Genomic DNA, 215,729 nt, shown 5'->3' with positions numbered 1-215,729 from the left:
AGCCCAGGCGGCCCTCGGTGCGCTCGCCCGGTGCCGCCTGGAGCTGGTCGCTCATCTCGGCTTCCAGAACCTGCTGGACCGCCTCGCGCACCAGCGTGCGCATCAGTTCCTCGTCTGTCCCCAAAAGCGCTCGCAGTGACGTGCGATCCGCAGTAGCCTGGCTCTTGTGAGTGGTCATGGTCTCGCCCTCCTTGAGGGGTTCCGGTGGTCGCTAACCAACCCGAATACCATGGCCGCTCACCTCCTGCCAGCTTCTGCACATAACTCAGCACACTACTGGCCGCTTTTGCGCGCGCACGGCGTTACGGCTCCCTTGTGCAGAATGACTGCACGGCGGTCACCGCGCCTTGTTCGCACGCAAAAGCGAATCGAGCGCGGACGCGCGATTCAATCAGCGTCTCCCTAGGGGTGGCTTACATGTTGCCTTCGATAAACAGGTAGGTCCGGTTCACGTTCGGGCGGTGCCAGTCATCGTAATGACGCAGATGCTTGAACTCTTCCAGATCCGCGAGTCGGTCCACCACCTCGCTCAGGGATTCCCAGTCTTCGATCCCCGCGCGCACTTCGCGCACCAGCAACTCAAGGTAATCACCGGTATCCTGGCGCGCCTCGGCCATATCCGTCGCGCGGCCATGACCCGGCACCACAATCTCCGGGTCAATGGACTCCAGGTGCCGGAAGGCCTCCAGCTTTTCCACCGGGTTGCTGAACGGATGAATCCCCAGCATGCGCTCGGTGTAGACGATATCGCCGGTAAAGACGACGTCCTCGCCCGGCAGATGGACCATGATGTCACCCGGGAAATGGGCATCCCCGGCATAGATCAGCTCGAAGTCCACGCCGCCCACGCTCAGGGTGTACTCATCGGCATCCACGGGGTTCGGTGCCGGAACCGGCTCGGTGCCCTCCATCGCCTCCTCACCCACGGAGTTGGCCAGCGAGGCGATTTGCCCCTCGCCCCGTTCGGCCTGGGTACTCGCGGTCCGCTGGAGTGCCACCAGTTCCGCGCCCTGCTCGTGGAAGTACCCGTTCCCCAGCCAGCGATGGTCCTGCGAGCCTACGGAGATCACGTGCGTGATCGGCTTGTCGGTCACGCCGGCAATCGCCTTTTCCATGCGCTGGGCTACCTTGTAGCTCGGGCCCGAATCGATCAGCACCACGCCCTCGTCCGTGACCACAAAACCGGTGTTGTTGGTGAACCCCAGATTGACCGGCGTGCGGTTCTCGAGCGAGCCATAGAAGTAGTAGACCCGGTCGGTCAGCTGGATCGGCTCCAGCACCTTTTCGATCGGTCGATCCAGCGGCTCGTCTTCCGCCTGCACCGCCATGGCGAGCCCCAGCAGACCCAGCGCGAGAAGTGCCGCCTGACCCTGGCGCAGAAGAATATTCAATGTCATGTAATTAACTCTCCTTGGGCCTGGCAGTGCACTCGGCGGACAGGCAAATCGATCCCGAAAGCCTTGAGACTGCAATCCCGCGCCTCTCGTTCCAAAGTCACAGCTTACCGCGCATCCGCATTACATGCGCACATGCAGATACGGTACCCGAATCAGCCCCTGCCGGCGTGCCGGCGCCGGGAGCGAACCGCGGTCACGCCCCAGCGCGCCAGGAGCGGAAACACACCCGTCGCGGCCAGGGACAGCAGCAGCACCGGCGAAAGCAGCCCGTCCAGCCCCTGCAGCTGCCCCAGCTGCGTACCGGCATTGGCGAAAACGGCCGTGGCCGGCAGCATCCCCACCAGCGACACCCAGCAATAGGTCCAGGTCCGGATCGGCAGGAGCCCCATCCCGGCATTCACCAGCAGGAACGGAAACACCGGAATCATCCGTAACGCGAAAAGATAGAACGCGCCCTCGCGGACGAAGCCTTCATTGATCCGCCCCAGCTGCCGGCCGTAACGCCGCTGCACCGCATCGCGCGCCAGCGCGCGGGCTGCCAGGAAGGTCAGCGTTGCGCCCAGCGTGGAGGCCAGTGACGACAGCAACGTCCCCCAGACCACCCCGAACAGGGCACCGCCCGCCAGGGTCATCACCACGATGCCCGGCACGGAAAACGCGGCGACCACCGCATACACCACAAAGAACAACACGGCCGTGGACAGGGGCCGTGCATCCCGCCACACCTCGATCTCCCCGCGTGCGGCCCTCAGGCTCTCGACGTCCAGCCCCGTCCCTACTCCAGCCAGCAGCCAGACGCCGACCAGAGCCGTCAGTGCGGCCAGCAGCCCCCAGTAGTAACGGTTCAAGCGCGGTTCCTCGCGTGCATCTCGGCGAAACCATGCGCGGCAAACCCGTACACTGCAAGGATGAGCACATCGCAACCGCATCCGTACGACGCGCTGAAGCCCGGGGTCATCCTCGACGCGGTCGAGACCACCGGTCTGCGCTGCGACGGGCGCCTGCTGGCCCTGAACAGCTACGAGAACCGGGTCTACCAGGTCGGCATCGAGGACGCCACGCCGGTAATCGCCAAGTTCTACCGGCCCGGGCGCTGGTCGCCGGATGCCATCCGCGAGGAACATGCCTTCAGCCAGGAACTCGCCGCGCGCGAGGTCCCGGTGGTTGCCCCGCTGGCGGACGACCGGGGCGAAACGCTGCAGGAACACGCGGGCTTCCTGTTCGCCGTCTACCCGCGCTGCGGTGGCCGCGCGCCGGATCTGGAGCAGCGCGAGACGCTGGTGCGCATTGGCCGCTTCATCGCGCGTATCCACGAGGTCGGGCGCGCCGACCGTTTTCGCGAGCGTCCGGTACTGGATCCCGTGCCACGTGGCGAGGAAGCGCGCCAGGCCGTGCTCGCCTCCGGCTATCTGCCACTGGAACTGGAATCGGTCTACCGCGACCTCAGCGCCGACCTGCTCCAGCGCATCCAGCGCACACTCGACAGCATTGGCCCGGTCCAGCAGCTGCGCCTGCATGGCGACACCCATCCCGGCAACATCCTGTGGACCGACGACGGGCCGCACTTCGTGGATCTGGACGATGCCTGCATCGGTCCGGCAATGCAGGATCTGTGGATGTTCCTGTCCGGCGAGCCTCCGGAGATGGCCTGGCAGATGCAGGCCCTGCTGGAGGGCTACGAGACCTTCGTGCCGCTGGATCGGCGCGAGCTTGGCCTGATCGCTCTGCTACGCACCCTGCGCATCCTGCGGCATGCCGCCTGGCTGGCCCGCCGCGCCGACGACCCGGCCTTCATCGATGGCTTCCCGGTCTTCTACACCCCGCGCTACTGGGAAGACCACATCCTCACCCTGCGCGAGCAGGCCGCCGCCCTCGACGAGCCCGCGCTCGAGCTGGGTTACTGAACCACCGGTCACGGCTTCACCGCAGATTCCGGATGAGCTCCAGAACCGAGTCGCGGCTGTCGTCCAGAGCCGTCAGCAGCGCCTCCTCCGCCTCGCGGGCCAATTCGTCGTCCCCGTGCAGGTGCCGCGCATGCTGCGCCCAGGTAGTGTGCAGATGGAGCCCATGCGCCGGCAGTGGATCCGGTAGGACGGAGGTCAGATCCCGTACGCTGGCCGCGCGGCCCCAGCCCCGTATCCAGGTTTCCGCATCGCCAATCCCGGCTGGCACATCGCTCTCGACCGGATGGAAATAACGCCGGTAAAGAACTACCTGCTGGAGTTCGTTGATCTCGCGCGTCAGTTCGAAGGACGCCTGGCGCCAGTTGCGGTGCAGTTCCGATGTCTCGTTGCGCCAGGTGTTGTAGCCGAGGGAGGAGATCGCGATCATCAGCGAGATCATGGCGACGCTGTGCCGGCGCAGTTGGGCCCGTATCCGGTGCCGCCGAGGAACCCGGAGGACATCAGCCCTCGGCACTCGACGCCCGACTCCGTCTACCAGATACCTGAACCAGCCCCTCAGCTTACCGCCCATTGACGCTCGCCTCACTGAAACCGGGGAAACACTGATCAATGTTTCCCAAAGGCTTTCTGTTTCAGTAACTAGCGTCTTTCACCGGCCTTTCCCATGCCCGGGAGTCCGGGTCTGCGGTGCCGGCGTCCAGTCCCTCTCCCTCAGCCGGAAACGCCTTCCGGCCGCGTCCCCACAATGGCGCCCAGGCCACGGTAGTGCTCCAGGAGCTGGCGGCCACTGGCGACCAGGTCATCGGTGACCTCCAGTTCGAAATCGCCAGCCACCCGACGGATCTGTTCGGCGCCCGTCGCCGGCGCCTCGAGCACACGCCACAGCAGGCGGGCACCGAGCGGATTCAGCTCGGCGAAGCGCACCCGCTCCTCGCCCGAGCGATAGGCCAGCAGATAGGTCGGGACCTCACCCGGCTGTTCCGGCTGGAACTCCGCCCCGATGCGATGCACCGGATACTCGTAGGCGAGCAGACGCGCGGTGGCGGAGAACACCGGGACCCCGGTCATCAGGTCGCCGGTGCGGTCGAGGTCCGCGGGGCAGACGTCTTCGGCGTAGACCAGCTCGGTCTCCACCCGCTCGTAATGGGCCAGTTCCGCCAGAAACGGCGGATCGCCGGGCTGCGCCGAACGCTCGTCCGCCAGGTAGCGCACGAACTCCGCCGCCAGTTGCGGGAAGTACGGCGTCTCGCTGCCATGATCACGGTAGAAATCGCGTACCAGCTGTTCCCATGCGGCGGCTTCCAGCAACCCGCGCAAGACCGGAAACCCCCTGGCCAGCAGGTTCGCCACGTTGTTGAAGAACAGCCGCCGGTAGATCTCCAGGCGCCGGCTCTCGATGCCTTCCGGCGCCGGGTAGCGTTCGGGGTCGCGCAGATGCCGCGCGAATGCCGCCTGGATCTGCTGGAAGTCGGTCTCAGGCATGCAGGATACGCTCTTCCTGCCCTGCCCGCGCCTGGAGCTGCATATCGCGGATGCGGTTGGTCTCCGCCAGGAGCTCCTCCAGCGGCGGGAAATTGAAATCACGCTCGAGCAGCGTCGGCACCGGGCCGATGCGCGCGTAGGTTTCGCCCAGCAGATCCCAGACATCGCTGCAGATCGGCTGGCCATGGGTATCGACGCGCAGATCCGGCGCCTCGGCCTCGTGCCCCGCGATATGCAGATAGCGCACCCGCTCCAGGGGCATCGCGTCGAGAAACTCGGTCGGCGCGTAGCCGTGGTTGATGCTGTTGACGACCACGTTGTTCACGTCCAGCAGCAGGTCGCAGTCGGCCTCCTCCAGCACCGCGCGAACAAACGTGATCTCGTCGAGTTCGGCCCCCACCGGGGTGTAATACGAGACGTTCTCCAGGGCCATCCGGCGCCCGAGGATGTCCTGTACCTGACGTACGCGGTCGGCCACGTAGTGCACCGCCGCCTCGGTAAACGGGATCGGCATCAGGTCATACAGATGCCCCTGGCCATCGCCACAGGCCGAGAGATGCTCGCTGTAATCCTCGATCCCGTGAGTATCCAGGAAGGTCCGCAGGTCCTGCAGGAAGGTTCGGTCCAGCGGGCGCGGCCCGCCGATGTCGAGGGACAGCCCGTGGCAGACAAAGGGCTGGGCCTCGGTATATTCGCGAAAGATGCGCCCCAGGCGTCCGCCCAGGTGCATCCAGTTCTCCGGCGCCGCCTCGAAGAAGCCCAGGCGTTCCGTCGCCTCCGGGGCCTCGGCCAGCGGGCCCAGAAGGGCCCGCCGCAAACCGAGCCCGGCACCGCTGACGCGGGCCGGGTTGACGGGCCTGACGCTCCTAGCCGCCACAGGTCCCCTCGCCACAGGCCCCTTCGGAATCCTTGTCGTCGCCGGATCCGCCGCAGGTGCCTTCGCCACAGCTACCTTCGCTGTCCTTGGGTTCTCCGGCACCGCCGCAGGTACCTTCTCCGCAGGCCCCTTCGGCCAGCATCAGCGGCGACTGGCCACCCTGCTGATAGCCGTGGTTCAGGTCGGCCGATGCGAACACCGGGCTGGTGGCCATGGCCATACCGATCGCCGCGCTGCCGACGGCCCCGGCGAGGGTCTTGGTGGAAAACAGATCGTTCTTCATGATTTCACTCCTCGTCTTGCGATTATGGACCCTTGGCTTATAGATCCTTGGGTTATAGACCCTTGAGCTATAGAACCCGGCCCCGTTCAGTAATGGCTGCTCGCACAGCTCTTGGTGTTATCCCCTGCTCATCATCCTCCGACGGATGTAGTAGTCGATGCTGACATAGCGCCCCGCCCCCCAGAAGAACAGGACCAGCAGCATCACGAAAAAGGTCGCGGCCATCTCGATCCCGTTGTTGACGATGGCAAAGTTCCCGGTCTCGGTCAGCCAGTTATAGTTGCCGTGTTCCTGCAGGATGGACTTGGCCCGGTCCAGGCGCATCTGCGCCTGCTCGATCCCGGAACAGTTGAACAGACACATCATCGGGTCGGAGATGCGCTGCCAGCCGTGTTCGAGATGCACGGTGACCGCCGCCACGACCATCGTGATCATCAGCGGGATGGAGAACCAGCGCGTGGCCAGCCCAAGCAGCAGCGCGATCGCGCCCAGCACCTCGGCATAGGCCGACAACAACACCATCAGATACGGGAACGGCATGCCCAGGCCCCAGTCCGCGTTGCCGAACCACATCACCACGCTTTCCTTCGGCAGCAGCCCGTCCAGCTTGTTGGTCCCCGCCATCCAGAAGATGGGGGCGAGGTAAAGCCGCAACAGCAAGGGCGCCAGGAAATCCGCGCCGCGCGTCCAGTCAAGCCAGCCCTGTATCCGTACCATCAAGTTTCCCGTCGCGCCCATGATGCCCTTCTCCATTTCGTCTGCTACTGGATGAAAGCCTAGACCGACCGCGTCGCCAGTACGCGGGGTCAGACGCCGGCGTTTATGTTCGAGCGTCCAGATCCCCCCTTATGACCACAAAACGGCGGAAACCCGGGGCGCAACGGTCTAAGGTGAATCCCAACCACAAGGGAAAAGGACGTTCAATGGATATCAGCCCCCACGAAGACGTGCTGTCGACGGTACTGGCGGCCTACAACCTGCGCGCGCGCATCGACACCAACCCGCGGCTGTGCGGGGAATGGCAGCTCAGCACCGCGGGTTCGGGGAATGCCAGCTTTCACCTGGTCGGCGAAGGCGGCTGCTATCTGCACATGGAGGATATGGCCCCGGTCTGGATGGAGGCCGGCGATCTGCTGTTGCTGCCCCACGACGACTGGCACCTGATGGCCAGCCGCGACACCGTGCCCGATCGGGACAACCACCTGACGCTGGTCGAGGGTGCGGATCCGCCGGACACCCCGGTCACCCAGCTCCTGTGCGGGCACTTCGAGTTCGATTCCGGCCGGCGCAACCCGATCCTGGCCGCTCTCCCCGACCACATCATCATCCGCCGTCGCGAATCGGGCGAACGCCTGGCGCATCTGGCGGATCTCATGAACATCGAACTCGCGGAGCGTTCCTCGGGCTACCGGCCGGTGCTGGATCGTCTGGCGGATACGCTGTTCGTGATGGCCGTGCGCCATCACATCTGCACCCAGCGCGAGCACTCGGAGGGATCCCTGATTGCGGCCCTGGCGGATGACCGCATCCGCCGCGCGCTGGATGCCCTGCACGCCCGGCCCGAGGCGAGCTGGACCCTGGAAGGCCTCGCCAGCGAGGCGGCCATGTCGCGCAGCAGCTTCGCCGAGCGCTTCCACACCCTGGTCGGGCAGACCCCCATCGACTACCTGACGCAGTGGCGCATGGTCCTGGCCGAGCGGCTGCTGCGCGATGGCCGCGAGTCGGTCGCCAGCGTGATGGACGCGGTGGGCTATACCTCGGAGGCGGCCTTTCGCAAGGCCTTCAAGCGGGTACACGGGTTCGGGCCGGGACGCCTCCGGCAACTGCTGCGCCGTCTGGGCTCCGGCCCGGCCTGAAGGCAGCCGTCAGAAGGTATTCGCGACGCTGGCCACGCCCGGTGCCCGCGAGCGGACCAGGCGTTCGACGACATTCTTGAGATCTAGCGTGGAACGCGGGCAGCCGACACAGGCTCCCTTCAACCGAACCCGCACGGTGCGCCCATCGAGTTCGACGAACTCGATATCGCCCCCGTCCTGCATCAGGATGCGCCGAGCCTCCTCGATCGCGGCGCGCACGGCGTCCTCGTCGATCGGACCGTCGGCGGGCACGTCCGCCGCCTCGCGCTGCGCATGGGTCTGGGCACGGTCCAGACGCAGCGCGAGTTCCGGGTCCAGCTCCTCGATCGCGTCGAGTTCCTCTTCACTGTAGACGTGATCGGGCTCGTCGCTCAGCAGATGCGAGACGTCCACCATCACCTGCGCATTGTCGGGTCCAGCCATGCTCGGGCCTCCGGGTACTCGGCTTTTGGCCAGTATAGCAACGCCCCGCTCCAGCCCAGCGCGAAGCCGCACCCGCCAGCCGGGATCCGCTTCCTCGCGCCCCGGAGGCCAGCGCAGGCGCATGCGCAAGCGGCGCAGGTCCTCGGGGTGCAACCGGCCCGCGTGCAGCCAGAGACGCCGGACCCGACCGGTCTCCGGGAGCCGGACCACCAGGATCACCATCCCGCGCAGCACCCGGGTATCGGGCAGGATCTCCACCCAGTCCACCCGCTCCTGGCGCAGTCCTTCGGCCGTGGCCAGCCACGTCGCGCCATCGGGTGTCTGGCCCAGCCAGTCCCAGGCCGGCGGCCGTGTCCGTCCTTGCCATACCCACCCGGCAACCGCCAGCCCGAACACGGGCATCAATGTCCACAACGGACTGTATGCGAGCACGTACCCCACGACCGCCAGCAGCAGAAGGATCTGGCCCGCGAGCGCGAGCCGGGGAAGAACCAGGTCAGGCCGAAGGTGCAGCCGCAGCGGCGGCGCGGATCGCCGGGACAAGCCGGGCTATCCCGTCGTCCACCGTGGTCTGGCGACCCATGACCACGTCCAGCAGCACATTGTCGGGGTAGTCGAGCAGGCGCTCGAAGGCATCGCGACCCTCCTGGTCCAGTTGCGCATATCCCTGCGCGAGAAACTGCCCGAGCAGCCAGTCGTTCTCCAGCATCCCGCGGCGGCAGCGCCAGCGAGTACGGCTGTCGGGTTCCATCACCAAAACGCCCGTCCAGCCCCCCCGTAGGAGCCTGCTTGCAGGCGAAGCCCCTGCCCGCGTCTGGCTTTGGCAGGGGCATTCGCCTGCAAGCAGGCTCCCACGGGGGCTAAACCACCTTTGGGCATCCATCCACTCACAGCGACTTTTTCAGCATGGTGCGGCGGATGTCGCTGATGGCCCGGCTCGGGTTCAGGCCCTTCGGGCAGACCTGCGTGCAGTTCATGATCGTGTGGCAGCGGTAGAGTTTCCAGGCATCGTCCAGCTCGGCCAGGCGGTGATCGGTGGCCTCGTCGCGGCTGTCCTGGATAAAACGCGCGGCCTGCAGCAATGCGGCCGGGCCGAGGAACTTGTCCGGATTCCACCAGTACGACGGACAGGCGGCGGAACAGCAGCCGCACAGGATGCATTCGTACAGACCATCCAGCTGGTCACGATCCTCCGGGCTCTGCTTGCGCTCGACCTCGGGCTCCGGGCTGTCGTTGACCAGCCAGGGCTCGGCCTTGCGGTACTGGTCCCAGAAGTTGCCCATGTCCACGATCAGGTCGCGGATCACCGGCATCCCCGGGAACGGGCGCAGCGTGACCGGCGCCTCCAGATCCGCCAGCGGCGTGATGCAAGCCAGACCGTTCATTCCGTTGATGTTCATGCCGTCGGAGCCGCAGACCCCGTGCTGACAGGAGCGGCGAAAGCCCAGGGAATCGTCCTGCTCCTTCAGCAACAGCAGCGCATCCAGCAGCATCATCCCCGGCTCGACCTGGTCGTCGGGCAGGGTGAAGCGCTGCATCTTCGGCAGCGTATCCGTCTCAGGATTGAAGCGGTAGATCGAGAATTCCATCCGTACCTTCCTTCAGCGCCTGCTGATGCGGTTCGCGGCGCGAACCGCATCCCGCAGAGCGTTGCATTCCCGACAGGCCATCAGTACACGCGCTCCTTCGGCGGGAACGAGGCCACGGTGTTCGGCTGGGTGCGCACCGGCTTGTAGTCGAGGCTGTCGTCCGCCAGCGAGTACAGGCTGTGCTTGAGCCAGTGCTGGTCGTCGCGCTCGGGGAAGTCGATGCGCGAATGTGCCCCGCGGCTCTCCTCGCGCCCCAGCGCGGAGCGGATGGTCGCGATCGCGCAGTCCATCAGGTTCTCCAGCTCCATCGCCTCCACCCGTGCGGTGTTGAAGGTGGCCGAGTGGTCCGCGATCACTGCATGGTTCAGGCGCTCGCGCAGCGCGCGGACCTTCTCCACCCCCTCGCGCATCACCTCGTCGCTGCGGAATACCGAGCAGTGGTCCTCCATCACCTTGCGCAGTTCGCGCTTGAGCGGTTCAACCTGCTCGGCGGAGCCGTCGCCCGGGTCCTTGCGATCCCAGCGCGTCAGTCGCGCCATCGCCTGTTCCACGGCCGTCTCGTCCAGCGGGCGGTGGTAGCGGTTCTCGGCCAGGTACTCGAGGATGTGGTTCGCCGCTGCGCGCCCGAACACCAGGATGTCCAGCAGCGAGTTACCGCCCAGGCGGTTGGCGCCATGCACCGAGACACAGGCGGCCTCCCCGGCCGCGTACAGCCCCGGCACCGGGTCCTCCGGGGTGTCCTTGACCGGCGCCACCACCTGGCCGAAGCGGTTGGTCGGGATCCCGCCCATGCTGTAGTGACAGGTCGGAAAGATCGGGATCGGCGCCTCGATCGGATCCACCCCGAGGAAGGTGATGCTCGTCTCGCGGATGCCCGGCAGACGCTGCATGATCGTGTCCGCGCCCAGATGGCGCAGATCCAGCAGCACATGGTCCGCGTTGCGCCCGCAGCCGCGGCCCTCGCGCACCTCGGTGGCGATGGAACGGCTGACCACGTCGCGCGAGGCCAGGTCCTTCGCCCGCGGGGCATAGCGCTCCATGAAGCGCTCGCCCTCGGAATTGATCAGGAATCCGCCCTCGCCGCGCGCGCCCTCGGTAATCAGCATGCCGCGCCCGGCGATCCCGGTCGGGTGGAACTGCACGAACTCCATGTCCTCCAGCGGCACGCCGGCGCGCAGGGCCATCGCCATGCCATCGCCGGTGTTGATCAGCGCGTTGGTGGTGGTACGGAACAACTGCCCTGCCCCGCCGGTGGCGATCAGCGTGGTCTTGGCCTCGATCACGATCGGCTCGCCGGTCAGGATCTCGAAGGCCAGTACACCGAACACGAAGCCCTGCGCGTCGCGCAGCAGGTCCACCGCGAAGTACTCGTCAAAAAAATGCGTGCGCGCGCGCAGGTTCTGCTGGTACAGCGAGTGCAGAATGGCGTGCCCGGTGCGGTCGGCCGCCGCACAGGTGCGCGCCGCCTGGTCCTGGCCGAAGTTCTGGCTCTGCCCGCCGAACGCGCGCTGGTAGATGTTGCCGTTGTCCAGGCGCGAGAACGGCACGCCGAAGTGGTCCAGCTCGTAGACCACCTTGGGCGCGGCGCGGCACATGTACTCGATCGCGTCCTGGTCACCCAGATAATCCGAGCCCTTCACGGTGTCGAACATGTGCCAGTGCCAGGAGTCCGGCAGCACGTTGGCCAGCGCGGCATTCACCCCGCCCTGCGCGGCGACCGTGTGCGAGCGCGTGGGAAACACCTTGGAGACCACCGCGACCTTGGCATCGCCGTTGGACAGCTGCAGTGCGGCACGCAGGCCCGCACCGCCAGCGCCGATGATCAGGGCGTCGAATTTGCGCCGTGCCACGTTCATGCCAGTCCCTTCATTCAAGCCCCGCTCGAATCAGAATGAAAAACGCCCACAGGCCCGTCAGGAGCAACCCGCCACCACCGAGCACGAACACCACGAGCCGCGAGCCGGGGGCGTGCACGTAGTCCATCACCACGTCGCGCAGGCCGATCCACGCATGCAGCCAGAGCAGCAACACGAACACCGCTGTCAGCAGCCCCACCACCGGGTGCCCCATCACCGCCAGCCACGCCGCATGGTCCGCCGGCGCAGCGAGCACGAAGAAACCCAGGGCGAGGATCACGTACACGCCCACATAGACCGCCGTGATGCGTTGCAGCAGCCAGGCGCGCTGTCCGCTCAACAGCTTCACAGCACCAACCCCAGCCACACCAGCGCGGTGGCCAGAAGACCGGCGTACAGGGCATCACGCGCCGTGCGCAGCGAGCCCTCGCGATCCTCGCCGATGCCGAATTCCATCAGCAGGTAGCGAATGCCGGCGAACAGGTGATGCAGCAGCCACCACAGACCCAGCGCCAGCGCCGCCAGGCCGAGCGGATGGTGGATGATCGCGATCACCTGTGCGAAGCCCGCGGGGCTGGCCAGGGAGCGATCCAGCAGCCAAAGCAGCACGGGAATCGACAGAATCAGGAAGACACCGGTAATCCGGTGCAGAATGGAGACCACGGCATTCAGCGGCAGTCGGATCTTGCGCAAATCCAGAAAGACGGGACGTCCCTGCCGAGTCATGCCACCCCCTTGAACAAAGATAAAGAATCCAGGGCTGACACCCTGTGAAAGGTTCGTCTACTATCGAGCCGCTTGGTTCAGCTTACCACCTCAATCCAGTGCAGCGCTGCCTTTCCGGGCGTCCCGGCCACCGATGGCGAATCGGTCCGGCGGCGCGCGGCGACGAGCACTGCCACAGGAGAATCCCGATGCGCGAAGACTGGAAACACCACTTGATCGACGCCGGCGCCGAGTTCGAGGAGGACGACCTCCTGCACTACGGCAACCCGGAGCGCGAGCGCCGTATGGCCGTCAACGGCGAGGTGATCTGCGACCTCTCCCACCGCGGTCTCCTGGAGGTGCGCGGCGATGACGCCACCGACTTCCTGCAGGGGCAGTTCGGCAATGACATCCATGCGGTGGACGCCCAGCACAGCCAGCTCTCCAGCTACTCCAGCCCCAAGGGGCGGGCCTATGCCGTGTTCCGCGTGCTGCGCACGACGGACGGCTACCTGCTCGAGATGCCGGCGGACCGGATCGAGCCGGTCGCCAAGCGCCTGCAGATGTTCGTGCTGCGCGCGAACGTGATCATCGAGCACGCCGGGGACTCCCGCATCCACTTCGGCTTTTCCGGACCGGATGCCGAGAAGGAGCTGACCAATGCTCTGGGCGTGTGTCCCGGCGCGCCGGAAGAGGTGGTCGAGAAGAATGGCGTTACCGTCGTCCGGGTACCCGGACTGCACCCGCGTTTCGAACTGTTCGGCGAGATTGACGCCATGCGCCGCGCCTGGGACAGCCTGAACGTCCACGCGGCCCCGGTGGGCCCGCGTGACTGGGCACTGCTGGACATCCTTGCCGGCGTCCCCACGGTGGTGGAGGAAACCACCGAGATGTTCGTCCCGCAGATGCTGAACCTGCACGCCCTCGGCGCGATCAGTTTCGAGAAAGGCTGCTACCCGGGGCAGGAGGTGGTGGCGCGCATGCACTACCTGGGCAAGCTCAAGCGGCGCATGTTCCGCCTGGCCATCCATACCCAGACCCCGCCGCAACCCGGCTCACCGGTCTTTCGCGCGGACGGCAAGCCGGAGCAGTCGGATGGCGAGATCGTCGCGGCCGAACTCCACCCGGACGGGCTCTATTCCGCCCTTGCGGTCGTGCAGGTGGCCACCGCGGAAGGCGAGCTGCGCTGGGGTGCCCCGGATGGTGCAACGGCCGAGGTGGTCGATCTCCCCTACGCCGTCCCGGAAGGAGCCTGACGCATGCGCTTCCTGTTCTTCTTTTTCGTCCTCATCCTGCTGGCGCTGTGGGCGGCCTTCTTCAGCCGCCCCAACAACCCCACGCTGTCCAACTGGCTCTACGTGCTGGCCGGGGTGCTGGCCATCCTGTTCCTGATCGGCTACCTCCGGCTCGACGGGGTCATATGAACCCGCTCCGGGCCGGCCCCGCCGGCCCGGTAGCGCTCAGGACGCCAGGCGGGCCCGGGGATCGACCACCGGCTTGCCCAGGTGCGTCTCCAGTTCGCGGGCCCGCCTTGCGTGGCGCCCCGACAGGGCAAAGCCCGCGAGCCGTCCGTCGGCGTGAAACTCCAGGTGGCGCCCGTCTCCATCGGCGCTGATCTCCACCCATTCCCCGGTATCCACCGGCGGCGGGCAGACATTCAACGGCAGGCTCCCCGTCTTCACCTGCACGACCCCGGCATCCGGTCGGTAGACCGTCGCCTCGCCCGACAGGGTCCGGGCCAGCGCCGCCGCCTGGCCACGCAGGGTCTCCACGTACGGGCGCAGCCGCCCCTCGAACTCGCAGCCATCGCCCAGGGCGAAGATCGCCGGATCGGTCGTGCGCAACAGCGCATCCACCTCGATCCCGCGGTCGCAGGACAGGCCCACGCGCTCCGCCAGGTCGCGCTGGGGCTCCAGGCCCAGCGCGGTGATCACCACCTCGGCCTCCAGTGTCGCTCCGTCATCCAGCAGGAGGCGCCGTGTTGCGTCCGTTACCGGTTCGATGCGCTCGACGGTGGCCTCGGTGTGCCACTGCACGCCATGATTCGCGAGTGCCTGCTGCAGGTCATCCCCCAGCGACCGGGGCAACAGCCCGGCCAGCGGCTGCGACGCACATTCGACGAGGTGCACGGGGTGGCCACCGGCCGCCAGGTCGTCCGCCAGTTCGCAGCCCACCAGACCTGCCCCGATGATGGCCACCCGGGTATGGGCAGGCGCGCCGCCACCGGCCACCAGCGCCCCGCGCAGGGCCCGATAGTCCTCCAGCGTGTTCACGGCCAGGGGGGGCTCGGCGCCGCCGGGGAACGCCATCCTGCGCGGCCGGGCGCCAGTGGCCAGCACCAGCTGGCCGTACGGCACACCCCCGCGCGCTGTGATAAGGCGCTGCTGCGCACGGTGAATATCCAGCACCCGCACGAAGGGCATCAGGTCGATCCCGAGCCGCGCCGCCCGCGCCGATCCGGTCTCTTCGACCAGGTCCTCGATCGCGGTGCCACGCGCGAAGGCGTTGGAGATCCGCGGCTTGGTGTAGTAATCGCCCGAATCGGCCGTCAGCAGGCGGATGGTCCGCCGCGGATCCCGCTCGCGCAGGGCCTCGGCCAGGGCCCAGCCGGCCATACCGCCACCGACGATCACCACCGCATCCGGGTCGGCCATACCGCTCCCGGCACTCCAGGCCATCGCGGCGGCGCCCGCGTCCGCCGTTTCGGCGCGCGGTTCCAGCGCGGTGAAGTCGGCCTTGGTCACGTTGCAGTCGGGGCAGTACCAGTCGTCGGGGATATCCTCGAAGCGGGTCCCCGGCGCCAGGCCGGAATCCGGATCGCCCTTGGCCTCGTCGTAGATATAGCCGCAGACCTTGCAGATATAGCGCTTGAATGCGTCGGTTTCGATACTCATCACGCGGCCTCCACGGCGTCGAGAATGGCCTGCAGTTTCGGGTCCAGTTCGGATCCGATGGCCTCCAGGTCGGGGTTGGCCCACGGCGCGAACACCTCCCGCGCGGAACGCGTGCTGATACGCAGGATGTCGCCATCACCGGACACATGGATACGCAACGGGATGTCGATGCCCGCAGGCTTGCAGGCCTCCCAGACACGCACCGCGTAGCTCGGGTGAAAGACCTCGAGGATCTGATCCGTCGGCACCTCGACCCCGATCTTCGCGGCATTGGCCTGACCATTGATATGCGAGACCAGCTTCAGGCCCTGGGCATCGATCGCCGCCTTCAGGGTGTCGACGGCCGCCTCGGGATCCATTCGGGTAGTGATTTCCAGCATGGCGATTCCTTGATTCGGCCCGGGGCCCGGGGGCCCCGACCGTGGGTGGTGGTTTCAGTGCGCGTGGATGCGCGCAAGCTCCTTGCGCAGGTGCTTGATGGCCGGTGTCACGATGGCCACAAAGTACGACTCGCGCAGCTTGCGCTGGGCCGCCGCATCCGCCTTGTATCCGCGCGCCCCGCAGTGCAGCAGGGCCGACTGCGACGCGCGCAGGGACAGCTCGGACCCGGTCAGGCGCATCTGCAGCACGTCCGCGAAGAACCGCTCGGATTCGTCGAACGGCGTCTCGGCCAGCGCATAACAGGCCGCGCGCCCGTCCTCCAGGGCCTCTTCCAGTTCGCCGACCTGGTCGTCGAGATAGCCGTTTACGTGCCCCAGGGTCTCGTTGGCCTCGCGCATCGTGCGCAGGCAGCCGTCGATGAGCCCCAGCCCCATGCCCATCTGCAGCAGCACGAAGCCCGGACGGATCCGGCGGATGTACTCGGGGAGCGAGTCGGCCAGCACGTGGGCATCGGGCACGAATACGCGGTCGAAGTGGCAACCGAAGGTGCGCGACCCCTCCAGGGCCGTGAACTCGGGGCAGGCCGTCAGGCTGAAGCCGGGGTCGGCGCAGTTGATCAGCGCCATCACCGGGCGCGGGTTCGCGTCGGTGGTCCGGAAGATCGCGCCGAAGTAGTGATCCTCGCCCAGGTTGGACACCCAGGGCAGCGACCCGGAGACCACATAGCCCCCGTCCACGCGTTCGGCGGAGAGTTTCAGGTCCTCGATGTTGGCGAACCATTTCATCGGGTTGGACAGCGCGGTGGCGCCCAGCGCCTCGGCATTGGCCAGCTTCGGCAGCGCCTCGCGCTTGAGTGTGTCCGAGCTGCTGTTCTCCACGTACCAGGCGCAGGCGTTCTGGCACCAGGCCACGAACCCGGTGGTCATGCATTCGGCCGAGATCACCTCGGTGGCGCGGATCGCGCTGGCAATGTCGGTGGTGCCACTGGCGTTCTGGCTGGCAAGATGGCGGTTGAAGGCGCCGAGGCGGCCAGCCTCGCGCAGAAAATCCTCGGGGTACAGGCCTTCGCGGTCGATACGGGCGGTCAGTGGCGCGAGGTCGCGTTCCACCAGCGCCTGCAGCGCGGCGTCGGCATCCGCCGGCCCTGCGGCCGGCGACACCCCCGTCACGTCTTGAGTGCGGGTTTCGAGCATTGGGTTTTACTCCCGTAAAGATCCAGTAACCGGTTCAGGCCAGCTCGACGCTGACGTTGACCGGGTTGCGCATGGTGTTGGCGACCGGCGACCAGAAGTCGGCATGCGCCACCAGGTCCTTGAGCTGCTCCTCGCTGGCATCGCCTTCCAGGTGCGCCTTCACGCGGATGTCGGAGAAACCGAGGTGCTTGTTGACGTCGGTGTCGCCCACGCCCCATACGGCGGTCACGTTGATATCCCCTTCCAGAGTGAGTTCGAGCTTGGTCAGCGTGATGCCGCGGTCGATCGCGTTGGCGTGCATGCCCACCGACAGGCAGGCGCCCAGGCTGGCGAGAACAGCCTCGGAGGGATTCGGCGCGGTGTCGTCACCGAGCAGGTGCGGCGGCTCGTCGATTACGTGGGCATCCAGATCGCGCACGTAGGTCAGGTTGCGGAACTTGCCCTCGCAGACCGTGGTGGCCTTCAGGGTCACGATGCTTTCGGGGTTGGCCTTGCCCTTGGCGGCCAGGCCGTTCAGGCCGTCCTGGTCGATCGGCTCCAGGCCGTTGACGGTCAGGGAGGTGGTGGCTTCGGCTACGGACATGGTGATACTCCTCGCAGTTGGGATTCGTGGTTCCCCGGCGTTCGACCGGGTCGCCCATCCCGGTGCAGAAGCCGTGCCAACATCGCGCACACCGCACCACAAGGCCGTTTTCGGGACGTCGCTCCGGAATCGCCCCGTCACCCGACGACCATTTCGTCCCCTTTGTCCACCCGGAATCGGCCGCTTTGTCCGGATTGTCCATTGCGCATGCCCCGCGCCGGATCGCCCCGGCTTGCCGGCGCACCCACCCTGCCTCCCGGTATTTCGCGTCAGCACGCCGTTTCGAACCCGCCAACGATGAAAATCCCGGGGATCAGGACGGGTTTGGCACGTCCCTTGTAAGGAACCTTCTGAACGCGCCGCCGAAGCGATCCGCCCGGCGGCTCATGAACGAAGGATCAAGAGGGAAACGCCATGGGCGCCGCCATCTCCATCGACTACATCACCCATCACTATCCCGGGCAGGAAGCCCCCACGCTGAAGGACATCCAGGTCAACGTCGCCCCCGGCGAGACCGTGGCCCTGATCGGCCAGAGTGGCTGCGGCAAGTCCACCCTGCTGCACATGCTCGCGGGGTTGCTGATGCCCAGCGATGGCTGCGTGCGCATCAACGGCCACCAGGTGATCAAGCCGAGTCCGCGCTGGAACATGATGTTTCAGAAGCCCTCGCTCTACCCCTGGATGACCGTGCGCAAGAACGCCTCGCTGGGCCTGATCTTCCAGGGCCGCAAGCGCGACATGCGCGAGCGCATCGACCAACTGCTGGAGACCGTCGGCCTGACCGACAAGGCCGAGGTCAACGTGCAGTCGCTCTCCGGCGGCCAGCAACAGCGTGTCGCCCTGGCGCGCAGCCTGGCCACCGACCCCGAGTTGCTGCTGCTCGATGAACCGTTCTCGGCTCTGGATGCCTTCACCCGGGTCGCCCTGCAGGACGAGGTCACCCGCCTGGCCCGCGAGCGCGGCATCTCCGTGGTGTTCGTCACCCACGACATCGAGGAGGCCGTGGCCATGGCCGACCGCGTGCTGGTCATGGGCTCCAACCCCGGCACGATCACCGCCGAGCTGAGCATCGAAATCGACCACCCCCGCGACCGCAACAGCCAGGCCTTCGTCGACCGCAAGGCCGAACTGATGGGCTACTTCGGAGCCACTCGAAGCCCCAGCACCGCTCCGGAAGCCGCCGAGTCCGAGACCGCTTCGCCTGACACGGAAGACGAAAGCCAGGCGACCGAACCGACCACATCCGAATCCCGGGCACGCGTACGCGCTGCCTGATCCACCGCCGCCACTGCCCGACCCTGACCGAGGAACCACCACCATGTGCAACTGCGACAATCACCATGACATCGACCGCGAGCTGGACAGCCTGCTGGACCGCAGCTTTTCCCGTCGCAACTTCCTGCGCACCGCCGCCGTCGGCGGCCTGGCCGGCACCGGGCTGGCCCTGCCCGGCTCGCTGTTCGGTGCCGAACCGGGCAGCCTGGAGGAACCCGAGGGCGTCGTCAGTGACTTCGACGGCGTCGTGCGTATCGGTTACATCCCGATCACCGATGCCGCCGCGCTGCTGGTCGCCCACTCCGAGGGCTATTTCGAGGACGAAGGCCTGGAGGTCGCCGACCCGACCCTGATCCGCGGCTGGTCGCCGCTGATCGAGTCCTTCGCCGCCAACCGTTTCAACCTGGTGCATCTGCTCAAGCCGATCCCGCTGTGGATGCGCTACCAGAACGACTTTCCGGTCAAGATCATGTCCTGGGCCCACACCAACGGCTCTGCCGTGGTCACCGGGCGCCACGTCGACGTGCAGTCGTTCTCCGACCTGGGCGGCAAGAGCGTGGCCGTCCCCTACTGGTATTCGATGCACAACGTGGTCATGCAGATGGCCTTGCGCGACGCCGGCCTGACGCCGGTGATCCGCGACCAGGGCTCGGCGCTGGAGGCGCACGAGGTCAATCTGATGATCATGCCGCCGCCGGACATGCCGCCGGCCCTCGCCGCGCGCTCCATCGATGCCTACATCGTCGCCGAGCCGTTCAACGCGGCCGGCGAGCTGCTGGCCCGCGGCAACGTGCTGCGCTTTACCGGCGATATCTGGAAGAACCATCCCTGCTGCGTGGTCTGCATGAACGAGCGCCTGACCGACCGCGAGCCGGAGTGGACGCAGAAGGTGATGAACGCCGTGGTCCGCGCCCAGGGCACCATCCAGGAGGACAAGAAGAGCATCGCCACAATGCTCTCGCGTGACGGCAAGGGCTACCTGCCTATGCCCGCCAACGTGGTGGAACGCGCGATGACGAACTACCACGACGACAGCACCTACGCCGACAGCGGCGCGATCCGTCACCCCGAATGGGAGAACGGCCGCATCGACTTCTCGCCCTGGCCCTACCCGTCCGCGACGAAAATGCTGGTGGGCGCGATGAACGAGACCCTGGTCGGTGGCGACACCACCTTCCTTGAAGGCCTGGACCCGGACTTCGTGAAGGATGATCTGGTGAACTACGACTTCGTGCGCAAGGCGATGGAGACCCACACCGCGTGGCAGGGTGCCCCGGGTGTGGACATGGATTCGCCGTTCGCCCGCGAGGAGGTGGTGGTCCTATGAACCGCGAAGCCACGCTCTCCGTCGACCCCACAACCGTGGAGCGGCTGATGCCGCTTCTGCGGTTCGCCGACCGCGCCCGCCGGGCACTGCAATACCCGGCACTGGGGATCGCCGGCCTGTTCGCCCTGTGGTACTGGGGCGGCTGGGCCATCGCCAACAACGAGGACACGATGGCCTTTGCCAGCTTCGCCCCCGGGCCGACGCTGGCGGCGTTCTGGGACCTTGTCGTCTCCGGCAACGTCTGGAAGCCGATCGAGTCCAGCCTGTACCGCGTGGGCTGGGGTCTGGCCTATGCGATCGCCATTGGCGTCCCGCTGGGGGTAATGATCGGCTACTTCCTGACCCTGAAGCAGGTCACCCATGTGCCGTTCCAGTTCCTGCGCATGATCTCGCCGCTGGCCTGGATGCCGATCGCGGTGCTGGCCTTCGCCACCTGGGACGCGGCCATCATCTTCCTGATCGCCATTGCCGCCGTCTGGCCCATCACCTATGCCACCGCGCACGGGGTACAGCGCATCGACCCGATGTGGCTGAAGGTGGGCAACAACCTGGGGGCCAACCCGTACCACACCCTGCGCTACATCGTGATGCCCGCGATCGCGCAGGATGTGTTTGCCGGGATCCGCCTGGCCGTGGGGGTCGCCTGGATCGTGCTGGTCCCGGCGGAATACCTCGGCGTCACCTCGGGGCTGGGCTACGCGATCAACGATGCCCGCGACACCCTGGAGTACGACAAACTGGCCGCCTTCGTGCTGGTGATCGGCATCATCGGCTACATGCTGGACGCCATCTGCGTGCGCCTGATCAAGCGCAGCAGCTACCACGCCGAGGGATAATCCCCACAAGCGGGACCCCATGGGCCCGGCCACCCCGGCCGGGCCTCTTTCCCTCACCCGGCAAGGCGCGTGCAAGCCAACGGTGCGCCGCCCCGCCCCATCACGAGGCACCAGCACCAAAACGGACCGCGCCGCTGCTGCGCCAGACCTGTACAAACCGCCTTGGGCGCACTGGCAGGGTTTCTGCATATCCCCACCCATGGCCTCGCAACACGCATCCGATTCGACCCCGCCCGACCTCGCCACGCGGGAGCAGGAGATCACCCTGCTGCTGGAGGTCGCCAAACTCATGGGCCGCTCCGGCGACCCGGACGCCGCGATCTACCGCATCCTCGGGATGATGTCGCAGCTGCTGGGCCTCAACCGCGGCCGTGTCCTGCTGCCGGACCCGAACAGCGGACAGCTGCGCATCCGCCACGCTTACGGCCTGACCGACGCCGAACGCGACCGCGGCAGCTACAGCCTCGGCGAGGGCGTGACCGGGCGCGTGATGAAGACCGGCCAGATCGCCCTGATCCAGGATATCGACAACGAGCCCGAATATCTCGCGCGCGCCATCGACCGCTCCACCCTGCCGCAGGAGACCGTCGCCTATATCGCCGTCCCCATCGTGCAGGACGAACACGCCATCGGCGTCCTCGGAGTGCATCGCCTGCGCCGCCGTTCGCGCCAGTTCCAGGACGACCTGAACCTGCTGCGCGTGGTCGCCAGCATGATCGGTCAGGTCCTGCGCATTCACCAGCTCATCGCCGAACGCACCGCCGAACTGGTGTCCGAGAATCGCTACCTGAAGAGCGCGCTGGACACCCAGGGCGGGCAGTACGGCATCCTCGGCGAGAGCCCGGCCCTGCGCCATGTCCTGAAGCAGGTCCACCGCATCGCGGACACCCAGGCCACCGTCCTCGTCACCGGGGCCTCCGGCACCGGGAAGGAGAAGATCGCGCGCATGATCCACCGGATCAGCCAGCGCAGCGCCAAACCGTTCATCTCCATCAACTGCGCCGCGATCCCGGCCGATCTGCTGGAATCCGAACTGTTCGGCCACGAAAAGGGCGCCTTCACCGGTGCCTCCAGCGCCAAGACCGGCAAGATCGCCCTGGCCGACGGCGGCACGCTGTTCCTGGACGAGATCGGCGACATGCCGGAGGCATTGCAATCGAAGATCCTGCGCGTGCTGCAGGAGCGCGTGGTCCAGCCGATCGGCGGTTCGCGCGATATCCCGGTGGACGTGCGCATCATCGCCGCGACCCACCAGAACCTGCAGGCCGCGGTGAATGCCGGGGAGTTCCGGCTCGACCTGTTCTACCGCCTGAACGTGATCCCGCTGCACATGCCGGCGCTGCGCGACCGCGCCAGCGACATCCGTCTGCTCACCCGTCATTTCCTCGACCGCTACACCCACCTGCACGGCTGGAACGTGGTCGTGGATGACGGCGTCCTGGAGCGCCTGGAGGCCTTCGACTGGCCGGGCAATATCCGGCAACTGGAGAACGTACTCGAGCGGGCCGTGCTGCTGTCCACCGACGGCCGCATCGGCACACCGCTGATTGACGAGATCCTCCACGAAGAGTCCCGCATCAGTCCGTTCGAGCGTGAACCCCTGGGCTCGCACGCCGAGCCCGCGCCGGCGCCCCCTTACGGCGCAGACTGCACCAGCGCGGTGCGCCCCTACCAGCGTGTGCACGCCTCCGAGGCAGAGCGCCTGGCGCGGGCGATCGAGCGGGCGCGCGGGAACAAGACCCGCGCCGCCCTGGAACTCGGGCTGACCCCGCGCCAGCTGCGCTACCGCCTGAAAAAGCTCGGCATCGAAACGACTTAGCGCCGCCCCCGGCGCCAATGGACGATTCGTCCGCATTGCCCGAAATGACGTCAAAGTGTCGGCCGGCCGTGGCACTGTGGGGGCCCCGGTGCAACCGTTTCCACCCGTTGGCATGGCACCTGCAAAGACTCTCGACATGCGCGGCAACGATGCCCGCATCGATTCGAGCCACGAGGAGAGCCGACCATGCCGACCAAGAGTCTTCACGATCCCTTTGACGCCAATGCCGACCTGCGCCATGGCTCCAGCTGCCGCCACGGCCATACCGGCCCCGGGAGCTGCAGTTGCTTCGACACCGCGTCCCCGGACCTGGAAGAAAAACTGGAGCAGCGCGCCACCCATGACCCCGTGCAGGCCGACGCCCACCAGACCGGCGAGGACCTGAGCGACGAGGGCATGATCGACCGCGCCGTGGAAAGCGCCATCGTCCGCGGCATGTTCGGCCACAACGAGATCAACCGTCGCCGCTTCCTGCAGATGCTGGGCGGCGGCACCGTGGCCGCGGCCCTGGGTTCCATCCTGCCGCTGGAGAAGGTGAAGGCCGCGATCAAGGACGGCGGGCCGCTGGAGAAGACCAAACTGCGCGTCGGCTTCGTGCCGATCACCTGCGCCACCCCGATCATCATGGCCCACCCGATGGGCTTCTACGAGCGCCACGGCCTCGACGTGGACGTGATCAAGACCGCCGGCTGGGCCGTCGCCCGCGACATGTCGCTGTCGGGTGAATACGACGCCTCGCACATGCTCTCGCCGATGCCGCTGTCCATGACGCTGGGCTCGGGCTCCTCGCGCGAGCACTACATCATGCCGGCGGTCGAGAACATCAACGGCCAGGCCATCACCCTGCACAACAAGCACAAGGACAAGCGTGACCCGAAGGACTGGAAGGGCTTCACCTTCGCCGTGCCCTTCGAGTACTCCATGCACAACTTCCTGCTGCGCTACCTGGTCGCCGAACACGGGCTGGACCCGGATCGCGATATCAGCATCCGCGTCGTCCCGCCGCCGGAGATGGTGGCCAACCTGCGCGCCGAGAACGTCGACGGCTACCTGGCCCCCGACCCCTTCAACCAGCGCGCGGTCTGGGACGGCATCGGCTTCATTCACATGCTGACCAAGGATATCTGGGACGGACACCCGTGCTGCGCCTTCGCCTGCTCCGCGGCCTGGGCCGACGAGCATCCCAACACGTTCGGGGCCCTGTTCCGCTCGCTGATCGAGGCCACGCAGTACAGCTCGGACATCAACAACCGCGCCGAGATCGCCGAGGCCATCTCCCCGCGCGCCTACCTCAACCAGCCGCAGTCGGTGGTGGAGCAGGTGCTCACCGGTCGCTACGCCGACGGCCTGGGCAACGTGCAGAACGACCCGCACCGGATCGACTTCGACCCCTTCCCCTGGCACTCGATGGCAACCTGGATCCTCACGCAGATGAAGCGCTGGGGGTACGTGGATCGAGACTTCGACTACAACCGCCTGGCCGAAGACGTCTTCCTGGCCAGCGAATGTGCCGAGGTGATGACCGAGCTGGGCTACGAGGCGCCCAGCGACACGTACAAGAACTTCGAGATCATGGGCAAGGTGTTCGACTACACCGACCCGGAAGGCTATCTCGACAGCTTCGAAATCCGCAGGAGCTAAGCCATGTTGAGCAATCTCAACTTCCGGGCGACCGTCCTGTCGCTGGTGATGCTCGTGGTCTTCCTGGGTGTGTGGCAGCTCGCCACCGCCCCGGAGGTCCTCGCGCCTCAGCAGGGCGAGCTGAGCGAATACGAACGTCTGACCGGTGGCGGTGCTCAGCAGAGTTCGGGCAGCGGCATCCCCGCCCCGACGCAGGTGTTCAGCCACGCCTTCAGCGAGCTGAGCAACCCGTTCTACGACGCGGGTCCGAACGACAAGGGCATCGGCATCCAGCTGGCCTACTCGATCTACCGCGTCCTGCTGGGCTTTGCGCTGGCCGCGCTGATCGCCATCCCGCTCGGCTTCGTGATCGGCATGTCGCCGCTGCTGAACAAGGCGTTCGATCCCTACATCCAGATCCTCAAGCCAATCTCGCCGCTGGCCTGGATGCCGCTCGCCCTGTTCGTGATCCGCGATTCGAACATCTCGGCGATCTTCGTGATCTTCATCTGTTCGATCTGGCCGATGCTGGTGAACACGGCCTACGGCGTCGCCTCGGTGCGCAATGACTGGCTGAACGTGGCCAAGACCCATGAGCTGTCCAAAGTGCGCACGGCATTCACCGTGATCCTGCCCGCCGCGGCCCCGACCATCCTGACCGGCATGCGCATCTCCATCGGCATTGCCTGGCTGGTCATCGTCGCCGCCGAGATGCTCGTGGGCGGTACCGGCATCGGCTACTACATCTGGAACGAGTGGAACAACCTCGATCTCGCCAGCGTGATCTTCGCGATCATCATGATCGGCATTGTCGGCTTCCTGCTGGATGCCTCCCTCGCCCAGGCCACCAAACTCGTGCGCTACGCCGACTGAGTCGGCGCAGCCCAACCAGGAGTACAACCATGAGCAAGGGATTCCTCGAAATCGAGAACCTGAGCCAGCGTTTCCCGCAACCCGATTCGAACGACCTCATGACGGTGTTCGAGGGGGTCGACCTGAACATCGAAAAGGGCGAATTCGTCTGCCTGATCGGTCACTCCGGCTGCGGCAAGTCCACCATCCTCAACGTGCTCGCCGGCCTGGCCACCCCCACCGACGGCAACGTGATCATGGACAACAAGGAGATCAAGGGCCCGAGCCTCGACCAGGGCGTGATCTTCCAGAACCACAGCCTGCTGCCCTGGCTGTCGGCCCGCGACAACGTGATGTTCGCGGTGCGCGCCCGCTGGCCGCACTGGAGCAAGGCCAAGCGCCGCGAACACGCGGAGAAGTATCTGCACATGGTGGGCCTGGATCATGCGATGGACCGCAAGCCCGCTCAGCTCTCCGGGGGCATGCGCCAGCGCGTGGGGATTGCCCGCGCCTTTGCCATCGAACCCAAACTGCTGCTGATGGACGAGCCGTTCGGGGCCCTGGACGCCCTGACCCGCGGCGTCATCCAGGAAGAACTCCTGAAGATCTGGTCGGAGACCCACCAGACCGTGTTCATGATCACCCACGACGTGGACGAGGCGATCCTGCTGGCCGACCGCGTGCTGCTGATGACCAACGGTCCGCATGCCCAGGTCGCCGAGTCGGTCAAGATCGACATCCCGCGCCCGCGGAAACGGGCCACCCTGCATCAGGAGGAGGCCTACTACCCGATCCGCAACCACCTGGTGGACTTCCTGGTTGACGGCGCCAAGGCGATGTCCGCGAAGGCTCAGGAGGCGGCCGCCCGCGGCGAAAATCCGCGCCACCGTCCGCGCATCGTCAACCCGGCCCGGCCCGAGGCCGATCCCGAACCCGGCCCGCGCATGGTCCGCGCGGTCTGAACCCTTCCCTCTATCCCTTTCAAGGAGCACACGATGAGTCTCAGCAAGAGCGCCATGACCACCACTATCCTCGAGGCGAAAGAGAACCGCGGCACCACCTGGGCCGCGATCGCCGAGGCCACCGGGTTGCACGAGGTCTATGTGACCTCCGCCTGCTACGGCATGAATCACCTGGAGAGCGACCAGGCCGACAAACTGGCCACTTTCCTGGGGCTTGGCCCGGAGGTCGCCCAGGCCCTGCAGGTCTTCCCGCACAAGGACTGGGACAAGACCATCCCGACCGACCCGGTGCTCTACCGCTTCTACGAGGCCATCAACGTCTACGGCGACACCATGAAGGCCCTGATCCACGAGAAGTTCGGCGACGGCATCATGAGCGCGATCGACTTCACCATGGACATCGACAAGGTCGAGGACCCCAAGGGCGACCGCGTCAAAATCACCTGGAACGGCAAGTTCCTGCCCTACAAGAGCTGGTAGTCGACCCCTCCGGTCACGCGGCGGCGACCTTGCTTGCCGCGTGATCGCCCCTCATCCACAGGCCGGTCAAAGACGGCCCTCCAGCCGGGAGCGTGTACGGCAAGTCCCTTCTCATAGTAGGCTCTTGCCGATGCGCCTCCGGTCCCCCCTCTTCCGTCTGCTGGCCCTGCTCTCCACGCTGTACGGCGCCGCGCCGGCGATGGCGGGAGATCATGACGGTGCCGAGGTGTACACCATTGGCGTGCTGGCCTTCCGCGATGCCGGCCAGACCGCCGCCCAGTGGCAGCCCACCGCCGACTACCTGAGCGCGCAGATCGACGCGGCCACGTTCCGCGTCCAGGCCCTGAACTACCCGGAGCTGAATCGGGCCGTCGCCGCGCGCGACATCGATTTCGTGCTCACCAACACCGGACATTACGTACGCCTGGAGGCCGAACAGGGCATTACCCGCCTGGCCACCCTGATCGCCGAGGAACAGGGCCAGCCTATCCGCCAGTTCGGCGGGACCATCCTGGTGCGTGACGACCGCGCGGAGCTTCAGTCCCTTGACGACCTGAGAGGCCAGCGACTGCTCGCCGTGGACGCGGACTCCCTGGGCGGCTGGCTGGCGGGCCACGAGGCGCTGCGTAACGCGGGCGTGGAGCCACAGGACGATCTCGCCGCCCTTGGATTCACCGGCATGCCACACCACCGCGTAATCGAGGGGCTGCTCGCCGGAGACGCCGATGCCGGCATCGTGCGCACCGGCGTACTGGAGGGCCAGCTCCGGGCCGGCACCCTCGCCCCGGGGACACTGCGCGTGCTGGGGGCCCGGGAGACCGCGGACTTCCCGTTCGCCCACTCCACCCGTCTGTATCCGGAATGGCCCTTCTCGCGCCTGGAACACACGCCGGATCCGCTGGCGGAGGCGGTGAGCATCGCCCTGCTGAGCCTGCCGTCCGACCATCCCGCGGTGCGCGCCGGCGGCTACCACGGCTGGTCGGCGCCGTTGTCCTATGCCTCGGTTCACACCCTGCTGGAAGAACTCGGCCGTCCGCCCTACGACCGTCCGGTGGTGGTCGACCTGCGCGCCTACTGGGAGGCCCGACCCGAGGTCCTGCTGGGGTTCCTGGCGGGCCTGTTGCTGCTGAGCGGCCTCGCCGCACTTTATTACCGGCGTCTCACCACCCGGCTGTCGCTGGAGGTCGAGCAGCGCCGGGCGGCCGAAGCGCGCCTGCGCACGCACGAGGCGGAACTGGCCTACCAGGCCGGACACGATCCGCTCACCGGCCTGCCCAACCGCACGCTGCTGCAGGAGTGCCTGCACGATGCCATGCAGCAGGCCCGCGAGGCGAACGGATGCCTGGCCATCCTGTTCGTCGATCTCGACCGCTTCAAGACCGTCAACGACAGCCTGGGTCACCGGGTCGGCGATGACCTGCTGCAAATCCTCGGCGAGCGCCTGAAGACGCGTTTCGAAGCGCGCACCATCGCGCGCATCGGCGGCGACGAGTTCGTTGTGATCATCGAAGACGCGGCCGATCACCGGGAACTCGAGGCGCGCGCCCGCCAGTTGCTGGCGCTGATCGCGGAACCCTTCGCCGTCGGGGGCTGGAGCGACCTCCAGGTGGGCGCAAGCATTGGCATCGCCCTGTATCCCGACGACGCCACCGAGGCCGGCGAACTGATCACCCAGGCCGACGCCGCGATGTACGAGGCCAAGGACGCGGGACGCAATACCTTCCGCTTCTACCGCACCGCCCTAACCGATGCGGCCAGCCAGCGCCTGGAGATCGAGAACCGCCTGCGCCGCGCGCTGGCACAGGGCGAACTGGAGGTGTACTACCAGCCCCAGATCCAGATGACATCCGGCGTGATCACCGGCATCGAGGCCCTCGTTCGCTGGCGCGACCCGGAACACGGCCTGGTCACGCCGGACGTGTTCATCCCACTGGCCGAGGAGACCGGGCTCATTGTGGATGTCGGCGCGTTCGTCCTGCGCGTGGCGTGTCGTCAGGTCGTTGACTGGGACCGGGCCGGACTGCCGCCGCTGGAGATCTCGGTCAACCTGTCGGCCCGCCAGGTCGCCGCACCGGGCCTGCTTCACCAGGTCCGACAGGTCCTGCAGGAAACCGGTCTCCCGGCCCGACGCCTGACCCTCGAGCTGACCGAAAGCACGCTGATGGAACAGGCCGAGACGACCCGCGGCACCCTGCAACAGCTCAAGCAACTGGGCGTGGCACTGGCCATCGACGATTTCGGCACGGGCTATTCGTCGCTGGCCTACCTGAAGGAATTCGCCATCGACATCCTGAAGATCGACCAGACCTTTGTGCGCGACCTGCCCGAGGATCGCAGCGACGCCGAGCTGGCCGTCACCATCATCGGCATGGCGCACAACCTCGGGCTGGATGTTCTCGCCGAGGGGGTGGAAAACGCCGCGCAACTCGGCTTTCTCGCCACCCAGGGCTGCGATGCCTGGCAGGGCTACCTGTGCAGCCGCCCCCTGCCGGCCGATGCCCTCGCCGCACTCGTGCGCCAGCACGCGCCCGAGCACTTCGCCCGCCGGACCGCACCGCGCAGACGAACATTGCCCCGGCGCCACGCGGGCCCATAACCCGCCCAAAAAGAAAAAGGCCTGCACGAGGCAGGCCTTTTTCAGGTGTTTGGTGGAGCGGAGGAGGATCGAACTCCCGACCTTCGCATTGCGAACGCGACGCTCTCCCAGCTGAGCTACCGCCCCAAACAGGACGCGCATTCTAGCAACTCCACCGGGTGGCGGGAAGACCCGTCGGTGCAACTTTCGTTTGCGCATATCGCCCGCGAAATCGCCTTTTCGAGCGACACGTCACGGAAGCCGGGGCTGGACTGGGTCTAGCATTGAGGCATGTCCGTCAGCCACCTCCAGCACCCAGGGAAACACGGATCCATGTACACGCTCGCGTCGGCACCCCAGGTTTTCCGAGACAAGGCGCGGTGCGCAGCCGGTAGAGGTTCTACCGGCCCGTTTTTGATGGATGCGGGCCGCAACGCAGGATCGGGGAATCTGGGGTGCCAACCCCGAAGGGGCTCGGCCGCCCGTTGTGATCAAAAACGGGCGCGCGCACGGCGTTGCGGCTCCCTTGTGCAGAATGACTGCACCGCAGTCACCGCGCCTTGTTCGCACGCAAAAGCGACTCGAGCGCGAGCGTGTACATGGATCCGTGTTTCCCTAGGGGCGTCCGGCCTCGGCTCGCACTCCCCCAATCCAGCCGCGGGACGGCCCGCCGCCGGCTGGATATACTACCCCGCATGAGCTTGACCGTTCGCATCCTGGGCGCCAGCGGCGGGATCGGCCCGGGCCGGCGCACCACGTCGATCCTTATCGATGACGATGTCCTGATCGATGCCGGCAGCGGCGTCGGGGACCTGAGCCTGGACGAACTCCGCCGCATTCGCCACGTGTTCCTGACCCACTCGCATCTGGATCACATCGCCTTCCTCCCGATGCTGGCGGACATGGTCTACAGCGCGGATGCCACGCCCATTCACGTCCACGGCCTGCCCGCCACGCTGAAGGCCCTGTGCGATCACGTGTTCAACTGGGTGATCTGGCCGGACTTCACCCGCCTGCCCCGCCCCGACCAGCCCCTGATCCGGCTGGAGACCGTGCAGCCAGGACAGAGCATCGCGGTGGATCAGCGCGAGATTTGCGTGCTGCCGGCGCGCCACACCGTTCCCGCGGTTGGCTACAGCGTCACCAACGACGACGGCGCAGCCTTTGCCTTCAGCGGCGACACCACCTCCTCGCACCAGCTCTGGCCGGCCCTGAACGCCCTGCCCAATCTCGACCTGCTGATGATCGAGACCGGCCTCCCGGACGAGATGGAGGGCATGGCCGACCTCGCCAAGCACTACACCCCGCAGCACCTGGGGGAGGATCTCGCCATGCTGGAGCATCGCCCGCGGATCGCCATCACCCACCTCAAGCCCGGCCATGAACAGGCCATCCGCCAGCAGCTGGCCCGCTCCCCTCACCACGACGGCATGATCTTCCTGCACGGCGACGAGCGCTTCGTACTCGGCACCTGAAGCATGGCACACAGTGCGCAGACACACGGGCCACGGCCCTTCGTGTCTGCACCACCCGATATCCGCAGGTTCACATGCCTGTAACATGGCTGTTATCTAATGCCGACCAGGCAATCACGAGACGGGGCCATGGCCACTCGAATTCTGCTGGTGGAGGATGACGTCGCAATCCGCGAAATGCTGCAGCTGCCGTTCCAGAAGGCAGGCTACGAGGTGCGCGAGGCCGGCGACGTGCGTAACGCCAAATCCCTCCTGCTGGAAGACCCGCCGGACCTGATCCTGCTGGACTGGATGCTGCCCGACATCAGCGGCATCGACTGGGCCCGCACCCTGAAGGCCAGCCCGGTCACCAAGGACATCCCGCTGATCATGCTGACCGCGCGCGGCGAGGAAGAGGACCGCGTGCGCGGCCTGGATGTCGGCGCCGACGACTACGTAACCAAACCGTTCTCGCCGCGCGAGCTGGTCGCGCGCATGAAGGCGGTGCTGCGACGCACCTCGCCCACTACCAGCGAGGAACCGGTCGAGATCGAGGGCCTGCGCCTGGATCCGGTCTCGCACCGCATCACCGGCAATGGCGAACCCATCAGCATGGGCCCCACGGAATACAACCTTCTGCACTTCTTCATGACCCACCAGGACCGCGTGTTCAGCCGCGAACAGCTTCTGGACAAGGTCTGGGGCACCAACGTGTACGTCGAGGAGCGCACGGTCGACGTACACATCCGCCGCCTGCGCAAGGCGCTGGCCGACACCGGCCATGATCACCTGGTGCAGACCGTGCGCGGTTCGGGGTACCGTTTCTCGCAACACCCCTGACCTTCGGCGGTCCCCGTGCAGCCCCGCAAGACCTGGCCCGACATCCTCATTACCAGCCTGCTGATCGCGCTGCCGATCCTGGCGCTTGGCTGGGCCACCGGCCAGTTCTGGCCCACGGTGGCCTTCCTGCTGGGCGCGGCCCTGGCCTGGAATATCGCCAACCTGCTGTGGCTGGAGACCTGGCTGCGCCGTGGCGGGCGCGCCGAGCCCCCCGATGTGCGTGGGCTCTGGGGCGTGATCTTCGATCAGCTCTACCGCCGCCGCAAACGCCACGAGAATCGGGTGCATCGGCTGCGCCAGCTCCTGGAACGCTACCGCGACTCGGCCCGCGCGATGCCCGACGCGGTCGTGGTCCTCAACGACGACCTGCGCATCGAGTGGATCAACGATATGGCTTGCCAGCTGCTCGGGCTCGAGTGGCCGCGCGACGAGGGCCAGCGCATCACCCACCTGCTGCGCCACCCGGAATTCCTCACCTTCATGGAACGCGCCCGCGAGTCGCTGGCGCGGGTCACCGTGCCGTCGCCGCTGGATGACGAGCGCCAGCTGGAGATGCGCATGCTCCCCTACGGCGATGCGCAGTACCTCCTCCTGGCGCGCGACACCACTCACCTGCACCGGCTGGAGGTGATGCGCCGCGACTTCATCGCGAATGTCTCGCACGAGCTGCGCACGCCGCTGACCGTGCTCTACGGCGTTACCGAGACACTGGAAGACGCACTGGAGGGCCAGCCGGAACTGACCCGCTCGGTGCAGATGCTGCGCGAACAGTCGGAACGCATGAAGCTGCTGGTGGACGACCTGCTACTGCTCTCGCGCCTGGAAACCGGCGAAACCACCGGCCCGCAGGACTGGTTCAACCCGCTACCGATGCTGCAGAAATTGACCGAGGAGGCGCGGCTGCTGTCGGGCACGGAGGCCCATCGGATCGCCCTTGACGCCGACCCCACGCTGGAATTTCGGGGGAATTCGGACGAGCTGCGTTCCGCCTGCGCGAACCTGATGTTCAATGCGGTCAAGTACACCCCCGGCGGGACCACAATCACCCTGAAATGGCGAGCCGATCCTGACGGTGCGCGCCTGATCGTCGACGACACCGGCCCCGGCATTGCCAGCCATCACCTCGGTCGGCTGACCGAACGCTTCTACCGGGTCGACGCCGGACGCACTCAGTCCCGCGGCGGCACCGGACTGGGGCTTGCCATCGTCAAGCACGTCCTTGCCCGCCACGACGGCCACCTCGCGATCGAGAGCCAGGTCGGCCAGGGCAGCCGCTTCACCTGCCTGTTCCCCCTGAGCCGCATTCGCCACGCCGAAGCCGCCGACCGATCCAGCCAGGAAGACCCGGCGGGGGCCTGACGAGCATCCACAAGGTTCCCGGTCCCGGGCCATCCGGACCGATTGCCGCGTCGCTGCGCTCCTCGCAATGACTGCTACAGCAACCCGTCATTGCGAGCGCAGCGAAGCAATCTACCGGGCATAGCCCGGGTCTGGCCGGACCCACATCCCCGATCGCCGCGCTGCCGCAGTAGCCCGCCACATGTCACACCGCTGTCATGTTGCCGTCACGCAACTGCAAGCAAGCCTCCCGATAATCCCGCATCAAGGACCGACCGATCGGCTCCGAACAAACCTCAAAGCAAGCACCAGGGAGTACACCCATGCTGTTCAAGCGCACGATTCTCGCCGCCGCCGCGGCCGCCGCCCTCGCCATCACCCCGGCGATGGCCGATGTCGACCCCAACCTGCCGGCCTATCAGGCAGTCAGCGGGATCTCCGGTAACCTGTCCAGCGAAGGCTCGGACACCCTGAACAACCTGATGGCGCTGTGGGCCGAGGAGTTCCAGGACTTCTACCCGAACGTCAACATCCAGATCCAGGGCGCCGGCACCTCCACCGCCCCGCCCGCCCTGACCGAAGGCACCGCAGACTTCGGCCCGATGTCCCGCCAGCCGCGCGACAGCGAGCAGGCCGCGTTCGAAGAGCGCCACGGCTACGAGATGACCCTGGTGCCGGTCGCCATCGACTCCATCGCGGTCTACGTCAACCGTGACAACCCGATCGAGGGCATGTCCATCGCCGACGTGGATGCGGTGTTCTCCTCGACTCGCCGCTGCGGCGGTGCCGAGGACATCACCCGCTGGGGCCAGCTGGGTCTGGAAGGCTCCTGGGCCAACCGCGACATCACCATCTACGGTCGTAACGCGGTCTCCGGTACCTACGGCTACTTCCGTCAGCACGCCCTGTGTGACGGCGACTTCAAGAACGCCGTGAACGAGCAGCCCGGTTCCGCCTCCGTGGTCCAGGGGGTCGCCGAGTCCCTGAACGGCATCGGCTACTCCGGCATCGGCTACCTGACCTCCGGCGTGCGCACCGTGCCGCTGGGCCAGAACCCCGGTGAATACTTCGAGCCGACCGGCGAGAACGCCGCCTCCGGTGACTACCCGCTGTCCCGCTTCCTGTACGTCGCGGTCAACAAGCACCCGGAAGACGGTCTCGCCCCGCGCCAGGCCGAGTTCCTGAAGATGGTGCTGTCCAAGGAAGGCCAGGAAGTGGTCGTGCGTGACGGCTTCGTGCCGCTGCCCGAGACCGTCGCCCAGCGCCAGCGCGAAGCCCTCGGCCTCGAATAGGACTGGCACAGGAGCCTGCCGGCAGGGATTCATCCCCATGGCCGCTCCAACGCGATCATCGGCCACGGCCGAGACCGCACAAGGCCCGGACACCGTCCGGGCCTTTTTTGTGCCGCCAACCCTTCCCATTGGCGTTCAAACGGCTGTCACGTAGCTGTCACCGTTCTGTCACGAAGCGCCCGTAGCATGCACGCCAACTCAAGCCTTCCGCCTGCCGACCCTCAGGGGAATCCCGAATGTCCGGACCTCATGCGATCTCCACCCTTGGCCGCTTCCAGCGCTGGCGCCGCGCCAAGGACACCTCGGCGCGCTACCTGATCGGCTTTTTCGGCGTGGCGGTGGTCGGCGCGCTGACCCTGATGTTCGTCTACCTGCTGAGCGAGACGCTGCCCATGTTCCTGGGCGCGGAGATCGAGGAACAGACCCAGTACAGCGCCCCCGGCGGCGCCGACACCGGGACGGTCCACCTCGCCGTGAACCGCCACCGGGAGATGGCCGTGCGCCTGACCGAGGATCGGCGGGCCATCTTCTTCCGCCCGGAAAGCGGCGAGATCGTGCAGGAGCAGTCCCTGCCGATCCCGGATGATGCCCGGGTCACCAGCTTCACCGCCGCCGAACCGCGCACCCGTCTGGTCGCGATTGGACTGGACAACGGTCAGGTCCTCGCCATCGAGTACGAATACAACGAACGCTTCACGCCCGAAGGCCGCGCCTATGATCCCGGCCTGGTCTACCCGCTGGGGGACGAGAGTTCCTCCCTGCTCGATGTCGATGGCGAAGGCCAGGCCATCGAGGTCGTCGGCATTCAGCGCGGCTCCAGCGGCGTCCGCGTCGCCGCGGCCACAGCCGATGGCCGCCTGCGTCTGGTGAACTTCGAGGAACGCACCTCGATGATGACCGGCGAGGTCGAAGTTCGCCGCTCCGCCCACGACCTGCCGTCCCTGCCGGATGGCGCCACCCCGTCGCGCATCCTGCTGGACATCACCGGGCGCAACATGCTGGTGGGTGACAATCAGGGCCGACTCCACTACTACGACATCTCCAACCCCCGCAGTGCCCAGCGTATCGATACCCGTCGCGTGGTCGAGGGCGAGGACGCCGAGGTCACCTCGCTGGAGTATCTGCTGGGTACGGTCTCGGTGATGGTTGGCGGGTCGGACGGCTCCGTGACGCAGTACATGCTGGTGCGCGACGACGACAACGTGAACCGGATTACCCGGGTACGCGAGTTTCCCCGTCACGCGGCTGCCGTGACCAATACCCAACCGGAATATATCCGCAAGGGCTTCGCCACCGCGGACGCCAGTGGCGCCCTGGCCATCCACTACCCCACCTCGCAGCGCACGCTGGTCCAGTATCAGGTCGGCACCAAGCCCCTGCATCGGGTCTACATGGACCCGCGCAACCGGCTCCTGGTCGCGATCGACACCGACGAGACCTGGACGCTGCACCGCCTGTCGAACCCGCACCCGGAGGTCTCGCTCCACGTGCTGTGGCAGAAGGTCTGGTACGAGGGCCGCTCCAGCGGTGACTACGTCTGGCAGTCGTCCTCCGCGACCGACGAGTTTGAACCCAAGTTCTCGCTGGTGCCATTGACCCTCGGAACGGTCAAGGCCGCCTTCTACGCCATGCTGTTCGCCACCCCGCTGGCGATCATGGGGGCGATCTACAGCGCCTACTTCATGTCCAGTCGCATGCGCAGCCTGACCAAGCCCAGCATCGAGTTGATGGAGGCCCTGCCGACCGTCATCCTCGGCTTCCTCGCCGGGCTCTGGCTGGCCCCGTACATCGAGTCCAACCTGCCAGCGGTGGCCAGCATCCTGATCCTGATGCCCCTGATGATGCTGGTGGTCGCCTTCGTCTGGACGCGGCTGCTGCCAGAAGGCGTGCGCCGCGTGATCCCGGCCGGCTGGGAGGCCGCGGTGCTGATCCCGGTGGTGGTCCTGGTGGGGTGGTTCTCCGCGTCGATGAGCCCGCTGATCGAGGTCTGGCTGTTCAACGGCGACGCCCGCCAGTGGCTGACCGACGCCGGCTACACCTACGACCAGCGCAACGCCCTGGTCATCGGTATCGCCATGGGCTTCGCGGTGATCCCGACCATCTACTCGATCTCCGAGGACGCGGTCTTCAACGTGCCCAAGCACCTGACCCAGGGCTCGCTGGCGCTGGGCGCAACGCCCTGGCAGACCGTGGTGCGCGTGGTGCTGCTGACCGCCAGCCCGGGGATCTTCTCCGCGGTGATGATCGGCTTCGGCCGCGCCGTGGGCGAGACCATGATCGTGCTGATGGCCACCGGCAACTCGCCGGTCGTGAACTTCAACATCTTCGAGGGCATGCGCACGCTCTCCGCCAACATCGCGGTGGAGATGCCCGAGACCGCGGTGGGTGGCACGCACTACCGCATCCTGTTCCTCGCCGCACTGGTGCTGTTCGCGCTGACCTTCTTCGTGAACACGGTCGCCGAGATCGTGCGCCAGCGCCTGCGCAACAAGTACAGCTCCCTCTAAACCGCACCGACGACAGGCTCCGATCCGATGAATAAATGGTTCAAAACGGGCACCCCCTGGATCTGGCTCAACGCGGGCGCCGTGGCGGTGTCGCTGACGATGGTCTTCGGGCTGATCCTGATGATCGCGGTCAACGGCCTGTCGTTCTTCTGGCCCTCGGACATCATCGAGTTCGAGTACCAGACCACCGAACAGAGCGAGCCCGTCCGGGTGATGGGCGAGCTTTCACGCTCCGAGACCATGACCGCCCAGGCCATGCGCGAGACCGGCTTCGATGTCCCGGAAGGCCAGGAGATCGTGGTCCGCCACCTGATCAAGCGCGGCAACCGCGACCTCGATTCGCGCGACTTCCGCTGGTACATCGAAGACTTCATGTCCGAGTGGGAACGACCGCGCGATGCCGTGGCCCTGGAGCGCCTGCAGTGGGGCAACTTCTACGGCTACATCCGCGAGTTCCGAGTGGACGACGAGGTGGTGGCCGAGGGCAGCGCGGCCCGCGAGGCCTTCGAGGCGCGCATCCCGGAAACCCGCTCCCTGGTGCAGCAGATCGAGCGCATCGAGCGCATCGAGATCGGCCGTATCAACCACGCGCTGGAACAGGTCCGCCTGGCCGAACGCGGCCTGGAGCGCGACACCGCGCTTTCCGACGCGGAACGTTCCGAACGCCATGAGGCACTCAAGGCCGAGCGCGAGGCACTGGATGCGGAGTACAGCGAGCTTGAGGCCGAGCGCAACCGCCTGCGCCAGGAGGTCGCCCGCTACGCGCTCACGCTGCAGACCGCCGATGGCCAGCGTTCCAGCATCAGCCTGTCCCAGATCGTGAACGCCTGGTGGCCGAACGACATGGGCACCGTGCAGAAGCTCGGCCACTACGTGGTCAACTTCTGGGACTTCATGACCGGCTTCCCGCGCGAGGCCAACACCGAGGGCGGCATCCTGCCGGCGATCTTCGGCACCGTGCTGATGGTGCTGCTGATGTCCATCGTGGTGACCCCGTTCGGCGTGCTGGCCGCCATCTACCTGCGCGAATACGCCAAGCAGGGGCCGCTGGTGCGCACTATCCGCATCTCGGTGAACAACCTCGCCGGGGTCCCCTCCATCGTGTTCGGCGTGTTTGGCCTGGGCTTCTTCGTCTACCTGATCGGCGGCAACATCGACCAGGTCTTCTTCCAGGACGCCCTGCCCTCGCCGACCTTCGGCTCGCCGGCGATCATCTGGGCCTCGCTGACCCTCGCCCTGCTGACCTTGCCCGTGGTGATCGTGTCCACCGAGGAAGGCCTGACCCGCATCGGCAGCAGCATTCGCCATGGCTCGCTGGCCCTCGGGGCCACCAAGGCCGAGACGCTATGGCGGTTGATCGTGCCGCTGTCCGCCCCGGCCATGATGACCGGCCTGATCCTGGCGGTGGCGCGCGCAGCCGGCGAGGTGGCCCCCCTGATGCTGGTTGGCGTGGTCAAGCTGGCGCCCAACCTCCCGGTGGACGGCAACTTCCCGTATCTCCACCTGGACCGCGCCTTCATGCACCTCGGTTACCACATCTACGACGTCGGCTTCAAAAGTCCGAATGTCGAGGCCGGCCGGCCACTGGTCTACGCGACCGCGCTGGTCCTGGTGCTGCTGATCATCGTGCTCAACCTCACGGCGATCTCCATCCGCAACCACCTGCGCGAAAAGTACCGCGCCGACAGCGACTGAGACGCGCCATGCACAACGTCTCTCTCAGGCACGGTCATTGCGAGGCCCCGCAGGGGCCGCGGCAACCTCGCGACGCAACCCCGACGTTCGCTCCAGTCGCCTGCGGCGTCCGTCACAGAGATCGCCACGGCCCTGCGCGCCTCCCCATGACGCCTGGCTTCTCCCGTCATTGCGAGGGTCCGCAGGACCCGTGGCACAAAAGCGCGAAGCGCGTTGAACGGCCGCAGGCCGGCCCGAAGGGCGAGCGCAGCGAGTTATCTCCCGACGCAACCCCGATGCCTGCCCCGGGCCGCGTCGGCGCCGACCACGCCGATCGCCACGCGCCTGCGGCGCTCGCGATGACGGTGCTTTTCCGGACCGCCGCCGCACGCTTCGTGCCGACGCGATGTGTCGAACCCTATTCCCCATGGAGTACCCGAAATGAGTGACACCCAGACCCACGCCGTGAACGTGGCCCAGAACAACCAGGCCCCGCGCGGCCTGAACCTCGACCGCGAGGACATCTGCCTGACCGCGGAGGACCTCAAGCTCTATTACGGCGAGGACCAGGCACTCAAGGGGATCGACATCCGCATCCCGAAGAACCGCATCACCGCGTTCATCGGACCGTCCGGCTGCGGCAAGTCCACGTTCCTGCGCTGCTTCAACCGCATGAACGACCTGATCGACGCAGCCCGCATCGAGGGCACCATCCGGCTCGACGGCGCGGACATCTACGACAAGACCGTGGACATCCCCGAGCTGCGCCGACGCGTCGGCATGGTGTTCCAGAAGCCGAACCCGTTCCCCAAGTCGATCTACGAGAACGTGGCCTACGGCCTGCGCCTGCAGGGGGTCAAGAACCGGCGCCGGCTGGACGAGGTTGTCGAGAAATCGCTCAAGCGCGCGGCGCTGTGGGACGAGGTCAAGGATCGCCTGCACGAGAACGCCTTCGGCCTGTCCGGCGGCCAGCAGCAGCGCCTGGTGATCGCCCGCGCCATCGCGATCGACCCCGAGGTTCTGCTGCTGGACGAGCCCTGCTCCGCGCTGGACCCGCTGGCCACGCTGAAGATCGAGGAGCTGATGATCGAGCTGAAGAAGGACTACACGCTGGTCATCGTCACCCACAACATGCAGCAGGCCGCGCGCGTATCCGACTACACCGCCTTCATGTATATGGGCGAGCTGATCGAATACGCTGACACCGACACCCTGTTCACCTCGCCCGCGAAAAAGCAGACCGAGGACTACATCACCGGCCGCTTCGGCTGACGTCGCGACCGCAAGGGGATACCACAATGGACAAGAGCTTCTTCAAACAGCACATCTCGCAGCAGTTCAACGCCGAGCTGGAGGACATCATCAAGCAGGTGATGGCCATGGGCGGCCTGGTCGAACAGCAGCTCGCCGATGCTGTCCACGCGATGGTCGAGGGGGATGTCGAACTCGCCGAAAAGGTGATGACCTCGGACTACCAGATCAACGCCAAGGAGGTCGAGATCGACGAGGAATGCACCCACATCCTCGCGCGGCGCCAGCCCACTGCCTCCGACCTGCGCCTGGTGATCGCGGTGATCAAGACCATCACCGACCTGGAACGCATGGGCGACGAGGCCGAGCGCGTCGGCCGCATGGGCCTGCACCTGCTGGACGCGGACCGCAACAGCGCCCCGATGGCGGACATCGCCAGCATGGGCGAACACGCCCGCGAGATGACGCGCGGCGCTCTCGATGCCTTTGCCCGTATGGATGTTGAACAGGCCGTGCGTGTGGCGCAGCAGGACATCCAGATCGACAGCCTGTACGAGATCATCACCCAGAAGCTGATGAAACAGATGACCGCCTCGCCCGATTCGGTCCCGCGCCTGATGGACATCATCTGGGCCACGCGCTCCCTGGAACGCATCGGCGACCGCGCCCGCAACATCTGCGAATACGTCGTCTACTTCGTCAAGGGCAAGGACGTGCGCCACACCAGCTACGACCAGATGGCCGAAGAGGCCACCGGCGACCGCCACTGAGCCAGGTCCCGTCGCACCCGGGACACGGTCGTTTGCGTCCCGGTCCGGTGCCCGCTTCAATGGGGGCATGCGCAGCTACAGCCTCCTCAAGTCGTTCGCGTCCCGCTCCGGGGGGCTTGTCGCTCTGTGCCTGTGCATCCTGAGCGCGATGCCGGCGCTGGCCGCGAGCCCGCTCGGCGCACCCGAAGCGGCGCCCGAGGGAGAACCCTCGGCCGCCGTACTCGAGCTGCTGGAGCGCGACGAACGCCCCGCCGGCGTGGTCTTCGAGATCATCGAGAATGACCGTGCGGCACTCGCCGCGCTGCTTCCCGAAATCCGCGCGAACATCGCCCGGCTGCGCGAAGACGACCCGGATTTCCCGGTGGCCATCGTCGCCCACGGCGCGGAGCAGTTCACCCTCACCCGCGGCGAGGCCGGCCAGCACCCCGGCCTGCACGCCGAGGTCGAGGCACTGGTGCGGGACGAAGACGTAGACGTCGCCGTCTGCGGCACCTTCGCGGACTGGCGCGGCATCGAGGCCGACGCCTTCGCCGACTTCGTGGAGGTCGCCGATCTGGCCCCGGATCGCCTCGACGACTACCGCGCGCTCGGCTTCGAGATCATCCGCCTGCGCCCCTCCCTGCTCGACGCCCCCGAACAGGACCCCTGGCAGTTCGACTTCGGCAATCCCTGACCTGCCGCTTGCAAGACCTTTTTCACCACGAAGGGCACGAAGGCACGAAGAAGGGCCAGGTCAAAGTCAAAGGCAGTTCACAGGAAGGCTGGAAGATGCGAAGGATGGATCGGCCAGAACCGGCCGGAACCCGGCAAACGCACCGGGCAACCCCCTGTGGGAGCGGGCTTGCCCGCGAAGCCCCCGCCCGCGCCCACTCAGCCACCGGCCTTCAAAACACCCCTCCCCGCCGGGCCCTGCCAGACCCATTACCCGATCCATATCTCTTCCAATCTTCCCCTCTTCCTGTAAATCGATTCTCCGCCCTTGACCCGCCCCTTCTTCGTGCCTTCGTGCGCTTCGTGGTGAATCCGCCCTTAAACCGCCCTTGCAACAGCATGACTAACACTCCGGCCGTCGGGATGCTGTAACGCCGTCGGGCTCCTGTGGCATGCTTTCCGCATGCGATTCCTGATCCGAACCTTCTTCCGCGGCGTACGCCTGATCCTGACCCCTTTCATGCTGATCGGGGAGCGCGTCTCGCGCCCGCGCGGCATCGAGCGCGACCCGGCCGAACAGGCCCGGGTCGACGAGCAAACCCGCCATCTGGCCCTCTATCACTTCCCGGCATGCCCGTTCTGCATCAAGGCCCGACGCGCGATGCAGCGGCTTTCGCTGGACATCGAACTGCGCAACGCCCAGGCCGCCGGGCCCTGGCGCGAGGAGCTGCAGAACGAGGGCGGGCGCCTTCAGGTACCCTGCCTGCGCATCGAGGAAGACGACCACTCGGTGCGCTGGCTGTACGAATCCGACGCGATCATCCGTTACCTGCGCGAGCGCTTCGATCCGCAACAGGCCGCGCCGGCCGCCGCCACCGACGCCCCGCCGCGTTCCTGACCCGGAGCGACAGCCGAAGACCATGTATCACTCCATCCGTCGTTCCCTGCTCGCGCTCCTGCTGACCCTGCCATTCGCGGCGGCCAGCGCCGCTTCGCCGATCTTTGACGCCCACCTGCACTACCGGCCGGCCGAGGCCGCGCACTTCGGCATTAGCGACGTCGCGCGTACCCTGGCCGCCAACCAGGTGCGCAGCGCCATCGTCATGGCCCCCGAAGACGATCTGATCCGCCGCCTCAAGGCCGGGTCCGATACGCGCATCGTGCCGTTCCTGGAGGTTTCGCAGCGGCTGGGCAAGAAGATGGACTGGATGCATGTCGAGGATCTCGGCGACCGCGTCGCCCGCATGCTCGATGAATCCAACGTGAAATGGCGCGGCCTGGGCGAGTTCCATATCCTGGCGGATGACCGCTTCGCCCCCGGTTTCGAGCAGCTGCTGGACCTGGCCGTGGCGCGCGACCTCACCATCATGATCCACGGCGACCCCGCCGTAATCGACCACGCCTACGCGACCCATCCCGAGGTCCGCATCCTCTGGGCCCATGCCGGCAGCTACGCGTACCCGCCGCTGGTGCAGGACTACCTCGAACGCCACCCGCGCATGAACATGGACCTGTCCATGCGCAACCCGCGCATCAATCCCGGCGGCCAGATCGACGACGCCTGGTTCGAGCTCTTCCTGGCCCACCCCGACCGCTTCATGATCGGCGTGGACACCTTCACGCGCACCCGCTGGGAACAGTACACGCGCCTAAAGGACGAGACCCGCGCCTGGCTGGAACAACTCCCCGAGGACGTCGCCCGCGCGATCGCCTTCGAAAACGGCGAACGGCTCTTCCCCGCTCCGTAAAGCCCTGGATTCACCACGAAGCGCACGAAGGCACGAAGAAAGGCCAGGACAAGGGCGGTTCACAGGAAGGCCGAAAGATTCGAAGGATGAATCGGCTAAAACCGCCCGGGGCCTGGCCGACGCCGTGACCCGTCCAGCCCGCCGGCCGAGCCCCCTGTGGGAGCGGGCTCGCCCGCGAAGCCCCCGCCCGCGTCCGCTCGAGCACCAGCCCTCCAACCAACCCTCCCCGTCAGACCGTGCCCGATCCATTACCCCATCAATCTCGCTTCCAATCTTCCCCGCTTCCTGTAGACCGGTTTTCGCCATCGAACCAGCCCTTCTTCGTGCCTTCGTGCACTTCGTGGTGAATCAAGCCGTTCAACCACACACGCATGAAAAAGCCCGCCACCCCAAAAGGATGGCGGGCTCGGCTCCCGGCAACTGATCGTGATCAGACCTTGAACTGACCCACGCGCTGCTGCTGCTCGGAGGCCAGCTTGGACAGCTCCTCGGACGCATTGCGGATCTGCTCCGAACCCGACGCGGTCTGATCCAGCACCTCGGTGATGTTGGCCACGTTGCGGTTGATCTCCTCGGCCACCGTGGACTGTTCCTCGGCGGCGCTGGCGATCTGCGTGTTCATGTCGCTGATGCGGGTGACGGATTGCGTAATCGCGACCAGCGACTCGCCGGCCAGGTTCACCTGCTCCACGCTCTCGTGGGCCTTGGCACGGCCGTCTTCCATCGCCTGCACCGCCTCGCGCGTGCCGGTCTGGACCCGCTCGATCATCTGCTGGATCTCGTGGGTCGAGTCCTGGGTGCGGCTGGCCAGCGTGCGCACCTCGTCCGCCACCACCGCGAAGCCGCGACCCTGCTCGCCGGCGCGGGCGGCCTCGATCGCCGCGTTCAGCGCCAGCAGGTTGGTCTGATCGGCAATGTCGCCGATCACCTCGAGGACCTTGTTGATCTCCTCGGCGTCCTGCGAAAGACGACTGACCACCTCGGCGGCGCTGTCCACCTGAGTGGACAGGCCATTGATCGCGGTGACCGTCTTCTGCACCACCTGCTGGCCGGCGTTCGCATCCTGATCGGTGGTCTGCGCGGCGGCGGCGGCGTCCGCCGCATTCCGGGCCACTTCCTGCACGGTGGCCGTCATCTCGTTCATCGCGGTGGCGACCTGGTCGGTCTCCGCCTTCTGGCGGCGGACCTGCTCGTTGGTCTCCTCGCTGGTCGCGGACAGCTCGTTGGCCGCGGCCGCTACCTGGTCGGAACCGGCCGCCACCTGCTGGATCAGCACCCGGATCTTCTCCACGAAGTTATTGAAAGCGATGGAGAGATCCCCCAGCTCGTTCTTGCCGGATACCTTCAGCTGACGCGTCAGGTCCCCTTCGCCACTAGCGATGTCGTTCAGCCGGTCCACGGTCTGGCACAACGGCCGCACGATGCTGCGCGTCAGGAACCAGGCCAGCAGCGCGCCCAGGACCACAGCAATCACGCCGACCATCACCACGGTACCTGTGGCATTGCGCGCCATGTCGACATAGGCACTGCGATCGACCATCAGCTCGAGGACGCCCACCGCGTCCCCGGAGAAGTCCATCACCGGCCGCGCGATCACCGCCATCGGCTTGCCCTGGTAGGTCACGTTGCGCACGTGTCGCTCGCCACCGAGCACCTCGCGCATCTCGGCGGCGCTGAAGGTGGCCTCGCCATCGATGGTGCCGCCAAAGCGGCTGAAACGTCCGTCGTCCCGCAGGTACAGCGCGACCGGCGCCCCCAGCTCCTCGGTAAACTGCTCGAAGAAGGGATCACCGAAGGACAGGCCAAACTCCACCGAGCCCACGTGCTCACCGTTATGGGCGATCGGCACGACACCTCGAATCCCGAGGCCCGCCACACCCTCTTCCAGACCGGAGATCGGCGCCTGGTTATTGTTGGTATCGACCACGGTCTGGCGGAAGCCGGACAGGTCGTCATCGAAGCGGTCCGGACGATGCACGCGCAGGAAGGACGTCGCCGGCGGCGTATGGAACTGGTACTGGCGCACCCCGTAGTCCGTGCTCAGCGACTCGAAGGTCGGCACGGTCATCGCAGCCAGCCGTTCGCGATCGCCCGTGGCCAATGCCTCCTGGATATCCGGGATGCGGGCGACCGTCTCGGCCATCGCCGTGGCTCGCGCCGCCTCCTGGTCCAGCCGATCCAGCAACTGTCCGGCCAGGTCGTTCAGCTCGCGCTGCTCGGCGCGGTCCGCCATCGTGCCCAGGGCGTTCATCACCACCACCAGCGTCAGCACCACGGCGAGCACGACCACGCCGATGATGCCCACCATGAGCCGCACGCCAATCCGGATATTGTCAAACATGTCTGCGCGTCCTTTCCTGCACCGGTCACGGCCGGCTTCAGAATCAAGATTCAGGTCAGTCGTCCTACCTAGCGGCGGCGAATCCTAAAACTTGAATACGAAGGTACTTTCTTCCCCACAGGTTCTCAGGGGACAAGATTGCTTCGGTGGGCCGCTTCCGAGCTCCGCGCTCAGACGGGCTACAACAACAGAATCTCGGCAAACGCGTAGACCACCAGGCTGATCAGCACCAGCGCCAGCACCGAGAGCAATGCCCCGCCACGCACCATGTCCAGCACCCGCAGCCGGTTGCTGGCGAACACGATGGCGTTGGGTGGCGTCGCCACCGGCAGCATGAAGGCCACCGATGCCGCAAACGCCACCGGCAGGGCCAACAGCAGTACGGGCACCTCCATGCTCAGCGCGAACGCGGTCACCAGCGGCAACAGCGTGGCCGCCGTGGCGGTATTGCTCGTCACATGACTCAGGGTCATGGTCAGGAGCGCCACCCCGGCCATGATCAGGATCAGCGGCCAGGCCTGGGCGATCACCAGGGCATCCGCCGCCAGCTCCGCCAGCCCGCTGGACTCGATCGCCGCACCCAGGCTCAAGCCCCCGCCTACCAGCAACAGCACGCCCCAGGGGAGCTCGCGCGTATTGTCCCAGCTCAGCAGCCGGCGCTGTTCGCGCGACCCCGACGGGACCAGGAACAGCAACCCGGCCCCGAGGATCGCGATGCCGGCATCGGTCAGCGAGATCGGTAGCCAGCCCTCGAGCAGCGGCCGTGTCAGCCAGGCCAGCGCAACCAGCAGAAACACCCCGGCCACCCGCTTTTCCGCGACCGACCAGGGGCCCACGGTCGCGCGCTGTTCGTCCAGCAGCGCGCGCAGACCGTTCAGCTCCACCCGGTGCACCGGAAACACCCAGCGAGTCAGCGACCACCACGCAAGGGCCAGCAGCACCGCCGCCAGCGGCAGCCCCAGGGTCATCCATTCCAGGAACCCGATCTCCATCCCGTGGCGATCCCCGAGGTACGCGGCCGTCAGGGCATTCGGCGGCGAACCGATGATGGTCGCCATGCCCCCGATGTTCGCGGCGAACGCGATGCCCAGCAGGAGCGCCAGGGCCGGGCGTCGCGATTCCATGTCCGGCCCCTGTGGAGACGCGCCGCGCTCGATCAGTCCAAGCACCGAGAGCGCGATCGGCAGCATCAGGGCCGCCGTCGCGGTATTGCTGACCCACATGGACAACCCCGCCGTGGCCAGCATGAAGGCCCCCACGAGCACATGCAGGCGATTGCCGGCGCGCGCCACGATCGCCAGCGCCATGCGCCGGTGGAGATCCCAGCGCTGCACGGCCAGGGCAATGGCGAAGCCGCCCATGAACAGGAAAATGATCGGATTCGCGTACGGCGCGGTGGCCTCGTCCATGGGCACGATGTCGAGCACCGGCAGGACCGCGATCGGCAGGAGCGCCGTCACCGGCAGCGGCAGGGCCTCGCTGATCCACCAGGTCGCCATGAACAGCGTCAGGCCCAGAACCCGCCAGGCCGCCGGATCGAACCCCGCCGGGGCCGGCACCAGCAGGAAGATGACGAAGATCGCCGGCCCCAGCAACAGACCGATGCGCCCGCGCCAGTTCACCGGAGGGGTCTTTTCCGGTTGGGTGTCGCGTTGCCCTGCCGTGTCCTCGGTCGCTGCCATGGGCCTCTTTCGTCGGTCAAACATCAGGGTATACGGCCCGGGCCAAAACCAACCCGTACCATCGGAAATTGCATCGTCCGGGCAACGTGACTATCGTTGTCCCGTTATGCGGCGTCCCCGTTTCGGGACGCTGCCACAGCAGTTTCTCACGACACTGTCCAAGGAGTCTTTCATGGCCTACGAACTGCCCGATCTGCCCTACGCCAAGAACGCGCTGGAGCCGCACATCTCCGCCGAGACGCTGGAATACCATCACGACAAGCACCACGCGACCTACGTGACCAAGCTGAACGGCCTGCTGCCGGGCTCCGAGTTCGAAAACGCCACGCTGGAAGACATCATCAAGAAGGCCCCGGCCGGCGGCATCTTCAACAACGGCGCCCAGGTCTGGAACCACACCTTCTACTTCAACTGCATGGCCCCGAACGCCGGCGGCGAGCCCTCGGGCAAGCTGGCCGATGCCATCAACAGCGCCTTCGGCTCTTTCGACGCCTTCAAGGAGAAGTTCAACGAGTCCGCCGTTGGCAACTTCGGCTCCGGCTGGACCTGGCTGGTGCAGAACAATGATGGCTCGGTGGAGATCGTCAACACCTCCAACGCCGCGAACCCGCTGCGCGACGGCAAGACCCCGCTGCTGACCTGCGACGTCTGGGAACACGCCTACTACATCGACTACCGCAACGCCCGCCCGAAGTACCTCGAGAACTTCTGGGCCGTGGTGAACTGGGACTTTGTGGCCCAGCAGATGAAGTAAAGTCCCAAGCGGACTAAACTAGGCGCCTTTGGCCGCATGACGCGGCCGCGCCTTTCATCGAGCCGGCGGCCCTCCGCCGGCTCTTTGGTTTCGGAGAACCCCATGAGCGACGCCCTGCAGAACACCTACAAGCGCCTGCCCGTTGCCTTCGAGCGCGGCGAAGGCGCCTGGCTGTGGGATACCGACGGCAAGCGCTATCTCGACGCCCTGTCCGGCATTGCCGTGTGCGGCCTCGGCCACGCCCACCCCAAGGTGGCCCAGGCCGTCTGCGACCAGGCCAGCACCCTGGTGCACACCTCCAACCTCTACCGCATCCCGCTGCAGGAACAGCTGGCGCGGCGCCTGTGCAAGCTGTCCGGCATGGATCGCGCCTTCTTCTGCAACTCGGGGGCCGAGGCCAACGAGGCGGCGATCAAGCTCGCCCGCCTGCATGGCCGTGCCCGCGGGATCGCCGAGCCGAAGATCGTGGTGATGGAGGGCAGCTTCCATGGCCGCACCATGGCCACCCTGTCCGCCACCGGCAACGCGAAGGTCCGGGCCGGATTCGAGCCGCTGGTATCGGGCTTTGTGCATGTGCCCCACGGCGACGCCGAGGCCGTCGAAGCCCTGGCGGCCGACCCGGACGTCGTCGCGATCCTGGTGGAGCCGGTCACCGGCGAGGGCGGCATCCATGTCCCGCCGCCCGGCTACCTGCGCCGCCTGCGCGAACTGGCCGACCAGCACGGCTGGCTGCTGATGCTGGACGAGATCCAGGCCGGCATCGGCCGTACCGGGCACTGGTTCGCCTTCCAGCACGAGGGCATCACCCCGGATGTGGTCAGCCTGGCCAAGGGTCTCGGCAACGGCATCCCCATTGGCGCCAATCTGGTGGCCGGTGCCGCCCGCGAGCTCTTCAGCCCGGGCATGCACGGCACCACGTTTGGCGGCAACCCGCTGGTGTGCCGGGCGGCGCTGGCCGTACTCGATGTGATGCAGGACGAGGCCCTGTGCGAACAGGCGTCCCGTCAGGGCGAGCTCCTGCTGAAACGGCTGCACGACCGCCTCGCGGACCATGCGGGCGTCGTCGCCGTGCGTGGCCGCGGTCTGATGATCGGGGTCGAACTGGACCGCCCGGCCGGCGAGCTGGTCATGGCGGCGCTGGAGCGGGGGCTGATCCTGAACGTGACCGCGGATCGGGTCATTCGCCTGTTGCCACCGCTGATCATCGACGACGACCAGGTGGAACAGATCGCCGTAACCGTAGCCGACCTGGTGGACGCGTTCCTGGCGTCACCCCAAGCCAACGAGGTCTCCGCATGAACCCACGCCACTACCTCTCGTTCCTGGATCTCTCCGGCGACGAAACCCGGGCCCTGCTGCAGCGCGCCATCGAGCTCAAGCAGCAACTGAAGGCCGGCGAGCACCACGACGACCTGCTGCGCGGCAAGACCCTCGGCATGATCTTCGAGAAGTCCTCCACCCGCACCCGCGTGTCGTTCGAAGTGGGCATGCAGCAGCTGGGCGGCAACGCCCTGTTCCTGTCCCCGCGCGACACCCAGCTGGGACGCGGCGAGCCGATCGAGGACACCGCCCGCGTGCTCTCGCGCATGGTCGACTGCGTGATGATCCGCACCTACGAACACGAAAAGATCGAGCTGTTCGCCAAGCACGCCACGGTGCCGGTGATCAACGGCCTGACCGATCTCGAGCATCCGGCCCAGCTGCTGGCCGACCTGCAGACCTACTTCGAGCATCGCGGCGACATCCGCGGCAAGCGCGTCGCCTGGATCGGCGACGGCAACAACATGTGCCACAGCTACATGTACGCCGCGCGCCTGCTGGGCTTCCAGCTGGTGGCCGCCTGCCCCGAGGGCTACGACCCGGAGCCCAGCGTGGTCGATACCACGCGCGAACACTTCGAGCTGACCCGCGATGCCCGCGCCGCCGCCGAGGGTGCGGATCTGGTCGTCACCGACGTCTGGGCCAGCATGGGGCAGGAACAGGAAAAGAGCGCCCGCCGCCGGGCCTTCTCCGGATTCTTCGTCGATGCCGACCTGATGCGGCTCGCCAACGACGACGCCCTGTTCATGCACTGTCTCCCCGCCCACCGCGAGGAAGAGGTCTCCACCGAGGTTTTGGAAGGCCCGCAAAGCGTCGTCTGGGACGAGGCCGAAAACCGCCTCCACGCCCAGAAGGCCCTGCTCGAATTCCTCATCACCCTTAACGCCGACCAGCGCACGTCGTAAGGGCGAAAAGCGTTAACAGGAAGATGGGAAGTTAGGAAGGGTTATTGGTGAGGTGGCATCCCCGGCGCGGCGGCTAGCATCGCGCGGTGGGCGAAATCTCGGCCCCCACAATCAAAACCTTCCTGTCTTCCCATCTTCCTGTGAAACGCCCTTGACCTGAACCTTCAGGCGAGCGCGCGGCGGCGGGCATGGATGCGCCGGCGGGTCTGCCAGCGGTAGACGACGCGCCAGCCGAGCAGGAAGGCCAGGATGGCCGCGTACAGCGCGACCTCGGCATAGTCGGCCCGCGCGAGCCACAGGAAATGCAGGATAGCCAGCACGCCGGCCACGTACACCCCGCGGTGCAGCCAGACCCACCCCTTCTTGAGCCAGCGCTGGGCACCATCGGTGGAGGTGACCGCCAGCGCCAGCAGGATCACCCAGGCGGCGAAACCGACCATCACGAACGGGCGCTCGGTCAGGTCGTAGAGCACCAGTTCCCAGTCGAAGAACAGGTCCACCCCCAGCCAGATCAGGGCGTGCGCGGTCACGTAACCGAACGCGACCAGCCCCAGCATCCGCCGCAACCGGGTGAGCCACGCCAGCCCGGTCATCTGCCGCAACGGGGTCACCGCCAACGCCACCAGCAGCGCGATCATCGCGTGCGTGCCGGATAGCTCCAGCAGCTTCTCGATCGGGTTCACACCCAACCCGCCGAACCAGCCAAGCGTACGCAAGCCGATCCACATGGCCGGCAGAAGCGCCACCAACAGGACGGCCCACCACACACCGGTGGGCGGACGGGACCGGGCTCGACGGGTTGTGGCGGTCATGCCCCCATCCCGTCAGAAGTGCTCGCGCAGGTCCATGCCCTCGTACAGCGACGCCACCTCGTCCCCGTAACCGTTGAACATCTCCGTGCGCCGGCGCCGGAACTCGCCGATGCGGCGCTCGGTGCGCTGCGACCAGCGCGGATGATCCACGTCCGGATTCACGTTGCTGTAAAAGCCGTACTCGTCAGGCTGCGCCTGGTTCCACAGGGTCGGTGGCTGGCCCTCGACGAAGCGGATGTGCTGAATGGACTTGATGCTCTTGAAGCCGTACTTCCACGGTACCACCAGCCGGATCGGCGCCCCGTTCTGGTTAGGCAGCACCTCGTCGTACAGACCTACCGCGAGGATGGTCAGCGGGTGCATCGCCTCGTCCAGGCGCAGGCCCTCGGTATAGGGCCACTGCAAACCACCGGAACTGGCCCGGCGCCGGGGCCGCTGCCCCCGCAGGTTTTCGGGGTCGTGAATACTCTCGAACGCCACGTAGCGCGCACCCCCGCGCGGCTGCGCCTGCTCGATGATGCGGTTCAACTCGAAGCCGATCCAGGGGATCACCATCGACCAGCCTTCCACACAGCGCATGCGATAGATGCGCTCCTCCAGCGACCAGGGGCTGATGAAGTCCTCCACCGCGTACTCACCCGGGTTGTCGCACAGCCCGTCCACCGTGATCGTCCAGGGATCGGTCTTCAGCTGATCGGCGTAGGTCTTCGGATCCCCCTTCCCCGGGCCCATCTCGAAGAAGTTGTTGTAACTGGTGATCTCGTCGTACGAGGTCTTCGACTCGTCGGTGGAGAAATCGCTCGGCTCGAACTCCAGCGGATACCCCCGCAGCGCGGCGGAGGCCGGCAGCGCCGCGCCCAGCCCACCGAGCGCCAGACCAGCGCCCAGCCCGATCCCCGTTCGCAGGAAATCGCGCCGCCGCGCGTAGACCTCCGGCGGGGTAATCTCGCTACGGGAACACTCGGAACGACGTCGGGTGCGGATCAGCATGGCCTGCCCTCGCAACTGTTCGGCGGCGACGGGAAACGCCGCCACTCGTGCACCATGGACCAGCAGCGTCCGCTCGAGTTCGGATCGCGTACTCCATAAGGGAAAACGAGGAACAATAAGAATTTTCTGCTTGCGGGCCGGCCGAAACGGTATATAAGGCTTTTCTGATACCGCAGTCCGGGGTGGCCCGGCCGGCTTGTCAGGAGACCCGACAATGGACCCGACGATCGATGATGCGGCCGATGGCGCCGACGAGATCGCCAGCCTGTTCGACACTCAGCTCGTGAACGACCGCGGCCCGGCGCGTCACGCCGCCCGCCGCACCCTGGAACGCCTGATGGAAGAACGCGCCCTGCGCGCCCATCTTAAGGACGACTTCGACCTCGACATCCCGCACGAGGCGATGGACTGGTAACCCCCGGGGTGGCCTCGCGCCACCCCCTCCTGCGAGCCGCCCTGTTGCACCACAGAGGGCACAGACGACACGGAGAGAGGCCGGGTCGAAAGCGATTAACAGGAAGATTGGAAGGTAGGAAGGGTTGTTGTGGGGCGCCCGGGCACCCCCAGCGCGCGAGGGCTGATCCTGCCTCCGACGCAGCACTGCCGGACCCAAAAAACCTTCCGATCTTCCAATCTTCCTGTGAAAGCTTTTCGCTTTTGACCTGGCTGTTCTCTGTGTCCTCTGTGCGCTCTGTGGTCGAAACGCCCTAGTCCTCGTACCCCGTCAGCTCCACAAAGCCTCGCCCGATCGCCTCTCCGTCCGGATCGAGGATATCCACGGCGCCCTCCCAGTAGCGGATCACGGTATCCATCTCCTGTTCGTCGCGGATGGCGCGCACGGTGAATTCGCGTGACGCCGAGCCGTCCGGCGTCGCGATGCGCATGGCCCACTCCACCGGATAGCGATTGCCGGAGGGCTGTGTGGCCCAGCGCCGGGGCTCCAGTTCGACCTGGTCGGGCTCCAGCAGCCGGTCGTCGCCATCCGCCGGCATCCAGCGGCCCTTGGACAGCGGATGCGGCTCGCCTCCCTCCTTGCGCAGCTGGTAGTACATGACGTCCAGCCCGTCGTCGAACTGCAACGCGAACCAGTCCCAGCCCACCTGATCCTCGGACAGCGCACTGGTGCTCCACTCGCGGTCCATCCAGGCCTGACCGGTCACCGCCAGGCGCCCGTGCTCCGCGCGCTCGACCTCCCCGCGCACCGCGATGCGTGGCATGGAGTAGTAGTAGGAGGCATTGCCCGGCTCCGGGCCCTTCTGGCTGAGCCCCGCCTCGCCCTGGAGCACCGGGCCACGCCGGGGCTCCAGTTCCAGCGCCAGCCGGTAGTCGTCCACGCTGAAGTCGAGCGTCCAGCGGTCCTGGTCCAGATCCGCGAGCTGCCAGTCCTCGGCCCAAACCCGTCCGACCGGATCGGACGCCCCCGCCAGCCCCGCCCCGTCGCGCACGAAGCGCTCCTCGGAGGCATGGTGCCCGGCCTCGCGGTCGATCACCGCCGTATGCGCCATCCAGATATCCGGGCTGGCCCAGGCCGAGTCGTGCCAGCGCGCATCCCCCGCCAGCTCCGGCGCCAGCCCGACGCGGAAGAAGGTGATGTGAAAGCCCAGCCGCTCGCCCTCCGGCCCGTCGAGATTGCCGGTCACATACCACCACTCGTTGCGAAACCCCGGGTGCGGCCCGTGATCACGCGGAAACTCGAACACCCGCGGCGCATCCGCACGCCGGAACCCGTCCGTCTCCTCCCCGCCCAGGGCCTCGCCCACCCGCAATCCGGTCACCCCCGGATCATCGGTCTCGGGCGGATCCACACCCCCGCAGGCGCCCAACACCCCCACCATCATCAGCACCATAACCACCCGCAGGCGCAGCCCCAGTGGGAGCCTGCTTGCAGGCGAAGCCCCTGCCCGCGCTGGACCCTGCCAAACCCCATTCGCGGGCAAGCCCGCTCCCACATGTCCCAACCAACGCCTCATCCAGTCCATCACGGCACCTCTCTAAGGGCCGGCACCAGCCGCATGCGCGCCATCCGCCACGCCGGGATGGCCGAGGCCAGCAATGCCGCTCCGATCCCCAGCAGCACGGTCTCGACCACCTCGTCCCAGGGCAGACGCAGGTCCATCCCCCAGCCGAAGGCCTCGCGATTGATCACCTCGATCAGCAGCCAGCCCATGCCCAGCCCCAGCGGGATCGCCGCCAGCGCGGCAAACGTGCCGAGTACCCCGCCCTGCAGCACGACAAGACTACGCACGCCCCCGGGCAACAGCCCGAGGCTGCGCAGCGTGGCGAACTCGCGCGCCCGCTCCATCTGCAGCGCCATGAGCGCGCCCAGGATCGCGATGAAGGCCACCACCAGCGTGATCACCCGCAGCAAATGGGTAATGGCAAACGTCCGGTCGAAGATCGCCATCGACTCCTGCTCAATATCGCCCGGGCGCGTAACCAGGGCTGGGCGGTCCTGCTCTGCCAGCCATGCCTCCAGCCGTTCCACGACCGCTTCCACATCCACACCCGCCGGCAATCGCAGCCCGAACGACCCCACTCCGTCGGGTGGCATGCCCGCCCGGACAAAGGCCGCCTGGGTCATCAGCACAGTACCGCTCGGGTTGCCGTAATCACGGTAGATCCCGAGGACTTCGAAGGGGCGCTGGCCGCCGGGCACCGCCAGCGACAGCCGATCCCCCGGCCGAACGTCGTGGTGCGCCGCAAACGGCTCGGTCACCAGCACCGCATCCTCTGTCGCGAGCCGCTCCCCCAGCGCTTCACGCGCCACCGTGCTCTCCAAAAGCGGCAGATAATCCAGCCAGTTGGCATGCGGTCGCACCACATAGAGATCGACCAGGCCGCGCTCGCTGACGACCTCCTGACTGGACCCGGTACTGACCGACACGGCTCCCGAGCGCGCCACCAGGTCGGCCATCCAGTCCTCGGGCAGACGCGCACCACCGCGCGCCGAAGCCGGCGCCGCGGGCACCACGTAAAGATCCGACGTCAGCGCCTGGCCCAGCCACTGCTCCACACTGCCGCGAAAGCTGCCGACCATCACCGCCACGCCGATCGCTGCCGCCAGCGCCAGGGTCAGCGCCGAGGTAGCAGGCGCGCTGCGCGACAGGCTGCGCTCCAGGCTGCGCACCGCGATGCGCGGCAGGGTCACCCCGCGAACCAGCGCCGCCAGCCCGCGCAGCGTCCACACCAGTACCCAGGGCAGCAGCAACACCAATCCGGCAATCAACAGGAACAACGCCACGAAGCCGCCCACCAGCGCCCCCGCACCGGTGACGATCAAACCACCCCCCGCGAGCAACAGCGCCATGGACAGCACAGCCAGCCATGCCGCCCAGCGACGGGCACGGCGCTCCAGCCCCCCGCGCCCCGTGCTGCCCGCACCGGCCGCGCGCGCCGCCTCCCAGGCAGGGGCCAGCGCCGCCGCCAGCGACAGCCCCACTCCCAGCAGGAATACCGCCCCTAGGGCCAGCGGGCGCGGCGTCACCCCGGTTACTGCCACCGCGAAGAAGTGATCCGTGACGGTCTGCGCCACCTGCGCCACCAGCACCTGCGCCAGCGCAATGCCCAGTAGCGCGCCCAGCAGCGTCCCGATCACGCCGACCAGCAACGCCTCCAGCAACACCACGCCGAAGATCGCCCGCCGGCCTACACCGACCAGGCGCAGACTCGCGATCACCTCGCGGCGCCGGAGCACGGCAAAGGTCTGCGTGTTGTAGATCAAGAACGCCGCGATCAGCAGTGCCAGCAGGCTCATCGCCGTCAGGTTGGTGCGAAATGCCTGCGCCAGCTCGCGCGCGGCCTGTCCACGACTCTCCACCGGCACCAGCTCCAGTTCGGCGGGCAGAGCCTCGGCCAGCACATCGACCTCGGCATCCGTCAGCCGCACATCGATCCGATCCAGCCGCCCCAGCCGGTCGAGCAGCCCCTGCGCCGTGGCGACATCCGTCACCCACAGCGAGCCACCACCCTCATCGGTCGCGGCGTCCGCCTGGTCGCGCTCGGCCGCGCGATCAATGACCGTCACCTCGCGCGCACCCCCCGCCGCCTCCAGCGTCACACGCGACCCATGAGCCCGGCCCGAATCGCGGAACCAGCCCACCGGCGGCAGAATCGTCCCCGGCTCGGTCACCAGCCGCTGCACCGGGGCATCCCCGATATCCGAAGCCGCGCCGCGAAACGGCCCCTCGGCCAGAGGATCGACACCCAGCACATAGATCGTGCTGCCGTCCGGCAGACGGGCCGGCCCCTCCACGATCGGAGCGGTATCACGCCATCCGGCCACACGCAGCTCGCGGTACAAGGCCTCGTCGAACCCGCTGGCCGGCCCGAGGACCTGGTGCGTCGCAGCTCCCGCAACCTCGTCCATCGAGCGGTCAAACGCCCGCTGGGCCGACTGGTTCGCCAGGTCCACCGCGAGCACCACGGCCACGCCAATGATCACCCCCACCAGCGTCAGCAACCGCTGCAGCGGCCGCCGGCGCCAGTCGCGCAGCCAGGCTCGCAGGACCAGAAGGCTCATGCGGAAGCGGCTTCCGTGGAACCGGCCGACTGCAGAAGCCCGTCGCGCATGGTCAGAACCCGGTCCAGCCGACCCGCCAGTTCATGACTGTGGGTCACCAGCAGCAACGAACAACCGGTGGCCCGAGCCTGCTCCAGCAACAGGGCAAACACCGTCTCGCCGGTGCGCGAGTCGAGGTTGCCGGTGGGCTCGTCCGCCAGGATCAGCGCGGGTTCGTGCACCAGCGCCCGCGCGATCGCGACGCGTTGCTGCTCGCCCCCGGACAGGGCCTCCGGATACCGCGCGCCCTTGTCGCCCAGCCCCACCGCCTCCAGCTGCGCCGCGGCGCGCTCGCGGCGTTCGCCGGCAGACAAGTCTGTCGCCAGCTCCAGTGGCAGCATCACATTCTCCAGCACGGTCAGCGTCGGAATCAGGTGAAACGACTGGAACACGATCCCCACGCGGCCCCGCCGCAGGCGCGTGCGCGCCGCCTCGTCCAGCCCCGCCAGCGCCTGCCCCGTAAGGTGCACCTGGCCGCGCGCCGCCGCCTCCAGCCCGGCCGCCAGATGCAGCAGGGTGGACTTGCCGCTGCCGCTTTCGCCGACGATCGCCACCCGCTCCCCGGCGCGAAGCGCGAAATTCACCCCGTGCAGCACCTCCCCCTCGCCGGGGTAGGCAAACGCCACATCGGTCAGCGACAGCACCACGCCTTCTACAGAGCCTTGTTGCTCCATCGCACACCTTCTCAATCACACGAATCTTCGCCTGCGAGCAGGCTCCTACCCGGCAAGGGAACCTCCCCGTAGGAGCCTGCTCGCAGGCGAACAATCCTCATTGAACACCCCGCACCCTCTGCCCCCCTGCAGACCATGAAGAGTAGATGAATGTTTCAAAACCCCGCACAAGCGGTTGATTGAGGCCCGTCATCCGTTAGAATAAGTAGCATGTCCACACGCGGGAACACGCCTTGAAACGTCGATCACGAAGTCGATCTATCCGCGCCTAGCGGCAAGCGCCCGTTCCCCGACCGGTCGCTTCCGTCAGGCCTCTTTGATCAAAGAGCCGGGAGCGGCCGGGCCCAGCCCGACCCGAACCTGGACCATCCACCGCATCCGTGCGGCGCCTCGCCGGTCTGTGCCCGAGCACAGTCCACTCCGAGCGCCCCGATGCCGCCGGGAGAAGGGCATGGAGCTTCACCTCGAACAGTCCATCATCGAGCTGAAGGAGTTGTTGCGTCTGGACGACCGCGACGGGCTCCACGAGTTGCTCGACTACATGCGCGTGCAGGATATCGCCCACGCGCTGATGGAGCTGGGCGACGATGACCTCTGCGCCGTGTTCAACCTGCTGCCGCCCGGGCGCAAGGCGGACGTGTTCGCCTACCTCGACACGGCACATCAGATCCGCCTGCTGGAGGCCTCCCCGCGCGAGGATGCCCGCTTCATCCTCTCCGAGATGGAGGCGGACGACCTCACCGCCCTGCTCCAGACCCTGGACCCGGACACCCTGCGCGGCTACCTGCGCCTGCTGCCGTTCCGGGCGATCCGCCGGGCGCTCAAGCAGCTCAACTACCCGGAAGACTCGGTCGGCCGCGTGATGTCGCCGGACGTGGTCGCGGTGGACCCCGACTGGACCCTCAAGCGCGCACTGGCGTTCATCCGCCGCAACGCCGACGAGCACTCCAACAACGTGATCTTCGTGGTCGACCAGGACCGCGTCCTCCTGGCCGCCGTGCCCATCCGCCACTTCCTCCGCGCCAGTGCCGACAGCCCGGTGCGCGACCTGCTGGGCGAGGGCGAGCCGATCACCATCGCCGTGTCCGAGGACGCGGTGGAGGCCGCCCGCCGCATCCAGCACTACGACCTGGAGACCCTTCCCGTCGTCGGCGAGACCGGCGAGCTGCTGGGCGTGGTCACGGTGGACGACGTAATGGACCTGATCGAGGCCGAATCCACCGAGGACTTCCACAAGCTGGGCTCGGTGGGCACCCTGCCCCTGTCGCCGCAGGAGGCGAGCCCGTTCCTGCTCTATCGCAAGCGGATCGGCTGGCTGCTGGGCCTGGTGGCCTTCAATACCATCGGCGCCATGATGATCTCCCAGTACGAAGAGATCATCGAAGCGGTGGTGGTACTGGTGTTCTTCCTCCCGCTGCTGATCGCCTCCGGTGGTAACGCAGGCGCGCAAAGCTCCACGCTGATGGTGCGTGCCATGGCCACCGGCGAGGTCACCGCCCGCGACTGGCTCAAGCTGTGGGCCAAGGAGATGGGCGTCTCCGTGACCCTGGGCGTCAGCATGGGCGTGGCGGTCTCGCTGGTCGGCCTGTGGCGCGGCGGCCCGGAGATCGCACTGCTGGTCGCCCTGGCCATGACCGTCATCGTCACCGTGGCCAGCATCCTCGGCATGCTGCTGCCGGTGGTCCTGAACAAGCTCCGCCTCGATCCGGCCACGGCCAGCGTCCCGCTGGTCACTTCGCTCGCCGACATCGGCGGTATCCTGATCTACTTCTCGCTAGCCGTAGCCCTGCTCGGCCTGGCGACTCCGTAAGAGACCTCGCGCATGAGCGCCACCGAACCCGATCTCGAGACCCTGCCGCAGGTGATCGCCGACGCCCTGGACGAACCGGAGGCGGACGTCCTGCAGGCAATCTGCGGCTCCTACGCCGCGCCGGACCTCTCCGACGCACTGGAGGCCCTGCCGGCCGAGCGGATGGAGGCGTTCTTCCAGCGCCTGGACGTCGAGTGCACGGCAGAGATCTACGCCCACCTGGAACCGGACCATCAGTCACGGGTGTTCCAGGCGCTGGACGACGCGCACGCCAGCCGCCTGGTTGCCGCGCTGTCCTACGACGACGCCGTCTCCGTCATCGACGGCCTGGAGGACAAAGAGGCCGAATCCCTGCTCGAGACCCTCCCGGACGACGACCAGGAGGCCCTGGAGACCCTACTCGGCTACCCGGAGGAGAGCGCCGGGCGCCTGATGACGCCCGAGTTCGCCACCGTCCAGCCGGACTGGTCCGTGGCCGAGGCCATGGATCACCTGCGTGAACACAGCGATCTGGCCGAGACCGTCAATACCATCTTCGTGATCACACCCAACGGCGAACTGCTCGGCTGGGTGCGCCTGAAGGAGCTGTTGCTGTCGCGTCCGTCCACCAGCGTGCGCGAACGCATGCACACGGATGTCGTCAGCATCGCGGCGGAGGAAGACCGCGAAGAGGCCGCCCACCGCATCTCCCACTACGACCTGGACGTGCTCCCGGTCGTGGACGACGACGGACACCTGCTCGGCATCATCACCGTCGACGACGTGATGGACGTGCTGCGCGCCGAGACCACCGAGGATTTCCACCGCATGGCGGCGGTCGGCGACGTCGTGCTCTCTCTGCGCGACGCCAGCATGCAGCTCCTCTACCGCAAGCGCATCGGCTGGCTGGTGATCCTGGTCGCCGTGAACATCCTCTCCGGCATGGCCATCGCCCACTTCGAGGCCGCCATCGAGACCGTCGTGGCGCTGATCTTCTTCCTGCCCATGGTCATCGCCACCGGGGGCAACGCCGGCGCCCAGGCCTCCACGCTCGTGGTGCGCTCACTGGCCACCAACGACATCAAACTCCAGGACTGGTGGCGCCTGGGCGGCAAGGAGATCCTCGTCTCCTCCGCCCTGGGTGCCACCCTCGCCGGCGCCATCTGGCTCTCCGGCAACTGGCTGGGCAGCTTCGAGGTCGCCAACGCCATCGCGCTGGGCATGTTCCTGGTCGTCCTGTTCGGCTCCATGTTCGGCCTGCTACTCCCCTTCACCCTCACCCGCTTCGGCGTCGACCCGGCCGTCGCCAGCGCCCCGCTGATCACCTCCGTCGTCGACGTCGTCGGCATCACCATCTACTTCGCCACCGCCGTCGCCATCCTCGGCCTCTGATTCGCATTCTCCGTAGGAGCCTGCTTGCAGGCGAAGCCCCTGCCAACGCCTGGCCGGCACCGAAACACCACCCTCCCCGCGGGCGCCCCCTTCTGGCAACGCCCTTCGTGGGAGCGGACTTTGTGGGAGCGGGCTCGCCCGCGAAGCCCCCGCCAAAGTGTGACCCCAGCACCGCACCACCGTAGAAGAAGTCCCTGTGCAAACGACCTCTGGGGAGGCAGAGCCCTGGGCGAGCGCCCTTCGTGAGAGCAGGCCTGCCCGCGAAACCCTCGCCAAAGTATGACACCCGCACCGTGCCACCCCCTCGTTACCGCTCTCGAGCACCACCCCACCAGGCCCGCGACAAGCCCGAGCCTGCCCCCCTCATACCGGCAGCCCCCGTCATCCCGGCCGCAGCGAAGCGAAGAGCCGGGATCTCCGCCGATGAGCGAAACCCACCGCATCCCGGACCACCACCGAGGACCACCCGGAACAACGACGAAATCGGCAACAGCGCCCTTGGCACGCATCAACGGCCCAATCCACAAACCGATCGCCTGAACCCGATACCGCCGCCGATAGCGCTACCCCTAGCTATTTTGTACAATCTGTACCTAATAGACAGAAGGGAACCGACATGCGTACCGTCAGCGCAAGCGAAGCCAAGCAGGGCTTGGCAGCCGTCATCGAATCCGCGCGCAAGGAGCCCGTCATCATCCAGCGCCAGAAACGCGATGTGGCCGTGGTCCTTTCGCCCGAAGAATACGAGCGCCTGGTCCACCTGAACGTGAATGAGTTCCGCCGGTTCTGCGACCAGATCGGTGGCAAGGCCGAAGCGGCCGGCCTGACCCAGGAAAAGCTCGACCAACTGCTCGCGGATGACTGAGTCCAACCGGCAGCGTCGGTGGGTACTGGACACGAACCTGCTCGTCAGTCGCCTCCTGGTTCCATCCGGCCCTGCGGCGCGGGCCGTTGACCACGCTCTCGACCGGGGCATTCTCCTGGTCTCGGAGGCCACCCTCGACGAGCTCGTCCAGGTTCTCTCGCGCCCCAAATTCGATCCCTACATCAGTCAAGCGGAGCGACAGCAGTTCATCCGCCTGCTGGGGGGCATTGCACGGTTCGTTGCGATCACCACCCCAATCACGGCCTGTCGCGATCCGAAAGACGACAAGTTCCTCGAAGTCGCCGTCCACGGCGAGGCCCATGCCATCGTCACCGGAGACGCCGACCTGCTCGACCTCGATCCCTTCCACGGCATCCGCATCCTCCGCCCAGCCGATCTACTCGCCCAGCGCTGAACCGCACCCGCACCAAAACCACTTGTCGGGCAGAGCCTTGTCCACCCTGTAGGAGCCGCCTTGGCGGCGAAGCACCTGCCAGCGCGTAATCCGCCCCGTCGCACCCCTGGCCCACCGGCCACCGCGCTGCGAAGAGCCGGGGTCGCCTCCAGTGACAAAACCCCCAAACAAACTGACCGCCCGCGTCACTTGGGGTGACCATTTTTGTCACGTGACACATCTGAACCGCCGTATGTCGTGACCCAAACCCCAAACCGAATGGCCACACAGCGCTGTTTATCCGGGTTCTGATGTTCCTGGCACACCCATTGCATCTACTGAGACAGCTGCCCACGGGGTGGCCGGGCCTCCGGCCCAGCTTTCATCACATCAAGGGAGTATCACCATGCATCAAGCCATGCGTACCGGAATCAACAAGCCGAAGGCCCAGCAGGGCTTTACGCTGATCGAACTGATGATCGTTGTGGCGATCATCGGTATTTTGGCCGCCATTGCGCTGCCGGCTTATCAGAATTACACCGTGCGTGCTCAAGTATCCGAGATCATCTTGGCTGCTTCGGCTGGTCGGACAGACATTGCAGAATACGTATCCTCTAACGGCGATCTTCCGGCAGACGGTTACGCCATTGAAGAACAAGAGTCCGACCTTGTGGCCAGCTCTGAGTGGACCAACGGACAGATTGAGGTTACGGCGGCCACTGGCATCAACCCTGACGTGGACGGTGAAACGATCATCCTTCGGCCCGCGAACTATACGGCTGGTGATGGAACGGTCAACTGGGAATGCGGCGGCACCATCCCCGAGCGTTTCCGGCCTGGTAGCTGCCGCGACTTCTAACGGAAAAGCATAGAAGAAAGCGTAAAGGGGGCAGATTTATTGTTCCCCTACCCGGAACCCCGGCCTCGTGCCGGGGTTTTTCAATTCTCTGGGACACCCACTTCCATCCTCTGGGACACCCACTTTGTCATAAGCCGCATTCGCCGAAGCCGCCTGGCTCGGACTCCGCTGCTACATCCCGCACTCCCTCACCCCCCCCCAAATCGACCAGGATCCACCTGGGTCGCCGCCGTGGCGTGTCCAGGACCGACCGCCAGGAGACACGAATTCCGTTCCCTTCCGAGTGGATCCGGCTCTCGCGATTGCGCGCACCGATTCTTGTACATACAATAAGTCAATGGAGATCGAGTTTGACGCAGACAAGGACGCTGCGAACCTCGCGAAACACGGGGTCTCACTTGGCGATGCCCTGAGCCTCGAATGGGATACGCTCCTGGCCATGGAAGACCGTCGGAGGAGCTACGGCGAGTGCCGAATGCTCGGATATGCATTGATGGGCAACCGCTTGTATTGCGTCGTATTCACCGGTCGATCGTCCGTGCGGAGAATCATCAGCCTGCGCAAAGCCAACAACCGGGAGATTGCGCGTTATGTCGAAATCACTAACGCTACGCAGCGGTCGTCGGGTCGTCTTGAACGACTCCGACGAGGAATCGTCCATTCAGGCCGGAATCGATGCCGATTCAGAGACCCGGGAGCCTTCCGAAGACGAGACGAAAGCCCTGCGACGCGTCGGTCGCCCACCTCTGCCTGTGACTAAAGAGCGCATCACGATCCGTCTGTCGCCAGACGTCGTGGAAGCATTCCGCGCCACCGGAAAGGGTTGGCAGACGCGAATGGACTCGGCTTTGAAAGACTGGCTCAAGGACCATAGCCCGACTTCTAATAATCGTTAGTGCTCGGCTCTGCGGCAGGGGCCGGGCCTTCTGGAACGGGCCTTCTGGGACATCCACTTTCCTCGGCCGCCCAACTTCCTCGGCCGGTCCCTGCGAGGGCATACCGGAACCGCAGGCACACCCAGTTTGCTTGCCGTGCTCCTGAAAACCTTCAGGACAATGGCTATGCTATCGGCAGGAGCGCAACGGACATGCGTTCCGGCAGGCCTACTCCACGGAAGGAGTTCATCATGACCGAACCCCGCTCGACCCTCGTCTCTCTGGACGATACGCCCTGGTACCACGTGGTCTCGCGCTGCGTGCGGCGCGCCTTTCTGTGCGGCCACGATGCGCACACCGGCCGCTCCTTCGAACACCGGCGAGGCTGGATCGCCGACCGCATCAAGCAACTCGCTTCGGTATTCGCCATCGACATCGCGGCCTACGCGGTGATGAGCAACCACTTTCACATCGTCGTCCGGGTGGACGACACGCGGGTCCAGGGCCTGGGGCGGGACGAAGCCCTGAGTCGATGGACTCAACTCTTTGCCGGACCGACCCTGGTGCAGCGGTATCTGGCGGATGCGGAACGGCTCGGTCAAGCGGAAATCGAGCTCGTGGACGCTTGGGCGGAGACATATCGCTCGCGTCTGGCTGATCTTTCGTGGTTCATGCGCGTGCTGAACGAGTCGATCGCACGGCAAGCCAACGCCGAAGACGGGGTGACAGGACGCTTCTGGGAAGGACGCTTCAAGAGCCAGGCGCTCCTCGACGAACAAGCTGTCCTGACCGCCATGGCCTACGTTGACCTCAACCCCATCCGGGCCGGGATCGCGGATACACCCGAGCGTTCGGATTACACATCGGTTGCCGAGAGGGCCGACCTGCTCCTCAGGTTGGCCATGGACGACGACCCGCAAACCTGCGGGTCACCGAGGATCGATGCGGCCGATTCAACGAAAGGGTGCATGAGACGCTCGTACCGAATCGCCAGGGCGGTCGGACATCAGTGGCGTGCGGATCCACAGGATGCAGAATCCCTGAACCTCGAGTGGGCCCTGAATCGTCTGCCGGGTGCCCCGCTAATGCCATTCGATGCCACTGGCCGGACGGAACCGGCGGTGCCCTTTGGGTTCGAGGACTACCTGCAGCTCGTGGAGGCAACCGGCCGCGTGATCCGCGAAGACAAGCGCGGCTTCATTGATGGTGCAACCCCACCCTTGCTGGTACGTCTGGGAATCGACCCAGACCAGTTCATCCTCACCTCCAGCCGCTTGCTGCGGCAATTTGGCAGCGTGGTGGGGACACCGGGTCGCATCACGGCCCGGTGCGACGCGCGCCAGACCCGCTATCTGCGAGGCATCGGGGCCGCCCGCAAGCTCTTCCCCACTCGCGCTGCCTGACACCGTCGACCGCCATACAGATGCCAACGACCGGGATTCGCAGACGCTCTGCGCCATTAATATCCGCCGGGACACCCACATTGTTGGCTCAATTCGGCCCGAATGGAGATCGTAGCCTTGCTTCGGGACACGGACTTCGTCTCCGCCCATTACAGCTACGCTTCCCGGGAAGGTATGATATGACCATCTACATGGTCAGGAGAGTGCGGGATGTCCGAGCCAACGGTTAGCCTGGCGAATGCCAAAGCCCACCTGAGTGAGCTGGCGGAACGTGCTGCTGCAGGTGAATCCATTCTCATCACCAAGCGAGGCAAGGCCGTCGTACGCCTTTCCAGCGCCACCACACCCAGGAAACCGATCGATGCGAATGTGCTCCGTGCAGTCACGGATACCCAGCACAACAGTATCGATGAGACCTTCATCCGTCGTATGCGTGATGATGCTCGCTACTGATGCGCTATCTGGATACCAGCGTCCTGGTGGCGGCCCTCACTCGCGAGCCCCGAACCGAGGATATGCAGAATTGGCTGGCGGCACAGAGCGCCGGTTCGCTGTGCATAAGTGACTGGGTGCTTACGGAGTTCTCCGCAGCCTTGTCCATGAAGGTTCGAATGGAGATCCTGACACCCCGGGAACGGGCGACCGTGCTTGGCGCATTTGCGGCGTTGCGGGAATCGTCACTCTCGACCCTGCCGGTCTCGTCTATCGATTACCACACCGCTGCCCTCTTCGCCGACGATCATGCCTCCGGGTTGCGCGCGGGCGACGATCTTCACCTGGCCATTGCGTACAACCACGGCGTGGAACTTTGCTCCCTCGACAAGACGCTCGTGGCCGCTGCAGAACCCATGGGCGTGAATGCGACGCTGCTGTAGTTTGCCGAGAATTCAGTTCTGCGGGACATCCACTTTGGCGACCATTCGTTGGCGCGGTGGCACATCCACTTTGGCGCGATGTCATCCCGGCCGGAGCGAAGCCAGGCGCCGGGATCTCCCGCGTAGAGGCAGCCCCAATCATCGAGATCCCGGATAACCGCTTCGCGGTTTGCGGGATGACCGGTGGGTGGGTGCGCTCTCTCAGGACACGCACTTTGATGCTGCGTCCTTTGTTGCTGGGCCCAATTCGACCGCAGGACACTGGGCGGAAGTTTACTTTTGGTTCCCCGACCACCGGCGCGCGGTCGGGCATTTTATTACCAGAGGCTGGATTCGCTGATGCACCCGGCAGTTTGGGCAGGTCCGGCGCGGGCGGGGGCTTCGCCTGCAAGCAGGCTCCTACCGCCCATCGCTCGCGAACGCAGGACTCGAACGCGACCGTACGAGACAAGCGCTAGGATTACCGGGACGTCCACTGGACCCGGAAGAACCTCGCGGACACCTCACCTGTTCTGCAGCACTACGGAAATGTCAGGATTGGGATCAAGAGTTACGGGGGCGTAGAACGAGAAAGGGCCGCCCCGGATTCCCTTCCTGGACGACCCTTTTGGGGCTTCCTTGCCCCGAGGCACAAGCTAACAGAACCGATGTGGATTTCCAGCCGCGTGGCGAACATTTCCATGAGCGGTCGATTTCGATCTCTGAACGGTAGTCTTTGATGGAATATTTTTCTATTTCGCCGAAATCGCGGCAACCACCCACGAGGGTCCAGCTACTCTCGATCGTGGGCCGTGGGTCGCTCCAGAGGGTCGGGGTGATGCTCACCCGGGAAGGGGCTTCGCGGCCGAGGCCGCTCCTACATGGCGTGGCGTTGCCGCTTCGGTCGGGCGGGCCAGGTGAAGCCTGTGGCTCGATGCGCAGTCCGCGCGTCAGGTCTGGAACAATTGGTCGGCGGGGGCGGGTCGGCCGAGGAGGTAGCCCTGGCCGGTGGCGCAGCCTTCGCGTAGCAGGAAGCTGCGCTGGGGTTCTTCCTCCACGCCTTCGGCGATCAGGTCCAGTTCCAGGGCGGCGGCCAGTGCGATGATGGCGCGGATGATGGATTCGTTGTGGCGGGAGTGGCCGATGTCGCGCACCAGGGACTGGTCGACCTTCAGGCGATGCAGCGGCAGGCGGCGCAGGTGCGCCAGGTTGGAGTATCCCGAGCCGAAGTCGTCCATGGCCAGTCGGACCCCCAGGTTGTCCAGGCGGCGCAGGATCGCCAGGGCCCGTTCCGGGTCCTCCATGATCATGGTCTCGGTCAGTTCGACCTCGAGACGTTCCGGGGCGATGCCGTGGCGCTCGAGGGTCTCGCGCACGGTCGCAACCAGCACCTCGTCATGGAGCTCGCGGGCCGAGAGGTTCACGGCCATCATGGGGATGTGTCGGCCCGCCATGTCCCAGATGGCGAGCTGGCGACAGGCCGCTTCCAGCACCCAGCGGTCGATCGATACGATCAGCCCCGTCTCCTCCGCCAGCGGGATGAACTCCGCGGGGGATACCATGCCGCGGCGCGGATGGTTCCAGCGGACCAGGCTCTCCACCCCCACACACTCGCCACTGGCGAGGTCGAACTGGGGCTGGAAGTGGAGCACGAATTCCTCGTTGGCGATGGCCTGGCGCAGGTCGTTTTCCAGAAACAGTCGGTGCTCCGTCAGGGCGCCCATCTCCGGGGTGTAAGCGCACCAGCCGTCACCGCCACGGGCCCGCGCCGCCTGCATGGCCAGTTCGGCCGCGGTCAGCAGCTCCTCCCGGGTCTGGCCGTCGTCCGGGAAGCGGGCCACACCGGCGCTCACGGTGAGTACCAGGCTGCGCCCCGAGGTCTCGAAGGGGGCGCGCAGGGTATCCAGCAGGGTCTGCATGAAGGATTCCAGACCGTCGTGTTCCGGGGTCTCCACAATCAGGCAGAATTCGTCCGCGCCGACGCGCGCGATGGTGTCCTGGGGTGTCAGCGTCTGGCCCAGGCGTTGCGCGATCCCCTGCAAGACGGTATCGCCCGCCGAGGTCCCCAGGGTCTCGTTGACGTTGCGGAAGCGGTCGAGGTCCAGCAGCACCACCCAGCGCGCCTCGCCATCGGCCATCGCGCGCTCCACCGTGTGCCCGAGGCGATCCTGCAGCAGCGTTCGGTTCGGCAGCCCGGTACGGGTATCGAAGTGCGAGATCTGGCGCAGCTGCTCCTTCTGCTCGATGCTGTCGGTCAGATCGGTCCAGGCGCCGACGATTTCCTGCTCGCCCCGACCGCTCGCGCCGGGGACCAGCCGCATCTCGTCGCGCACGTGGCGCAGCTTGCCCCAGCCATCAAACAGCCGGAATTCGCGCACCACCTCGCCGTCGGTCAGCAGCCGCTGATTCTCCTGCAGGGCACCGACCCGATCCTCGGGGTGCAGTTGCTGTTCCCACCAGCCGGGGCGCAGCGCGGCAGCCGGATCAACCCCGAACAGACGCTGAATGTTGGGACTCACCCACTGTGGCGTGAGATCCGAGGAGGCGAGCTGATAGATCACCGTCGGGCCGCTGTCGATCACATGCTCCAGCCGCTGGTTGGCGGCCGCCAGCTCCCGGGTACGTAGACGCACCTGCCAGCGCAACAGCAGTCCCGCGACCGCCAGGAGCAGCACCAGGCCCAGCGCGGAAAACAACGCCCAGCGGACCCAGCCCGGCAACCCGGGCGAATCATCCGCCAGCAGGGTCTCGGCAAGGGCCCGCTGGTAGGGCGAATCCGCCAGGGGCTTCCATTGCTCCAGATAGGCGTCGATCACGGCCAGGTACTCGCCATGCCGCTCCGGCGTGGCCGCGTAATAAAGGCCCACCTGGCCGAAGGTGATGGGGGTCTCCACCAGGCCGAAGGCCCTGGCATGCTGGCGACCGTAGAAGTTGTTGCTGACCGCCGCGACAGCCTCGCCTTCCCCAACCGCCGCCAGCACTGCCGGCAGGCTGGTGTAGGTGATCAGTTCGTACTCGACGTCCGGATTGCGCATCTGCTCCTGTCGCAGATGGCTTTCCTGCACGGAGCCTTCCAGTACGGCGAGCCGCCGCGAGCCAAGCGCTTCCAGGCTGCTGAAGCCGGATTGCGGGAAGGCGTACACCTGGCTCCAGCCCTGCACGACCGGGATCTGGTGAAAGTCGAGAAACTCGTCGCGCATCTCGGTCAGGGCCACGTCCGGCATCAGGTCCAGCCGGCCCTGGCGCAGATCCAGCAGGCACTGAGCCCACTCGCAGGGGATATACTCGATCTGCCAGTGTTCGCGTCGGGCAATGGAGTCCAGCAGGTGCACGAACAGACCACCGGCCTCGCCCTGCGCGTCCACGCTGACCTTGGGCGCGTTGTCGTACACGCCTACCCGCAGTTCCGCCTCGGCGAACGCCTGCCCGGCCGGCAGCATTGCGAGCAAGCACGCGGCCGCCGCCCCCACGAGGGCCGTCCATGGCCTACGACATTGCGCCGGTTTACGGGATCGAGTCAGACCGGCGCCCGGAGGCATTGCATACTCGTCCGACACGTTAATCGAACTCCCTGGGCGGTATAGCCTCCAGCATAGTGCCACGGCTTTGATCCTGCTGCGCGCCGGCACCGGAGTCGCGCCTATTCCACCAGCACGCGATCCCGGCCGGCTGCCTTGGCCGCGTACATCAGGTTGTCCGCGCGCCCCAGCACATCGTCCAGCGTATCCCCCGCGCGGAATACCGTGATCCCGAACGAACCGGTGACCGGTACTCCCGCAATCGGCTCGGAAGCCAGGGCCGCCCGGCAGCGCTCGGCCAGCTGCTGCGCCTCGTGTGCTGAGGTCTCCGGCGCCACGATCAGGAACTCCTCCCCGCCCCAGCGGGCGACGAAGTCCGGCTCGCGCAGGTTGGCCTCCAGTCGACGCGCCACACCCTCGATCACGGCATCGCCACAGGCGTGACCATGCGCGTCGTTCACGGCCTTGAAGTGGTCGATATCCATGCCGATCACCGCGACGGGATGCCCGTAACGCGCCACGGCCGCGGCCTGGCGGTCCAGAAAGGCCTCCGCGGCCCGGCGATTCGCAAGTCCGGTCAGGGGGTCGGTGCGCGCGGCCCGCGCCATGGCCTCGGACCGGACCAGGGCATCCTTCACCGTGTCACGCATCGAGGTGGCAATACTGGCCAGCACCAGCAGCACACCGAGGAACAGGTGCACCCGCAACAGATAGACCGCCGTCTCGGTGGCAAGCGTACCGTCCAGGGCCTCCCCGATTACCCCGGCGAGCGCGATGAGCGACGCAACGATCAGGATGGCCAACCCAGCGCGCAGACCCGCGCGGTGATCCAGCATCACGAACGCCGCGAGGATCACGATACCCACCGCCCAGTAATGCCCGCCGGCCAGGACCAGAAGACGGTCGTCCAGGGAACCCCCCGCATGAAAATGCCAGGCCAGCCGCGAGAGGACGATCGCGGCAACAAGAGCCAGCATCCAGGGCTCCAGCCGCGCGAGCCAGTCGGGCCGGCGCCAAAGGGTCAACCACAGGCCCGCCAGCAGTGCGGCAAAGAGCGGATAGAGGTACGCCAGGAACGGATCACCGGGACCGCGGATCGACCAGCTCAGCAGGAAGATCGCCACCCCGCCCGCCAGCGCCACCAGGTATACGAGGCGCTTGCGGGCCTGCAGTTGTGCCGCTTCGGCACGAGCACCGCCGCTGATTGGGTCCTCCATCAACTCATCCCCGACCGGACGCACCGCCACCGATAAATGGCAACCGGGCCGACGATGGCGTACGACCCGGCGTGCCCGGAGAATGCCGGGTCCCTTCGCGCGGGACAATCCCGGCCACGCAAAAGGCCGCCCGGGGGCGGCCTGTCACAGGTACTGCAATTGGAGGCTGGGGTCGGAATCGAACCGGCGTACACGGATTTGCAGTCCGCTGCATAACCACTCTGCCACCCAGCCTGTATCGGGTGGGTTCCGGTCCGCGAACGCACGGGCATCTACGCGGGCCGAAACAGAAAACCCCGGCGGAACCGGGGTTTCAGGAATCTGTTGGAGCGGGAAACGAGATTCGAACTCGCGACCCCAACCTTGGCAAGGTTGTGCTCTACCAGCTGAGCTATTCCCGCTCTTCGTTATCGGCGCGTATTCTACCGCAGATTCCCTGCAGGTCAATACCCGCGGTAGCCGATCGCCCCGGCGCCATGCACCGCGCGGTCAAACACCACCACCTGGTTGCGCCCGGCATTCTTCGCGACATACATCGCGGCATCCGCTGCCCGCGACAAGCCCGGTCCGTCGGCCGCATCCAGCGGAAACAGTGCAATCCCGATGCTACAGGAGATCCGCACCTCGACGCCGTCGCAGTCGAACGGTTGGGCCAGGGCCGCCCGAATCTTCTCGCCGATCGCGGCGGCATGCGCCCGGCTTTCCTCCACCGAGTGGAAGCGCGGCAACATCACCACGAACTCGTCACCCGCAATCCGCGCCGCCACGTCGCTTTCACGAATGGCGCCTGCAAGTCGCTGCGCCACCTGTCGCAGGAGCAGATCGCCTACCGCGTGGCCATGACGGTCGTTGATCGGCTTGAACTCATCAAGGTCCACGAACATCAGTGCGACCTGCTGGCCCTCACGCCGGGCCCCGGTGAGTTCGTGGTCGAGGATCTGGTAGAACAGGGTCCGGTTGGGGAGCTCCGTGAGCGGATCGTAATGGGCGAGGCGCTGCATCTGCTCCTCGGTCGCCTTGCGCTCGGTGATATCCCGCGCAATGCCGAGAAACTCCGTAACCCGACCCTCGGCGTCCAGCACCGGGGAGAGGTTGCTGGTATGCCAGCGATAATGCCCGTCCTGGTGGCGGATTCGATACTCGATGCCACCGGCCTTCCGGCCGGTGCGCGCGATGTGGTCGAGGAAGGCGTAGCAGGCCGGCAGGTCCTCCGGCGCCACGTATTCGTCGATGGAATGGTCGATCGCGGCGCTCACCGGGTACCCAAGGTTCTCGGTCCAGTTGGGCGAGACGTAGGTCAGTACCCCGTCCGGGCGCAGCGAATAGATCACGTCGCTGGCCGTCTCCACGAAGGCGCGGAACTTGGCCTCGCTCTGGCGCAGCGAGGCCTCCAGTTCCTTGCGCTCCGTGATATCGGTGGCGAAGCCGGTCCAGACGGTCGTCCCGTCATGCAAGCGGCGGACGGTATCGTAGGCGGACAGCCACATCTCCCCGCCCCCGTGACACCGCATGCGAAATTCCATACCCCAGGGCTCCGCGTGCTCCACCGACTCCATGGTCGACCGCATGACCCACTCGCGATCATCCGGATGGATGCAGTCGAGCAGCGCCCCCCCGTCGGTCTTCAGCGCCTCCCGGTCCACGCCGAACCAGCGCTCCACCACCTCGCCCACATAGGGGTAGACGAAATGCCCGTCCGGCCCTCTGCGCAACTGGTAGACGAAACCGGGAAGCAGCCCCTGAAGCGCCTCCAGCGTCTGGATGTTGTCGAGGTCTAGCTGGGGACCAGGCATGGGCGTTCCCGCGGGCGACACGTAGTCGTGTCACCGCAGTGTATCGCCAAACCCGGGCGCGGCGGAACGCACCGTGTCGCCCGGTGGGCGCCGCTTGTCGCGTGGCGTCAGGCACGCCCACGAGAAGGGATTGCGCCGCGCGTCAGTTGCTTCGCGCGGCAGCCAGCATGTACTGGATCATCGAGACCAGCGTGAGCGCCGCGGCCAGATACAACAGCCACTCGCCGATCACGAAGGTGGGCAGCCCGGCGATCGGCTCGGCCCACAGCAGCAGGAAGATCGCGACCATCTGCGCCGTGGTCTTCACCTTGCCCACCCAGGAGACCGCGACCTTGGCGCTGCCCCCGATCTCCGCCATCCACTCGCGCAGCGCGGAGATGGCGATCTCGCGCCCGATGATCACGATCGCGGCCAGTGCCAGGCCCAGGCCCGGGTTGTGGTCGACCACCAGCACCAGCGCCGCGGCGACGATCAGCTTGTCGGCGACCGGATCCAGGAACGCCCCGAACCGGCTGGTCACCTCCCAGCGCCGGGCCAGATAGCCATCCAGCCAGTCGGTCAGGCCCGCCAGGGCGAAGATGATGGCGGCCAGGACGCCGCCCAGCGGCATCGCCAGGCCGTAGAACGCGGCCACCAGCAAAGGGATCATTACGATCCGCGACCAGGTCAGCCAGGTGGGCAGTTGGGGAAACATGGCAGTAGCTTAAGGAAACACTGATTAATGTGCACGCTCGCGCTCGAGTCGCTATTGCGTGCGTTTAATGCGCAGTGACCGCCGTGCAGTCATTCCGCACAAGCGAACCGCAACGCCGGAGCCCCTTCGGGGTTGGCACCCCAGGTTCCCCGATCCTGCGTTGCGCCACTTGCGGGTAGAACCACTACCCGCTGCGCACCGCGCCTTGTCTCGGAAAACCTGAGATGCCAACGCGAGCGTGCACATTAATCAGTGTTTCCTTAACTCTCGTGAAACTGGTCGTAGATCGACTGCGCGAGGCGCCGATGGATCCCCGGCACCTTGGTCAGCTCCTCGACCCCGGCCCGGCTGACGCCCCGCAGGCCGCCGAAGTGCTTCAGCAGCACGCTGCGCCGCTTCGGCCCCAGCCCCGGAATGGCCTCCAGGGTCGATTCCTTGCGCGCCTTCGCGCGGCGGGCGCGGTGCCCGGTGATCGCGAACCGATGGGCCTCGTCGCGGATCTGCTGGATCAGATGCAGCGCGCCGGAATGCGCGGGGAGTATAGAGGGCGCCTCTACCCCGCTCAATATCAGGGTTTCCATCCCCGGCTTGCGCTCCTCACCCTTGGCCACGCCCACCACCTTGATGTGGTCCAACCCGAGATCCGCCAGCACATTCAGCGCCTGCGTCACCTGGCCCTTGCCGCCATCGATGAACAGGATATCCGGTTCCTGGCCCTCGCCCTTCTTCAGCCGCGCGAAACGCCGGCTGAGCGCCTGATGCATGGCCGCATAGTCGTCCCCCGGCTCGATCCCCTCGATATTGAAGCGGCGGTAGTCCGACTTGATTGGCCCCTCCGGGCCGAACACCACACAGGAGGCCACGGTGCCCTCGCCCCCGGTGTGCGAGATATCGAAGCACTCCATGCGCCGGGGTGCCTCTTCCAGCCCCAGCTCGGCGGTCAGGGCATCCAGCCGCGCGGTCTGCCCGGCCTGGCTGGCGATGCGGGTCTTCAGCGCCAGCTCGGCGTTACGCCGCGCCATGTCCAGCCAGCGGGCCCGCTCGCCGCGCAGCGACCACGCCAGCGCGACCTTCCCGCCACGACGTTCCGCCAGAAAGGCCTCCAGTGCCTCCGCACCCTGCGGCTCGTGCGAAAGCAGGATGCGCGCCGGGGGCTCGCGCTCCGCGTAGTACTGCGCCAGCACCGCGGCCATGATCTCGTCCGTATCCGTGGCCTCGGGCACGTTGGGGAACAGCTCGCTGTTGCCGAGATTCTGGCCATTGCGCACGAAGAAGATCTCCACCGCGCAGGCCCCCGCCTCCTGCGCCAGCGCGAATACGTCGGCATCGCCCTCGCCGCCCGAGACGAACTGCTGCTCGGAGATCTGGCGCAACCGCGCGATCTGGTCGCGCAGGCGCGCCGCGTGCTCGAAATCCAGGCGCGCGGAGGCCGCCTCCATGCGCTCCATCAATTCCGCGACCACCGCCTCGCTCTTGCCCTCGAGGAACTTGACCGAAGCCTCCACGTCGCGGGCGTAGTCCTCCGGCTCGATGTAGCCGACACAGGGGGCGGTGCAGCGCCCGATCTGGTATTGCAGGCAGGGGCGGGAACGATGCGCGAACACACTGTCCTCGCACTGGCGCACCTGGAACAGCTTCTGCAGCAGCGCCAGGCTCTCGCGCACCGCCCCGGCCGAGGGGTACGGCCCGAAGTAACGCACGCCCTTCTTGCGCGCACCGCGGTGGAACCCGAGCCGGGGATACTCCTGGTTGGACACGTAGATGTAGGGGTAGCTCTTGTCGTCCCGCAGCAGCACGTTATAGCGCGGCCGGTGGCGCTTGATCAGGTTGGCCTCCAGCAGCAGGGCCTCGGCCTCGGTGTGCGTCACCGCCACACGGATATCCGCGATCTGCCGCACCATCGAGCGGATGCGCGGGCCGCGGTCATCGCTGCCACGGAAATAGCTGGCCACCCGGCTCTTCAGGTTGCGCGCCTTGCCGACATACAGCACCGCCCCCGACGCATCCAGCATCTGATACACGCCGGGGGACTGCGTCAGCGTCTGCAGAAAGGCCTTGTGATCGAATCCGGTCTCGGGGGTACTCATGGTCGCATCAGGATACCGGAACTGCCCCACCCTCCGGCATAGCCCCGTGCGCAGCCGATACCATTCGGGATATCCTTGATGCCATTACTTATAAGTCTTCGCCACTCGAGGCGACGTACCGGGAGGACCGAGCCATGGATATCGCCGAACAGATCTATGAAGAGGTCAAACGCCTGCCCGAGCCCCTTTCACGCGAAGTTCTGGACTTCATTGGTTATCTGGAATCCAAGCACGGTCTGAGTGACACGCCTGGCGAAGACATCAAGAAAGCCCAGGAAACTGCTCTCGGATCGATCTGGGAAAATCCCGAGGACGAGGTCTGGGATGACCGCTGAGCCGGGAGCTATCGTTGCCATCCCCTTTCCCTTTTCGGACCTGACCACTCGAAAACGCCGGCCTGTTCTCGTCCTCTCCGAGATCGATCAATTCGGCGATTTCGCTGCGCTCGCCGTCACTTCGTCGCCAAACCAGACTCATGCAATAGAAGTGAACCCGAACATGTTGCTGGAGGGTTCACTTCCCAAGCCCAGCTGGGTTCGCTACGACAAGATCTTCACGCTCAGTAGCCGTTTGATCACTCATCAATACGCGAAGCTCGACGCACAAACCGTTGATGGGATCCGGGCGCATTTCTGCCGCCATTTCCATTGCCCGTAGGCGGGGAGCTCGGCCCTGCCCGTAAACTGACCGATTGCCACGGCCCCTGCGGGGCCTCGCAATGACAGGGGAAGCACAGCGTCATCGCGAGGGCCGCAGGTGCGTGGCGATCCGGGTGGCCACCCCGGACGCAGGCCCTGAGGGCACCGGGCAGACCTTCCGGGCCGGAAGGCTAACCGAGGTGGCCGCGGATCCGGGCGAACAGCTCGTGGAACATCGCCGGGGTCAGGCGCCGGGTCTGCGTGTTGTAGCGCGAGCAGTGGTAGGAGTCGATCAGGCAGGTGTGCGCGTCCAGCTCGTGCTCGGCGCCGTGGGCGAAGCGCAGGCTGGACAGCGGCAGACCCTTGGCCCGGAGGATGGCGTCGTGGGCGATCTTGCCCAGCGCCAGAATCACCCGCGGCCGCATCGCCGTCATCTCGGCCGCAAGGAAGCCGTTGCAGGTGCGGATCTCTTCGGTGGTCGGCTTGTTCTGTGGTGGCAAGCACTTGACCGCGTTGGTGATGCGGCAGTCGACCAGTTCCAGGGCATCGTCCACGCGCGTGCTCTCCGGTGCGCTGGCAAAGCCGTGTTCGTGCAGGGTCTGGTACAGCAGCACCCCCGCGTAGTCGCCGGTGAACGGGCGCCCGGTGGCATTGGCCCCGTGCATGCCGGGTGCCAGACCGACGATCAGCAGCCGAGCATCCAGCGGGCCGAAGGACGGCACGGGCGCCGCGTGATATTCGGGATGTTTCGCCCGCACGTCCTCCAGAAAGGCCGCCAGCCGCGGGCAGGAACGGCAGTCCGGCGCGAAGATTTCGTGGGGCTCAGGAGGCATCCGACCACTCGCGGTAGGGGTTCCGGGCCAATTCGGTGTTGTAGTAGCGCGGGTCGTGCGAGACCTCGTCGCCCAGCCACTCGGGACGCGGGAACTCGGCATCGCTGCTCGGGAGCTCCAGTTCCGCGACGATCAGCCCGGCGTTGGCGCCTTCGAACACGTCGATCTCGTACTCCCAGCCCTGGACGTCCACCCAGTACCGGGTCTTCTCCACCTGCGGTCCGGCAAGGGTATCCAGCAGGCGATGCGCCTCGTCCACCGGGATGTCGTACTGGTATTCGTCGCGCTCCACGCCGAGGGTCGCGCTCTTGATGTTGAGGTTGGCGCCCTCCTCGTCCACCCGCACGCGGATGGAGGCGCGATCGTTGCCACACAGGTAGCCCTGGCGCATGTACTGCGAGCGCACCACGCCTTCGCGCCAGGCATCACTGGCCAGCAGGAACTTGCGTTCGATCTCGCGCCCCATGTCGTCGACTCCCGTCTTGCGGCGAACCGCCGCATGAATCCTGTGGGAGCCTGCCTGCAGGCGAAGCCCCCGCCAAAGCCTGATGCGTGCGCTACATCCGGATCAGCGCGGAACCCCAGGTGAAGCCGCCGCCGAAGGCCTCGGTCAGGATCAGGTCGCCCCGCTTGATGCGGCCATCGCGCACGGCGGTGTCCAGCGCCAGCGGGATCGAGGCGGCCGAGGTATTGCCGTGGCGGTCCACCGTGACCACCACGTTGTCCATGGACATGTTCAGCTTCTTCGCGGTCGCCTGGATGATGCGGATATTCGCCTGATGCGGCACCAGCCAGTCCAGTTCGGACTTGTCGATGCCGTTGTATTCCAGGGTCTCGTCAACGATCTGGTCCAGTGTGTTCACCGCGACCCGGAAGACCGCGCGGCCCTCCATGCGGATGAATTCCAGATCGGGATTGTCATTCGGCTGGGAGACGCCACCCGGGACCTCCAGCAGGCCCTTGTGGTGGCCGTCGGCATGCAGGTGGGTAGAGATAATGCCCGGGTCGGGGGAGCGCGACAGGACCACGGCCCCCGCGCCATCACCCCACAGGATGCAGTTGCCTCGATCGGTATAGTCGGTGATGCGCGAAAGCGTCTCGGCCCCGACCACCAGCACATGGCGAATCTCGTCGCTCTGCATGAAGCGGTCGGCGGTCGCCAGCGCGTACACAAAACCGCTGCACACCGCCTGGATGTCGAACGCCGGACAGCCGCCCACGCCCAGCTTGGCCTGCAGGATGCACGCCGTGCTGGGGAAAATCTGGTCCGGGGTCGTGGTCGCCACCAGGATCAGGTCGAGATCGGCGGCCCGAATGCCGGCGGCATCCAGCGCCCGTTCCGCGGCCTTCAGCGCCAGGTCCGAGGTGACCTCGTTCTCCGCCACGATGTGGCGCTCGCGGATGCCGGTGCGTTCGCGGATCCAGGCATCCGAGGTGTCGACCATCGCCTCCAGTTCGGCATTGGTCAGGATGCGCTCGGGCAGGTAGCTGCCGGTGCCGCTGATACGTGCGTGCTTCACTCGCTGTTCTCCTGCCCGAGGAGCTGGCCCAGCTGCTTGTCGATCCGCCGCGAGATGTTCGCCTCGGCCTCGATGCGGGCGATGCGGATCGCGTGCTCGAAGGCGAGTTCGTCGGCACTGCCGTGGCTCTTGATGACCACGCCTTGCAGGCCCAGCAGCGAGGCCCCGTTGTAGCGACGGTGATCGAAGCGATGGCGCAGGCGGCGCAGCACCGGCAGGGCGAACAGTCCAGCCAGACGTGAATACAGCGAGGCGCGGAACTCCGCCTTCATGTTCGAGGAGATCATCCGGGCCACGCCCTCGCTGGTCTTCAGCGCGACATTGCCGACGAACCCGTCGCAGACGACCACGTCCACATCGCCGCAGTAGACATCGTTGCCCTCGACAAAGCCAATGTAGTTCAGGCTGGATTCTTCCAGCATGCGCCCGGCCTCGCGCACCCGGTCGTTGCCCTTGATCGCCTCGGAGCCGATGTTGAGCAGCCCCACGCGCGGGGCCTCCAGGCCGTCCACGGCGTTCGCCAGCACCGAGCCCATCACCGCGAACTGGTACAGATGCGCGGCCTCGACATCCACGTTCGCGCCCAGATCGAGCATGTGGGTGTGCCCTTCCATCGACGGCAATGCCGTGGCAATGGCCGGGCGGTCGATACCGGGAAGGGTCTTCAGCACATAGCGGGCAGTGGCCATCAGCCCACCGGTGTTGCCGGCGGAGACACAGGCCTGGGCCGCGCCGTTCTTGACCTGGTCGATGGCCACGCGCATGGAGGAGTCGCGTTTGGTGCGCAACGCCACCGCCGGCAGTTCCTCCATGCCTACGACCTGACTGGCGTGCACGATCTCGACGCGCTCGCGTTCGGCAGCGGACCAGCCGGAGAGGCCCGATTCGATGGTGTCCTGGTCGCCCACCAGCAGCAGGCGGAAGTCATCCGCCACCTTGAGTGCGCGACGCGCCGCTGGCAGTACGACGGGGGCGCCGTGGTCACCGCCCATCACGTCCAGTGCGATGGTGAAGCTGGCAGTCATGCTCGAGTCCGACGACCGGCCGGGACAGAGCCGGATTCAAACGCGGAAAGGCCACGGTGCAAGCGCAGCCGTGGCCCCGGGACGGTCATTACCCGGACCTTAATCTTCGTCTTCGTCGACTTCGACGTCCTGCTGGATCACCTGGCGACCGCGATAGAAGCCATCGGGGGTCACGTGGTGACGGCGGTGGATCTCGCCGGTCGTCGGATCGGTGGACAGGGTGGCGCCCGTCAGCCCGTCATGGGAGCGGCGCATGTCACGCTTGGAACGGGTCTTGCGGCGTTGCTGAACAGCCATGATGCATCTCCAGATTGATCAGATTCCCGTGGCGACGGGAGTGAGCCCGGTATCAAAACGGGCGCAAGTATAACGGTTCGGCGGGGGCAATGCCCCGACCGCGTTCGCTTCACGGGTCGTCCCGGTCCGGGCCGCCCCCCTTTTTCAGTTGTTCCAGCACGGCAAACGGGTTCTCGCCGCGTTCGCCTTCGGTGAACTCGGGCGCCGCCGCCGGCTCGCAATCCGCGTGGCGCGGCACCAGCGGCCACGCCAGCAGGATCTCTTCCTCGATCCATGCCGCGGGGCGCAGCAGGCCGTCGGCCTCGAGTTCGACAAAATCGTCGTCCTCGCTCATGCCGGCCGGCGTGCCCTCCGGCGGCAGCAGCACCGCATCCGCCTCCAGACGGAAGTCCCACGCCAGCGGCTGCAGGCAGCGCTGGCAGGTCTGCCACAGCTCGCCGCTGATCACCCCGCTCAGACGCATCTCGTCCAGTGTCCCGCGTTCCAGCAGGAACTTCGCGTGCACCCGCAGCGGGTGTCCCGGCAACGCGTCGGCGCGCAGTCGCGGCAGGTCTTCGAGACGCAGGTCGCCCTCGAATTCGAGGTGCCGGGCACGCGGTTGCCACGGGTCCAGAGAGACGGGGATACGACTCATAACAAACTCTTGGGAAAACCGTTCGGGCCTCCCCGGAACGAGGGCGCGGAATATACGCGCGCGCGGGCGATCTGTCAAAAGGAAACAGAAACTTGCAGCCACCCCGAACGACGTCGATACTCGAGAAGTCATCGACCTGTCCGGGGCCTTCCGTTTGATTCGCAAGCTGCTCATTGCCAACCGGGGCGAGATCGCCGTGCGCCTGATCCGGGCCTGCAGCGAACTGGGCATCATCTCGGTCGCCGTGTACACGGACGCCGACCGCCACGCCCTGCATGTAAAGAAGGCGGACGAGGCCTACGCCATCGGCCCCGACTCCATGGGCGGGTATCTCAGTATTCACCGTCTGATCAGCGTCGCGCGCGCCGCCAGCTGCGACGCCATCCACCCGGGCTATGGCTTCCTCTCGGAGAACCCCGACTTCGCCGCCGCCTGCGCCGCGCGTAACCTGATCTGGGTCGGCCCGGACGCCACGGTCATCCGCCGCATGGGCGACAAGGTCGCCGCACGCCGGGCGATGATCGAGGCCGGTGTGCCGGTCACGCCCGGCTCCGAGGGCAACCTGGAGGACGTCGCGGCCGCGCTCGAGGTCGCCGAGCGCATCGGCTACCCGGTCATGCTGAAGGCCACCTCCGGCGGCGGCGGACGCGGGATCCGCCTGTGCGAGGATGCGCGCGCCCTGGAGCACAACTTCGAACGCGTGCGCTCGGAGGCCACCCGCGCCTTTGGCAGCACCGAGATCTTCCTGGAGAAGGCCGTGGTCAATCCGCGGCATATCGAGGTGCAGATCCTGGGCGATACCCACGGCCAGGCGATCCACCTGTTTGAACGCGACTGCTCGGTCCAGCGGCGCCACCAGAAGCTGGTGGAGATCGCGCCCTCGCCGCAGTTGACCGACGCCCAGCGCGACCATCTGGGCGAGCTCGCCGTGCGAGCCGCGAAGGCCGTCGGCTATCAGAACGCGGGGACCGTCGAGTTCCTGATGGACTCGGACGATTCCTTTTATTTCATGGAGATGAACACCCGTCTTCAGGTAGAACATCCGGTAACCGAGATGATCACCGGGGTGGACATCGTGCAGGAGCAGCTGCGCATCGCCGCCGGCGAACCCCTGCGCTATGCCCAGTCCGACATCACCCGGCGCGGCTACGCGATGGAGTTCCGCATCAACGCGGAGGATCCGAAGAACGACTTCCTGCCGAGCTTCGGCCGCATCACCCGCTACTTCGCCCCGGGAGGACCGGGCGTGCGCACCGACGGGGCGATCTACACGGGCTACACCATCCCGCCGCATTACGACTCGATGTGCGCCAAGCTGATCTGCTGGGCCCTGGAGTGGGATGACCTGCTGGCACGCTCCAACCGTGCGCTACGCGATATGGGCGTATTCGGCGTCAAGACGACCATCCCCTTCCACCTGGCGATCGTCGACCACCCGGTGTTCAGCAGCGGCCACTTCGACACCGGATTTGTCGCGGCGCACCCCGAGCTCACGCACTTCCCCGGCAAGCGCTCGGATCGCCAGCTCGCGGTGGCCGTCGCGGCCGCCCTCGCCGCTCACCACGGGTTGTAGACCCCAGCCCGCCGCACGGACACCGGAATGACCATGGATCGAGTTCACATCACCGATGTCACCCTGCGCGATGGCCACCAGAGCCTGATCGCCACGCGCATGCGCACCGAGGACATGCTGCCGATCTGCGAGCAGATGGACGCCATTGGCTTCCACTCGCTGGAGGTCTGGGGCGGCGCGACCTTCGATGCCTGCGTGCGCTTCTTGAAGGAAGACCCCTGGGAGCGCCTGCATCAGCTGAAGGCCGCGCTGCCGAACACCCCGCTACAGATGCTGCTGCGCGGCCAGAACCTGCTGGGCTACCGCCATTACGCCGACGACGTGGTCCGCGCCTTCGTCGAGCGCTCGGTCGCCGGCGGCATCGACATCATCCGCATCTTCGACGCGATGAACGACGCCCGGAACCTGCGCACCGCGATCGAGGCCACCCGCGAGGCCGGAGGCCATGCCCAGGGCACACTTTGCTACACCACTGGCCCGGTACATTCGGCCACACAATTCGTCGCCCTGGGACGCGAGCTGGTCGCCATGGGCGCGCAGAGCATCGCGATCAAGGACATGGCCGGGCTGCTCACGCCAACCGCCACCCGTGAGCTGGTCACCGAGCTGGTGGAGGCCCTGGACGTGCCGGTCCACCTGCATGCCCACGCCACCTCCGGTCTGTCCGAGCTGTGCCACTGGCAGGCCATCGAGGCCGGTTGCCGGCATATCGAGACCGCGATCTCCGCCTTCGCCGGCGGTACCAGCCACCCGCCGACCGAGAGCATGGTCGCCGCGCTGGCCGGCACCGGGCACGACACCGGGCTGGACCTCGTCGCGCTGCAGCGGATCGGGATGTACTTCCACGAGGTGCGCAAGAAGTACCAGCGCTTCGAGAGCGAATACACCGGCATCGACACCCGCGTCCAGGTCAACCAGGTGCCCGGCGGGATGATCTCCAACCTGGCCAACCAGTTGCGCGACCAGAACGCGCTGGACCGCTTCGACGCGGTACTGGAAGAGATCCCCCGGGTGCGCGAAGACCTCGGCTACCCGCCCCTGGTGACGCCCACCTCGCAGATCGTCGGGACGCAGGCGGTGATGAACGTGCTGGCCGGCGAGCGCTACAAGACCATCACCAACGAGGTGAAGCAGTACCTGACCGGGCACTACGGCCGTGCACCGGGCCCCATCAACGCCGTGGTGCGGCAACAGGCCATCGGCAATGCCGAGGTCATCGACAGCCGCCCGGCCGACCTCCTGGCCCCGGAGATGGACTCGCTGGCCGCCGAGATCGGCGAACTGGCCCGCGGGCCGGAGGACGTGCTGACCTTCGCCCTGTTCCCCGAGGTGGGGCGCCAGTTCCTGCAACAACGCCACGACGGCGCGCTCGAGCCGGAACCGCTGAACCTCCCGGAGAACACCCAGGCGGGCTGCCCGGCCCCAGTGGAGTTCAACGTGACCTTCCACGGCGAGACCTACCACATCCAGGTAACCGGATCCGGCCACCATCGGGAGGACACCCGTCCGATGTACGTGACGGTCGACGGCATGCCGGAAGAGGTCCAGATCGAGACCCTGGATACCATCGAGACCGCCAGTGGCCATGCCGCGCCGAGCGGGGGTGGAAGCCGCAAGAAGTCGCGGCGCGCGACCCGCCCCGGCGACGTCACCACGTCGATGCCCGGTACCATCATCGACGTCCTGGTGGCCGAGGGCGACCGCGTGGAGGCCGGGCAGCCGGTGCTGGTGCTGGAGGCCATGAAGATGGAATCCGAGATCGCCGCCCCCGTGTCCGGCACCGTCACTGCGGTGAACGTCGCCAAGGGGGCGGCCGCCAATCCCGACGATGCGCTGATCGAGATCGACCACGCCGATGACTGAGACCGCGCGCAAACTGGTCCTCGCCTCCACCTCGCCCTACCGCGCCGAACTGCTCGGGCGCCTGCGCCTTCCGTTCGAGACCGCCCGCCCGAAGGTGGACGAGACCCCCCGGCCTCACGAGCGCCCCGACGCCATGGTGACCCGCCTCGCCGAGGCCAAGGCCCGCGCCGTGGCCGATGCCTATCCCGACCACCTGGTGATCGGCTCCGACCAGAACGCCAGCCACGCCGACAGCATCCTCGGCAAGCCGGGCGACACGGGCCGCGCGGAGGCTCAGCTCGCGGCCCTGTCGGGCAAGACGGTGACCTTCCACACGGGCCTTTGCCTGCTGGACACCGCCACCGGCCAGGCGCGGACCGGCGAAGTCCCGTTTACCGTGACCTTCCGCGAACTGACCCCGGAGGAGATCCACCACTACGTGGCACTCGAGCAGCCGCTGGACTGCGCCGGCAGCTTCAAGTCGGAAGGGCTGGGTATCAGCCTGTTCGCGCGCATGCAAGGCGACGACCCGACCGCGCTGGTCGGCCTGCCGCTGATCACCCTGGGCGGGTGGCTGCGCGAGGCGGGCATCGCCGTCCCGCCCCGGCCCGCCTGAACCGGCCGCGCGCCCCGGGGCCTATCCCCAGTCCTGCCTTGGCTTATGGCCAGGGAGACGCTGATTGAATCGCGCGTTCGCGCTCGAGTCGCTTTTGCGTGCGAACAAGGCGCGGTGACTGCCGTGCAGTCTTCTGCACAAGGGAACCGCAACGCCGTGCGCGCGCCAAAGCGGCCGAGCCCCTGCATTGAATGATTTGTGGGGTTGGCACCCCAGGTTCCCCGATCCTGCGTTGAGCCACTTGCGGGTAGAACCACTACCCGCTGCACACCGAGCCTTGTCTCGGAAAATCTGGGGTACCAACGCGCACGCGCGATTCAATCAGCGTCTCCCTAGAATCTGCACGACGGCACCGCGCCCAGTGTGGAACTGCCCCTCGAGCACGTCGCGTTCGCGCTCCACGGCTTCCTCGAATTCGAGCCCGTCCAGCTCCTCGACCAGCGCGTCCCGCATCATCATCAGTTCGGCCGTAGGCGGCCCGCCCGTCCCCCATTCCAGCTGCGCCGGGGTGTAGGCCTCGAGGATGAACACCCCGCCGGGTCGCAGCCCGGCAACCACCCCGGCATGCAGACGACGCCGGATCGGCGGCGGCACATGGCAGAAGATGGAGGTAATCAGATCCCAGGAATCCGGCTCGATCGCGTAATCCGCGAGATCCGCCACCAGGGTGTCAATCTGTACGCCGCGGTCCTCTGCCAGGCGCTGGGCCTTCTGCAGGCCAACGGCGGAGCTGTCCACCGCCAGCACCTCGAAGCCCTGCTGCGCCAGGAAGACGGCGTTGCGGCCTTCTCCCTCGCCCAGGCACAGGGCCTTCCCAGGTGGCACGTTGGCCACCGCGGTACGCAGGAAATCATTCGGCTCGGTGCCGTAGACGTACTCATCCGCCGCGTAGCGCTCGTCCCACATTCATCGTCTCCTCACGGTTACAGCCGGGGTTCATCGGTCCACGCGTTTTACCACGCGCGGGGCAGAGACACAGGCCCCTGGGGAAACACTGATTAATGCACGCGCTCGCGCTCGCGCTCGAGTCGCTTTTGCGTGCGAACAAGGCGCGGTGACTGCCGTGCAGTCGTTCTGCACAAGGGAACCGCAACGCCGTGCGCGCGCCCGTTTTTGATCAACAACGGGCGGCCGAGCCCCGTCTTTCACTAGCTTGTGGGGGTTGGCACCCCAGGTTCCCCGATCCTGCGTTGCGCCGCTTGCGGGTAGAACCACTACCCGCTGCGCGACGCGCCTGGTCTCGGAAAACCTGGGGTGCCAACGCGAGCGTGTGCATTAATCAGTGTTTCCCGAGCGGGCGCGATTGCCGGAATGCGGCCTTTACCCTACTCTTGCGCCTCCCCGAGCACTGCGACGACCCCCGACACCATGAGCGAGACCCCCACGCTGCGCACGCGCCTGGAAGGCTTCATCGAGGCCCGGCTGACCCAGCGCTTCATCATCGGCCTGATCCTGCTGAACGCCCTGACCCTGGGGCTCGAGACCTCGGATACCGTGATGGGCTGGATGGGGCCGGTCATCCTGGCCGCGGACGCGATCATCCTGTCGCTCTTCACCGCCGAGGTGCTGGCCAAGCTGTTCGTCTACCGCCTGGCTTTCTGGCGCAACCCGTGGAACGTGTTCGACTTCTTCGTGGTGGGGATCGCGCTGATCCCCGCCTCCGGGCCATTCTCGGTGCTGCGCGTGCTGCGTCTGCTGCGCCTGGTGTCCATGGTGCCGAAGCTGCGCTTCATCGTGGAGGCGCTGCTGCGAGCCATTCCCGGCATCGTCTCCATCATCGGTCTGCTGCTACTGATCTTCTACGTGTTCGCGATCATCGCCACCGGCCTGTTCAGCGAATCCTTCCCGCAGAAGTTCGGCACCCTGGGTGCCACCATGTACAGCCTGTTCCAGGTGATGACGCTGGAGGGCTGGTCCGAGGACATCGCCCGTCCGGTGATGGAGGTCTACCCCTGGGCCTGGATATTCTTCGTGCCGTTCATCCTGATCGCCACGTTCACCGTGCTGAACCTGTTCATCGCGATCATCGTGGACGCCATGCAGCGCATGCATGATCGCGCGATGGAGATCGAACAGCAGATGATCCACGACAGCGTGCACGAGGAGAACCAGGCCCTGCACGCGGAGATCCACGAGATCCAGCAGGAAACCGTCAAGCTGCAGGAACGCCTGATCCGCATGCAGAACATGCTGGAGAAGCGGGTGAAGTAAGCGCCTTTGCGTGCCCCAATGGGCCCCGTCATTGCCGGACGTACAGCCTCGTGCTTCAATATCAGAAAATGAAGCACACCTGAGGGGCGCCATGAAAGAGCTCAACGTCCGCGAGATGCGGGCCTCCATTGGGCACCTGGACGAAATCGTACAGGCGTCCGGCGAAATTACCATCACCCGTCACGGAAAACCCATTGCACGCGTCCTCCCCGTGCGTCGCGGGCGTCAGCGTCCCGACCACCACGAGCTTCGCCAACGCACCGCGCAACTGATTCCCTCGGAGACCCTCCTCAGGGAAGAGCGCGATGAGCGCGGATGAACGGTGCTACCTCGACACCAGTGCCCTGGCCAAGTGGTACCTGAACGAACCGGGCTCCGAGGCCTTTGTCGACTACCTGCAAAAAGTCGACGTCGCCATCATCAGTCGGCTGGTGGCCACGGAACTGCGGTCCCTGCTCGCACGGCGCCGGCGTATGGGCGAACTGCCGCAGGAGCTGGAAACGATCATCTTCGCCACCTTCCAGGACGACATCTCCAGTGCCTCGTTACAGCTCTATCCCTTCGATGATTCACTCTTCGAGGAAGCGACCAACCTGATCACCCGCTACCCCGAACACCCACTGCGGACACTGGACGCACTGCACATCGCAACCGCGCGGCATCACGAGTTTCCAGTCATCGCCACCGCAGACAACGTGCTGGCGGACGCGGCTTCATCGATGGGCCTGACCGTTCGTCGATTCTGACGCCTCCGGCACCCGACGCGCGGGAGAAGCGGGTAAAGCAAAGAGCCCGGGAAGGAACCCGGCTGCGGCGCTCCGGCGCGGGCAGGGGCTTCGCCGCCAAGGCGGCTCCTACAAGACCACATCCCACCCCGGTAGGAGCCTGCTTGCAGGCGAAGCCCCTGCCAAAGCCAGCCCCACCTCAACGACCGGTGCTTGCGTGGCCCTCAACGCCCCCCTGCGCGCCCTCGGGCGCACTGGGGGGCGCGGGATCAGGCGTTGACGGCGGCCGGTTCGGTGGCGCGTTCGCCCAGGCGGCGGCCGGTGGCGTTCAGCACGGCCTGCAGCGTGGCAGCGGTCGTGTCCTCGCCCAGAGCGACGCCGACCGAGCGTTCGCCGTCCACCTGCACGTCCACCGCGGCCATGGCCCGCGCCTCGGTGCCGGACTCCATCGCGTGCTCATCGAAGTGGCTGACCTTCACCTCCACTCCGCGCTCGGCCTGCATCGCGGCGGTCAGGGCCTCGACCGCGCCGTGGCCCTCGCCCTGCAGGCGCGACTCGCGACCGGGCGGGCCCATGGTCGCGTCCAGCCGCACCACCGGACCTTCCTTCTCGATCTCGTAGCGCACCAGATCCCAGCCGGCGACCGGCGTCAGGTAATGCTGCTCGAACAACTCGTGGATGCGCCTGGATGACACCTCGATCTGCGAGGTCTCGGCATCCTTTTGCACGATGCGGGCAAACTCGATCGCCAGCCAGCGCGGCACCTCGATACCGTAATCGCGTTCCAGCACATGCGCCACGCCGCCCTTGCCGGACTGGCTGTTGATGCGCACGACCTCCTCGTAGCGCCGGCCCAGATCGCCCGGGTCGATCGGCAGGTAGGGCACGTTCCAGTGGCCGCCCTGCTCCTTGTAGTGCGCCAGGCCCTTGCGGATCGCATCCTGGTGGCTGCCGGAGAAGGCGGTGTAGACCAGCTCGCCCGCCCACGGATGGCGCGGGTGGATGGGCATGTCGGTGCACTCCTTGTACACCTCCATCAGCCGTTCCATATCGGACAGGTCGATGGTCGGGTCGATCCCCTGCGAGTACAGGTTCATGCCGACGGTGACCAGGTCCATGTTGCCGGTGCGCTCGCCGTTGCCGAACAGCGTGCCTTCCAGGCGATCGGCCCCGGCCAGCAGGCCCAGCTCGGCCGCGGCCACGCCGGTGCCGCGGTCGTTGTGCGTATGCAGCGACACGCAGAAGTGCTCGCGGTACTGCACATGATCGCAGAACCACTCGACCTGGTCGGCGAAGACATTCGGCGTGGCCGACTCGACCGTGGCCGGCAGGTTGATCACGACCTTCTGGCCCTGGTCCGGGCGCCAGATCGCGTTCACCGCATCCACGACCTCGACCGCGTAGTCCAGCTCGGTGGTGGAGAAGCTCTCCGGCGAGTACTGGAAGATCCAGTCCGTCTGCGGGTACTTCGCCGCATAGTCGCGCACCCAGCGCGCGCCGTTCTCGGCGATGCCGCGGATACCGTCGCGGTCCATGCGGAAGACCTGCTCGCGCTGCGCCGGGTTGGTGGAGTTGTACACGTGCACCACCGCGCGCGGTGCGCCCTCCAGCGCCGCGAAGGTCTTCTGGATCAGATCCTCGCGCGCCTGCGTCAGCACCTGGATATACACGCCCTCGGGGATGCGGTCTTCGTCGATCAGGCGGCGGGTGAAGTCGTAGTCGATCTGCGAGGCAGAGGGGAACCCGATCTCGATCTCCGTCAGGCCGATATCCACCAGCACCTCGAAGAAGCGCATCTTCTGCTCGACGCTCATCGGGTGCACCAGCGCCTGGTTGCCGTCGCGCAGGTCCACCGCGCAGAAACGCGGCGCAACCGTGGTGCGCTTCGCCGGCCAGCGGCGATCCGCCTTGTCGATCGGCGGGAACGGGGCATATTTGGTGTGATCGAAGGCCATGGTGCGCATCTCCTGTAAGGGCGCGGCCCGGGCCGTACAATCGGCCGCCGCGCTGAGGATTTCTGTCTGTGCATTATCCTAACGCATTCATCCGGGCATAACCTTGCGTTTTTCCCTATCAAGGCCTTAGGAGGGATCTATCATTGCGCATTAATGCTCAATATGCGCAATAATCCACCTATGAAACCGCAACCGCACTCACTGGACCGCTATGACCGCCGCATCCTCGAGATCCTGCAGGAGGACGCGAGCCTGTCGAACCAGGCGCTGGCCGAACGCGTCGGACTCAGCCCCTCCCCGTGCCTGCGCCGCGTCCGCGCGCTCGAACAGGCCGGTATCCTGCTGCGCCGCGTGGCGCTGCTGGACCGGCGCCGCCTGGGCCTGGAACTGACCGCCCTGATCCACATCGGCATGGACCGCCACACCCCGGAACGCTTCGCGCATTTCGAGGAGACCGTGGCCGGCTACCCCGAGGTCCAGCACTGCTACCTGATCACCGGCCAGTCCGCCGACTACATGCTGCAGGTCGTGGTCCCCGACATGGACGCCTACCAGGACTTCCTGCTGCGGCGCATCACCCGCCTCGAGGGCGTGGACAGCGTGCACTCCAGCTTCGTCCTGCGCCGCGTCGTCGACCGCACCGCCCTACCCCTCGACTACACCCCCACCTGACCGCCCAAAATCAAGGGCGGTCTACAGGAAGATGGGAAGGCTGGAAGATTGGTGGATATGACGGCGGTGCCGTAACACACGGCGGGGGGACAACGTGGACGTCTGCGATCGCGCTTCACCCTAAAAACCTTCCGATCTTCCCATCTTCCTGTGAATCGCCCTTGACCTTGACCTTTTTCGCTTGTCCTCGTGTGGGGCGTCGCTATACTGTATATATAGACAGTTACCGGAGGGCGCCTTGTGTCGCTTACTGAACGCCAGCAGGCCATCCTCGACTACATCACCGAGACCGTCGCCAACCAGGGCACGGCACCGACCCGCAGCGAGATCGCCCGGGCCTTCGGCTTTCGCTCACCCTACGCGGCCGAGTGCCACCTGAAGGCGCTGGCAAAAAAGGGCGCCATCGAACTGCTGGGCGGCACCTCCCGCGGCATCCGCCTGCCGGGCGCGGTGCGCAGCACACCGCGCGAGCTGCCCCTGGTCGGGCGCGTCGCCGCCGGACTGCCCATCCTTGCCACCGAACACATCGAGCGCCACTACCGGGTCGACGACGCCCTGTTCCGTGCCCACCCCGACTACCTCCTGCGCGTGCATGGCGAGAGCATGCGCGACGCCGGCATCCTCGACGGCGACCTGCTGGCCGTGCGCCAGACCCCGGAGGCCCGGCCCGGTCAAATCGTGGTTGCCCGCATCGAGGACGAGGTCACCGTAAAGCGCTTCGCGCAGGACGGCCCGCGGGTGCGCCTGCTCCCGGAGAACCCCGACTTCGCCCCCATCGAGATCGACCTGGAGCGCCAGGAACTGGCCATCGAGGGGGTCGGCGTGGGCGTTCTGCGCGATCTCGACCCCCAGGCCTGAGTTATGGGCGCGCTGGATACCCTGCTCGACCATCCGGCCCTCTGGCGCGGACGCAGCGCCACCCCGGCCCCGGATGCCCCGGTCTGGCCCAGCGGCCACGCGGAACTCGACCGGGCCCTGGGCGGGGGCTGGCCACGCGGCCAGCTGGTCGAACTGCTGGGCGCCCCGTTCGGCTGCGGCGAGACCCGGCTGCTGGTCCCCATGCTGACCGCCTGCGGCCAGGACGACTACTGGATCGCGGTGATCGCGCCACCGGCTACCCCCTGGCTGCCGGGCTGGCAGACCCTGGGCATCCCGCCGGAGCGGGTACTGCTGATCCACACCGAGCACGATCGCGACACCCTTTGGGCCGGCGAGCAGTGTCTGCGCGACCCGGCCTTCGGCGTGCTGCTCGCCTGGCTGCGCCGTCCCGTGGAGACAGCCCTGCTGCGCCGGCTACGCCTGGCCGCCAGCGAGAGCCGGGCCTGCGCCGTCCTGTACCGGCCGCCGGACGCCGCGGCCCAGCCCTCGCCGGCCCATCAGCGCCTGCGCTGGCAGGCCGCGGCCACCGGCCTGGAACTGCACTGCCTGAAGGGGGCCGGCCACTGGGCCCGCTCCGGCCAGCCTCTGTGGATTCCCGAAGCACCGGGGGCCTGAAATGGGCCAGCCCGCCCGCCCCGCGCGCGCAGCCACACCCCCCGAACCTGCCCGGCAGCAACTGAGCCTGCTGCCGGCGGCGCCCGCCCCCGCGCCCACTCCCCGGCCACCGGAGGCACGCCCCGCCAGTGCCACCCGGGCGCGGCGGGAACACTGGATGGCCATCGAGCTGCCGCACCTCGCGCTGGAGTCCCTGGCCCGGGCGGGACCGGAGCCGGAGCGATTGCAGCGCCCCCTGCTGGTGGTGACGTCCGGCGCGGCACCCCGGGTGCACACCGCCAACCGCGCGGCGCGGCGCGCCGGTGCGCGACCCGGCATGGCGCTGGGGGATGCGCTGGCCGTGCTGGATACCCCGGAACTGGTCGAACATGACCCGGACGCCCTGCGGACCCAGCTGGAGATGCTGGCCGGCGTACTGCTGCGGTTCTCCGACCATGTGCACCCGGAACCGGAGGCCCACCGTATCCTGATGGAGGTCGGACGCAGCCGCCGCCTGTTCGGCGGCCTGGAGGCGTTGCGCCAGCAGGCGCAGGACACCCTGGCCGGCCTGGGTTTCCATCCCCGCATCGGGCTGGGGCGCAGCCCCGCCGCCGCGCGCCTGCTGGCGCACCTGCGCAACCCCGCGATCGCGGAGGACCCCGAGAGCCTGCGCCGACTGCTGACACCCGTGCCGCTGGAGGCCCTGCCGCTGGCCGACGCCACCCGCGAAGGCCTGCGCGCCTTGGGCCTGCGCCAGCTGGGCGACCTGCTGCGCCTGTCACGCGCCGAGCTGGCCCGGCGCCACGGACCGGAACTGCTGGACCTGCTGGATCACCTGCTGGCCCGACGCGTGGAGACCCTGCCCCGCTTTGCGCCACCTCCGGTGCTGGATTTGCCCCTGCGCCTGGAGCACGAGATCCACGCCACCACGGCCCTGGCCTTCCCGCTCAAACGGCTGCTGCGCCAGGCCGAGGCCCAGTTGCGCGGCCTGAACCGCAGCCTGCAGGGGATGACCCTGGAACTGACACATCGCGAGGCGCGCACCCGGCTGACGCTGGAACGCGGACAGCCGGGCATGCGCGCCGACGAATGGCTACCCCTGTGGCAGACTCGTCTGGAGCGCGAAACCCTGCCGGAGGCCGTCATCGGCCTGCGCCTGCGGGCATCCCGCCTGCTGGATCCCCCGGACCGGGGCGACAGCCTGCTGGCCGGGGACCCGGCGAGCACGCCACCGGCGGATCAGCTGCCCGCGGTCCTGGCCCGACTGCGCGCCCGCCTGGGCGAGCCGGCGGTCACCCGCCTGGTCAACCGCCGCACCCCAAGGCCGGAGGAGGCCCAGGGATCACGCCACGATCTCGCCGTTACTCCGGCCCCGGTCGCCCCGACACCGGGCCAGCGCACCGTCGGGGCGGCCCTGTGGCTGCAGGGCCCCGACCCCGCCACCCCGCCCGACCAGCCGCAATGGCTGGGGCGGCTGGAAGACGGCTGGTGGGACCATGGCCAGGATGCACGGCGCGACTACGCCCGGGCACTCGATCGCCAGGGCCGCCGGCTCTGGCTGTATCGCTGCCTGCGCAGTGGCCAGTGGTATCGCCAGGGTTACTGGGGCTGAATCCGCGCCGGATACGCCCACCGCCCCCGTCCGTCAGCGGTGGTACTCGCCCGCCCGCTCCGGCTGGTACTCGACCTCCACGATGCGCACATGCATCTGCCCGCCACCCGGGCGCGGCCACTCGATCTCGTCCCCCTCGGAAAGCCCCAGCAGGGCGCTGCCCACCGGCGCCAGGATCGACAGCGTGCCGCCGCTTTCATCCACGTCCCGCGGGTATACCAGCGTCATCGAGAATTCCTCGCCGGACTCGGTCACCCGGAACCGGACCTTCGAGTTCATCGTCACCACCGCACCTGGGATCTCGTGCGAATCCACCACATCCGCGCGGTCCAGCTCGGCCTCCAGATCGGCCTTGCCCGGAAAGGCATCCTCCGGCAGCGATTCCAGCAGCTTGTCCAGACGCTCCATGTCCGTGGTGGAGACGATGATCTTCGGCTTGTTCACGTTCACACTCCAAATACACGACGCGCCCCCGGAGAGACGCGCCAGAGAAGAAAATTCAGGGATTTTCCGGAAACCGGGAAACGAACTTCGAGATTAGCCAAGTCTCGACGAAAAAGCGATCCAGCCAGTCACGGCACTGGAATATCGATCCGCCCGCACACTCACTACCGGCCCTCGCCGTCCCGCCAGGCCGCATAGCCGCCGCGCAGCACATGCGCATCGATCCCCATCGCCCGCAGGCTGTCGGCCACCAGCTGGGACCGGCCACGCCCCCCACAGAACACCACGACGGGCTGCTGGGGGTCCTGCATGTGAGATTCGATGGTGGCCTCCAGCTTGGGCCGGGGGATATTCACCGCGCCCTCGATCGTACCCTCGGCCGCCTCCTCCGGCTGGCGCACGTCCACCAGCAGAAACGGCTTCCCGTCCTGGCGCCAGCGGGCCACCTCGGCCGGTTCCAGATGCGGCAAACTCTGTTCCAGATCACCAATACGTTTCTCGAAAAGACTCACGGCCACACTCCGAATCGTGGGTAGGCCACCATCCTATCGCGCGAGCTCAAAGGGACGGACGCACCAGCAGCGGCACCACCCGAACCGTAAACAGCGCCAGGCCGATCAGCGCCGCCAGCGCACCCACCGCCGTCAGCATCGCAACCCCCAGGATCCAGCCCAGGCCCATCCCCACCACGGCCAGATGCACCAGGATCTGTGGTGCCCAGGCCCACAGCCAGCCGCCCGCGATCGGGTGCCCGGTAAAGCGCGGCAGCATGTGCTCGCCCAGCCCCATGATCAGCAGCAGCAGAAAGCCCAGGGTAAAGCCGTGCAGCGCCGCCGGCCGGGCCGCGCCCTCCAGGAAAAAGCCCCCCAGCGGCAGCGCCGCCCCCGCGATCAGCAGCCAGACCATTGCCCCCAGCACCGAAGCCCGGCTGGAGGGCGACAGGCCCAGCCCCACATGCCGGGCCGCCTTCTGCGTACGCTCCGGGGCGGCGCCTACCAGTTCGGTGGCGGCCGTGCGATCCAGCAGACCGATGTGCTTGAGCTCGCCATCCACCACCACCGCCGGGATGGAGCGGATACGCAGCCGGGTGGCCAGCTCGCGGCCTTCCGGCTGGCCCATGTCCACCACCGCGAAGTCGATCTGTTTGTCCTCGGCCACCTGACGCCAGATGCGCTCGGCATCGTGACAGGAGGCACACCATTCGGATACCAGCAGTTCCACCTTCATGAATCCGTCTCCCCCGGCTCAGTCCGCGCAGCGCATGCAGCGGATGTCGTAACGATCGATCCATTGCTTCAGACCGGTGATCGCCTCGGGGCCGGTGTGCAGCCGCTCCAGCGCCTTTTGCGGGTCGTCCGGGCGCATCACCACCACCCAGGCATCGGTGTAGGGCGCGACGTTCACCAGACCCGGATCGGCCTCCACCGCCGGATTGATACGCTCGATGGTGCCGTCGAACGGGGTCGGAATGCCGCCCGCCCACTTGCCCGACTCCAGCCGCGCCACCGGCTTGCCCGCGGCACGGTGCGAACCCGGCTTGCGAAAACGGAAGTACTGCACACGGCCCGCCATGGTCTGCGCCGGATCGGTGATCCCGAGGGTGAAGGTGCCGTCGTCCTCCGGCCGCACCCAGACGTAGTCCAGGTCGTAGAACAGGTCGTCCGGCAGCTCGCAGCCGTTGTATTCCTCGCGCGCCATGGTTATGCCCCCTTCGGTCCATAGTGGCGCACGGTCAGCGCGATGTTCACGGCGAACAGGATCATCGCCCCCCAGGCCAGCGCGCCACCCACCGCGACCGTCGCGTTATGGAAGACCAGCCAGCCGGCGACCATCACCCAAAGCCCGATGTTGGCCAGCAGGAACTGCGCGTGCCCCAGGCGTTCGGAGAACAGGGACCGCCCGGAAAACCGCGGCAGCACATGCAGCCCCACGCCATAGATCATCATGGTCACGAAACCCAGCAGCATCAGGTGGCCGTGGATGCGCGGCACGTTGCCGGGGATCAGGCCGGGATGCACCAGCCAGAGGATGCCGAGCAGCCCGCCCAGCAGGGCATAGACGAGGGCCGCGAGGATGAACATCCGGTTTCGAGGGTGCATGCAATGCTCCTTGTCAGGTTTGACTCAGCATACTTTAAGCTATATTCCATATGCATTGATCGAGATCAACACCCGCTCGCGTCCGATCGGTAACAGTCACCCTTCAGGAAAACCCGCCAAGGCCGCAACTGCCATGCATCTGCAACTCCACGAGACCGTCCCCGGATTCCAGCAGCCTGTCGAGCTGCTGCGCGCCTGTCACCGGCGCATCCTCAACTCCCTGGACATCCTCGAGCGTCTGCCCGCGCACCTCGCCGCAAAGGGCGCTGACGAGGAGGCGCGCACCGCGGCGGCTCGGGTCCTGAAATACTTTCACGAGGCCGCCCCCAATCACCACGCGGACGAGGACGAGGACCTGTTCCCCCTCCTCCAGCGGCACTGCGACCACCCCGACAGCCACCCCCAACTGTGCGAATGGCTGGAGCGCCTGAGCGCGGAACATGCCGAGATCGAGGCCGGCTGGGACCGGCTGGAACCGGCCCTGCAGCGAATTGCCGACGGCTCGACCGCGGAACTGACCGGCGCGGAGGCCTGGATCCGGCAATACCGCGTGCATCTCGACCTGGAAGAGCGGGCCGTGCTGCCGTTCGCCGAGCACCTGCTGAGCCCGGAAGAGCGCCACACCATCGGTGCCCGCATGGCCGCACGGCGCGGGATCGGGAGCGACGATGGCTGACTTCCTGCTCGATCTGCGCGGCTTGGGCGACCATGCCCATACGCGGGCCTATTACACCCTTCGCGAACTGCGGCCGGGCCAGATCTTCGAGGTCTGGCTGGACCAGGAACCGAAGCTCCTGATGGACGCCGTCGGCCTGCAGCTGCGGCATGCCATCCACTGGCGGGGTCTCGAAAACGGGCCACCGCTGTGGAAGCTCGCGGTGCAGCGCCGCGAGGATGTCGCCCCGGTGGACCTGGTCGACCTGCTGGAGCGCGACCACCTGCGCATCGACCGCCTGTTCGCCAGTGCCCTGCACAAGGTGAACGCCGGCGATCTCGAGGGGGCCGCACCGGATTTCCACGCCTACGTGGATGGCCTGCGCCGCCACGTGGAGGTGGAAAACGAACTGATCGTGCCGCTGCTGGACCTGCCGCGCAGCCCGAATGGCCAGGACCCGACCTCGATCATGCTGCGCGAGCACGACGAGATCCTGGAACAGACCGCGATGCTCGAGCATGAATTCAGCGAAGGGGTCGACGAGGCCTGGGCCGTGGCCCCGTTCTTCGCCCTGATCTCCGGCGCGCTGGCCAAGCACGAGGGCCGCGAGGAGCAGAACCTGTTCCCGCACTGGAGCCGCGCCCTGCGCGAACAACCGGACGCCGCCGCCGAACTCCTGGAGCGTGCGCAGGCCCGACTCACAGCCTCCTGATCGCTTCTGCGTCGCAGGCGGTGCGACGCGACCGCTTCAGCGAGCCGTAACGGGGCGAAGCGGCGGCGACAGGCGGGCCAGCGCCCAGAGACCCAGCAACGGGCCGGGCAGCAAGAGCCACAGGACCCACAACCCGCCATCCGCCCACAGCCAGCTCGTCAGCCAGATCGCCGGCAGGGTCAGGGCAAAGCCAATCGCATTCATGACGCTCAGCGCGGACCCCACCGCGTCCGCCGGCGCACTGTCCGCGGCCAGCGCGGAGAACTGCGGCGAGTCCGCGATCACCGTCAGGCCCCACAACGCCAGCAGGCCGAACAGCAGCCAGGGCGAGTGCCCGGCCAGCAGCGGATACAGCAGACAGGCCAGGCCCGACGTCGCCAGGGCCACCCGCGCCACGCGCAGACTCCCCAGGCTCCGGCTCAGGCGGCCGCCCCAGACGCAGCCGGCCAACCCCAGCGCGATCACGCCGAAGGCGAGCCACGGGATCAGCCCGGCATCGGCCTCCAGACGCGACAGCTCGCGCGCCACCAGCAGCGGGACCAGCGTCCAGAAGGCGTACAGTTCCCAGCAATGCCCGAAGTAGCCTCCGGCCACGGCCCGGAAGTCCCGCCGCCGCAATGCACGAAAACCCTTGCCCAGACCCGGTGTGCGCCCCGGAGGTGGCAGGTGGGGCCCATCCCCCAGGCGCAGGATCAGCAGTGCCGCCAGCACCGCCAGGAAAGACGCCAGCAGCACCGGGATCGCCCAGGGGAAATCGAGCGTGGCGCCGCGCAGCAGATGCGGCAGCGCGGTGCCCAGAGTCAGCATGCCCAACAACCAGGACAGGGCCCAGCCCTTGTACTCGGGCGTCCAGGCAATCACCAGCTTCATGCCCAGGGGGTAAACCCCGGCCAGCGCCAGTCCGACCAGGAACCGCGTGAGCAGGGCCATCTCCCAGACACCGGCCAGCAGGATAAACATCGCGTTCAGTCCGGCCCCGGCCACGGCAGAGATCGCGAACAGCCGGCTGGCACGAAACCGGTCCGCCAGGCCGGTCGCGGCCACCGCCAGCGTTCCGGTGATGAAGCCCGTCTGGGTCGCCATGGTCAGCCAGCCGATCTCGGCCGGCGACCAGCCCAGTGCCTGCTGCAGCGACAACCCGACCCCGTTGACCGAGAACCACAGCGACGTGCCGAACAGCTGTGCCACCACGATCACCAGCAGGGGGTGACGACGAATCCAGAGCGCCGTCACCGTACGCGACCGTTCATAGGCGTCGAACCGCCCCGATCAGCGACTCGCGCCACGGATCCAGCGCTTGAGCAGGGCCACCAGCGCGCCCCCGGAGACGAGCCCCAGCAGGTAGATCCCGACGATCAGCAACGCCAGTGGCAGCGTCACATGCAGGGTCAGGAAATTCAGGGTCACCAGTCGCAGGTTCTGGATTGCAAAGATCGCGACCACCGCGACGAACACGATGATCAGCAGGGAGTAGACGTACCGCATGCGACCTCCCGGGTCAGTCGGGCCAAACGCTCAGATTCGGGCGCCCCGGGGTCAGCGTCAACCGGCACGAGGCGACGACCTCAAGGGTTTCCCCGAGTGTCGGGATGGCTGCAGTGGCCGCGCAGCGGGCAGCCTTCGCACCGCGGTCGCGGGCGGCAGCGCTCCTTGCCGTGCTCCACGATCAGCGCATGCAGGTCGTTCAGGGCGGCCACATCCGGCCCCAACTCCGTCTCGACGTGGCCACGCAGCTGATCATAGGGGGCCTGCGCCTGCGGGACCTCCAGGCGCTCGAACAGACGCCGGGTGTAGGCATCCACCACGAAGACCGGGCGGTCGAAGGCATACAGCACGATATCGTCGGCTGTCTCCGGGCCCACGCCCTTGACCCCCAGCAACGCCGAACGCAACTCGCTCGTTTCCAGCGCGGTCAGTCCCTCGACACCGCCGGATGCCTCGAGGAAGCGCAGCAGATGCCGCAGTCGGTCGGCCTTCACGTTGAAGTAGCCACTGGGACGAATCCGCTCGGCCAGTTCTTCCGGGTCAAGCGCCATCAGTCCTTCGGGCGAGAGGGCACCGATGGCGCGCAGGTTGTCCAGGGCCTTCTCGACGTTGGTCCAGCTCGTGTTCTGGGTCAGCACGGCACCGACCATCACCTCGAAGGCGGTATCCGCCGGCCACCATTGCAGGTCACCGTACTCCGCACGCAGGGCCTCCAGAAGGTCGGGAATCCGCACGTGGTGTTACCGCTGGCGACGCCCGCCCGATTTACCACCGCCCGCCGGGCGCCCGCCGGAACGACCGCCCGAGGGCTTCGCGCCCCGGCCACCACCGCGACCACCAGGGGATGCCGGCTTGCCCGACTTCTTCGGCGGCGAGGAACTCCAGCCGTCCTCGCGCGCCGCCCGACTGTTGCGCGACTTGCCGGCCGCCGCCGGCTTGCCGGGCCGCTGCTTGCTCCGGGGATCGCGGCGCGGTCCGCCCCGCCCGCGCGGACGCGCCGATTCCGGGATCGGCAGGTCCACCGCCGCGTACAGCGCGGCCACCTCGCGGCTCTCCAGGTCGCGCACCGCGCCGGTCTTCAGACCCCGCCCCAGGACCACCGGCCCGTAGCGCACCCGGATCAGGCGGCTGACCGTGACCCCGACGGCATCCCACAACCGCCGCACCAGGCGGTTACGGCCCTCGCTGACGATCACGTGATACCAGTGATTGGCGCCGTCCCCGCCCTGCTCCTCCAGGCTGTCGAAACGCGCCGGGCCGTCCTCGAGCTCCACACCCTCGCGCAGCATGTCCAGCGTGGCCGGCGGCACCTCGCCGAGTACCCGCACGGCATACTCGCGTTCCAGCGCCATGCTCGGGTGCATCAGCCGGTTGGCCAGCTCACCGTCGGTGGTAAACAGCAGCAGGCCCGAAGTATTCAGGTCCAGCCGGCCTACCGCCACCCAGCGCTGCCCCTTCAGACGCGGCAGGCTGGCAAACACCGGTCGCCGACCCTCGGGATCGGAGCGGCTGCAGATCTCGCCCACCGGCTTGTGATACACGATCCACCGATGTGGATGCTCCGGGCGCCGCACGATACGGCCGCGCACACGGATCACGTCGTGCTCGTCGACCTGATCCCCCAGCTGCGCGGTCCGGTTGTTCACCTGCACCTCGCCACGCTCGATCCAGCCCTCGATCTCGCGCCGCGAACCCAGCCCGCGCGCCGCCAGGACCTTCTGTACCCGCTCCGACATTCCCGGAACTCCAGCAACTCATTAAGATGGGCGCCACGATACACCAACAGGACGTTGCCATGACCGATTCCACGCCGGAGACCACCCCCGTCCGGACGCCGCTGAACATCGCCGTGCTCACCGTCTCCGACAGCCGCGAACTGGCGGAGGACCGCTCCGGCGATGCCCTCGTGGAACGCCTCGAAGGCGCCGGCCACCGCCTGGCCGATCGCGGGATCGTGAAGGACGACATCTACGCCATCCGCGCGGAACTCTCGCGCTGGATCGCCGACCCCGAGATCGATGCGGTGCTCACCACCGGCGGCACTGGCATCACCGGCCGTGACGGCACACCCGAGGCCGCCTCGGTACTGCTGGACAAGACCATCGAGGGCTTCGGCGAGCTGTTCCGCATGCTCTCTTATGAAGAGATCGGCACATCCAGCCTGCAGTCCCGCGCCCTTTCAGGGGTCGCGAACGGCACCTACCTCTTCGTACTGCCCGGCTCCACCGGCGCCTGCCGCACCGCCTGGGACCGCATCATCCAGGCCCAGCTCGACGACCGCACCATGCCCTGCAACCTCACCATGCTGATGCCGCGCCTGACGGAGTCCTGAGGGAAATACGGATTTCACCACGAAGAGCACGAAGGCACGAACAAGGCCAAGCTCGAAAGCGGACCTGATTAGCAACGAGAGTCGGCCAGTCACGGAGATCCTCCGGAGGCGGCATAGCCAGCCGCAGGTCGCTGTAATCCGCGCCTTTCCTGGAATATCACCAGCGCCGCCCTTTACCCCTGCATCGTCATCCCGGCCGGAGCGTAGCGAAAAGCCGGGATCTCCCCCGTCGGGGCAACCCCTGCCGCCAGGATCCCGGATAACGATTACCGGGAAATCCGTCCTTACCGAAACGCGATACACCGTTCCCACAAGAAAAATGCCCAAAATGCTCTAAAAAAGCCTTTGGGCGTGCCGCTACCCCCTGTATCGGGTGCGGCGCTCACACGGATCTGCTTGTCGCCCTCCGACTAGAACAACGAAATGGAAGGACAACGCGATGACATCCCTGAACCCCCTCTCCAGTGTCGGCTTCGGTACCCGCCTGACGCTGATGATCCTGTCTCTCATCGTGGGCGCGATCCTCATCGTTGCCACCCTCATCTTCTTGCAGTACCGCGCCTCCTACACCGACGCGACCATCGACCGGCTTCACGCAATGGGCGAATCCAACGCCCAGTCCTTCAACGAATGGCTCCTGGGGCGGCAGGATGAAATGCGCTACCTCGCAGGCCTCGATGCAGCTCGCGGCATGGACCTCGATGAACTCGAGCACCTGATCGAGCAGATCGCGTCGCTGCGCGGTGAATACGACACGATCTTTGTCGTGAATGCCGACGGCATGGGCGAGGTCGGAGTGGCCTTCGACGGACAGGCGCGCGTCCTCAGCCGCGAGGAGGCGAACGATTTCAATGTGCCCGACCGGGCATGGTTCCAGAGCGCGATCAGTGGGGAGGACACCTTCTCGCGGCCGGTGGTTTCCCGCGCGACGGGCAATCGGGTCAGCACCGTCGCAATTCCGATCGAAGGACCGGATGGCGAACCAATCGCCGTGATGCGCGGGGCGGTGCAACTCGACACGATCTTTGATCGGGTCAACGCGATCGATCTCGGCGAAGGATCCGAGATCTACCTCGTAGACCGCGACCGGCATCCCGTGACACCGGTTGAATCGGCCCCCGATACGGACCAGCCAATCGACACCCGGGCTGCACAGGCGATCGCCGCGGGTGACAGTGGGGTCGGACGCTACCAAAACGCAATCGGGACTGCGGTGATCGGTAGCTTTACCGACATCCCCCTGCTTGGCTGGGGCCTGCTGATGGAGCTCGACGAAGGGGTCGCACTGGCCGAGCTGCAACGCGCGCTTTGGTGGGTCGTCGGCCTCACCATCGCCATCCTGATCGCGGCCTCGCTGATCAGCCTCGGGGTAATCCGCAACGTCCTGCGCACACTAGGGGGCGATCCTGCCTACGCATCGGACGTCGTCCGCCAGGTGTCGGAGGGCGACATGACCGTCCCGATCCAGCTGCGCAAGGACGATGACTCGTCGTTGCTCGCGGCCATCGCCACCATGCAGTCCCGCCTGCGCGAACTGATCGGCAGCGTTCGCGGCCATGCCGAGGAAGTCGCCTCGGCCGCTACCGAGCTTTCACACATCAACGAAGAGACCGACAAGGGTGTAAATCGCCAGAACGCCCAGCTCAGTGACGCGGCCGCAGCGATCAACGAGATGACCGCGACCGTCGAGGAGGTCGCCCGCAACAGCCAGAGCACGGCAGATGTCGTGCGAGAAACCACGGAACAGGCCCAGAGTGGCCGCAACGTGGTCAGCGCATCGGTCACCTCGATCAACAAGCTCTCGAACGAGATCCAGAGCACCGCCGAGGTCATCACGGCGCTCAAGGGTGACAGCGACAATATCGGCGACATCCTGCAGGTCATCAACAACGTCGCCGACCAGACCAACCTGCTGGCTCTGAACGCCGCAATCGAGGCAGCGCGCGCAGGGGAAGACGGTCGTGGGTTCGCGGTGGTCGCCGAGGAGGTTCGCAACCTCGCCGTCCGCACGCAGGAGTCAATCACCGAGATTCAGCAGATGATCGAGGCGGTGCAGAAGCGTGCGGATCAGGCCGTAACGGCGATGGCCGCCAGCCAGACCCAGGCCCAGGATGGCGTGGATCAGGTCAACCAGGCGGGCACGTCGCTCGAACAGATTGTCGCCGCGGTCGAAAAGATCGAGGACATGACGCGGCAAATCGCGAGCGCAGCCGAAGAGCAGTCGGCTACCTCCAACGAGATCAACCGCAATATCCACTCGGTCAGCGAAGTCTCGGAGCACAACGCCACCAATGTCGTACAAATGGGTCAGGCTAGCGAGACCCTGGCCGGGTTGTCCGAGCAACTGCGCGAGATCGTCAACCGCTTCAAGGTCTGACGCCGATCAGGACGCGTGGGGGACATGGGGCCAGACGGTCTACCCCGCGCGCCCCCCGCTTTCGGGTCCGAAACACACCGGCGAGGCCCGCTCGTCGTTCGTCGCCTCCTCGGCGAGTTCGGCGTCGAGGAGTTCCCGCAGGACCGCCGCATCGCTGTGCTCCTCGTTTCGGGTGGCCGTCAGCGGGGTCAGGCGGCTACGCCGGGCATACCCCAGCAATCAGGCCCATGCATCGTCGGGAGCGGCCGCCAGTTCCGCCCGATACCGGCGACAGAATTCGGGCCAGCACGCCACGTTGTGGCCAAACCAGCGGCGCAGATCCGCGGACGGGGCGAGCGACTTTTCCCAGGCATCCAGCGCGAGCGCCGATTTCTTCACCCCGCGGGGCCAGAGGCGGTCGACCAGCACACGGGCCCCACCCTCGGGATCGACCGGATCGTAGACGCGCCGGATCCGCACCCGCTCCATGCCGCGATTACCGGTCCACGTGGGTCTGCAGCCAGTATTCGAGCAGGGCTGCGTGCCAGAGCTTGGAGCCCTGGATGCGGGTGAAGTACTGGTCCGGGGCATCCAGCAGCCTGTCGATGTAGGCCGGCTGATAGAGGCCGCGCTCGCGCGAGGCGCGCGAGGTCAGGATGTCGCGCATGAACTCGAGGAAGTCCCCGCGCACGTATTTGAGTGCCGGCACCGGGAAGTAGCCCTTGGGCCGGTCCAGCACCGCGTCCGGCAGGCGCCCGCGGGCGATGCGGCGCAGCACGTCCTTGCCGCCGTCGCCCAGCTTCAGGTGCGGCGGCATCGCGGCGGCCGTCTCCACCAGTTCGTGATCCAGGAACGGGACCCGCGCCTCCAGGCCGAAGGCCATCGTCATGTTGTCCACGCGCTTGACCGGATCGTCCACGATCAGCGTGGTCACATCCAGCGCCAGCACCGCGTCGATGAAGGAATCCGCGCGGTCGGTCTCGAGTTCGGCAAACTGCTCGCGCAGCCAGTCGCCGGTCACGTCGTTCGCCGGCGGGTGGCGCAGCATCTCGGCCATCTCGGGGTGGTCGCGGTCGAAGTAGTGGCGGCGGAAACGTTCCACCCAGTCGCCGTGACGGTCCTCGGCCATCTGCGGGTACCAGAAGTAGCCGCCGAAGACCTCGTCCGCGCCCTGGCCGGACTGCACCACCTTCACATGCTGCGAGACCTGCTCGGACAGCAGGTAGAAGGCCACCGCGTCCTGGCCGAACATCGGCTCGGCCATCGCCCCGACCGCCTCCGGCAATCGGGCCAGCACCTGGTCGTTGGGGATCAGCGTGGCCTGATGGTCGGTGGCGTAGCGCTCGGCGACCGGATCGGAGTATTCGAACTCCGAGCCCTTCTCCTCCGGCTGATCCTCGAAACCGACCGTGAAGGTGCGCAGGTCCTGCGCCCCCTCCTCCATCGCCAGCGCGACCAGCAGGGAGGAGTCCAGCCCGCCGGAGAGCAGCACGCCGACCGGCACGTCGGCCACCTCCAGGCGCCTGCGCACGGCGCTGCGCAGACTGTGCTCGATACGCTCCTGCCATTCGGCGTCGGACACGGCCGCGTCCGGGCGGTGGGCATGCAGCGTCCAGTAGCGCTGCAGACGTTCCTGGCCGCGCGCATCGATGCTCAGGTAATGCCCCGGCTCCAGCTTGCGGATGCCACGCAGCACGGTGCGCGGCGCGGGCACCACCGCGTGCAGCGAGAACAGCATGTGCAGTGCCTCGGCATCCAGTTCGGTATCCACGTCGCCCGCCGCCAGCAGCGCCTGGGTGTTGGAGGCGAAGCGGATGCCGTCGCCCGTGCGCGCCAGGTACAGCGGCTTGATGCCCATGCGGTCGCGCGCCAGCAGCAGGCGCTGGGCGTGGCCGTCATACAGGGCAAAGGCGAACATGCCGTGCAGCCGGGCGACGATGCCCTCGCCCCACTCGGCATAGCCGCGCAGGATGACCTCGGTATCGCCGGTGGAGAAGAAACGATGGCCGCGGCCCTCCAGCTCGCTGCGCAGGGCGCGGAAGTTGTAGATCGCGCCGTTGAACACCAGCGCGAGCCCGGTCTCCGGGTCGAACATCGGCTGGTGCGCGCGCTGCGACAGATCCAGGATCGAAAGGCGCCGGTGCCCCAACGCGACCCGCCCGGAGGCCCACAGCCCGTCGGCATCCGGCCCACGCCGTTCCAGGCAGGGCAGCATGCGCGCCACGGCCTCGCCGCTGGCGCGCCGCTCACCCCAGACGAATTCTCCTGCGATCCCGCACATTGGTTCTTTCCTTGTGATTGGGTATTGCGCTCAGGCTTGCGGGCACGATCCGGCGCGGGCCGGCGCTTCGCGGGCAAGCCCGCTCCCACAAGCTTTGCCTGACTATGAAGGCTCGCCTCGGAAACCCTGTTCCAGTGCTGCCATCAGGGACTGGCTGGCCACGCCGGCGCGGTCACGATCGGCATGCGTAATGTAGAACGGCACCCGGTGGCGCGCCCCGGCCTCCAGATCCAATTCGACCAGGCGGCCGTCGGCAAGATCCCCCGCGATGCGATCCTCCGGCACCCAGGCGAACCCGATGCCCGAACGCAGGATCTCGCAGGCCGTGCCCATGTGCGAGACCGTCCAGCGCTGGTCCGCCTCGACCCAGCCGCCCTGGCCACCTCCATGGTCGCCGGAATCGCGCACCACCACCTGGCGGTGTGCCTGCAGATCGCGCCGGGTCAGGGCCGCTTCCGCCTGGGCGAGGGGATGCGAGGGATGCGCGACGCAGACCATCGACAACTCGCCCAGACAGCTCCCGAGATAACCGGAAGGCAGTTCCGGCCCCAGCAGGATGTCCACGGCCGCTTCCCGGAGCATGTCCGGCCCCCCGCTCAGCACCACCTCGTGCAGCTGGATCCGGGTGGCCGGGTAGGCCTTCGAGAAGGTCTCCAGCGCCCGGATCACCGGCTCGCGCGGCAGCAGCTGATCCACTGCCAGCCGGATCTCGGATTCCACCCCTGCCGCCAGCGCGCCGGCCAGGTTCTCGATCTCCGCCGCCTCTTCGAGCAGATGCCCGGCCCGGCGCAAAAGCGCCTCGCCCGCCGGGGTGAGTACGGCCTTGCGGCCCTGCACCTCGAAGACATCCACCCCCAGCTGCTCTTCCAGCTTCTGCACCGCATGGTTGATGCTCGACGGACTCTTGTGCACCCGTTCGGCGGCACGCGCAAAGCCGCCGGCCTCCACCACCGCCTGCAGCATCCGCCACTGTTCAAGGGTGACACGCATCAATCGGCCCGCTCGGACAGGCCCATGGGGCCGCGCCCTGTCAGTGTTCGTCGGGGCATCCGCAACCCGGCTTGTGAGTGCGCGCATGCCACTCCTCGCGCAGGCGGGCATAGGCGGCGCCGGTCAGCAGTACCAGGTGTACGGTGGAGGGATAGATTCGGCCATCCAGGCGCAGGGTCTCGGTCAGTTCGGGGTGGCTGCCTTCGGGGATGTAGAAGAAATCCGCGCCCTCGCGCAGCTGGTCCTTGCGTGCCTTGAACAGGCGAAAGGCCGTGCCCTTGGGCACCCCGTTCCAGTCGTCGATCTGGCGCAGGCTCAGCGTGGCATACCCGGCGTGAATGATCGGCTCGGGAACCGGACCGGCCGCGGAACCTTTCTGGCCGTGAAACCGTCCCGCGCTCCGGGGGTCTTCAACTGTATCGGTATCCATGCTGGCATTATGCACACACCGCCTTCGCGGCTCACCACGCAACCCCATTCAACCGGGACACGAAATGGAATTTCTGCAGGAATACGGACTCTTCCTCGCCAAGGCCGCCACGGCCGTAGTCGCCGCGCTCATCGTGCTGAGTGCGTTCGCCGGCCTGCTCGCCCGCTCGCGCGAGCGACGGCCGGACCGCCTGCAGGTCAAGCGCCTGAACGACCGCTTCGAGCGCATGGAGAAAACCGTGCGCCGAGCCGTTGAACGCCGCCGTGGTCGGCTCGAGCGTCTGCGCGCCTGGAGCCGTCGCAAGCTGGGGCGAGCCCACGATGCCCCGTCGCAGGCGGAAGGATCGGGGAGCGCGGACATGACGCAATCCGCCGATGCGCCTCCGGACGACGGTTCGACGACCGAACGCCCCCGCGTGTACGTGCTGCGTTTCGACGGCGACATCCGCGCCTCCAGCGTCGAAAGCCTGCGCGAGGAAGTCACCGCGATCCTCACGATGGCGCGGCCGGACCAAGACCGGGCGATTGTCTGCCTGGAAAGTCCCGGGGGCCTGGTCCCCTCCTACGGGCTGGCCGCCGCCCAGCTGGCCCGCCTGCGTGAAGGGGGGCTGGACCTAACCGTGGCCGTGGACCGCGTGGCCGCCAGCGGCGGCTACATGATGGCGGCGGTCGGCCACCGCATCGTGGCCGCCCCCTTCGCGGTGCTGGGCTCGATCGGCGTGGTCGCGCAGATTCCCAATTTTCACCGCTGGCTGTCACGCAACGACATCGACGTCGAACTGCTGACCGCCGGCGAGTACAAGCGCACCCTGACCATGCTGGGCGAGAACACCGACGAGGGCCGCAAGAAGTTCCGCGAGCAACTCGAAGAGGCGCATGAGCTGTTCAAGACCTTCCTGGCCCGCTACCGCCCGCAACTGGACCTCGAGCAGGTCGCCACCGGCGAACACTGGTATGGCGAACAGGCCCGCGAGATGGGCCTGGCCGACGAACTGCGCACCAGCGATGATCTGCTGCTGGAACTGACCCGCGAGGCGGACGTATTCGAACTGACCTATCACCGTCCCCAGACGCTGGGCCGGCGCATCACCTTCGCGATGGAATCGGTCCTCGAGCGCGTACTGCGGAACCAGGGGCCCGAGACCCGCATGTAGCGTCCCGCGTCGCAAGGAACGTTTCGCTACGGCAAAGCGTCCACCCTCAACGAGGCAAAGCAACCGAGGAGCCACTCATGAACCGGAAAAACTGTCCCGTAACCCGACTGCTGCTGATCCTGCTGGCCGCCGTCAGCCTGCTGGCCACCCCGTTGGTTGCCGGCGCGGACGATAACCTGCCGTGGGGTTCCGCCGAGAAGATGGATCGCCCCTACGAGCCCCGCAAGGTGGTCTATGACGTCTACACCAGCAGCCCGCGCGAGCTGGAAATGGTGCTGGATCGGGTGAGCATGCTGAACAATGTCTACGAGGCCGACCCGTTCGAATCGCACATCGTGATGGTGCTGCACGGGCAGGAAGTGCCTTACTTCACCCGCGACGAATTCGACGAGCACGAAGAACTGATGCGCCGCGCCCGCTCGCTGACCCAGGCCGGCAATATCGAGTTCCGCATGTGCGAAGCCTCCGCCCGCCTGCGCGGGATCGAGCTCGAGGACATCCACGGCTTCGTGAACGTCGTGCCGATGGCCGACGCCGAGATCATCGAACTGCAGCATGAAGGCTACCTGCTGATGCAGTGACGCAGGCCTCGGCACCTGCCGCCCTCTGGCGGACGCCGGAGCCTTTTTTCCGGCCGCTCGAACATAGCCGGCGTCCGCCCGCCCCGGCAGACTGCCCCCCCGAATTCAGGCCCCGAACCGACCATCGTCGCGAGGGGCCCTGCAAAATCTGTATCGATCGTCTACCTTCCCCGCCTTGGGTTTTCCACGCAGGTGCAACCCGGGGCAACGCCCCACCGCTCTCCGGCCCGACCTGTTCGATTCTCCCCGAGACAAGGACCTCGTCATGAAAAAGACTCTGCTCACTGCCCTGCTGCCCCTGGCCCTGACCGCGACACCGGCGCTGGCCGTCGACGTCCCCGGCATGATCGCCAAGGCCAGCCCGCATTCGGCCTCCGAGACCCTGGATCGGCTGGAGAACGCGCTCGCCGCCAACGACGTCGGCGTCGCCCTGCGCTGGGACCATGCGGCAAAGGCCGACGGTGTGGACATCGACCTCGGTCCTACCGAACTCCTGCTGTTCGGCAACCCGGCACTGGGCAGCCACATGTTCACCAGCCAGCAGACCGCGGGCATCGACCTGCCGATGAAGGCGCTGGCCTGGACCGATGACGACGGCCAGACCTGGCTGGCCTACAACGACCCGGAATGGATGGCCGAACGCCACGGAATCGACGACCGGGACGACATCCTGGACACCATGAGCAATGCGCTGGACAACCTGACCAACGCGGCCATCGCGGAGGACTGAGCCCTCCTCGGGGTCACATGCAACCAAGTGTCCCCGGCCGCTCGCAGCGGGCGGCTAATTCGCTGGGGAAGCACTGATTCATGTACACACTCGCGCTCGAGTCGCTTTGGCTCGCGAACAAGGCGCGGTGCGCGGCCGGTAGTGGTTCTACCGGCCCGTTGTTGGCGGATTCGGGCCGCAACGCAGGATCGGGGAACCCGGGGTGCCGACACGAGCGTGTACATGAATTAGTGTTTCCCTATAGTGGGGCTTCCACCCGCACCGGGAGCCGACGTGGATCACCCGTCCCCTTCCAGCCAAACCACACCGCAAACCCGCGAGGCGCCCATCCTCGGCTGGCGCGAATGGGTCGGGCTCCCCGATCTCGGGATCCCCGCCATCAAGTGCAAGGTCGATACCGGCGCGCGCAGCTCTGCGCTCCACACCTTCCACATCGAGCCGTTCACCCGGGACAGTCACGAATGGGTGCGTTTCGGCATTCACCCTCACCAGCACGACGCCACGACCGAGGTCTGGTGCGAGGCCCCGGTACTGGACATCCGCCGCGTCACCGACTCCGGCGGGCACAGCGGCGATCGCTATTTCATCGCCACCCGCGTGCAACTGGGCCCTCTGCTGTTGCCCGTTGAGCTTTCCCTGACCAGCCGCGATAACATGCTCTTTCGCATGTTGCTTGGCCGCGAGGCCATGCGGGGTCGCTTCCTGGTCGACCCCCAAGCCTCGTTCATTGCCAGCCATCGTCCGTCCACCCCGACAGCCCAGCAGGCGCCTGAATGAAACTCGGCATCCTCTCGCGTAACAGCAAGCTCTACTCCACCCGACGCCTGGTCGAGGCCGCCGACCAGCGCGGCCACGAGGTCCGTGTGGTGGACCCGCTGCGCTGCTACATGAACATCACCGCGCACAACCCGCAGATCCACTACAAGGGTGACATCCTCGACCAGTTCAACGCGGTTATCCCGCGCATCGGGGCCTCCATCACGTTCTACGGCACCGCCGTGCTGCGCCAGTTCGAGATGATGAACGTCTATCCGCTGAACGAGTCCGTCGGCATCTCGCGCTCGCGCGACAAGCTGCGCAGCCTGCAGCTCCTGTCGCGCCGCGGTATCGGCCTGCCGGTCACCGGGTTTGCACACTCGCCGGACGACATCGACGACCTGCTGGCCACCGTGGGCGGCGCGCCCTGCGTGATCAAGCTGCTGGAAGGCACCCAGGGCCTTGGGGTGGTACTGGCCGAGACCAAGCAGGCGGCCGAGAGCGTCATCCAGGCCTTCATGGGTCTGAAGCAGCACATCCTGGTGCAGGAATACATCAAGGAGGCCAAGGGCTCGGACATCCGCTGCTTCGTGATCGGCGACAAGGTCGTCGCCGCCATGAAGCGCCAGGCGAAGGAAGGCGAGTTCCGCTCCAACCTGCACCGTGGCGGCAGCGCCACGCTGTGCCGCATCACCCCGGAAGAACGCGCCACCGCCGTGCGCGCGGCCAAGGTGATGGGGCTGAACGTCTGCGGTGTGGACCTGCTGCGCTCCAACCACGGCGCCGTGGTCATGGAGGTCAATTCGTCGCCCGGCCTGGAAGGCATCGAGAACGCCTCCGGCAAGGACGTGGCGGGCATGATCATCGACTTCATCGAGAAGAACGCCAAGCCCAACCGGACCAAGACCAAGGGCCGCGGCTAATGGCGACTCCGCGGGCCGTTCGCAACGACCCGATCACGATCGGCGGCACCACGGTCCGCCCGGGCGAACGCCGCACGGTGGAATTGCAGCTGAGCGCGCTTTACACGCACACCCCGACACACATGCCGGTGCAGGTCCTGTGCGGCCGGCGCAAGGGGCCGGTGCTGTTCGTCAGTGCCGCCATCCACGGCGACGAGATCAACGGCGTCGAGATCATCCGCCGCCTGCTCAAGGTGCCCGCCCTGCGGCGCATGAAGGGCACCCTGATCGCCGTGCCCGTGGTGAACATGCACGGCTTCATCAACCAGAGCCGCTACCTGCCCGACCGGCGCGACCTGAATCGCTGTTTTCCGGGATCACAGAAGGGCTCGCTGGGCGCCCGGGTCGCGCGGCTGTTCATGCGCGAGATCGTCCAGCGCTGCACGCACGGAATCGACCTCCATACCGGCGCCATCCACCGGTCCAACCTGCCACAGATCCGCGCCAACCTGGACCATACGGAAACCCGCGAGCTCGCCCGCGCCTTCGGCGCACCGGTAATCCTCAACTCCGCGCTGCGCGACGGCTCCCTGCGCGAGGCGGCCGCGGAACGCCAGATCCCGATCCTGCTCTACGAGGCCGGCGAGGCCTTGCGCTTCGACGAGCTCTCCATCCGCGGCGGGGTACACGGCATCATCGAGGTCATGCGCCACCTGGAGATGCTCCCGGCCGTGCGCCGGCGCCCGCGCAAGGAGCCCATCATGGCCCGCACCAGCGGCTGGGTCCGGGCGCCGCAAAGCGGCATCCTGCGGACCTTCGTGCGCCAGGGCGATCGCGTCGTCCGCGACCAGACCCGGCTGGCCATCGTCTCCGACCCCTTCGGCGAGACCGAGACCGAGATCCTCGCCCCCGCCTCCGGCATCATCATCGGCGAACTCAACCTGCCGCTGATCAACGAGGGCGACGCCCTGTTCCACATCGCCCAGTTCAACCGCACCGACCTGGCCGTGGAACGCCTCGAAAGCTTCCAGGAAAACCTGGAGGCGAGCGACTATCCCTACGCCGATCCGCCCCCGCGCGAAGGCCCCTGAGCCCGCACACCCGCCGGAAGGTGGTGTCAGTGGCCGATGTCCTCGTGCCACAGTTCGGGGTGGTTCTCGATAAACGACCGCATCAGTTCGCGGCAGCCCGGGTCCTGCACCACATCCACCTGAATGCCGTGCCCGCGCAGCCAGTCCTCCTCACCGAGAAAGGACTCATTCTCGCCAATGATCACGTGCGGAATACCGTAGAGGACGATGGCCCCGCTGCACATCGCGCAGGGCGACAGCGTCGTGTAGAGCGTGCACTCGCGGTATACCCGGGCGGGCTGGCGCCCGGCGTTCTCCAGCGCATCCATCTCGGCATGCAGGATGGCACTGCCCTGCTGCACGCGCCGGTTGTGTCCGCGCCCGATCACCTCGCCCCGGTGCACCAGCACCGACCCGATGGGGATTCCGGCCTCGCCCAGCCCCTCGCGCGCCTCGTCCAGCGCCATCTCCAGAAACGGATCCATCGTCGTCATCCAGCCACCTCCTCCTGCAGGACAGCCACCGACGATAGACGAAGTGGCCGCGCGATACCGAATTCGCTCGGGGGAGGGTAGTGTCGTCAGGGCCGGCAACTCAGACGTGGGCGCTGAAGTCGCCGCGGCGGGGCTGGCCGAGGAGGTACAGGAAATCCGCCTCGCGCAGGTGCACGAGGGATTCGTGGTCGCCGGCCTCGAGATACACGTCGCGCTGCTCCAGCAGGCTTTCGTCCACCAGGGTCTCCAGCCCGAAGGCCGGCCCCAGGGCGGGGATGGCGCCGCGTTCGCAGTCGGCAAACACGCGGGCCACCTCGTCCTCGGTGGCCAGGCCCACATGCTCGCCCAGCAGCCGGTGCAGGCGTCCCAGTTTCACCCGGCGCGTGGCCGGCACGATGGCCAGGCGGTACTGCCCGTCCTCCTCGACCAGCAGCACCGCCTTGGCCACGGCGTCACCCGGCACATGGGCCGCTTCGGCCGTGCGGCTGGCCGAGTCGGAGTGCGGATGGTGCACGATCTGGTAGGTCACCGCATGCTCGTCGAGAAAGTTGTTCAGGGTCCTGGAAATACTCATGGCGCGCCCTCCGGCAAGGCCTTAACCCGACTATAGACCCCACCGGCAACGCCGGCGGCTGCGCCCGACACCTGCGCCGGTACAATCGCACCCATGACCGCATTCTCCGTCCTCGACCTGGCCCCGATCACCGCCGATGGCGACGCCGGCCGGGCGCTGCACAACACCCTGGATCTGGCGCGCCACGCCGAGACGCTGGGCTTCCGGCGCTACTGGCTGGCGGAGCACCACAACATGCCCGGCATCGCGAGCGCCGCCACCGCCGTCGTGATCGGCCAGGTCGCGGCCGCCACCGAACAGATCCGGGTGGGTGCCGGCGGCATCATGCTGCCGAACCATGCACCCCTGGTGGTCGCCGAACAGTTCGGCACCCTGAACGCCCTGTACCCCGGCCGCATCGACCTGGGACTGGGCCGGGCACCCGGGACCGATCCGACCACGGCCCGCGCCCTGCGCCGCGCCCCGGACATCGACCCCGAGGAATTCCCCCGGGACGTCGCCGAGGTGCTCGGCTACCTGGACGATCCGCAGCCCGACCAGGTGATCCGCGCCATCCCCGGCGCCGGCCAGCAGGTGCCCGTCTGGATCCTGGGTTCCAGCCTGTTCGGCGCCCAGCTGGCGGCCCGCATGGGACTGCCCTACGCATTCGCCTCGCACTTCGCTCCCGGGCAACTGATGGACGCACTGGCGCTGTACCGGAATCAGTTCCGACCGTCCGCATGGCTGGACCGCCCCTACGCGATGCTCGGCTACAACGTGTACGCCGCCGACACCGACGACGCGGCCCGCACCCTGGCCAGCTCCATGGAACAGGCGTTCATCAGCCTGCGTCGCGGGCGCCCGGAACCGATCCAGCCCCCCGTCGAGGGCTACCGCGAGCGGCTCGACCGCGCCGAACGCGCGATCGTCGAGCAGACCATGGCCTGCTCCGCGATCGGCGCACCGGACACGGTGGAGACCGAGATCCGCCGGTTTCTCGAGCAGACCGGCGCTGACGAATTGATCGTCACCACCTCCACCTTCGATCACGCGGCGCGACGGCGCTCGCTGGAACTGACCGCGGCGGTACGCGACCGGCTCGCCGGGGACGCTCGCTGAGACGCGGTTCACCCGATTGGGACGAGTGCCCTATGCTTGGATCAGGGGCCGGCCAGGCCACGGGAATTCCGGACAAGGGGAACACATGCGGGTCAAGGTTCACGGCGTCACCATCGAATGCACCACCGGCGACATCGCCGCGCAACGCGACATGGATGCGGTGGTCAACGCCGCCAATGCCTGGCTGCGACCGGGCGGTGGTGTGGCCGGAGCCATCCACCGTGCCGCCGGCCCGGGGCTGGAGCGTGAATGCCAGCCGCTGGCGCCGATCGAACCGGGTCAGGCCGTTCTGACCGACGGCCACAACCTGCCCAACCGCTTCGTGATCCACTGCCTCGGGCCGGTCTACGGGCATGACGAGCCGGCCAGCCGACTGCTGGCCGACTGCTACCGCAATGCCCTGCTCCGGGCGGAAGAGGCCGGGGTCTACGGCATCGCCTTTCCGGCCTTGTCCACCGGGGCGTTCGGCTATCCCGTCGAGGAGGCCGCCCGGATCGCTCTGCAGACTGTCATTGGCGCCACCCCGCGTCTGGACGCCGTCGGCCACATCCGCTTCGTCCTGCACACCGAGGCCGATCTCGAGATCCACGCGCAGATCCTGGAAGAGCTGTCGGCATGACCGGCGCCGGGCACGCAACCGCCCCGTACAGCCCTGGCCTGGCGCTGTTCACGGACCTCTACGAACTCACCATGCTTCAGGCCTACTACGAGGAGGACCTGCACGAACCCGCAGTCTTCAGCCTGTTCGTGCGCCGCCTGCCGCAGCGCCGCAACTATCTGCTGGCCTGCGGGCTGGACACCGTCCTGCAACAGCTCGAAGACCTGCGATTCGAATTGTCGGATCTCGACTATCTGGCCGGCCTCGGCCGCTTCTCCGACCGGTTCCTGCGCTGGCTCGAGACCTTCCGTTTCACCGGGACGGTCCGCGCCGTGCCCGAGGGCACCCCGGTGTTCGCCAACGAACCGATCCTGGAGGTCACCGCGCCGCTCCCCGAGGCCCAGCTGATCGAGACCCTGGTGATGAACCAGATCCACCTGCAGACGGTACAGGCGAGCAAGGCCGCGCGCCTGGTGACCGCGGCCGGAGGGCGGCAGGTCGTCGACTTCGGCGCCCGCCGCATGCACGGGCTGGACGCCGCCCTGAAGGGCGCGCGCGCCTTCCATATCGCCGGCGTCGCCAGTACCTCCAATGTGCTGGCGGGCAAGCGCTACGGCGTCCCGGTGAGCGGCACCATGGCCCACAGCTACATCCAGGCGCACGAGGATGAAGCCGAGGCCTTCGCCGCCTTTGCCCGCCTCTACCCGGACACGGTGCTGCTGGTGGACACCTACGACACCCTCGAAGGCGTGCGCCGGGTCATCCAGCTCGGCCACGAACGGGGCGAGGCCTTCCGCGTTCGCGCCATCCGCCTGGACTCCGGTGATCTCGGAACACTGGCCCGCCAAGCCCGGGCGATGCTGGACGACGCCGGACTGCAGCAGGTCGGGATCTTCGCCAGCGGCGGCCTCGACGAACACGCGATCACCGAGTTGCTTGCACGGGACACACCCATCGACGCCTTCGGCGTCGGCACCAGCATGGGCATCTCCACCGACGTGCCGGACCTGGATATCGCCTACAAGCTGGCCGAGTACGCCGGAGAAGGCCGCCTCAAGCTCTCCAGCGGCAAACCCATCCTGCCGGGCGCCAAGCAGATCTTCCGACGCCAGGAAGGCGGCCGGTTCGCGGGCGACATCATTGCCCGTCAGGCGGAAAACCACCCCGGGGAACCGTTACTGCGGCCGGTGATGCACGAGGGCCAGCGCCTGCCCGCGCATCCTCGCGACCTGGACACGCTGCGTGACCACGCGCGGGAACAGCGGGCGCAACTGCCCCCCGCGATCCGCGCCATCGAGCCCGCGGAGACACCCTACCCCGTGTCCGTCAGCCCGGCGCTACAGGCACACCAGAATGCGGTCACCCGCGCCATACGCGCCCGGCACGCCACATCCGGCCAGCGGAAACACCAAGGGGGAGTCTCATGACGGACGATCCACGCCACCAGCTTCAGACCGGGGACGCCCTGCTGGTCGTCGACGTACAGAACGACTTCTGCCCCGGCGGGGCCCTGGCCATTGATCACGGCGACACCGTCATCCCGGTGCTCAACCGCTGGCTTGAGGCCGCGGACGCGCTGGGACTACCGGTCTATGCCTCCCGCGACTGGCACCCGGCCGGACACCCGAGCTTCCGGGAACAGGGCGGCCCCTGGCCTCCACACTGTCTGCAGGACTCGCCCGGGGCCCGGTTCCATGCCGACCTCGCGCTGCCTGCCGGCGTTATCAAGGTCACGAAGGGAACGCGCTTCGACCACGACCAGTACTCCGCGTTCGACCAGACCGGCCTGGCCGAGGAACTGCGGAAACGGGGCGTGACGCGGATCTGGCTGGGCGGGCTGGCCCTCGACGTCTGCGTGGCGGCAACAGCCGTGGACGCGCGCAACAACGGCTTTGACGTCCACCTGATCCCGCATGCCGCGCTGCCCGTTACGCCGGAGGGCGGCGCGGAGGCCCGAAAAAAGATGAAAGCCGCCGGCGTGGAGATCGCGGCGTATGCCTGAACCCAACAAGATGCCGGTCCAGCTGATCACCGTGGACGAGGTGGTCCGGGCGGCCGACGACCTGGCACACCAGGTCCTGGACAGCGGCTTCCAGCCGGACTGCATCGTGGCGATTGCCCGCGGCGGCTTCATGCCGGCGCGTTTTCTCTGCGACTTCCTCCGCGTGCACAAGCTGCTGAGCCTGAAGGTGGAACACTACACCTCGGGGGCCCGCGCGAAACAGCAGGCAGCGGTCACCATCCCGCTCGCCGGCGACGTGCGCGGCGAACGGGTCCTGCTGGTGGACGACGTCAACGACTCCGGGGACACCCTGGCGACCGCCCGCCCGCACCTGGAGGGCTTCCAGCCCGCCGCGGTACGTACCGCGGTGCTGCACGAAAAGGCCGGAACGTCCTGTCGCGCCGATTTCCACAGCCAGGCGGTACAGGAGTGGCGCTGGATCCTCTATCCCTGGGCGGTCATCGAGGATGTCGGCCAGTTTGCCCGCGAGATGGACCCGGCCCCGAACAGCCCCGCCGACCTGCACGCCCGCCTGCAGCAGGACTACGGCCTCGCGCTGAGCACCGCCGAGCTGGATCGCGTAATCCGCTACAACCGGCTCGACTACTGAGTGCGCGCGCGAACGGGGCCGCAGCTCCGCCCATCCCCTCGTCATTGCGAGGCCCCGCAGGGGCCACGGCAATCGTTTGGAGAGGCCCCCGGATCCACCCGGCCACCGGGGCCAGCACGGAGATCGCCACGGCGCCGCGCGCCTCGCGATGACAGTGGGGTTCCTGCGCCGTGGCGCGCCCCGCAGCACAAGCCGCCGCCACCGAGTGCCCTTTCAGCACCTCGGGCTTGGCATCCCACGCCGCGCGAAGGATCATACGCCCTGGCGTCCGCGCGGACGGACCCCCTGATCGCAACCCATCCAGCATCGAGACCGCCCATGTCGTATCTCAAGGATTTCCCCAGCCCGGAAGGCTACTTCGGCGAATTCGGCGGCGCGTTCCTGCCACCGGAACTGAAACCGCATTTCGCCGAGATCAATCACGCCTACCGCACCCTGGCGCGCTCGGGCGACTTCCTGAACGAGCTGCGCTACATCCGCAAGCACTATCAGGGTCGCCCGACGCCGGTGTACTACGCCCACAACCTGAGCCGCTCGGTAGGTGCGCATATCTTCCTCAAGCGTGAGGATCTGAATCACTCCGGCGCGCACAAGCTGAACCACTGCATGGGCGAGGCGCTGCTCGCCAAGCACATGGGCAAGAAGAAGCTGATCGCCGAGACCGGCGCCGGGCAGCACGGCGTGGCCCTGGCCACCGCGGCGGCCTACTTCGGGATGGAGTGCGAGATCCACATGGGCGAGATCGACATCGCCAAGGAGGCCCCCAACGTCACCCGCATGAAGCTGATGGGGGCGCAGGTGGTGCCCGTCTCCTTCGGCGGTCGCTCGCTGAAGGAGGCCGTGGACTCGGCCTTCCAGTCCTACCTGTCGCAGGCGGACGAGGCCCTGTTCGCGATCGGTTCCGTGGTCGGGCCGCACCCGTTCCCGCTGATGGTGCGCAATTTCCAGTCGGTGGTGGGCATCGAGGCGCGCGAACAGTACCTGGAGATGAGCGGCGGCGAGCTGCCCGACCACGTGGTGGCCTGCGTCGGCGGCGGCTCCAACGCCATGGGGATGTTCGCCGGCTTCATCGAGGACGAGCAGGTGCAACTGAACGGGGTCGAGCCGCTGGGGCGCGGCACCAAGCTCGGCGAGCACTCCGCCACCATGACCTATGGCAAGCCGGGCATGATCCACGGCTTCAAATGCATGCTGCTGGCCGACGAGGAAGGCAACCCGGCGCCGGTGCACTCGATCGCCTCCGGGCTGGACTATCCCGGCGTCGGCCCGGAACACTCCTACCTGAAGACCACCGAACGCGTCGCCTACCACGCGATCAACGACGACGAGACCCTGGACGCCTTCTACCAGCTATCGCGCACCGAAGGGATCATCCCGGCACTGGAAAGCGCGCATGCCGTCGCCTGGGCCATGAAACACGGACGCGAGAACCCGGGCACGACCATCCTGGCCAACCTCTCCGGACGCGGCGACAAGGACATCGACTACGTCGCCCGCGAATTCGGCCACGGATAGCCCCTGCCACGCGGGGAACAGACTACCCGGGCGGGCACGCCCCGCCCCGGCCCGCCGGAACTTCACACCCGGTCCGGGCGGTCTCAGCCTTGCAGGCATGCGCAAAAGGGAGGGCACGCGAATGGCGGGCGGATGGGCAAAGGACGGAGCGGAGCAGGAGCAGATCGACCACACGGTGGAGGATGCCCTGCAGCGCGTGCGCAGCGAACTCCCGGCCGGTGAAAGCCTGCTCGAATGCGAGGAATGCGGCGCGCGGATTCCCGAGGGACGGCGCCAGGCCCTGCCGGGCGTGCGCCTGTGCATCACCTGCCAGGAGGCGCAGGACGCCGAGCACCACGCGACCAGCCCCTACAACCGCCGCGCCTCCAAGGACAGCCAGCTGCGCTGAGGCCCCTAGGGAGACGCTGATTGAATCGCACGTCCGCGTTGGTGCCCCCCGGTCCTTCGAGACAAAGCGTTCCGAGACAAGGCGCGTCGTGCAGCGGGTAGTGGTTCTACCCGCCCGTTTTTGATGGATTCGGGGCGAAACACAGGATCGGGCCATATTCATTCAGAATCGGGGGGCACCAACCCCACAAGCCATAGAAAGCGGGGGCTCGGCCGCCCGTTGTTAATCGAAAACGGGCGCGCGCACGGCGTTGCGGTTCCCTTGTGCAGAGTGACTGCACGGCAGTCACCGCGCCTTGTTCGCACGCAAAAGCGACTCGAGCGCGGACGCGCGATTAAATCAGCGTCTCCCTAGAGGTATTTCATCCGCGCCCGCAGGGCATCCGGGTCGGACACCACGTCCTGCAGGCTGGCGCCGTCGTCGCGAGTCCCCACCACCAGGCCCTTGCCCGACACCGGAATCACGTTGTCGATCTGGAAACGCCCGGTCGTCCCCCGCAGGAAGCACTCCTCGTCGAAGAACAGGCGGTCACCATCGGGACCGATCTCGTCGGACTCGAGCGTATCGAAACCGATCAGCCGCGCGATATCCTCGCGCCCTTCCACCTCCACCGCCTCGATCGTCTGCTTCTCCGAGTCGATCAGCAAGGCCTTCATGCACATCTCCTCTTTACCATGGATTGAGTTCTACCGTACCGGCTGGGGCCGCACGGGGCCACCGCATCGGGCCGCTGTCTGCCCCTATACTCGCAGGAGGTGCCCCGACGGAGGCTGACCATGACCCATACGGCCTATATCTCGCACCCCGACTGCCTGCTGCACGATCCAGGCCCGACCCACCCGGAGCGCCCCGGCCGCCTGCACGCGATCCGCAATGCCCTGCTCGACGAGGGCCTGCTGGAAGGCCTGATCCTGCTGGACGCGCCCCCGGCCACCGACGCGCAACTCGAGCGGGTCCACAGCCCGGCGCATGTCGCACGCATACGGGCCAGCGCCCCGGCTCCCGGGCAGCAGACGATGCTGGACGCGGACACCGTCATGAGCAAAGGCTCGCTGACGGCCGCCCTGCACGCGGCCGGGGCCGGAGTCGCGGGCGTGCGGGCCGTGATGGAGGGGGAGGCCGACCATGTCTTCTGCGCCGTCCGCCCGCCCGGCCATCACGCCGAACGCGAGCGGGCCATGGGCTTTTGTCTGTTCAACAACATCGCGGTGGCGGCCGCCCACGCGCTGGCGCGCTACGGCCTCGCGCGCGTGGCGATCGCGGACTTCGACGTCCACCACGGGAACGGGACCGAGGACATCTTCCGGGAGGACCCCCGGGTGCTCTACTGCTCTTCCTTCCAGCACCCGTTCTACCCGGGCACACCGCTGGCCGAACGCGATCACCTGATCCACACGCCCCTGGCCGCCGGCACCGACGGCGCAAACTTTCGCGCCGCGATCGAACGCGACTGGCTGCCCGCTCTGGATCGCTTTCAGCCGGAGCTGGTGCTGGTCTCGGCCGGGTTCGACGGCCACCGGGACGACCACCTGGCCAGCCTGCACCTGGCGGAAGACGACTTCGCCTGGATTTCGCGTGCCCTGGTCGATGTCGCCGCGCGCCACGCTGGCGGGCGCCTGGTCTCCATGCTGGAGGGTGGATACGACTTCTCGTCGCTCGGGCGCAGCGCGGCGGCCCATGTCCGCGCCCTCTGCGAGCTGTCGCGCCGCTGAGGCGCCGGGCCCCTCCCTCACGCCGGTAAAACGCATTCTGGACCGGCCCTTTGCATTTTTGTGGTGCAGTGTCTTTACTCGACAGGGTTGCGACGGGCCGACATTCGGCCAAGGCAACATGCCAGAAAAAAGCCAAGGAGGAGACGGTGAGCGAGAATCCGCAGGACCTGGAAAAACAGAAAGAGGCCCTGGAAGCCGAATACGACACCGACCACGAGATTGGCGAGCAGAACATCAACCCGCTGGGGCTGGACCTGCACAACCCGGTCTTCGTGGTCAGCGCATTCCTGATCGTCGTATTCGTCATCCTGTCCCTGATCTTTCCGGAACAGGCCAACGAACACCTCGACGCCACGCGCCAGTGGATCGGCCGCACCTTCGACTGGCTGTTCCTGTCGGCCGGCAACATCTTCGTTCTGTTCTGTCTGGCCCTGATCCTGCTGCCGATCGGGCGCATCCGCATTGGCGGCCAGGACGCCAAGCCGGAGTTCTCCGTGATCTCCTGGTTCTCCATGCTGTTTGCCGCCGGCATGGGTATCGGCCTGATGTTCTGGAGCGTGGCCGAACCCGTTGGTTACTTCACCGAATGGTTCGGCACACCCCTGGGCATCGAAGGCGGGACCGAGGAATCCCGCCAGGCGGCGCTGGGCGCAACCATGTATCACTGGGGCCTGCATCCCTGGGCGATCTACGCGGTGGTCGGCCTGGCGCTCGCGTTCTTCGCCTACAACAAGGGCCTTCCGCTGACCATCCGTTCGGCCTTCTATCCCCTCCTCGGCGAGCGCGTCTGGGGGCCAATCGGTCACGTGATCGATACCCTGGCCGTACTGGCCACCATGTTCGGCCTGGCCACCTCGCTGGGCTTGGGGGCACAGCAGGCCGCCTCGGGAATGGAATTCCTGTTCGGCATCGACTCGGGCCTGAATACGCAGGTCGCCATCATCATCGGCGTGACCATCATCGCCCTGCTGTCGATCATGCGCGGCATCCATGGCGGCGTGAAGGTCCTGAGCAACATCAACCTGCTGTTCGCCGCGCTGCTGCTGCTGTTCGTGATGGTGGCCGGAGGGGTTCTGGCGTTCCTGTCCAGCGTCGGCACTACGGTCGGCGGCTACGTGCAGTACATCCTGCCGCTCAGCAACCCGGTCGGGCGCGAGGACGAAACCTTCTACCACGCCTGGACGATCTTCTTCTGGGCCTGGTGGATCTCCTGGTCGCCGTTCGTCGGCATGTTCATCGCGCGCGTCTCCCGCGGGCGCACCGTGCGCCAGTTCGTCACCGCCGTCTTGCTGGTGCCGACCCTGGTCACGGTGATCTGGATGAGCGCCTTCGGCGGCTCCGGCCTGGACCAGGCACGCGAGGGGATCGGCGCCCTGGCCGACGGCATCTCCGACTCGTCGCTGGCGCTGTTCCAGATGCTGGAACACCTGCCGTTCACGGCGATCACCTCGTTCCTGGCCATCGCCCTGGTGCTGGTGTTCTTCATCACCTCGTCGGATTCCGGTTCGCTGGTGATCGATTCCATCACCTCGGGCGGCAAGACCGATGCCCCGCAGTCCCAGCGCCTGTTCTGGGCCACCACCGAGGGCGTGGTCGCCGGTGTCCTGCTGGCGGTTGGCGGGGCCGCGGCCCTCAACGCCCTGCAGGCCGGGGCGGTCAGTACCGGCCTGCCATTCGTCATCGTGCTGCTGCTGATGTGCATCAGCCTGATGAAGGGGCTGTTCCACGAACTGGCCCTGATCCGCATCGAGGAAGCCAAGACCTGACGACCGCCACGGGCCATCCAGGGCCTTCACTCCACCCCGCGCCCGCCCGTCCGGCGGCGCGGGTTTTTTTCGTGCGGGACAACCGCCCCCGGGATCGGGCATCCTCTCGCGAATGAATCCGTCCACCCTGCCATGAGCCTGCGTAAGGCCATCGCGCGGCACCCATTGCTGGCCGGCCTGGTCTTTCAGGCCGCGCTGATCCCGCTCGCCCTGATCCTGGCCCGCGTTGCCGGGATCCCGCTGGCCGAGCGGATCGAGTGGAGCCTGGACGCCGCCGCCCTGGGCGCCCTCGCCGTACTGCCCATGCTGATCCTGCTGGGCGCGCTCGCCATCAGTGGCTGGGAGCCCTATCGTGCCCTGGCCGATCAGGTGCGGGATTTTGTGCACCAGCTCTTTCGGCACGCCCTGCCCGGTGCCGTGCTGCTGATCTCCATCCTCGCGGGCGTGGGCGAGGAACTGCTGGTGCGGGGTGTGCTGCAGGGGTGGCTGACCGAACGCTGGTCCGCCGAGTGGGCCATCGTCGCCGCCGCGGTGGTCTTTGGACTGGCCCATTCGATCAGCCGCCTGTATTTCGTGTTCGCCACGATGATCGGGCTGTACCTCGGGGTCCTGTACCACCTCACCGGCAACCTGCTGGTGGTCATCGTCACCCACGCCCTGTACGACTGGATCGTGATCCACCTGTACCTGCGTTCACGATCGACAGGATAGGCAGCGAACGCATCAGGCCAGCGCTGTCAATCGCGCGTCCGCAACATCTGCTCCATGAAGTATCCCAGGCGGGCCGGCCGGCCGAGGTAGAACCCCTGCACCAGATCACAGTCCAGGGCCCGCAGACGGGTCAGCGTGTCCTCGTCCTCGACCCCTTCGGCCACGACCGTCAGGCCCAGTTTGTGTCCAAGGCCGACCATGGACTCCACGATGCGCTGATGCGGGGGACTGGCGCTGAGTTCGTGGACAAAGGTCATGTCGATCTTGAGTTCGTCCAGGGGCATGCGCAGCAGCCGCTCCATGGATGAATAGCCGATGCCGAAGTCGTCCATGGAGAGGCGCAGCCCGAGCCCCTTCATGCTGTGCAGGGCGTCGCGCGCGGTGGCATCGTGGCTCTCCATCACCGCCGTCTCGGTCAGTTCGATCGTGACCTGCTCGGGTGGCACGCCCCAGAGGTCCAGCGACTGGGCCACCAGGTCCACCACCTCCGGCTCCTGCAGATCATCCGCGGAAAAGTTCACCGACACCCCGACGCCCAGCCCGGCCTGGCGGTATTCGGCGCACTGGCGCAACGCGGTGTTGAAGACCCAGTGGGTCAGGCGCGGCATCAGATCGGTCCCCTCCGCCGCGCGCACCATGGTGTCCGGCCGGATCGCGCCATATTCCGGGTGATCCCAGCGCAGCAGGGCCTCGGCCGATTCCACCCGCCCCGAAGCCAGGGCGATCTGCGGCTGATACTCGAGGTGCAGGGCTCCCTCCTCGATCGCATCGCCCAGCTGCGACCACAGGTCGACACCCTCCAGCATCGTCTCGGCTGCGTCGGGGGCATGCAGGCGCAGGCGGACCCGTTCACGCCGAGCCTTGCGCATCGCCGCACAGGCCTGGGCCAGCAGGGTCGGCGGGGCTACGGCGCGCCCGCCCCGGGACAGGGCCAGTCCGACCCGCGGCCACAGGAGCACCTCGCGCTCGCCGCAGGGAAAAGGCTCGCCCAGCACCCGCAGCATCTTGTGGCCCGCCAGCTCGGCAAATCCGCTGCCGTCCACATGGGGCAGCATGCAGGCGAGCTGGTGGCGTCCCATCATCCCGACGAACCCGCCCGGCAAGGCGGTCGCCAGGGCCTCGCCGGCCTGGCGCAGCAACCGGTCCGTCACGTCATAACCCAGGGCGGCATCAATATCGCCCAGACCCTCCAGATCGACCACGGCCAGGGCCGGAGAACGCGCACCGCAACCCGCCTGCAGGCGTTCGAGAAAGGCTGGATAGTCCGACAGATTCGACAACATCGCTGGGCTCCGGCATTGCGCCCGCGCGGCGCCTCCAGGAAAAGACTGAATCCGTTCGGTCCGGCCGTGTGCCACGAACGCTGTAGCGGACCAGGAACCACTCACCTGGCACTGGGACGCCGGCCGCCGCTTGTAACCAAACCGGACGTTTTTTCAGTCTTTTCTAGAGATAATAGCGTGCAGGATCGACTCCGTAGGCCCCGGCCGGCAAATCGCGCACGATCTGCCGTTGCGCACCCTCGGATTCCGGGTCCGTCGACCCGAGGTCGAGTTCCAGCGGATCGGGGTAAGGCTGACGCTGCGGATCCAGGATGCGCATGACCCGAGGCATGAAGCGCTGGGTCCGCCGGTGGCTCAGGACGATGGCGACCTCGCCGCTGTCCAGCTCCACAAGACTGCCCACCGGGAACAGCCCCACGCAGTGCGTGAACTGGTCGACCAGCGCCGAGTTCAATCCCCAGCGGCCATGCTCGCGCAGTTCCTTGAGCGCCTCGAAGGGCGTTCCCGCCAGGCGCCGATCCGCCAGCAGTTCCTCGTAGGAGTCCACGATCGCCGCCATCCGCGCGCAGGCGCTGATCTCGTTGGCCACCAGCCCCCGCGGATAGCCGCGACCGTCCTCGCGCTCGTGATGCTGAAGGACGATATCGCAGACCTTATCGGGGATGCCGTGGGAGCGCTGCAGGATCTGCTCGCCGTACTCCACGTGCCGCTGCATCTCGCGGCGCTCGTCGGGGGACAGCCGCTTTCCCCGCTCCAGCAAGGCTCGGGGCAACTGCATCTTGCCCACGTCCATCAACAGCCCGCCCAGCCCCAGGATCGACAGCTCGCCGCGGTCCAGCCCCAGGTGCCGTCCCAGCGCCAGCAGATGCACGGACACCCGCAGGGAGTGGTCGTACAGGACATCGCCGGAATCGCGCAGTCGGGCCAGCAACAACAGAGCATCGGGATTGCGCTCCACGCTCTCGCGCAGCGCCTCCGAGGCCTCCCGCGCCGCCGCGACGCGCACCCCGGGATTGCGCTCCATCTCGGTCCGGATGCGATCGAGAATGGTACCGGCCGTGGCCCAGGCCTCGCTTGCGGCCGGGAGTTCCTCGTCCACGCTGCACTGATCGCGGTAGACGGTCATTCCCCGAAACTGGGCGGCCTCGGCGCGACCGGGAACGGCTTCGGTCAGCGCCGCTTCGCGGGTGGCGGGCGCAAGTCGGGTCAGCGACTCCGGGGCACTCTTCTCCCGGTCCACGAACACGTGGCGACAATGGCGGGCCAGCTCGTCGATGTCCTCCTGCGAGCGGATCAGAATGCCCTCGACCCAGTACGGCGTATCCCGCCACGGGCGGTCGAGCTGGCTCACGTACATGCCAACCCGAATCTCCTCAACGGAAATCTCCTGTTGTATCAATCCCCAGGACATGCCAGGAATACTCCGGTCATCATCCGGCGATCTCGCGACTCGCCTCCTATGTATTGTTTCTAGACCACCCCCCCCACCTAAGCCAGCCCGTTAGTGCGCCGGCCGTGAATCGCTAACGCTCGGCGCCCCGAACCCGTGCACGCGTCACGGTTTTGCGGGAGGATGGACCCGCAGCGACGACGACCCCACGCCGGAGTGCCCCATGCCAGCCGACCAGGACACCATCCTTGGCTCCTCCCGCCAGCCGCCCAAGGCCTCCGGCAAATGGACCGGGATGGCCGGGCTGTCGATCGTGCAGCGAGAGCAGCTCGCCGAGATGGTCGTGCCGCGGGTGATCGAACACCTGGAGCGCTGCCTGGCGACGGCCCGCGACGAATGGGAGGCCGGACGCACCTGGGGCAATGTGACGGGCAATCCCCTCCTGTGGGCGAATGACTTCCGCATGTTCGAGAAGCGCGTGACCCGGGACTTCCAGGACGCCCTGATGGAGGACTTCCGCAGCCACGACTACCCCCCGCAGTACGAGTTCTCGGGGGTCGCGTTCGCGGATCAGGACGACGGTCTCAGCATCCTCGACGACTACCAGTCCACGCGGCGGTCGCTGCGGCACAAGCTGGAAGGCTCGATGCGCGAGAACAACCGCTACTCGCACTACGTGTTCACCCAGGCCGCGCGCGAAAAGAACCGCTTCGAGCATCCCAACTGGGCCCCCTGGTCACCGCTGCACTGGTACGAGCGCCTGATCGAGATTGGCGAGCTGTACTTCGGCAAGACCGAGATGACCCTGGACCTGATGCGCTCCTACCTGGACTGCATGCAGAAGACCGCGGCCCCCACCCTGGCCTTCGTGGTCGAGGCGATCGAACACTGCGGGCTGATCACCGAGACACCGGCCGCCCCCGAGTCCAGCGAAACCCTTCGCCGCAACGCCTCGTGGAAACGCCTCGCCGGCGCACGCGATACCGACGCCTCCGCGGAACCGGACGCCGACCCCGCCACGACGACCTCCGGGTGGCGGCCCTCGACGCGCAAGGCCGAGGCCGACGAACCCGCGCGCATGCCCGACACCGAGGCCGACCCGGCCCAGTGGGCCGCCTGGGCCTCGAACATGGTGCAGTCCCCGGTGTTTCGCCCGGTCGGAGGTCATGGCGGCGGGCAAGCGGCGGGCGCCGCGGGCTCCGGCAACGCGGCCCCGATGACGGCCTTCGTCATGCCCTCCGATCAGCCGGACCCGCGCGCTTCGCTGATGCCGTTCATCCACGACCTGCTGCAGGGGCTGTTCGACCACATCTTCCGCGAGGTGGGGTTCAACCCGGCCGTGCGCGCCGAGATCGGCGAGATGCAGTACCCGCTGGCCACCGCCGTCATCCGGGATCTCGGCTTTTTCCGCGACCGCTCGCACCCCTTGCGCCTGTGGATCGGGAGCCTGATCAACGTCGCCATACGCATCAATCCGGAGTCGGAACCCGACAGCGAGGATGTGGAACGCTACCTGGGCTGTATCCGGCGTTCGATCGAATACTTGCGTAACCGGGCCGACCGCCTCGACCGCGACAGCGCCGAGGTGCTGATGAACCAGTTCCTCGAGAGCGTGGAGAACGAGGACGCCCTCTGGCACGCCCGCCAGATCACCCAGATCGACCTGCCCAACGCCGAGGAATGGGCCGAACAGGCCCGACGCAATCTGGCGCTGGCCGCGCTGGAGACCGGGGCCGATCTCCCGGAGACCGCGGCCGAGGAGATCTTCCAGTCCTGGGAGACCGTGCTGGCCGTGGAGCACGACGCCGGCGAGGCCGGGGAGGCCCTGCATCGCGTGCTGCGCCAGGTCGTGCGCCACATCTGCAACATGGCCACCGCCGCCGAGGTGAATCCGCTGGTGGCCGAGGCGAAGGAACACGCCCGCGCCGCAGGCCTGGGGGACGACCGCATCCGCGACCTGGTGCAGCACCTGGGCAAGGCCCACCTCTACCGCCTGCGGGCCCCGGAGGACGCCGAGCGCTTCGACCCGCGGGCACGGCTGCAGACACGCGAATCCGTGCGCTACGAGGACGACGACCCGACACTGGACCAGGACCGCGACGACGACCACGTCTTCGCCGCGATCGGGCTCGACATCGGAGACTGGTTCGAATTCTGCGACGACGCCGGCGAGAACCCGCGGCGCCTGGCCCTGATCTGGCGCGGCGACACGACGCGGCGCTTCTTCTTCCTGTCCCTCGACGGCGTGCACGCCCGCCGCCACAGCCTGCAGGGCGTGGCCCAGGAGCTGCGCCAGGGCCGCATGCGCGCGCTGCCGGAGGACAACCCGCTGGACGCCATTATCGAGGCCCCGGGGGGCTGAGCCCCCGCGCAGCCGGATCGGTCAGTCGCGCGCCTGGCGGATCGCCAGGGCCAGCTGGTTGCGCACCGCCTTCAGCGCCCGCAACACGCTCGGGTCCAGCGAAACGCCTTCCGGCAATTCCAGGTAGAGCAATCCCACACACCGATCCCGCACCGCCAGGGGCAGCAACAGGAAGCTGCGCGCATCCAGGGCCTGCCGGAACTCGTCGGGGATATAGCGGCTGATCGATGCCTCGTGGCTGTCGCTGATGACCAGATCCTTCTGCTGCTCCAGGGCGAGGGACAGGATGTCGCCCTTGCCCGCTACGCTCAGGCGCAAGCGACCGGACAGGGTCTCCGCGTCCTGACCAAACGCGGTATGGGCCACCAGGACCCGGTGCTCGCGGTCCGCCAGCATCAGCATGACCCGGCGCAGGCCCAGCGCCTGATACAGCGTCTCGAGCGTCGTCTGGACCAGCGCGTTCAGGTCGAACTCGCCGACCATGCTGTCCAGCATGTCGGTCAGGGCCTCCATCAGCGCCGCGGCCTGAACGGCGGGCTCCTGCCCGGCCCGCGGGAGCGCATCCCCGGCTCCCGGCTCGGGTTCCAGCGCCTCCGCTTCGCCGTCATCAATGCGTACCCCCAGGTTCGCCTTCAGGCGGTTCAGCGGTTCCCGACCTTCCGGCGGCAGCTTGACCACCGCCAGGAAGTGATCCATATGCTCGCGTCCCGAGCGGATCGCCCGCTGCATGCCGCGCGCATCCACGCCCAGGGCATGTTCATAGCGCCGGCGCAGATCGGTCAGCAAAGCCCCCTGCTGGTCGCGCTCGGCGCGGGTGATGCACTGGCCCATCTCGGAGGCCAGGGTCACGATGCGATGCAGGCGCTGATCGGCATCCCGGGCCGCCGGCAGGATGCCGGACGGAGCGCGCTCTACCGATGCCACCAGCTCGCGCGGGAAATTCCAGTCCTCCAGTACGCTGCGCGCCAGCGCCTCGTAGGAGATCCCCAGCACCTGGCGGGCGGCACTGTCCTCCCCCGTGCCCTGACCCACACGGATGCGGATCTCGTCCGCTTCCTCGGGCAGGTAGTACAGCACCAGCATGCGCCCGATATCGTGGAACAGCGCGCAGACGAAGGCCTGCTCGCTCTCCACCCCGCCAACCTGCTCCGCCAGATCGCGCGCCAGCATAGCGCTGAACAGCGTGCCGACCAGGGCCTCCATCAGGCGACCGGAATGCCGGCCGCCCTTGAGGTTTTCGAACAGCACCAGCCCGAGCGCGGCCGTGCGCACCTGCTCGAAACCAAGCAGCACGATCGCGCGCGACACCGTCCGGATATTGCCGCCGAAGTTGCTGTAAAAGGGCGAGTTGGCCAGTCGCAGCAGCTTCTGGGTGGTGGCGTAATCCTTCAGCACCGCGTTCGACAGCTCCGCCACCGAACGCTTCATGGTGTCATCGGAACACTGGGTAATCTCGCGGATGTGGCTGGAGATCCCGGGAAAATCCGGCTTGCGCCGGATCTTGCGCAGGATGAAATCCTGCGACCCGGCGTCCTGCGAGCCTTCCCCCTCCAGGGCCGCCACCAGTGCCTCGCGAAACTCTCGGGCCGAGGCAAAGCGTTCCGCCGGATCGGGGCGGGTCGCCCGCAGGATCAGGGCATCGAAGCGCTCGTCGCCATTACCGGTACGACCGGATGGTGGCTCCAGCCCCGCCGCCAGCATCGACTGCCGGATCGCCTCCGGATCCTCGCCTCCAAAGGCGCGTTCACCCGTCAGCATCTCGAAGAACAGGGCCCCCAGCGAGAAGACGTCAGAGCGTTCGCTGGCCGCTTCGCCTGCCAGCTGTTCCGGGGCCAGGTAGTAGGGGGTGTCCGGCAGGTGGCTCTCGCCACGGGCCGCGGCGTCGGGCAGCGCCATGCCCAGCCCGGTGATGCGTGCATGCCCCTCGGGGTTCACGGTCACGTTGGCCGGCTGCAGGGTCCCGTGCAGGATGCCCTGCTCATGGGCCGCCGCCGCGGCGTCCAGCAGCTCGCGCATCAGGGCCAGGCCACGATCAATCGGCAGCGCGCCCCCGGCCAGGATCCGGTCCAGGGTCTCGCCCTCGACGTACTCGAACACCAGGTAGACGCCCTGGGGGTAGCTCCCCGCCTCGAAGATCGGCGCAATATTCGGATGCCGGAAGCGGCTCAGGCGACGCGCGTCCGCGAGCAGGGCCTGACGGGTGAGGTCGTCGGCGCCCGCCTGGGTCAGCGTGCGAATCGCGACCTGCCGATCCAGTACCGGATCGTGCGCCACGTAGAGCCCGTCGCGGGTACTGGCACCCAGCGTCCGCAGAATGCGGAAGCGTTCAATCTCGGGAACCGCCATGTGCTCAGCCATCCGCCCGAACCCCGACCGCACCCCACCCCTGTCCAGGGCGCCTGCTCGCGCCCGGCATGCTCGGATCCATCCGTATCTCTCCCTAATTTACAGCGGGCCGGCCCCATCCCGGCCCTGCGCCGATATTCCGCGGAGGATTGCCCCGCTCAATCGGCCGGGTCGCGCGCGTGTTCCTTCAGGATATCCAGCGGGATCACCGCCAGGGTCTCCTCGTGCGTGGCGCGCAGAAACACCCCGGGCGCCGCCCCCGCCCGGTAGGCCTCCAGCCAGCGCGCGGCACACAGGCACCAGCGATCCCCTGCCTCCAGGCCGGGGAAGCCGAACTCCGGTACCGGTGTCATCAGATCATTCCCCTGCGCCAGGGAAAAATCCAGGAACTCGCGCGTGACCTCGGCACACACGGTGTGCATGCCCTGGTCGTCATAGCCCGTGGCGCAACGGCCGTCGCGATAAAAGCCGGTCACCGGGTCCCGGCCGCAGGGCTCGAGCGCCCCGCCAAACACATTCTTGGAGGGAAAAGGCTGCATGGAAAACTCCCCGTTCATGGTCCCTACAGCATAACGGACACCCCCCCGCCCCATGCGAGCGACTACTCGGCCCGCGGGAATTCAGTCGGCATCGGGCCAGCCCCATTCCACCAGGTGGTTCCGCAGATTCTCGGGCCGATAGTCGGGATCCTGCTGGTACCGATCGAGGACGCTGGGATGCAGTTCCGTCGGATACCCCGGCTGGTGCAATGGACGCCGATGGCGGCGGCGCAGGCGATAGATGTGCCGCCGTGAACGATGCAGCGGGGCCAGCGGATCGGGCCGCAGGGCATCGACCAGGTGGGGCTCCACCTGCAGGCCGGCCGCCCGCGCCTGGTCGATCATCCATGCGAGCGGCGCCTCCGACGCCAGACGCCCATCGGTATCCGGGGCATAGCCACCCCCCACATCGGCATGCACCCCGCTGAACCAGACCTGTTTGAGGTCCAGCCCCGGGCGCGGCTCCCACAGGGTCGGCTCGAAGTCGGCGCGGGTCTCGTCGATCGCCATCGCATGCCGCGCGACCCGCACGTTGGGGCCCAGCTTGGTGTCGTAGAACTCGTCAGTGCGGTCGAACAGCCCCAGCAGGGAGAACGGGATGCCCAGGGCGCCCACCGTATCCCAGACCCCGACAAAGCGGATCTCCCGCGAGGGGTGGGCATACGCCGCCCGGAACTCGCGCGAGGCCGACCCCTCCGGCGCATGGCTGGCCGCGGTCTTCTTGTAGTGACGGAAGGCCTGTTCGATCAGGCGCGCGTCCGGGCGCCTCAGGATCCCGCAGTTGTTGATCAGCCCGCACAGGCTGCGCACGGTGTAGGCACCGCGACTGAAGCCGAACAGAAAGATCTCGCTGCCGGGGTCGTAGTTCTGGACGATGTAGCGATAGGCATCCTGGATGTTCTTGTGGATGCCCCGCCCGGTCACGCCGCCCGTGACCTTCGCGTAGTACGCCCCGACACCCCAGTCGTAGAAGACCTGCTGGGGGTCACCGCTGGCGTCGGCGGGCGCGATGGCCCGCGCCAGACGCAGCACGTTGGTCGGCACGTCCGACTCGACGTCCTCCTCGGGGCGATTCCAGGTCCCGTCGGCGCAAATCACGATCCGTCGTGTCATCCGCCCGCCTCCCATCCTGTTCGTAATGACGACCGCAGCCGCCGTGGAGCCTGCGACTGATCAGGAGCCAATGTCGATCCGGCGCACTCCCGGCCGCGCGTCCTCCGCACGGCGGGGGATGTCGATCGTCAGCACGCCGTTCTTGAACCGCGCCTGGATCGCATCGACATCCGCATCCCCCGGCAGGCTGAGGATCCGGCGGAACTGCCCGTAGGCCCGCTCGACCCGATGATAGCCCTGGTCGTCTTCGTCGGTTTCCTGGCTCTTCTCGCCGGAGATGATCAGGTCGTCGCCGTCCACGGTCAGGTCGATCGCGTCCTCCTCGATACCCGGCACCTCGACGGTGATCCGGTAGGCCTTGCGGCTCTCGGCAATATCCACACTGGGCTTGAGCAGCAGCGAGGCCGTATCACGCCCGCGCCCGCCGAGAGCGGCACCGAAGAAGTCCTCGAACATCCGGTCCATCTCCCGGTGCATGCGCATCAGCGGATCACGCATGGGCACCTCCGACATCTCGCCACGGGCCGGAACCACCTCCGGGTTCGCCGCCTCCTCGCGCTTGAACCAGTTCCACGGCTTGAGCTTTTGCAGGTCCATGATCATCACCTCCGGTAGAAATCCAACCCTGTCTAGCGAATTAACTAGGTCGCCCAAAGGGACTTTTCAAGCCCGGTGAATCAAGCCCTTCGAAAGTCGGCCAGCCGCACCGACTGCCGCCGGGCACCCCAGGTGCCGGGGCGGGACTCGAAGACACCCGGGACCGATGCCCCGCAGGCGTTGCAACAGCCATCGGCGGTCAGATTCCAGTCCGACAGTTCATACCAGTCGCGCCCGATCAGGCGTTGCCCGCACCCCGCACACCAGGTGCTCTGGCCGTCCGCATCGTGCACATTACCGGTGTACACGTGATGCAGGCCCTGCTCACGCGCGATCCGGCGTGCCCGCTGCAGGGTCTCGATCGGCGTGCGCCGGTGTTCCGTCATCTTGAAATCCGGATGGAAGGCCGTGAAGTGCAGCGGCACATCCGGCCCCAAATGTTCCAGGATCCATTGCGCCATCGACGTAATCTCCGCGTCGCTGTCGTTCTCGCCGGGGATCAGCAACGTGGTGATCTCGACCCAGGTATCGGTCTCGTGTACCAGCCACTCCAGGGTGTCGAGCACCGGCTGCAGATGCGCCCCGGTCAGCTTGTGGTAGAAGCGCTCGGTGAACGCCTTCAGATCCACGTTCGCCGCGTCCATGGCGGCAAAGAACTCGCCGCGAGCCTGTTCGGTGATGTAACCGGCGGTGACCGCCACCGAGCGGATGCCCCGCGCACGGCAGGCAGCCGCGACGTCGATGGCGTATTCATGGAAGATGACCGGGTCGTTGTAGGTGAAGGCCACCGCGCGACAACCCAGCGCCTCGGCCGCGCGGGCGATGGTCTCGGGATCGGCACGGTCCGCCAGGGTGTCGATCTCGCGCGACTTGCTGATATCCCAGTTCTGGCAGAACTTGCAGGCCAGGTTGCAGCCCGCCGTACCGAACGAGAGCACCGGGCTGCCCGGCAGGAAGTGGTTCAGCGGCTTCTTCTCGATCGGGTCGACACAGTAGCCGGAGGAGCGCCCGTAGCTGGTCAGCACCACGGCATCGTCGAGGTTGGCGCGGACAAAGCAGGCCCCGCGCTGCCCGGGCTTCAGCTTGCAGTAGCGCGGGCACAGGTCGCATTGCACGCGGCCATCCTCCAGGCTGTGCCAGTAGCGCGTGGCCACCGTGAAGGCGTCGTGTTCAGGGGTGTCGTTCATATCCGGTCCGGCTCGTGGTTCATGCCCTTGAATATGAGGCCGAAACCCCGATATTCAACGACATAATGTCCGACGGAGACCTCCCATGAGCGCCCCGCTCCGCATCCGCGAGCCCGCTATCGCGGGACAGTTCTACCCGGCCGACCCCGCCGAGCTGCGGGCCACGGTCACCCGGCTGCTGGATGCCGTCCGGCCGGCACCCGACGCGGCGCCGCCCAAGGCCCTGATCGCCCCGCACGCCGGCTACCCCTACTCCGGCCCGGTGGCGGCCTCGGCTTATGCCCGCATCCGCCCGCTGGCGGGCCGCATCCGGCGCGTGGTGCTGCTGGGCCCGTCGCATCGCGTGCCCTTCCACGGGATCGCGACCACCACGGTCACGGCCTACCGCAGCCCCCTGGGCGACGTCCCCGTGGATCACAAGGCGCTGGATACCATTGCGGGGCTGCCCGGCGTCCAGGCACTCGACGTCGCCCACGGCCCGGAACACAGCCTGGAGGCGCACCTGCCGTTCCTGCAGGTGGCCCTGGGGTCCTTCGAGCTGGTACCGCTGGTGGTCGGGGATGCCCCCGCGGAACAGGTTGCGAACGTACTGGAACGCCTGTGGGGCGGCCCGGAGACCCTCGTCGTGGTCAGCTCGGATCTCTCCCATTTCCATGACTACGCCACGGCGAGCCGCCTGGATGCCGCCACCACCCGGGCGATCGAACGCCTGGACGAACACGCGCTGGGCCCGGAACAGGCCTGCGGCTGCCGCCCGCTGGCGGGTCTGTTGCGTCTGGCGCGGCAGCGGGGTCTCGCCATTACCACTCTGGACCAGCGCAACTCCGGCGACACCGCCGGCCCACGCGACCAGGTGGTCGGCTACGGCGCGTGGATGCTGCAATGACGCCGGTCATCGAACTGTCCGCGCCGGCGCGTGAGCGCCTGCTGGAACTCGCAGCGGACGCCATCCACCGGGCCGCGCACGACCATGCCGCCGACGGTATCGCGCTCGCGGAGGAGCCCGCCCCGCTTGCCGACCCGGGCGCCAGCTTCGTGACCCTAAAGCGGGGGGATGCCCTGCGCGGCTGTATCGGCAGCCTGGAGGCCCATCGCCCCCTGGCCACGGATGTCCAGCACAACGCCCGGGCCGCCGCCCTCCATGATCCGCGCTTTCCCCGCCTGCGCCCGGAGGAACTCGTCGGGCTCGAGTATTCGGTGACCCTGCTAAGCGCCGCGCACCCCGTGGATGCCCCGCATCGAGAGGCCCTGCTGCAGCAGTTGCAGCCCGGGCGCGATGGCCTGGTCATCCAGGCCGGGACGCGGCGGGCGACCTTCCTGCCCGCGGTGTGGGAGCAGCTACCCGATCCCGAGACCTTCCTCGATGCCTTGCTGCAGAAGGCCGGGCTGGGGCATGACGGCTGGACAATGGGGCTCCAGGCCTGGCGCTACAGCTCGCAGGAGTTTGCCGGTGAACTTTGAACCCAGCATCACCCTTTACATCGTCATTGCCACGGTCGTGATCTCGCTGCTGGCATGGCAGAACCCGCGCTGGCTGCAGGCGATGATCCATCACCCACCGTCGGTGCAACGCGGCCAGTACTGGCGCCTGGTGACCCACGGCTTCATCCATGCCGACGGCACCCATCTCGCGTTCAACATGATCACGCTGTTCTTCTTCGGCATGGCCATGGAGCGCGTGCTGGTGCTCGAGATCGGCATGGGTGGCTTCGTCCTGTTCTATCTGGCCGCCATCGTGCTCGCCAGCCTGCCCAGCCACCTGCGCCATCTGCGCGATCCCGGCTACCGCTCCCTGGGGGCCTCGGGTGCGGTGTCCGCGGTGCTGTTCGCCTACATCCTGCTGCAGCCGTGGTCCCTGCTGTTCGTGTTCTTCATCCCGGTCCCGGCCATCGTGTTCGCCGCGGTCTATATCGGCTACTCGCTCTACGCCCAGCGACAGAATCGCGACAACATCAACCACAGCGCCCATCTATGGGGTGGCGCCTGGGGCGTGGCCTTCATGCTCTGGCTGGAGCCCGGCCTGCTGGCCCGGTTCTTCCACGAGCTGCTCGCGCCCCTCGGCTGACCCCAATACTTGTCCGGAGCGCCGCGTCCGCCTAGCCTGCGTGCCTTCTTTCGGCCGCTACGAGATCCCGCCATGCAAGACGCCATCGCCACCCTGCCCAAGGTCGAGCTGCACCTGCACATCGAAGGCACACTGGAGCCCGAGCTGATGTTCGCCCTGGCCGAGCGCAACGGGGTCGAGCTGCCGTACGCCTCGGTCGAGGACGTGCGCGCGGCCTACCAGTTCCACGACCTGCAGTCCTTCCTGGACATCTACTACGCCGGCGCCCGCGTGCTGCTGACCGAGCAGGACTTCTACGACCTGACCCGGGCCTACCTCGAACGCTGCCAGGCGGATCACGTCCACCACACCGAGATCTTCTTCGACCCGCAGACGCACACCGAGCGCGGCGTGGCATTCGCGACCGTCATCGACGGCATCCGCCGGGCGCTCGCCGATGGCGAGCGCGAACTCGGCATTACCAGCCGGCTGATCCTCTGCTTCCTGCGTCATCTGAGTGCGGACGCGGCCATGGAGACCCTGGAGACGGCCCTGCCGTGGCGCGAACACATCCATGCGGTCGGCCTCGATTCGGCCGAGCTGGGCAACCCGCCCGAGCGCTTCCAGGCGGTGTTCGACCGGGCCCGTGCCGAGGGCTTCCCCGCGGTGGCCCATGCCGGTGAGGAAGGCCCGCCGGAATACATCTGGCAGGCACTGGACGGGCTGCAGGTCGCGCGCATCGACCACGGGGTGCAGGCCGAACAGGACCCGGCGCTGATGGAGCGCCTGGCCCGCGACCGGATCCCGCTCACGGTCTGTCCGCTGTCCAACATCAAGCTGTGCGTCTTCGACCGCCTGGAAGACCACAACCTGAAACGCCTGATGGACGCCGGGCTGTGCGTCACCATCAATTCGGACGACCCGGCCTATTTCGGCGGCTATGTGGGGGAAAACTTCCGCGCGACCGCCCAAGCCCTGCAACTGGGTCCCGACGACCTGGAACGCCTCGCGCGCAACGCCATCGACGCCGCGTTCCTGGAGCCCGAAGCACAGCAGCGTCTGCACGGCGAGATCGACGCCTGGCGCACCCGTCTCGCGGACTGACGGCGCTCGACGACTTCTCTACCCGGAAAACCGGAGCGGACGCGCCGGCAGGCGACCCTGCTCCACCAGGCGCTCGATCCGCGAGAAGACCTCGCCGCGACCGAAGGGTTTCTTCATGAAGTCATCGGAGCCGATGCGATCGAGGAAGAACTGCTCCACCGCGTCCTCGTTGCCGCTGATCATGATCACCGGCACCTTCGCGGTCACCGGGTCCCGGCGCAGCTGACGCAGCATGGCAAACCCGGTCATCCCGGGCAGGATGATGTCGAGAAAGATCAGGTCCGGCGGGTTCTCGCGGGCCAGCGCCAGGGCCTGCTCGGCATCGCCGGCCCCCACCGGCTCCATCTCGTTTTGCCGTAGCATGCTGGAGAGCAGTGCGACCACGGTGCGCGAATCATCCACCACCAGCACACGCAGCCCGCGCGCGGCCTCCCGGCGTGCCTTCCTGCGCCGTTCGCCAGCCTTGCCAAAACGCAGCAGACTCCCCATTCGCTGCAGATAGCTCATGCCGGACTCCCTTCCTGATCCATAGGCTAGGCGCGCTCGCCCGCCTGGCTGCATTGTTCCTCCCCCCGCAGGCCCTGTCCACCGCGCCCGTTGCTTCGGTTTGAACAGCAGCGCAAAGGCGCGCATCATCCGGGTTTTCGTGCGGATGCCTGAACGGAGTCGGAACCCGCCATGAAGACCAATACAGCCCGGCCACAGCCCACGCGCGCGCCCCTGCGGCGCCCGGCCGCGGGAGGCCCGGCATGAAGATCCTCGTCGTCGACCGCTCGCGGGTCTTCCGGGCGCTGTGGAGCCGCATGGTCCTGGCCGCCGGGCACAAGCCGATCATGGCCAGCAGCGGGGCCGAAGGGCTTGCCCGCATCGAGGAAAACGACCTGGAACTGGTCTGCGCCTCGATCACCCTGCCCGACATGACCGGCGTGGAATTCTGCCGCCAGGCCCGTGCCAGGGCCGCCGGCCATGACCTGCCCCTGATCCTGCTTACGACCCAGCACGACCACGACATCCGCCGTCAGGCATTCGAGGCCGGCGCCACCGACCTCCACGACAAGACCAACATCCGTGACCTGTTCCATCAGGCCGCGCGCTACGGGCGGCCGGTGGAACACGCCCACGAGGGGAACGTCCTGTACGTGGAGGACAGTCCCACCGTCGCCCGCGTGATGATCCGCATCCTCGAGGACATGGGCCTGGAGGTCGCGCACTTCCGCAGCGCCGACGAGGCCCTGCAGGCCTTTGACCGGGGCACCTGGGACCTGGTGCTCTCCGACATCCTGGTGGAGGGCGAGATCAGCGGGATGGGGCTCGTCAGTCGGCTGCGCCAGCAGTTCCCCGACAAGACCAGCCTGCCTATCGTGGCCATGTCCGGCCTGGACGACCAGAACCGGCGCGCCGAACTCTTCCGCCTCGGCGTCAACGACTTCGTGACGAAACCCGTGCTGGAGGACGAGGTCCGCGCCCGCATCGGGAACCTGCTGGCCAACAAGCGGTTGTTCGAGGAGGTCCAGGACCAGCGCCAGAAGCTCTACGACATGGCAATGATCGATCCGCTGACCGGGCTCCGTAACCGCAACGTCCTGGCCGAGTGCGCCGCGCGTTTCTTCGCCGAAGCCAACCAGAACGACATCCCGCTCAGCCTGATCCTGCTGGACATCGACCACTTCAAGCAGATCAACGACACCCATGGCCACCTGGTCGGGGACGAGGTCCTGGTCGGCGTCGGCGAACTCCTGCGCACCACCGGACGCGAGAGCGACGTGGCCCTGCGTTTCGGGGGCGAGGAATTCCTCCTGTTACTCCCGGAATGCGACCTGTTCGATGCCCACACCCGCGCGGAGGAGCTGCGCCAGCAGCTGCGTGAACTCGAACCCGCCGGGCTGACCATTACCGCAAGCTTCGGCGTCACCAGCCGCCCGGCCGGGCGCGAGGTCAGCATGAACGACCTCTTCCGGGTCGCCGACCAGGCCGTCTACCAGGCCAAGGGCGAAGGCCGCGACCGCGTGGTCTCGCGCACCCTGGACGGCCCGGGCAAAACCGACCTGCCGGACACCCCACCCGATTCTGCCCCGGGGGATGGACAGGCCAGCCCGCAACCCGTCAGCTAGGGAGACGCTGACTGAATCGCACGTCCGCGTTGGTGCCCCCCCAGTTGTTCGAGACAATCGTTCCGAGACAAGGCGCGTCGTACAGCGGGTAGTGGTTCTACCCGCCCGTTTTGGATGGATTCGGGGCGCAACGCAGGATCGGGCCATATTCATTCAGAATCGGGGGGCACCAACCCCACAAGCCATAGAAAGCAGGGGCTCGGCCGCCCGTTGGTGATCAAAAACGGGCGCGCGCGCAGCGTTGCGGTTCCCTTGTGCAGAATGACTGCACCGCGGTCACCGCGCCTTGTTCGCACGCAAAAGCGACTCGAGCGCGGACGTGCGATTCAATCAGCGTCTCCCAAGGTAGACACTGGCGTATCAGCCCTGGACGCGCCAGCTGCCATCCGCCTGCCGACAGGCTGTCCCGTACACCTGCTCGGTCTGGCCGCCAATCACCGCGTCAATGGTGTATTCGCGGCACGGGCCGGCCGTGGTCTCGTAGGTTCGGGTCGGCACCACGGTGTACTGATTGCCACTGTCGGGATTGACCCATCGCGAGGGCACGCCCGTGCGCACGCTCTCCAGGGTCTGGGCCGTCTTCAGGCGGTCCACCTCGTCCATGGACTGGCCCACCGAGCCACCGATCGCCGCACCGGCCAGGGTCCCGGCGATGATGGCGGCCGTGCGGCCACGTCCGGATCCGACCTGAGAACCGAGCACGCCGCCCAGCACGCCACCGATCACCATCCCGGCCTGCTCCTGCGAGCCCTGATAGGTCGCGCAGCCGCCGAGCCCCAGGGTCGCCGCCAGGACGATCACGAAAGAAACATTGCGCCACATGAGCATTCCTCCACCGGCGACCCGTACCTGAACCCGCGGGGGACCGGCGCCGGCTTCGGCGTCCCCCTGCCCCGAGTATAGGCGGCCCGGCGAACCGGGCGGTCAGCCGGACGGCTTCGGCGGGGCTGTCGTCTCCGGCTTGGAGGCGTTGATCGCGCGCTGGAATACCCAGCTCTTGATCTCGCGGATCTGCTCCACCATTGTCCGCGACAGCGGTACCGTGTTGATCACGTTGCGAATTACGTCGCGCTGGTTGAATACCCGGCCCTCCTGGTAGGCGTCGATGCGCGCCGATTTCACCGCCTGCTCGATCTCGGCCCCGCTCCAGTCCTCGGTACTGGCCGCCATGTAGTTCAGGTTGAAGTCCTCGAGGTGGCCGCCATGGCGCTCGATATGGATGCGCAGGATCTCCTTGCGCTCCTCCACGTTCGGCAGGTCGAGGAAGAACAACTGGTCAAAGCGCCCCTTGCGCATCAGCTCGGCCGGGAGCTGCTGGATACGGTTCGCGGTCGCCGCCACGAACACGCGTGGCGACTTCTCCTGCAGCCAGGTGAGGAAGCTCGAGAAGATATTCACATTGCCGGCGCTGCCGGCGGCGTGGCTGTCGAAGCCAAAGGCATTCTCCAGCTCGTCCACCCACAGCACCATGGGCGCGATTTCCTCCGCGATACGGGTGGCCCGGGCAAAGGCGTATTCCGGGGTGCCGAAACTGCCGGACAGCACCAGGCTCATGTCCAGCCGCACCAGCGGCAGCCCCCAGGCGGTGGCGATGGCCTTGGCGGCCATGCTCTTGCCACAGCCGCTGACCCCCATGAACAGCACCCCGGCGGGCAGCGGAACGTTGTCGTTCCAGGCCTTCTCGGTGAACAGGTCGGCGCGCGTGCGCACCCATTCCTTGAGATTCTCCAGGCCCCCGATGTCCTCCAGCGAGCGCTGTGGCGGATAGAACTCGAGACAGCTCTCCTTGCGCAGGATCTGGCCCTTCTCCTCCTGGATCTCGGCCAGCATCTCGGCCTCGGGCAGGGGCTGGCCGCGGAACAGCCGCGCGCTCAGATGCCCGACCTCGTTCAGGGACAACCCGCGCATCCCCGCCGCGAGGCGGAACAACTGCTCGCGCGGGATCGCCTCGGCGCCATGGGTGTGCTCGAGCTGCTCCAGCACCTCGGCCTCCGAGGGCAGGTCCACCTCGACCAGGAAGATCTCCTTTTTCAGGATCTCCGGCAGCTTCAGCAGAGGACAGCTGAGGAACACCACGTTGCGACCCTTCTTCAGCTGGTAGTAGAGATCGCGCACCCCGCGCACCAGTGCCGGGTTGTCGTCGAACCAGGTCGGCAGGTCTTTCAGCAGCACCATACGCGGCGCTTCCGTCTCCCCTGCCGCCACCCGCGCCACCGCCGCGACCGGATCGGTGGTCGGCGCGTCCGGGTCATCGTGTTCCCCGAACCCGTGGCTCGCCGACCAGACCTCCAGGTGACCGTCCTCGCCGTAGAACGAGCGCGCGACCGAGCGCAGCAGCCGCTCCATCCGATCCTCGTCCCAACCCAGCAGGTAGAACACCGGATAACGCGACTTGAGCCCGCGCAGGATTTTGTGTGCCGTCCGATTCTCCAGCTTCTTGCTCAATCCGTCGCTCCTTCGAGGTACTCCGTCGAGTGTACCCATCCATCACGGCACTGCGGGAGAACACTGATCATCCACGCCGCCCGTGCGCATCGTCTACCCTGAAACCATCGGCCCGCCGCAGCCACGGAGACCCCATGCCGCCAGCCCACCGCCGGATCGCGCGCGCCACCCTGGGGCGTGGCGTGCTGGTCCTGCTGATCGCACTGGGCATCGGCAGCGCACTGTGGATGGGGGACCCGGCCCGCCTGCTGGCCTGGGGCGAGACCTTCGCGGGCGGCCCCTGGGCCACCGCCGGGCTGGTGCTACTGATGGCGCTGATGCTCGTCTTCGCCCTGCCGGGCACGCTGGTCATATGGCTGATCGCCCCGTTCCACCCGCCGCTGGTCGCCGTCGGCCTGTTGCTGATTGGCAGCACGAGCGGTGCCTGGGGGGCCTACCGGGTCGCCGCCCGCCTGGCGCGCACCGAACGCGAGGGCCACGAGAACAACTGGCTGACGGATTTCCTGCGGCGCCACGGGCACGTCGCTATGCAGATGGCGCTTCGCGTGTTCCCCGGTTTCCCGCATTCGATGATCAACTACGCCGGCGGGGCCCTCGGCCTGCCACTGGGCGGCTTCCTGCTGGCGGCCGTGCTCGGCCTGGCCGTCAAGTGGGGCGTCTACGCCACCGCCATCCACGAGGCCACGGATGCCATCACCACCGGCGAGGTCCTGCAGGCCCGGACCCTCCTGCCGCTGGTCGTCCTGGCGATCTTCCTGTTGCTCGGCTCGGTGCTGCGCTACTGGATTCAGCGCCAGCACTCGCGCCGGCGGGCGGGCCGACCATGACGGCGTGCCCATGCGGTCGCCCCCCTCAAACCGAGAACGGTTTCCCGCTACACGCCCGCAAACCTGTCACCGTCCGCCAGGTTCGTTAGACTGTCGTCCCGCATTCCAGCACGCCCTCTACGTGACTCGAGAGCCCTCCCCACAACCCTGTTCGGACATCGGCGACGTCAATCAGCGTTTCTATGATGGCCTGTGGGCGGATACCCGCCTGGTAGCCCCCGAGCGCTTCAATACCTGGACCCTGGTCTCCAGTCTCGCGGCATCCCGTGAGCGCCGCCTCGAAGTGGGGCCCGGCATGCGCCCGCGACTGCCCATCGCGGACACCCACTTCGTCGACATCAGCCCGCCGGCCCTGGCCGCACTGGACCATCGGGGCGGTGTCACCCAGACCGCCCCGATCTCCGCCCTGCCCTATGCCGACGACCGCTTCGATCTGGTGTGCGCACTGGACATCATCGAACACGTGGAGGACGACGAGGCGGCCCTTGGCGAACTCTCGCGGGTGGCCGCGCCCGGGGCCCGGGTGCTGCTTTCGACCCCGCTGCACCCGGAATACTGGACCCCGTTCGACGACATCGTCGGCCACTACCGGCGCTACGAGCCGGCGCATCTGATCCAGCTACTCGAACGCCACGGGCTGACGATCGAACAAAGCGCGATCTTCGGGATGAAGCCGAAATCCTCGCGCCTCACCGATCTCGGGATGTGGTTCCTGCAGCGACACCGGCCCGTCGCCATGAAGGTCTACAACCGTTTCCTGATGCCGCTGGGCCTGCGCCTGCAGAAGCCGCTCGCACTGAGCCCCGGCATGGTGCCCACCGCGGGAGTGGAAGAGGTCTTCCTGGTCTGCCGCCGCGAACCCTGAGATCCGCCGGCCGCGCCCCGGGCCAGCCAAAAACCCGGCCTTTCCTCATGCCCGCTTGAAGGAACCACCCGCCCCGGCGTAATGTCTCCTGAAGCAAGACTCCCGAGAGACCATCCGATGCTCGATCTGCTGCGTTCACGTTCCACCTACCGCGATCAGCGCTTCCAGCTGTCCCTGCTGGTGCTGGCCACGGGCTTCGTGCTGACCGTGCAGAACCCCGAGGCACAGGAATCCGCCGCCGAGCTGTTCTCCAAGGTCGAGTTCCCGAATCTGGCCCAGGTCCAGGACATGCGGCCGCAATTGCCGCCGCCGTGGATGGAAGGCGACCAGTTCGTCAGCGAGGACAGCGAGGCCACGCCCGTCGTACCCCTGCTAGAGCGCACCGACGCGCGCTCGCCCGACCCGCGCGAGCGCCCGACGCGCTCAACCGGCGAATAGCGACTCGGGCGCGGCCACTTACAGCCCCGCTGCGCAGACCCGGTTGCGCCCCTCGCGCTTGGCGCAGTAGAGCAGCCGGTCCGCCTCGCCCAGCAGAGCCTCCGGGGTCGTCGAACGCGCCCCGCTCACCGTACTGACGCCGAGACTGACCGTCACCGTAGCGGTCACGTTATCCGGATGTTCCAGTTGCAGGGCCTCCACCTCGCGGCGCACCCGCTCGCCGACCGCGCGGGCACCCTCCAGCGTGGTGTCCGGCAGGATGCAGGCAAACTCCTCCCCCCCGTAGCGCGCAACCAGATCCGTCGGCCGGTGTGCCGCCTCCCGCAGCACCCGGGCCACTTGGCGCAGACAGTCATCCCCGCGCTGATGCCCGAAGCGGTCGTTATACGGCTTGAAGTGGTCGATATCGATCATCAGCAGTGCCAGATTCACCTCGCGGCGAGAGCGGCATTCGCGCTCCAGCACGGCGTCGAATTCGCGTCGGTTCGCCAGCCCGGTCAGGCCATCCACCCGCGCCTGGCGCGCCAGCTCGGCCTCCGCCTGCTTGCGGGCGAACGTTCCGGCGATGATGTCGGCCACCACCTGCAGGGTGGCGATCTCTTCGGGGCTCCATTCGCAGCGCCGGTTCACCGAGTCGAAACCCAGCATGCCGAAGGCGTTCTGATCACTGATCAGCGGGATCAGCAACAGGGACTCGATCATCTGGCGGCGGAACTCGGCCTGCTCCACCGCGGCCTCCGGGGGGAGGTCGTCCACATCGGGCACGTGCACGGTATCGCGGCGCCGGATGTGACCGGTCACCCACCCATGGGACTCCATGGGAATGCCCTGCATCTGGTCGAGGAACGGCTGGACGCCGGGGGCACACCACTCGTGCACCAGGTCCATGGTCGCCCCGTCCGGACGGAACCGGATCACATAGGCACGGCCCGTCTGGAAGAACTCGCCGAGGTCCCGAAGTACCTCCGTTACGGCCGCGTCCACTGCGTCCGCCGCGAGGTCGGCGAACCGGGCGGAGATCGCTGACACCAGCGCCTGCAGCCGCTGCTGGCGCTGGGCCCTTGCCTCCAGGTGCTTGCGGCGGGTGATGTCCTCGGCGATCGCACTGGCCCCGATGAGCGTGCCGTCATCATCGAAAAACCGCTGGGCCGCCCACGACAGCGTGCGCGCCTCGCCGCTGCGCGTCCGGATCGTGGTCTCCAGACCCGCAATCTCGCGCCCGTCGCGAATGATGGCCTCCACCTCCTCCTGGATCGCCGCGCGATAGTCAGCGTCGGGGTAAAGCCATTCCCAGATCGCGGCATGCCCCACGACGTCCTCGCGCCGATAGCCGCTGATCCGCTCCGCCGCGCGATTCCAGAGCGTCACCCGCCCCTCGGTGTCCAGGGTGTTTACCCACACCGGGGCGTGCTCGATGATCAGGGTGTGGAAACGCGTGTGGAGATCGTCCGCCATGGCCATCCTCGCACAGGGATACCTGTCGGCACGCACCGCGCAATCGTTCGACGGAGCCCGTCCACGATGCTCGCCCATACTCTGGAGGGTAGCAACATTCCCGCCGCGCGGGTCCCGCGCTCGCACCTTTGTTAGGCTCTCCGTCCCATCCGTACGCCACGCCAGACCGCATGACCGATACCTTCAAGGCCCTGATCCTCGAACACACGCCCGATGGACCGCGGGCGACAATCCGCCCACTCCAGCTCGATGACCTGCCCGCCGGCGAGGTCCTGCTGCGGGTGCACTATTCCGGGCTGAACTACAAGGACGGCATGATCCTGCAGGGCCAGGGGAACCTGGTCCGGGACTACCCGCACGTGCCGGGCATCGACCTGGCCGGCACGGTCCTCGAGTCCGCGGACCCACGCTACCGCCCGGGCGACCCCGTTGTGCTGACCGGCTACCGAGTGGGCGAGACCCACTGGGGCGGCTACGCCGAACGCGCCCGCGTGCAGGCGGACTGGCTCGTCCCGCTGCCTGCGGGCTACAACGCTCGCCAGGCCATGGCCGCGGGCACCGCCGGCTTTACCGCCATGCTGGCGATCCAGGCCCTGGAGGACCACGGCCTGCAGCCGGACGCCGGCGAGGTCCTGGTCACGGGTGCCTCCGGGGGCGTGGGCAGTATCGCCGTACGTCTGCTGGCCCGCCTGGGCTACACGGTCACCGCTGTCACCGGCCGCGCGGAGAACGCCGACTACCTGCACCGGCTGGGTGCGTCGACGATCCTGCCCCGCGCCGACCTGGCCGATGCCCCGACCAAGCCCCTGCTGCGCGAACGCTGGGCCGGCTGCGTGGACACGGTGGGGGGCGACATGCTGGCCCATGTACTCGCCGGCATGGGCTATGGAACCTCGGTGGCGGCCTGCGGCCTGGCCGGGGGGCCACAGCTCAAGACCACGGTCCTGCCGTTCCTGTTGCGCGGCATCAACCTGCTGGGGATCGACTCGGTGCTGTGCCCCGCCGAACGACGGCGAGCGACCTGGGAACGCCTGGCCGCATTGCTCCCCGGCCACGATCTGGAGGCGATGACCACCGAGATTGGGCTGGACGACCTGCCGCATTACGGCGAGCAGATCCTCGCGGGACAGATTCGGGGACGCACGGTAGTGCGCCTGGATCCGCAAGTCGCTGGCGACTCCTGATATCCCCGGGCCACCTCGAACCGGCTATGCTCGCGGACAGACCACCCCGGAGATCCCCATGACCGTACTCGCGTCCCGCCTGAAGTCCATCCGCGACCGCCTCGCCGAACTGGAAGCCATGGCCCGGGAGGACCGAGCGGAGGCCGCCCACCGCCTCACCGCCGAACTGACGCGGGAGCTCAATCAGGCGCTGGAGGAGGCCTCCGGCTCCACGGACGGCGGGCCCGCGCCGACATCCGGCGAACCCCGTCCGCCGCGCGACCCGGTCGAGAAATGCCCGCGCTGCACCCTGCGCAGCTTCACCTTCCAGGACGGCACCATCCGCGAACGCCCGGACGAACCGGGACATTTCGAGGCCCAGTACCAGTGCATGAGTTGCGGCCACGAGGCCTGGCGCCGACTGGGCTAGCAAACACGGGCCGCTGGACGCCGGGCCCGGACCCACGTCTACACCTGCCCCCGCGTCCAGCGCACGATATCCGCCGCGCCCATGGCCCCCGCCTGGCGGGCCAGCTCGCGGCCGCCGCGGAACAGCGCCAGCGTCGGGATGCTGCGGATCCCGAACTGCTGCCCCAGATCGGGTGCTGCCTCGGTGTTCACCTTGGCCAGCCGCACGGTGGGCTCCAGCTCCCCCGCCGCCTGCCGAAACTGCGGCGCCATCATCTTGCAGGGACCACACCAGGGCGCCCAGAAATCGACCAGCAGCGGGATATCGTTGCGCTCGACGTGCCGCCGGAAATTCGTGCTCGTCAGTTCCAGCGGTTCGCCGGCGAACAATGGCTGGTGACACTGGCCACACTTCGCCCCGGCGCCAAGGCGCGCGGCGGGGATTCGATTGACCGCATCGCAATGCGGACACACCACATGCAGAGACTCACTCACAGCAGCACCTCGCCATTACCACCCGACGGACCACTTCATTCTACTCCGCGCCGCGGCAGCAACCAGCCGAACAGAAGATGGGTCAACCACCAGACCCCGGTACAAAAAGCCATCACCACGCCCAGCCACGTGACCGGATGCATCCACTCCTGGACCTGACCGCCCGGCCCCAGGACCCAGTTCACGTTGTTCTCGGGGTCCGCCAGCGCAAAGGTCAGCAGCAGGATGGCCCAGCCCAGAATCGCCATGTAGCGCCAGGCACGCGGGTCGTAACCCAGGCGCCAGACCAGCCAGATCAGCACGAACGGCAGCGGCAGGTGGTACAGCGACAGCAGGCGCACGAACAACGGAATCTCCGGGTTGAACATGTAGTGCACGATGCCCAGCGGCGCCCAGCCCCAGACCAGCATGCTGAGCAGGAAGTCCAGCACCCAGCCCAGCTCCAGCAGCACCACGGCCACCAGCATCATGCTGGCCAGGCGACGGCTCTCCAGCCAGGCCGCGAGCAGCCCGCCCAGCAGCGCGACGTTGGAAAACCACAGGAAATTGAACCACCCGTGCACGGCCGCGTAGATCGGCACCAGCACCAGCACAAAGGCGAGATAGGCCCACTTGAACCCGCGGGGAATCCTGTCGGCCCGCGCACTCGAATACCCTGATTGCAAAAGGCTTGCCCCCGGATGCATTCCGGCTCAGGGTAGCAGGATGCACCTCACGATTCGGAAGTACGCCACCCCATGAAGCCGCTGCTGGTCCTGCTCCTCGCCCTGTTGCTGTCCGCCGCGCCGGCGCCTCTGATGGCGGAGCGCGCCGATTCGTCATCGCCAACCATCGGGCTGGCGCTGGGCTCGGGCGGCGCCGGCGGCCTGGCGCATATCGCCATCCTCCAGGTGTTCGACGACCTCGAGATGCACCCCGACCGCATCACCGGCACCAGCATCGGGGCCGTGATCGGCGGGCTGTATGCCGCTGGGCTGGATGCTGAAGAGATCCTGGACCTGTTCGATGACTTCGCCGGGTCCGAACTCGACGCCCTCACCGGGCTGGCACGCTCCGACATCAAGCTGCTGGACCTGGTCCCGCTGCGGCTGGGCCGCAACGCCCTGTTCGACTCCAGCGAATTCCTGCGCTTTCTCGCCGATCACACCGAGGCCCGTGACTTCGACGACCTGCGCATCCCGTTCTCCGTGGTGGCCACCGACTTCCGCAGTGGGGACAGCGTGGTGATCGACGAGGGCGACCTCTTCGCCGCCATCGGCGCGAGCATGGCCGTTCCGGGACTGTTCGAACCGGTGCAACATGGCGATGACCGCTACCTGATCGACGGAGGCGCCTCCAACCCGCTGCCCTACGACCTGCTCCAGGGCCAGTACGACTATGTCATCGCCGTGGATGTCTCCGGCAACGGCGCGCAGAACGACACCGAGGACATCGGCATCACGGACCTGCTGTTCAAGAGCTTCAGCATCATGCAGGGTTCCATCATCCGCCACATGACCCGGCTGGATCCGCCCGATCTTTACCTCGTCCCGGACACCGGCGGCATCCGCCTGCTGCACTTCAACCGCATTGACGAGATCCTCGAAAAGGCACAGCCCGCCGCCGACGAACTGCGCGAGCAGCTCGAGTCCCGGGGGCATGCCCTATAATCGCGGCATCGGTCGCAACGGAGGCGACCCCGCGGGAATCCAGGAGCAGCGTGGCCCACGACCCCCCCAATCCCTCGCCCGATCCCAACGACCCGTTACCGGAACCCGGCGACGGGCGCCATGAACTGTGGTTCACCCGGCGCGGCGGGCAGGTCTGCGGCCCCTACCCCCAGCGCTCCATCGGCCGCTTCCTGATCCTGGGCCGCCTGTGCCCGGATGACGAGGTCAGTCGCGACGGCGAGACCTGGTGGCGGATCGACCAGCGCCCGCACCTGATCCCCGAAGAGCTGCAGAACGCCCACACCCCGGAGGGTCGCGAACGCCTGGAGCAGGCGCGCCTGCGCGAAGACGAACGCCGCCGCGAGCGGCGTCACGACGACCCGCCGCCCGAGATCCGCGACCGCCGCAAGGGCGACCGCCGCTGCCCGGAATCACCGGAGACCCTCTCTCACCGCCAGCAATGGGCCGAGATCCTGGAACAACCGCCACCGCCCTGGAGCGGCTGGATCCGCGGGCCGCGCCCCTGGATCGTGGGCGGCTCCGCGGTTGCGCTGGCCCTCGCGCTGCTCATCGGTTTCGGCATCACGCTCGAACGCGACCCGGGACCGGACTGCGCAGCGGCACCGGCGCCCGGCATCAACTGGAACTACTGTGACCGGGCCGGCGCCGACCTGCGTGGCGTCGACCTGACGGGCGCATCCCTGCACAACACCCGCCTGGCCGGCGCGCGCTTGCACGGTGCCCGCCTCACGGACGCCGATCTGCGCTTCGCCGATCTCACCCTGACCAGCCTGGAGGGTGCGGATCTCGCCGGCGCCAACCTGACCGGGGCCGACCTGATCCGGGCGCACCTGGTCGACGCCAACCTCGAGGACGCCAATCTCGCGCATGCCAACCTGACCGGGGCCGACCTCGCGGGCGCACGCCTGGACGGGGCCCGGCTCGGGCGCAGCATCTGGACCGATGGCCGCATCTGCGCCCGCGACTCCGTCGGGACCTGCGACTAGCCCCGATCTCCCTGCGCACCCACTTCGGACTCCAGGTCGATCCCCAGTTCCCGGGCGACTTCCGCCCAGTAGGGTTCCGCCTCGCAGGAACAGCAGTCACAGGACGCGGTCACGCCTTCGTGCATGCTGAGGCGGCTGCGCGGCGCGGCAACAGCGGCTTCGGCCCGTGTTCCGGGCTGGGTGGGTTCCGTCTTCGTGTTCATCGGGCACCCCCGAACCGACTGGTATCCCTTCGAGCATAGACGGCTCCGGATGCCGCGCCAAAGCGCCGCGCCCGCCGCGGAATTCGTCCGGGCGCATGCTAAGCTTCAACTGTCCCGCCTCTTCCACGGCCACCATGATCACACGACGCGACAAGGTCCTGCTCTCGGTCTCGGCCGCGGCCCTCCTCGGCATCCTGCTGCCGCTCGCCGCCCTGGCCTGGTTCCTCTGGCAGGAGTCCGTGATGGCGGAGGAAAAACGCCTGGCCGAACTCGCCCAGCGCCTGGGCGAAGGGACCGAGGCGACCCTGGTCGATGCCCGCGACCTTCTGGACACCCTGAACCAGCTGGAGATGGAGCCCTGCTCGCCGGAACACCTGGAACACCTGCAGGATGTGGCGATGGCCCGGCCGCATGTTCGGGCCATCGGCTACTGGCGCGCGGCGGAACGCCAGTGCGGGGCCGGATTCGTCCAGGGCGAGGCCCTGACCCCGCCCCGGGCCAGCCGCATCTACGACAGTGGCGTGATCGCCTGGTGGCCGAGCACGGCAACCGCCGTGGGCGGTGTCGAGCTGTTCCTGATGCGCTTCGGACAGCACGACGTGGCCATCGACCCGCGGCTGCTGATGCCCCCCGGCCTGCTGGACAGCCAGCAGGTTGGCCTGTGGGTCGAAGGCCTGCCCATGACACGCCATCCAGCCGACGCGGACCTGCCGTCGCCCGACGCCACGCCCGCCGGTCTCAGCGTCGACCATGCCGCGGGGCGTCTGGTCAGCCACTTCTCCCTGGATACGATCTTTCCCATCGACATCATCGCGGCGCAGCCACTGGCGGCCTTCTGGGAGCGCTACCTGCCAACCCTCGTCGTGGCCGGGATCTTCGGGCTGCTGCTGGTGGCATTGTGGCTGCTCCTGGTGGTGCACTACCTGCGGCGGCGCCTGAGCCTCGCCAGCGAGTTGCGCGAGGCCATCGCCCGCGACCGCCTGAGCGTGGAATACCAGCCCATCGTCGACCTCGCCGATGGCCGCTGCCGGGGGGCGGAGGCCCTCGCACGCTGGCACCGCGAGGGCGACGAGACCATTCGTCCGGATGTGTTCGTGCCCCTGGCCGAGGACACCGGACAGGCCACCGACCTGACCCTCGCGATCCTGCGCGCCATCCTCCACGACCTGGGGGATCATCTGCGGGCGCATACCGAGCAGACCGTCAACCTCAACATTACCGGCCATGACCTGGCCTCCGATCGCTTCGGGGACGCCCTGCGCAAGGCCCTGCGCGAGGCCGGCGTTGCCCCCGCCTCGATCAAGCTGGAACTGACCGAACGCTCCCTGCTGAACGAAGACGCCGTACGCGGCCGCCTGCGGGAACTGCGCGGGCGCGGGCACCGCATCGCCATCGACGACTTTGGCACAGGATATTCAAGCCTTTCCTATCTGGAACATTTCGAACTGGATACACTGAAGATCGACAAGACCTTCGCCGATGCCATCGCCCACGAGGCGGTAACCAGCAGCGTGATCGGCCACATCATCGAGATGGCCCGTTCCCTGAAGCTGCACATCGTCGCCGAAGGCATCGAATCGCCCCACCAGGCCGAATGGCTGCGCCAGCAGGGCGTGGACGGCGGACAGGGCTACCTGTACAGCCGCCCCCTGCCCGCCGCGGCCTTCCTGGACTGGTGCCGCAACCACTGAGGAGAGCATGCCCAATATCCCCACCCCGCGCCTGCCGGGACGCGCCCTGACACTGGCCCTGTTGCTGGCGGCAACCGCCACCGGCTGCGGTCTGTTGCCGGTGGAACAGGAACGCCCGGCCGCGACCGAGGACCGCCCCGCCACGACCGCCGAGCCGGCCACCGACCCGGACGGGGCCGCGGACACCCCTGCGGCCGACGAGGCCACGCCCGAGGAACCCTCGGCCGCGGCGCTGAGCCTGGCCACCTCCAAGCACGCGGAAAGCGAACGCCGCGTGGCCCTGCGCGAGCAGGGCCACGCGACGCTGGAGCCGGCCCGCGTGGGCTACTACGTGGATGTCCTCGGCGCCCGGCTGCGCCAGGAGCTGGCCGGGCAGCCCGCCACCATCGAGCACCGGGACGCGGGCATCCACGTCACCCTGAACGAAGGCAACGGCCAGGCCCGTGCGCTGGACACCATTGGTCACCTGCTCCACGAATTTCGCGCCAGCCTGATCACCCTCGTGGCCTATCGCGACGGCCCGGACCCCGACTCCGACGACGGCGCGGAGACCCCCGCCGCAGGCGATGCCCTGAACGCGGGCAAGCGCCTGCAGGATGCCGGCGTGGCACCCGAGCGGCTGGTACTGCGCAGTATGGGTACCGGTACAGTGAACACGAACCCGGGCAGCCCCGTCCGGACCCCGCGCCTCGAGCTGCTGATCCAGCCACTCACAACAAGCTGAAAGACGGCACAAGGACGCCTTTCGCCATGAGCGCGAACCCGCCCGAAACACCCGGTGGCACACGGGGACGGGGCGAAATTCGTGCTGATCCTGCCGGACACCGATCGGGAGAGTGCTCACACCCTCGCCGAACGCTGCCTCCAGCGCATACGCGACGAGGCGATCCCTCACGCCAGTTCGCGCATTACCCCGACGCTCACCGCCAGCGCCGGGGTGAGCAGCATCATCCCGGACGCGACGGGCGGCGCCGCGCGGCTGGTCGAGGCCGCGGACCGCGCGCTGTACCAGGCCAAGCGCAATGGCCGCAACCGGGTCGCGATCACGGACTCCCCGAGGGCCGGCTGAACCATTGCCATCGCCAGCGATCTCAGGGAAAACCGATACGCGTGCGTGACGGGGACACGATCGGCCGCTAACGCCCGAATCCGTGATCCATACCCGATTCCGCCGGGCGCTACGCGCCGTCATCTGGAAAACGCCCCGGTTTCGGACCAGACTCCGGGGAATCCGGCACTCGGGAGGGCGAAACGGACATGACCAGCCTGCATGACCCCGCGCGCGAACCCGCGCTATACCGAACCCTCGGCATCACCCTGCCCCCGATCGCGGCCTACCGCTACGGTGCCGCCGCCCACAGCTGCGCCGCCCCCATCGCCATCGTCTGGGCCGCGGCCCTGGTCTCCATTGCCTATGCCCTGTGGACCGGCCTCGGGGGTGCTTCGGGGCACGCCGCCTTCCCGCTGGCCATCGGGGTCTTTCTGTGGGGGTTTGCCACCGTGTGGACCTTTCTGGTGGTACGCAATGTACAGGCCGACCCCTCGCTCGCCGATCCCGGCCTGCACGCACGACGGGTGCGTCAACAGGAGGATGACCACGACCCGCTGGATCAGCTGGAGTCCCGCGAGGACCCGCACTGACCTCTACGGGCGCTCCCGCATCCGGCGACAGGCGGTCGCGTAGCGCGAGCCAAATCTCCCTCTGAAGTACCGTTTGCGCGGTCGCGGACCTCCTGCCAGACTCCGGAAGACGCGATCGGTGGGAAGGGGCCACCGAAACCGCGACCGACAGGGGGAAGTGCATGAGCGATTCGTCAGGGGTGGAGATCCAGTACCAGGAACTGGTGGAACATCACCCCTTCATCATCATCTGCTATCACCCCGACACGACCATCCTCTATGCCAACCAGGCCGCCCACGAATTCTTCGCGGCCCCGCCCGGCGGGCTGGTGGGCCACCGCTGGATCCACGACCTGCCCGACGAGCGCCAGGCGGAAAACCGGGCCGACCTGCTGCGCTACACCCCCGATGCCCCGGTGCGCACCATCGAAAACCCCGTCCAGCGCGGCGATGGCGCGGACCGCTGGGTTCGCTGGACCAGCCGCGCGTTCTTCGACGGGGCCGGCCGGATCACCCACTTCCAGACCCTGGGCATCGACGTCACCGAGCGCCGGCAGACCGAGTCCCTGCGCGACAACCTCCTGGGGAGCCTGGCCGAAGGCGTGTTCGGCATCGATGCCGACGGTCACTACACCTTCCTCAACCCCGCCGCCCGCGAACTGCTGGGGTTTGCGACGGAGGAAGAAGCTCTGGGCCGCAACTCGCACGAGCTGTCCCATCACAGCCGCCCCGATGGCCAGCCCTTCCCGGCCACGGACTGCCCCGTGTACCGGGTCCTGCGTACCGGGGAACCGCTGCAGGCCTGCGAGGAATACTTCTGGAGCCGCGCCGGGTACGGGTTTCCTGTACTGATCAACGTGGCCCCCCTGTTCAATTCCCGCAACCGGGTCACCGGCGCGGTGGTCTCCTTCCAGGACATCACCGAGCGCCAGGCCGCGCGCGACGCCCTGGAGCAGCGTGAATGGGAACTCCAGGAGGCCCAGCAGATTGCTCATCTGGGCAATTGGATCTCGGATTTCGAGGCCGGCAGGATCCGCTGGTCCAGCGAAGTCTTCCGGATCTTCGGCCTCGAAGCGGACCAGTGGGGCGCGACCCACGAGGCCTTCATGCGGGCCGTGCATCCGGACGATCGCGAGCGCGTGCAGCATGCCGTCGACGCGGCCCTGACCCCGGAGGGCCCGGACTACGACATCGAACACCGGATCGTCCGCCCCGATGGCAGCGTCCGCATCGTGCACCAGCGCGGTAGCGTGGACTTCGACTCCCGAGGCCGGCCCCAGCGCATGGCCGGTGTGGTGCACGACATTACCGAGCGCCGCGAGGCGGAGCGGCGGCTGCATTTCATCACCTATCACGACGCCCTCACCGGCCTGCCCAACCGGACCCGGTTTGCCGAGCGCGCCGAGCAGGCCGTGGTGGATGCCGAACGCCTGGGACGCCCGCTGGTACTCGCCCATATCGGGCTCGACCGCTTCAAGAGCGTCAACGAAGGCATGGGCCAGGCCACCGGTGACGAGGTCCTGCAACATGTGGCGCGGCGGCTGGAGAACGGCCTGCCCGTGGGCGGCGTCCTGGCCCGCCTGGGCGGGGACGAGTTCGGCGCCCTGCTGCCGGTGGAAGCACCCGGCGCGGTCGCCGGATCGGTCACCCGCCTGCTGGAACCCCTGCGCCGGGTCATCAAGGCCGGGGAACACGAACTCTACGTCCCGGGCTCGATCGGGGTCGCCGTGTATCCGCACGATACCCGCGACATCGCCGACCTGATGCGGCGCGCCGAATCGGCGATGCATCAGGCCAAGCGTACCGAGGGCAATGCCATCGAATTCTGCTCCGGCGACCTCAACAGCGACGTGCGCAAGCGCGTCTCGCTGGAGGGTCAGCTGCGGCGCGCGGTCGACCACCACGAGGGGTTCTTCCTGCATTACCAGCCACGGGTGGCCGCGCAGGACGGGCGCGTCGTCGGCGTCGAGGCCCTGCTGCGCTGGATGGACCCCGGCGGTACGGTGCATTCGCCCGGCGGCTTCATCCCGATCCTCGAGGAGACCGGGCTGATCGTCGAGCTGGGCCAGTGGATCCTGACCGAGGCCTGCCGCCAGTGCCGGGCCTGGCATCAGGCCGGACTCCCCGCCGTGCGGATGTCCGTGAACCTGGCCGCCCCCCAGTTCCGGGATCGGCAAATGGCCCACTGCATTGACCGTGTGCTGGAAGAGACGGGGCTGGACGCCAATGCCCTGGAACTGGAGGTCACCGAAAGCATGCTGATGGCCGACATCGAGCAGGTAATCCGTACCCTGGGCCAGTTCCGCGAGCGGGGCGTGCGGGTGGCCCTGGATGATTTCGGTACCGGGTATTCCTCGCTGGCCTACCTGCGCCGCTTCCCGCTGGACGTGCTGAAGATCGACCGCTGCTTCATCGCGGATCTGGCGCCCGGGACCAGTGATGCCGCCATCGTCCGCACCATACTGGGCCTGGCCGACAACCTCGGTCTCGAATCCGTCGCCGAGGGCGTGGAGACCTCGACACAGAAGGACTTCCTGGAGGCGGAGGGCTGCCAGACCCTGCAGGGCTTCCTGTTTGCCCGCCCGCAGGCAGCGGCGGACTGCGAACGCCTGCTCGCGCGAGCCGCGGCAACCGGCGCGCAGTCGGGCCACAGCGCCTGATCACTGCGTGCCAACAACCCCGGCACCGCAGGGAGACATGCAAGGGCGTCCGCCCAGCGGCTACGATGGCACACCATCCACCGGAGGCCACCGCGTGCGCCCACTCCTCGTCCTCGCCGGAATCGTCCTGCTCGCCGGCTGCAGCGCACTGCCCCGTGGGGACGACGCGCCGCGCGAGGTGTCCTACATCTGCGCCTACGGGCCCGAGTTCACCGCCACCTTCGAAGACAACCAGGCCCTGCTCGCCTTCAATGGTGCCCGGGCCCGCCTGCAGGCCACCGAGACCGCCTACGGCGGACGCTACGCCAACCCTACCGACGACATCGTGTTCTGGACGCGGGACGACGCGGCGATGCTGGAGATGGTCGGCGTGTTCTGGAGCTGCCGCGCCCTGCCCCCGCGCCGATGAGCGCCCGCACCACCGACTTTGTCCGGCAGGCCACCGGGGCCCGCCAAGCGGAACGCGAGCAGGTGATCCAGACCCTGTGGAGCGGCTACGGGGAGATCGTCCGCTACCGGCTGCAAGGGGCCGACCAGCCGACGGTCATCCTCAAGCACGTGGTCTTCCCCGACGCAATGGACCATCCGCGGGGCTGGAGCAACGACCGCTCGCATCAGCGCAAGGTTCGCTCCTACCAGGTGGAGATGGCCTGGTATCGTGACTGGGCCGGCCTCTGCAACCCCGTTAGTCGTGTGCCCCGCTGCCTGGCCACCGGGACCATCGGCGACGAGCACCTGCTCCTGCTGGAAGACCTCGACGCCGCCGGCTTTGCGCGGCGCAAGGAACACCTGACCCGCGCCGAGGCGCAGCACTGCCTGCACTGGCTGGCCCGCTTCCATGCGCGCTTCCTGGGACACGCCCCGAAGGGGCTGTGGCCCGAGGGCAGTTACTGGCACCTGGCCACCCGCCCGGACGAATGGGCCGCCATCGAGGACCCGGCGATTCGCGCCGCGGCGCCCATGCTGGACGCCGCCCTGACCAGTGCCCGCCACCGCACGCTCGTCCATGGCGACGCCAAGGTCGCGAACTTCTGCTTCACGCCCGGGGCCGACGCCGTCGCCGCCGTCGATTTCCAGTACGCAGGCGGTGGCTGCGGGATGCGCGACGTGGCCTATTTCCTCGGGAGCTGCCTGGACGAACGGGAACAGGAGGCCTGGGAGGCCGAACTGCTGGAGGTCTATTTCGCCGCGCTGGGCGAGGCCCTGTACGCGCAGGGCAAGGGAGACGTGGCCGGGGCCGTCGAGCGCGAGTGGCGCGCACTGTTCCCGGTGGCCCAGGCCGACTTCTACCGCTTCCTGGTCGGCTGGATGCCGGACCACTGGAAGGTCCACGACTACAGCCGGCGCACGGCCCTCGCGGTGATCCACCGCATTCAGGAAGAAGGCGGGTCCGACACGGGCCCGGGGTCCATCGCGGGGCCCATCTCGGGATCCAGCCCCAGCTCCTCCGCGACTTCCAGCCAGTAGGGCTCCGCCGAGCAGCTGCCCCAGGCCGCGGTCGTGCCTGCCGGTTTCGCGTCCGGGGTGGGCGCTTCACTCGCCGATTCGGTGTTGTTCCGGCTCGTTTCGGTCGTCATCGGTGAATGATGGCATGTCCGGGCGCCCATCACGGAGCGGGAGAGTCGGCCGCGGCCGCGCCCGCCGCGCCGGAAAACCCGGGACCGCGCACATCCTCGGTTGACCAGCCGCGGTTGCTGTCACGTCCCGTAACCCACCACTCGTGCACGAACAGACGCAGCGGGCCCCGCACCCGCTCCTCGAAGCGGGTCGGCAAGGTGAATCCCTCGACCTCGGCATACTCCAGGAAGGTCGTGTCCACGTGGGCACCCTGGGTCGGTCCAAAGCCGTTCAGCGTGATGTGCACGCGATAGAGCAGGTCCGTCTCCGGATGGATCCACATCACCACCTGGTCCCGGTCGGCCTTGCCAAAACCCGGCTCGAGGGTGGCCAGGACGCGCCGATAACGCACCCCGCCCTCGCGCCGATCCTCCAGGCGCTCGAAACCCGTTGCCCGATGCTTCACGAAGCTGGGTCCGTAATGAAACAGCTCGCCGGCATCCGTGGTCATCGCGCTGGCACGTATCCGCTCGGGATCCGTGCTGCGTTCGCCGTCGTAGAACACCCGAAACACGTCGCCATGGCGGTACACGCTCTTGGTGCCCTCCGGTCCGGTGTAGTGGAGGGCGTACAGATCATCGGCGGGGCGGAAGCGCTCCTCCCCCACCCCGCGGTAGCCCGCGTCGGCCACCAGCGGCTGGATGCGCTGGATCATGCGCCCCCATTCGCCATCGGTCGCCTGATTCAGGTCGCCGTCGAACGCGCGCAGATCTCCACCGTGCGCCGCGAGCGTGCGCTGGAACAGGGCGTCCGCCGTCAGTCCATCCTCGAACGTCGCGCCGGGACCGGGCTGGGGAAAGGTCCCGCCACAGCCGGCCAGCAGCACGGCCAGACCAAGCCACAGAACCGCCCACGAGCCTCCCGAACGTGCTGAGTGCCCCATGCCATCGCTCCTTTTAACAAATAGCTGTACTTTTCTTGTACACGCCCTGTACAGTGTTTTCAACGACACAGGTCGTTCCCTCACTGTCCGGAGTCCACCATGACATCCATCTTCCCGTCCCGAGCCGACGCCGCAGCCGCTTCCGACGCGCCCGCCAACCCCGTGCTCGAGGCGATTCGCGAGGCGGTCGCCTACATCGAATTCACCCCGCGCGGCCAGATCCTCGACGCCAACGAGCGTTTCCTCCAGGCCGTGGGCCACAACCGCGAGGACGTGATCGGGCAGCACCACCGGATGTTCTGCAGCCCGGAATACGCCCGTTCGCTGGAGTACCGCGACTTCTGGCGCCGCCTGGCGGCCGGGGAATCGCGCGCCGGTACCTTCCCCCGGGTGACACGCTCGGGCGAAACCCTCTGGCTCGAGGCCACCTACTTTCCCGTGCGCGACGCCCATGGGCGGCTGGAGAAGGTGGCGAAACTGGCCTACGACGTCACCGAGCGGCAGGCTCAACTGCGCGACCAGGCTGCGGTGTTTACCGCGCTGGACCGGTCCATGGCCGTCATCGAATTCACCCCGGACGGCGTGATCCTCAAGGCGAACGACAACTTCCTCAGGGCCGTGGGCTACGATCTCGACGCGATCCGCGGCCAGCACCACCGCATGTTCTGTGACGAAGCCTTCTACCGCGATCATCCGGACTTCTGGGAGCGCCTGGCGCGCGGGCAGTTGATGAGCGGCAAGTTCCGCCGGCTCACGGCATCCGGTGAGGAACTGTGGCTGGAGGCTACCTACAACCCGATCCTTGATGAACACGGACGGGTCGAGAAGGTGATCAAGTTCGCCACCGACATCACCGCCAGCGTGCATACCGCCGAACGCACCCGGGAGGCCACGTCCGTCGCCCACGAGATGGCGCAGAAGACCGCCGACCACGCCCGCCACGGAGCAGAGTCCCTGCAACAGAACGCCCAGCACACCGAGCAGATCCGCGCCGAGGTAACCGGCACCCAGGAGGCGGTCGAGCGTCTGAACGCCGAGGCCCGCAACATCGAATCCATCATCGAGACCATCCGCACGGTGGCCGAAACCACCCGGATGCTGTCGCTGAACGCCGCCATCGAGGCCGCCCGTGCCGGCGAACAGGGGCGCGGCTTTGCCGTGGTCGCCCAGGAGGTGCGCAAGCTCGCCGCCAACACCAGTGAGGCCACCACCCGCATCGCCGAGGTGATCAACGGCAACCTGGAACGCACCCGCGAGATCGGCGAACGCATCGAGACCGTGCGCGAGATCGCCGAACAGGCCGACGCCCAGGTGCAGACCGTGCAGGGCATCGTCGACGAGATCCACGACGGCGCGAATCTCGTGGTCGAATCCGTCGCCTCCATCCCCCGCGACGGGCACTAACCGTCTTACGGGTCCGCGAGCGGTCTACGCCTGGCTACGCCTCGCGGCGGTCGCGGGTCTGTCGCTCCTGTGGCAGGCCCGACCAGAGTTCATCGAGATCGGGGAACGGCCATGCGGCCGGATCCTCGCGCGCAGCAATGGCCTCCTGCTGGTGCGGCGCGGACAGATCCACGATCTTCGGGGGGATCCGGCAGCCCGAGGTGGTGGAGTAGAAGATCTTCACGACCGGCTTGAGCAGGGATGCGGACGATTGGTCGACGACCACCCCGATGCGGCCGGATTCCAGGCGTACGAGCGAACCCACGGGGTAGATCCCCAGGCTCTTCACGAAGGCCTGGAACACCCGGGGATCGAAGTGGCCGTCCGCCCACTCGGCCATCTTGCGAATGGACTCGCCCGGATCCCAGCCCGCCTTGTACGGCCGGTTCGAGGTGATCGCGTCGTACACATCGCAGACCGCGCCCATCTTCGCGTGCAGGGTGATCTGCTCGCCTGTCAGCCCCTCGGGGTATCCCGATCCGTCCATCTTCTCGTGGTGATGCAGGCAGACGTCCAGGGTCACCGGATCAAGCGCGTCCGCGGACGCCTGCAGGATTCGGTGCCCCTCCGCCGGATGGCGTTTCATCACGGCGAACTCCTCCGCGGTCAGCTTGCCCGGCTTGTTCAGTACCTCCAGCGGCATCGCGGCCTTGCCGATGTCGTGCATCAGCCCCGCCTCGCCGGCCGCCAGCAGGGCCTCGTCCTCCAGCCCCAGTTCACGCCCCAGCGCCACCATCAATGCACAAACCGCCACCGAGTGCATGTAGGTGTAGTCGTCCGCGTTCTTCAATCGCGCCAGGCTGACCAGCGCGCGGGAGTTGCGGGTGACCGAATCGGTGATCTCCTCGACCACCTTGCGCGCCAATTCGGTATCCACCGCGCGGCCCATCCGCGCCTCGCCGAAGATCGACGTCATGGCCTGGCGCGACTTCCGGCAGATGGTGGCCGCCCGCTCCAGCTCCTCCCGGGTCGAGGCGGGCTCCCGGTCGCGCCCCGTATCCGGGATGAACTGCAACGGCGCCGGCACCGCGGCGTCGCGTTCCTCCGGCGTCACAACGGCCTCCACGGCCTCCGTGTCGCGCCCCCTGGAGGTGTCGATCCACACCTCGCGGATACTGCTGTCCCGCAGGCTCGCCAGATCCTTCGGGTCATCCAGCAGGAAGCGCGTACGCCAGAAGGGATGCTCCATCCACGACCCGCACAACTCGCGGATAAACATCCCGCAAACGACGTGCTCCACCTTGATCTTCTTCAGCATTCGTGTCCCAGGTTCGTCGAGTCAGGGCACGGGGCGCCCCGCGGCCGGGATTATCCTGCCACTACCGGAGAGCCACAAATCGCGGCTAACGGCGCCTAACGAGAAGCCTTGCTAGGATGCCGGTCATCCACCGGGAGGACGTTCATGAGCAGCAAGATCATCGAGGTCGTGGGACCCGCCGGGCACCTGGACACCGTGCTGGGCATCGCCGAGGGGCTCGCGATCGACGTGCTGTGGCACGGCGTGGACGAGAACCGCGACCGCATGGCGGTGCACATGCTGGTCAGCACCGAGTACCGCCAACGCCTGATGGACGACCTCTACCGTGTACTCGGCGCGTCCGAGACCGCGCGTATCCTGGTGCTGCCGGTCGAGGCCGTACTGCCGGACCCCTTTCAGGAGCCGAAAGAGGCCGACAAGGAGGCGGCCGGCAAGAAGGCCCGCGCCGTGTCACGCGAGGAGCTCTACACCAACGTCGCCGGCGGGGCGGATCTCACCGGCCAGTTCCTGCTGCTGACCGTGCTGTCCACCATCGTGGCCGCGATCGGCCTGCTGGAGAACAACGTGGCCGTGGTCATCGGCGCCATGGTCATTGCGCCCCTGCTGGGGCCCAACCTGGCGCTGGCGCTGGGCACCTCCATGGCGGACACCCGGTTGATCGGCCGCTCCCTGCGCACGAACGCGGTGGGCCTGGGGGGTGCCATCCTGATCGGGATGCTGCTCGCCACGGTCATGTCGGTGGATGTGGGTGCCCGCGAGCTGCAGATGCGCACCGAGGTCGGACTGGATTCGGTCGCGCTGGCCCTGGCCTCCGGTGCCGCGGCCGTGTTGTCGCTGACCACCGGCCTGCCCACGGTGCTGGTCGGCGTGATGGTCGCCGTGGCCCTGCTCCCGCCGGCCGCGACCGTCGGGATCATGCTCGGCTCCGGCGAATTCTCCGCCGCGTACATGGCGGCCCTGCTGCTCGCGGTGAACGTAGTCTGCGTAAACCTCTCGGCCAAGCTCGTCTTCCTCTACCAGGGCGTACGCCCGCGCGGCCAGGCGCAGCAGGCAGCCGCCGCGCAAAGCATGGCGGGCTACCTCCTGCTATGGGCCATCACCCTCGCCCTGCTGGTCTTTCTGATCCTCGAGGCGGACGTCACGCTGTAGTCTCGCCCCCGGCGCCACGCGCGGCTTTGACCCCGTCCACCGCTTCGCCTAATCTCACGACTGGGTGGCGATCCTTCAGGATCGGTGGCGAACATACCGGAATGGATCCGAATGGGCCGCGACCACCCGACAGGGAGGAACCCGCCCCATGCCCCTGCGCATGCCCGGCTTGATCGCCAGACTCGGCCCCTGGCTTCGCCCCGCTCTGCTCGGACTGGGGGGCCTGCTTTGCCTGCCCGCCGTGGCCTCCGTGGCCCCGGAGCCGCTGCCCGACAATCGGGGGGCCTATCTCTCGCCCTATACGGCGCAGGGGGATCTCGCCGGCTGGGTCGACGAGGCCGTGGGCGAATCCTCCCGCGACATCGCGGGTCTCGCCGGGCGGCTGCTGCAGACCGCCGCAATGGCCTATGGCGCGCAGCAGACGCATCGCATGAGCGGCCTGCTCGATCATGCCAGCCGCACCGCCGGTGTCCCCGCAATGGATTTCGGCAGCGCCCTGGTCGCCGCCACCGAGCCCGGCCGCACCCCCGCCGGCGGACTGGAACAGGTCACCGCGATCCTCGGAGAGCTGGGCCGGCACGGACTGGTCGGCGAGCATGCCGGGCACCAGGTGCGCCAGCTCGCGCGCGTGCTGGAGGACCCGGAAGCCGCCGTGCGCGGCGAGCTCGAACGCCTGCAGATCGGATCGCGGGATGTCGCCGGGGTCTTACGGGATCTCGAGCGCCTGCCACACGGACAGCGCCAGGACGTCCTGCGTGAGCTGGGTGACGACACCGCCCCGGCGCTCGAACTCCTGCTGGACGCGGGGCATCAGCGCCTGGACCGCGAGATCCGCGAACTCTCCCGGCCCCGTGGCGCCCCGGCCAGTGCCACCGGCAGCCTCTTTGGCCTGCTGGCGCGCGATGGCAATGCCGGCCTTTTCGGCGCCGGCGAGGTCCTGCAGCGCCAGCTGGGCGATCACGCCCTGCGCCAGGGGGCCGATCTGGGGATGGGCTTCTTCGCCCTGTTCGACGGCTTGTCGCAGACCCACCGCCAGCTCGAACTGACCCCGGAGCGCATGGCGCGCTACCGCGAGGCCGCCGACCGCTCCTTCGACGATCTCGACAGCCTGCTGGTGCACACCATGGTGCACTACCGCACCCGGCGCGACTTCGCCCGCGCCAGCGAGGCCGTGATGCTCCTCTACCCCGAGGCGCGCCCGCGCATGGACGCCGCCCATCGCGTGGCGGGCGACATCATCACCGCCGAATGGCACCGCATGCAGCAACGCATGGACCTGCAATGGCAGTAAACCCACGGAGAACCGACTGATGCGCACCCACCCGACACCCACCCGTTTCCTTGCTCTGGGCCTCGCCCTGACCCTCGGCCTGGCCGCCACGGCCGCCCACGCCACCCCGGGCGCCGACCGCCAGTTCGACCGCAACATCCAGGCGGTGGACACGGCCTTGCTGGAGCCCGGCACCCGCGCGCTGCTGGACACCTATCGCAGCGAACGCGGCTCGCGCGAGGCGCGGCAGATCAGCCGCCAGGCCCTGCCGGGACGCGGCGCCACGCAATGCGCCTGGGACGACCGCTACCGCGCCATGGCCAACCTCGAAACGCCGGCCGAGGTGATCTTTGCCCGCGCCCTGGTCACCAACAAGGGACGCGGTTCGGTGGACCTGGGCTTCGACCGCTTCGGACTGCATGCCGACGGCGCCTGCCCGGATGCGGTCGACAACGGGCCCGTCAGCTTCTGGATGACCTGGTACCAGAACCACCAGGCCATGGAACCGGCGGCCGTCTCCAGCATCGAGGAGGCGCGGCGGCTGTACGCCGCCTCCGCCATGGACAGCAGCATGAAGATGGTCATGCGCTTCGACGGCGAGATGCGGGACGGCCAGCCCCACGGGCGCTTCCGCGTGATCCAGACCAATCACACCCCCGAGATGCAGGGTATGCGCGGCGGCCATGTCAGCAGCCATGCGCTGGGTTATGTCGAATTCGAGGCCGGCGAGCGGATCCGGCGGCTGATCGTGACCGAGATGGCCCACGGCGCCACCCTGGTCTACCTGGAACAGCCCCACGGCGAGGCGCACATGCTCAACTACTGGGTCCTGCACGGGGCCGGCATGCACATGGGCGACCATTACCCGACCAACGCCGCGGGCGAGATCGACGGCCGCTTCGTCCGCCTGCGCAGCAACGAGAACCCGCCCGAGATCAGCACCTGCGTGCGCGGCAACCTCCCGGCCGCCGCCACCGCCTGCGACTAGCCCGTCAAATCCGGTGCGGGCGCCCGACCCGCACCGGACACCCGGATCCCCGCGCGACCCAGCCGGCAACAGGCCCGGGCCATGGCGGACCCCGGCCGGCGTTTTCCCGCACATGGACTACACTCGGGAAATAGGTCGCGATCTCGTACATTCCGGATCGCGGCCGAGAGCCGCGCCCCGCAATGAGGCGGCCCGCACTGCAGCAACCGGCCCGGGATCGGCCAAAGGAAGTGCGCGATGTCCAGGTTCGAATCGGCTCCCCCCTCAGCCGGCGGCCTTCGGTATTCCGACCACCTCGCCCGCACGACCCTGCGCGCCTGGGTCGGCATGTCGTTTGTCACCGCGAGTGCGCTGATCCTCGGTGGGCTGATCCTTTCCTGGCTGATCGTCTACACGGCGGGCGGGGCCGACAGTATCGTCCCGCATTTCTATTACGTTCCCATCCTGTTCGCCGCAGCGCGCTTCGGCGCCAGCACCGCGCTGGTCGTGGCCCTGGTCGCCGGCGTGCTGGCCGGCCCCCTGACGCCGGTGGATGTCGCGGCCGGCACCGCCCAGGAGACCGAGCGCTGGCTGACGCGCACCGGCTTCTTCATCGGCATCGGACAACTGATGGCCTGGCTGGTCATCCCGGCGCTGCATCCGGTTACCGAGGAGCTGCGGCGGATGCGCCAGGAATTCGATATCCGGCGCGGGCTTCGGCACAACGAGTTCTTCCTGCGCTACCAGCCGATCTACTCCCTGGAGCTGGAACGCCACGTCGGGGTCGAGGCACTGATCCGCTGGCAGCACCCCATTCGCGGCGAACTCGCCCCGGCCGACTTCCTGGATGTAGCGGAGGACTCCTCGCTGATCCACGACATCAGCGACCGGGTGCTGAACGAGGGCTGCCGCCAGGCCGCTGAATGGAGGGCCCAGGCCACCAAGCATGGCCACCCACCCTGGTACGTCGCGATCAATCTCTCGGCACACGACATCGTGCGACCCGAAATGGCGGCCCACGTCGCGGCCGCGCTAGAGCGGCATCAACTCCCGCCGGAGCTGCTCCACATCGAACTGACGGAAACCGTGCTGGCCATGGACAATGCCACCGACACCCTGCACCAGTTCAAGTCGCTGGGTGTCCCGCTGGCCATCGACGACTTCGGAACCGGCTATTCGTCCCTCGCCTACCTCAATCGCTTCCCCATCGACATCCTCAAGATCGACCGCCAGCTCATTTCCGGACTGGGTCTGGATCCGTCCGCGCGGGACCTGTCGCGGGGCATCGTCCTGCTGGCCGACTCCCTGGGTCTGCGCACGATCGCCGAAGGGGTGGAGACCCGGGAGCAACTGGAGATCGGCCGCCAACTGCGATTCGACTGCGTCCAGGGCTACTACTTCGCCCGCCCGCTGCTGGCCAAAGAGATCCCGGCGCTGCTGCTCTCCGACGAACCCCGCACCGGGGCGCTCCACGCGGTTCACTACTGACCGAAGTACTCCCGCAGCAACTGGGTGGTGCGTGCCGCCGGGTCCTCGCGGATACGGCGCTCCTCGTCGGCCAGGATGGTGAACAAGCCGTCCAGGGCGTGATCGGTCACGTAGCGGTCCAGATCCACGTCCAGCGCCTCCAGGCCGGGAATGCGTCCCGCCGCATCCCGCAGCGGCTGGTACACGCGATACACATCCGCTCGCTCCATCTGCTCCCGGACAATGGGCATGTAGCGCTCGCGCAGGGTGGACTCCGACGCCCCGCGCAGGTACTGCGTGGCGGCATCATCGGCACCCCGCAGCACGCCCTGAACGTCTTCGGGACGCATCCCGCGGATGGCGTCGACAAACACCGGCACCGCCTCCCGTGCCGCGGACTCCGCCGCCCGGTTCATGCGCCGCTCCAGGTCCTCCACTTCGCGCGCGAACCCGACGCGGCGCAGCACATCCCCGGCCTGCTCCAGCTCCTGTGGCAAGCCGATGCGGATCAGCGCATTCCCCCAGTAGCCGTCCTCGCGGCCGGTGCGTTCCACCGTGCGCTCGGTCCCGACGCGCAGGGCCTCGCGGATCGCCTCTTCGGCTCGATCACCCCCGCCCCCGTCCAGCCCGAAATCGCGTACGTCCAGACCGGCGCAGGCCGTCAGCAGGAAGGGCAGAAGGAGCCAGGGGAGCAGGTACACGCGGCGCATAACAGGTGATCCATAACGGGTGTCCCGTCATGATACACAGGGTGGAAAACCCTCCGGTCCATACCCCGCGACAACCCTTGCCGCGCCGGCCCGCTTGTCCGATGGTGAACACATGAACGCCCCCCGTCCCGATTCGTCCCGGCGCCGCCGGCGCCTCGCGGCCTTCCTGATCCTGGTGGGCCTGCCCCTGCTCGCGCTGACAATCTGGGTCGGCTGGGCCGAACACAACCCGGAGCAGGAGCGCGAACTGCGCGTGGAGGTGCAGGACCGCCTGAGCGAGTGGTTTCCGGAGGCCATGGAGCTTCCCGACGAGCTGCTCGGATTCATTCCCCGATCCGAGCGCTTCGCCGAGGACCACCCGCCGGACGTCTTGCTCCTGCACGGGCTGGACGAGCCTGGCGATATCTGGGATACGCTCGCGCCGGCGCTGGACGAAGCCGGCCTCAACGGCTGGGAGTTCCGCTACCCCAACGACCAGGCCATCGACCACAGCACGGACCTCCTGGCGGAACACTGGGGGCAACTCGAGGGCGATGCCCCGCTGATCCTGATCGGTCACAGCATGGGTGGCCTGGTGATCCGCGATTTCGTGACGCGCTACCGGCACCCCGAGGGCAAGCCGCCCCGGGTCGGGGGGCGGCCAGTGGCCGGTGTCATCCTCGTCGCCACCCCCAACCACGGCTCCGAATGGGCACGGCTGCGGGTCTGGCTGGAGGTACGCGAGTGGCTGGCCGACCTCCAGGAGCAGCGCTTCTCGCTGTTCGCCGGACTGCGCGACGGCACCGGCGCCGCCAAGATCGACCTGCGTCCCGACAGCCCCTTCCTGGCCGAACTGAATGCCCGTCCCTGGTCCGAGGCGATCCCGGTCCGCATCATCGGTGGCAAGCTCCCCGAACCCACCCCCGCCATGCGCGAGAGCCTCGCCGCGCTGGACGAGCAGATCGACCTGGAGGCCGTGGCCGGACGCATCAGCGAATGGTGGGAGCAGACCGACGAGGAACTGGGCGACGGCGTCGTACCGCTGGAGTCACTGAGCCTGGAGGGACACCCGGAGCCCCTGATTCTTGAGGCCTCGCACCGGGGGCTGCTGGTCCCAGGCCCGCTGACGGACGAGCCCCCCGCCATCGACCCGATCCTCGACATCCTCGACCAGTGGCGCGCCCGCCCCGCCAACGACTGACCGAAGCCACGGCAACCGCGAGCGGTCCCGGCCGGCCCGTGCATGCCTGGCGCAACGACGGAACGACGGACCGACGGAACCAACCGGGGCTTTGCCAGCATCGCGACCGACGTACGTCCGAAAAGCCCCGCTCGCCGCCACCCTGAACGACCCGCCTATGGCCGCTGCAGATCCATGTGGATCTCGATGGTGCGCAGCAGTTGCTGGCGTTCGATCCAGCCGATCGCGCGCCCGGAGGCCTCCATCACCGGGATCTGGTTGAGGTTGCGCTCGCTCATCATGCGCAGGATCGCCTCGGCCTTCGTGTCTGGCGCCACCCGGCTCAGCGACTCCACCGGGGTCATGATCTCGTCGACCCGGCGCGCGGCCCACTGCTCGCGCGGCAGCTTGCGGCTGTCGCTGAGGCTCACCAGGCCCTGCACCCACTCCGGGGTACCCACCAGAAAGGCCCGGCGCCCGCCCGGCAGCACATCGTGGTGAATCCAGTCGTCGATGGTGGTCTCCGGGCGCACGCAGGGCGGATCCGGGCTGGCCAGGTCCCGCGCGCGCACATCGGCCAGGCGTTCCCGCATGTCGAACATTCGGCCCTGGCCCTCGGCCATGGTCAGCAGGAACCAGGCAATCAGCATCATCCACAGCCCACCGATCAGGTTGCCGATCACCACCAGGTTCCAGAAGGCGAAGCCAAACAGCAGGAACGCCACTACGCGCCCGCCCCACACGGCCGCCTGGATGGCGCGGCGCGCATCACCCGTGAGCTTCCAGATCACCGCGCGGAACACCCGCCCGCCATCCAGCGGAAACCCGGGGATCAGGTTGAAGATCGCCACGACCAGGTTGATCAGCGCGAGCCAGCCAAGGGCCACCGGGATCGGCTCGTACCCGTCCGCGGTGGCCCGCGCGAGCGCGGCGAAAGCGAGCGCCAGTGCCACGCTCACCGCGGGCCCGGCAATGGCGATCCAGAACTCGTCCTCGGCCCGCTCCGGGTCCCGCTCCATCTGCGCCACGCCGCCGAAGATGAACAGCGTGATGGACTCCACCGGTACCCCGCGCCGCAGCGCGACGATGCTGTGCCCCAGTTCATGGGCCAGGATGGACGCAAAGAACAGCAGGGCCGTCACCAGCGCGGTGGCGGCCGCCATGGCCAGACTCCACTCCGGGTATTGATGGTGAAAGCCCGTGCTCATGCTGGCCACCAGCAGGACCAGAATGAATACCCAGCTGATGTGGAGCTGGATACGAATCCCGCGGATATGGCCAAGGATCAGGACGGTCTTGAACATGCAGCAACTCCTTGCGGCGCCAGGCTCCCCGATACCATGAGCGGTACCGGCGTGGTCCGTATTATGGCGCGGAGCACTTGGCTGTCGGGAGGCACGGGGCTTGCGGAACATCCGCCGCCGGGATCGCTCTCAATGCCATGGATATCCCCCTGCTTATCATCGGCGCCCTGCTCGTCGTCAGCCTGACCGCGTTCTTCTCCGGCATCCTGCCCTACCCCATTGGCTGGATCATCCTGGGTATCGCCTTCATCGCGCGGCTGCTCTATCTGGCCGGGCGCTGAGCGAGCCGGCGTCACGCGGACGCGGACCTGTTGTATCGTCGAGACCATGCGCAAGCCCGGGACCGCACCCGTATGACCGCCAACCGACTCATCGGCCTCTACACCGGCCGCGCGGCCCCCGACTACGCCCGAGGCCGCGCCAGCGCCATCGACAAGCAGCCGGTGGCCGGCCCGCTCGCGGTGGGGCCCCTGGGCCTGGACGGTGACGAGCAGGCGGACCCGGACAACCACGGCGGACCGGAACGCGCCCTGCTCCATTACAGCCTGGACCGGTACGACGGTTGGCAGGCGCAGTACCCGGCTCACGCCGCCCGCTTCGTCGCCTCCGGCTTTGGCGAGAACCTCGCCAGCCACGGCATGGACGAGCGCAACGTCCACATCGGCGATATCTACCGCATCGGTACCGCCCGGGTGCAGGTCAGCCAGCCCCGTACGCCGTGCTGGAAACTCGACGTACGCTTCGACATCCCGGGCCTGGCCCGCGAGGTCCAGGACACCGGCCGCTGTGGCTGGTTCTACCGCGTGCTGCAACCGGGCACCCTCGGCGTGGGCGACACCATCGAACGGCTTGAACGCCTGCCCGACACCCTCAGCATCGCCGCCGCCATGGCGGCGGTCTACCAGCACAACCAGCGCACGCCCCTGGAACAGCTCGCGGACTGCGAGGCCCTGGCCGCCAACTGGCGCGATAAGGCCCGAAGAAAGCTGCGCGGCCTTGGCAAACACTGATCAATCTGCACGCTCGCGTTGGCCCCCAGGTTTTCCGATGCAAGGCGTGGCATGCCGCGGGTAGTGGTTCTACCCGCCCGTTTCTAATTGATTCGAGGCGCAACGCAGGATCGGGGAACCCGGGGCACCAACCCCACAACTTAATCAACGAAGGGGCCCGGCCGCCCGTTGTTGATCAAAAATGCGCGCGCGCACGGCGTTGCGGCTCACCTGCAGCAGAATGACTGCACGGCGGTCACCGCGCATTAAACGCACGCAAAAGCGACTCGAGCGCGAGCGTGTACGTGGATCGGTGTTTCCCTGGCAGGCCCCAGCGCCCACCGCCGACTTGCCGACAAGCCATCCCCCGGGTAGAACAGCGCAACCCTCACCGCTCACATGCCCCCTGTGCACTGCGCTCGACGCATCGCCGACTTGCGCGACTGGCCGAATCGCGTGGCCAATCCGGAGAGCTCGTGCCGGTGCGCACGCGAACCACTCCACAACGCGCCGCCTACGTCTGTGAACTGGCGGTCAACTCCTGACGCACAGGCTTTAACGCGATTTCCGGCCACGCTATCCATGGGTTGCACACAGCCGGGGCGCACCCCCGCAGGGCGCCACCCCGGCGGTGCTTTGTTCAAATCGCAGGAGCAAAACTATGTGGAACGTTCGCAAGACAGCCATTGCCATCGCACTGAGTTCGCTGTTCACCGTCGGCGCCGTGGGCGCCGCCCAGGCCCAAGACCTTGGCGGGTCGGCAGAAGGAGCGGCCGAAACCGGAGCCGAGGCCAGTGGCGGAATGGCCGGCGGCTCCGAACGGGGGTCCGAGGCCTCCGGTGGCGCGGCCGGCGGTGCGACCGGTGACGGTCGGGCCCCGGGTGCCGAAGGCGGTATGGGCGCAGGTGCCGGCGCGGACACCCGGATGGGTGATGACGGCGCCGAAGCCGAAACCGATGCCGAAGGTGGCATCGACCTGGGGAATGACACCGAGGAGGAAGAAGACTGAAACCAGGTCCGTCGACAGGCCGGCCCCTTCGGCCGGCCTGTACTGCCTGCTCCCCGGGGAGCGATGCCCGGGGTCATCGAACCAGCGGGGGTATCCCCTTTACCCCCTGAGCCTTCCTGCCCATGGCACGCGCCATGGGCTTTCCCGAGCCGACGCAAGTCCTGGTGGCCCGGAGCCGAACACCTTCCTCCGCCCCCTCGCATCCCCTCCGAACGATTTCCACCGGTTCTCCAAGCGGTGTGACCGATGACGGATATCCCTTTGTCTGTGCAGGTTCGCGTGCCTGTTCTATAGCGATCCGACCGCACCGATGTGTATGCGCGCTCGGCGACGGGGTAGCATGATCCCATTCGCGTCGCGCGGGAGAAGCGATCGTGCTGTTCTGGCTTACGCTGGTGCCCTTCCTGCTGCTGTTCGCATGGCTGGTGCCGTTGCGCCGCCCGGCCTTCGAGGCCGCGCCGCTCGCCTATCTCGCCACACTCGTGCTGGCCGTCCTGGTCTGGGAGGTATCGGGCCCCGTGCTGGTGGCCAGTCTGCTGGACGCCGCGGTCGTGTTCGTGGAGGTCCTGCTGATCATCGTACTGGCGCTGCTGGTGCTGAACGTGATGATCGGTACGGGGCACATGAGCGCGATCCAGTCGGTGATCGCCAGCGTCTCGCGCGACCACCGGGTACTGGCCATGCTCCTCGGCTGGGGGCTGGTCAGCTTCGTCGAGGGCATCGCCGGTTTTGGCACCCCCGCGGTGCTGGCCGCCCCGCTACTGGTCTACTTCGGGATGCGGCCGCTAAAGGCCGTCGCCATCGCCCTGATCGGCAACAGCACCGCCGTCCCTTTCGGTGCGGCCGGCACCCCCGTGATCATCGGCTTCGCCGGCCTCGGCCTGGATGCGGAAACCACCCGCTCCGCGGTGCTGCAGACGGCCGTGATCCACACCGCTCTGGCGCCGTTTGTCACGCTGTTCATGGTCTGGGTCGCCACCCTGGGCGAGGAACGCGGGCGCTTCCGCGCATTCGTGCCGTTCGCCGTTCTGTCGGCCCTGGCCTTCGGCATCCCGTACCTGCTGGTTGCCTGGCTGGTGGGGCCTGAGCTGCCGTCCATCATCGGGGGCGTGGCGGCCATGGCGATCATTGCCCTGGCGGCCCACCGCGGCTTCCTGCTGCCCGGCCACGAGCGACGGGAGGAAGTCGAGCAGGCCCCGGTCGGACGCGTCCTGCTGGCCTTCGTCCCCTTCGCGGTAATGGCCGTTGCCCTGATCGCGTCGCGGACCATCATGCCCCTGCGCGAGGCCCTGCAGTCCGTGCGCTGGTCGCCCGGGGCGTTTCGGGAGATCGAACTCGGCCAGAGCCTGACCCCGCTGTACACCCCGTATTTCTACTTTGGTCTTGCCCTGCTCACCGCCTTGGTGCTGTTCCGCGTGAGCCGCCCCACGCTGGCCCAGGCCGTCGCCGCCACCTGGACCAAGCTGCGCGTCGCCGCGATCGTGCTGGCCTTTATCATCGCCCTCACCCAGCTCCTGCTGACCTCCGGCCACAACGCGGCCGGCCTGCCGTCGATGCCACAGGTCCTGGGCCAGGGACTGGCGGAGATCCTGGGCGGCACATTCGTGATGTTCAGCGCCTTTATCGGCGCCCTGGGCTCGTTCATGACCGGCAGCGCCACCGTCTCCAACCTGTTGTTCGCGCAACTCCAGGCCGATACCGCCGACGCCCTGGGCATGGCGATTCCGACCGTGCTGGCGCTGCAACTGATCGGTGCCGGGGTGGGCAACATGATCTCGCTGCACAACATCGCCATGGCGGCCGGGGCCGCCGGGCTGCAGGCCCGCGAGGGTCAGGTGATCCGCGAGACCATCGTCCCGGTCATCGTGGTGTGCGTCGGCGCGGGCCTGCTCGCCCTCGCCTGGTAGCGCCCGTCCGGCGCCTGCGCCGTGGCCCCGTGGCTCGGGGCTGGCGTCGCCGGCCACACTCCTGTACACCGGGGGGCGGAACCCCACACCCCGGAGATCGCATGTTCGCCAAGCCGCTTCTTCTCGCCGCCCTGCCACTCGCCGCCGTAATGGCATCCCCTGCCTGGGCAGCCGAGGACACGATCCAGCAGATCCTGGAGGCCAAGGCGGCCGCCTGGGAGGCCGGGGACGGCGAGGCCTGGGCGCGCGACTATGCGGAGGATTCTGGAGTGGTCAATCTGGTCGGCACGCGCTTCGAGAACCGCGCCGGCAATGCCCGGCGGCATACGGAGCTTCTGCAGGGCCCCTTTGTCGGCACCTCCCTGGATGTGGACGTCCAGGACATCACCCTGCTGAGTGAAGACACCGCCTTCGCCGAGGCCCGGTTCCGGGTCTCCGGTATCGAATCCATGCCCGAGGGCCTGCCGGACCACGGCGACGGGGAACTGCACACCCACATGAGCTTCCTGCTCGAACACGACGAACACCACGGCTGGCAGATCCGGTTCGGCCAGAACACCGCGGTGCACCGGTAGACCGGGCCCCGGTCGCGAACGCCTCAACGGCTGGCGTGCTCACCGGGTACATCCCGGCCAGGGGGATCCCGGCGCTCTTCCAGCAACCGCTTCAGACATTTCAGATCGTCTTCCACCGCGCGGCGATCGGCCCGGAACTGCTCGTCCGTCGTCCCCGGCTGGCGGAACAGGCTGAACACGAACTCGCTGCCCGCTCCGTTCGGCAGCACGCGCATGGGGTTGTGGATCACCGCGCCGGTGGGCAGCTCGACCTCATGATCCAGCACCCCGAACGGGTTGGCCGGGGCAAACCGCAGCGTGACCGTGCCCACGGGGCCGTCGACGACCCACGCATCCCCCGCCTGCCGCACGCTTGAACGCGCCAGCCCCGCCGCCCATAGCGGCAGGTTTCTCAGGTCGCACGCGAAGGCGTACACGTCCTCGGGCGCTCGCGCGATCGAGGTCGTCAGATGGACCACCTCGGCCAGGTGCGGCCCGCGGACGTCCACGTCACCGACCTTCGTACGCGCGAACGAGCGCCGCGATGTCGAACTTCTTCATCGGCAGGAATGCCTGCGTGACCCGGGCCAGCGCCTCGGGGTCACCGGGCTGCATCATCTCGTCCATCACCGCGGGGACGATCTGCCAGAACAGGCCGAACTTGTCCTTCAGCCAGCCGCATTCCACCGCCTGCCCGCCATCGGCCGTCAGCCTGTCCCAGTAGTGGTCGATCTCCTGCTGGGTATCGCACTTGACCACGAACGAGATCGACTCGTTGAACGGGAACAGCGGACCCGCACTAATCGCCTGGAACTCCTGCCCCAATACGAAGAAGGTGACCACCTCCACCGCGCCGGAGGGGGTCCCCTCCAGGGTGACCGAGCGCTCGACCCACGAGTTTGCGAACACCGACGCGTAGAACTCGGCCGCCTCCCGAGCCTGATGATCAAACCACAGATGCGGAACGAGCTTGTGCCGAATGGTTGCCATCACGTACCTCCCGCAAGGCCCGGGCCAACGACTCTGACCTCACCCCCAAGTATTGGCTCCCTGTTCGAAGCCTTCCCGAAAGGGGCTCCCGACACAGAAGCGATGGCCATTCTGTCGGCATCGAAGTCTTCGGGCATCGGGTAGCCCAGCGCCCTCGCCCAGAAACGGGCCTCGGCAGCCAGATCCTGCGTCCGGCAGTCGATCACGAGGTTGCCCAGTCGGCTTCTGTGCACGGCATCCTCGCATCGGCGCGGTACGACCCGCGGCCGTCCGCCCCGAGGTTCACGCTTGCGCAGCGCAGCGGGAGGACACACAGGCGCGCGTGCCCTCCCACCCGGTCAGCCTGGCTTGCAGGCCAGGCCGTACTCGAAGGTGTGGATCTTCACCCCCTCGGGGAAGGCCTCCTTCAGCCGCCGCTCGAACTCGGCGTAGATCTCGGCCTTGTGCTGCTGGACGTCCCAGTCGCGGCTGTCACAGTCGACGCCCTCGACGTCGAGTTCCATGTTGAACTCCAGATCCGGGGCCATTTGTACGCGGATTCTCGGCATGTCGATTCTCCTTCCGGTTCGGGGCCCTACAGAACGGGCACGAGCAGCAGCGCCATGATGTTCAGCACCTTGATGAGCGGGTTGATCGCGGGCCCCGAGGTGTCCTTGTAGGGGTCACCGACCGTGTCGCCGGTCACTGCGGCATGGTGCGCTTCCGACCCCTTGCCCCCGTGATGCCCGTCCTCGATGTACTTCTTCGCGTTGTCCCAGGCGCCGCCGCCCGCGGTCTGCGAGATCGCCACGAACAGCCCGGTCACGATCGTCCCGATCAGCAGCCCCCCGAGGGCCTCGGTACCCAGGAACACGCCGACCAGAACGGGGACCAGCACCGGCAGCAGCGAGGGCACGATCATTTCGCGGATCGCCGCACTGGTGAGCATATCCACGGCTCGAGTGTAGTCCGGCTTCGTGGTGCCCTCCATGATCCCGCTGATCTCGCGGAACTGGCGCCGCACCTCGTTCACGATGCCGGAGGCCGCGCGACCGACCGACTCCATGGTCATCGACGCAAACAGGTACGGGATCAGGCCGCCGATAAACAGGCCCACGATCACGTTCGGATTGCTCAGCTCGAAGTTGTGCCCACCCCCGGTGTGATGCACCAGCTCGTGGGTGTAGTCGGCAAACAGCACCAGTGCCGCCAGGCCCGCCGAACCGATGGCGTAGCCCTTGGTCACGGCCTTCGTGGTGTTGCCCACCGAATCCAGCGCATCGGTGGTGTCCCGCACCTCGGAGGGCAGATCGGCCATCTCCGCGATGCCACCGGCGTTGTCCGTGATCGGACCGTAGGCGTCCATCGCCACGATGATCCCGGTCATCGACAGCATCGTGGTCGCGGCGATCGCGATGCCGTAGAGCCCGCCAAAGGCATAGGCCACCAGGATGGCGGCGCACACCGCCAGCACCGGCGCGGCGGTCGCCTTCATCGACAGCGCCAGCCCGGCGATGATGTTGGTCGCGTGACCGGTCGTGGAGGCCTCGGCCAGATGGCGAACCGGCCGGAAGACCGTGGAGGTGTAGTAGTCCGTCGCCACCATAATGACGCCGGTCAGGACCAGCCCCACCAGTGCCGCCCCGTACAGGCGCAGCGCGGCCCCGCTCTCGATCCCCATGTTGTTGGCCAGCGCGGTATCCGGAACCAGCACCAGGGTAATGGGCAGGAATGCCACGGCAGCCAGCCCCCCCGAGACGATTAGCCCCTTGTAGAGCCCCCGGATAATCTCGGAACCCTCGCGCGCCTTGACCACGAAGGTACCGATGATCGAGGCCAGGATCGCGCCGCCACCCAGCACCAGCGGATACACCGCGGCCATCAGCCCCAGCTCGGGAATCAGCAGCGTGCCCAGGATCATCGTCGCGATGATGGTCACTGCATAGGTCTCGAACAGGTCCGCGGCCATCCCGGCGCAGTCGCCCACGTTGTCGCCCACGTTGTCGGCGATCACCGCCGGGTTCCGCGGGTCATCCTCCGGAATACCGGCCTCGACCTTGCCCACCAGGTCCGCCCCGACATCCGCGCCCTTGGTGAAGATGCCACCGCCCACACGGGCAAAGATGGAGATCAGCGAACCGCCCAGGGCCAGCCCGACCAGGGGCGAAAGTCCCACATCGCCCCCCTCCGGTGTCAGCCACCAGAGCACGGCGAAATAGCCCGCCACCCCCAGCAGCCCGAGCCCGACCACCAGCAGGCCGGTCACCGCGCCCCCGCGGAAGGCCACATCCATCGCCGCCTCCAGGCTCGACTTCGCAGCCGCCGCCGTGCGCACATTGGCGCGCACCGCCACATGCATGCCAATGAACCCGGCGGCCCCGGAAAGCACGGCACCGATCAGAAACCCGACCGCGGAGCCGATGCCGATCACCAGCCACAGCCCTACGAACAGCACCACCCCGACCACTGCAATGGTCGTGTACTGCCGCTTCATGTAGGCCGAGGCGCCTTCCTGGATCGCGCGGGCGATCCGCCGCATCTCGTCGGTACCCTCCGATCGCGAAAGTACCCAGCGGATGGACAACAGACCGTAGACCAGCGCGACAACGCCGCACAGCAGCGCAAACACGAGGCCGGAAAGTGGCATGGACATGAGCTCCCCCTTCGATACGTCGTGACACAAACTCCTCCGGCGCAGCGGGCACCCGCGACGTTCAAGAAGAACGCGCCAGGCGCGACGCCGCCGCCCGGGCCAGGCCCGGACATCCGGTTTGTGCAGCCCGGTCGTGCCTGCGCGCGACCGGTCGTCGAGGCGCGCGGCGGCCGCTGGCGCGGGCGTACAGCCTCGACAAACGTATCGGGGGATGGTGGGTCGGCCGGGAGATCACTCAGTGACCGGACCGCAAAAACCCCTTACAATGCTAGGGAACTTACGTGGTGCGATCCCGGCCGTCAAGCCATGCAGCCATCAGGGTTTTCGGAACCTGCGCCGACATTACCGTTCACAAGAGCGTTGATCGCGCACGACCGGGCCCGATTCGTCCCGCGGCCACACCGCGTATCCGATTCGCCGCATACAGGGACGCGGGCACGCAAGCGCGGAAGTCGCGTAAAATCCGCCACTTTCCAACTGACGCAAGCCCCTACTCGCAGGCCTCCCCATGACCAGTGCCCAACCAGCCACCCCGAACTGCTACTTCTGCCGGGTATCCGCCGGCCTGGCCGACCCGCTGATCTACGAGAACCGCTCGTTCGTCGCCCTGTTCGACACCAATCCGGTCAACCCCGGGCACGCACTCGTCATTCCCCGGCGCCACGTGGTCTCCCTGTTCGACCTCGACGACACCGAACAGGCGGACTACTTCGACGCGCTTCACGGCGTGCGCCGGGTCATCGAAGCCACGGACCTGGAGAAGCTGTACCGCAACATGCGCGTCCGCGAAGACCTCCGCGAGCGCCCCAAGGACCACATCGACAACGTCCTGGACCTGCCCTTCCTGGGCAATCCGCCCGATGCCTATACCGTCGGCAACAACGACGGCCGCATGGCCGGGCGCAGCATCGACCACCTGCACGTGATCCTGCTGCCGCGCTACGCGGGCGACGTCGAAGACCCTCGCGGCGGCATCCGCAACGTCATCCCGGATCGCGCGAACTACCACCGCCATGCCCACCCGGGCGTACGCACCGACACGGCCTGAACAACGCCAATGCCATGCGCGTGGCACCCCTCCACCAACCCCTCGGCGCAGTCGCCTGGCTCGCACTGACCGCGGCATCGTTGGGTCTGCCGACGGCCAGTGCCAGCGGGGACGAGGACCTCGGTGCACGCATTGCCCAGGAAGGCAAGGACCGCGGGGCGACCGCCTGCATCCAGTGCCATGGCGAACAGGGTCAGGGCCAGTCGCAGCCGCCGTTCCCGCGCCTGGCGGGGCTGCCGGAGCAATACCTGGTGGAGCAGCTGGAGGCCTACCGGGACGGCCTGCGCCCGAACGCCACCATGGCGCGGATCGCCCAGCACCTGAACGACGAAGAGATCGAAGCGATCAGCCGGCACTACGCGGAGATGGAACCGGCGGGCGGCCCGCATGACGTGCCGGGCGATCTGGCGGAACGAGGGCGCGAGATTGCCCTTGCAGGATTGCCGGAACGCAACGTCCAGTCCTGCGCCTCCTGCCATGGGAACGAAGGACGCGAACGGAACCCCAGCCTGCCGCCGCTGGCCGGCCACCCGCCCCGCTATCTGATGGCACAGCTCCAGGCTTATGCCCACGGTGCGCGCGAGACGTCCCTTGCCGGCCTGATGCAGGGCATCGTGAGCGAACTGGAAGAGGAAGAAATGGCGGCACTCGCGGCCTACTACGCCTCCCTGCCGGCCCGCGGCGAGTAACCAGAGCTCGAGGCAACCTGTCCATTCGGCCTGGCACTACCCCGCTTCCACCGCCCCCGAGGCCGGATCAAACACCCATGGTTCGTCGCCGAGGCGGAACCGAAGAGTTCCCTCCACCCAGCCCAGCGCCTCGTAGCGTTGCGCCTCCGGATCCAGCTCCCCGTGGTGCTCAACACGCACTGGGATCGCATTCGCTTCCACCGAGTCGCCCAGCGATTCGCGATCCACGACCGTCAAGGTACGGTTCCCTGCAGGTCCTTCCTGCGCGAACACCACATGGCGCCCATCGTCGCTCCAGGGCCCGATCGTGACGCGGCCCCCGTACTGAAACGCCGCCGGGCTCGCCGCGCCGCTGTCCGCCCGCACCAGCCAGCCGGCGCTGTGGGCCGCACCGCTGGTGACCACCGCTACCCAGGCATCATCCGGGGATGCCCTGGCCTCCCGGAATCGCGTTGTCGCACCGAAGGCGTTCTGCGCGTCCACCTGGATATCGCCGGGCAGGTCTTCAATGCCAAGGAGCGTGGCACCCTCCGCCGTCCGAACAGACGCCTCACGGATGTCGAGCGGCGCCTGCACGGACGCCTCGCCGTACCCGGACGGATGCTCTTCCTCCCCCGACGGCGTGCAACCACTGATCACGAGCAACGTGACTACCACACCGGCGGCGACCCGGGGCGCGACGCGTCGAACCGAGCGGCCGCGTCCAGGCCAGAACGCGCCCGCGCCCGACCGCTCCGCCAGCGCATCCTCGCGTTCTCGACTGTTCGCGAGACCCCGCATCCCCCTCCAACGACACACACCTGCATCCGCAGAACTCATAGTGCGTGTCCTCTTTATGTTGCGGTGCTCGTCTTCAGAGGCCCCCGAACACTTCCGACGCGGGCACCGGCTGGCCCAGGTGGTAGCCCTGTCCAAGGGCAACCCGGTAGTCCTGCAGGATGGGAATAATCGCCTCCTGATCAACGAATTCAGCGATCGCCTCCTTGCCAAGGCCAACCGCAAGATCTGCGATCGCCCGGACAATGACCCGACTTTCATGGTCATCCACGAGTCTACGAGTAAAGCTTCCGTCGATCTTGATGTAGTCCACTGGCAGCTGGCCCAGGTAGTGGAAACTGCTGAACCCCACCCCAAAGTCATCCAGTGCCGCGCGGCATCCAAGCGCGCGTATGCCGGTCAGCACACCCCGTGCCGTGGAAAAGTCGCTGACGGCTGCGGTCTCGGTCACTTCCAGGATGAGTTGCCGTGGGTTGGCACCACTGGCGCGCAACTCCTCGGCCAGGTAATCCGTAAGGTAGTCGTCATGCAATGACTGCCCGGAGAGGTTCACGGCCAGACTGATGTCTTCGTCCTGAATCCTGCCCAACAACTGCAGCGCCGCGCGCAGCACCCAACGATCCAGCTGCACGATCTGACCACTGCGCTCGGCAAAGGGGATAAAACGTCCCGGCATCAGTAACTCGCCTTCACCACCGTGCATACGCAGCAGCACCTCATAGTGACGCACGCTGCGGTCACTCAGGCGCACAATGGGCTGAACCATCAGCTCAAAAGTGTTGGTCTTCAGCGCCTTGTGCAACTGGTCCACCCAGTAGACCCGCTGCTCCAGTTCATCCCTGACGTCTTCCACCGCGTGCAGCATGTGCCAGCGTTGAGGCCCTCCCTCTTTCGCCTGATACATCGCCACATCGGCGCTTGCCATCAGGTCAGCGGGCGTAGCGCCGTGCTCCGGGAAACGGGCAATACCGATGCTGGCCGACACTCGATGGCGCTGCTCACCGATGGCGAGATCCACATCCTCCAGCAGCTTCACCACGTACTGCGCCACGTACATGGCCTGATCGTCGCTCGCGCCCTCCAGCAACAGGGCGAACTCGTCACCGCCCAGGCGCGCGATTACGCCGCGGTATCCCAGATACTCGTACAGGGTATGGCCCACTCGGCGCAGCAACTCGTCCCCGGCGTGGTAGCCCCGTAGCTCGTTCACATCCCGGAACTGATCCAGGTCCATCAACAGGACGGCGCCATGGGCACCCTTGGCAAGGGCCTGATCCAGCGCCTCATGGAAGTAGCGGCGATTGTAGAGTTCGGTGAGCGGATCGCGCTGGGCCAGCCAGGTCAGTCGAGCCTCGGCGGCCTTGCGTTCGCTGATGTCCAGCCCCACGGAGATCCGGCCCGGCTCATCCCCGGGAAGCGGCGCGTGGTACCAAACGACCACTCGTTCCTCACCACCGGGCGTGCGCAACGAACGTTCTTCCTCCCCCTGCTGGACATCTCCATCCAGGACGGCAGATCCGATGGGCAAGACCTCGTCAAACGTCCGGCCGATCAAGTCCTCCTCGGAATGCTCAAGCACGGTCGTCGTGTATTCATTGACCAGGGTGATCCGCCCGTCCGAATCCTGGCTGATGATAAACACCCGTGCCGTGTCCAGAAGGCTACCGATGAAATCGCGCTCGCGCGCCAGTGCCTGGATCTGCGCCGCCAGCTGCTGATCCCGGTTCTGCACCGTGCCCTCCAGGGTCTCCAGCTGATCGGCCAGATCCAGGGTCGTGGTCTCCAGTTCATCAATCTCGTCCTGAAACCGCCGGCGCGGTTCCGGAATCACCTCCCGGGTCCGCGCGAAGCCACCGCTGGCCAGCCCCGGCAGCACCTCAGCCAGTCGATACAGGCGCCGCATCGGTGGCCAGACGATCAGCAACACGATGACCTCCGCGATCACCCAACCGGTCATCCCGGCGAGGAACAGGTTACGGGTGTGCTCCCGGATGGCAGCGACCTGAGAGGAGATATCCGAGAGGGACAGCAAGTACCCCTCAACATCGGTATCCGTGCCGCCATGGCCCGCAAGCGGGAGCGCCTGGACTTCCAGAACCCGCGACCCATCCTTGAACGTCACTGGATCCCGAGACAGCGAGGACCACGCCACCTCCTCGGCCATGGCGCGCAGGGTCGGCAACGTCTGTTCGATCCGGGTGATCGCCAGGAGATGCCCGCCCCATTCCGGCACCTGACGGAGCATATCCCCCGTTTCGGGCTGCCCTGCGCTGCGCAATAACAGGGCAACCTCACTGCCGGACACGTTACGGACCTGTTGGGTGAGATCGGCCAGAGACCGGGAAACCAGCACAGTCCCCGCCATTTCCCCATCCACCAGCACCGGTACCAGACTGTGGATAAGACAGTCGGCTGCACAGCGCAGATCGCTGTGAGGCCGCTCTGTGTCGCGGACCCGATCCAGCCAATCTTCGACGAGCCCGGGCGTCAGGCTGTCGTCGTCACCTCGGCTGGAGAGCAGACGCCCCGATTCGAGATAGATCCGGACCTGCGCCACTCCGGCGTCCAGTTCCAACGTGGGCCATTGGGTCGCCAACACCTGATCGGCCAGTATCTTGTCTCGCTGCTCGAGCGCACGGGACAAGCCCGGCGCCGCCGCCACCACGGCTGCCAATTGCTGCAGGCTGTCCTCGGCACGTTCCAGCGCCAGCCGCATCTCGCGTTGCTCGCGAGCGTGACTGTCCTCGCGCTCCTGCTGGAACTGGCTTTCCAGGATGTCATGGCCCAGCGTGGTAATCAGCGCTACCAGACCGACCAGCACCAGACTGGTCAGCACAATAAGCCGCCCCGTGAGTCCCACCCGGATGCGCGAATGCGATGTGTGTGGCTTCGTCATCCCCAGGTGCCCGTTCTATTGCGTTCCGGCCGGTTTCAAAAACGCAGGGAGAGCTGCAACATCAGCATGTTCCAGCGCTTCCGGGTCTCGGATGGGTCGGGATTGTCACCGGATGGCAACCAGCCCGTACCTTCGATGTGGTGATACTCCGCCCCCAGCATGACCTGCGGGTGCGGATGCCAGCGCAAGCCAACGGTCCAGTCTTCGGCGTAGCGCGCATGTGCCGGCAGGCCAGTAGCGGCTGCAAAGCCACGTCCGGAACGGTCACTGCGATCGACCACCAGGCTGTCGTAACGAATCAACCATTCCCAGTCATCACTGAAGCGACGCGAGTACTGCAGATACCAACTCTCCCCGGTGATATCGAAATCGGCCCCGAGGTCGCTTAGTCCCTCCATGCTGGAATGACGCAGCGCATATTCACCGGTCAGGCTCCACAGTGGCTGGTTGTACTGGAGGGAAAGAATCCAGGGCTCGAATTCAAACTGCCCGTCGGCCCCACCATCGCGCTCAAAGCGTGCCTCGACCTGAGCAGCACTCAGTCCAGCGACCACACGGCCACCGTCGTGCTCGTAGAGCAGCTGCGCGATCGCCGAGTTACGCGGCTCGATGGAACCCGGGACGCTATCCAGGCGCAGCGCACCTTGCAGGTCTTCATCGGCCTGAGGCCGTCCGAAACCGACCTCGCCGCGCAGGCGCCCGGCATCGCCTATCCGCTCCTCGAAATAGGCCTTGCCACCGTCCGAGGCCAGCGCCAACGAACGGGCACGATCAAAATAGATGGATTGAGGCAGAAGGATGCCCGGCCGGGTAAAGGGCATATCGCGGGTTTGATTGTAGAGGCCGAAAGGATTTTTCACTCGCCCTAGCTGCACACCCACCGTTCGCTCGGGCCCGGATAGCGCCTGGTAGTCGAGCAAACCATGATCCAGTTTCGGCCGACCACCATCCCCGATCTCCCCGGCACGCCGGCTGAGCACTTGCGCCGAGAGCAGCAAGTCTTCGCGGGGCCTTAGGGAGGCGTTGGCCCCAAGCTCCGTGAAGTCGAAGCTGCCGCCGCCGTCGCTGCTGGATCCGAAAAAGTTGTTGTAGTCTGTCGTCACCCAGCCCTGGCTGAGAAACCCGTGCAGCTGCAAGGTCCCCAGCGCACCCTCGTCGGCCATCGCCGGGCCAGCCGCCGATGACGCAATCAGTAGCAGGGTCCCGCCCAGGGCAGGCCGCACCTTATTCCATCTCGATGACTTGGATACGCTCATCCAGGTACTCCTTTGTGAGGTAGCCAACCGCGCCGGGCGTGGTGCCCACACGCTCATGCATCTCCGACAGAGATCCCACTCGACGGGGTGCCTGGCCGGTGCCGGAAAATACCGCTCGGTCCCACGCGAGGCGTAATTGATGGGGGAATACCCCGAGCTCTTCCTTCGCAAAGCGCACATGCACGGGGTCGTTGTCCCCCAGCACGAACACGCGCGCGATCTCGCCGTCCGGCCAGCTGCGCTGGCGCATGCCAAACAAGGCCCGGGTGGTGTCGCGGGTCAGGGTCTGGGTCGCCACGCTCGGATGGGCGACCACAAATACCGCTTCATCATCCGCCTTGGACAGACCTGCGATGCCGAAAGCGACACCCACCCAAAGCGCGATGAAAAGCCGAAGCGCGCCACGTCGATCAGGGACGCACGCACCAGCAGATCCCGCAGAGGGAAGATTACGGTTAGCAGGACAGATGATGGGCGCTCCCTTTCCTGTCAGGCATCCGGAGGAACCGGACCCATGGCGTGAATCAGCCGCATCTCGCCGATCCTGACTTTCCCGGATACGAAACATCGGTCTCCTTCGCGGGCTTGTCAGGACTGCAACACTCAAGCTCCGGATTGTACTGGGCTGCTCACCGAAATCTACTCGCCTGCGCGCCCGGATCCACCTTCGTACTTCATCTTGCCTTCAGTGTCTGCGGGGCGCACACGGGACACTCGGTGTTCCGTTAATGGCAGACTGCATGGAAGCCAAGTCCGATTCGGGTCCGTTGCAATGATCTTCGACATAACACGGTGAAAATGAAGCGCCCTCCTCCCCTGCTGTCCACCGGTTTCGAGCCTCAAGGTGCAAGTGCCTGCCAATGGCTTGGCCTGGCCCTCCTGGTCTCCCTGGTCTTGTGGATTCTCGTTCCCCCGGCGGCCTTGGCCTCCACATCCACCGAACAGACGATCGAGATCGGCGAGCTCGGCAGCATGACGCTGCGCGAACCGGCGACCTTCTGGGTCACCGACCGCGCGTACGAGCCATCTGAACTGCCGCTCGATCAGTTCCGCCCTCTGACCAGTGATCAAATCAACCGCGGCATCACAAAAGAGGCCCACTGGGTCCGGGTCCGGCTGTCCAATGCAGACGCGGAACAGCCGCAACACTGGGTTCTGCACCACGAGACCAGCTACCTGGATGAAATGGCCGTCTATTTCTCCGATAACGGCGCGCCACTGGAAAAAGTGCTGCTCAGTGACCGGCAGCCCTTCGCGGAGCGCCTGCTCAACTACCGGACACTCGCGTTTCCCCATACCACCCCGGCGGATGGTTACACCGACCTGTTTCTCCGGCTGCAGTACACGAAGCCCGACGCCATGTCGCTGAACGTCTTCCTGAGCCGTGCGGATCACTTCCACAGCCAGTCACGGGGCGAGTACCTCATCTACGGTGGTTACTACGGCCTGTTGGCGGCTCTGATCATCATCGCCGGGACGTTCTCGCTGATCATGCGCCAGGGTGTTTACCTGTGGTACGCCACATTCCTGCTGGCCAGCATTCTGATGTGGGCGCTGCTGAACGGTTTTGCCTTCCAGTACCTCTGGCCCAATTCCGTGTTCTGGCATAACGAGGGCTTTCACATCGTATTCCTGGCGGTCGCCATCACCGCCCTGCAGTTCTCGCGCCTGTTTCTCCAGACTCGATACTGCTGTCCCCGCATCGACAAGGTCATCCTTGCGGCCCAGGGCATCATGGTTGCCGGAATCGTCTTGCGGTTCGCAGGCTTCTACACGCCAGTCCTGTACCTCTCCTTCGCCTCCCTGGCCCTACTCGCATTGCTACCCATCCTGGGCGCGATCGCCTACCGGAACGGCATGCGGTATGCCCGCTGGTACACAGTGGCCTGGAGCCTCTACGGTCTGGGCCTGCTGATCAGTGTGTTCAGCGCCGGCACTTCATTGTTTGCATGGGGCATGGCACCACTGGCGTACGCCCAGGCCTTTAGCGCGCTAGAAGCCGTGTTCCTGCTGGTCGCTCTGGGAGAAAGGTTGATCGACTGGGACCGGGACCGCCTGCAGGCGCTGAAGATCGCCAACCAGGACCCGCTCACCGGGCTGGGCAACCGCCGCGCACTCAACGCGGCATTTGATCGCGTAAAGGCAATCCCCCGATCCAGCGAACTGTCGGTATTCCTGATTATGATCGACCTGGACAACTTCAAGGCAATCAATGACCACTATGGCCATGATGCCGGCGACCGCATCCTCACCCGACTCGGCAATCTCCTGCTGCAGTTATCCCGGCCTCAGGACATCTGCATCCGCTACGGTGGCGAGGAATTTGCCATCCTGCTTGAGGCACCCGGCCCGGAACAGGTGCGCCTGATGACCGATCGGATCCGCAAGGAATTCTCCGACACGCCCACGGATTACGAGGGCCACCGCATCGAGCACACCCTGACAGCCGGCATCGCCATGGCCCCTTCAGCCGGTCGCCGGTTTGACCCGGACGCCCTCATCCGTCAAGCCGATGCCGCTTTGTATCAAGCCAAAAACGCCGGGCGGAACCGAGTCGTCTTCCAAATGAGTGAACCAGAACCCCCAGAAGGTCAGGACTAGTGCTTCGCATCGCTGCCGTGTTGCTGGGCCTTGTGATGCTTGCCAGCTACATCGGAGTGCAAAACTGGGAGGCCATGCGGGTGCTCCAGGACATCGAGGCCGGTGACGGACCGAGCGCGCTGAAGGACCGCACCCCGGAACCCGCGCGCGAAACGCTTGCAGTCACGACGAGCGAAGGGGCCATCGAAGCCGACCTCTACCATCCCCGGCAGGATGTCGGCGCCCGTATTGTCCTTGTGCCGGGCTTTACGCCAGAGGGCAAGGACGACCCCCGCCTGGTACAACTCGCCAATACACTGGCCCGGGCACGCTTCCTGGTGCTGGTCCCCGATCTGGAGGGCACGAAAGCCCTGAGGATCCGCACCCAGGATGCCGCCGCCATCGCGGATGCCGCTGCCCTGTTGTCCCGCCTGGAGGCAGAGCGCGCCCCGGATCACCAGGACGTCGGGGTCGCGGCAATCTCTTACGCCGTGGGCCTGGCCGCGCTCGCGACGCTAACGCCACAGGGAGAAGCCAGCATCGACTTCCTGGTCGGGGTCGGCGGCTACTACGACACGAAGAACGTCATCACCTTCGCCACGACCGGGGCCTTCCAGGAGCCCGGGTCAGACCGCTGGATGACCAGGACTCCCGATCCACTGGCGAAGTGGCTATTCCTGCGCGGCAATCTGCACATGCTTAATGACCCTGCAGACCGCGAGATCCTTGACGAAATTGCCTGGCGGCGCATGCACGATCCCGAGGCCCCGATCGACGAACTGGCCGCCGGTCTCGGCGAAGAGGGGCGAAGACTATTGGCGTTAATCCGCAACGATGACCAGGAACGCGTGCCGGGGCTCCTCGAAGAGCTACCTGCAAGCGCGCAGGAGGCCATCGAGATGCTATCCCTGGCCCATCGGGACCTCTCGCACCTTTCCAGCGGGGCGCTACTGATCCACGGCCGCGACGACAACATGATTCCCCACACCGAAAGCGAGCGCCTCGCCCATGCAGTCGGCGAGACCGACCTGCATCTGATCGATGGCTTCTCCCACATCGATGCGCGAGGCGTGGGCCTGGTGGGCCAGTGGCAGCTCATCCGTGCCGTAACCAACCTGTTGGCTCGGCGGGACAACTGACCTGCGACAAGCGCATCTTCTCGCCCGGTCACCGCCTACTGGACAGCCCTCGTCCCGCGGCAGCCGGGATACTGCGTGCACCCCCAGAACTCCTGCCCCATGTTGGAGCCCCGACCGGCCTTGCGCTTCACCATGGCGCTGCCGCACTTCGGGCAGTCCGGAATGGCCGGCGCCGCATGTCGCTCACGCAAACCCTCCACGTGTGCCCTGCGGGTCTGGCGCGAACGCTCAAGGCCGCAGTTCTCCAGCGTTGCGAACATGGCATGGACCTCATCGTCACTCCACGCCTCATTCCGGAATGAGCGGATATAACTCACCAGCCCCAGGCCATGGACCACATTGTCCGGCATCGGTGTCTTGAACGTGCTGCCACCGACGAAAACCACCACCGAGTGAATCTGCTCCGGATCCACGCCCAGCACCTCGGCTACCGCGCGTTCATGGCGATAGTTCTGGCGCAACGGATTCTGGAAACGGAACGACCGGCGGTAGATCTTCTGTGTCCACTGGGCCTGGCGCTCAGTCCCGAAAATCCAGCCCCGCATATTCTTCGTCTCGATGACGAAGACCCCGAACCGCGACACCAGCACATGATCGACCTGCGTAGTCCCGTCCGCGGTCTGGAGCATAACGTCGTGAACCACGCGGCCGGACTTTCCATCCAGGCCAACCGCCAGGATCAGGCGAACCCACAGCTCGCCAAGCCAGCCCTTCACCTTTGGAAACCGAGCGATTGCAACCAGCGCCGCCAGTACCCAGGCCCACCAGAACTGCAGAGCCGCGTTGACCAATACTGCGCCCAGATCGATATCCATCTCGATTTCCTGCTCCGCTCCCGGGATCCCGCATCGCCGACTGCGCGGGATCAACGAAATCGCGGCTGTCCTCTCGTCGCTCTTCCCGCCGAGACCGTTGTCCTCAAATCAATATGGGACAGGGCCCCACTCCCGGCGCAACCGCGTCAGTGTCGGATCGAATTGGCAGCCAATCCGCCGGTCCACCTGCTCGAAATGGCGTGTCAGCTCCGGCATGGCCTGGCGCAGCTTTTCCACTTCGTCCGGAGGGATCTCCGGATCGCCCTCCTCCAGGCAGATTCGCGCCAGATCATAGCCCCAGGCCTGGCCGAGGTAGTTCACCTTGTGGTGATCACAAACGTCTTCCGTACCCCGCGCTACCTGGATCAACTGCCGCGTGAATGCGTCGTACTGCCGATGCTTGATGGCACATTGCTCGCCCCCACCGGGCGCGCCCGCGACACCGTCGGCCACCGACTCCGGCGCGACCCCCGTCAGGGTCGGGTCATACTCGCCGTCCAGAACCGCGGCCAGCAACGCGTCCGCCGTCTCGCCAGTCTCCAGCCATTCCTCGGCAGCCGCAGCCAGCTGACCGCGTTCCTCGTGAAGCTCACTGTACTGCTCCACAGAAGCTTGGACCTCGTCATCGAGACGCCAGTAGGCCTCCAGGGATGGTCGCGCGTCCCGGTTCAGTTCCGCTTCGCACCGCTCTTCCATCCGCCAGGGATCGTTCTCCCATGCACGGCGCCCATACTGTTCAAAGCAGTACCCCAGCGCCGACCGGGTAATCGTGTCGTCTATATCCGGGCCCGTGAAGGGTGGGCGCACTTGCCACCGGCTTTCCAGTTCATCCCGGAGATCGTCTTGCTGCCTTACCAGCGCTTCGTAATGCGCGCGCCGACGATCCAGCTCTTCATCCTGCCGCTCCAGGGCCACCCGCACCCGCTCACCGTCACCATCCAGCCTCGCATCATTCCGAGCGATGGCGGGCTCCTCGTCGCCGTCTTCCGTCCTGGTGTCCGCAGCCAGCTGCTCCCCGCTCTCTGCCTCCGGCTTTGACGCTGACTCCGAATCCGGCGCCTCTATTTCCACCTCCGCTTCCGCCTGCCGTCGCACCGGCACCAGCCGGGCGGCCTCCGGATACGCCTCCAACAGCTCTTCGTAGCGCGCCTCGGGGGCGTCCGACTCTTCAATGCGCGCCACCATGCGCTCGAACACCGCCTCCCGCAGCGGCGTCGCGGGATAGGCTTCGAGGAATTCCCGATACGCCTCCAGCGTGTCGCGCTCCCGATACGGTGCAAAATCTTCCTCATCGCCACGGGGTTCCAGCTCCAGATGGATCGCGATGGGCTCGCCCCCCATAGCCGACGTAGGCTGCTGATGAAGCTCCGAGTCGTGATACCCCTCCTTGCGCGCCAGGAAGTACATCCCGGACCAGCCCTCGGACCGCGAGGTCGTCAACCGGAAAGGCGTGGTCGTGTAGTGATGAAGGCGGTCCGGACGATCCCCTCGATAGATCTCGGCTCCGGGCGGATCCGACGTCAACACATACTGGGTAGGCCCATGCTGGACACCAGCACATCCCGCCACGACCCAGGTCAGCCATAGCCCAACCGCCGCCAACCCTACCCGCCTCAGCCCCTTGATCATCCTGCCGCTCCCTGACCCTCGCCCGTGCCAAACGAGCCTAGGCCAGTCCGTGCGAAGTTGCCATCGCGGCCATCGGCCAGAAAGCCGGGCCCGAGAACGCGGCGCCGCGCCCCGGTCAGGCCAGTAGACGCGCGCCCGATCTTGGGTATGCTGCAGGCATACCCCGGCTATCGCTCGCGATCGGCAGCGGCCGGGATTCCGGCACCCGCGCGGGCGTCAGGGCGCGCCCCGAACCAATCGGCGCCGCATCCCGACGTCGCGCGCGTTAACCAGGAGCCACACCGTCATGGGCATGGCCTGTTGTGCACCGCACGGCGCGAACGCCGACATCAACCCCTGCCACTGTGGCGCGGCCCATACCCAGGCGGCCCTACGGCGCATCGAGGCCGACCTGAACCGGCGCCAGTTCCTCGGCGGTGCCGCCGCCGTGCTGGGCATGTTCGCGGGCTTCGGCCTCGCCCCGCGCGAGCTCAAGGCCGGTGAACCCGGGCAACCTCTGCTGCTCACCCACCTGCGACTGTTCGACGGCGAGACCCTCGCGTTGCGCGAGGACGTGGACATCCTGATCGAGGACGGCCGCATCGCCGCGCTGCCCCGGCGCGGCGAGGGTCCGACCGCCGCACGCACAATCGACTGCGGCGGGCGCGCGGTCATCCCCGGCCTGATCGACGCCCACTGGCACAGCACGCTGGTCGGGGTTAGCCAGATGACCGCAATGACCGCGGACATCGGCTTCCTGCACCTGATGGCCGGGCGCGAGGCCGGCGCGACCCTGATGCGCGGCTTCACCACCGTGCGCGATCTCGGCGGCCCGGCCTTCGGCCTGAAGATGGCCATCGACCGCGGCGCGGTGGCCGGCCCGCGCATCTTCCCCTGCGGCGCGATGATCTCCCAGACCTCCGGGCACGGCGATTTTCGCCAGCGCCACGAGTTGCCACGTATGCCGAGCACCCCGCCGAATTACATCGAGAGCAGCGGTGTCGCTGCGATCGCCGATGGCCTGGACGAGGTGCTGCGCCGCACCCGGGAACAGCTGATGCAAGGCGCCAGTCAGATCAAGATCATGGCCGGGGGCGGCGTCTCCAGCCTGTACGACCCGCTGGACACCGCCCAGTACCTGGAAGAGGAGATGCGTGCCGCCGTGCGCGCCGCCGCCGACTGGGGCACCTACGTATGCGCCCATGTCTACACGCCGCAGGGCATCCTGCGCGCGATCCGCGCCGGGGTGCGCTCCATCGAGCACGGCCAGCTCGCCGACGAGGAGACGGTGCGCATGATGGTGGATGCCAACGTGTGGTGGAGCATCCAGCCCTTCCTGGACGACGAGGACGCCAACCCGAAGACGGACCCCGTCTCCCGGGCCAAGCAGCTCCAGGTGAGCGCGGGCACCGAGCGCGCCTTCGAACTGGGCCGCCAGTACGGCGTGCCCATGGCCTTCGGCACCGACATCCTGTTCAGCCCCGAGGGCGCCGCCAGCCAGGGCCGCCAGCTCGCCAAGCTGACCCGCTTCATGTCCCCGCTGGAGGCCCTGCACATGGCCACCGGCGCGGCCGGCCAACTGCTCGCCCTATCCGGCGACCGTGCCCCCTACCCCGGCCGCCTCGGCGTCATCGCTGAAGGGGCCCTGGCCGACCTCCTCGTGGTCGATGCCGACCCGTCGGCCGGCCTGGACTGGCTGGATGCACCCGCCGACCACCTGCACCTGATCATGAAGGGCGGCAGCATCGTCCGAAACCAGCTGGACCACGCCTGACCCCAGCCACCCGCGCGGGGGAAACACGAAACCCGCCTTGGTGCGGACAAACCTTGCCTTTGGCCGGATGCGCTTGCACACCCGATCCCGTCAGTTCGCGCATACTCGTCCTCCGGCCATTCAGGTCCGCAGGGGCATCACGACTCAACCGCCCGTACAGTGATTCGCGAAGGCGAAAGCATCGTTCATCGTCCATTGGGCTTGCGGCGTGTTGGCCATCCGCTCGCACCAGGCGGGTGACCCCACCCGGGAGGCAGGCGCGGCCTCCACCGGCTGCGGCTCCGGCTCTGGCGCCATCAGGAGATCCATCGCCACCATGCGCTCGTCCGTCATGAACGCCTCCACCTGATCACCCAGCGCGAGCATCCCTTCCAGTACCGCGTGGCCCTGCCGAGGATCGCGCAGCATCAGGGCCTCCAGTCGCCCCCCGACCCGCTCGGTGGCACGATCAAACCGCATCTCCGCTGCCTGGAACCGGTCCGAGGCCGCAAACAACGCCTCCAGCTCCTGATCGATCACGGCACGTTCCGCTGCGTCCACCGGCACCAGATGCGTCTCCGCCCAGACCACCATCTCCTCCATCTGCGCAATCATGCGAGCGGTGTATTCACCCGCCAGGCGCCGACCCAGAGCGTCCGCCGCCGCCTGGTCATCCACGGCCTCCAGCTCGTCACCAATCGCCTCGAAGACGGCCGCCTGGTCGTGCAGATTCGCCAGTACCCGATCCGCCACCATCCCGGCATCCAGCGCCAGGGACTCCGCGGCAACCGGATCGGCATCCGCCGTCTGTTCCGTTCCACAGCCCAGGGGGAGAAGAATCATCAGCGCCGCGAGCGCCACCCATCGTTGCGTAATCATATCTGCAGCCCTCCATATCAGGGGCTGTCGAACGACGGCGGGTGGGAGTGAACGGCCGCCGTCCGGCGGGGAATCCACCGGGCCACGGCCCGCGGATCAGGGGACAGGCAGATCCGGCGACCCACGGCTCCCGGCCAAGGTCTTACGCTCGCTCCGCCCGGAATACTCCGCACTTCCTGAGTATAGATCCGCAAGCATCTCGCGCCGCCCGGAATCACCAGCGCCGGAGCATCGCCGACCAAGGGCGACAGGACACCCCGCTGCAGGTATGGTGTGGCCATGGGACAAGGCAGTCCCACAGTCGGGCCGGGACGCGCCCGACCCGGTTACGGAAAGACCAGGGAGCGAACATGTCAGGGAAGGGAATCTTGGTCGGCCTCGTGGTACTCACTGCCGCGGGCTTCGGCTACTACCACTACGAACTCCAACAGGCGGAGCAGAAACTCGACGATCTGGTCGAACGGCTCCAGCCACTCGGCACACTGCATTACACCAACGTCGGGGTTGGCCTGGGCGGCAGCCTGTACGTAGACGGTCTGCTGTTCGAGCCCCACAATACGGCGGTGGGCCGCATGCGGGCGGAACGCGTCTCACTGGAAGCCGGCAACCTGTGGCGACTCGCCCGCCTTCGACACACGCTGGACGCCCGCCGCCTCCCACAACAATTCGGGTTCTCGGTGCAGGGCCTGACTCTTCCGGCCGGTCTGGTCACCGGCAATCAAGGCGACCCACCCGCACTGTCGCTGGACACCGCCGGATGCGGTTCCTACCACGCCGCTCCGCCGGACGAATTGATGTCGGCGCTTGGCTACCACGACATCCCTCTGGATTTTTCTGTCCGCTACGACCTGACGGACGGCAACGACCGCATGACCGTGCACAGCACTTTCGGCATGGGGCCGTTAAGTGCGGGCTCGTCCACTGCACACTTCTCGCTTGAGGCCCGCTCCAACCGGGCGCGCGATCTCGCACCGGCGCTGATCAACGCCCCCCTGCAGTCAATGACGGTGGTTTTCGAGGATCGTGGCTACTACCCCGCATTGATGGAATTCTGCGCGGCCGAAATGGACATGACCCTCGAGGACTACACCAAACACCACATGGGTGAATGGGTCGAGGCCTGGCGCCCCTTCGGCCTGCAGCCGGGGCCCACGCTGGTCGCAGCCTATGAACACTTCATCCAGGCCCCCCGCGACCTTTCGCTGCGGATCGGTCCAATCGACAATCCGATGCTTCTCTGGGCGAACCTGGACTCGGCCGAACGCATGCTGGGCCAGATCGAACATCGCCTGAGCGTGGCGGGCAGACACTTTGGCCCGGTGGACCTTCACCCGGTCGCCCCGGAGCCGGCCCGGACGCCCCCTCAGCCCCAAACGAACTGGCCCCAAATGCGGCCCGAACGCGACACGCAAGCTGAACCCGCAACGACCGCCACCATTGCACTGTCGGCTCTGGAAGAGCACATCGGACACACACTCCGCATTACCCTCGCCGACGGACGCGCGCGCAACGGTGAACTGCTGGCCATCGAGGGGGATCGCATCCGCGTGCGTCGTCGCGTCGGCAGCGGCTATATGGAGGCGCCGATCGCTCTCTCCGCGATCGCCGAGGTACGCCGCCTGCGCTGAAGCCATCCCACCCCGGTGACTACCACTCGACCCGACAGTCCTGTGCACAGGTGACAGTTCTTACGAAATCACGGGTGTCCTCGTCGTGACGCTCCGCTCATGAAACGCCCGGCAGGCTTTCACGATTCGATCCTGCTCCCATGGATTAAACATTACCAACGGACACTCGACACGTCCGGGCCGGGTCCAAAAACCACGAAAAGTTAGTGAAGAACGAAATTCACCAGGACGCAGGTAGAGGAAGAGCGTCACGCTGCCCGTCTGAACCATGGTGAAGCTCCCCACATTCTCGACCTCCGACCACGGCACGAATACAGCGCCAAAACGGCACATACGGTCAAACGAAACCCCGTACGGATCGAGTGTCAGCACCCGCCGTGGCTTGCTCAGGATACCAATCAACCATGGTGCCAAGGCCAGAAGCAGAAACGCCAGCGGACCGAACAGAATCCACCCGGCTGGCGCCGCCCGGTGGGCGAGCTCGAGCAAAAGCAGGGCCGGAACAACCAGCATGGCCAGAAAGCTGGCTGGAACCCACCGTGTTTCTGAAAATACGACCGCGCCGCCGGATTCATCCATTCCTCTCGCCCCCCATGACTCGTCTTTGTGCTTTCGCAGCGAATCAGAGGCGTGGATTCCGGCGGCCCAGGCTCCCCGAATCTCGCGCCTTGGAGGACGGGCCGAACACCGTGGCGAGAATCATCCGCGTGGAGATCGCGATCAACACCACCCCCAGTAGCAGCATGCCATCGACCACCCAGCCGTTCTCGAACCACGACAGGAGCGGATCCGAGTTTCCGAGTCGTTCCGCCAGGCCGAGTCCCAGCAACATCGCTCCGGGCGTATGCACCATGAAGGCAAGCCGCATCGCCCGCGCCCGGTCATCCTGCCTCGGCGCCACATCGTTTCCATGCCCCGAATCGGACTCGTGCCCAGCGCCATCAGACTCCTGCCCCGCGACGTCGGTAACCAGAGGGTCCCGCCTCGGGTTCACATTTGTCTCCTGCGCCGGCGATACGGACGGGTATCGCCGCACGAACATCCGACCAAGACCGGCGGGAACGACCACAAACCCGAAGAACAAGACCGTCAGCGCCACCCCCATCGACGGGTCGCCACCGGCGATAGCCCAGCCTGCAAAGAGCACGACAACGGGCAGCATCAGCGTTGCGAGGGCGTACCGCACCCGAGGCCCCAGTGCGGCCCGCCTGGCCATAAACAGGATTCCCAGTGCGACCAGCACTGCGGGGATATACAGAATCAGTAAAACCATGCGCGCCTCCATGCGTCGCTTATCACTACTATTGGCCCGAGTCCGATCAGGCTTACCCATCCACGTACAGAACTCAGCCCCTCAACCCAACCGCTAGCCCTTCTTGCGAGCTTGCTTTACATCGTCCGCAAGCCACGCCTTGATCAGGGACTGATACGGCATATCGCGCTTGTTGGCCTCGATCTTGATGTGGTCAAGAAGCGACTCCGGCAAGCGCAGGGAGATCGTCTTGGTAGAGGGCCTGAGGTTCGGGAGCTCGACGGCCTTGGCTCGGCCCCAATCGACATAGTCGCTGGAATCATGGCTTTCCCAGAACGTCCGTTCTTCCGCCTCGTCCTGGAATCTGGGGATCTTCGAGGTGTTGCTCATAAGTACTCTACCGAGCAGGCGCAGGTGCGCCTCGCAGCAGCCCTTCAGTGCTCAGGTCTTCGTCGAGCTTTGGCCAGTGAATTCCGTAGCCTCCGGCGGAGATCTCCCAGATCCGTAGCTGAGCGGGCGTTGCGTGCGCGAGGCGTGGGTACCACTCCAGCGGAACCGAGATTCGACGGCCATCCATCAGGCCGACCACCAGGTCATGCTCGGTGAAATCCACCGACGCAACACGCTCATCCGCGTTCGTGGCCAAAGAACTCATGCCAAGCCTCCAACAGCTCCGGCTGCCGACCCTCGACAACCTCCCGCATCCGCCGCAATTCGTGCGCCGGAAACCCCATATTCCGCGCCAATGCCACCCGGCGCAACCAGAACTTGGCCGAGCACTTTCCACGGTCCACATGCACATGTGGCGGCTCGTCCGGCTCATGGCTGAACCAGTAGTAGCGGTAGGGTCCGTCCCTGAACACCGTCGGCATCCGCGCCTCCCCTGAAACCGAAATGGTTCAGCGACAACCGGCTGGCGCCAGAAACATCCGGCCCGATATCCCCACACCCTTGATGCTGCGACGGCCGAGCTGCTTCACCGCCTCGCGAAAACGCTCCACGTGCCCCAGGGCCGATACATGGTGCGACCTCTGTCCCCTTCCGACATGCCGCAGGAAATGCACTGGATCGATCCCCAGACGTTCCAGGATCGGCGGAATGGATTCCGGGATAGCCCCGCGCTTGTCCTCGCGGATCGCGCGCCCGGTCCAGTCCACCAGTTCCAGATAGTCCTCCGTAGTAAAGGCCACCGCATTGCCATGTGGATCGTCGCCTTCCCGCCCCAATACGGTCAGGCGAGGCTCGTCTCCCTCACCCGCCGGACCTTCATGCCCCTGATCCTTACGAGCCAGTGCCCGGATGCGCTGCTGGATCGAGGTGAAATCGGAGGCCTCGGGCGCATCCGCCATCCCGGCGCGCACCGGGTTCAGATCCACGTAGCTCATGCAGGTCAGCACGGCCGCGTCGTCCAGCAGCGCCTGGCTCTTGTAGCGGCCTTCCCAGAAGCGGCCCTTGCAGCCATCCTCTGCATTCGCCCGCCGCGCCAGATGTTCGTTCAGGCTGCGCATGAACCACGACAGGTCCTGCAGTCGGTCCCGCCACTCGGCAATCTGTAGCTGCGCCCGCTCGCGCTCTGCCACCGTCTTGGTCTGCCCCGCCCGATAGCGGGCTACCAGCACCGGCAAGGAGAACAGCCGCTCCCAGCGCTCCATTACCTCGCCTTCGCTCCAGGCCGCCGCCCGATCCACATCCAGCCGCACCACCAGGTGATAGTGGTTCGACATCACCGCATACGCGCACACGTCCACGGCAAACACGCCCTGCAGCTCACGCAGACGCTCCAGCACCCAGCCCCGCCGGTGCGCGTAGTTCTTGCCCGAATAGGAATCCTCGCCGCACAGAAACGCGCGGCGAACACAGCGACAAATACAGTGGTAATACGGCGTCGTCTCGACCGAGACGAGCTCCTTCCTGGCTCGCGTCATCTCCGGACCCTCCCTGGCCCATGCACTCCCCCACAAACCTAGTCAGCCCGCCTCAGGCCGTCAAGAAATCATGGGTGTCCTCTTCTTCTGCCATTAGAGGCCTCGTATTTCTAGCGGCCCTTTCCGCAACGATAGAATATCGTCCAGTACCATTATCGTTCTTAGAAGGCATCTCCTAGCTTCGTGCCGAAGAACATCTGAATGAATTCCTTTATTCACAAGGCTGCCCAGCTTTTCCAACTGTTGCGCAAGCATTTCAGTCGACGCACAAATCAGGTCGATGTTGGTATCACTCCGCCGCTCTTCATCAGCATAGGCCAACAGACGATTTCGATAATTATTTGGTCCCAATTTCCTGCCATTTGGTGCCTCCTCTGTCGGCGGAAACAGCACATCGGAAACATACTCGATCACCCGACGACATGAGGCAGAAACCTGAGCATAATCTTCATCAACCTCAGCGCGATCATACGTTCTGATAGCCGACCATAATTTATTTCCTAACTCAGGGGCCGCGTCAGACATTCGTGTGATAACTTGATCCGCCAACATCCCAAGTGAATCGCTCAATGCATTGGCCAACTCTGCGACTCGTCGCGCCTGCCGGAAGTCATGGTACTTGTCGAAAACTGTGAACTTTCCATTTAGAGGCTCAAATTCTACCCTTTCGAATCCACACTCTTTCAGCTCTTCGATGAACCCGTAATCTTTTGAGTCATCGGTTATGCCGTCCCAAAACTGATGTATATCCTGACCGATGATTCTATAATGTGGCAGGAGCGCGTTGGCATATGCACCCCAGTGGACTGGAGAAGTATCATCGATCTGTAGACCTCCGAGATACCACTCATACTCTGCCAGATTTTTATCGATATCTTGGGCATCTCGAAAGCTAATGCTTTCTAGGAGCACAACGAAGACGTTATTTGAAACCAGATATTGAATAGTATCGTTCGAGAACGACATCCAAATATGCCTTCCCGGATTGAGCAGGTTTTCTAAAGCTGACAAAAAGCGCTCTCTGTTGAAACGACGAACCTCACCTTGTTCTGTTTTTTCTCTGTCCATCGTCTGCATGTAGAGCAGAAGATCACCCTCAAAGACCTTGGTGTGGAGATCTATAGTGCGTGAACGCAGTATCGCCCCAAAAATAGCCCTCCGGATGGGAGCTCCGTAATAGTTACCAAGATCACTATGATCGGCATTAAAATGAAAGGCTACCTTCATATTTCAACTCTCATCCCTTAGTGCATAACGCCCAGCGTAACCGGCTGGCTCTGTAGCGTCAGCGGAAAAACCAGGCCGCGTTGACGCTATGGTTAGGCTCTTATTCATGAAGCCATGGCGCATAACTCAGACCAACCAACACTCCCTCGGGGCTAAGAAACCTTGCGACTGTCTGCCCCCAGGGTTCAGTCCGGGTTTCATGAACGAACTCCTGACCCCTTTCCTTCATTTCTTGTACTGCCGCCCCCACAGCAGCCGCATCCGCCAACTCAAATTCAATTGTAGCCGTCGGCTCAGGAACATGGTCCGGCCATTCCTCTTGGCCAAAACAAGACTGGGCTGCCATAGAGAGGGGCCATACCCCGAAATGATTCGCTCCGGGGAATTTATCCATAAAACGATAATCGTCCATTTTCTCCAGCGGCAGACCTAGTGCATCCTGATACAGGGACGCACTTCCCGCGGGATCTTTGGTAATTGACGCAAAACCCGCAATACACTTGATTTCCATTCACTCCCTCCGTGACTGATGGAGCCTAACGCCGCCAGCATGCGCGCCAACGGAATGGAGGCGAAGCCGCAATGTAGTTGGCATCGCCATGCCTGGCTTGGTTATAAGTGGTCTGGCAGGAAACCAAGATCTATGCCGATTGCTCAAGCTCTGTAATGGAATCCCGTAAACTGCTTTGGCTCCAGCTACTCCGCATGCGATTAATGAGCTTTTCTGCATCGTATTCGAAATCGACCTCAATAGCCGACCGCTCTCCTTCCAAAAAATACTCAGCAGTTAATGTCGCGCCAACAATCGGATTTTTCCGCAACGCCCTAGCCAGTTTTACTCGATCTTCGATGTGGCCTTCACCTTCAAGGTTCACATCTAAAATTTTGGATTCTTTTGGCCCAATCTCAGCGCAAGACCCTACCGACTCTCCTGAACCCCAAATCAGCTTTGGCCGGCCTTTCAGTTTGAGCCAGGACGAATCCTGCTTTAAGTGGACTGCCACATTATCAAGAGCAATGGCTTTGTCAGAATTATTAGAGACAGCGAGCCTGAGTGATAGCTTACTTTTCCGGAATATATTTCCGGTTCCGGAGGAAAAAGTAACGGTGCCTTTATCAGCCTTAAGAACAAGCGGCTCCCCTTCGTCCGATGGCAAACTCTCTTCCCATGTCTTATAACCAGCCCAATAAAATGCAGCGATCCCGCCAACATATAGAGCCAGTGATACATAATCAGACACCTCCAAAAACACTGGCAGCACAAGGACCAGCACAAAGGAGATTGCACCTAAATACACAGATCCATGGTGAAGGAGCTGCTTCAAATATCGCCGATGGCCAGTGCCGCTACTCATAAAGTCCTTTGCGTTGGGGATGACTTATAACGCCTATCTCAGCCGAGGAAGGCCGCATTGCGGCCTGACGTCGGCTGGAGCGCCGTCTTAGACCTTCGGCTTATCACCATGCTCAAACCTTGCCTCTCGCGCCTCCATTAAGGCGTGCTCGAGAGACATTTCTCTAGAGCCTTCGCAGCAGTTGCCTTTGATTGTGTCATAGACAGCGTTTTGGACAGAAATCTTTCCGCATTCATCACATTCGAGGAACATATCATCATACCCCCAATACATCATTTCGCCCTCTGGCGCGTATGACTGTGGTATGAATGTTTTGAGGTAGCCTCTTCCTGATTCGGGAAGAGGTATTTCCTCAAACGCAACGAATAGCGGTTCTCTAATTTCGTTCGCAAACTCCTGCATCAATTGATCGTCGTACTCATATCGCCCCTTGACTTCAAAATAGCCAAACTCCGGAAGATAAAAATCAGGCAGATATGGTTTTCCGTTAACTGAGAACCCTTCTTTCTCGTAGATCCACTTTATTCCAGAAGCATCGAAGAAAACCGCCCATCGAGCTTCTAGGCGCGATCTGAATCGGTGTCCTTTGTATCTAGTTTCGATGGCTTTGATCATGTACTCGCCCGATTTCTTAGGTCTAACAGTAGATTAGACAGAATCTGTCATTTTTGTGATATGCAGAATCTGTATAGCACCTGATTCTCGCGGCGCCGTCCCTTGCTCTGGCAGCCGGTGTTCCTTCAGCATACCCATGACCGAATCATGGATAAACAAGGAGGTCGGCTGATGGCGACAGGAAGTCGTGCCGAAAGGGAACGCCGTTTCTGGGAGCGATACCGGAATGTGGCGATTTCTCAAGGGGTTAAGCCAAAGGCGGTACGCTGGTACGTGGTCCGGGCGGAACGGTTTATCGCGGCGTATCCCGGTCGTCGCCTGGCGGAACTCGGGGCGGAGGACATCGCTCAGTATCTGACCGGCGAAGGGCAGAAGTCGTCGATTCAGGACTGGCAGTTCCGGCAGACCGTCGATGCTATACGGATTCTGTATAGCATCGTGAAGCCAGAATGGGCGACACCGCCGGACAGGGAGTTCTGGCGGGATTCGGCGCGCACGCTGGAGGCGCAACATGCCACGACGGCACGGGAGTTTGCGCCGGTTTCGCCGGAAGATTACGCACAACGGGTTGGCGAGACGCGCTTTACTCCGCTCATTCACAAGCATCTTGATCTCTTTGCACGGCTGGCCTCGGCCATTCGCACACGGTGTATGGCGGTACGGTTGCCTTCGAACCTGGCGTGAGTCTCCACAAAAAAGGGCGCCGACTTTCGGCGCCCTCTTCTGTTGCTGCGTGGCCATTTCCCTGGCTCCGCTTCGTTGGGTCTCGGCCTCGCCGGGTCAGTCCCAGCTCAGCGCGCCCCCGGTCTGGTATTCCGTTACCCGGGTCTCGAAGAAGTTCTTCTCCTTCTTCAGGTCGAGCACCTCGCTCATCCACGGGAACGGGTTATCAGCCCCCGGGTACAGCTCGGCCAGGCCGATCTGGGCGCAGCGGCGGTTGGCGATGAAGTGCAGGTATTCCTCGAACATCTGCGCGTTCATGCCGAGCACGCCACGCGGCATGGTGTCGCGCGCGTACTGCGCCTCCAGCTCCACCGCGTCGCTGATCAGGGTGCGCATCTCGTTCTTGAAGTCTTCGGTCCACAGATGCGGGTTTTCGAGCTTGATCTGGTTGATCACGTCGATGCCGAAGTTCATGTGCATGGACTCGTCGCGCAGGATGTACTGGAACTGCTCGGCCACGCCGGTCATCTTGTTGCGCCGGCCCATGGAGAGGATCTGCACGAAGCCGACGTAGAAGAAGATGCCCTCGAACACGACGTAGAAGGCGATCAGTTCACGCAGCAGCTTCTGGTCCGCCTCCGGCGTGCCGGTGCGGAAGTTCGGGTCCGCCAGGTGCTTGGTGAACGGCAGGGCCCACTCGGCCTTGGTGGCCACGGAAGGCACCTCGCGGTACATGTTGAAGATCTCGCCCTCGTCCAGGCCCAGGGATTCCACGCAGTACTGGTAGGCGTGGGTGTGCAGCGCCTCCTCGAAGGCCTGGCGCAGCAGGTACTGGCGGCACTCGGGGTTGGTGATGTGGCGATACACGGCCAGCACCAGGTTGTTCGCCACCAGCGAGTCGGCGGTGGAGAAGAAACCCAGGTTGCGCTTGACGATGGTGCGCTCGTCCTCGGTCAGACCATTCGGGTCCTTCCACAGGGCGATGTCCGCGTTCATGTTGATTTCCTGCGGCATCCAGTGGTTGGCGCAGCCGTCCAGGTACTTCTGCCAGGCCCACTTGTACTTGAAGGGCACGAGCTGGTTGAGGTCCGCGTGGCAGTTGATGATCTTCTTGTCATCCACGCGGATGCGCTCGGCACCCATCTCCAGGTCTTCCAGACCGGTGCCGGTCAGGGCGTCTTCGTTCGGCTCGGCCAGCGGCTGGCCGGCGTTTTCCGGGTCCGGCGAGACGCTGGGCGCGGCGCCGGCGGTGCTCATCAGCGCTTCGTTCTCCTGAAAGCCCATGCCGGGGCGGACGGCGGGTTCTTTCTGGCCTTCGCCTTTGATGGCTGCGATCGGATCGTCCCAGGAAAGCATAGTGTCCCCTCTTGTTTTCGGTGGCGGCCCGGCGCGGTGGCCGGGCCTTTTGTTCAGTGCGTGGTAATCAGTGCGTGCTGCGTATTCGGTGCCCGTGGGCGGGGCCGCCTTACTGGCAGGCCTCGCAGTCCGGGTCGAGGATCGAACAGGCCTTGGGTGCTTCCGGCTCGGCCGCCTGCTGGCCGCCGGAGACGGCGTTCAGCTTGTTGGCGCGCGAGGAGTCGGCCACGGTGCTCTTTTCCACGTGGGTCGCGCCCATGGAGCGCAGGTAGTAGGTCGTCTTCAGGCCGCGCACCCAGGCCAGCTTGTACAGGGCGTCCAGCTTGGGCCCGGAGGGCTCGGCCATGTAGAGGTTCAGGCTCTGCGCCTGGTCGATCCACTTCTGCCGGCGCGAGGCGGCCTCGACCAGCCAGCGGGTGTCCAGCTCGAACGCGGTGGCGTACAGGGCCTTGATGTCCTCCGGCACGCGGTCCAGCGGCTGCACGGAGCCGTCGTAGTACTTGAGGTCGTTGACCATCACCTCGTCCCACAGCTCGCGGTCTTTCAGATCGCGCACCAGGTACGGGTTGATCACGGTGAACTCGCCGGACAGGTTCGATTTGACGAACAGGTTCTGGTAGGTCGGCTCGATCGACTGGCTGACCCCGCAGATGTTCGAGATGGTCGCGGTCGGCGCGATCGCCATGGTGTTGGAGTTGCGCATGCCGACCTTCTTCACCCGCTTGCGCAGCTTGTCCCACTCCAGGCGCTGGGTGGTGTCCATCTGCAAGTAGTCGTCGCGGGTCTCGGCCAGTTTGTCGATGGAGTCGATCGGCAGGATGCCCTGGCTCCACAGGCTGCCGGGGAAGCTCTCGTAGCGCCCGCGTTCCTCGGCCAGGTCGGTCGAGGCCTTGATGGCGTAGTAGGACACCGCCTCCATGGAGGTGTCGGCAAACTCCACCGCCGCCTCGGAGGCATACGGCACGCGCAGCTTGTACAGCGCGTCCTGGAAGCCCATGACGCCCAGCCCGACCGGGCGGTGGCGCAGGTTGGAGCGCCGCGCCTGCGGCACGGAGTAGTAGTTGTAGTCGATCACGTTGTCGAGCATACGCATGGCGGTGTTCACGGTCTGCTCGAGCTTGGGCAGGTCGAGCTCGCCGGCCTCGTTCACATGCGCAGCCAGGTTGATCGAGCCCAGGTTGCACACCGCGATCTCGTCATCCGAGGTGTTCAGGGTGATCTCGGTGCACAGGTTCGAGCTGTGGACCACGCCGGTGTGTTGCTGCGGGCTGCGCAGGTTGCACGGGTCCTTGAAGGTCATCCACGGATGGCCGGTCTCGAACAGCATGCCGAGCATCTTCCGCCACAGGTCCACGGCCTTCATGGTCTTGTGCACGCGCAGCTCGCCGCGCGCGGCCTTCTCTTCGTATTCGCAGTAGCGCTTCTCGAACTCGGCGCCGACCAGGTCGTGCAGGTCCGGGGTCTCGTTCGGGGAGAACAGGGTCCACTCGCCGTCTTCGGCCACGCGCTTCATGAACAGGTCCGGGATCCAGTTGGCGCTGTTCATGTCGTGGGTGCGGCGGCGGTCGTCGCCGGTGTTCTTGCGCAGCTCGATGAACTCCTCGACATCGATGTGCCAGGTCTCGAGGTAGGCGCACACGGCGCCCTTGCGCTTGCCGCCCTGGTTCACCGCCACGGCGGTGTCGTTGGCCACCTTCAGGAACGGGACCACGCCCTGCGACTTGCCGTTGGTGCCCTTGATGTGGGCGCCCATGCCGCGCACGCGGGTCCAGTCGTTGCCCAGGCCGCCGGCAAACTTGGACAGCAGCGCGTTGTCGCGGATGGCGCTGTAGATGCCGTCCAGGTCGTCCGGCACGCTGGTCAGGTAGCAGCTGGAGAGCTGCGGGCGCAGGGTGCCGGAGTTGAACAGCGTCGGCGTGGAGCTCATGAAGTCGAACGAGCTCAGCAGGTTGTAGAACTCGATCGCGCGCGCCTCGCGGTCGATCTCGTTGATCGCCAGGCCCATCGCCACACGCATGAAGAACGCCTGCGGCAGCTCGAAGCGCGTGCCGTCAGAATGGATGAAGTAGCGGTCGTACAGGGTCTGCAGGCCCAGATAGGTGAACTGCAGGTCGCGCTCGGGCTTGATCGCCGCGCCCAGCTTGTCGAGGTCGTAGCGGGTCAGCTCGCTGTCGACCAGCTCCAGGTCGGCGGCGCGGCGGATGTAGGCACCGAAGTACTCGGCGTAGCGCTCGGCCAGCTGGGCCTGGGTGGCCTCTTCCGGGCGACCGTGCACGAAGCTCAGGGCCTCGCGGCGCAAGGCGTCCATCAGCAGGCGCGCGGTGACCTCGGAGTAGTTCGGCTCCTTCTCGATCATCACGCGGGCGGCCATCACCAGCGCGGTGGCCACATCCTTCTCGGCGACGCCGTCGAACAGGTTGCGGCGCGCCTCGGTCAGGATCTTCTGGCCGTCCACGTGCTCGATGCCGTCACAGGCCTCGGCGACGACCGCCTGCAGGCGCGCCTCGTCCAGCGGGGCCTGGGTGCCGTCGGCGCGGGTCACGTTCAGGCTGGCGGCGGCCTCCTGCTCTTCCGGGGACTGCTCGGCGGCCTCGGCGGCGCGCTTCTGCGCCTGCTGCTCGCGATAGATCACATAGGCCCGCGCGACCTTGTGGTGGCCGCCGCGCATCAGGGCCAGTTCCACCTGGTCCTGGATATCCTCGATGTGCACCGTCATGCCCTGGGTGCCGGCGCGGCGGAACAGGCTGTCCACCACCTGCCCGGCCACTTCCTTGGACACCTCGTGGATGCGGCGGCTGGCCGCGGCATTGCCGCCCTCCACCGCGAGGAAGGCCTTGGTCACCGCGACCTCGATCTTGGAGGCATCGAAGCCCGTGACCTTGCCGTTACGGCGAATCACCTGATGCTGGCCCGGGCTGGTCGCCAGGACCTCGGCCGACGGTTCGGCCTGCGGCGGGTACTGGGTGCCCTCGGGGGCTTCGGCGGTGTAGGGTTCGCTGTTCATGACGGCCTCGCGCTGGTGTTGGATCGAACGTGAAGTACTATAGATCGGGGATCCGGAACTGCATAGCCACTAGATATAGTGGTTCGCGAAAGAACAAGCCGCGCACAACCCGTGAGCAAGCTGTGGATAAAAACGGCGATTCCCCGTCCTGCCGCCGTTCCCGGAGGGGCGCCCGGGTTATCCACCAAACGCCGATGTAGTGACTGCCCGGCCCGCGATCCGGCCCGCGCGATCATGAAAATGTTTTATCGACCGCGATTAACCAAATGCGTCCCGCCCTTCCCGCCGGCGCGGCGTTCCCCCGGTGCCCGTGACCGCGTTGGACAAAGCCGTCCGGCCTCCCAATAATCCCCGCCATATCGATCCCCGATCCGGGATGGCCCGCGAGCTGTGGGCGCACCCCGGATCCCGCTACCCGATTCATGGAACCCGGGCCCACGCCCGACGATCCGGTATCGTGTGCAGCACTTGCAGGGACGGCCCCGCCGCCCCCGCCACGGAATTCATTGTTGCGAGATGGAGAGCGCCATGAGCGACGCCAAGAAGTCCAAGAAGGACAAGAAGAACGCATCCGGCAAGGCCCAGGCCGAGACCCCGAAGATGGCCAGCGCCACCGGGGCCGTGCAGGCCGCCACCGGCGCCGTCCAGCTGGGCGGCGCCACCGAGTCCGAACCGAAAAAGGGCGGCAGCGGCAAGGAAGCGCGCCACTGCCCGCTCTTGATCCTGGGCTCCGGCCCGGCCGGCTGGACCGCCGCGGTCTACGCCGCGCGCGCCAACCTGAACCCGGTCGTGATCACCGGCCTGGAACAGGGCGGCCAGCTGATGACCACCACCGACGTGGACAACTGGCCGGGCGACAACGAGGGCGTGCAGGGCCCCGAACTGATGCAGCGCATGCAGAAGCATGCCGAGCGTTTCGACACCGAGGTGATCTTCGATCACATCCACACGGTGCAGCTGAAGGACAAGCCCTACCGCCTGATCGGCGACTCCGGGGAATACACCTGTGATGCCCTGATCATCTGCACCGGGGCCTCCGCGCAGTACCTGGGGCTGGAGTCCGAGACCACCTTCGCCGGCAAGGGTGTCTCCGCCTGCGCGACCTGCGACGGCTTCTTCTACCGCAACCAGAAGGTCGCGGTGATCGGCGGCGGCAACACCGCCGTGGAAGAGGCCCTGTACCTGTCCAACATCGCCTCCGAGGTGGTGCTGGTGCACCGCCGCGATGCCCTGCGCGCGGAGAAGATCCTGCAGGACAAGCTGTTCGAGAAGGAAAAGAACGGCAACATCACCATCGAGTGGAACCACACCCTGGACGAGATCCTCGGCGACGCGACCGGCGTGACCGGTGCCCGCCTGAAGCACGCCCAGAGCGGCGAGACGAAGGACATCGACGTGATGGGCGTGTTCATCGCGATCGGCCACAAGCCGAACACCGACATCTTCCAGGGCCAGCTGGACATGGAGGGCGGCTACATCAAGGTGCAAAGCGGCCTGGAAGGCAACGCCACCGCGACCTCCGTACCGGGTGTGTTTGCCGCCGGCGACGTGATGGACCATGTCTACCGCCAGGCGGTCACCTCCGCCGGCACCGGCTGCATGGCCGCACTGGACGCGGAGAAGTACCTGGACAAGCTCGGTTGATCACGTGAGCGCCGAGGGCGATACCCAGGCACCGCACCCGCCGGAGAACGACTCGGGCGACACGCCCGAACGTGTCGAACTGCGCGACGGCCTGGCCGACGTGGACCCGGCCGCCTGGGACGCCCTCACCGGCGGCACCGAGCCGTTCCTGCGCCACGCCTTCCTGGAGGGCCTGGAACGCCACGAGTGTCTGGGGCGCCAGTTCGGCTGGTTCCCGCAGCACGTGCTGATCTTCCGCGACGACCAGCTCGTCGCGGCCGCGCCGGCCTACGCCAAGACCAACAACTACGGCGAGTTCGTGTTCGACTTCGCCTGGGAGAGCGCGTGGAACCGCCAGGGGCTTAACTACTACCCCAAGCTGGTCGTCTCCGTGCCCTACACCCCCGCCACCGGCCCACGCCTGCTGGTGCACCCGGAGGCGCCGGACTTCGATCACCTGCGCACGCTGCTCGTGCGCGCCCTGGCCACCCGTGGGCGCGAACTGAACGCCTCGGGTGTGAACATCCTTTTCCCGAACGCGGACGACCTGGACGTGACTCGCGAGATGGGGCTGGCCGAGCGCATGGGCTGCCAGTACCACTGGACCAACGCGGACTACGCAAGCTTCGACGACTTCCTGGCCGCGCTAAGCTCGAAAAAGCGCAAGAACATCAAGCGCGAACGCCGCCGCGTCAATGAGGCCGGCATCGAGTTCCGCACGCTGACCGGGGCCACCGGATCGCCCGAGGACTGGGCGCGCTTCCACCGTTTCTACGTCGACACCTTCGAGAAGCACATGGGCATCCCGACGCTGTCGGAGGCCTTTTTTGTGGAGACGGCTGCGGCGCTGGGCGATCAGGTGGTGCTGTTCGAGGCCCGGCGACCCGGCGCGGCGGGCGACGACGAGACCATCGCCGCGGCCCTTTGCTACCGCAGCCACGACACCCTGTACGGGCGCTTCTGGGGCTGCACCGAGGAGTTGGCCGACCTGCACTTCGAGACCTGCTACTACCAGGGCATCGAATTCTGCATCCACGAAGGACTGGCCCGCTTCGAGCCCGGCGCCCAGGGCGAACACAAGATCCCGCGCGGCTTCCTGCCCACGCCCACCTACTCCGCCCACATGATCCTGACCGAGGGCTTCGACCAGCCCGTACGCGACTTCTGCGAACGCGAGGCCCAGATGATGCAGGCCCACTGCGAACGCCTGCACGAACACTCGCCCTACCGGCAGGTCCAACCCAACGATGCACCTCGCGCCTGAACCATCCCCTGTAGGAGGCCAGCCCTCTGGCCGATGGGGGCCACCCCCACGCCCCATCGCGCAGGGGGCTGCGCTCCTACAACACCCCGCACGCCGGACCCAACCCGTAGGAGGCCAGCCCTCTGGCCGATGGGGCGTAGCCAATGCCGCAATCGCCGAGAGGGCTCGGCTCCTACAAGGCTTGGCATACAACCGGGGCCCGGGTCGCCCCGCAGAGACGATCTTCGTGGGAGCGGGCTCGCCCGCGAAGCCCCTGCCCGCGCGGGGCGCCGCCACTGGCCCTTCGCCTGCAAGCAGGCTCCTACAGAACCCGGGCCTCCAATCTCGGGTCATGCACGGAAGCGCCCCATGAACTCCAGCCCGCAGATCACCCTGCCCTGGCTGGACCCGGAGCACCCGGAGGCCCCGTTCCCGGACCCGGCGCATGCCCTGGCCGAGCCGAACGGCCTGCTCGCGGCCGGGGGCGATCTGTCCGTGCCACGTCTGCTGAATGCCTACCGATCCGGGATCTTCCCCTGGTTCGAGGCCGGGCAGCCGATCCTGTGGTGGAGCCCGGACCCGCGCGCGGTGCTGGAGCCGGGTCACTTCCGCCTGCACCGCAGCCTGAAGAAGGCGATCCGAAACCGTGGCTACACGGTCAGCTTCGATCGCGCCTTCGAGGCCGTGATCGAGGCCTGCGCCGCGCCGCGCGACTACGCCGACGGGACGTGGATCACCGCCAGCATGCAGCAGGCCTACATCGCCCTGCACCGCACGGGGCACGCACACTCGGTGGAGGTCTGGGACGGTCCGCGCCTGATCGGCGGGCTCTATGGCGTGGCCGTGGGGCGGCTGTTCTGCGGCGAGTCCATGTTCTCGCGCGAGCGCGACGCCTCCAAGGTCGCGCTCGCCTGGCTCAGCCGCCACCTGGTCGCCTGGGGCTGGCCGCTGGTGGATGTGCAGATGGAGACCGCCCATCTTCTCAACCTGGGGGCCGTGACCCTGCCCCGCCGCGAGTTCATCGCCCGCATCCGCGACATCGCGAACGAACCCGTCGAACCCGGCCCGTGGCGCACCGACCCGACCCTGAGCCCCCTCGACCCCGGCTGGAACACCGCCGCATAACAGCAGCGCAGGGGCTTCGCGGGCAAGCCCGCTCCCACAGGCCACTGCCACACCCCCCCGCTCCCTCCACAGAGCTCCCTCCCCGCTCGCCCCCGCCCCCGTCACTGCGAGGAGGCGCAGCCGACGTGGCAGTCTGCTGGGGGTATTCCGGCGCCGGGGGCTGAGTCGGGCGATTGCTTCGCGGCGCTCGCAATGACGGGATGGTGGAGCAACCGGGAACCCGTATGCCCGACACTGCGAGGCGCCCGCAGGGGCCAGGGCAGCCTCCGAAACCGGGCACGTCAGCCGGCGCACCCTTGGCCCCCGTTGCGGGTGCTTTATACTCCCGGCCATTAGGTGAACCGAGCGGGAGATTCGGGTGGGCAAGGCAGATCAGGGGGAATCGCGAGCCATGGCGCTCAACGGGCTGCGCGCGAGCCTGCTGCTGGCGCTGGCCGTGATCACGGCGGGCTGTGCGACGCTGGCGCCATCGCCACCTCAGGACCAGAGCAATATCTGCGAGATCTTCCGCGAGCAGCCACGCTGGTACGACTACGCGCGTGATTCCGAACGCGAATGGGGCACGCCCATCGCCACGCAGATGTCGTTCATCCAGCAGGAGTCCTCGTTCCGCAGCCACGTGCGCCCCGACCGCGAGCGGCTGCTGGGCTTCATCCCGTGGAGCCGGCCATCCTCCGCGCGGGGCTACGCCCAGGCGCAGGATCCGGTCTGGGGCGAATACCGGGAGGATGCCGGCAGTCGCTTCGCGCGGCGCACGCACATGAAACACGCCACCGACTTCATCGGCTGGTACAACGATCGCACCCGGCGCATGACCGGCGTACCGCTGCACAACGCGGAGCACCTCTACCTCGCCTACCACGAGGGTCAGGGCGGCTACAGCCGTGGCAGTTATCAGAACAAGCCGCAGGTGCGCTCCGCGGCGCGCCAGGTCGCCCAGCGGGCCGACCGCTACGAGTCCCAGCTGGCGAGCTGCGAATCCGAGTTCCGCTGCCGCCGCTTCTATCAGGTCTGGCCCTTCTGCCGCGGGTAGCCCGGTCGATGACGCGGGCTCCCGACCGGTAGATCCGGAATTACCGGTGCGCGGTTTCCGGGGCGACGATCCTTGTAGGAGCGGGCTCGCCCGCGAAGCCCCTGCCCGCGCCGGAGTCCATCGCAAGCCCTTCGCCTGCAAGCAGGCTCCTGCGCGGCCAGGCATGCGACCGGGGTCTGGTGGTCCATCATCCCGGCCGCAGCGAAGCGCCGGGATTTCCCACCGCAGCCTCCAACGTCGGGGCAACCCGACAGACTGCCGCGTCGGCGGCGCCTCCTCGCAGTGACGGGGGAGTCGCGTTCCCGACCGCTCGATCTCAACACGTGACGGCGGCACTTGAGGGAACCCGCACCGCCGTGTTCCAGTCTCCGGAGTACCCTCTTACGGACTACAAGGACGCACCATGAGCGACAATCCCACGGCCGGCTTTCGCTTCAACCACACCATGCTGCGCGTGAAGGATCCGCAGAAGGCGCTGGACTTCTACCAGCGCGTGTTCGGCATGCAGCTGGTGAAGACGCTGGACTTCCCGGAGTTCGAGTTCACGCTCTACTTCCTGGCGCAGATCGGCGAGGACGAACCGCAGCCGCCCAAGGACGCCGGCGAGGCCACCCGCTGGATGTTCAACCAGCGCGGCATCCTGGAGTTGACCTATAACTACGGCACCGAGAAGGACGCCGACTTCCACTACCACGACGGCAACGAAGAGCCACAGGGCTTCGGCCACATCTGCTTTTCGGTCCCGGATCTGGACGCGGCCGTACGCTGGTTCGACCAGAATGACGTGGAGTTCGTGAAGCGCCCGGACGAGGGCGGCCTGAAGGACATCGCCTTCGTGAAGGACCTCGACGGCTACTGGATCGAGATCCTCGAACCCAGCCGTCTGACGGGGCTGGGGCGGTAGGCCCCACCACCAACCGAGCGGGTGGCGCCGCCAGGTGGTGCCCGCCACCGGCGCTGGCGGGGGCTTCGCGCGCGAGCGCGCACCTGCAGGGATGGGGCTAGCCCTGGCTCATCGGAAAAGGCCAGCGATTCACCTCAGCGGGCGCTGTACCCGAACATAAAAAGGGCCCCATTACGGGGCCCTCCACTCTCCAGAGCGTTCCGGCGTTAGCGGCCGGTGCGATCGTCGCCCGATCGTTTAGACCTGGGTGTAGCGCAGGTAGGAGCGGATCTCCTCGAAGCCCTGCGGGAACTTCTTCTGCGCGTCCTCGTTGCTGACCGTCGGCGGGATGATCACGCGAGCACCCGGGGTCCAGTCGGCCGGCGTCGCGATGCCGTGCTGGTCACCGGTCTGCAACGCGTCGATCACACGCAGGATCTCGTCGAAGTTGCGGCCCACCGACATCGGGTAGGTCATCATCAGCCGGATCTTCTTGTTCGGGTCGATGATGTAGACCGAGCGCACGGCGGCGGTCTCGCTCTCGCCCGGGTGGATCATCTCGTAGAGCTCGGAAATCTTCTTGTCGGCGTCGGCGACGATCGGGAACTCCAACGTGGTGTTCTGGGTGTCGTTGACGTCCTCGATCCACTTGTTGTGCTCCTCGACCGTGTCGGTCGACAGCCCGAGCGGCTTGGTGTTGCGGTCCGCGAACTGCTTGGCCAGCTGCGCGGTACGGCCCATCTCGGTGGTGCACACCGGGGTGAAGTCGGCCGGGTGGCTGAAGAAGAAGCACCAGGAGTCGCCAATCCATTCGTGGAAGTCGATCTTGCCCTTGGTGGTGTCAATCTGGAAATTCGGTGCGGTATCGCCCAAACGCAGTGCCATGATGTACTCCTTGCTTTGAAAGTTTGATCGGGTCGTTCATGGGGTCGTGCCTCCATGTACGTCTTACTTTATCTGTCGACCCGAATATAGTGAATTACTTATTTCTTAACGCAACGATAGTTTTTCACTAAAGCGGGCCAGGCAAGACGGCCCCTGCCCCAGCCCGCTCACCACGGGCCTACATGCGACGGAACAAGTCCACCAGGTCTTCACGCATGTCCTGACGACCCATCTCCTCGGTCGTGAAGCCGTCGCCATCGAAGTTCACGCCCAGCATCACCGCCTGACCCGCATCCAGGTCGGGCTGGAGCGCCACCATGTTGATCCCCTGAAGATAGTCGGCCACGGCCGTGTCTGCCTCCGCGACGGCCTGGACCTGCTTCTGCATCCACGAGGAGATATGCAGCACCAGGGTGCCGTCCCATTCGGAGGCCGCGAGTTCCTGCAGATAGGCGTGGGCCAGGGCAACGTTTTCGTCACGCGCGAGATTTCCCCCGAGTGCGAGATAGGCCACGTCCTTGTCCGCGGTCACGCGCACCGCGGCCGCGGCGTCGTCAGCGGAGCGCAGGGTGGCGATGCGGAAGCCGGCCTGCGGATCGGCCGACAGCATCGACGCACCCAGCCCACCGGCCAGGGCGCCGCAGACCGCGGACGGGTTGTTGATCACGGCCATCGAACCGGCCCCCATCTCGTTCACGATGGCCTGGCCGATGCCGGCACTGGCCATCGAGCGGATGGTCTGGTGCTCGCCGAACGACAGCGGCTCGGCCGAGGCCAGCATCGGACTGGCCAGCAGCGCGGCGGACAGGGAGAGGGTCATTGCGGTCTTTTTCATCTGAGACTCCAGTCTTTCGGGTGTATCGGTTTATCGCTATTTACTGATTCGTCTGGCGGTATGCATGCAGCCCCATCCTTGGTGACGGGCCCGTGCCGGGCGTCCGTCCGCGGCCGCGGACGCCGCTTCAAGCCGGGCGGGGCGCGTTACCAAGCCCGCCCGGACGGGCGATTTCAGTCCCGCTCGTTGGCGTCGTCCTCGAGCTGGCTCAGGCGCCGGTACAAGCTGCGCTCGCTGATCCCCAGGGTCTTCGCCAGCGCCCGGCGGTCCCCGGGGTACACCGCAGCCGCGTGCCGCAGGTATTCGCGCTCGATCTCGTCCAGCGGGCGCAGTGACTGCGGATGCAGCAATCCGTCCAGTCCGCCGGTCTCCGCCCCGCTCGGGGACTGCCCTCCTTCCCGCACGCGATCCGGAAGATGTTCCGGCCGGATCGCCTCGCCGTCCGCCAGCAATGCCGCACGCTCGAGGATGTTGCGCAGCTCGCGCACGTTGCCGGGGAAGGAATACTGCTTGAGGATTTTCAGGGCCTCGTATTCGAGGCGCGGGGGTACGGCCAGATCCAGGCGCTCGCCGAGGGCTTCTACCAGCAACGGGAGATCCTCGGCCCGCGCGCGCAGCGGGGGCACCTCGATCGGGAAGGTGTTGATACGGTAGTAGAGGTCCTCGCGGAATTCGCCGGCCCGGACCATGGATTCGAGATCGCGGTGGGTCGCGCAGACCAGGCGAAAATCCGCCCGCCGCGACTCGACACCACCGACCCGGCGATAGGCGTGGGTCTCCAGCAGCCGTAGCAGCTTGACCTGCTGGCTTAGCGGTATATCCCCCACCTCGTCGAGAAACAGGGTGCCGCCGGCCGCCGCCTCCACCAGCCCGGCCTTGGCCGAGGTCGCCCCGGTAAACGCCCCCCGTTCATGGCCGAACAGCTCGCTTTCGAACAGGGTTTCGGTGAGGCCGGAGCATTCCACGGGCACGAACGGCAATTTCTTCCGCGGGCTCGCTTCGTGAATGGCGCGTGCGATCAGTTCCTTGCCCGTGCCGGACTCGCCGAGCAGAAGGGCCGAGGCATTGCTCGGCGCCACCCGGCTGATCATCCCCAGCATGGCATTGAAGGCCTTCGAGCGACCGACCAGCCCGCCACTGCCCGCCTGCGGTGCCGATACCGGCAGGTGGTGCAGCCGTTCGATCAGGTAGCGGATCTCCCCGCCCTCGCCCCGGATCGGCAGCAACTCGACGTCCACGTGCTCGCGCCCGGCCTCGGTGTGATGCACGTGCAGCACGCGCTCCCTGTGACCACTGCCCAGGGCCGCCCGCAGGGGACAGGACTCCCCCGCCTCGTCACAGGGGCGTCGGAACCCGTGCGAGGCCTCGAAGCAGGTGCGGCCGGAGCCATCGCGGTCGGTCCCGTAGATGCGCTGGTAGGCGCCATTGGCCGCCAGGATGCGATAGTCCGGGGACAGCAGGATGGCCGGTTCACGGAATACATCCAGCACCTGACGCAGGGTCCCGGCATCGGGATCCAGGGGTGCCGTTTCCTTCTTCGGGATGCTCGTCACGTCGCCTCGCACAAAGGGGTCCTGGAAGGCGTATCCGACACCGGAACCGACGCCGTCACGCTGCCCGATAGACACGTTCAGACGAGCGATGTTCAACGGCATGCCATCACCCCCTATGCAGCTCGTGAGAGGAAGGTCCGCCATTCGGGTCGTGCCACGGCGCCGACTTCCTGCAGACGCGTGGCTCGATGCCCTGAATGGCGGACTCGGACATTCCGGAAAGGCCCTGTGACAACCGATGGGCGATCCCGCCTAGTGATAGCCGGTCTCCGGGGTCACCTTCCCGCGGAAGACCCAGTAGGTCCACGCGGTGTAACCCAGGATGATCGGGATCACGAACAGCGCCCCCACCAGGATGAACAGCTGCGCATCCGGCGAGGAGGCCGCATCCCAGAAGGTGTAGTCCGGCGGCACCACGTACGGCCACTTGCTCACCAGCAACCCGAGATAGGTGGTGATGAACAGGGCAATCGTGGCGACGAACGGGATCCCCTCGTCACGGCGGCGCACCGCACGAATCAGCACCCAGGCGGAGAACAGCGCCAGCGCCGGGAGCACCCAGAGGTACTGCCAGGTCCCCATCCAGCGTTCCATCACCTTCGGATCGATAAACGGCGTGATGAGACTCACCGCGCCGAACACCAGCAGCACGACCGCCAGCATCCACGGCGCCACCCGATAGGCAAAGGCCTGAGTATCACCCTCGGTCTTGACGATCAGCCAGGTGGCGCCCAGCAGGGCATAGCCCGCCAGCAGTCCGATCCCGGTGAGCACGGTGAACGGCGTCAGCCAGTCCAGCGGTCCGCCGGCGAAACTGAACCCGTCCATCTCGAAGCCCTGGATGTAGGCACCCACGACCGCGCCCTGGGCGAAGGCCGCCACCGCCGAGCCGATCGCAAAGGCAGCATTCCACAGCCCCTTGGAGCGATGCGCCTTGAAGCGGAACTCGAAGGCGACACCGCGGAAGATCAGCCCGGCCAGCATCAGGAATACCCCGATATAGAGCGCCGGCAGGAACACCGAGTAGACCAGCGGGAAGGCGGCCAGCAGCCCGGCCCCGCCGAGGATCAGCCAAGTCTCGTTGCCGTCCCAAACCGGGGCGACCGAGTTCATCATCACGTCGCGCGAGGTCTCCCCCGGGGCAAAGGGGAAGAGGATCCCCACCCCGAGGTCGAACCCGTCCATCAGCACGTAGGCGATCACGCCCACGGCGATGATGACGACCCAGATCAGT

General features: G+C 66.7%; 208 protein-coding genes, 3 tRNA genes and 4 pseudogenes (1 of these 215 running past the window's edge). 113 read left to right on the top strand and 102 right to left on the bottom strand.

The annotated features are described in order from the left end of the window. Positions 1-413: 413 nt before the first annotated feature. On the bottom strand, positions 414-1,397 hold the full coding sequence (locus D107_RS0107780) for an MBL fold metallo-hydrolase (RefSeq protein ID WP_018876828.1): 984 nt from the start codon (positions 1,395-1,397) through the stop codon (positions 414-416). 152 nt (positions 1,398-1,549) lie between these two features. After that, positions 1,550-2,245, bottom strand: a complete 696-nt coding sequence (locus D107_RS0107775) for a TVP38/TMEM64 family protein (protein ID WP_018881189.1) — start codon at positions 2,243-2,245, stop codon at positions 1,550-1,552. A 60-nt stretch (positions 2,246-2,305) separates the two neighbouring features. On the opposite strand from D107_RS0107775, the gene D107_RS0107770 reads away from it, so the two are divergent. Then, complete coding sequence (locus D107_RS0107770) at positions 2,306-3,301, top strand: serine/threonine protein kinase (RefSeq protein ID WP_018881188.1); 996 nt, start codon at positions 2,306-2,308, stop codon at positions 3,299-3,301. Positions 3,302-3,317: 16 nt separating this feature from the next. Here D107_RS0107770 and D107_RS0107765 read toward each other — a convergent pair whose 3' ends face one another. The 5 genes from D107_RS0107765 to D107_RS0107745 all read right to left on the bottom strand — a co-directional run bounded on the left by D107_RS0107765 (position 3,318) and on the right by D107_RS0107745 (position 6,696). Further along, a complete protein-coding gene (locus D107_RS0107765) occupies positions 3,318-3,740 on the bottom strand; it encodes a hypothetical protein (RefSeq protein ID WP_018881187.1) in 423 nt (140 codons plus the stop codon). A 272-nt stretch (positions 3,741-4,012) separates the two neighbouring features. Then, entirely contained in the window at positions 4,013-4,783 is a 771-nt protein-coding gene (locus D107_RS0107760; RefSeq protein WP_018867314.1) for a DUF2063 domain-containing protein, read from the bottom strand. After that, positions 4,776-5,660, bottom strand: a complete 885-nt coding sequence (locus D107_RS0107755) for a DUF692 domain-containing protein (RefSeq protein WP_026279281.1) — start codon at positions 5,658-5,660, stop codon at positions 4,776-4,778. Before D107_RS0107755 ends, D107_RS0107760 begins: the two co-directional genes overlap by 8 nt. After that, a complete protein-coding gene (locus D107_RS0107750; protein WP_018867312.1) occupies positions 5,650-5,943 on the bottom strand; it encodes a hypothetical protein in 294 nt (97 codons plus the stop codon). Before D107_RS0107750 ends, D107_RS0107755 begins: the two co-directional genes overlap by 11 nt. A gap of 117 nt (positions 5,944-6,060) precedes the next feature. After that, positions 6,061-6,696 carry a DoxX family protein gene (locus tag D107_RS0107745; RefSeq protein WP_018867311.1) on the bottom strand — a complete coding sequence of 212 codons (636 nt, stop codon included), beginning with the start codon at positions 6,694-6,696 and terminating at the stop codon, positions 6,061-6,063. A gap of 170 nt (positions 6,697-6,866) precedes the next feature. On the opposite strand from D107_RS0107745, the gene D107_RS0107740 reads away from it, so the two are divergent. After that, complete coding sequence (locus D107_RS0107740; protein ID WP_018867310.1) at positions 6,867-7,799, top strand: AraC family transcriptional regulator; 933 nt, start codon at positions 6,867-6,869, stop codon at positions 7,797-7,799. A 9-nt stretch (positions 7,800-7,808) separates the two neighbouring features. Here D107_RS0107740 and D107_RS0107735 read toward each other — a convergent pair whose 3' ends face one another. The 6 genes from D107_RS0107735 to sdhC form a co-directional block, all read right to left on the bottom strand. Further along, on the bottom strand, positions 7,809-8,765 hold the full coding sequence (locus D107_RS0107735; RefSeq protein ID WP_081619370.1) for a NifU family protein: 957 nt from the start codon (positions 8,763-8,765) through the stop codon (positions 7,809-7,811). Further along, complete coding sequence (locus tag D107_RS0107730; RefSeq protein WP_019583600.1) at positions 8,719-8,973, bottom strand: succinate dehydrogenase assembly factor 2; 255 nt, start codon at positions 8,971-8,973, stop codon at positions 8,719-8,721. Before D107_RS0107730 ends, D107_RS0107735 begins: the two co-directional genes overlap by 47 nt. A gap of 136 nt (positions 8,974-9,109) precedes the next feature. Beyond that, positions 9,110-9,811 (bottom strand): succinate dehydrogenase iron-sulfur subunit, encoded by a 702-nt coding sequence (locus tag D107_RS0107725; RefSeq protein ID WP_018873324.1) that lies wholly within the window; start codon positions 9,809-9,811, stop codon positions 9,110-9,112. A gap of 80 nt (positions 9,812-9,891) precedes the next feature. After that, the gene (gene sdhA, locus D107_RS0107720; RefSeq protein ID WP_018881185.1) at positions 9,892-11,667 is read right to left on the bottom strand and encodes a succinate dehydrogenase flavoprotein subunit; all 1,776 of its coding nucleotides are present in this window, start codon (positions 11,665-11,667) and stop codon (positions 9,892-9,894) included. 10 nt (positions 11,668-11,677) lie between these two features. Further along, positions 11,678-12,016 carry a succinate dehydrogenase, hydrophobic membrane anchor protein gene (gene sdhD / locus D107_RS0107715; protein ID WP_018881184.1) on the bottom strand — a complete coding sequence of 113 codons (339 nt, stop codon included), beginning with the start codon at positions 12,014-12,016 and terminating at the stop codon, positions 11,678-11,680. Then, a complete protein-coding gene (gene sdhC, locus D107_RS0107710; protein WP_018867304.1) occupies positions 12,013-12,393 on the bottom strand; it encodes a succinate dehydrogenase, cytochrome b556 subunit in 381 nt (126 codons plus the stop codon). Before sdhC ends, sdhD begins: the two co-directional genes overlap by 4 nt. A 188-nt stretch (positions 12,394-12,581) precedes the next feature. On the opposite strand from sdhC, the gene D107_RS0107705 reads away from it, so the two are divergent. Together D107_RS0107705 and D107_RS14110 are read left to right on the top strand one after the other, a co-directional pair. Then, positions 12,582-13,628 carry a folate-binding protein YgfZ gene (locus D107_RS0107705; protein WP_018881183.1) on the top strand — a complete coding sequence of 349 codons (1,047 nt, stop codon included), beginning with the start codon at positions 12,582-12,584 and terminating at the stop codon, positions 13,626-13,628. 3 nt (positions 13,629-13,631) lie between these two features. Then, the gene (locus D107_RS14110; RefSeq protein WP_018877841.1) at positions 13,632-13,796 is read left to right on the top strand and encodes a hypothetical protein; all 165 of its coding nucleotides are present in this window, start codon (positions 13,632-13,634) and stop codon (positions 13,794-13,796) included. Between the two features lie 36 nt (positions 13,797-13,832). Here D107_RS14110 and D107_RS0107695 read toward each other — a convergent pair whose 3' ends face one another. The 4 genes from D107_RS0107695 to D107_RS0107680 are packed head-to-tail and all read right to left on the bottom strand — an operon-like array spanning position 13,833 to position 17,423. Next, the gene (locus D107_RS0107695; protein ID WP_018881182.1) at positions 13,833-15,266 is read right to left on the bottom strand and encodes an FAD-dependent oxidoreductase; all 1,434 of its coding nucleotides are present in this window, start codon (positions 15,264-15,266) and stop codon (positions 13,833-13,835) included. After that, positions 15,266-15,646, bottom strand: coding sequence for a DUF302 domain-containing protein (locus D107_RS0107690; RefSeq protein WP_018876837.1), 381 nt, complete (start codon positions 15,644-15,646; stop codon positions 15,266-15,268). Before D107_RS0107690 ends, D107_RS0107695 begins: the two co-directional genes overlap by 1 nt. A 54-nt stretch (positions 15,647-15,700) precedes the next feature. Continuing rightward, positions 15,701-16,840, bottom strand: coding sequence for an acyl-CoA dehydrogenase family protein (locus D107_RS0107685; protein WP_018877843.1), 1,140 nt, complete (start codon positions 16,838-16,840; stop codon positions 15,701-15,703). A 34-nt stretch (positions 16,841-16,874) separates the two neighbouring features. Continuing rightward, positions 16,875-17,423, bottom strand: a complete 549-nt coding sequence (locus D107_RS0107680; protein ID WP_018867299.1) for an OsmC family protein — start codon at positions 17,421-17,423, stop codon at positions 16,875-16,877. Between the two features lie 414 nt (positions 17,424-17,837). Here D107_RS0107680 and D107_RS0107675 point away from each other — a divergent pair, with 414 nt between their 5' ends. From D107_RS0107675 to D107_RS0107635, 9 genes are all read left to right on the top strand, one after another. Further along, on the top strand, positions 17,838-18,698 hold the full coding sequence (locus tag D107_RS0107675; RefSeq protein WP_018881181.1) for an ABC transporter ATP-binding protein: 861 nt from the start codon (positions 17,838-17,840) through the stop codon (positions 18,696-18,698). Between the two features lie 43 nt (positions 18,699-18,741). Further along, a complete protein-coding gene (locus D107_RS0107670) occupies positions 18,742-20,025 on the top strand; it encodes an ABC transporter substrate-binding protein (RefSeq protein WP_018878961.1) in 1,284 nt (427 codons plus the stop codon). Next, positions 20,022-20,861, top strand: a complete 840-nt coding sequence (locus D107_RS0107665; protein ID WP_018867296.1) for an ABC transporter permease — start codon at positions 20,022-20,024, stop codon at positions 20,859-20,861. Before D107_RS0107670 ends, D107_RS0107665 begins: the two co-directional genes overlap by 4 nt. A gap of 199 nt (positions 20,862-21,060) precedes the next feature. Beyond that, positions 21,061-22,680, top strand: a complete 1,620-nt coding sequence (locus D107_RS0107660) for a sigma-54-dependent Fis family transcriptional regulator (RefSeq protein WP_018881180.1) — start codon at positions 21,061-21,063, stop codon at positions 22,678-22,680. Between the two features lie 186 nt (positions 22,681-22,866). After that, the gene (locus D107_RS0107655) at positions 22,867-24,321 is read left to right on the top strand and encodes an ABC transporter substrate-binding protein (protein WP_018876841.1); all 1,455 of its coding nucleotides are present in this window, start codon (positions 22,867-22,869) and stop codon (positions 24,319-24,321) included. 3 nt (positions 24,322-24,324) lie between these two features. Continuing rightward, the gene (ntrB, locus tag D107_RS0107650) at positions 24,325-25,173 is read left to right on the top strand and encodes a nitrate ABC transporter permease (RefSeq protein WP_018881179.1); all 849 of its coding nucleotides are present in this window, start codon (positions 24,325-24,327) and stop codon (positions 25,171-25,173) included. 29 nt (positions 25,174-25,202) lie between these two features. After that, on the top strand, positions 25,203-26,114 hold the full coding sequence (locus tag D107_RS0107645; RefSeq protein WP_018881178.1) for an ABC transporter ATP-binding protein: 912 nt from the start codon (positions 25,203-25,205) through the stop codon (positions 26,112-26,114). 33 nt (positions 26,115-26,147) lie between these two features. Further along, the gene (cynS, locus tag D107_RS0107640; protein ID WP_018867291.1) at positions 26,148-26,594 is read left to right on the top strand and encodes a cyanase; all 447 of its coding nucleotides are present in this window, start codon (positions 26,148-26,150) and stop codon (positions 26,592-26,594) included. A 130-nt stretch (positions 26,595-26,724) separates the two neighbouring features. Beyond that, entirely contained in the window at positions 26,725-29,190 is a 2,466-nt protein-coding gene (locus tag D107_RS0107635; protein WP_026280773.1) for a bifunctional diguanylate cyclase/phosphodiesterase, read from the top strand. 50 nt (positions 29,191-29,240) lie between these two features. On the opposite strand, the gene D107_RS0107630 is transcribed toward D107_RS0107635, so the two are convergent. Continuing rightward, a tRNA-Ala gene (locus D107_RS0107630) sits at positions 29,241-29,316 on the bottom strand. Positions 29,317-29,864: 548 nt separating this feature from the next. Here D107_RS0107630 and D107_RS0107625 point away from each other — a divergent pair. The 11 genes from D107_RS0107625 to D107_RS0107575 all read left to right on the top strand — a co-directional run bounded on the left by D107_RS0107625 (position 29,865) and on the right by D107_RS0107575 (position 42,694). Next, a complete protein-coding gene (locus D107_RS0107625) occupies positions 29,865-30,644 on the top strand; it encodes a 3',5'-cyclic-nucleotide phosphodiesterase (RefSeq protein ID WP_018876842.1) in 780 nt (259 codons plus the stop codon). Positions 30,645-30,773: 129 nt separating this feature from the next. After that, complete coding sequence (phoB, locus tag D107_RS0107620; RefSeq protein WP_018876843.1) at positions 30,774-31,463, top strand: phosphate regulon transcriptional regulator PhoB; 690 nt, start codon at positions 30,774-30,776, stop codon at positions 31,461-31,463. A gap of 15 nt (positions 31,464-31,478) precedes the next feature. Next, positions 31,479-32,822 (top strand): phosphate regulon sensor histidine kinase PhoR, encoded by a 1,344-nt coding sequence (gene phoR / locus D107_RS0107615; protein WP_018881176.1) that lies wholly within the window; start codon positions 31,479-31,481, stop codon positions 32,820-32,822. A 302-nt stretch (positions 32,823-33,124) separates the two neighbouring features. Then, a complete protein-coding gene (locus D107_RS0107610; protein ID WP_018881175.1) occupies positions 33,125-34,093 on the top strand; it encodes a PstS family phosphate ABC transporter substrate-binding protein in 969 nt (322 codons plus the stop codon). A 236-nt stretch (positions 34,094-34,329) separates the two neighbouring features. Continuing rightward, complete coding sequence (locus D107_RS0107605) at positions 34,330-36,600, top strand: ABC transporter permease subunit (protein WP_018881174.1); 2,271 nt, start codon at positions 34,330-34,332, stop codon at positions 36,598-36,600. 27 nt (positions 36,601-36,627) lie between these two features. Next, a complete protein-coding gene (pstA, locus tag D107_RS0107600) occupies positions 36,628-38,295 on the top strand; it encodes a phosphate ABC transporter permease PstA (protein ID WP_018881173.1) in 1,668 nt (555 codons plus the stop codon). Positions 38,296-38,715: 420 nt separating this feature from the next. After that, the gene (gene pstB, locus D107_RS0107595; protein WP_018867283.1) at positions 38,716-39,546 is read left to right on the top strand and encodes a phosphate ABC transporter ATP-binding protein PstB; all 831 of its coding nucleotides are present in this window, start codon (positions 38,716-38,718) and stop codon (positions 39,544-39,546) included. Positions 39,547-39,572: 26 nt separating this feature from the next. After that, positions 39,573-40,295, top strand: coding sequence for a phosphate signaling complex protein PhoU (phoU, locus tag D107_RS0107590; protein ID WP_018867282.1), 723 nt, complete (start codon positions 39,573-39,575; stop codon positions 40,293-40,295). A gap of 67 nt (positions 40,296-40,362) precedes the next feature. Then, positions 40,363-40,968 (top strand): DsrE family protein, encoded by a 606-nt coding sequence (locus tag D107_RS0107585; RefSeq protein WP_026280772.1) that lies wholly within the window; start codon positions 40,363-40,365, stop codon positions 40,966-40,968. 441 nt (positions 40,969-41,409) lie between these two features. Beyond that, on the top strand, positions 41,410-41,844 hold the full coding sequence (locus tag D107_RS0107580) for a glutathione S-transferase N-terminal domain-containing protein (protein ID WP_018867280.1): 435 nt from the start codon (positions 41,410-41,412) through the stop codon (positions 41,842-41,844). A gap of 22 nt (positions 41,845-41,866) precedes the next feature. Then, positions 41,867-42,694 (top strand): amidohydrolase family protein, encoded by an 828-nt coding sequence (locus D107_RS0107575; RefSeq protein WP_018881171.1) that lies wholly within the window; start codon positions 41,867-41,869, stop codon positions 42,692-42,694. Positions 42,695-43,124: 430 nt separating this feature from the next. On the opposite strand, the gene D107_RS0107570 is transcribed toward D107_RS0107575, so the two are convergent. After that, entirely contained in the window at positions 43,125-45,035 is a 1,911-nt protein-coding gene (locus tag D107_RS0107570; protein ID WP_018881170.1) for a methyl-accepting chemotaxis protein, read from the bottom strand. 179 nt (positions 45,036-45,214) lie between these two features. Then, complete coding sequence (locus tag D107_RS0107565; protein ID WP_018881169.1) at positions 45,215-46,717, bottom strand: DASS family sodium-coupled anion symporter; 1,503 nt, start codon at positions 46,715-46,717, stop codon at positions 45,215-45,217. A gap of 172 nt (positions 46,718-46,889) precedes the next feature. On the opposite strand from D107_RS0107565, the gene D107_RS0107560 reads away from it, so the two are divergent. From D107_RS0107560 to argF, 3 genes are all read left to right on the top strand, one after another. Further along, positions 46,890-47,471 carry a superoxide dismutase gene (locus tag D107_RS0107560; RefSeq protein ID WP_018867276.1) on the top strand — a complete coding sequence of 194 codons (582 nt, stop codon included), beginning with the start codon at positions 46,890-46,892 and terminating at the stop codon, positions 47,469-47,471. Between the two features lie 102 nt (positions 47,472-47,573). After that, positions 47,574-48,770 (top strand): acetylornithine transaminase, encoded by a 1,197-nt coding sequence (locus D107_RS0107555; RefSeq protein WP_018881168.1) that lies wholly within the window; start codon positions 47,574-47,576, stop codon positions 48,768-48,770. Next, positions 48,767-49,696, top strand: a complete 930-nt coding sequence (gene argF / locus D107_RS0107550) for an ornithine carbamoyltransferase (RefSeq protein WP_018878939.1) — start codon at positions 48,767-48,769, stop codon at positions 49,694-49,696. The genes D107_RS0107555 and argF overlap by 4 nt, the downstream gene beginning before the upstream one ends. A 164-nt stretch (positions 49,697-49,860) precedes the next feature. Here argF and D107_RS0107545 read toward each other — a convergent pair whose 3' ends face one another. Together D107_RS0107545 and msrP are read right to left on the bottom strand one after the other, a co-directional pair. After that, positions 49,861-50,508: a sulfite oxidase heme-binding subunit YedZ gene (locus D107_RS0107545; protein ID WP_018881167.1), complete on the bottom strand. Its 648-nt coding sequence runs from the start codon at positions 50,506-50,508 to the stop codon at positions 49,861-49,863. Positions 50,509-50,520: 12 nt separating this feature from the next. After that, positions 50,521-51,498, bottom strand: coding sequence for a protein-methionine-sulfoxide reductase catalytic subunit MsrP (gene msrP / locus D107_RS0107540; RefSeq protein WP_018881166.1), 978 nt, complete (start codon positions 51,496-51,498; stop codon positions 50,521-50,523). A gap of 214 nt (positions 51,499-51,712) precedes the next feature. On the opposite strand from msrP, the gene D107_RS0107535 reads away from it, so the two are divergent. After that, positions 51,713-51,913: a PA3496 family putative envelope integrity protein gene (locus D107_RS0107535; RefSeq protein WP_018881165.1), complete on the top strand. Its 201-nt coding sequence runs from the start codon at positions 51,713-51,715 to the stop codon at positions 51,911-51,913. 292 nt (positions 51,914-52,205) lie between these two features. Here D107_RS0107535 and D107_RS0107530 read toward each other — a convergent pair whose 3' ends face one another. The 3 genes from D107_RS0107530 to D107_RS0107520 all read right to left on the bottom strand — a co-directional run bounded on the left by D107_RS0107530 (position 52,206) and on the right by D107_RS0107520 (position 56,730). Then, positions 52,206-53,345: a lipocalin-like domain-containing protein gene (locus tag D107_RS0107530; protein ID WP_018881164.1), complete on the bottom strand. Its 1,140-nt coding sequence runs from the start codon at positions 53,343-53,345 to the stop codon at positions 52,206-52,208. A 131-nt stretch (positions 53,346-53,476) separates the two neighbouring features. Continuing rightward, positions 53,477-56,017: an ABC transporter permease gene (locus D107_RS0107525; protein WP_018881163.1), complete on the bottom strand. Its 2,541-nt coding sequence runs from the start codon at positions 56,015-56,017 to the stop codon at positions 53,477-53,479. After that, a complete protein-coding gene (locus tag D107_RS0107520; RefSeq protein WP_026280771.1) occupies positions 56,014-56,730 on the bottom strand; it encodes an ABC transporter ATP-binding protein in 717 nt (238 codons plus the stop codon). The genes D107_RS0107525 and D107_RS0107520 overlap by 4 nt, the downstream gene beginning before the upstream one ends. 451 nt (positions 56,731-57,181) lie before the next feature. Here D107_RS0107520 and mgtE (D107_RS0107515) point away from each other — a divergent pair, with 451 nt between their 5' ends. From mgtE (D107_RS0107515) to D107_RS0107480, 10 genes and pseudogenes are all read left to right on the top strand, one after another. Continuing rightward, on the top strand, positions 57,182-58,540 hold the full coding sequence (mgtE, locus tag D107_RS0107515) for a magnesium transporter (RefSeq protein ID WP_018877555.1): 1,359 nt from the start codon (positions 57,182-57,184) through the stop codon (positions 58,538-58,540). Between the two features lie 12 nt (positions 58,541-58,552). Next, on the top strand, positions 58,553-59,911 hold the full coding sequence (gene mgtE / locus D107_RS0107510) for a magnesium transporter (protein WP_018881161.1): 1,359 nt from the start codon (positions 58,553-58,555) through the stop codon (positions 59,909-59,911). Positions 59,912-60,527: 616 nt separating this feature from the next. Continuing rightward, on the top strand, positions 60,528-60,776 hold the full coding sequence (locus D107_RS0107505) for a type II toxin-antitoxin system Phd/YefM family antitoxin (RefSeq protein ID WP_017926719.1): 249 nt from the start codon (positions 60,528-60,530) through the stop codon (positions 60,774-60,776). After that, the gene (locus tag D107_RS0107500; protein WP_018881160.1) at positions 60,769-61,191 is read left to right on the top strand and encodes a putative toxin-antitoxin system toxin component, PIN family; all 423 of its coding nucleotides are present in this window, start codon (positions 60,769-60,771) and stop codon (positions 61,189-61,191) included. Before D107_RS0107505 ends, D107_RS0107500 begins: the two co-directional genes overlap by 8 nt. Positions 61,192-61,576: 385 nt before the next feature. Next, positions 61,577-62,029, top strand: coding sequence for a pilin (locus D107_RS0107495; protein ID WP_018881159.1), 453 nt, complete (start codon positions 61,577-61,579; stop codon positions 62,027-62,029). Between the two features lie 337 nt (positions 62,030-62,366). Further along, positions 62,367-62,642, top strand: a pseudogene (locus D107_RS13750) (BrnT family toxin); the annotation flags it as partial. Next, the gene (locus D107_RS13745) at positions 62,620-62,925 is read left to right on the top strand and encodes a BrnA antitoxin family protein (RefSeq protein ID WP_081619275.1); all 306 of its coding nucleotides are present in this window, start codon (positions 62,620-62,622) and stop codon (positions 62,923-62,925) included. The pseudogene D107_RS13750 and the gene D107_RS13745, both read left to right, overlap by 23 nt. A gap of 230 nt (positions 62,926-63,155) precedes the next feature. Further along, positions 63,156-64,307, top strand: coding sequence for a transposase (locus D107_RS0107490; protein WP_018867975.1), 1,152 nt, complete (start codon positions 63,156-63,158; stop codon positions 64,305-64,307). Between the two features lie 210 nt (positions 64,308-64,517). Continuing rightward, on the top strand, positions 64,518-64,760 hold the full coding sequence (locus D107_RS0107485) for a type II toxin-antitoxin system Phd/YefM family antitoxin (protein ID WP_018881158.1): 243 nt from the start codon (positions 64,518-64,520) through the stop codon (positions 64,758-64,760). Next, the gene (locus D107_RS0107480) at positions 64,760-65,182 is read left to right on the top strand and encodes a type II toxin-antitoxin system VapC family toxin (protein ID WP_018881157.1); all 423 of its coding nucleotides are present in this window, start codon (positions 64,760-64,762) and stop codon (positions 65,180-65,182) included. Before D107_RS0107485 ends, D107_RS0107480 begins: the two co-directional genes overlap by 1 nt. 929 nt (positions 65,183-66,111) lie before the next feature. Here the strand turns inward: D107_RS0107480 and D107_RS0107475 are convergent. The 7 genes from D107_RS0107475 to uvrC all read right to left on the bottom strand — a co-directional run bounded on the left by D107_RS0107475 (position 66,112) and on the right by uvrC (position 74,470). Beyond that, positions 66,112-68,601, bottom strand: a complete 2,490-nt coding sequence (locus D107_RS0107475) for an EAL domain-containing protein (RefSeq protein WP_018881156.1) — start codon at positions 68,599-68,601, stop codon at positions 66,112-66,114. 200 nt (positions 68,602-68,801) lie between these two features. After that, positions 68,802-69,896, bottom strand: coding sequence for a diguanylate cyclase (locus D107_RS0107470; RefSeq protein ID WP_018877563.1), 1,095 nt, complete (start codon positions 69,894-69,896; stop codon positions 68,802-68,804). A gap of 160 nt (positions 69,897-70,056) precedes the next feature. Then, a tRNA-Cys gene (locus D107_RS0107465) sits at positions 70,057-70,130 on the bottom strand. A 91-nt stretch (positions 70,131-70,221) separates the two neighbouring features. Next, positions 70,222-70,297 (bottom strand) — tRNA-Gly (locus D107_RS0107460). 42 nt (positions 70,298-70,339) lie between these two features. Next, entirely contained in the window at positions 70,340-71,689 is a 1,350-nt protein-coding gene (locus D107_RS0107455; RefSeq protein WP_018881155.1) for a diguanylate cyclase domain-containing protein, read from the bottom strand. Between the two features lie 142 nt (positions 71,690-71,831). Next, entirely contained in the window at positions 71,832-72,383 is a 552-nt protein-coding gene (gene pgsA, locus D107_RS0107450; protein ID WP_026280769.1) for a CDP-diacylglycerol--glycerol-3-phosphate 3-phosphatidyltransferase, read from the bottom strand. A 260-nt stretch (positions 72,384-72,643) separates the two neighbouring features. Further along, positions 72,644-74,470, bottom strand: a complete 1,827-nt coding sequence (gene uvrC / locus D107_RS0107445) for an excinuclease ABC subunit UvrC (RefSeq protein WP_018881153.1) — start codon at positions 74,468-74,470, stop codon at positions 72,644-72,646. 134 nt (positions 74,471-74,604) lie between these two features. Between uvrC and D107_RS0107440 the strand changes: the two genes are divergently transcribed. Both D107_RS0107440 and D107_RS0107435 read left to right on the top strand, forming a co-directional pair. Beyond that, positions 74,605-74,805, top strand: coding sequence for a DUF2281 domain-containing protein (locus D107_RS0107440; protein WP_018876411.1), 201 nt, complete (start codon positions 74,605-74,607; stop codon positions 74,803-74,805). Then, positions 74,795-75,127: a type II toxin-antitoxin system PemK/MazF family toxin gene (locus D107_RS0107435; RefSeq protein WP_018881152.1), complete on the top strand. Its 333-nt coding sequence runs from the start codon at positions 74,795-74,797 to the stop codon at positions 75,125-75,127. The genes D107_RS0107440 and D107_RS0107435 overlap by 11 nt, the downstream gene beginning before the upstream one ends. A gap of 172 nt (positions 75,128-75,299) precedes the next feature. Here D107_RS0107435 and D107_RS0107430 read toward each other — a convergent pair whose 3' ends face one another. The 6 genes from D107_RS0107430 to D107_RS0107405 form a co-directional block, all read right to left on the bottom strand. Next, positions 75,300-75,941 (bottom strand): uracil-DNA glycosylase, encoded by a 642-nt coding sequence (locus D107_RS0107430; protein ID WP_018881151.1) that lies wholly within the window; start codon positions 75,939-75,941, stop codon positions 75,300-75,302. Continuing rightward, positions 75,931-76,407: a CYTH domain-containing protein gene (locus D107_RS0107425; RefSeq protein WP_018880375.1), complete on the bottom strand. Its 477-nt coding sequence runs from the start codon at positions 76,405-76,407 to the stop codon at positions 75,931-75,933. The genes D107_RS0107430 and D107_RS0107425 overlap by 11 nt, the downstream gene beginning before the upstream one ends. Positions 76,408-76,498: 91 nt before the next feature. Next, on the bottom strand, positions 76,499-77,461 hold the full coding sequence (locus D107_RS0107420) for a beta-ketoacyl-ACP synthase III (RefSeq protein ID WP_018866174.1): 963 nt from the start codon (positions 77,459-77,461) through the stop codon (positions 76,499-76,501). Continuing rightward, positions 77,458-78,486 (bottom strand): phosphate acyltransferase PlsX, encoded by a 1,029-nt coding sequence (gene plsX, locus D107_RS0107415; RefSeq protein ID WP_018881150.1) that lies wholly within the window; start codon positions 78,484-78,486, stop codon positions 77,458-77,460. The genes D107_RS0107420 and plsX overlap by 4 nt, the downstream gene beginning before the upstream one ends. Before the next feature lie 99 nt (positions 78,487-78,585). Further along, positions 78,586-78,783 (bottom strand): 50S ribosomal protein L32, encoded by a 198-nt coding sequence (gene rpmF, locus D107_RS0107410; RefSeq protein WP_017942094.1) that lies wholly within the window; start codon positions 78,781-78,783, stop codon positions 78,586-78,588. 109 nt (positions 78,784-78,892) lie between these two features. Further along, positions 78,893-79,417: a DUF177 domain-containing protein gene (locus tag D107_RS0107405; protein WP_018881149.1), complete on the bottom strand. Its 525-nt coding sequence runs from the start codon at positions 79,415-79,417 to the stop codon at positions 78,893-78,895. A gap of 154 nt (positions 79,418-79,571) precedes the next feature. Here D107_RS0107405 and D107_RS0107400 point away from each other — a divergent pair, with 154 nt between their 5' ends. Genes D107_RS0107400 through D107_RS0107390 form a run of 3 tightly spaced genes read left to right on the top strand, consistent with a single transcriptional unit; the run spans position 79,572 to position 83,448 of the window. Then, positions 79,572-80,990 carry an acetyl-CoA carboxylase biotin carboxylase subunit gene (locus D107_RS0107400; RefSeq protein ID WP_018880374.1) on the top strand — a complete coding sequence of 473 codons (1,419 nt, stop codon included), beginning with the start codon at positions 79,572-79,574 and terminating at the stop codon, positions 80,988-80,990. Between the two features lie 33 nt (positions 80,991-81,023). After that, the gene (gene oadA / locus D107_RS0107395) at positions 81,024-82,853 is read left to right on the top strand and encodes a sodium-extruding oxaloacetate decarboxylase subunit alpha (RefSeq protein ID WP_018880373.1); all 1,830 of its coding nucleotides are present in this window, start codon (positions 81,024-81,026) and stop codon (positions 82,851-82,853) included. Continuing rightward, entirely contained in the window at positions 82,846-83,448 is a 603-nt protein-coding gene (locus D107_RS0107390) for a nucleoside triphosphate pyrophosphatase (RefSeq protein WP_018880372.1), read from the top strand. Before oadA ends, D107_RS0107390 begins: the two co-directional genes overlap by 8 nt. 321 nt (positions 83,449-83,769) lie before the next feature. Here D107_RS0107390 and D107_RS0107385 read toward each other — a convergent pair whose 3' ends face one another. Then, positions 83,770-84,354 carry a bifunctional 2-polyprenyl-6-hydroxyphenol methylase/3-demethylubiquinol 3-O-methyltransferase UbiG gene (locus D107_RS0107385; RefSeq protein WP_018881148.1) on the bottom strand — a complete coding sequence of 195 codons (585 nt, stop codon included), beginning with the start codon at positions 84,352-84,354 and terminating at the stop codon, positions 83,770-83,772. Between the two features lie 462 nt (positions 84,355-84,816). Here D107_RS0107385 and D107_RS0107380 point away from each other — a divergent pair, with 462 nt between their 5' ends. The 3 genes from D107_RS0107380 to D107_RS0107370 all read left to right on the top strand — a co-directional run bounded on the left by D107_RS0107380 (position 84,817) and on the right by D107_RS0107370 (position 86,405). Next, entirely contained in the window at positions 84,817-85,659 is an 843-nt protein-coding gene (locus D107_RS0107380; protein WP_018877572.1) for an ion transporter, read from the top strand. Positions 85,660-85,750: 91 nt separating this feature from the next. Further along, complete coding sequence (locus tag D107_RS0107375) at positions 85,751-85,978, top strand: type II toxin-antitoxin system Phd/YefM family antitoxin (protein WP_017942101.1); 228 nt, start codon at positions 85,751-85,753, stop codon at positions 85,976-85,978. Then, the gene (locus D107_RS0107370) at positions 85,965-86,405 is read left to right on the top strand and encodes a type II toxin-antitoxin system VapC family toxin (protein WP_018880370.1); all 441 of its coding nucleotides are present in this window, start codon (positions 85,965-85,967) and stop codon (positions 86,403-86,405) included. Before D107_RS0107375 ends, D107_RS0107370 begins: the two co-directional genes overlap by 14 nt. Before the next feature lie 248 nt (positions 86,406-86,653). Here the strand turns inward: D107_RS0107370 and D107_RS0107365 are convergent, their stop codons facing one another. Further along, positions 86,654-88,339, bottom strand: coding sequence for a 2-isopropylmalate synthase (locus D107_RS0107365; protein WP_026280686.1), 1,686 nt, complete (start codon positions 88,337-88,339; stop codon positions 86,654-86,656). Between the two features lie 180 nt (positions 88,340-88,519). Between D107_RS0107365 and D107_RS0107360 the strand changes: the two genes are divergently transcribed. The 4 genes from D107_RS0107360 (at position 88,520) to D107_RS0107345 (ending at position 92,096) form a co-directional block, all read left to right on the top strand. Continuing rightward, on the top strand, positions 88,520-89,011 hold the full coding sequence (locus tag D107_RS0107360; RefSeq protein WP_018866164.1) for an Lrp/AsnC family transcriptional regulator: 492 nt from the start codon (positions 88,520-88,522) through the stop codon (positions 89,009-89,011). Between the two features lie 240 nt (positions 89,012-89,251). After that, positions 89,252-89,869 carry a transcriptional repressor LexA gene (gene lexA, locus D107_RS0107355; RefSeq protein WP_018877574.1) on the top strand — a complete coding sequence of 206 codons (618 nt, stop codon included), beginning with the start codon at positions 89,252-89,254 and terminating at the stop codon, positions 89,867-89,869. Positions 89,870-89,872: 3 nt separating this feature from the next. Further along, complete coding sequence (gene imuA, locus D107_RS0107350) at positions 89,873-90,505, top strand: translesion DNA synthesis-associated protein ImuA (RefSeq protein WP_018877575.1); 633 nt, start codon at positions 89,873-89,875, stop codon at positions 90,503-90,505. 157 nt (positions 90,506-90,662) lie between these two features. Further along, entirely contained in the window at positions 90,663-92,096 is a 1,434-nt protein-coding gene (locus D107_RS0107345; RefSeq protein ID WP_018880368.1) for a DNA polymerase Y family protein, read from the top strand. 33 nt (positions 92,097-92,129) lie between these two features. Here D107_RS0107345 and rnk read toward each other — a convergent pair whose 3' ends face one another. The 5 genes from rnk to D107_RS0107320 form a co-directional block, all read right to left on the bottom strand. Beyond that, a complete protein-coding gene (gene rnk / locus D107_RS0107340; protein ID WP_018866160.1) occupies positions 92,130-92,540 on the bottom strand; it encodes a nucleoside diphosphate kinase regulator in 411 nt (136 codons plus the stop codon). Positions 92,541-92,704: 164 nt separating this feature from the next. After that, a complete protein-coding gene (locus D107_RS0107335) occupies positions 92,705-93,052 on the bottom strand; it encodes a rhodanese-like domain-containing protein (protein ID WP_018874975.1) in 348 nt (115 codons plus the stop codon). A gap of 46 nt (positions 93,053-93,098) precedes the next feature. Next, on the bottom strand, positions 93,099-93,767 hold the full coding sequence (locus tag D107_RS0107330) for a thioredoxin family protein (protein ID WP_018876395.1): 669 nt from the start codon (positions 93,765-93,767) through the stop codon (positions 93,099-93,101). Between the two features lie 18 nt (positions 93,768-93,785). Further along, on the bottom strand, positions 93,786-94,238 hold the full coding sequence (locus D107_RS0107325; RefSeq protein ID WP_018881147.1) for a glycine cleavage system protein H: 453 nt from the start codon (positions 94,236-94,238) through the stop codon (positions 93,786-93,788). A 2-nt stretch (positions 94,239-94,240) separates the two neighbouring features. Further along, positions 94,241-94,639, bottom strand: coding sequence for a hypothetical protein (locus tag D107_RS0107320; RefSeq protein ID WP_026279693.1), 399 nt, complete (start codon positions 94,637-94,639; stop codon positions 94,241-94,243). Between the two features lie 133 nt (positions 94,640-94,772). Here D107_RS0107320 and D107_RS0107315 point away from each other — a divergent pair, with 133 nt between their 5' ends. Together D107_RS0107315 and D107_RS0107310 are read left to right on the top strand one after the other, a co-directional pair. After that, the gene (locus tag D107_RS0107315) at positions 94,773-95,315 is read left to right on the top strand and encodes a hemerythrin domain-containing protein (protein WP_018880366.1); all 543 of its coding nucleotides are present in this window, start codon (positions 94,773-94,775) and stop codon (positions 95,313-95,315) included. Next, positions 95,308-96,006 carry a hemerythrin domain-containing protein gene (locus tag D107_RS0107310; RefSeq protein WP_018866154.1) on the top strand — a complete coding sequence of 233 codons (699 nt, stop codon included), beginning with the start codon at positions 95,308-95,310 and terminating at the stop codon, positions 96,004-96,006. The genes D107_RS0107315 and D107_RS0107310 overlap by 8 nt, the downstream gene beginning before the upstream one ends. Positions 96,007-96,042: 36 nt before the next feature. Here D107_RS0107310 and D107_RS0107305 read toward each other — a convergent pair whose 3' ends face one another. From D107_RS0107305 to rluB, 4 genes are all read right to left on the bottom strand, one after another. After that, positions 96,043-97,203 carry a nitrate/nitrite transporter gene (locus D107_RS0107305; protein WP_018866153.1) on the bottom strand — a complete coding sequence of 387 codons (1,161 nt, stop codon included), beginning with the start codon at positions 97,201-97,203 and terminating at the stop codon, positions 96,043-96,045. Between the two features lie 72 nt (positions 97,204-97,275). After that, the gene (locus D107_RS0107300; protein WP_017941597.1) at positions 97,276-97,491 is read right to left on the bottom strand and encodes a lipopolysaccharide assembly protein LapA domain-containing protein; all 216 of its coding nucleotides are present in this window, start codon (positions 97,489-97,491) and stop codon (positions 97,276-97,278) included. Between the two features lie 80 nt (positions 97,492-97,571). Then, positions 97,572-98,225 carry an endonuclease III domain-containing protein gene (locus D107_RS0107295; protein WP_018881146.1) on the bottom strand — a complete coding sequence of 218 codons (654 nt, stop codon included), beginning with the start codon at positions 98,223-98,225 and terminating at the stop codon, positions 97,572-97,574. Between the two features lie 6 nt (positions 98,226-98,231). Next, positions 98,232-99,227, bottom strand: coding sequence for a 23S rRNA pseudouridine(2605) synthase RluB (gene rluB / locus D107_RS0107290; RefSeq protein WP_018881145.1), 996 nt, complete (start codon positions 99,225-99,227; stop codon positions 98,232-98,234). Positions 99,228-99,286: 59 nt separating this feature from the next. Here rluB and moaB point away from each other — a divergent pair, with 59 nt between their 5' ends. Both moaB and D107_RS0107280 read left to right on the top strand, forming a co-directional pair. Then, entirely contained in the window at positions 99,287-99,823 is a 537-nt protein-coding gene (gene moaB, locus D107_RS0107285; protein ID WP_018866150.1) for a molybdenum cofactor biosynthesis protein B, read from the top strand. 439 nt (positions 99,824-100,262) lie between these two features. Then, positions 100,263-102,200 (top strand): methyl-accepting chemotaxis protein, encoded by a 1,938-nt coding sequence (locus tag D107_RS0107280; protein ID WP_018881144.1) that lies wholly within the window; start codon positions 100,263-100,265, stop codon positions 102,198-102,200. A 39-nt stretch (positions 102,201-102,239) separates the two neighbouring features. Here D107_RS0107280 and D107_RS14175 read toward each other — a convergent pair. From D107_RS14175 to D107_RS0107255, 4 genes and pseudogenes are all read right to left on the bottom strand, one after another. Further along, a pseudogene (locus D107_RS14175) lies at positions 102,240-102,668 on the bottom strand (DUF488 domain-containing protein). 7 nt (positions 102,669-102,675) lie between these two features. Next, the gene (locus D107_RS0107265; protein WP_018880359.1) at positions 102,676-104,460 is read right to left on the bottom strand and encodes an N-acetylglutaminylglutamine amidotransferase; all 1,785 of its coding nucleotides are present in this window, start codon (positions 104,458-104,460) and stop codon (positions 102,676-102,678) included. A 102-nt stretch (positions 104,461-104,562) separates the two neighbouring features. Continuing rightward, on the bottom strand, positions 104,563-105,450 hold the full coding sequence (locus D107_RS0107260) for a LysR family transcriptional regulator (protein ID WP_255349390.1): 888 nt from the start codon (positions 105,448-105,450) through the stop codon (positions 104,563-104,565). A 40-nt stretch (positions 105,451-105,490) separates the two neighbouring features. Beyond that, positions 105,491-105,880 carry a hypothetical protein gene (locus D107_RS0107255; RefSeq protein ID WP_018881142.1) on the bottom strand — a complete coding sequence of 130 codons (390 nt, stop codon included), beginning with the start codon at positions 105,878-105,880 and terminating at the stop codon, positions 105,491-105,493. Between the two features lie 64 nt (positions 105,881-105,944). On the opposite strand from D107_RS0107255, the gene sohB reads away from it, so the two are divergent. From sohB to D107_RS0107225, 6 genes are all read left to right on the top strand, one after another. Further along, positions 105,945-107,033, top strand: coding sequence for a protease SohB (sohB, locus tag D107_RS0107250; protein ID WP_018881141.1), 1,089 nt, complete (start codon positions 105,945-105,947; stop codon positions 107,031-107,033). Between the two features lie 77 nt (positions 107,034-107,110). After that, a complete protein-coding gene (locus D107_RS0107245) occupies positions 107,111-107,614 on the top strand; it encodes a DsrE family protein (RefSeq protein ID WP_018881140.1) in 504 nt (167 codons plus the stop codon). A gap of 265 nt (positions 107,615-107,879) precedes the next feature. Further along, the gene (locus D107_RS0107240; RefSeq protein ID WP_018877588.1) at positions 107,880-108,344 is read left to right on the top strand and encodes a DUF302 domain-containing protein; all 465 of its coding nucleotides are present in this window, start codon (positions 107,880-107,882) and stop codon (positions 108,342-108,344) included. A gap of 273 nt (positions 108,345-108,617) precedes the next feature. Further along, the gene (locus D107_RS0107235; protein ID WP_018881139.1) at positions 108,618-109,121 is read left to right on the top strand and encodes an ATP-dependent zinc protease; all 504 of its coding nucleotides are present in this window, start codon (positions 108,618-108,620) and stop codon (positions 109,119-109,121) included. Next, positions 109,118-110,023 carry a 30S ribosomal protein S6--L-glutamate ligase gene (gene rimK / locus D107_RS0107230; RefSeq protein WP_018876384.1) on the top strand — a complete coding sequence of 302 codons (906 nt, stop codon included), beginning with the start codon at positions 109,118-109,120 and terminating at the stop codon, positions 110,021-110,023. The genes D107_RS0107235 and rimK overlap by 4 nt, the downstream gene beginning before the upstream one ends. Then, a complete protein-coding gene (locus tag D107_RS0107225) occupies positions 110,023-111,093 on the top strand; it encodes a succinylglutamate desuccinylase/aspartoacylase family protein (RefSeq protein ID WP_018881138.1) in 1,071 nt (356 codons plus the stop codon). Before rimK ends, D107_RS0107225 begins: the two co-directional genes overlap by 1 nt. A 26-nt stretch (positions 111,094-111,119) precedes the next feature. On the opposite strand, the gene D107_RS0107220 is transcribed toward D107_RS0107225, so the two are convergent. Both D107_RS0107220 and D107_RS0107215 read right to left on the bottom strand, forming a co-directional pair. After that, the gene (locus tag D107_RS0107220) at positions 111,120-111,557 is read right to left on the bottom strand and encodes a nucleoside deaminase (RefSeq protein WP_026280303.1); all 438 of its coding nucleotides are present in this window, start codon (positions 111,555-111,557) and stop codon (positions 111,120-111,122) included. 109 nt (positions 111,558-111,666) lie between these two features. Further along, a complete protein-coding gene (locus tag D107_RS0107215; RefSeq protein ID WP_018866134.1) occupies positions 111,667-112,140 on the bottom strand; it encodes an aminoacyl-tRNA deacylase in 474 nt (157 codons plus the stop codon). A gap of 93 nt (positions 112,141-112,233) precedes the next feature. On the opposite strand from D107_RS0107215, the gene D107_RS0107210 reads away from it, so the two are divergent. From D107_RS0107210 to D107_RS0107180, 7 genes are all read left to right on the top strand, one after another. Further along, a complete protein-coding gene (locus D107_RS0107210; protein WP_018866133.1) occupies positions 112,234-113,238 on the top strand; it encodes an LLM class flavin-dependent oxidoreductase in 1,005 nt (334 codons plus the stop codon). Between the two features lie 85 nt (positions 113,239-113,323). Continuing rightward, positions 113,324-113,857, top strand: a complete 534-nt coding sequence (locus tag D107_RS0107205; protein ID WP_018881137.1) for a macro domain-containing protein — start codon at positions 113,324-113,326, stop codon at positions 113,855-113,857. Continuing rightward, positions 113,854-115,263, top strand: coding sequence for a nicotinate phosphoribosyltransferase (locus D107_RS0107200; RefSeq protein WP_018881136.1), 1,410 nt, complete (start codon positions 113,854-113,856; stop codon positions 115,261-115,263). The genes D107_RS0107205 and D107_RS0107200 overlap by 4 nt, the downstream gene beginning before the upstream one ends. Continuing rightward, positions 115,260-115,838 (top strand): isochorismatase family protein, encoded by a 579-nt coding sequence (locus tag D107_RS0107195; RefSeq protein WP_018877593.1) that lies wholly within the window; start codon positions 115,260-115,262, stop codon positions 115,836-115,838. The genes D107_RS0107200 and D107_RS0107195 overlap by 4 nt, the downstream gene beginning before the upstream one ends. Further along, a complete protein-coding gene (locus D107_RS0107190) occupies positions 115,831-116,448 on the top strand; it encodes a phosphoribosyltransferase (protein WP_026280768.1) in 618 nt (205 codons plus the stop codon). Before D107_RS0107195 ends, D107_RS0107190 begins: the two co-directional genes overlap by 8 nt. Before the next feature lie 318 nt (positions 116,449-116,766). Beyond that, the gene (gene trpB / locus D107_RS0107185; protein ID WP_018881134.1) at positions 116,767-117,963 is read left to right on the top strand and encodes a tryptophan synthase subunit beta; all 1,197 of its coding nucleotides are present in this window, start codon (positions 116,767-116,769) and stop codon (positions 117,961-117,963) included. Positions 117,964-118,084: 121 nt separating this feature from the next. After that, entirely contained in the window at positions 118,085-118,351 is a 267-nt protein-coding gene (locus D107_RS0107180) for a DksA/TraR family C4-type zinc finger protein (RefSeq protein ID WP_018876375.1), read from the top strand. 350 nt (positions 118,352-118,701) lie between these two features. On the opposite strand, the gene D107_RS0107175 is transcribed toward D107_RS0107180, so the two are convergent. Further along, positions 118,702-119,007, bottom strand: coding sequence for a hypothetical protein (locus D107_RS0107175; RefSeq protein WP_018881133.1), 306 nt, complete (start codon positions 119,005-119,007; stop codon positions 118,702-118,704). Positions 119,008-119,127: 120 nt separating this feature from the next. Here D107_RS0107175 and D107_RS0107170 point away from each other — a divergent pair, with 120 nt between their 5' ends. The 3 genes from D107_RS0107170 to D107_RS0107160 all read left to right on the top strand — a co-directional run bounded on the left by D107_RS0107170 (position 119,128) and on the right by D107_RS0107160 (position 122,540). Further along, positions 119,128-120,063 carry a histone deacetylase family protein gene (locus D107_RS0107170; RefSeq protein ID WP_018866125.1) on the top strand — a complete coding sequence of 312 codons (936 nt, stop codon included), beginning with the start codon at positions 119,128-119,130 and terminating at the stop codon, positions 120,061-120,063. Positions 120,064-120,209: 146 nt separating this feature from the next. Continuing rightward, positions 120,210-121,829: a BCCT family transporter gene (locus D107_RS0107165; protein WP_018866124.1), complete on the top strand. Its 1,620-nt coding sequence runs from the start codon at positions 120,210-120,212 to the stop codon at positions 121,827-121,829. A gap of 132 nt (positions 121,830-121,961) precedes the next feature. After that, positions 121,962-122,540: a CPBP family intramembrane glutamic endopeptidase gene (locus D107_RS0107160; protein WP_018866123.1), complete on the top strand. Its 579-nt coding sequence runs from the start codon at positions 121,962-121,964 to the stop codon at positions 122,538-122,540. Positions 122,541-122,566: 26 nt separating this feature from the next. Here D107_RS0107160 and D107_RS0107155 read toward each other — a convergent pair whose 3' ends face one another. Together D107_RS0107155 and D107_RS0107150 are read right to left on the bottom strand one after the other, a co-directional pair. Then, on the bottom strand, positions 122,567-123,823 hold the full coding sequence (locus tag D107_RS0107155; RefSeq protein ID WP_018881132.1) for a bifunctional diguanylate cyclase/phosphodiesterase: 1,257 nt from the start codon (positions 123,821-123,823) through the stop codon (positions 122,567-122,569). A gap of 163 nt (positions 123,824-123,986) precedes the next feature. Further along, positions 123,987-125,234 carry an HD-GYP domain-containing protein gene (locus D107_RS0107150; RefSeq protein ID WP_051074878.1) on the bottom strand — a complete coding sequence of 416 codons (1,248 nt, stop codon included), beginning with the start codon at positions 125,232-125,234 and terminating at the stop codon, positions 123,987-123,989. A gap of 202 nt (positions 125,235-125,436) precedes the next feature. On the opposite strand from D107_RS0107150, the gene D107_RS0107145 reads away from it, so the two are divergent. Then, positions 125,437-127,575: a DUF1631 family protein gene (locus D107_RS0107145; protein ID WP_018881130.1), complete on the top strand. Its 2,139-nt coding sequence runs from the start codon at positions 125,437-125,439 to the stop codon at positions 127,573-127,575. Positions 127,576-127,596: 21 nt separating this feature from the next. Here the strand turns inward: D107_RS0107145 and D107_RS0107140 are convergent, their stop codons facing one another. The 5 genes from D107_RS0107140 to amrS form a co-directional block, all read right to left on the bottom strand. Further along, positions 127,597-129,921, bottom strand: a complete 2,325-nt coding sequence (locus tag D107_RS0107140) for an HDOD domain-containing protein (protein WP_018876371.1) — start codon at positions 129,919-129,921, stop codon at positions 127,597-127,599. 158 nt (positions 129,922-130,079) lie between these two features. Then, positions 130,080-130,460 carry a DUF2237 family protein gene (locus D107_RS0107135; protein WP_018866118.1) on the bottom strand — a complete coding sequence of 127 codons (381 nt, stop codon included), beginning with the start codon at positions 130,458-130,460 and terminating at the stop codon, positions 130,080-130,082. 81 nt (positions 130,461-130,541) lie between these two features. Further along, positions 130,542-131,573 carry a DUF2235 domain-containing protein gene (locus D107_RS0107130; RefSeq protein WP_018866117.1) on the bottom strand — a complete coding sequence of 344 codons (1,032 nt, stop codon included), beginning with the start codon at positions 131,571-131,573 and terminating at the stop codon, positions 130,542-130,544. A 60-nt stretch (positions 131,574-131,633) separates the two neighbouring features. Then, positions 131,634-132,170, bottom strand: coding sequence for an Hsp20/alpha crystallin family protein (locus D107_RS0107125; RefSeq protein WP_026280767.1), 537 nt, complete (start codon positions 132,168-132,170; stop codon positions 131,634-131,636). Between the two features lie 80 nt (positions 132,171-132,250). Then, positions 132,251-133,357, bottom strand: a complete 1,107-nt coding sequence (gene amrS, locus D107_RS0107120) for an AmmeMemoRadiSam system radical SAM enzyme (protein ID WP_018881128.1) — start codon at positions 133,355-133,357, stop codon at positions 132,251-132,253. Positions 133,358-133,442: 85 nt separating this feature from the next. Here amrS and amrB point away from each other — a divergent pair, with 85 nt between their 5' ends. From amrB to D107_RS0107100, 4 genes are all read left to right on the top strand, one after another. After that, positions 133,443-134,243: an AmmeMemoRadiSam system protein B gene (gene amrB / locus D107_RS0107115; protein ID WP_018881127.1), complete on the top strand. Its 801-nt coding sequence runs from the start codon at positions 133,443-133,445 to the stop codon at positions 134,241-134,243. Further along, positions 134,240-134,818 carry an AmmeMemoRadiSam system protein A gene (gene amrA / locus D107_RS0107110; protein ID WP_018866113.1) on the top strand — a complete coding sequence of 193 codons (579 nt, stop codon included), beginning with the start codon at positions 134,240-134,242 and terminating at the stop codon, positions 134,816-134,818. Before amrB ends, amrA begins: the two co-directional genes overlap by 4 nt. Then, positions 134,808-135,422 (top strand): rhomboid family intramembrane serine protease, encoded by a 615-nt coding sequence (locus D107_RS0107105; protein ID WP_018881126.1) that lies wholly within the window; start codon positions 134,808-134,810, stop codon positions 135,420-135,422. The genes amrA and D107_RS0107105 overlap by 11 nt, the downstream gene beginning before the upstream one ends. A gap of 72 nt (positions 135,423-135,494) precedes the next feature. Further along, positions 135,495-136,505, top strand: coding sequence for an adenosine deaminase (locus tag D107_RS0107100; RefSeq protein WP_018881125.1), 1,011 nt, complete (start codon positions 135,495-135,497; stop codon positions 136,503-136,505). A gap of 18 nt (positions 136,506-136,523) precedes the next feature. On the opposite strand, the gene D107_RS0107095 is transcribed toward D107_RS0107100, so the two are convergent. Next, positions 136,524-137,012: a PleD family two-component system response regulator gene (locus tag D107_RS0107095; protein WP_018877607.1), complete on the bottom strand. Its 489-nt coding sequence runs from the start codon at positions 137,010-137,012 to the stop codon at positions 136,524-136,526. Positions 137,013-137,254: 242 nt separating this feature from the next. Between D107_RS0107095 and D107_RS0107090 the strand changes: the two genes are divergently transcribed. Then, positions 137,255-138,616: a diguanylate cyclase gene (locus D107_RS0107090; protein ID WP_018881124.1), complete on the top strand. Its 1,362-nt coding sequence runs from the start codon at positions 137,255-137,257 to the stop codon at positions 138,614-138,616. Positions 138,617-138,976: 360 nt separating this feature from the next. Here D107_RS0107090 and D107_RS0107085 read toward each other — a convergent pair whose 3' ends face one another. Both D107_RS0107085 and D107_RS0107080 read right to left on the bottom strand, forming a co-directional pair. Next, the gene (locus D107_RS0107085; protein WP_018866108.1) at positions 138,977-139,438 is read right to left on the bottom strand and encodes an RT0821/Lpp0805 family surface protein; all 462 of its coding nucleotides are present in this window, start codon (positions 139,436-139,438) and stop codon (positions 138,977-138,979) included. Positions 139,439-139,540: 102 nt separating this feature from the next. Then, positions 139,541-141,061 (bottom strand): AAA family ATPase, encoded by a 1,521-nt coding sequence (locus tag D107_RS0107080; RefSeq protein ID WP_018876361.1) that lies wholly within the window; start codon positions 141,059-141,061, stop codon positions 139,541-139,543. Positions 141,062-141,195: 134 nt separating this feature from the next. On the opposite strand from D107_RS0107080, the gene D107_RS0107075 reads away from it, so the two are divergent. From D107_RS0107075 to D107_RS0107065, 3 genes are all read left to right on the top strand, one after another. Next, positions 141,196-141,888 (top strand): VTT domain-containing protein, encoded by a 693-nt coding sequence (locus D107_RS0107075; protein ID WP_018880034.1) that lies wholly within the window; start codon positions 141,196-141,198, stop codon positions 141,886-141,888. Between the two features lie 121 nt (positions 141,889-142,009). Then, positions 142,010-142,753 carry a class I SAM-dependent methyltransferase gene (locus tag D107_RS0107070; RefSeq protein WP_018866105.1) on the top strand — a complete coding sequence of 248 codons (744 nt, stop codon included), beginning with the start codon at positions 142,010-142,012 and terminating at the stop codon, positions 142,751-142,753. 117 nt (positions 142,754-142,870) lie between these two features. Then, positions 142,871-143,191: a hypothetical protein gene (locus D107_RS0107065; protein WP_018876358.1), complete on the top strand. Its 321-nt coding sequence runs from the start codon at positions 142,871-142,873 to the stop codon at positions 143,189-143,191. An 18-nt stretch (positions 143,192-143,209) separates the two neighbouring features. Here D107_RS0107065 and D107_RS0107060 read toward each other — a convergent pair whose 3' ends face one another. Then, positions 143,210-144,646: a diguanylate cyclase gene (locus tag D107_RS0107060; protein ID WP_018881123.1), complete on the bottom strand. Its 1,437-nt coding sequence runs from the start codon at positions 144,644-144,646 to the stop codon at positions 143,210-143,212. 170 nt (positions 144,647-144,816) lie between these two features. Here D107_RS0107060 and D107_RS0107055 point away from each other — a divergent pair, with 170 nt between their 5' ends. Together D107_RS0107055 and D107_RS0107050 are read left to right on the top strand one after the other, a co-directional pair. After that, the gene (locus D107_RS0107055; protein WP_018881122.1) at positions 144,817-145,830 is read left to right on the top strand and encodes an MDR family oxidoreductase; all 1,014 of its coding nucleotides are present in this window, start codon (positions 144,817-144,819) and stop codon (positions 145,828-145,830) included. Positions 145,831-145,888: 58 nt separating this feature from the next. Beyond that, entirely contained in the window at positions 145,889-146,239 is a 351-nt protein-coding gene (locus tag D107_RS0107050) for a hypothetical protein (protein WP_018881121.1), read from the top strand. 38 nt (positions 146,240-146,277) lie between these two features. On the opposite strand, the gene trxC is transcribed toward D107_RS0107050, so the two are convergent. Both trxC and D107_RS0107040 read right to left on the bottom strand, forming a co-directional pair. Further along, positions 146,278-146,712 carry a thioredoxin TrxC gene (gene trxC / locus D107_RS0107045; RefSeq protein WP_026280766.1) on the bottom strand — a complete coding sequence of 145 codons (435 nt, stop codon included), beginning with the start codon at positions 146,710-146,712 and terminating at the stop codon, positions 146,278-146,280. 35 nt (positions 146,713-146,747) lie between these two features. Further along, positions 146,748-147,305: a hypothetical protein gene (locus tag D107_RS0107040; RefSeq protein ID WP_018881119.1), complete on the bottom strand. Its 558-nt coding sequence runs from the start codon at positions 147,303-147,305 to the stop codon at positions 146,748-146,750. A gap of 144 nt (positions 147,306-147,449) precedes the next feature. Between D107_RS0107040 and D107_RS0107035 the strand changes: the two genes are divergently transcribed. Then, positions 147,450-148,361 carry a patatin-like phospholipase family protein gene (locus D107_RS0107035; protein WP_018866098.1) on the top strand — a complete coding sequence of 304 codons (912 nt, stop codon included), beginning with the start codon at positions 147,450-147,452 and terminating at the stop codon, positions 148,359-148,361. Positions 148,362-148,411: 50 nt separating this feature from the next. Next, positions 148,412-149,368, top strand: a complete 957-nt coding sequence (locus D107_RS0107030) for a pentapeptide repeat-containing protein (protein WP_018866097.1) — start codon at positions 148,412-148,414, stop codon at positions 149,366-149,368. Here the strand turns inward: D107_RS0107030 and D107_RS13330 are convergent. Beyond that, positions 149,365-149,571 carry a hypothetical protein gene (locus tag D107_RS13330; protein WP_018866096.1) on the bottom strand — a complete coding sequence of 69 codons (207 nt, stop codon included), beginning with the start codon at positions 149,569-149,571 and terminating at the stop codon, positions 149,365-149,367. The genes D107_RS0107030 and D107_RS13330 overlap by 4 nt on opposite strands. A 134-nt stretch (positions 149,572-149,705) precedes the next feature. On the opposite strand from D107_RS13330, the gene D107_RS0107020 reads away from it, so the two are divergent. From D107_RS0107020 to D107_RS0106990, 7 genes and pseudogenes are all read left to right on the top strand, one after another. Then, positions 149,706-151,262, top strand: coding sequence for an EAL domain-containing protein (locus D107_RS0107020; protein ID WP_018881118.1), 1,557 nt, complete (start codon positions 149,706-149,708; stop codon positions 151,260-151,262). Positions 151,263-151,269: 7 nt separating this feature from the next. Continuing rightward, positions 151,270-151,986 carry a hypothetical protein gene (locus tag D107_RS0107015; protein ID WP_018881117.1) on the top strand — a complete coding sequence of 239 codons (717 nt, stop codon included), beginning with the start codon at positions 151,270-151,272 and terminating at the stop codon, positions 151,984-151,986. A gap of 39 nt (positions 151,987-152,025) precedes the next feature. Next, positions 152,026-152,331 (top strand): annotated as a pseudogene (locus D107_RS0107010) (diguanylate cyclase domain-containing protein); the annotation flags it as partial. Between the two features lie 188 nt (positions 152,332-152,519). Beyond that, on the top strand, positions 152,520-152,903 hold the full coding sequence (locus D107_RS0107005; protein WP_018881116.1) for a hypothetical protein: 384 nt from the start codon (positions 152,520-152,522) through the stop codon (positions 152,901-152,903). 161 nt (positions 152,904-153,064) lie between these two features. After that, on the top strand, positions 153,065-155,542 hold the full coding sequence (locus D107_RS0107000) for an EAL domain-containing protein (RefSeq protein ID WP_026280765.1): 2,478 nt from the start codon (positions 153,065-153,067) through the stop codon (positions 155,540-155,542). A 94-nt stretch (positions 155,543-155,636) separates the two neighbouring features. Continuing rightward, the gene (locus tag D107_RS0106995) at positions 155,637-155,951 is read left to right on the top strand and encodes an MliC family protein (protein WP_018866090.1); all 315 of its coding nucleotides are present in this window, start codon (positions 155,637-155,639) and stop codon (positions 155,949-155,951) included. Further along, positions 155,948-157,009, top strand: a complete 1,062-nt coding sequence (locus tag D107_RS0106990; RefSeq protein ID WP_018877615.1) for a phosphotransferase — start codon at positions 155,948-155,950, stop codon at positions 157,007-157,009. Before D107_RS0106995 ends, D107_RS0106990 begins: the two co-directional genes overlap by 4 nt. Positions 157,010-157,148: 139 nt before the next feature. Here D107_RS0106990 and D107_RS0106985 read toward each other — a convergent pair whose 3' ends face one another. Beyond that, positions 157,149-158,042 carry a hypothetical protein gene (locus D107_RS0106985; RefSeq protein WP_028484565.1) on the bottom strand — a complete coding sequence of 298 codons (894 nt, stop codon included), beginning with the start codon at positions 158,040-158,042 and terminating at the stop codon, positions 157,149-157,151. Positions 158,043-158,141: 99 nt separating this feature from the next. On the opposite strand from D107_RS0106985, the gene D107_RS0106980 reads away from it, so the two are divergent. Next, complete coding sequence (locus tag D107_RS0106980; RefSeq protein ID WP_018881114.1) at positions 158,142-159,446, top strand: PAS domain S-box protein; 1,305 nt, start codon at positions 158,142-158,144, stop codon at positions 159,444-159,446. Positions 159,447-159,480: 34 nt separating this feature from the next. Here the strand turns inward: D107_RS0106980 and D107_RS0106975 are convergent, their stop codons facing one another. Further along, positions 159,481-160,743, bottom strand: a complete 1,263-nt coding sequence (locus D107_RS0106975; protein ID WP_018881113.1) for an HD-GYP domain-containing protein — start codon at positions 160,741-160,743, stop codon at positions 159,481-159,483. Between the two features lie 144 nt (positions 160,744-160,887). Between D107_RS0106975 and D107_RS0106970 the strand changes: the two genes are divergently transcribed. The 4 genes from D107_RS0106970 (at position 160,888) to D107_RS0106955 (ending at position 165,617) form a co-directional block, all read left to right on the top strand. Continuing rightward, entirely contained in the window at positions 160,888-161,892 is a 1,005-nt protein-coding gene (locus D107_RS0106970; RefSeq protein WP_018866085.1) for a TIGR00341 family protein, read from the top strand. A gap of 148 nt (positions 161,893-162,040) precedes the next feature. After that, entirely contained in the window at positions 162,041-163,183 is a 1,143-nt protein-coding gene (locus D107_RS0106965; protein WP_018881112.1) for a hypothetical protein, read from the top strand. A 19-nt stretch (positions 163,184-163,202) separates the two neighbouring features. Continuing rightward, positions 163,203-164,150, top strand: coding sequence for a hypothetical protein (locus D107_RS0106960; protein WP_018881111.1), 948 nt, complete (start codon positions 163,203-163,205; stop codon positions 164,148-164,150). A 237-nt stretch (positions 164,151-164,387) separates the two neighbouring features. Continuing rightward, a complete protein-coding gene (locus tag D107_RS0106955; protein ID WP_018881110.1) occupies positions 164,388-165,617 on the top strand; it encodes a bifunctional diguanylate cyclase/phosphodiesterase in 1,230 nt (409 codons plus the stop codon). Here the strand turns inward: D107_RS0106955 and D107_RS0106950 are convergent. Then, on the bottom strand, positions 165,611-166,306 hold the full coding sequence (locus tag D107_RS0106950; protein WP_018876344.1) for a DUF4197 domain-containing protein: 696 nt from the start codon (positions 166,304-166,306) through the stop codon (positions 165,611-165,613). The genes D107_RS0106955 and D107_RS0106950 overlap by 7 nt on opposite strands. Positions 166,307-166,418: 112 nt before the next feature. Between D107_RS0106950 and D107_RS0106945 the strand changes: the two genes are divergently transcribed. Next, positions 166,419-167,486 carry a triacylglycerol lipase gene (locus tag D107_RS0106945; protein WP_018881109.1) on the top strand — a complete coding sequence of 356 codons (1,068 nt, stop codon included), beginning with the start codon at positions 166,419-166,421 and terminating at the stop codon, positions 167,484-167,486. A gap of 155 nt (positions 167,487-167,641) precedes the next feature. Here D107_RS0106945 and D107_RS0106940 read toward each other — a convergent pair whose 3' ends face one another. Further along, a complete protein-coding gene (locus tag D107_RS0106940; RefSeq protein ID WP_018881108.1) occupies positions 167,642-168,769 on the bottom strand; it encodes a site-2 protease family protein in 1,128 nt (375 codons plus the stop codon). Between the two features lie 137 nt (positions 168,770-168,906). On the opposite strand from D107_RS0106940, the gene D107_RS14105 reads away from it, so the two are divergent. The 5 genes from D107_RS14105 (at position 168,907) to D107_RS0106915 (ending at position 173,249) form a co-directional block, all read left to right on the top strand. Next, positions 168,907-169,050 carry a hypothetical protein gene (locus D107_RS14105; RefSeq protein ID WP_018881107.1) on the top strand — a complete coding sequence of 48 codons (144 nt, stop codon included), beginning with the start codon at positions 168,907-168,909 and terminating at the stop codon, positions 169,048-169,050. A gap of 72 nt (positions 169,051-169,122) precedes the next feature. After that, complete coding sequence (locus D107_RS0106930) at positions 169,123-169,779, top strand: MOSC domain-containing protein (protein ID WP_018881106.1); 657 nt, start codon at positions 169,123-169,125, stop codon at positions 169,777-169,779. A gap of 640 nt (positions 169,780-170,419) precedes the next feature. Then, the gene (locus tag D107_RS0106925; protein ID WP_018881105.1) at positions 170,420-170,767 is read left to right on the top strand and encodes a hypothetical protein; all 348 of its coding nucleotides are present in this window, start codon (positions 170,420-170,422) and stop codon (positions 170,765-170,767) included. A gap of 374 nt (positions 170,768-171,141) precedes the next feature. Further along, entirely contained in the window at positions 171,142-172,674 is a 1,533-nt protein-coding gene (locus D107_RS0106920) for an L-lactate permease (RefSeq protein WP_018866075.1), read from the top strand. A gap of 101 nt (positions 172,675-172,775) precedes the next feature. Continuing rightward, positions 172,776-173,249 carry an SgcJ/EcaC family oxidoreductase gene (locus tag D107_RS0106915; protein ID WP_018866074.1) on the top strand — a complete coding sequence of 158 codons (474 nt, stop codon included), beginning with the start codon at positions 172,776-172,778 and terminating at the stop codon, positions 173,247-173,249. Between the two features lie 23 nt (positions 173,250-173,272). Here the strand turns inward: D107_RS0106915 and D107_RS0106910 are convergent, their stop codons facing one another. From D107_RS0106910 to D107_RS0106895, 5 genes and pseudogenes are all read right to left on the bottom strand, one after another. Next, on the bottom strand, positions 173,273-173,737 hold the full coding sequence (locus D107_RS0106910; protein WP_018866073.1) for an SRPBCC family protein: 465 nt from the start codon (positions 173,735-173,737) through the stop codon (positions 173,273-173,275). Between the two features lies 1 nt (position 173,738). Next, positions 173,739-174,218 (bottom strand): VOC family protein, encoded by a 480-nt coding sequence (locus tag D107_RS0106905; RefSeq protein WP_018881104.1) that lies wholly within the window; start codon positions 174,216-174,218, stop codon positions 173,739-173,741. 39 nt (positions 174,219-174,257) lie between these two features. After that, positions 174,258-174,451: pseudogene (locus D107_RS14270) on the bottom strand (hypothetical protein). Positions 174,452-174,556: 105 nt separating this feature from the next. Continuing rightward, positions 174,557-174,745, bottom strand: a complete 189-nt coding sequence (locus D107_RS0106900) for a hypothetical protein (RefSeq protein ID WP_018881102.1) — start codon at positions 174,743-174,745, stop codon at positions 174,557-174,559. A gap of 47 nt (positions 174,746-174,792) precedes the next feature. Further along, the gene (locus D107_RS0106895) at positions 174,793-176,850 is read right to left on the bottom strand and encodes a sodium-translocating pyrophosphatase (protein ID WP_018866070.1); all 2,058 of its coding nucleotides are present in this window, start codon (positions 176,848-176,850) and stop codon (positions 174,793-174,795) included. A gap of 508 nt (positions 176,851-177,358) precedes the next feature. On the opposite strand from D107_RS0106895, the gene D107_RS0106890 reads away from it, so the two are divergent. Further along, entirely contained in the window at positions 177,359-177,898 is a 540-nt protein-coding gene (locus D107_RS0106890; RefSeq protein ID WP_018866069.1) for an HIT family protein, read from the top strand. Positions 177,899-177,912: 14 nt separating this feature from the next. Continuing rightward, entirely contained in the window at positions 177,913-178,587 is a 675-nt protein-coding gene (locus D107_RS0106885) for a c-type cytochrome (RefSeq protein ID WP_018881101.1), read from the top strand. 36 nt (positions 178,588-178,623) lie between these two features. On the opposite strand, the gene D107_RS0106880 is transcribed toward D107_RS0106885, so the two are convergent. The 4 genes from D107_RS0106880 to D107_RS0106865 all read right to left on the bottom strand — a co-directional run bounded on the left by D107_RS0106880 (position 178,624) and on the right by D107_RS0106865 (position 184,084). Then, the gene (locus tag D107_RS0106880; RefSeq protein ID WP_018866067.1) at positions 178,624-179,367 is read right to left on the bottom strand and encodes a hypothetical protein; all 744 of its coding nucleotides are present in this window, start codon (positions 179,365-179,367) and stop codon (positions 178,624-178,626) included. A gap of 73 nt (positions 179,368-179,440) precedes the next feature. After that, entirely contained in the window at positions 179,441-182,260 is a 2,820-nt protein-coding gene (locus D107_RS0106875; RefSeq protein ID WP_018881100.1) for an EAL domain-containing protein, read from the bottom strand. Between the two features lie 35 nt (positions 182,261-182,295). Continuing rightward, positions 182,296-183,423, bottom strand: coding sequence for a hypothetical protein (locus D107_RS0106870; protein WP_018881099.1), 1,128 nt, complete (start codon positions 183,421-183,423; stop codon positions 182,296-182,298). Positions 183,424-183,484: 61 nt separating this feature from the next. After that, positions 183,485-184,084 carry a hypothetical protein gene (locus tag D107_RS0106865; protein ID WP_231367127.1) on the bottom strand — a complete coding sequence of 200 codons (600 nt, stop codon included), beginning with the start codon at positions 184,082-184,084 and terminating at the stop codon, positions 183,485-183,487. 353 nt (positions 184,085-184,437) lie between these two features. Between D107_RS0106865 and D107_RS0106860 the strand changes: the two genes are divergently transcribed. Next, positions 184,438-186,117 (top strand): diguanylate cyclase, encoded by a 1,680-nt coding sequence (locus tag D107_RS0106860; RefSeq protein ID WP_018881098.1) that lies wholly within the window; start codon positions 184,438-184,440, stop codon positions 186,115-186,117. Beyond that, positions 186,117-187,235 carry an alpha/beta hydrolase gene (locus D107_RS0106855; protein WP_018881097.1) on the top strand — a complete coding sequence of 373 codons (1,119 nt, stop codon included), beginning with the start codon at positions 186,117-186,119 and terminating at the stop codon, positions 187,233-187,235. Before D107_RS0106860 ends, D107_RS0106855 begins: the two co-directional genes overlap by 1 nt. 35 nt (positions 187,236-187,270) lie before the next feature. On the opposite strand, the gene D107_RS0106850 is transcribed toward D107_RS0106855, so the two are convergent. Continuing rightward, a complete protein-coding gene (locus D107_RS0106850) occupies positions 187,271-188,050 on the bottom strand; it encodes a nuclease-related domain-containing protein (protein WP_018881096.1) in 780 nt (259 codons plus the stop codon). A gap of 108 nt (positions 188,051-188,158) precedes the next feature. Beyond that, positions 188,159-189,679, bottom strand: a complete 1,521-nt coding sequence (locus D107_RS14100) for a hypothetical protein (protein ID WP_018881095.1) — start codon at positions 189,677-189,679, stop codon at positions 188,159-188,161. 286 nt (positions 189,680-189,965) lie between these two features. Here D107_RS14100 and D107_RS0106840 point away from each other — a divergent pair, with 286 nt between their 5' ends. Then, positions 189,966-191,432 carry an amidohydrolase family protein gene (locus D107_RS0106840; protein WP_018881094.1) on the top strand — a complete coding sequence of 489 codons (1,467 nt, stop codon included), beginning with the start codon at positions 189,966-189,968 and terminating at the stop codon, positions 191,430-191,432. A gap of 144 nt (positions 191,433-191,576) precedes the next feature. Here the strand turns inward: D107_RS0106840 and D107_RS0106835 are convergent, their stop codons facing one another. Then, positions 191,577-192,290 carry a DUF3012 domain-containing protein gene (locus D107_RS0106835; protein WP_018866059.1) on the bottom strand — a complete coding sequence of 238 codons (714 nt, stop codon included), beginning with the start codon at positions 192,288-192,290 and terminating at the stop codon, positions 191,577-191,579. A 350-nt stretch (positions 192,291-192,640) separates the two neighbouring features. On the opposite strand from D107_RS0106835, the gene D107_RS0106830 reads away from it, so the two are divergent. Next, a complete protein-coding gene (locus D107_RS0106830) occupies positions 192,641-193,918 on the top strand; it encodes a hypothetical protein (RefSeq protein ID WP_026280764.1) in 1,278 nt (425 codons plus the stop codon). 60 nt (positions 193,919-193,978) lie between these two features. Here D107_RS0106830 and D107_RS13715 read toward each other — a convergent pair whose 3' ends face one another. The 10 genes from D107_RS13715 to D107_RS14035 form a co-directional block, all read right to left on the bottom strand. Beyond that, on the bottom strand, positions 193,979-194,497 hold the full coding sequence (locus D107_RS13715; RefSeq protein WP_081619369.1) for a hypothetical protein: 519 nt from the start codon (positions 194,495-194,497) through the stop codon (positions 193,979-193,981). Positions 194,498-194,540: 43 nt separating this feature from the next. Beyond that, positions 194,541-195,191: a hypothetical protein gene (locus tag D107_RS0106825; RefSeq protein ID WP_018881092.1), complete on the bottom strand. Its 651-nt coding sequence runs from the start codon at positions 195,189-195,191 to the stop codon at positions 194,541-194,543. Between the two features lie 93 nt (positions 195,192-195,284). Further along, positions 195,285-195,560 (bottom strand): BrnA antitoxin family protein, encoded by a 276-nt coding sequence (locus D107_RS0106820; RefSeq protein ID WP_018866056.1) that lies wholly within the window; start codon positions 195,558-195,560, stop codon positions 195,285-195,287. Between the two features lie 7 nt (positions 195,561-195,567). Continuing rightward, complete coding sequence (locus tag D107_RS13710; RefSeq protein WP_081619368.1) at positions 195,568-195,825, bottom strand: DUF2442 domain-containing protein; 258 nt, start codon at positions 195,823-195,825, stop codon at positions 195,568-195,570. Then, the gene (locus D107_RS0106815) at positions 195,797-196,042 is read right to left on the bottom strand and encodes a DUF4160 domain-containing protein (protein WP_018866055.1); all 246 of its coding nucleotides are present in this window, start codon (positions 196,040-196,042) and stop codon (positions 195,797-195,799) included. Before D107_RS0106815 ends, D107_RS13710 begins: the two co-directional genes overlap by 29 nt. A gap of 27 nt (positions 196,043-196,069) precedes the next feature. Continuing rightward, the gene (locus D107_RS0106810; protein ID WP_018881091.1) at positions 196,070-197,095 is read right to left on the bottom strand and encodes a transposase; all 1,026 of its coding nucleotides are present in this window, start codon (positions 197,093-197,095) and stop codon (positions 196,070-196,072) included. 93 nt (positions 197,096-197,188) lie between these two features. Further along, the gene (locus D107_RS14045) at positions 197,189-198,322 is read right to left on the bottom strand and encodes a hypothetical protein (RefSeq protein ID WP_155988102.1); all 1,134 of its coding nucleotides are present in this window, start codon (positions 198,320-198,322) and stop codon (positions 197,189-197,191) included. A gap of 100 nt (positions 198,323-198,422) precedes the next feature. After that, positions 198,423-198,833, bottom strand: a complete 411-nt coding sequence (locus D107_RS13705; RefSeq protein ID WP_081619367.1) for a VOC family protein — start codon at positions 198,831-198,833, stop codon at positions 198,423-198,425. Positions 198,834-198,963: 130 nt separating this feature from the next. Continuing rightward, positions 198,964-199,677, bottom strand: coding sequence for a hypothetical protein (locus D107_RS14040; RefSeq protein WP_155988100.1), 714 nt, complete (start codon positions 199,675-199,677; stop codon positions 198,964-198,966). A gap of 87 nt (positions 199,678-199,764) precedes the next feature. Then, complete coding sequence (locus D107_RS14035; RefSeq protein ID WP_155988098.1) at positions 199,765-200,292, bottom strand: hypothetical protein; 528 nt, start codon at positions 200,290-200,292, stop codon at positions 199,765-199,767. 171 nt (positions 200,293-200,463) lie between these two features. Here D107_RS14035 and D107_RS0106805 point away from each other — a divergent pair, with 171 nt between their 5' ends. Beyond that, the gene (locus D107_RS0106805) at positions 200,464-200,976 is read left to right on the top strand and encodes a hypothetical protein (protein WP_018881090.1); all 513 of its coding nucleotides are present in this window, start codon (positions 200,464-200,466) and stop codon (positions 200,974-200,976) included. A gap of 96 nt (positions 200,977-201,072) precedes the next feature. Here the strand turns inward: D107_RS0106805 and D107_RS0106800 are convergent, their stop codons facing one another. Both D107_RS0106800 and D107_RS0106795 read right to left on the bottom strand, forming a co-directional pair. After that, positions 201,073-202,311, bottom strand: a complete 1,239-nt coding sequence (locus tag D107_RS0106800) for a ribonucleotide-diphosphate reductase subunit beta (protein WP_018877654.1) — start codon at positions 202,309-202,311, stop codon at positions 201,073-201,075. 109 nt (positions 202,312-202,420) lie between these two features. Continuing rightward, the gene (locus tag D107_RS0106795; protein ID WP_018881089.1) at positions 202,421-205,315 is read right to left on the bottom strand and encodes a ribonucleoside-diphosphate reductase subunit alpha; all 2,895 of its coding nucleotides are present in this window, start codon (positions 205,313-205,315) and stop codon (positions 202,421-202,423) included. A 528-nt stretch (positions 205,316-205,843) separates the two neighbouring features. Here D107_RS0106795 and trxB point away from each other — a divergent pair. The 5 genes from trxB to gloA all read left to right on the top strand — a co-directional run bounded on the left by trxB (position 205,844) and on the right by gloA (position 211,243). After that, positions 205,844-206,959 (top strand): thioredoxin-disulfide reductase, encoded by a 1,116-nt coding sequence (gene trxB / locus D107_RS0106790; protein ID WP_026279182.1) that lies wholly within the window; start codon positions 205,844-205,846, stop codon positions 206,957-206,959. Positions 206,960-206,963: 4 nt separating this feature from the next. Then, positions 206,964-208,202 carry a GNAT family N-acetyltransferase gene (locus tag D107_RS0106785; protein WP_018881088.1) on the top strand — a complete coding sequence of 413 codons (1,239 nt, stop codon included), beginning with the start codon at positions 206,964-206,966 and terminating at the stop codon, positions 208,200-208,202. Positions 208,203-208,550: 348 nt separating this feature from the next. Beyond that, positions 208,551-209,306: a leucyl/phenylalanyl-tRNA--protein transferase gene (gene aat / locus D107_RS0106780; RefSeq protein ID WP_018881087.1), complete on the top strand. Its 756-nt coding sequence runs from the start codon at positions 208,551-208,553 to the stop codon at positions 209,304-209,306. Positions 209,307-209,664: 358 nt separating this feature from the next. Continuing rightward, positions 209,665-210,339 (top strand): hypothetical protein, encoded by a 675-nt coding sequence (locus D107_RS0106775; protein ID WP_026280763.1) that lies wholly within the window; start codon positions 209,665-209,667, stop codon positions 210,337-210,339. A 403-nt stretch (positions 210,340-210,742) separates the two neighbouring features. Beyond that, a complete protein-coding gene (gene gloA, locus D107_RS0106770) occupies positions 210,743-211,243 on the top strand; it encodes a lactoylglutathione lyase (protein ID WP_018881085.1) in 501 nt (166 codons plus the stop codon). Positions 211,244-211,480: 237 nt separating this feature from the next. On the opposite strand, the gene D107_RS0106765 is transcribed toward gloA, so the two are convergent. From D107_RS0106765 to cydB, 4 genes are all read right to left on the bottom strand, one after another. Continuing rightward, entirely contained in the window at positions 211,481-212,107 is a 627-nt protein-coding gene (locus tag D107_RS0106765; RefSeq protein ID WP_018866042.1) for a peroxiredoxin, read from the bottom strand. Between the two features lie 178 nt (positions 212,108-212,285). Further along, positions 212,286-212,942: a hypothetical protein gene (locus D107_RS0106760; protein WP_018881084.1), complete on the bottom strand. Its 657-nt coding sequence runs from the start codon at positions 212,940-212,942 to the stop codon at positions 212,286-212,288. 173 nt (positions 212,943-213,115) lie between these two features. After that, on the bottom strand, positions 213,116-214,597 hold the full coding sequence (locus D107_RS0106755; protein ID WP_018881083.1) for a sigma-54-dependent Fis family transcriptional regulator: 1,482 nt from the start codon (positions 214,595-214,597) through the stop codon (positions 213,116-213,118). Between the two features lie 150 nt (positions 214,598-214,747). Beyond that, a protein-coding gene (gene cydB, locus D107_RS0106750) for a cytochrome d ubiquinol oxidase subunit II (RefSeq protein WP_018144296.1) crosses the window boundary here: on the bottom strand, positions 214,748-215,729 show its 3' portion. Its footprint extends 23 nt past the window's final position; only the last 982 of its 1,005 coding nucleotides appear in the window; the start codon falls outside the window, past its right edge — the gene reads right to left on this strand; its stop codon occupies positions 214,748-214,750.

It is taken from the genome of Thioalkalivibrio sp. ALE30 (assembly GCF_000377465.1).
In the GTDB taxonomy this organism is placed as follows: domain Bacteria; phylum Pseudomonadota; class Gammaproteobacteria; order Ectothiorhodospirales; family Ectothiorhodospiraceae; genus Thioalkalivibrio.
Note: the sequence above shows the minus strand (reverse complement) of the source record. Positions and strands in the feature narration are given on the sequence as shown.

What these genes read in the sequence shown, in the direction of transcription:
- D107_RS0107155 (WP_018881132.1), bottom strand. Translation starts at nt 123,823, where the DNA reads ATGTTGTCGAATCTGTCGGACTATCCAGCCTTTCTCGAACGCCTGCAG.
- D107_RS13705 (WP_081619367.1), bottom strand. Translation starts at nt 198,833, where the DNA reads ATGGAAATCAAGTGTATTGCGGGTTTTGCGTCAATTACCAAAGATCCC.
- D107_RS0106880 (WP_018866067.1), bottom strand. Translation starts at nt 179,367, where the DNA reads ATGCGGGGTCTCGCGAACAGTCGAGAACGCGAGGATGCGCTGGCGGAG.
- D107_RS0106835 (WP_018866059.1), bottom strand. Translation starts at nt 192,290, where the DNA reads ATGATTACGCAACGATGGGTGGCGCTCGCGGCGCTGATGATTCTTCTC.
- D107_RS0106985 (WP_028484565.1), bottom strand. Translation starts at nt 158,042, where the DNA reads ATGGGGCACTCAGCACGTTCGGGAGGCTCGTGGGCGGTTCTGTGGCTT.
- D107_RS0107190 (WP_026280768.1), top strand. Translation starts at nt 115,831, where the DNA reads ATGCCTGAACCCAACAAGATGCCGGTCCAGCTGATCACCGTGGACGAG.
- D107_RS0107000 (WP_026280765.1), top strand. Translation starts at nt 153,065, where the DNA reads ATGAGCGATTCGTCAGGGGTGGAGATCCAGTACCAGGAACTGGTGGAA.
- D107_RS0106900 (WP_018881102.1), bottom strand. Translation starts at nt 174,745, where the DNA reads ATGGCCCCGGATCTGGAGTTCAACATGGAACTCGACGTCGAGGGCGTC.
- D107_RS0106955 (WP_018881110.1), top strand. Translation starts at nt 164,388, where the DNA reads ATGTCCAGGTTCGAATCGGCTCCCCCCTCAGCCGGCGGCCTTCGGTAT.
- D107_RS0107225 (WP_018881138.1), top strand. Translation starts at nt 110,023, where the DNA reads ATGGCGACTCCGCGGGCCGTTCGCAACGACCCGATCACGATCGGCGGC.
- D107_RS0106805 (WP_018881090.1), top strand. Translation starts at nt 200,464, where the DNA reads ATGGCGACAGGAAGTCGTGCCGAAAGGGAACGCCGTTTCTGGGAGCGA.
- D107_RS0107745 (WP_018867311.1), bottom strand. Translation starts at nt 6,696, where the DNA reads ATGGAGAAGGGCATCATGGGCGCGACGGGAAACTTGATGGTACGGATA.
- D107_RS0107210 (WP_018866133.1), top strand. Translation starts at nt 112,234, where the DNA reads ATGACCGCATTCTCCGTCCTCGACCTGGCCCCGATCACCGCCGATGGC.
- rimK (WP_018876384.1), top strand. Translation starts at nt 109,118, where the DNA reads ATGAAACTCGGCATCCTCTCGCGTAACAGCAAGCTCTACTCCACCCGA.
- D107_RS0106870 (WP_018881099.1), bottom strand. Translation starts at nt 183,423, where the DNA reads ATGGCCGACGAGGGTGCGCTGGGGACCTTGCAGCTGCACGGGTTTCTC.
- D107_RS0107760 (WP_018867314.1), bottom strand. Translation starts at nt 4,783, where the DNA reads ATGCCTGAGACCGACTTCCAGCAGATCCAGGCGGCATTCGCGCGGCAT.
- D107_RS0106810 (WP_018881091.1), bottom strand. Translation starts at nt 197,095, where the DNA reads ATGACGCGAGCCAGGAAGGAGCTCGTCTCGGTCGAGACGACGCCGTAT.
- D107_RS0107145 (WP_018881130.1), top strand. Translation starts at nt 125,437, where the DNA reads ATGCCAGCCGACCAGGACACCATCCTTGGCTCCTCCCGCCAGCCGCCC.
- D107_RS0107245 (WP_018881140.1), top strand. Translation starts at nt 107,111, where the DNA reads ATGAACCGGAAAAACTGTCCCGTAACCCGACTGCTGCTGATCCTGCTG.
- D107_RS0107475 (WP_018881156.1), bottom strand. Translation starts at nt 68,601, where the DNA reads ATGCTGCCGGCCGGGCAGGCGTTCGCCGAGGCGGAACTGCGGGTAGGC.
- D107_RS0107405 (WP_018881149.1), bottom strand. Translation starts at nt 79,417, where the DNA reads ATGAGTCGTATCCCCGTCTCTCTGGACCCGTGGCAACCGCGTGCCCGG.
- D107_RS0107390 (WP_018880372.1), top strand. Translation starts at nt 82,846, where the DNA reads ATGACTGAGACCGCGCGCAAACTGGTCCTCGCCTCCACCTCGCCCTAC.
- oadA (WP_018880373.1), top strand. Translation starts at nt 81,024, where the DNA reads ATGGATCGAGTTCACATCACCGATGTCACCCTGCGCGATGGCCACCAG.
- msrP (WP_018881166.1), bottom strand. Translation starts at nt 51,498, where the DNA reads ATGCTGATCCGCACCCGACGTCGTTCCGAGTGTTCCCGTAGCGAGATT.
- D107_RS0106940 (WP_018881108.1), bottom strand. Translation starts at nt 168,769, where the DNA reads ATGTTCAAGACCGTCCTGATCCTTGGCCATATCCGCGGGATTCGTATC.
- D107_RS0107485 (WP_018881158.1), top strand. Translation starts at nt 64,518, where the DNA reads ATGTCCGAGCCAACGGTTAGCCTGGCGAATGCCAAAGCCCACCTGAGT.
- D107_RS13745 (WP_081619275.1), top strand. Translation starts at nt 62,620, where the DNA reads ATGTCGAAATCACTAACGCTACGCAGCGGTCGTCGGGTCGTCTTGAAC.
- pgsA (WP_026280769.1), bottom strand. Translation starts at nt 72,383, where the DNA reads ATGTTTCCCCAACTGCCCACCTGGCTGACCTGGTCGCGGATCGTAATG.
- D107_RS0106875 (WP_018881100.1), bottom strand. Translation starts at nt 182,260, where the DNA reads ATGACGAAGCCACACACATCGCATTCGCGCATCCGGGTGGGACTCACG.
- pstA (WP_018881173.1), top strand. Translation starts at nt 36,628, where the DNA reads ATGAATAAATGGTTCAAAACGGGCACCCCCTGGATCTGGCTCAACGCG.
- D107_RS0107280 (WP_018881144.1), top strand. Translation starts at nt 100,263, where the DNA reads ATGACATCCCTGAACCCCCTCTCCAGTGTCGGCTTCGGTACCCGCCTG.
- D107_RS0107670 (WP_018878961.1), top strand. Translation starts at nt 18,742, where the DNA reads ATGTGCAACTGCGACAATCACCATGACATCGACCGCGAGCTGGACAGC.
- D107_RS0107385 (WP_018881148.1), bottom strand. Translation starts at nt 84,354, where the DNA reads ATGTGGGACGAGCGCTACGCGGCGGATGAGTACGTCTACGGCACCGAG.
- D107_RS0107680 (WP_018867299.1), bottom strand. Translation starts at nt 17,423, where the DNA reads ATGTCCGTAGCCGAAGCCACCACCTCCCTGACCGTCAACGGCCTGGAG.
- D107_RS0107085 (WP_018866108.1), bottom strand. Translation starts at nt 139,438, where the DNA reads ATGTGGCGCAATGTTTCTTTCGTGATCGTCCTGGCGGCGACCCTGGGG.
- D107_RS0107135 (WP_018866118.1), bottom strand. Translation starts at nt 130,460, where the DNA reads ATGCAGCCTTTTCCCTCCAAGAATGTGTTTGGCGGGGCGCTCGAGCCC.
- D107_RS0106865 (WP_231367127.1), bottom strand. Translation starts at nt 184,084, where the DNA reads ATGTTTCGTATCCGGGAAAGTCAGGATCGGCGAGATGCGGCTGATTCA.
- pstB (WP_018867283.1), top strand. Translation starts at nt 38,716, where the DNA reads ATGAGTGACACCCAGACCCACGCCGTGAACGTGGCCCAGAACAACCAG.
- D107_RS0107660 (WP_018881180.1), top strand. Translation starts at nt 21,061, where the DNA reads ATGGCCTCGCAACACGCATCCGATTCGACCCCGCCCGACCTCGCCACG.
- D107_RS0107750 (WP_018867312.1), bottom strand. Translation starts at nt 5,943, where the DNA reads ATGAAGAACGATCTGTTTTCCACCAAGACCCTCGCCGGGGCCGTCGGC.
- D107_RS0107455 (WP_018881155.1), bottom strand. Translation starts at nt 71,689, where the DNA reads ATGCCTGGTCCCCAGCTAGACCTCGACAACATCCAGACGCTGGAGGCG.
- plsX (WP_018881150.1), bottom strand. Translation starts at nt 78,486, where the DNA reads ATGACTGCCAGCTTCACCATCGCACTGGACGTGATGGGCGGTGACCAC.
- D107_RS0107490 (WP_018867975.1), top strand. Translation starts at nt 63,156, where the DNA reads ATGACCGAACCCCGCTCGACCCTCGTCTCTCTGGACGATACGCCCTGG.
- D107_RS0107725 (WP_018873324.1), bottom strand. Translation starts at nt 9,811, where the DNA reads ATGGAATTCTCGATCTACCGCTTCAATCCTGAGACGGATACGCTGCCG.
- D107_RS0106990 (WP_018877615.1), top strand. Translation starts at nt 155,948, where the DNA reads ATGAGCGCCCGCACCACCGACTTTGTCCGGCAGGCCACCGGGGCCCGC.
- trxB (WP_026279182.1), top strand. Translation starts at nt 205,844, where the DNA reads ATGAGCGACGCCAAGAAGTCCAAGAAGGACAAGAAGAACGCATCCGGC.
- D107_RS0106800 (WP_018877654.1), bottom strand. Translation starts at nt 202,311, where the DNA reads ATGCTTTCCTGGGACGATCCGATCGCAGCCATCAAAGGCGAAGGCCAG.
- D107_RS0107560 (WP_018867276.1), top strand. Translation starts at nt 46,890, where the DNA reads ATGGCCTACGAACTGCCCGATCTGCCCTACGCCAAGAACGCGCTGGAG.
- D107_RS0107175 (WP_018881133.1), bottom strand. Translation starts at nt 119,007, where the DNA reads ATGAAGGCCTTGCTGATCGACTCGGAGAAGCAGACGATCGAGGCGGTG.
- D107_RS0107495 (WP_018881159.1), top strand. Translation starts at nt 61,577, where the DNA reads ATGCATCAAGCCATGCGTACCGGAATCAACAAGCCGAAGGCCCAGCAG.
- D107_RS0106960 (WP_018881111.1), top strand. Translation starts at nt 163,203, where the DNA reads ATGCGCACCCACCCGACACCCACCCGTTTCCTTGCTCTGGGCCTCGCC.
- D107_RS0107610 (WP_018881175.1), top strand. Translation starts at nt 33,125, where the DNA reads ATGCTGTTCAAGCGCACGATTCTCGCCGCCGCCGCGGCCGCCGCCCTC.
- D107_RS0106965 (WP_018881112.1), top strand. Translation starts at nt 162,041, where the DNA reads ATGCCCCTGCGCATGCCCGGCTTGATCGCCAGACTCGGCCCCTGGCTT.
- D107_RS14100 (WP_018881095.1), bottom strand. Translation starts at nt 189,679, where the DNA reads ATGATCAAGGGGCTGAGGCGGGTAGGGTTGGCGGCGGTTGGGCTATGG.
- D107_RS0107170 (WP_018866125.1), top strand. Translation starts at nt 119,128, where the DNA reads ATGACCCATACGGCCTATATCTCGCACCCCGACTGCCTGCTGCACGAT.
- D107_RS0107380 (WP_018877572.1), top strand. Translation starts at nt 84,817, where the DNA reads ATGAGCGAGACCCCCACGCTGCGCACGCGCCTGGAAGGCTTCATCGAG.
- D107_RS0107555 (WP_018881168.1), top strand. Translation starts at nt 47,574, where the DNA reads ATGAGCGACGCCCTGCAGAACACCTACAAGCGCCTGCCCGTTGCCTTC.
- D107_RS0107130 (WP_018866117.1), bottom strand. Translation starts at nt 131,573, where the DNA reads ATGACACGACGGATCGTGATTTGCGCCGACGGGACCTGGAATCGCCCC.
- D107_RS0107255 (WP_018881142.1), bottom strand. Translation starts at nt 105,880, where the DNA reads ATGGATACCGATACAGTTGAAGACCCCCGGAGCGCGGGACGGTTTCAC.
- D107_RS0107520 (WP_026280771.1), bottom strand. Translation starts at nt 56,730, where the DNA reads ATGGAGCAACAAGGCTCTGTAGAAGGCGTGGTGCTGTCGCTGACCGAT.
- D107_RS0107315 (WP_018880366.1), top strand. Translation starts at nt 94,773, where the DNA reads ATGCATCTGCAACTCCACGAGACCGTCCCCGGATTCCAGCAGCCTGTC.
- sdhA (WP_018881185.1), bottom strand. Translation starts at nt 11,667, where the DNA reads ATGAACGTGGCACGGCGCAAATTCGACGCCCTGATCATCGGCGCTGGC.
- D107_RS0107330 (WP_018876395.1), bottom strand. Translation starts at nt 93,767, where the DNA reads ATGAAGGTGGAACTGCTGGTATCCGAATGGTGTGCCTCCTGTCACGAT.
- D107_RS0107780 (WP_018876828.1), bottom strand. Translation starts at nt 1,397, where the DNA reads ATGACATTGAATATTCTTCTGCGCCAGGGTCAGGCGGCACTTCTCGCG.
- D107_RS0107685 (WP_018877843.1), bottom strand. Translation starts at nt 16,840, where the DNA reads ATGCTCGAAACCCGCACTCAAGACGTGACGGGGGTGTCGCCGGCCGCA.
- moaB (WP_018866150.1), top strand. Translation starts at nt 99,287, where the DNA reads ATGACCGATTCCACGCCGGAGACCACCCCCGTCCGGACGCCGCTGAAC.
- D107_RS0107090 (WP_018881124.1), top strand. Translation starts at nt 137,255, where the DNA reads ATGAAGATCCTCGTCGTCGACCGCTCGCGGGTCTTCCGGGCGCTGTGG.
- D107_RS0106795 (WP_018881089.1), bottom strand. Translation starts at nt 205,315, where the DNA reads ATGAACAGCGAACCCTACACCGCCGAAGCCCCCGAGGGCACCCAGTAC.
- D107_RS0107075 (WP_018880034.1), top strand. Translation starts at nt 141,196, where the DNA reads ATGCCGCCAGCCCACCGCCGGATCGCGCGCGCCACCCTGGGGCGTGGC.
- uvrC (WP_018881153.1), bottom strand. Translation starts at nt 74,470, where the DNA reads ATGAGTACCCCCGAGACCGGATTCGATCACAAGGCCTTTCTGCAGACG.
- D107_RS0107360 (WP_018866164.1), top strand. Translation starts at nt 88,520, where the DNA reads ATGAAACCGCAACCGCACTCACTGGACCGCTATGACCGCCGCATCCTC.
- D107_RS0107765 (WP_018881187.1), bottom strand. Translation starts at nt 3,740, where the DNA reads ATGATCTCGCTGATGATCGCGATCTCCTCCCTCGGCTACAACACCTGG.
- D107_RS13330 (WP_018866096.1), bottom strand. Translation starts at nt 149,571, where the DNA reads ATGAACACGAAGACGGAACCCACCCAGCCCGGAACACGGGCCGAAGCC.
- D107_RS14035 (WP_155988098.1), bottom strand. Translation starts at nt 200,292, where the DNA reads ATGATCAAAGCCATCGAAACTAGATACAAAGGACACCGATTCAGATCG.
- imuA (WP_018877575.1), top strand. Translation starts at nt 89,873, where the DNA reads ATGGGCGCGCTGGATACCCTGCTCGACCATCCGGCCCTCTGGCGCGGA.
- D107_RS0107300 (WP_017941597.1), bottom strand. Translation starts at nt 97,491, where the DNA reads ATGCGGTACGTCTACTCCCTGCTGATCATCGTGTTCGTCGCGGTGGTC.
- D107_RS0107265 (WP_018880359.1), bottom strand. Translation starts at nt 104,460, where the DNA reads ATGTGCGGGATCGCAGGAGAATTCGTCTGGGGTGAGCGGCGCGCCAGC.
- D107_RS0107035 (WP_018866098.1), top strand. Translation starts at nt 147,450, where the DNA reads ATGAAGCCGCTGCTGGTCCTGCTCCTCGCCCTGTTGCTGTCCGCCGCG.
- D107_RS0107570 (WP_018881170.1), bottom strand. Translation starts at nt 45,035, where the DNA reads ATGTTTGACAATATCCGGATTGGCGTGCGGCTCATGGTGGGCATCATC.
- D107_RS0106970 (WP_018866085.1), top strand. Translation starts at nt 160,888, where the DNA reads ATGAGCAGCAAGATCATCGAGGTCGTGGGACCCGCCGGGCACCTGGAC.
- D107_RS0107695 (WP_018881182.1), bottom strand. Translation starts at nt 15,266, where the DNA reads ATGAGTATCGAAACCGACGCATTCAAGCGCTATATCTGCAAGGTCTGC.
- D107_RS0107470 (WP_018877563.1), bottom strand. Translation starts at nt 69,896, where the DNA reads ATGGAGGACCCAATCAGCGGCGGTGCTCGTGCCGAAGCGGCACAACTG.
- D107_RS0107530 (WP_018881164.1), bottom strand. Translation starts at nt 53,345, where the DNA reads ATGGTGCTGATGATGGTGGGGGTGTTGGGCGCCTGCGGGGGTGTGGAT.
- D107_RS0106755 (WP_018881083.1), bottom strand. Translation starts at nt 214,597, where the DNA reads ATGCCGTTGAACATCGCTCGTCTGAACGTGTCTATCGGGCAGCGTGAC.
- D107_RS0107740 (WP_018867310.1), top strand. Translation starts at nt 6,867, where the DNA reads ATGGATATCAGCCCCCACGAAGACGTGCTGTCGACGGTACTGGCGGCC.
- D107_RS0106850 (WP_018881096.1), bottom strand. Translation starts at nt 188,050, where the DNA reads ATGGATATCGATCTGGGCGCAGTATTGGTCAACGCGGCTCTGCAGTTC.
- D107_RS13715 (WP_081619369.1), bottom strand. Translation starts at nt 194,497, where the DNA reads ATGGATGAATCCGGCGGCGCGGTCGTATTTTCAGAAACACGGTGGGTT.
- D107_RS0107220 (WP_026280303.1), bottom strand. Translation starts at nt 111,557, where the DNA reads ATGGATCCGTTTCTGGAGATGGCGCTGGACGAGGCGCGCGAGGGGCTG.
- D107_RS0107215 (WP_018866134.1), bottom strand. Translation starts at nt 112,140, where the DNA reads ATGAGTATTTCCAGGACCCTGAACAACTTTCTCGACGAGCATGCGGTG.
- D107_RS0106825 (WP_018881092.1), bottom strand. Translation starts at nt 195,191, where the DNA reads ATGGTTTTACTGATTCTGTATATCCCCGCAGTGCTGGTCGCACTGGGA.
- gloA (WP_018881085.1), top strand. Translation starts at nt 210,743, where the DNA reads ATGAGCGACAATCCCACGGCCGGCTTTCGCTTCAACCACACCATGCTG.
- D107_RS0106830 (WP_026280764.1), top strand. Translation starts at nt 192,641, where the DNA reads ATGTCAGGGAAGGGAATCTTGGTCGGCCTCGTGGTACTCACTGCCGCG.
- D107_RS0107690 (WP_018876837.1), bottom strand. Translation starts at nt 15,646, where the DNA reads ATGCTGGAAATCACTACCCGAATGGATCCCGAGGCGGCCGTCGACACC.
- D107_RS0106975 (WP_018881113.1), bottom strand. Translation starts at nt 160,743, where the DNA reads ATGCTGAAGAAGATCAAGGTGGAGCACGTCGTTTGCGGGATGTTTATC.
- D107_RS0107605 (WP_018881174.1), top strand. Translation starts at nt 34,330, where the DNA reads ATGTCCGGACCTCATGCGATCTCCACCCTTGGCCGCTTCCAGCGCTGG.
- D107_RS0107545 (WP_018881167.1), bottom strand. Translation starts at nt 50,508, where the DNA reads ATGACCGCCACAACCCGTCGAGCCCGGTCCCGTCCGCCCACCGGTGTG.
- D107_RS0106885 (WP_018881101.1), top strand. Translation starts at nt 177,913, where the DNA reads ATGCGCGTGGCACCCCTCCACCAACCCCTCGGCGCAGTCGCCTGGCTC.
- D107_RS0107425 (WP_018880375.1), bottom strand. Translation starts at nt 76,407, where the DNA reads ATGGGGCGCGAGATCGAACGCAAGTTCCTGCTGGCCAGTGATGCCTGG.
- aat (WP_018881087.1), top strand. Translation starts at nt 208,551, where the DNA reads ATGAACTCCAGCCCGCAGATCACCCTGCCCTGGCTGGACCCGGAGCAC.
- D107_RS0106820 (WP_018866056.1), bottom strand. Translation starts at nt 195,560, where the DNA reads ATGAGCAACACCTCGAAGATCCCCAGATTCCAGGACGAGGCGGAAGAA.
- D107_RS0107430 (WP_018881151.1), bottom strand. Translation starts at nt 75,941, where the DNA reads ATGCCTCCTGAGCCCCACGAAATCTTCGCGCCGGACTGCCGTTCCTGC.
- D107_RS0107770 (WP_018881188.1), top strand. Translation starts at nt 2,306, where the DNA reads ATGAGCACATCGCAACCGCATCCGTACGACGCGCTGAAGCCCGGGGTC.
- D107_RS0106930 (WP_018881106.1), top strand. Translation starts at nt 169,123, where the DNA reads ATGACCGCCAACCGACTCATCGGCCTCTACACCGGCCGCGCGGCCCCC.
- D107_RS0107320 (WP_026279693.1), bottom strand. Translation starts at nt 94,639, where the DNA reads ATGCACCCTCGAAACCGGATGTTCATCCTCGCGGCCCTCGTCTATGCC.
- D107_RS0107140 (WP_018876371.1), bottom strand. Translation starts at nt 129,921, where the DNA reads ATGGCGGTTCCCGAGATTGAACGCTTCCGCATTCTGCGGACGCTGGGT.
- D107_RS0107095 (WP_018877607.1), bottom strand. Translation starts at nt 137,012, where the DNA reads ATGAGCTATCTGCAGCGAATGGGGAGTCTGCTGCGTTTTGGCAAGGCT.
- D107_RS0107505 (WP_017926719.1), top strand. Translation starts at nt 60,528, where the DNA reads ATGCGTACCGTCAGCGCAAGCGAAGCCAAGCAGGGCTTGGCAGCCGTC.
- D107_RS0107635 (WP_026280773.1), top strand. Translation starts at nt 26,725, where the DNA reads ATGCGCCTCCGGTCCCCCCTCTTCCGTCTGCTGGCCCTGCTCTCCACG.
- D107_RS0106905 (WP_018881104.1), bottom strand. Translation starts at nt 174,218, where the DNA reads ATGGCAACCATTCGGCACAAGCTCGTTCCGCATCTGTGGTTTGATCAT.
- rluB (WP_018881145.1), bottom strand. Translation starts at nt 99,227, where the DNA reads ATGTCGGAGCGGGTACAGAAGGTCCTGGCGGCGCGCGGGCTGGGTTCG.
- D107_RS0106950 (WP_018876344.1), bottom strand. Translation starts at nt 166,306, where the DNA reads ATGCGCCGCGTGTACCTGCTCCCCTGGCTCCTTCTGCCCTTCCTGCTG.
- D107_RS0107160 (WP_018866123.1), top strand. Translation starts at nt 121,962, where the DNA reads ATGAGCCTGCGTAAGGCCATCGCGCGGCACCCATTGCTGGCCGGCCTG.
- D107_RS0107730 (WP_019583600.1), bottom strand. Translation starts at nt 8,973, where the DNA reads ATGGAACCCGACAGCCGTACTCGCTGGCGCTGCCGCCGCGGGATGCTG.
- D107_RS0106815 (WP_018866055.1), bottom strand. Translation starts at nt 196,042, where the DNA reads ATGCCGACGGTGTTCAGGGACGGACCCTACCGCTACTACTGGTTCAGC.
- sohB (WP_018881141.1), top strand. Translation starts at nt 105,945, where the DNA reads ATGGAATTTCTGCAGGAATACGGACTCTTCCTCGCCAAGGCCGCCACG.
- D107_RS0107325 (WP_018881147.1), bottom strand. Translation starts at nt 94,238, where the DNA reads ATGGCGCGCGAGGAATACAACGGCTGCGAGCTGCCGGACGACCTGTTC.
- D107_RS0107125 (WP_026280767.1), bottom strand. Translation starts at nt 132,170, where the DNA reads ATGGACCTGCAAAAGCTCAAGCCGTGGAACTGGTTCAAGCGCGAGGAG.
- mgtE (WP_018877555.1), top strand. Translation starts at nt 57,182, where the DNA reads ATGGAGCTTCACCTCGAACAGTCCATCATCGAGCTGAAGGAGTTGTTG.
- D107_RS0107020 (WP_018881118.1), top strand. Translation starts at nt 149,706, where the DNA reads ATGATCACACGACGCGACAAGGTCCTGCTCTCGGTCTCGGCCGCGGCC.
- cynS (WP_018867291.1), top strand. Translation starts at nt 26,148, where the DNA reads ATGAGTCTCAGCAAGAGCGCCATGACCACCACTATCCTCGAGGCGAAA.
- D107_RS0107205 (WP_018881137.1), top strand. Translation starts at nt 113,324, where the DNA reads ATGCGGGTCAAGGTTCACGGCGTCACCATCGAATGCACCACCGGCGAC.
- phoB (WP_018876843.1), top strand. Translation starts at nt 30,774, where the DNA reads ATGGCCACTCGAATTCTGCTGGTGGAGGATGACGTCGCAATCCGCGAA.
- D107_RS0106980 (WP_018881114.1), top strand. Translation starts at nt 158,142, where the DNA reads ATGACATCCATCTTCCCGTCCCGAGCCGACGCCGCAGCCGCTTCCGAC.
- D107_RS0106945 (WP_018881109.1), top strand. Translation starts at nt 166,419, where the DNA reads ATGAACGCCCCCCGTCCCGATTCGTCCCGGCGCCGCCGGCGCCTCGCG.
- D107_RS0106765 (WP_018866042.1), bottom strand. Translation starts at nt 212,107, where the DNA reads ATGGCACTGCGTTTGGGCGATACCGCACCGAATTTCCAGATTGACACC.
- D107_RS0106925 (WP_018881105.1), top strand. Translation starts at nt 170,420, where the DNA reads ATGTGGAACGTTCGCAAGACAGCCATTGCCATCGCACTGAGTTCGCTG.
- amrS (WP_018881128.1), bottom strand. Translation starts at nt 133,357, where the DNA reads ATGAACGACACCCCTGAACACGACGCCTTCACGGTGGCCACGCGCTAC.
- rpmF (WP_017942094.1), bottom strand. Translation starts at nt 78,783, where the DNA reads ATGGCTGTTCAGCAACGCCGCAAGACCCGTTCCAAGCGTGACATGCGC.
- D107_RS0107500 (WP_018881160.1), top strand. Translation starts at nt 60,769, where the DNA reads ATGACTGAGTCCAACCGGCAGCGTCGGTGGGTACTGGACACGAACCTG.
- D107_RS14045 (WP_155988102.1), bottom strand. Translation starts at nt 198,322, where the DNA reads ATGAAGGTAGCCTTTCATTTTAATGCCGATCATAGTGATCTTGGTAAC.
- D107_RS0107100 (WP_018881125.1), top strand. Translation starts at nt 135,495, where the DNA reads ATGCAAGACGCCATCGCCACCCTGCCCAAGGTCGAGCTGCACCTGCAC.
- D107_RS0106890 (WP_018866069.1), top strand. Translation starts at nt 177,359, where the DNA reads ATGACCAGTGCCCAACCAGCCACCCCGAACTGCTACTTCTGCCGGGTA.
- argF (WP_018878939.1), top strand. Translation starts at nt 48,767, where the DNA reads ATGAACCCACGCCACTACCTCTCGTTCCTGGATCTCTCCGGCGACGAA.
- D107_RS0107260 (WP_255349390.1), bottom strand. Translation starts at nt 105,450, where the DNA reads ATGCGTGTCACCCTTGAACAGTGGCGGATGCTGCAGGCGGTGGTGGAG.
- amrB (WP_018881127.1), top strand. Translation starts at nt 133,443, where the DNA reads ATGAGCGCCCCGCTCCGCATCCGCGAGCCCGCTATCGCGGGACAGTTC.
- D107_RS0107440 (WP_018876411.1), top strand. Translation starts at nt 74,605, where the DNA reads ATGGATATCGCCGAACAGATCTATGAAGAGGTCAAACGCCTGCCCGAG.
- D107_RS13710 (WP_081619368.1), bottom strand. Translation starts at nt 195,825, where the DNA reads ATGAGTTCTTTGGCCACGAACGCGGATGAGCGTGTTGCGTCGGTGGAT.
- D107_RS0107585 (WP_026280772.1), top strand. Translation starts at nt 40,363, where the DNA reads ATGCGCAGCTACAGCCTCCTCAAGTCGTTCGCGTCCCGCTCCGGGGGG.
- D107_RS0107655 (WP_018876841.1), top strand. Translation starts at nt 22,867, where the DNA reads ATGCCGACCAAGAGTCTTCACGATCCCTTTGACGCCAATGCCGACCTG.
- D107_RS0107625 (WP_018876842.1), top strand. Translation starts at nt 29,865, where the DNA reads ATGAGCTTGACCGTTCGCATCCTGGGCGCCAGCGGCGGGATCGGCCCG.
- D107_RS0107065 (WP_018876358.1), top strand. Translation starts at nt 142,871, where the DNA reads ATGCTCGATCTGCTGCGTTCACGTTCCACCTACCGCGATCAGCGCTTC.
- D107_RS0106840 (WP_018881094.1), top strand. Translation starts at nt 189,966, where the DNA reads ATGGGCATGGCCTGTTGTGCACCGCACGGCGCGAACGCCGACATCAAC.
- D107_RS0107200 (WP_018881136.1), top strand. Translation starts at nt 113,854, where the DNA reads ATGACCGGCGCCGGGCACGCAACCGCCCCGTACAGCCCTGGCCTGGCG.
- D107_RS0107345 (WP_018880368.1), top strand. Translation starts at nt 90,663, where the DNA reads ATGGCCATCGAGCTGCCGCACCTCGCGCTGGAGTCCCTGGCCCGGGCG.
- D107_RS0107005 (WP_018881116.1), top strand. Translation starts at nt 152,520, where the DNA reads ATGACCAGCCTGCATGACCCCGCGCGCGAACCCGCGCTATACCGAACC.
- D107_RS0106915 (WP_018866074.1), top strand. Translation starts at nt 172,776, where the DNA reads ATGTTCGCCAAGCCGCTTCTTCTCGCCGCCCTGCCACTCGCCGCCGTA.
- ntrB (WP_018881179.1), top strand. Translation starts at nt 24,325, where the DNA reads ATGTTGAGCAATCTCAACTTCCGGGCGACCGTCCTGTCGCTGGTGATG.
- D107_RS14105 (WP_018881107.1), top strand. Translation starts at nt 168,907, where the DNA reads ATGGATATCCCCCTGCTTATCATCGGCGCCCTGCTCGTCGTCAGCCTG.
- D107_RS0107705 (WP_018881183.1), top strand. Translation starts at nt 12,582, where the DNA reads ATGCGCGAAGACTGGAAACACCACTTGATCGACGCCGGCGCCGAGTTC.
- D107_RS14040 (WP_155988100.1), bottom strand. Translation starts at nt 199,677, where the DNA reads ATGAGTAGCGGCACTGGCCATCGGCGATATTTGAAGCAGCTCCTTCAC.
- D107_RS0107195 (WP_018877593.1), top strand. Translation starts at nt 115,260, where the DNA reads ATGACGGACGATCCACGCCACCAGCTTCAGACCGGGGACGCCCTGCTG.
- D107_RS0107365 (WP_026280686.1), bottom strand. Translation starts at nt 88,339, where the DNA reads ATGGCCTTCGATCACACCAAATATGCCCCGTTCCCGCCGATCGACAAG.
- D107_RS0107525 (WP_018881163.1), bottom strand. Translation starts at nt 56,017, where the DNA reads ATGAGCCTTCTGGTCCTGCGAGCCTGGCTGCGCGACTGGCGCCGGCGG.
- D107_RS0107565 (WP_018881169.1), bottom strand. Translation starts at nt 46,717, where the DNA reads ATGGCAGCGACCGAGGACACGGCAGGGCAACGCGACACCCAACCGGAA.
- D107_RS0106760 (WP_018881084.1), bottom strand. Translation starts at nt 212,942, where the DNA reads ATGAAAAAGACCGCAATGACCCTCTCCCTGTCCGCCGCGCTGCTGGCC.
- D107_RS0107060 (WP_018881123.1), bottom strand. Translation starts at nt 144,646, where the DNA reads ATGGCGGACGATCTCCACACGCGTTTCCACACCCTGATCATCGAGCAC.
- D107_RS0107055 (WP_018881122.1), top strand. Translation starts at nt 144,817, where the DNA reads ATGACCGATACCTTCAAGGCCCTGATCCTCGAACACACGCCCGATGGA.
- D107_RS0107435 (WP_018881152.1), top strand. Translation starts at nt 74,795, where the DNA reads ATGACCGCTGAGCCGGGAGCTATCGTTGCCATCCCCTTTCCCTTTTCG.
- D107_RS0107580 (WP_018867280.1), top strand. Translation starts at nt 41,410, where the DNA reads ATGCGATTCCTGATCCGAACCTTCTTCCGCGGCGTACGCCTGATCCTG.
- D107_RS0107575 (WP_018881171.1), top strand. Translation starts at nt 41,867, where the DNA reads ATGTATCACTCCATCCGTCGTTCCCTGCTCGCGCTCCTGCTGACCCTG.
- mgtE (WP_018881161.1), top strand. Translation starts at nt 58,553, where the DNA reads ATGAGCGCCACCGAACCCGATCTCGAGACCCTGCCGCAGGTGATCGCC.
- D107_RS14110 (WP_018877841.1), top strand. Translation starts at nt 13,632, where the DNA reads ATGCGCTTCCTGTTCTTCTTTTTCGTCCTCATCCTGCTGGCGCTGTGG.
- D107_RS0107675 (WP_018881181.1), top strand. Translation starts at nt 17,838, where the DNA reads ATGGGCGCCGCCATCTCCATCGACTACATCACCCATCACTATCCCGGG.
- trpB (WP_018881134.1), top strand. Translation starts at nt 116,767, where the DNA reads ATGTCGTATCTCAAGGATTTCCCCAGCCCGGAAGGCTACTTCGGCGAA.
- D107_RS0106895 (WP_018866070.1), bottom strand. Translation starts at nt 176,850, where the DNA reads ATGTCCATGCCACTTTCCGGCCTCGTGTTTGCGCTGCTGTGCGGCGTT.
- D107_RS0107050 (WP_018881121.1), top strand. Translation starts at nt 145,889, where the DNA reads ATGACCGTACTCGCGTCCCGCCTGAAGTCCATCCGCGACCGCCTCGCC.
- D107_RS0107665 (WP_018867296.1), top strand. Translation starts at nt 20,022, where the DNA reads ATGAACCGCGAAGCCACGCTCTCCGTCGACCCCACAACCGTGGAGCGG.
- D107_RS0107015 (WP_018881117.1), top strand. Translation starts at nt 151,270, where the DNA reads ATGCCCAATATCCCCACCCCGCGCCTGCCGGGACGCGCCCTGACACTG.
- D107_RS0107150 (WP_051074878.1), bottom strand. Translation starts at nt 125,234, where the DNA reads ATGTCCTGGGGATTGATACAACAGGAGATTTCCGTTGAGGAGATTCGG.
- amrA (WP_018866113.1), top strand. Translation starts at nt 134,240, where the DNA reads ATGACGCCGGTCATCGAACTGTCCGCGCCGGCGCGTGAGCGCCTGCTG.
- D107_RS0107370 (WP_018880370.1), top strand. Translation starts at nt 85,965, where the DNA reads ATGAGCGCGGATGAACGGTGCTACCTCGACACCAGTGCCCTGGCCAAG.
- D107_RS0107480 (WP_018881157.1), top strand. Translation starts at nt 64,760, where the DNA reads ATGCGCTATCTGGATACCAGCGTCCTGGTGGCGGCCCTCACTCGCGAG.
- D107_RS0107375 (WP_017942101.1), top strand. Translation starts at nt 85,751, where the DNA reads ATGAAAGAGCTCAACGTCCGCGAGATGCGGGCCTCCATTGGGCACCTG.
- D107_RS0107180 (WP_018876375.1), top strand. Translation starts at nt 118,085, where the DNA reads ATGGCGGGCGGATGGGCAAAGGACGGAGCGGAGCAGGAGCAGATCGAC.
- sdhC (WP_018867304.1), bottom strand. Translation starts at nt 12,393, where the DNA reads ATGACTCGGCAGGGACGTCCCGTCTTTCTGGATTTGCGCAAGATCCGA.
- D107_RS0107240 (WP_018877588.1), top strand. Translation starts at nt 107,880, where the DNA reads ATGAAAAAGACTCTGCTCACTGCCCTGCTGCCCCTGGCCCTGACCGCG.
- D107_RS0107645 (WP_018881178.1), top strand. Translation starts at nt 25,203, where the DNA reads ATGAGCAAGGGATTCCTCGAAATCGAGAACCTGAGCCAGCGTTTCCCG.
- phoU (WP_018867282.1), top strand. Translation starts at nt 39,573, where the DNA reads ATGGACAAGAGCTTCTTCAAACAGCACATCTCGCAGCAGTTCAACGCC.
- D107_RS0107310 (WP_018866154.1), top strand. Translation starts at nt 95,308, where the DNA reads ATGGCTGACTTCCTGCTCGATCTGCGCGGCTTGGGCGACCATGCCCAT.
- D107_RS0107535 (WP_018881165.1), top strand. Translation starts at nt 51,713, where the DNA reads ATGGACCCGACGATCGATGATGCGGCCGATGGCGCCGACGAGATCGCC.